A 230,686-nucleotide genomic window follows, 5' to 3' on the forward strand; every position below is an offset into this window, starting at 1 on the left:
AGGCTACCGATTTCTACGATTTTCATCTAAATTGTATTAATAGCTTATTTTTCACTGCTTTTCAACTCTTTGGCCAATGCAGTAAGCTTGCCAATGAAATCAAATTCTTGGTTGGTTAGTTTTTGCGACTCTAATATTTCGGTTGTTTCACCGTTGGCGAGTTTGGTAATGTAGGATTGTTGCATATTTTCTGTCACAAGTTTAATTAATTCTGGTTGTGCGCTATGCTTTATGATAAAACTGATCAGGTTATAATTATCTTGACGTTTTCTTTTTATGGCTTCGTAATAGCGGTATTCATCCATCATAGTCTTATACTGTTTTAAGAAAAAGAAAGCTATAAACTCAATAAACAATAATGCGCTTACACGCGGTAAGTAGTCTAATAAACGTTGGGTCAAATCGGAAGACTTTACAACTGGGAACAGTGGTGAATAAAAAATACCAATGCCAATAAATGCAATTAGGCACCCAAGCAGCAGGTAAACTCCTGATCTTGTAAAAATTCTTTCGCATAAAGTCGAACTCTGATTGATACAAAACATCGGATAGTCTTCATCAGTGTCGCTTCTGTCACCTGCTACGGTATCTGAATTATTCACAACATTTACTACAATATTTTCGCCAGACACATGGGTTGCTGATTTACCTGTATTTTTATTACGATCCCGCAATGCTTCAATTGGTAGTTTTCCGAAAATCAGTTTAAAAAGAATGGGAAATATTCCAACAAATAACGAAATCAAAAATTTGTTATATACCAGTGTGAATATTTCGGCATCCATAAATCTGTACTGAAATAACATTATTATTTCTGGCAGAAAAATAATGAAGGCTATCATTACCCATACGCATGTTTCGATATACCGATTGCGAAAACTTAGGCGTTTCTGCCTTAATATGTCGTTTGATTCTTCCATTGAGAATTTAATTTAAATAGAGATCAATTATCAGCAAATATTTTCTAAAAATTAAATATACATCCAGATTAATAAAATATTAAACTATCTGGTTGATAATATATCCCTACTAGAGTACCACCCCCTTCCTGGCTTTCCATTTTTGACCCAACAAAAATTTAAGCCATGAAACAGCAACAATTAGAAGCACTGGAAGAACGCAGTGCCAACACCCGTAAAATCAAAACGCCCAATGTGAAGGGCGGCAAATACAAAGGCAATCCCTACATGAAATTTAAAAAGGTCAAGACCGAGCCCCGGCAGAAAATCCGGCAACTGCTCCGGGCATCCATACCACTGGAAGACCTGAGTGCCATCAGAAAAAGCAACCGGATTTCCCCATCACATTAACCGATCAATCAACCTTTCATTAACCACTTAACCGAAGTCTGGCAACACTTCTGGAGGTAGCTTTTTGGCCCGCGTGTGCGTGCAGCAAGATGGATTTTTGTATACAAAAACATCTTGCCGCCCTTGAGGTCGGGGCATACACTCGGAACTCGTGATGCCTTACCAGATCAGATAAAGCGAAATGCCAAGACCAAAAAACAAAGATGAAAAACTGCTTCTGAACTGCCCAGTAATTATACGGCTGAACGAGGCCAGTTTCAAACGCCTGGAGAAAATGGCCAAAGAGAGCAATTGCAAGACAGTTGGTGAAGTCGCCAGGCGTATCATAAATGGTAAACACATTACCTTACACCATAAGGACACAGCTATGAACGGCCCGATGGAAGAATTGGCATTGATCCGCAAAGAATTGAAAGCCATTGGGATCAACATCAACCAGCAGACCCATTATTTCCATATCAGTCAAAGCCCGGCAGAACGGGTATTTTATGTCAATAAGACATCAGAGCTGTACAAAAGCATCGATAAGAAGGTAGAACGGCTGCTCAGTATAGTAAATCAACTCGCAGAATTATGGTTGCAAAAATAGAAAGTGGGAAAAGCATTAGGGGAATCCTTTACTACAACGAGGATAAAGTGGCCATTCTTGATGCCAGGTTAATAATGGCCAGTGGTTTCGCAGGGGATATTGAAAAAATGAACTTCTCCCAAAAGCTGAACCGCTTTAAACACCTTACTGACCTGAACGCAGCAGTAAAAACCAACGCCCTGCACATTTCCCTGAATTTCGATGCTTCTGACAAATTTAACAACGAGAAATTACAGCAGATCGCTTCGGAATACATGGAGCGGATCGGTTTTGGCGACCAGCCTTTTTTGGTCTACAGGCATGAGGATAGTGCCCATCCGCACATCCATATTGCCACCACAAATATTCAGAAAGATGGTCAGCGAATCGATGTTCATGGGATCGGCTACCGTTTATCCGAGCCGGCACGTAAAGAAATCGAAATCAAATATGGGCTGGTAAGAGCTGAAGGCCGGGAAATGAAACAAGGCCGAGGACTCCGGCCAGCCATCTATGGGGATAAGCCTACCAAACAGCAGATCGCAGGCATTGTTACCGGAGTCATGCGCCAGTACCATTATACTTCCTTTGAGCAGTATAATGCAATACTGGAACTGTTCAATATCAAGGCAGACCGAGGCGCAGAAGGCACCCGTATGTTTGAGAATAAAGGTTTGTTATACTCTATACTGGACCATAAGGGCAAGCAGATCGGAATCCCGGTGAAGGCCAGCCAGATCTACTATAAACCCACATTAGGTAATCTTGAAAAACGCTTTGAGGCAGGAAAGAAAAAGCGGGAACCACATAAGCAGGAAATGAAAGAACTGATCGATCACCTGTTTTTCAGGTTCAGATATTTAAGCGAGGCACGTTTTCGGGAGGAACTGTTAAAGGACCGCATTGATGTGGTGTTCAGATCAAGCGAGAAAGGACAGCTCTATGGTGTCACTTATATCGATCATGCAAATAAAACCGTATTCAACGGCAGCGATCTGGGGAAGGTTTACAGCGCAAGGGCCTTAAGCCTGCGGTTTGAAAAAGCGCAGGATAACCTTTCTCTATCCCAAGATAAAACAAAACTAAGCTGGAAGCAAGATGCAGAATCCCTGCAAATCCATCAACCCACTTGTTTAAAACTGCCTGACAGGACGGGTTTTCTGGAAACTCTAATGGCACAAACGCAGGCAGAAAGGAGTTTCAAAGTTCCCAAGCGTAGGAAAAAACGCAAAAAAGGAAGGATCATCGATCAAGATCAACAATTAACCCTATAAAATATTACTATGAATACCGGAGAAGATACGCAAGGACTTAGGAAGATCATGGACTTAACCCGCCTGATCGGCATGATCATTTTAGTAATGCATATTTATTTGACCTGTTACAGGGCTTTTGAGCATTGGGGGTTCTCGGCAAGCCTATCCGACCGCCTGATAGGTAATGTCGCAAAGACTGGTTTGTTCAGTGGCTTGCACAAACCAAAACTTGCCGCACTGTTGTGCCTGGTCATTTCACTAATTGGGTTGAGAGGCAAAAAGGACGAGAAGATCCAAAAGAATAGTATTATCGCATACCTGTCATGTGGCCTATTGTTATATTTCCTTAGTGTTTTGGCTCTTTACCTGCCGGGGAGCATACCACTGAAAGCTGGCCTTTATATCGCTTTAACGGCCACAGGTTACTTACTGATCCTTAAAGGTGGCGCCTGGCTCTCTAGGCTGATCAGACTGAATTTGAGTAAGGATGTATTTAATTCAGATAATGAGACTTTTCCGCAGGAAGAAAGGCTGTTGGAAAATGAACATTCCTTTAACCTCAGGACCAGATACAGGCTGAAAGACAAGGTCCAAGAGGGCTGGATCAATGTGGTCAATCCTTACCGGAGCACTTTGGTTTCGGGCAGTGCCGGAGCAGGTAAGACCTATTTTGTGATCCGCCACATTATCGATCAGCATTTGAAAAAGGGTTTTGCGATGTTTTTATATGATTTTAAGTATGATGACCTGAGCCGTATGGCTTACAATAAGCTATTGAAGTATGCTGGTAACTATCAAGTAAAGCCCAAGTTTTTCGTGATCGATCTGGAAAACCCCATGCACCGCTGTAACCCGCTGGACCCCCAAAGCATGCATGACATTACCGATGCCGCGGAATCCAGCCGGACGATCATGCTTGGGCTGAACAAGGAATGGTTGAAAAAGTCCGGAGATTTTTTTGTGGAAAGTCCCATTAACTTTTTAACGGCCCTGATCTGGTATTTGCGTAAATATAAGGAAGGTAAATATTGTACGCTGCCCCATGTGATTGAGCTGATGATGCTGGACTATGATACTTTGTTTGCGCTGTTGCAAAAACAGGAAGAGATTAAAGTGCTGATCAATCCTTTTGTATCGGCCTACAGGAACAATGCGATGGCACAACTGGAGGGGCAGATAGCTTCTGCGAAGATCGGCTTGGCGCGGTTATCCTCGCCGCAATTATATTACGTGTTGTCGGGCAATGATTTTACGCTGGATATCAATGATCCTAAATCTCCCAAAATTGTTTGCCTGGGCAACAACCCGCAGAAGATTGACACCTTTGGGGCTGTATTGTCTCTTTATGTAAGCCGGATGCTGAAACAGGTGAACAAAAAAGGCAAATTGAAATGCAGTTTAATCTTTGACGAGTTTCCGACTTTGGTGGCCACGGGTATCGTCAGTACGATCAGTACGGCAAGGAGTAACCTGGTCAGCTGTACTTTGGGTATCCAATCTGTGGAGCAGTTAAAGCGGGAGTATGGGGCCGAATTTTCGGAAATTATTGCGGGTATCTCTGGTAATATCATCAGTGGCCAGGTTACCGGGGATAGTGCTAAAAAGCTATCTGAGACCTTTGGTAAGATCATGCAGGACAGGGAAAGCGTGAATATAAACAGCAGTGATACTTCGGTTTCTAAATCTATGCAACTGGATTATGCGGTACCGGCTTCAAAGATTTCTACACTATCATCTGGAGAGTTTGTGGGGATTGTTGCGGATAGTCCTGATCAGAAGATCAAACTTAAGATGTTCCATGGGGAGTTGCAAAATGACCACAGGGCGATTGCAAAAGAAGAAGCGGGGTATGTTCCGATCCCGCCAGTTCGGAAAGTGGGTCAGGAAGATCTACAGGAAAATTATCTGAAAATTAAAAGGGATATTGTGGAAATGGTAAAGGCAGAACTGATGCCAGTGGCGAAACCGAAAAATAAGGCAGGTAAATGCAGTTCAGATAAAAAGCGGGAGAACAGCAAGTCTATTTCACCTGCCAAGGGCAGAAAGAGCGGGGGTAAGGGGCAGAGTTTATCGATGTAAAGGTTGGCTGACCGTTAAATAAATCCTACCAATTAATGAGTAAAATGCATCATTATTTTTTTGGTGTTATAAATTTTAAATATCTTGGCTGCAGAGAGCGTTAATTTAAAGCCGGATTATTCTCATCACTGACGATGCCCGGTTTTTCGATTTGAATAACTTTGGTCGATTTTTTTGTCCCTTGCGTCAAGGCTGCAGGTGTAGTGAATTCGGTTTCCGAAACTGCAATAGATATCATTCCTCATTATCACGAACTTTGAGCCTCCAAACTTTCATTGAAACATGCACAAATAAGTCGAATTAATTTCATTACTCGATTTAGCTTTTTTGCGGAAAGTACAATTTCTAAGTATTGTATACATAAGCGGTAAAACGTTTTATTTCACTTTAATTATAAGTTATGATCGGGACCTGACTTGGCCAGATATCTTAAAAATTGCTAAAATCAGGAGTTGTTTTTTCAGCAGGCACGGCGGGTGTGTGTTTTTGGTGGAGATATGTTCAAAATGAAGCAAGGTGCCGATAAACCGGAAAATGAAGCTGTTCGAAGCTGAACCAGAGCACGAATAAATATAATTATTTACATGTTTGGATTATTCAAAAGAAAAAAAATTCAATCTTGGGAAGTTCAGCTTCTCGAGAATACACTCAGCGCTTTACCGCAGGATTTTAAGATGTATATCGGGCACATCGCCTTGGGACTGTTAAAAGGGGTTTCAATTGGCAATGCTGCCATTCCCGGTTATGTTGGTTTTACGCGCGATGCGGATATATATAATGCGGTACATGACCCTAAAGGACGCGATTTTGAGGTTTATGGAATCAGGGTCTTTGATCTCATGTCAAGGACCTATCTTGAATTTTCTATTTTCTTCTCTTTCGGAACGGTGGATGGATATTCCATAAACAAACCGGGAAAGTTTGAACTTGATGTAAAGCAAATTGATGTTAAAAATAGGAAAATGCGGTTCCGTGATAATATCGATTTTGACAGAGTCAAGAAAGTACTATTACCGGAAGAACTGGAACTGGTCAATCCCAACGATATTTATGCAGTCCATTTGGATAATAAGGAATATTTTCATGTAATGGAGATTGCAGACGGCGATTTTTATGGGGTTGATCTTGATAAAAATCTTTATAAAATTACGCATGATCCATATAAGATTGAAAAGCTTGATCTCGAATTACAGGATATCCTCAGGGATGGTGCTTAGAAATACAATTTCGGTCTGAAATTTATTGCCCTATCCTGTACTGGACCTGTATGATCTGGCCTCGGACACGGTATTAAGCATTCTGAATCTAATGGTTCAACAATCGTTCGTCACTCCAAAACCGCAGTACGTCACCTGATTCCTTTCGTTCGTCAAAAATATTGGTATTTCTCTGATTTTATGCGCACCTTTCGCGGTTGTAATATCCCTTTGGGCTATTACCAAAGCCAAACATTTTAACCAATGAAAATATACACCAATAAAAAAATTGATGCTTACACACTGACTGAGATTCTGATTGTGCTTGCCATTATCGGCATTCTGATCTTGCTTGCTCTACCTAATTTGATGCCGCTGATTACCAAGGCAAAAACAACGGAGGCTAAACTGCAACTGGAACATGTGGCCAAGTTAGAACAGAGTTTCTTTTATGAGCATTCCAAATATTCGGCTGATCTTACCGAAATCGGTTATATTCAGGAGAAATTGACCGCTGACGCCAAGGATGGAAAGGCCAACTATAGGATTGAGGTGGTTGCCGCTTCCAATAATACTTTTACTGTCAAAGCCACTGCAGTAGCTGATTTTGACGGAGATGGGACTTTCAATGTCTGGCAGATCGATCAGGATAAAAACCTAAAAGAAATTATAGCAGACTAATGTTTTTGGTACAGGGTGGGATGGTTTTGGTATTGGCTGCAATGGCCTATCAAGACTTTAGGTACAGGGGAATTTATTGGTGGCTGTTTCCAGTGTTGTTATTCCTTATCATAGCAGAGGCTTATCTGGGTGGCACTGTTGCAGATAGAATTAGGTATGCAGCAGCCAATGTGTCTTTTATTTTGTTCCAGGTGCTTCTGTTGTCGGCTTATATCTCCCTGAGAGTTGGTAGGCTAACCAATATTTTTAACGGTTATCTGGGCCTTGGGGATCTGCTCTATCTTTTGTGCATCTCACCGGCCTTCCCGTTTTTGAACTATGTGTTTTTTTATGTGGCTAGTTTGATGCTGGTGATCCTGTTGAGCCTGCTTTTTCGGAAAACAGCAAAAGTGAATGGCAGTAAAATACCGCTTGCGGGGTACCAGGCCCTATTACTGATGCTGGTTTTAACTGTTGGTCATTTTTCAACAGCATTTGATTTCCGTTCAGGTGTTTCATTATTTAACCTCTTACCTGATGGATATTAGACAGGAGGTACTGGCAATGGTTTCCAAAGAAACCGCGATGCTGTACAGAGTGTTTCCCAAAGAGAACACGACAGACGGCCCGCTGGCATTGTATTGGGATGGAAAGGGGGATGAGCATTCCCTCAGGGAGGAACTTGAGGTTGTATTGGGCTATAGGGTCAGTTTGGTTCAATTGGAGCATGAAGAACTTAGCAGGCTGCTTTCCAGGTATTATTTAGGCGATGTTTCCCAAGAAGATAAACCTGAAGGAATATCGGTAATCTCGCAGCATGAAGATTTTCTTCAGGTGCTCATTGAGGAGGCCAGGCGGCTTAAGAGCAGTGATATCCATATTGAAACTTTTGAGAAACGGGCGAGGGTGAGAGTGAGGATAGACGGTATGATGATCGAACGCTACCAGATCGAAAAGAAGGACTACCCGGCATTGATCAACAAAATCAAGATCATGGCCAATCTGGATATTGCCGAAAAGCGTTTGCCGCAGGATGGACGGATACAATACCGCTCGGCCAAACAGTCTACTTTCGATATCCGGGTCTCGGTACTACCCACACTATATGGTGAAAAAGTGGTGCTCAGGCTGCTCAATAACACCAGTACCGATATAGCTTTAGATACTTTGGGTCTTTCCGCGCAAGATAGGCAGCATTACATGGAGGGCGTGCAGCGGCCCAATGGCATTATCCTCATCAGTGGCCCAACAGGTTCAGGAAAAACAACAACGCTATATGCAACACTGAAACTGCTGAACAAAAGTACCAGGAATATACTTACCATCGAAGATCCCATAGAATATACCCTGGAAGGGATAAACCAGGTACAGCTGAGGGAAAACATCGGCCTCGGCTTTGCGGCAACGTTGCGTACATTTCTCAGGCAGGATCCTGATGTGATCATGGTGGGCGAGATCCGGGATCCTGAAACAGCCAATATGGCCATCAGGGCTGCACTGACGGGCCATTTGGTGCTTTCCACAATCCATACCAACTCGGCATGGGGAACTGTAGCCCGTCTGACCGATATGGGAATCCCCGGTTTCTTAGTCGCCAATACCCTGAATACCACGGTAGCACAGCGTTTGGTAAGGCTGCTCTGTCCGGCCTGTAAAAACAGGGAGCCTCTGGATGCAGGGCGCTATCCCAGACAGTTCAGGCCACCCGAAACAGTACAACACCATTTTGTGGCCGGCGGCTGTGCAGCCTGTTATTATACAGGTTATAGCGGCCGCAAAGCGGTTTATGAAGTTGTGCCTATTGATGCTGATCTTGCAGCCCATATCAGAAATGGCAATATGGCTGTTGACGGAATTCTGGCCGAAAAAGGGATCAGTACCCTTTCGCTGAATGCCTTTTCGCTCTTTGTGCAGGGGCTCACCAGTTTGGAAGAAATTTACCCATTATTGTTAACGAGTTAAATGAAGAACAGGAATATATTTTTTAAGGCAGTTTTAATGCTCTTATTTGCAGTAGCAGTTATTGGTACCGCTTATGCACAGGTGCCCGAGCAGGGGCAAAGGCTCACTGCTGTTACAGAGCGGTTGAAGAATCTCGCCGTCACCGTTCCGGGGCTCAACCAACCGGTGCAGCTGTCCATTTCGGGTGCCTCCGCCCAGGAGTTTTTAAGGGCACTTGCGCAGGCGAACAACCTGAACATCAACATCGATCCGCAGTTGAACTTTAAGATCTACACCAATTTTAGGAATGAAACAGCCCTCAACGTGCTGCTGTTCCTGGTTAAGGAATACGACCTGGATATTAACCTGATCGGCTCGATCATGTCGGTAAGCAAAGCTGCAGTTACCAAAGCAGCCATACCACCCAGGGAAATCAAGATAAATTATAATTCTTCTAACGAATACCTGGGATTTGAGCTCAATAACGATACGTTGAGCCAGGTAGCTAAAAAAATCAGCGAGCTCTCGCAGAAAAATGTGGTTGTTCCGGTAAACCTGATGGGCAAAAGGGTGAGTGGTTTTATTGCAGCTGCACCTTTTGAGGTGGCACTGGAGAAACTGGCCTATGCCAACGACCTGAAGATGAACCGTACCAATGATGGTGTATTTATCTTTCAGCCACTTGGCGAGGGGGAAGAACTTTATGTCAATGGTGATAATGCCACGGCAGTAAAAAGATCCAACCGTGGTTCGGGTCCCGCCGCCGGCAATTCATTGGGGAATTTCAACCTGAATGCGAGAAGGGATGCGCAGGGCAACCGTACGGTAAGTGTGGATGCGCTCAACGCCCCAATATTGGATCTGATCAAATCTGCTTCGGCAGAAGCGGGTGCCAATTATTTTATCTATTCAGATATCAAGGGTACAGTTACCACCAGGCTCAGCGGCATCGGTTATGATTCGTTTCTGACTGCGTTGTTACAGGGTACCGAGTATACCTATAAAAAGGATGGCGGGGTTTATCTTATAGGCGATCGCAGGCTGGAGGGGCTCAGGTCCAACCGGATTGTACAGCTGCAGCACCGTTCGCTGGATACGATACAGACAATGATACCGACCGAATGGAAAAAAGGGGTTGAGATCAAAGAGTTCAGGGAGCAGAATACGCTGCTGCTTTCAGGCGCTTCGCCACAGGTTAATGAGATCGAGAATTATATCAAACAGATCGACCGTGTGGTACCCATGGTGCTGATCGAAGTTACGCTCGTAGATGTGAGGAAAGGGAAAACAGTAAAGACGGGAATTTCTGCTGGTGTATCGGACAGTGTACGAACCGGCGGTACCATTCTGCCCGGGATAGATTATACTTTTGGAGCCAATTCGATCAATAATTTCCTTTCCAGGTTGGGCCGTAATGGTTCTGTAAACCTGGGAAGGGTAACCCCGAACTTTTATGTCAAGCTCAGTGCCCTTGAAAACAACAGCAACGTCGATATCCGCTCTGTACCCAAACTGTCTACACTCAATGGTCATTCGGCCAGCCTGAGCATCGGAAGTTCCCGTTTTTACAGCCAGCGTACCCAGAACGTAATACCCTCGCTCAATGCCCAGACCGTGGTAACCGAGCAGTTTACCGAGGTAAACGCCAACCTGGAGATAGATATCAGGCCAGTGGTTTCTGGCGATGACCAGGTGACCCTGAACATCAAAGTGAATATTTCCGATTTTATCGGAAATCCGCCATTGAATGCACCACCCCCCAAATCCACCAGTAAGTTCACCTCGATGATCAGGGCACGGAATGAGGATATGATCGTGCTGGGAGGGCTCGAAAGAACGGAAAGTAACGAAAGCGGTTCCGGGGTTCCTGTGCTTTCACGTATCCCTATTCTTAAATGGCTCTTCAGCAGCAGGGAAAAATCCAATAACAAAGTGGTTACCCTGGTGTTTATCAAACCTACAATCCTGTACTGATCATGTTCGCCCCATTTGAACATTTGCTCGGGATAGAGATCAAGCTGTTGCCCGACGCAAGCTTCCGTTGCAGCTATGCTATAGTAAGCAAAAAGGGAAATCTTTTAAACATTGGCAAATATCACCAGATTGAAGGATCTTTGGTCAAGGTGCTGGAATCGATCCCGAGAAAATACCCGCTGGCACTTACGCTGAGCGGAAAAGGGATTATCCATAAGCTCGCCATAAGCAAGGGGAATGAAACAGAAGGCCTTTTTAGAGAGGTATTCCCCTCTGTTGAAAGGAAAGACTTCTATGTACAGGAGTGTCCCTTAGAGGACGGTAGCTGGGTGAGTATAGTCCGGAAATCACAGGCCGATGATATACTTGGCAAGCTCAAGGCCGCAGGCATGCGGGTTTATTCACTTAGCCTCGGCGGTTTGGCCATTACAGGTATCTGGGAGATGATAACGGAAAAAGGTACAGATTTTCAGGTTGATGGACACCTCTTTCAGGTTTCCGAAATGGGAGCTTTGGGAGGCTATCTATACACCGGAACACATAGCGAAGAGGTTGATTTCGCTCTCGGCGGGGGTAAAGTGCCATCTTATGCACTATTGCCCTATGCACTGGCCTTTCAGCTTTTCCTGCACGACCGTGTCGAGCTGGTCAAAACCGATCATGAGAACGTTGATCAGGCTTTTCATGCTTTTTTGGGAAATCATGCACTCCGAAAAACAGCTTCGGTTTTTATCTTCTCTCTTTTAGGGCTGCTGCTGATCAGTTTTTTGGTTTTGAGCTATTATAACAGTGAAAATACGGCATTAAATGCGCAGGCTGGAAACCTCAGTGCCGCTGCAGACAGGGGAGATCTGTTGAGAAAGGATATTGCCCTTCAAAAGGCAAAACTGGAACGGTTGGGCTGGAACGGAGGCTACAGTTATGCCTTTCTGCTCAATGAAATCGGAGGAACAAGGCCCAGATTGCTGCAACTAAAAGAGCTGGCTTTTGGTGAAGAAAAAAAAACAGGTTCGCCGGCTGAAATTGGCAATATAATCAGGATATCGGGAGAAACCAGCAGCCTGCCATCCGTAAACAACTGGATATTCGAGCTGAAAGAAAGAAAATGGGTGCACAGTGTCAAACTGCTGCGTTATCAGCAGGATAATGAATCCGAAAGTTATCTCTTCAGTCTTTTGATCAATTACTGATATGTTAAAAAATTTAAGCCTTAAGGCTAAGAAAATAATAATGGGTTTTTTAATGGTTTTCACCATTTATCTCGCCTATGTTCTTTCGTTTAAAAAGGCCATTTCTGCTTTCATGCTACATAGCCAACTTGAACAGACTGCTATATTGGGCGGGGAACCAGCCACTGCTATTGCTCAATTGGAACGGGAGCACGGTTTTTACCTGTCGGTGCTTAAAGCTTACAGGGTAAAGGCAGATGAGCGGGAAAACAGGCTCTGGCAATCTGTTTCGGGGATGGCAATTGCAACAGGGGTTTCGATCAGTTTTTCTCCGGAGGATATCAAGGGGATGTTGGATACTTCAGTGGTGGATAGCTCGATAGTTCTTGACCGCTTCAGCTTCTCGGGCGGGTATGCTAACCTGGTAAAACTGCTCGATACCGTTTCAAAGGCTAAGGGTATTGGAAGGATTGCCTCTGCAAAAATCGGCACCGAGGCTTCAACCGGGGGCACCGAAGAAAAAAAGGTGTTGATACTCAAAATCAGGCTGGCCGCGGAAGAAAGATAGCCCAGAAAACCAAACGATAAAAACCTATCCTTTGGAAAATGGCGATCGTCTAGAATATTGTATTTCTTGATTGTAGTATAAGATAGTCAATTTTATTTGTTTTTGAGTTGTTTTTTACGTGGTAAAAGCCGGTTATCTCTGGTAATTTATGCTTTACACGAGTGTATTGTTGGTTTTAACTTTTTTGTCGCCTATTTTTTTGTAATGATTTTTTTTATTGGGATATTGTCGCCCATAAACTACTAGTAACTATGCGCTCGCCAAATTTATGCTCTACCGATAAGGCCCTTGTTTCAAGGGGTCCGACAATGCCTGCTTTTTTATTCAGGAACCGGCATTGACCGTATTTTGAAGACAGTTTTAATTTCACTTTTCTTATAAACAAACAAATACCTAAATACGCTCTAATGATCAGCTGTTACGTGATCGGTGAACTTTCCACCGTAGAATCACTCTGTACTTATATTACCGATTATCCACTTACAACGCTCAGAGGCTATTCGGTTCAGCGGCCCGAACGTTTTGATGCGGTATATTCCCTAAGGCCGGATATCGTTTTCATCGATTCTGCACTTGCCGGTGGGCAGGATAACTGGCTGGAAAGGATCAGGCAATTCTCTTCTGTTGTACTTGTATCCCCCGGAACAGAACAGGCATTTGCCGCCTTTGAACATTTCGCATTCGATTACCTGATCAAACCGGTACCCTTTAACCGGTTTGTCAAAAGCATTAACAAATTTGAGCACTTGGCCCAATTGGTCAGCTTGGTGAACCTCCAGGTTAGGATACCCGCTATCGATTCTTTTTTTATCAAGGCCGATTCAAAAGGATTCAAAGAAGTGCTCATTAAATGCGAACAGCTAATTTACATACAGGCCATGCAGAATTATGTTGTACTGCACATGGAAAACAACCAGCGTTTTTCCTGTCACAATTCGATGAAGGAAATGGAAGATACCCTTTGCGGACCCTCGTTCAGCAGGATCCACAAATCATTTATCATAAATGATGAAAAAATTACCTCCATTGAAGGCAATATCCTGATCATGAACGGCAACGAAAATGAGAAGCTCCCCATTGGAAACACCTACCGTAAAGCTTTTTACGAGAAAAAAGCACAAAAGATGATCAGGAAGCAAAAAACAGGCGTGCAGCTGGAACCCTATTCCAGGTTGGCCTTGTGGCTGTTATACACGGGTATGGCAGCTGGCATGGCACTGGTGTCGGCTGAAATTTTTATACAGGTGTAACATGCAGAACAAAATACTTTTGATCGGGTTAATGACCCTTGTGATGGGCTGTAGTGAATTTATAGAACCTTCGATCAGTGATCGGGGGATCGAAGTGCTTGCGCCGGCCAACAGGTTGGAAAGCAACAGCTATCAGCAAACCTTTTGGTGGAACCCGGTTGCAGATGCACTTTACTACCGGCTACAGGTTGTCTCACCGCACTTCGACAGTGTAGCCAGGCTGGTACTGGATACGCTCATCAACAAAGATAAATTTACCTACACCCTTGATCCGGGAAAATACGAATGGAGGGTAAGGGCAGAGAATGGCAGCAGCACCGGCATGTATGCGAACAGGATGCTGACCATTTACCCTTCAACCCTGAGCGACCAGATACTGCAGCTAAGCCTTCCAGCTACCGGAATGGCCGTATCCAGGCCACAGGTCAGGTTTGAGTGGCTCAAACTCTTCGGCGCTGCCAACTACCGACTACAGGTAGACCGGAACAATTTTCAGGATGAAAAGAATATGGACCTCAATATTACTACTGAAAACCTTTCTTTTCTGCATACCTTAACTGCTGAGGGAAGTTACCAGTTTAGGGTAAGGGCCGAAAATCCAAGCCAAAACTCAAAATGGAGTACCGTAAGAACAATTGTTTTTGATACAACCGGACCTGAAAAGCCGCAATTGAGTACGCCACTGAACAAGCAAGCGGTGACCGCTCCAGTTCGGCTGGTTTGGAACAAAATATCCGATGCAGAAAAATATGAGGTTTGGGTCTATAAAAGCGATGGGGAGACACCTTACAGCTCTGCTTATCCAAAAAGTGTTACGGCAACCGAGATCAGTTTTGATGGTGGCAATCCAGGCGAAACTGTAACGTGGAGGGTAAGGGGCTTTGACCGAGCTGGAAACATGGGCACCTTTAGTGAGATGAGAACCTTTACAGTGCAATAAATCAGATGAAGAAAGAAAAGGGAACAACCTATCTTTTAATCTGCGCCGTGGCAGTGGTATGGGGTATCATCTTTTACAGGGTGTTTTCGGGCATGGCCGCAGAAGATATTGGCCCCATTCCTCAGCAGGCAGTTAAGAAAACCTATTTTAACCTGGTTGATCATGCCCGGGACACGGTTATACTCGATCTTTCTTACAGTGACCCCTTTTCAAAAGGATACACCGCAGTTGCAGCCGAAAATGTTTTAACTGAACAGCCCATATTGACCCGGCCCACTCCTGTATTGGCAAAACCGAGAACCGACTGGTCGGGAATTGTATACATCGGACAGCTTTACAATGCAGCGCAGTGCAGGCACGTAGCCATTATCAATGTAAAGGGCAGGGAGATTATGCTCACAGAAGGCCAGAGTGGTGGCGAACTAAAGTTCATTAGGCGTGTGGGTGATTCAGTCAAGGTAGAATATGGTGGCGAGAGCCGTTATTTATCAATTAAGTAAATGAAATTTTTATATATAACCTTATTGCATTTGGCGGTGTTCAGTGTAGCCGCCATGGCGCAGCACACCACTGACTATTTTGATGTAGACAGTTATAGCCACACGCTTCACCTCGATGGGTACAAATCGGTTTTCCGGGTGCGCCCGCCAAAGAAGGGATCAAAACCGGCAGAAAAGGATGTGAAGTACGCCTGGTTCGGTGGCAACAGCATTAATTGGACCCAGGGCGGCTATAGCGGGAAACTGCTGGATGGGCCATATCAGGAATTTTATCAGAACAAGGCCTTAAAGGCTCAGGGAAATTTCCAAATGGGCCTTAAATCCGGCGAGTGGAAAAGCTGGAACAAACAGGGGACTATAGATTCGGTAGTCCACTATTTGCATGGGAGGATGGACGGCCGGTTTGAAAAATATGGCCCAAATGGATTGCTGTTGGAAAAGGGAAAATACAGGAACGGGCTTATCAATGGAAAACTGGAAAGGCACGTATCCCCAGATAGTGTACGCATTACGCGCTATAAAAGTGGAAAGCCCGTTCCCCAAAAGCCATTTTTTGCGAAAACCTGGATCAACAGGATATTTAAGAAAGGCAAAAAACAGCAGAATCCTGCTTCCCTGAGGTGAGGATATAAGCTTAGTATAGCAATGAATTACCAGTGCACCCAATGGAATGTCCACCAGCTACAAATGGAAATTGTTTACCCTATTCACCAGCGTGTTTTATGCTAAGGGCGGGGGCACTGTATTTTGCAGTTATCTCTGCGTTTTTAATTGCGGTAATCTGCGCGTCGCTGATCATGGTTGCTGCCTATTACCGGGAAGGAAACTTAAAAGAACGGCGTAGGGTACGCTTGGAGCGTAATATGTCCTCTGCAATTGGATATGTACTTAAATCTAAGGAGAAAATTACGGCCGGTAAGCAGAGTATAGATCTGCTGGGGGAAGGCAAAGATAGTGTAGAAATAGATTGCTCTTATTGGGGTGTTTTTCCACTTTCGGTTATCCGCGCATTTACCTCATCGGATACGCTGAGCCGTGTTTTTTTGATGGGGATGGATCCTGGGAAAGACCAGGTTGCCCTTTACCTGAGCGATGAAGACCGGCCATTGTCGGTGAGCGGGGATACGAGGATTTTCGGAGATGCAGTGGTGCCCAGATCAGGGATGCGCAGATCCTACGTGGAGAACAGGTCGTACTCGGGTACCCAATTGGTTTATGGAAAGGTTATGGAAAGCGGAAAAACACTGACTCCGCTGGATAAGGACCTGATTGCGGCGATAAATCGTGAACTGGACAAAAGTGTTTCAGGAATGGTAACCCTCCCTTATGGAAATCTGGATATCCCATTTTTGAAAGCGACAAAAATATTTGCTGTCCCAGGGGGGGCAAAGCTAAGTGGTATGCTATCGGGAAAACTTGTGCTTTACTCGGATACCACAATAATAATTACCGGCCAGGCCCGCTTAGAGAACACGGTGGTATACGCAAGGAGCATTAGGGTAGAGGAAGGTTTCAGGGGCAGCTGTCAGCTTTTTGCACGCGACTCCATTACCCTGGGGGATAGGACCATATTGGATTATCCTTCAGTACTGGGACTGGTGGCGAAAGAGAAAATGGTAGATCAGTCAAAGATAACCATCGGAAAGGATGTGATTGTTTCAGGCAGCGTTTTCAGTTATGAACCCAAAAGAACGCCGCTCCAGACCATGGTCAGCCTTTCCGACCGCGCAAAGATCAAGGGTGAACTTTATTCTACAGGCATCATTAAACTGGCCAAAGGCGCTGAGGTGGAGGGAAAAACCTCCTGCAACCGCTTTGTGATGCAGACCCCTACAACCTTATACGAAAACTTTTTGGTAGATGTGCTGCTAAACAGAAAGGGCAGAGACAGGCATTACCTCTCTCCGCAGGTATTCAAGGCATCCGGCAATGAAAAAAAAATACTGCTATGGTTAAACTGATAAAGGAGAAAATAGAGGCTTCTACGCTTGTGGAAGTACTCATTGCGATGGTGGTTATCATGGTGGCTTTTACTATTGCTATCGGTGTGTTCAGCAATGTGCTAAAAGGCGGTATTTCAATCAAAAAGCTGCAGGTACAGGCGCAGATGGAAGTGCTCGTTAAACAGGTCGGCACAGAAGGACTGGATGAGAGCGAAATATTGCAGATTGATAGTGTATCCTATGAAATGGTCCGCATGGAAAGCGGAATCGCAGGAATGTACAGGCTGAGCATAAGGGCCAGCGAGCAGGGTAGGTTACTGGACAGTATAAAGGTTTTGCTAAACGATGATCGGAGAAAAGAACAGGATTAATGCCTATACCCTAATGGAGGTAGCCGTAGCCATGTTGCTCGCCGCAATATGCATCAGTATCTGTTATTCGGCCTACAGCCTGATAGGGAGCTACTTCGGCGATTTTGAGCTCAGGAACAAAAATGCACAGGATATCCTGACCCTCGAAACTACGTTGGCACGCGATTTAGACAAAGGGCATTATATTGTTCGTACCGATGATGGGATAGCGGTAAAGCAGGACAGCCTGACCATCAGCTACCGCTTTAATGGTGCAAAGATTGTTAGAGATGCCTTGGGCTTGCGTACAGACAGTTTTGACCTGGCGGCAACAGAGGCTTATTTCCGCTTTGAAGGCAGCGCGGCAGCGTTGGGAGATACTGTTGACCACATAAATCTGGTACTTCAGCTGGAAAAGGGCGCAAGGATCCCCCTGGTATTAAAGAAAAATTATAGCTCACAGGATTTATTCAGATAATATGCCCACAGTTGATATATCCGGATACGGAAAAAAAAGAAAAGCCGCTAAGCACACACCGAAAGCCGGCATCTCCAGTTTATTGGCAAAGGATATTTCTTTTGGAAACGGGCAGCTGAGCGACCGGAAGAAAGAAGCTTTCTATAATGAGCTGGGCACGCTGATCCGTTCGGGGATCGATATCCGTTCTGCACTCGAGCTGACGGCGGGCTCTTACACCCAAAAAAAAGATGTGGCACTTTTTGATTCCATCCAGGCACAGGTAATCGGCGGAAAATCGCTATCTGAAACCATGCAGGCTGAAGTGAAATTCAGCGCCTATGAGTTTTACAGTGTCCGTATCGGAGAGGAAACAGGCAGGCTTGCAGAGGTACTTGGAGAACTGGCCAAATATTATAAAGCTAAGATCAGTCAGCGCAGGAAGATTATTGGCGCAATTACCTATCCGCTATTGGTATTGGCCACTTCTTTTGCTGCTGTGTTTTTCATGATCAAATTCGTAGTGCCCATGTTTGCCGATGTATTTTTGCGTTTCGGGGGCAAACTGCCTTATCTAACCTCACTTATCGTGAGCTTCTCAGCCTGGTTCGACCGTTACATCTTTTTTTTACTGGGATTTGTTCTGGTCTTGGTTACCATCGTCATGGCCAGCAGGCAAAAACTTTGGTTCAAGCAGTACAGTGCGCTGGTTTTGTTGCGGATACCCGTTATTGGAGAGATTACCAGAAAAATCTATCTGGCACGTTTTGCCAACACCATGAGGCTGCTTACCGAAACCAATACACCTTTATTGCAGGCCATGGATCTGGTTGGACAGATGATTACCTTCTATCCGGTAGAGCAATCTCTTAAAATGGCCAAGGCCGATATTCTTCTGGGCAGTAGCCTGTCTATGGCACTCTCAAAATATCCATTTTATCCGGCTAAATTCATCCAGATGATCCGTATCGCAGAGGAAGTAAACAAACTGGAACATTTTTTTGAACAGCTCTCCGAACAGTATACTGAAGAGGTAGAGTATAAAACCAATGCCATTAGCGGGCTTTTGGAACCGCTGATCATTATTTTTCTGGGCCTGGTAGTTGGGGTAATCCTGATAGCGATGTACCTGCCCATGTTCCAGATGAGCAGTACCTTTTGAGGATAAAAACAGAAAAACAGGCTGATGCCTGCTGAAGGTATTTACTCGTGAGGTTAACGAAATGGCCACAAAAATCTGCTGTCAGAAAAATTTCGTCACCTGCAAACGCGTGTTCATGTTAAAATAGGTGCAGTTCGTCAAAAAGATTTTCCGGCATTCTTTTTTTAGCTGATTTTAGTGCGATAGGAGGGCTGTTATCAAGACAGCCTGAAATTACTTTAGCATCAAATTAATTTTATGAAAAATCTAAAAGCGCTCTTTAAGCTTTTTTGCCTCATGGCAATCCTGCTTCAGGCCGGTGTGTCCGGTGCGCAGATCGTCAGCGTCAATCAGTCTTCAGGAGCGGCAGCCATTAACATCCCGATTTATACCCTTAAACGGGGTAAAATTACCGTGCCGATTTCCCTTTTTTACTACGGTAGCGGTGTTCGGGCCAAAGATATTGAGGGCTCGGCCGGAATGAACTGGCAGATTTCGGCTGGAGGTGCGATTACCCGCGAAATGCGCGACGTACCTGACGACCTCGCCGATAACTCGAAAGGATGGCTTTATAATAACAACGCCATCAAAATCAATAATTTCACTATCGCCAACGATGGCAATCAGGGTACCTGTAACGATGAAGGTGCAGACCATAGTTATATCGCCAATAACCTGGGCGATTTATCAGATACCGAGCCCGATGTTTTCAATATCAGTGTTCCGGGGCTTTCCTGCAAGCTTTTTTTTGATGGCAGCCACCAGCCCAAAACCATTCCATACCGCGATATCAAAGTAAGCTATACTACTGATTGGGCCGGTATCGACCAGTTTAAGATCACCAACGATCAGGGACTTACCTATACCTTTGGTATGTCTGAAATGATTGGTAGAAAAGCAGGATCGGCCAACCCAGCTGGTATCCAGTTTTTCAAACGGAAGTATGATGTATCACAGTCGGTAAACTTTAGGAGCAAGTGGTGCCTTACCTCCATAAAAGATAACAATGGCAACGAAATAACCTTTAGGTATGCTCCTTACCAGAACGACTACCGGGTAAGCCGGAAATATTACGGCTTTTATATTGGCAATACCACAACCAAAACCAACCAGTTTTATGTTGAGGATGGGTCGTTTACCTTGATGCTGACCGGAATTGATTACATCACGGATGATGCCATTAATGATATTTCGAAATTTACTTTTACCTATGAATATAATGCGCGGACCTATATGCCGCTGCTGGCCTCAATTTCTGGGCCAGGACGTGGTTGGAACCTGCTTTATGACCAGGCTTACGTACCCAATAGTGAATACCACCGGTATTTCTTAAAAGAGTTTAGGGAAAACTCGGCAGAAAGCGCTATGCGTTACCGTTTCGAATACAACGGCCTTTCGGTGGGTGCCTTACAAAAAGTTTTTACCACTTTGCCCGATTCGAGTTCCAACCAGTTGGACCGTTGGGGATATTACAATGCTTCTCCGGCCAATTCGCTGTTGCCAGAAGTGTTGATCAACCCTGGGACGGCAGGCATGGAAAGGTTCAGGTATGAACAGGTACCTTCCCTTGCAGCGAATTATCCTTACTCGGTGAGTGGAAATTCCCGGGCAGTTTACCCGGCAGCACTGATTACTGGGAGCCTTTCCAAAGTGAGCCTGTTGGATGGTGGCACAACAGAAATTGAATACGAACCCAATACCTATTTCGATCCCCAGGCCGGAGCAGATATGTACGGTAGTGGCATAAGGGTTAAAAAGTTAACGACTTACGACCTGGGCGTTCCCGGCGTACAAAAAGTGGTTAATTATAGCTATACCGATCCGGCTACGGGCCACACGAGCGGTAGAGCTTTATCCTTACCTATATATGCTTTCCTACGGCCTTCGGCACTAACCCTAAACCCTGAATCAGATTGGAAAAATGCCATTGTGCGCTCTGATGAAGATCTTTCGGAGGCCGAAGATGGGGTGATGTACAGTTTCTTCAAAGAAAGCATTGCCGGACAGGGTTATACCACTTCCGAATTTTCACTGCCGGCCACCCATTTCGATCTTAGCGCGGGGCCTGACTGGACAAGGGGGATTACCAATATAGCCGGTTGTAGCGGATCGGGAGGTGTACTGAACAACGACCGCGACCTTTACCCCTTTATACCAAACATGGATGTCAGTTTTGAAAGGGGAATGCCCAGCCGCGAAAGGGTTTATAACGAAGCAGGGCAAAAACTGTTAGAGACTATCTATTCCTTTACCCGGGCCGGCAGTGCACAGTCCATACCAGCCTTTAGGCGCGAATACAATAACGGTATACTGGCCTATGCCAAATACAATGTATTAACCGGTGTTGAAAGTGTGATCCAGCAAAAGCAGGAATTCAGCTTTGATGTGGCCAGCGGCCAGCAAAAGCAGGCTACCACTACCTATGCTTATCAGGGGAACGGGCACATTTACCCAACCAAGGTAGAATCGCAGAATGGCGATGGAAGGGTATTGCGTGTACTTACCAAGTACCTAAAAGATTACGATGCCACTGTGGCCACCGATTCGGCATCATTGGCGATTAAAAGTATGGTCGCGAAGAACATCAATATTCCAATAGAAACCATTAACCAGGTTGAACGCGGCGGGCTAAATAAAACTGTTTCGGCCAGTTTGGCCAGGTTTGCAGTATTTAACCCGGGTGGTGAGCAGCCTGCCAAAACACTTAGCTTCAGGAACGCTGCCGGTGTTACCGATTTTCAGTTTTCCAATATCCAAGCCGGTAATTTTACCAACGATTCCAGGTATTTTGCAACCGCAAATTTTACGGATTATAACTTCTATGGACAGCTGTTATCGGGTAATGATACAAAAGGCCGTTATAACGCAGCCCTTTACGATGATTACTCAAGGTTAACCTTGGCCAATATAGCCAATGCAAGGCATGATGAAGTACTTTACAGCAATTTCGAAGAAGGTAACCTGGCTGGCCTTTGGCCTGAAACTACGGCACAGGGTTCAGCCACAGCGCACAGCGGTTTACAGAGCATTTTTACTAGCCCATCAACAGTATTATCCCGAAATGTAAAGAAAAAGGTGGGTGCCAAATTCTATACTTTATCGGCATGGATCAACACAGGTACAGCTAGCAATTTGCAAGCTACGGTAACCAACCTAAGCACTAGTCAGGTACTGAGCAGTTCGACGGGGATAACCGCCGATGCCAACTGGAAGCATTATCAGTTGCGCATTCCGGTAGAAGCCATGGGCCAGGAGTTTAAGGTGAGGTTATGGGGAGCCACTGCCATGTTGATCGATGATATTGTGTTTAAGCCCGAAGAGGCGAGTGTGCAGGTAAACAATTACGATGCGATTACCGAAAACAAGCTAGCTACGGTATCCGATAATGGCGCCGCAGCCAAATACGATTTCGATTCGGTAAACCGGTTGAAACGGGTATACGATCGGGATGGCAACCTGGTGCAGAAAACAACTTATATTTTGGGTACCAACCAAGATCAGTTTGCACCTGTTTTCTCTATGAATGAGGATCAGGTGGTAAATGAAGCGGTATACCTTTCAATATCCAGCTATCCTATATTCAACGGGGATGGTTTAACCTATACCTGGAATTTTGGCGATGGAAGCCCAACAGTGGTTTCTTCCAGTCCCTTTGGTGTAGTACATACTTATACCCAGGTCGGCAATTACTCCGCAAGTGTGACCAAATCCTCACCTTATTACGGTTCGGTTACCGTAACTCAGAATATAAGGGTTTCTTTGCCAGCGGTATCCAATACTAAGCTATACTCCAGTTCAGGCGATATGATGCTTACTTTCTATCAGAACGGCCAGATTGTGCAGCAGTTTTCTCAGAGCCAGTTTAGTTCCGGAACGGCAAATGTTGGACCTGGTGCCTATACCATCAGGGTAGGAGTTTCCTCTTCTCCATACAGTGGTTCAAATCCTTATGGCTATAGAAGTATACAGTTTGTGGCTAAAGGGCCTAACAACACCAATATTGTTGCTAGCTGTCTTTCTTCACAACCGGGTTTAAACATTTATGAATTTTATTTAGACCTTACTGGAAAAGAAAGCCTAACAATCGGTACAGATACACAGATCTGCGTACCACCCTCAGTTGAATAAAAGCCTCTATCTAAATTAAAGACAATGAAAAGATATTTATCCCACTTACTGCTGTTATGGTGCAGCATGTTAATTGGCATATCCACAAGCTATGCACAGCATAAATCATTTGTGCAGCAGGAAATCGTTAAAGTGCCAGGTGTTTTTACCGAAGCACAGTTAAGCGGTTTAAGTACAGCACAAAAACAGGTAACCCGTACATATACCGATGGTTTTGGCAGAGCACAACAGGTAATTGCTGTAGGCGGTAGCCCTAATGGTAAAGACCTCGTTCAGCACAGAAGTTACGATAATATGGGGCGCGAAAGCATAGGCTATCTGCCTTATGCCTCGGCAAATAACAATGGGGCCTTTAGGGCGAATGCCTTAGGGGAGCAGACCTCTTTTTACAATACCAGCGGCCAAAAAACAGCTACCGATGCCAATCCTTTTTCGCAGCAGCTGTTCGAGAACAGTCCTTTACAGCGCGTTCTGAGACAGGGTAGCGTCGGCGCAGGCTTTCAGCCGGGCGAGCACGATAAAATACTGGCTTATGGTACCAATACCAATGCCGAAACTGTACGCAGGTGGCAGCCCGATGGTAGCGATGCAGGTACCTGGCCAGTAGGAACCTTAAATGTGACTACAATTACGGACGAAAGTGGCGCAAAGGCTGCCGTTTACACCGATGCTGCCGGGCAAACTATACTTAAAAGGCAATGGTTTGGGCAGGGCGGGGTAAGCTGGCTCAACACCTATTATGTTTACGATGACCTGGGCCAATTGCTTTTTATCATTCCGCCAAAGGCCACGGCATTTATGGAAACGGTTGGGAATTATAGCCTGGTGCAAACGGAACTGGCCAAATTAATTTTTAGCTATGTATACGATGAAAAAGGAAGGCCAATAGCGAGGACAGTTCCTGGTGGTACACCTGTTTATATGGTGTATGACCGCATGGACCGCATGATACTGGTTCAGGATGGAAACCTGCGTGCACAGGGTAAATGGAACTACATTAAGTACGATAGCCGACAAACCCCCATCAGTCAGGGGATTTATACCGATGGCAATAGCCGTGCAGCATTACAGGCCTATGTATTGGGCTTAAATTATAGCAATGGTTATTTTGAGGTGCGTAATGGCGATGCGGCCACCGGCTATTACAGTAACAACACCTTCCCTACAGTAAACCTAGAGCCACTGGCCTACAGTTATTTTGATGATTATGACCTGGACGGTAATGGCGCTGCAGATTTTGCTTTTCAGGCCCAGGGGCTTGGCGAGGGGCAGGTCTCCGAGAACATTGCCGGCCTGCCTACGGTGGTACGTAAACGTACCGTAGGTAATGGCCTGTCCAATATCTGGCTGAGCAGTGTAATGTTTTACGACCGGAAAGGGCAGTTGATACAAACACGGAGCAATAACCAGTTAGATGTAAACCTGGCCTCGGTTAAAACCTTTGTACGTGATTTTACAGGTAAAACTACACTGACTAAAATAAGCCACTCGGCAGCGACAACCGTAACTATACAAACAGCCTATGCCTTTGACCACATGGACCGCCTGAAAACTGTTGATGAAAGTTACAACGGTGCTGCTGCCATACGGGTAGCCGCTTATGAGTACAACGAGCTGGGGCAGTTGGTAGATAAAAAACTGCACAGTACCAATGGAGGGGGCAGCTACCTGCAATCGGTAGATTACCGCTACAACATTAGGGGGCAGTTAACCAGTTTGAACAACAGTACACTTACTGTTGATAGCAGGAACGACGATGCCAATGATGTTTTTGGCCTAGAGCTGCTTTACGAGCAAACTGATGGCAGTTTAGGAAATACCGGCTATTATAATGGGCTGCTATCTGCCGTTAAATGGAAAACCAATGCTCCGGGCGTTACCAATAGCAACGAAAGAAGTTACCGTTTTAATTACGATGCCCTACTTAGGCTCACTGCGGCGAATTATGCCGACCGTGCAGCGGGGAATGGCTGGGGCAGTATAGGTGCTTTTGATGAAAAAAATATCAGTTACGACCTGAACGGAAATATATTATCTTTACAGCGCAATGCGATATTGAACGGCAATATTACCGCGGTTGACGATTTGACTTACAGTTATGATGGTAACAGGCTGAATAATGTAAGCGATGGTTCTGGCGGGAATTATAATGTGTTTGGTTTCAAGAACCTGACAGGATCGGCCGATGCTTATAACTATGCCGACAATGGCAATTTGATGGCCGATACCAAAAAAGGGCTGGCGCTAACTTATAACGTGTTAAACCGTACCGAGCGGGTTACCATTACGAACGCTGCTGGCCGCTATATTGATTATACATATGGTGCGGATGGTGCCTTGATCCGTAAGCAGGCAATTGATAATGGCAGCCTGGTCAAGACAACCGATTACATTGACGGCTTTGTTTATGAGAACGGTATACTGGCCTATTTTGGCAGCAGCGGAGGAAGGGTAAGGAATAATTCGGGCAGCTTAAAACCGGAATACATTATCCAGGATCAGCAGGGCAATGCGCGGGTGAGCTTTGAAGAGCAGAACGGTGTGGCCGTGGTAAGGCAGGAGAATAGCTATTACCCTTTTGGTTTAAGCATGCCGGGCAATACGCTGCCCACAGCAGCTAACAAAAAACTGTACAACGGCGGTGCCGAATGGCAGGATGATTTTGGCGATATGCCAGATTTGCAGCAAACCTTTTACCGGATGTACGATCCGGCTTTAGGGCGTTTTATTGCGGTCGATCCGATTGCCGAAGCGAGCGAAAGTTTAACTGGTTATCAGTATGCACTGAATAATCCGGTCATTTTCAATGATCCATTGGGTGACAAGGCCGCTAATACCGTCACTGGTCAATATGCAGATTTTTGGAATAGTGCTCTTTCTTATACAAAAGGATATGGCGCTTCTTGGAACTCTGAATCTGGCTTTAGCGCCTTTGGATCTAGTCTAGAGGGCTTTACGAAAGGTGCTGGTCTCATGAGCGAGAATGGCACTTGGGGTATGAATGGCTGGGCACAAGATTATGAATCGGCTGCTCAAGCTTTTTACGACAAAACAGGTACCCTTGCATTACAGCCTGATAAATATGGTTACATTGTCACAGGCTTTTATTTTCGGGATGGTCAGGGTAAGCCAATTATAAAAAATGGCGTAAGTGGAGAGTATTCAAGAATATTCGTCGGAAAAGAAAAAAACACTCGGCGACCGGCAGGAAGTGAAAAAGAGGGAATTGACAAGCGTGGGGCAATTGACGCGACAATTGGAATTATTGGTGGTGTAGCAGAAGTTATCTTGGGAGTAGGTGGTGAGGCATTCACAGCAGGGATTAGCACAGCCATGATTATCGATGGGGTTTACAGAATTGGGATGAATACTGCCCGATTAACAGCATATTTAACCGCAAACAAAGAAGTTGGTAATGCCTTACCAAGTAATCTGGGAGGAATGGTTGGGAAATTAATAGATCGTGGGAAGTTTTCGGAGGTCGGGAAAATGCAAATAGCCTTAGGTGCAACTAACGACATAGCAACATTTTTTATGACAGGCGGCAATGGAAGTGCATGGGAATTATTATTGAGAAGCCCCAATTCTTTGAATGGAGCTGCTTCATTGGTTGGTATTACATCAAATTTATATACAGTTGGAAATTATGGAAACTGGGGACAAAAATAAAATAGTCAAATCTAATTCACAATTCACTAATTGGATTAATGCACTACAAAAAAATGCTATTTTAGAAGTAGTTTTTGGGATTTGTTTTGGATTGTTTATGCAGTACGCAATTTTTATAAATACTAGAAATAATACTCTATCGATTTTGTTGTCAATCGCTATTTCGGTTGCGGTTATTATTTACATTTATGGCAGAACATTGTTTAGAGGGAAAGTTATTAGTCATACAGTTAATGAAGTTATTGTGACAAGTGATAAACTTATTTTGACTACATATCCCGTTAAACTACTTTGGTTTCTGAAATGGAAGTCTGTAACTGAAGAATTGGACCTTGCGCATTTGTCTTTTACTGAATCAGAATATCCATTTATAGATAAGGATCGAATAAATTCAAAAGCAATAATGTTGAATGTAGATGGAGTTAACTTCTATGTTTTAAGGGAGGCTTTAGACTTAAGTGAAATTCTTGCATTTCAGCATTGATAAGGCAAGCAAATAAGGGAGATTTGTAAATGATAGCTTGTGCTGTGTTTTTGACCGGTCGAGCTGTTGGGACAGCAGAGATGTTGAGGTTCTGCTGTTCCATTGATCTTGAAGGTGCTTACTCTTGGAGCTCAAATAGGTGTTTATTCGGATGTATTAAGTAATGGAGGTGACAGCAAATAAAAAATATACGCTAATGGCAAATAGCAAAAGTGAACTATTTTATCATAAATGGAAAAAAGATGCGGAACAAAGTGTTTTTATTGCTGCACCAATTGTATTGATAATCTGTTTGACTTGTTTTACCCTCATTATAGGGATTTCAATCAAGCTCCTTTTAATCGTATTGCTGCCATTAGTTGCTATTTTTACAGGTTTGGTCTATAGTCCTCTTTTCCTAAGAAAAAAATATATCAATGGTATGGTGAAAAAAATGCATTTTGAGAATCAGATCATTAGCGTTGAAACTTATGGTTGGTTTAAATACAAACCAATATGTGCTTCTTTTACAGAAACCACCTTTCGACTTAATCAACAGTTCGATAATCCTTTCTTTAAAGAAAAAGCAGTTTGGGTATTGAAGATGTCAGACATCGGTAATGTTGATCTGTATATCGTAGAAGATTTTTTTGACGATGCTTTAAAATCTTTATTGTGCAAAATAGGGTGAAATAGTTTAGTTTTTTTATCTGAAAGCTTCTAAGATAATGGAGAACATAACTTACGAAATTAATAAAAACCGGAAAGCGTTTTATGAAGAATGACTTAAGGAAACAAGACATGGGTTAGTTTTCTATGTACCAGTTTTTTTATTGTTTTACTTAGGAATAGGTTTGGTAATTTATGGACTAAATTTAAAGTTTATCTTAATTTCGATCTTTCCCATTGTATTAATAACAACTGCTTTTATAGTGCCATACTTTTCAAGAAAGAAATATTTTACAAACATGGCTAAGCGTATTAATGGAGAATGAAACGCTCTTAATTGAAACCCATAAATGGTTTAGCATAGCGCCTACAACGAAATCAGTTTTGGTTAAGCACGCAGATGTGAGTGTCTCCGAAAACATTCCGTTTTTTAAGGATAAAAAGGTTTATTCATTAAAAATCGGTCATCATGACATAGCACCTATTTATTTGGTTGCTGAATTTTTTGATGATCTTGAGCAGATATCCGCATTGAAAACAGAAAGCTGAAATTTCGGATGAACTTTTATCTTTAGAACAGGTTTGTTCAGATTTCCTTAGATCAAGGGGCTAAAATCCGGGCGCACACTTTGGATTGAAATCCGGTGTCTACCATGCCTGAAATCACCACATATGCTCCAGATTCTGGCTCAAAGTCGGTACAAAGATTGGTGAAGGACAAGAAACTACTAAAGCACGTGAAAAACACTTGATGTGGCACGTACATTAATTCTAGCTATCTTAAAAAATGAATTTAAAGGAGAATTACTATTATTTATTTTACAAGTTGTTTAAATTTGGGGAATGGTCCCCGTCGGTTTTTCCAAGTGACTTTACAGCTACTTTGGCGATAATTTTTTTAGAATTATCTGCTCTAGCCTCCTTTAAAATATATTATAAATTTTTTTACCGTGACTATTATGTCGATTTCTTTTCTTTTCAAGAACTGATACCATTGATTTGCATAATTTTAGTGAATTATTTTGCATTCGTGCACGATCAAACGTGGAAAAAGTATTTTAAGAAATTTGAGAACCTGCCTAAAGAAAAAAATTCAGAAGGGACTTTGAAGGTGGCACTAGTCATTTTTATTTTATTGATCAATTTCGCTTTTTCCCTATACGTTATTGGAAGAATAAATGGTTTTTATTAACTGATTGCAGTTTTAAAATTGGCTTTCGATTAACTTTACTGGAAATATTGCAACATTCCATATTAAAAGAATTCAAGGATTAGATAAGAAGGCAGCAGGTATACTTGTTAACTAGTTATATCATAGAAATGGTTAAGATTGACAAAATAAACTGACATGGGGGCGAAAGATTTTCAAGCACAATTTTTGGAGGTGATCAATAATCCCACAAATAAAATACACTTTAACTTAAAAGGGGTAACTAGCTCTTAGGGCGCGATTCCAGAAGGAGCAAAAGGTTAAGGGGGCAAGCAGAGCAACAAGTTGGAAGCTATATGAACTTTATTCTAACCCTGGTGCGTTAGAACGGACTATTTTTTAAAATGGGGGCAAGATCGTTCCTAATCCATTTCACTAAATAAAGAATTATGAAAACTAATATTTTTAAATCATATAGATATTTTACAACCTTTGATATAAAAATTAGTCATGGGCAATTGCTTTTACGATCTCAAAAAAATGAAAATTATTCTCATAATATTGATGTTATTTTCTTTAATACGGTCTATATGCAATTATTTAATAGGCTTAACGGGATTTGCATTGAAATAGCTGATGAGAATAAAATTTTAGAATATGATTCGGTTTCTAGCTATCTAAGTAGTGAAAATAATTACTTGTTTGAAATTACAAGTGGCTTAGAAAAGTACTATGTAGCAGCCTCATTTGTAAAAGTATTCGAGAACGAATTAGATTTTAACGAAACTAGTTTAACTTTTGGAAATGAGGGTAAAACAAAAGAGATTGCTACGAGTCTTATCGATTAATCCAAAATTTCTCATAATCTGTGTATTTCAAAGAAACTGACCACCTCGTTTCGGGCCAAACTGCAGCCAATTTGATTGCCGGGCTATAGCCTAAATGTCTTGTCCTGAAATAGCTTGTCATTAAAAACTGAAAAATGGCCAAGGCCGATATTCTTCTGGGCAGTAGCCTATCTATAGCACTCTCAAAATATCCATTTTATCCGGCTAAATTCATCCAGATGATCCATATCGCAGAGGAAGTAAAGAAACTGGAACATTTTTTTGAACAGCTCTCCGAACAGTATACTGAAGAGGTAGAGTATAAAACCAATGGCATTAGCGGGCTTTTGGAACCGCTGATCATTATTTTTCTGGGCCTGGTAGTTGGGGTAATCCTGATAGCGATGTACCTGCCCATGTTCCAGATGAGCGGTGCCTTTTAAGGATAAAAACAGAAAAACAGGCTGATGCCTGCTGAAGGCATTCACTCGTGAGGTTAACGAAATGACCACAAAAATCTGCTGTCAGAAAAATTTCGTCACCTGCAAACGCGTGTTCATGTTAAAATAGGTGCAGTTCGTCAAAAAGATTTCTCACTCTGGTAGTTACTATCTACTTTGATCAAAAAAAGTTTAGTCGTTTATCGAATCATTGAACGGAATCGGAAAGAATAATATGTTATCATCTAAAATTAAGCTCACTCAAAGATTTAATCCATTTTTAAAGCAGATGACCTCATTACGCATTGCTTTGCTGGGTTCACTATTATCGCTATTGTGCTATGACACGTCTTTTTCGCAAACAAAATCGCTGATGGACGAATCTAGGCCTTTAACTCCTTCGGCATTTGAATATCTAAAATATACCGATTTGCCTGTCGGGAAATATACAGGGGTTGCTGAGATATCTGTGCCGCTATACCAGATCGAAGATGATGGGGTCAAATTGCCAATCAATTTGTCCTACCATAGTGGTGGTATAAGGGTGAGTGAAGAGTCTGGGGAGGTGGGTCTTGGTTGGAGTATGCCTTTCGGCAGCATTGTACAGATAGTAAATGATTTGGATGATTTGAATTCAAATTTTGGAAAAGCATCGGCTGACTATGTGGGTTCTACCATCCCCACAGAATTGCCGTATCGTTGGGATTGGCCTATACAATCATATGGATCCGGGCCAACGTTACCCGTAAACCAGCCTTTACCCAACTATGCGTTCCCAATAGCAACTGGAGGGTACTACCCTAAAGACGGAAATTACGACCCTCAAAGTTTTTTAACTTCCTCTTATTCAGATTCAGAGCCTGATGTGTTTAAAGCCAATTTCTTTGGCCACAGCGTTAATTTTATTTTTGACCGGAAAGATAATAATAGAATCCAGGTGTTAAATCAGTTGGGGTATACTGTTGAGTATCTCAGTAATGGGGGGTTTTCTATAACAATTCCAAATGGTGAAATTTATTCCTTTGTGTTAAAAAATCCTGGAAGTACTTTGACTTATTCCACGATTAATATTTTGGGTGGGTCTTATGGTGGAGGCACTTATCTTAATCCTGGAAATACATCTGCCACATGGGTTTTAACGGGTATTAAGACCAGAAATAAACATGATATTACCATTAATTATATAAAAACTGATGTAGCTAAAATGTTTCCACAGTTTTCTCAAACTTGGAAAAAGGTCACTGAAACCGGCGTAGGCATCTACTATAATACAATGAAATTTCTGGCACTTAGTGGCACCTTGCCCGACACTCATGCAGAAGGTATGCTTACTTCAAATAGAAGTGAGCAGTCCGAGTCCTATGTAATCCCATCCTCGATAGTTTTCTCCAATGGCAGAGTTGATTTTTACTCATCTGAAAGACTTGATAGGTTGGGAGGGAGGAAAATTGATAATATACGGATAAGCTCGCAAGAAATAGTAAGAAATATTAATCTGAATTATAGTTATTCAAATTCACAGCCTATTGGAGGTGGTGGGTTCAGCTATGACAATAGTATTTTCGGAAATACCGCGTTTTTGCGTTTAAAACTAACTTCGGTTATGGATGGAAAGGGGGGCACATATATTTTCAACTATGATACTCAGCCCTTGCCAGCTAAGAACTCTTTTGCCCAGGACCAATGGGGTTTTTACAATGGAGAACTTGGTAATACTTCTCTAATCCCTAATCCAACGCAGTACCTCAAACCCTCACTTGGAAATAACGGTAATAATCATTCAGCTGTTTTGCCGTTCGCCAGGGCCGAAACATTAACCCAGATTATTTACCCAACAGGTGGTAGTGCAAATTTTGAATATGAGCTTAATACCTTTGATAATTACTGGGTTCCCGATTATGAAACGAACACCAATACGACTTCGAAGGGTTGTGGTTTAAGGGTAAAATCAGTTACGCATAGAAATGAAGTTGGATCAATTTACCAGAAGCATCTATATTCTTACATTGGAGGAAAGGCCCTATTGCCGATAAACTTATATCGTAATTTCTCAGATAGCTATATATCTGCGCTACAGAACGGTCCAGAAGCGAATGCTCAGGTCACTTCCTATTTTAGCGAAGAACTAAACGGAAACGGATATTATTCAGCTTCAACCGTTAGCGACGTTAACGGTGTTGGATACGACCAGGTAACTGATAGATTGGTTGATGAGCAAGGGACAGACTTAGGGTTTACGACGACAGATTTCCATAATTATCCCAATACCCTTCCTTCAACCAGCGTCCAGTATATGAGTAAGGTAGCGATCAGTGTTCCAGCCATTGAAAATCGTACTTTACCGAAAACCGGCCTTGAAAAATCAGTCAAAATTTATAATCAACAGGGAGTTTTGAAGAAAAAGATCACAACCGAGTACCAAAATCAATGGACACAGTTCTTCTATGGATTGAGGGTATCTGATTATCGTGGCTATTATTATGTCTATGTTGATGCTACGAATAATTCAAAAGTTTGGGGATCCCAGCCCCAACACATGGTTGCCATATATCCGATTTACGATTTTATATCTAATCCATCCCGAGTCAACGAAGTAGAATACTTTGATACAGACAGTCTAAAAAAATCCTCTTTGTATAGCTATAATTATAAAAATTTGTTAAGTGCTGTGACCACAGATTATAAGGGGATGAGGAGAACAAATTCTTATCGGTATTTGGCTGATGAGGCATTCTTCAATCCGCTTTACGCAAATATCGCTGCTCAGGGAAGGATATCGGATCCGATATCAATTGGCGAAGAGACGAGTTATCCAAATGTCACTGCCAACGGTGTAACAGCATCTAAGACCTTGACATACAATTACCGTCAAGATGGGAACTTTTTTGTTAAAAGTTCTGAAACACACTATACCGGTGACGTAATAAATACCAGAACGTTTGACCGATATGATGACAAAGGAAATTTACTGCAGTTTACAGAGAAAGGAAAAACTACGAGCTTAATTTGGTCTTATAACCAGAATTATATGGTGGGTATGGTTGAAAATGCGACATATGGTACCCTTGAAAATATACTCGGCGCTAGCAATTTAACTTCTTTCGCAACAGCAATGCCTACTACACATTGGGGCGTAAATAATTTTCTCGCTCCACTGAACTATGATTCCCGCACAAAAAATTCCCTAATCAATACTTTTTCATATAGACCATTAATAGGGATTAGTACCATGACAGATTCTAAGGGAATGACTGTTTTTTACGATTACGATAACCTACAACGGTTAAAGGTAATTAAAGATCAAGATGGAAATATCGTTAAACAATTTGACTACCACTATAAACAACCATAAAAATGAATAAAACCATATTTACTGCACTGCTGGCGATAATTCTGATGGGCTTGGCCCAGAAAGGCTCTGCACAAACCAAAGAAGCTGTCCAGAAGCGGGATCAACGCAATCATTACCGTAAGACCTTACAGATAGACTCAACTAAAGCAGAGCTCGTGCTTCAGATCCAGGGGGACTATAAAAAAGGAATATCGGCAATTGAGGCAGACTCAAGTTTGACCGATGCTGGCAGAAGGACAAAAATTGACCTTATGATCCATGAAAAAAACAGACGCTTAAAGGCGATATTAAATCCTGTACAGCAGTCAAAACTTATACCAACTACTGAAAGGGGTGATGCAAAGCAATTTAACCGCTAATTTTATTATCTGTCAACCTATAGTAAGCTAATGCAATGAAATCTATTTACCGCTCTGTATACCCGACGCTAAGGTACCTGTGTAGCTTAATGTCTTTATTAGTAATCATGATACTGTTTTCGAATGGGGTTTACGCTCAATCTGGTTCAGTTTATAGCCCGTATCCAATTCCCATTAACTCATGTGGTCCAACAAGTTTTTCAGATTTTCGCAGCAATGCGGGGTATCCTAGCAATGTCGGCTTTGCCAGTCCGGAGATTTGTTATGGTTTTACAATTGCTCGGGCGACAAATGTTAGTGTTTCGCTCTGTGGAAGTAATTTTGATACATTTGTTGAAATTCTTGATCAGAACGGAACTGTTTTATACTCTAATGATGACAATGGTATTCTTTGCTCAGGCACAAGAGCCTCACTTAGCCAGATACTTCAAGCAGGATCCTATATCATCGTCACAGAAGGTTACTCGAATTATACCGGCAATATCGCATTAGATGTTCAGATCCAGGGAGGTGGAGCTGGTATACAGGGCTCTGGTATTGCACAGGCGATAAATGCGGGTACCTTTTCCTCGAGCGGTACTTTTAGCGATACCAGAAGCAATGCGGATGCTTGCCTTGGAAATACCCTTGGACAACAGAGTAACGATATCTTCTATAAATTCAGCTTATCAGGGACAGCTGAAGTAGAATTGCTTCATTGTGGGAGTGGCTTTGACACCTACCTGCACCTTTTGGATCAGTGGGGGACGGAGATTGCCTATAATGATGACAGTTCCCTTGGCCCATGTCCAGGTTCTCAGGCCTACATCAAAACAACACTATCAGCAGGTACGTATTACGTTGTTTCGGAGGGATATTCGACTAATACTGGGAATATTGTGACTACAGTTAATATCACTTTTGGCGTCTCCTCACAACTTCCCGTTATTTCTTACCCAAACCCTTCCAGCTTGGTCCTTGGGGTTTCAGCCAATCTCTCACCGACAAACACGGGAGGCGCGGTTTCTGCCAATGCCACTGCCACTACTTTAGCTGGAACTGGAAACAGTGGGTCTTCAAATGGAAGCGGTGGCTCAGCAAGCTTTTATACGCCCTTGAATACGGCAGTAGATCTTCATGGGAATGTTTACGTGGCAGACGGAGATAATCATCTGATCAGGAAGATCACTCCATTGGGGGTAGTATCTACCTTAGCAGGTGCGGGCTATCCGGGCTATGCAGACGGTCAGGGCACATCTGCCCAATTTCAGCATCCTTCAGCAATTGTTGTTGATGCAGCTGGTGTTGTATATGTGTCGGATCAACAGAATCACCGAATCCGAAAGATTACGCCATCCGGAGCAGTAACAACATTTGCAGGAAATGGTTCGCCCGGATTTGCAAATGGAACAGGCACTGGCGCTAGCTTCAGCAGTCCCATTGGTTTGGCGCTCGATACCGATGGTAATCTGTTTGTTGCCGACTACGGTAACCACCGGATTCGTAGAGTTACGCCGGGTGGAAACGTGACTACGTTTGCAGGTACCGGTACCGCGGGAAACATGGATGGCCCTGCATTAGCTTCTTCATTTCGTAACCCAATGGGGCTTTGCTTTGATGTAGGTGGAAATTTATACGTGGCAGATAGACTCAATCATAGTATTAGGAAAATCAATATTTCAGGTAGCGTAAGTACAGTAGCAGGGAACGGTGCTGCTGGTTTTACAAATGGCGCAGGAACCGGTGCAAGCTTCAACTATCCAAATGGAGTAGCTGCAGATGCTTTTGGAAATATTTTTGTTGCAGATCAACTGAATCACAGCATCCGGAAGGTGAGTAGCTCTGGCGTGGTAACAACGCTAGCTGGGAACGGAAGTGCGGCAACGGTGAACGGTAGTGATGCTGCTATACGATTTAATTCTCCCTACGGACTCAGCGTCGATGGAGGAGATAATCTGTACGTAGCCGAAAGTGGTGGACAGGTGATACGAAAGGTTAGCACGCGGACGTACACAATTAGTCCTGCGCTCCCAGTAGGTTTATCACTCGATGCTTTAACTGGTGTCATCAGTGGTTCCCCGACAGTGTTATCTCCTATGACAACTTACACTGTAACGGTAAAGGGAGTCTATGGAAGCAGTACCAGTATTTTTTCCCTTGAAATAACTGAAGGAGGCCCTTGTCTCGCGCCAAGCCGGGATCAGAATTATATAATTACCTATGCTCCACGAGAAGAAAATCTAACCACCCCAGGTGCTGTTGTTGCTGCAAGTTGTGATAAAGATAGAGTGCAAACAAATATCCAGTACTTCGATGCACTTGGAAGGCCCGTTCAAACTGTACAGGTTCAGGGAAGTCCATCAGGAAATGATCTCATTCAGCCAATTGTTTATGATATTTACGGGCGGCAAACGGTAAGTTATCAACCCTATACCGCCACCTCTAATAATGGCAGTTTCCGGACAAACGCGCTATCTGCTCAATTGTTTTTTTATGAGAATCAGTTGCCAGGTTCGAGTATTCAATATACATCTGCTCCTTACAGCATTTCTAAGCTCGAAAAAAGTCCCTTGGCCAGAGTGGAGGAACGTGGTGCGCCAGGCTTATTGTGGCAACCCCAGCAGAACAGTGAGAACGGACATACGCTTAAAACAAAATATCTGACCAATACCGAACAAGGAGGAGAAAGACAGGCCCGAAAATATACTGCAAGATATAAGTATACCTACAACGGAATTTACCTAAATCAACACGAATTGATTGAGGCCGGTTTTTATGACAGGAATGAATTACGGGTGAATATTGAGTACGATGAGAATTGGATTGCCACAGATCAAAAAGCAGGAACAACTGAAGAATATAGGGATGGATCTGATAGAATTATTTTAGTCCGCCGTAATAACCGTAAAGCGGACAATACGATTGAAGTGTTGAGCACCTATTATGTTTATGACCCAATTGGTGAATTGGCCTTTGTTCTGACTCCGGGTAACAGTCCAGATGCCGGCAATATCAGCCAGATTTCACTTGATAATTTTGGGTATCAATACCACTATGATAAAAATGGAAGGGTTATCGAGAAAAAAGTACCCGGGAAAGGGTGGGAATTTCTTGTTTATAATAAGAATGACCAGCTTGTTTATTCCCAGGATGCAAATCAACAGTTAGCCCACCAATGGAGCTTTATAAAATATGATGGGCTTGGGCGGGTAATTATCACTGGGGTCGAAAATAACAATTCGATGAGCAGAGCTACCCTGCAAAATGACTACATCAATAGTCTTACCGATTTTTGGGAAGAGCGGACCACTGCGAGGAATGACGGTTATACAGTCCGCACCCATCCAATGGCTGGCGAAGAGAATCCCAATATTGTTTACCATACTGTACAGTTTTATGATGATTATAGCTTTCCTGGCAACACCTTCCCATTACCGGTTTATCCTGAGTTAGATCAAGATAGAATCCGTGGGTTACCCACTGGAACGAAGGTGAGGGTTTTAGGGACTGCGAATATGTTACTTACGGTGAACTACTATAATATAAAACGACAGTTATCCAGAACCATAGCCAACAACAATTTCGGTGGAAACGATGAAGTTTCTTACACTTACTCTTTTTCAGGGGAGATGACTGCCAACATAAGAAATCATAGCTCGAATTCAGCATCGGTAAACATTCTAACCCGCTTTGAATATGATCATATGGGGCGTAAAAAACGTACGAAGCAGAATATAAATTCGCAGGGCGAGGTCATTCTGAGTGAGGTGGATTATAATGAACTGGGACAGGCAAAACAAAAACGCCTGCACGGAACCGCTGGTGGCTCGTTTATTCAAAATATTGATTATAAATACAATGAACGGGGATGGTTGATGGGTATTAATAACCCTAATGCCATTGATGCCATGCATGTTTTTGGTATGCAGATCGAATATGGCAATAAACCTGGTGCCTATAATGGAAATATAGGGGCCTTGAGCTGGCAGACGATGGTTCCAGCAGGTCTCGGCCTTAGCCAACAGTTGCAAAGCTATACCTACAACTATGATAAAACCGATAAACTAGAAAAGGCGATATATGATAGCCAGGGTAAATCGAATTGGTTTAACGAGGAAATCTCTTATGATCAAATGGGGAATATCCAGACTTTAAAAAGAAATAATGGACCATCAGGGTTATTGAATAATCTGACCTATAATTATGCTGATAATGGTGTAAGTGGTAATAGATTATCCAGTGTTGCAGATGGCGGTAGCGGAAATGCCAGTGGTGCCTATACCTATGACCTAAATGGAAATCAAACCAGTAGCAGTAAAAATGGTATTACCAATATCGGGTATAATTTTTTAAACCTGCCAGAATCGTATACAAAGGGGAGTACAGGTGAGATTTTAACTTATACATATGATGCACGGGGAAATAAAATCGCAAAACAACTGGGTAGCCAGATAACCAAATACTTTAACGGTATTCAATACACCGGAAACTCAATAGATTTTATTATGACTGACGAAGGTAGGGCATTGCCGGGAAGTCCTTACGCTTATGAATATTTTCTGAAGGATCATTTAGGCAACATTCGGGCAATTATAAAACAGGATGGCAGCATTGCACAAGTCCAAGATTACTATCCTTTTGGTTTGGATATGAATCCCGGCAATCAGTTGACTGGTAGTCCAATAAATAACTACAAGTATAACGGTAAGGAAAAACAAAGTGAACTTGGTTTAGATCAATTGGATTATGGCGCTAGATTTTATGATCCAGTGTTAGGGAGATGGAACACTACAGATCCAATGGCTGAACTTGATAGGGCATGGTCGCCATATAATTACGCAAGAAATAATCCGGTCAGGTTTATAGATCCCGATGGAATGTTCTGGGGAGATTTTTTGGATGAAAATGGAAAGAAAATTGGAACTGATGGAAAGTCTGATGGTAAAATGTATGTAATTAAGACAACAGAGAAAACCTTCGAGGGTGGAGCGAAATCGGCAGGAATTGATAAATCTACAGCGAAAGAAACTAAAAATTTTATAACTAAAAACTCTGGAAATACTGCTGCTTTCGATGCGAATCCCAGCATTTATAACAATGTGCAAGAGATCGAAGGTTCATCAGCAACGAGACAGGCTATGGTAAACATTGTAAACAAAGATAATGGCAAAGGTGGTACCTCAGACGCCAACAGTAGAGAGTATGGCGGAGCTATTTCTAATAATGGCAGTGTAACTGAATCCCCTGCAGGCCCTATTACAAAGCCAGGAGCTCCAAAAGCGACTATTGCAATAACCGAAGATAATAACACTAGATCGATATTTCATAGCCACCCGAGTGCATACGAAACAACCGTATCGGGAGGTAGTACAGGAAGTAGTGTTTCGATGTCAACATCAACAAGTACTGCTAGTTTTAATCAACCACCATCATCCGGTGATGGCTTAGATATCAATACGAGCAACACAGCCCGAACCAATTATGTTTTTGGAAGAGGAAATGGAACTGTGTATATTTATAATCCGCATACTGGTGTAACAGCAACGATACCACAAAGATATTTTGTAACACCTAAAAAATAATAAAATATGAAAAATACAATTTTTATCCTTTTATTTTTTCTGTCCGCATTCAATAAATCCGTCTTCAGTCAGGAGAAGGAGTTTCATTCTCTTCAGGAGGTATTGGATCATCATATAGCTGGGTTGCAAAAAAATATTTCCAATTACAGCCATATCTTCATTACAACTAACCTAGCCGAAGGGCTGAAAGTTCCAGATAAGGTTTTCCAGGTCGAAAATTCGCTTAATGCAAAATTCCTGGATAAAAAAGACCAGAATTATTTAGTCAGGATTTCCATTTATGCTAATTCAGTTCCGGTCAAAATTGATATCTCAAATTTTAAAGTTGTCAAAGTAACGAATAAGAAGTTAACGCTATTAAATCTGGGGAGTGGTAACACCTATACTATTCATTAAAGCTATTTTCGCTGGTTTATGGACTTTTACCTGTTTTAGTTAGCGATGGTCAAGATGGTGAAGGTGTAAAGATACAAGCCGAACCATTGGTTGCCTTCCAAAGCGACATACGCTAGTTTTGCCTGTTAATATGAATTTAGTATTTAAAAAAGCCCGGCCTTTTTGGCCGGCTTTGTTGTTTTTGTTGACAGCCTAAATAGGTAGGCCCAGTTGCTGGTAGGTTTTGGGACCGCGGCACCATTATGCGGTTGGCCATCGCCAAGCCATATAATGGGTCCCTAAATGATCGGTTCTTTAAGGACAGGTGTGTCCCGCCCTGCTATTTCAAACTTTACAAACTACGGTTTGCAGTTTATCTGATGCCGGGGCCCGGTAAACGGTTCCGGAGAAACTGATCGAAGCTATCCTTATAGCTCCTGCTCACGGTAAACCTGGTTCCATTGTGAAGTATAATCCGGTATCCATCAATCTGCTTGACATGGTTAAAGGATATGATTTCAGACCTGTTTATCCTTAAAAATTCCGTCCGCTCCCGTACAGCCTCTTCCATATGCTTAAGGGTGTGATAGGTGGTGTAGTCCATACCGTTTAAGAAAATCCGGACATAGTTCGACATTGACCTGATGTATAGTATATCATCGAACTTTAAGCTTATATATTTATGCTTTGCCCCGCCCTTTATCAAAAGAAAGGCCTCAGGATTTTTGACGGACGGTTCATTTGACTTTGCTTCCAATAGCCGCTGGATCTGCCGGATAAATTTAACTTCACTGACGGGTTTAAGTAGATAACCGTCTACACCGATCTCAAAGCTTTCTGCCCCGTATTCGGTATGTCCGGTTACGAATATCAGAAAATCGCAGTATGGTCTAAACAGTTTCGCGGCTTCGATCCCATTGATCATTGGCATTTCTATATCCATGAATACGACATCTACATGGCCATTTTCATGTAGATAGGTCAGGGCAGTATAGGCGTTATCGAAACTTTTTTTGTGGATAATTCCCGGGGTAATTGATACCAGTTCGGCTAGCTGGTCCAGTATATAGGTCTCATCATCAACCAGTATGCAGTTTAGTTCCATATCAAAGGTAGCGGCAAAGTCTGCCGCTAAGATAGTGACTGTATTTTTAATTAGCAATTGGTGGCTGCTCAGAATGTCTTTCGCATAGCGGTATAGGTTACCCGCATAAAAAATAGGTCGTTGGCATAAAAATATTGGTTGGGTATCGATAAGTTAAGATTTTAACGGGGAAATCATAGTTTTTTTATTAACCTGTCATTTCAGCTTTTCAGTTTTTACCACGCTGTCGGAAGCCTATGGTAACATAAGGAGGAGGGCAATTAACCTCCTTCTTTTATCATTGAAATAATTGCATTCCGATATTGTACCTACGGTTGATCATTGTTTTGATTAGCATTTTTCTTGTTCAGATAAGTATAAGCAAGGGTGTATTGGTTACAAACAAAAGTAAGGGTCCTTCACAAATAGGATACAGATTCTAAAATGGGAAGTAATTTTTTTCGGAGGAGAATGAAAAAAGATTAGATTTGCGGCAAAAGCTACGAGATATACTGATTGATGAAGCCGGAGAAAATACAGCGTTTTTTAACTGCACAGAACCAGTCCTACCTCAGGGCACTGGATGAGGTAAAAGCAGGTTATAAGGTTACACACTGGATGTGGTACATTTTCCCGCAGTTAAAAGGGCTGGGCAGAAGCGAGGTGGCCGAATACTATGCCCTAGATAATTTATGTGAAGCCTCGGACTACCTCAGGCATCCTGTATTGGGCCCAAACCTGATCGAGATATCAACGGCTCTGCTATTATTGGAGGGCAGATCCGCACATGAGATTTTTGGATCGCCGGACGATCTGAAACTACGGTCATGCATGACTTTATTTGCAAAAGTGGATGGAACCAGTCCGGTATTCAATGGTGTGATCGATAAATATTATGGCGGCTTCCTCGATACGCTGACGCTTCAGTTGCTGGAAGACCTTCCGGGATACCTGTAGGCCGGTCAGGCAGCTATGTAGCCTTTTTTGTTATCTAACGGTAGTACGCTTCAGGAAGAAATTTCTATGAATAAACATCTATAAAAACCTGATGTCAGCCTTTCGGTCGAATCCTCGATCTTTTGATCAGGGTAATTGATAATTGCGTTATCAATGAATTCGGTGATTTCACCATCGGACTTTTTCTCCACTGTTCGTAAAAATCGTAGTTAGTTCCTGTCAAGCGTTGAACTTCCAACATGATCAGGTAATGGATTTTATAATCTCTTTCCATATCTTTTATCGAAATTTTTATTTTGTTCTGACTTCATTGGTCCGCTCAGCGTTGATCTTCCGGAGGTGTTGCTTTTTGATGAACGCACTAAAGCGCCCCAGTTTGATCACTGGTGAGTACGAAGTGATCGAGAGAACAGAACTGCTATAATGCACTTTCAAATACGCCAAGGTATTTCAGCTCATTGTAGTGATCCCTGATCGGTTTTTCAATCTCTACTTTGGAATCTGTTAAATAAAATGCTGCATTTGCCGATTCCATGCCATAACGGTCGCAGGAGGCTACTGCATAGGTTAAGCTTTCGATGGATATGGGGATTTTGTTCGCGATGATTTCGGCTACGGGATACTCGCGATCCATAATGGGCAATATCCCGATGAAATCCTCGTCGTACTCTTCATCAAGGCCTATATCCTGGGAAAATCGGCTCATTTCCTCTTCCTGATCGAAATACGCATTAAAAGTTTCTTCATCAGCTGTTGTGGTTCCGATCCAAATATGGACTTTTGACATTCTTTCACTGGGAGGTATGTACATTTTATAATCTTATATAAGTGTAGGATTTGTGAAACTTGAAGATAAAACATAATCTAATCTGAAGCAAATTTTAAATTTGGGGAAAATTGGTCAGGTGAGTTCTAGCTAAATTCTCCTGCAACAGCCGAAGCGTTGATTGGATTCACAGCCAGCTGGCCATGATCGAATTTCAGTTGATTCTTTCTCTCATTTATTGCCTTGGCGTTGGGAATTATCTTCCACTATCTGGGTGTTTTCTGCAATATTTTGCGAGTGCCATTTATGGAGTTGCATCTTCTCGAGTGGGTGGGGCAGCGCATTGGTTGGCCTTTTGATACATTTATCCATCGCTTTTTTTCCGGCCTCTAATTAAAAATAACCCGGATAGCAATTCATATTTTCTGTTGCGTAAATTGTCGTACACTTTAGGCCCAGTCTACCCATGGCCTAAAGGCTTGATATGCAACCTATGAAACAAATAAAATTACCGCTTGTACTTTTAACAGGCTTAATTATGTCCTGTTCACAAAGTAAACCTCAGGGGGAGGAAATCACCCCTGATACCCTTTCAGCTGCCAGCCCCCTGGCATCGGGCCTTCCCGTAAAAATCAATACCGATACGCTACAGTTCATCCATTTTGACGGCAATGGAGATTATTGGGATGCCTATTTCCTGAACGCACAAAAGGACACCGTAAGGTTGGTTACCGACCGGGAGTTTGACTTAGGAGTGCGCGATCAACTGATGAAAGTGCAATGGAAGACAGATACACTGTTTTCGGCAGGGGAGGGAGAGGCCAAATATATGGATAAACGTCTGATCGGTTTTTCCCCGGTTAAGGGCAAATTGTTTTCCAGACCGCTAACGGAAAACGAGGTTGTCCGGACGGTCTGGGAGCTGCCGGAGGTGAAAGGTACCGCCGATAACGTTTGGGCCGGTTCCAGCCCGACTTTTGATAGGCCCTATTATGAAATAGGTACTTCCACGCAGGATGAAGATCACAGTTCCATGTTTCTTTCTTTCAGGATCTATACTTTTCCGCAGTACCGTATTACCGTCGTTGACCGAGCTAATGGCGGGGAAACGGAACTGGATGCCTGGCGTAAGCAGAACAACCCATGAAAAGAAATCCTAAAAGAATGGCTTTGATAGTATTACTGATAATGGTGTTGATCCCTGTGCTGCTCTGGATGGCGAACCTGGCAAAGGCTGCACGTTTGGATAAGGAGTATACGGATCTTGACGGGATAGCTAAAAGCGGCCAGTATCTGGTAAGCGAACTGGTGATACCTGGCCAAAGGCTTCTTTACCAATCGGCAGACCGTAATGGTGCGGATTTAAAAAAGGTTACCGATTCTTATCTCCGCTATGATCCGGTAAACAGGCTTATCATCATCGGCAGCGAAGAACCGGCACCCGGGAAAGAAGACGGGCCAAATTCAGACCAGCTCGCCCATCTCAGCTTTTTCGATCTAACGTGGAAGAAAATCAGGCAGAGCAGCCGTTTATACCGCCTGGATCAGACTGGACTTTAAAACACGGTATTGCTTGGGGACAGGATCCGGCCTTTTCACCACTGGAAAGATCCAGGGCAGGAAATCTACCTTGGGCATTTTAAGATCGGCCGCTTTGATTTCAGCAGTATCAACCCTTTTCAGCTGGGTTCGATAAATGGCGGCAGCCTGGTTTACGCTTGTTACGGCACGGGCTATTATGACCTCAAAATACAGAATGAGATGCTGAGGTTTAAACTGCCTGTAGCGAAAGAGCAGGTGTTTTTTACCGAAAAGCATTCGTATCATACGGGGCTTAAACTGTATGGCATCGGTTCCGGTGATAACGGCCAGGAGTTAAGGGTATTGATGTATCTGCCCAAAGGCAGCCCGCCAAAAATCTATTTGATCAGGAAGGGCTAAAAGTAGGGGCAGGGGAGCCAGATTTGGCATAGGACAAGGGCTCTAGCAAGACCATGAAATATAAACCGATATTACTATTTAAATTAAAAACGACAGGCAATTCAAGTACTGTGTAGTAGCCAAAGGTCAGTCAAAAATCGACAGGAACGGAACCCTGTCCACCGGCCGGAACCGAACGGGAACAACTTCAAATAAGAGTAGGACTTGCGTGTTCAATGTTTTACGAGTCATTGGCTTACGGGATTAAGGCCTTAGCATATAGCTCATTCAATTTACCGATTCCCCCTCAATATAAGATCAGTATCAAATGAAAATGTCGGTAAGAGAGAAATAGGAACGGCTTGGGTTTCCTTATCGGAAATAGGCTGGGAAAAGATAAATGAGGAGCAGAATACTGATTTGGGTTAGCGATTTTTTTGAAACAAACCTTTTTTAACCATAAGGTTTGCGTTGGGAGATAGCTTTATGCTAACCACTAACTAAGTATCAATATGTGGTCTAGCGTGCATGAGATCTGTTAATAATTCTTTTTTAGTGTCTTCAAACTTTTTTGCGAGTGATTCTTTAGATGTATTTTTCTTTATCCCATCCAGCATTGTGTAGGTCTGTCTGTTTTGTTCTTCACTTATGCCTGGAATATCATTTTCATAGCCAAATTTTTTGATTTCCACCAGCAGTGCCTTTAACTTGTTAATGTCTTCAATTCCATAAAATTCCATTGCTTTTATTGTTGTATCGTAGTATAGGATTTGTTTTTTGTGTTCTTCTTTCATAATGAATTTAATCTGTCAAGAATATAAACGCTATAACCTGATTTTTAGGTTTAAAAATCGTCACGTATTTATTAACATTGAAAATAGCAAATGGCTGTTTGATCGTTGTATTTTTATCCATTTTGTCCTATGCAGTGATGTCCGACATCCCGAAGTCCACTCTGGTAAAAATGATTTACGAGATGATTTTGCCGATAATTAATATTTGCTTCGATGGGCAACTTAGGATATAAACCTGATACATCATAAATATTTGTCTTGTACTGCCTTTTGACAAGCTATTTCAGGATAAGACAAACGAAGGGATTGCAGGAAAGGTGCTTCTTGGAAAATAGACGATTGACGGGTTAGGAGTGTACTTTTGTTGAAGTCTGGTACCAGGAACACTGCGGTGCTGATTGGTTTCGGGTTTCGGAAGGGACTGTTGAACTAAAGATTAGTGTCAGCATTTGAATTTGATCATACCGCATGTTTTAAAGAAATTTAGGAGCTTGAGGTTGCAGGAACCTTGCTCCAATTATTTTAAGTAAGGAGCTGAATGGACCTGCTTTTTTTCTAGGGCGTATGAAGCTAAAGTTTCATGGAATTGGCAATTATCACCGGGAATTTTTTGTAAATTTGCAATTTTATAATAACTTGGGCCATCTATAATTAAATGAACTCAAAAAATAATATATTCGTCGATACTGCCATATCCAATAGTACCATTAAGGCTGTAGACTTTTTCTGTTCAGGGGGGGGGATGAGTTTTGGTATGCAACAAGCTGGGGTAAATATTCTGGCTGGGGTCGATTTCGATCAGAATTGCGAGGCAACCTATAAAGCCAACATAAAAGGGGCCGAGTTTATCCACGCCGATGTATTCAAGCTTACAGAGCAAGAGCTGGAACAACGCGTTTCCTTGAGCAAAAATGACGATAATTTGTTGCTTATCGGCTGTAGTCCCTGTCAATTTTGGAGCATCATTAATACCTCCAGGGAAAAGTCTTCTCAATCCAAAAACCTATTGAAAGAATTCCATCGGTTCGTCGCTTATTTCAATCCTGGATATGTTGTCGTTGAGAATGTGCCAGGCGTTTTAAGGCGAAAAGAAGAGAGTGGCTTGGAGGAATTCATCAAATGGTTGGAATCTAAAGGGTACAGAGTCCACTTCGATGTTCACGAAGTTAGCAATTACGGGGTGCCTCAGCACCGCAAACGGTTCACCTTAATTGCGAACAGGGTAACCAATGTTGAAATATCGCCACTGCCCATTGAAGGACCGAAGGTAACAGTTAGGGACGTGTTAGGGGAGAACAATGGATTTAAAAAAATACCTCAAGGCCATCGTGACACTACCTCCTTTTTACATACAGTAGCTGGTTTGGATGCGTTGAATCTGGAAAGACTGAGCATTACACCGCATGACGGGGGCACGAGATTGGCGTATGTCGATGATAAGCGATTGGCCCCGCCGTGCCATTACAAAAAAGTAAATGGATTTAAGGATATTTACGGACGCATGTGGTGGGATAGGCCTGCTCCAACTATAACGACAAAATTCTATAGCTTTTCAAATGGGAGGTTCGCACATCCAGATGAGGACAGGGCGATTTCATTGAGGGAGGGTGCAGTTTTGCAGTCTTTTCCCAAAGATTATATTTTCGAAGCTAATAGTTTAGCCAATACAGCGCGGATGATAGGTAACGCAGTACCTCCAAAATATGCCCAGGCTGTGGGCAAAGCTATTATACAAAATCATCGAAATGCAATTTAGGACAAAGGCAAGGGCCGTAGATTTATTGGGAAAGGGGCAGATTGCCGATTTACCAACAGCTATAACTGAGTTGTGGAAAAATGGTTATGATGCCTATGCAGATAATCTAAGAGCAGATTTATATAAAGCTGGGTATGAAGGCCTGACCAGGTCATATTTTATCCTTTCAGATGATGGGAAGGGAATGTCAAATAGGGACATTCTCGAGAGGTGGCTTGTTCTGGGCACCGATTCCAAATCCAGAGCAGAGTTGGACGTTGTATCAGAAGACACCCTATGGAAGCTGCCAAGGATCAAAGCTGGGGAAAAAGGCATCGGCCGCCTGTCGGTTGCCTATTTGGGCAATCCTATGCTTATGCTCACCAAAAAGCTGGGTTATTCCCTGCAAGCCCTTTATTTTGATTGGCGCTTATTGGAGAACTATAATTTGTTTTTGGACGATATTAAAATCCCAATATTCGATGTCAATTTTGTAGATGGTATTGAGGATGCCTTCACAAAAATAAAAGCTGAATTCCTGACTAACTTCGCGGGTGAATCTTTCAAGGACGAATATATCGTTAGTGAACGTGGTGCCCTTGTCAAAGATTTGGATGGTGCCAGGCCAAGCAGCAATTGGCAAGGTAACCAGATAGAAATAAAGGAACTGATCCTGGAGGAATGCGAAAATGCGACCTTAGAACCGTTCATCCTGAACAAAATCCAGGATTTTTTCAGAGATGACCAGGCCCACGGAACCATGTTCATCACCTTCAACCCGATCAGCCAGATTCTAGATCTTGGCGAAAAAGACGATGACGGTCTTGAAGACCGTCAGTTCGTGATCTCGAGTTTAACAGGGTTTACCAATCCCTTCAAGGATACAGACATAGCAGTTTCCACCTGGTTTAACATCCATAAGGTTGAAGAAACCTATGACCTGCTCAACTCCAGGGGGAATTTTTTTACAAAATCCGATTTTGATTTGGCGGATGTTTACATCCGGGGGGAATTTGACGGGGACGGGACTTTCTCGGGAAGCGTTAGGATCTACGATCAAACAGTAGAATATTCTCACACCAATCCTAGGAAGAAAGACAGAAGGTCAAACTATGGCGTAATACCGATCGAACTGGGCTACACGCAAGGCGAAGAGCGATCATCTTCCCTTAATGAGATCGACTTCAACCAAATTAGTAGCAAAGTGAAAGAATATGGAGGCCTTTATGTATTCAGGGACGATTTCAGGGTTTTGCCTTATGGCCGGGAAAACGCAGATTTTTTAAACTTTGAATCTAGGCGGTCAAAAAGGGCCGGTAGCTATTATTTTTCGTACAGAAGGATGTATGGTTATCTGGATTTGACCAGGGAGAGAAATCCTAATTTGAAGGACAAGTCAAGTCGTGAAGGGCTGATCAATAACGCCCAGTACAGGGCATTCACAAATGATGCGATCAATTTTTTCGTCACATTAGCCCAGGATTATTTCACTACAACTCCAAAGTATTCGATATTCAGGGACAAACAGAAAGAGGTCAATGACCAGAACAGTGCCGTCGCGGCCGATAAAGCCAGGGAAAAAGCTGAGAAGATAGCCTTCACTAGGGCACTCAACGAGTATCCAAAACGATTGGAAGCGTACCAACATAGATATACCGAAATCCTCGCCTTGCTCGAAAGCAGGTTGAATGCAATCCATGTTGGTTACGCCGAAGTGGAGGGCTTACTGGATGAACTCCAAAATATGGATTTGGAGTTCAAGCAGCTAATTCCAAAAGTGCCTAAAAGATATAAACCTACAGAAACCCAGACAGAACGTTTATATAAGTTTGAAGATCAGATAACAAAGTTTATCGAACGTGTAGCGCCGAAGCGCGAAGAGCTTGATCTCAAAGCCCAGGAAAAGCTGGAGATAAGGGATTTGGAAATTGATTTCACCAAGAAAATCAATGGTTACATTTCCTCCCTGGAGCAATCCATCGCTGAGCATCGGAATCGGCTACAGGCCAAATTCCATCATTTATCAAGTGACTACGATGGAAGGTCGAACAGGGTGGTCGACGCGTTAAGGGAAGACAAAGAATCGCTAAAGGGCAATATTTTTTCTAAAGATCAGGTTTCGGGCCTAAGTAAGGACCTGGAAAAAAAATACAATAGCCTGAACGAAGATCTGGAAAACACGCTCTTCCCGTTGGTTGAACATGTCGCAAGGTTGTCCTTCGATATTGACGAAGAACAGGTCCAGGGCGCTTACAAGGCCCAATATGACCAGATGAAATACCAGTGGGAGCAAACACGCGATACCGCCCAATTGGGGATCGCGGTAGAGATTATCGACCATGAATTCAATCAACTTTATGCCAAGATCAATAATCAGCTTGGCGTATTAGCCGGCAATAGCAGTATCAAGGAAATAAAAGAGTTCAATTTCCTTGAAAAAAACTTCAAACAACTTGAAGATAAGTATGCATTATTGTCACCGTTGTACCGGATTTCCGGTGCATTGACCAAAGAGGTCACCGGAAATACCATATATCAGTACCTGCTGGAGTTTTTTGAAAATCAAATTTCCGAGTACGATATTATCTTCGATGCTACCGATGCTTTCAAGCGCCATTCGATCAATATCAAAGAACCGGTAATCCATACCGTTTTCATCAACATCATCAATAATGCTATCTACTGGATGCGCAATAAAGAGCAACGGATAATCAAACTCGATTATTTTGCGGACAGCGGATCTATAGCCATTGCCAATTCCGGGGAAGAAATACCGGATTACAGGCTCGAGCGGATATTCGAGCTATTTTATTCCCAAAGACCAAACGGAAGGGGCATAGGGCTATACTTATCCAAGCAAAGCCTGAACGAAGCAGGGCTGGACTTGATGGCGACAAATGACAAAAATTATAATACCCTAAACGGGGCATGTTTCTTATTAACCAATTTACACTCTCAAAATGTATAGCGATAAGGCATTCAACATACTGAACTCATCGATCAACAATGCGGTCTTTATCGACGAAAAAGCAAAAGATTTTTACTCCGGGACCGCATTGGACCAAGGTATCCCGGAAGAAAAGCTATCCTTCCAATTGTTCGATACCTTCAAAAAAAACGGTAAAAACTTAGTGGTCCATAAATTCGAGAAATCAAATCTCGAGGAGCCAAATACCTTGGAGTACCTGTTCAAAGGGAAAGACCTCATTTTATTGGATTGGGAGCTTGCCGAATTGGCTGGCCAGGAATACTCATTGATCCTCTTGGCCGAGGCAATCCGTAAACCCAATATAAATTTTTGCTGCGTATATTCCAGTTCCAATAATTTTAACCAAATCCCCCTTTTTCTGGATGCGTATTTCTCGGGCTTGACCAAGGAGAATTATGAACAAATCAAGAATGAATTTTCATTCTTCGAAACCGGTGATCTGGCCGAGGTAGTCAATAAGGACGAGGGCACGATGCTCCAGTTTATCGAAGAACACAACCTGGACTTTGAAAATTTCCCCATAGAAAATGCTAAGGGGAAACCTGCGACATTTTTATTGCGTTTAGTGCACATCGCGCTGAATGTTGATAAGTTTATCGTCCCGGACGGGGGAGTGGCCAAACATGAGGTCCTGAACACGGGGGACGACTCCTTCATGATCAACAATACTTTTGTCCTCACGCTAAAAAAAGATTTCGATGGGGACTCCGACGTCAATAAGTTGCTCAGGAGGATTTCGGACATTATGGTTAAAAATAAGGGTAGTTTTTTCCAGTTGTTGGGGCTCGAGATGCAATCAGTATTCAATTCCAATGAGCGTTTTATTGACGAGACCATCCTAAAGTCTTCGACTGAGGCCCTTTTCAAGTTTAGGAACCACATCAAAGACGATAAAACATTCGGCATTATCATCAAAAAACTCTTGCTCGAGCAGGCTTATTTGCAATTGAGGACGGCCAAGCTGAAGTTACTGGATTCTGAGTTCCTAGAACATAGAAGCAAGGAAATAGCCGACGTGGTAACCAATGAAGACCTGCATCAACTGAACGTATTTTATAATTCGGTTTCGGTCAAGGGCTTAATCCCTGGCGATGTGCCCAACCTGAATTTCGGTGACGTCTTCAGGGATGCCGAGGAAAATTATTATCTATGCATTACCGCACTCTGCGACTGCTATTACCCAAATAAGATCGATTCCAACTTTTATTTTGCCAAAGGGAAGGTTTTCGAAGACGTCGAGACAGCGCTAAGGTTGGGCGACACAGCATTTTTGAGCTTTCTTCCGAACAGCAAGGTCGTCCAGTGGGGCGATGCTGAATTGGTCAAGAAAGTGAAAATTAAAAAACTGGAAGGAGAATCCGAAGACCAGCTTAAAACTAGGAAACTGGAATCCGAACTCAATGCCTACAGGGCGTTTTTACATAAGCCATTTTACATCAAACCTAAAATTTACAATGTCGAAAACTATAAGCTCATCGATAATAAAATGAGGATTTGGGAGATAAAAAATAAGTTTTTCAAGGAGGAGTTTGACCAAAAGCTAGATTATTTTGACGTGACCTACGTGACCACGCTCAGAAACGATTACACCCAAAGGATTGCCAATCACGCTTTCGGTCATCCTGCGCGTGTGGGAGTGGATTTTGTGAAAATTTAGTGTCATGACCTTCGATTGGTCCAATAAAGAAGTCGAGCTAATCGTAGCCGACTATTTTGGAATGCTCGTGGACGAGCTCGAAGGACGGACTTTAAACAAAGCCTACCACCGTAAAGCATTGATGCCTTTACTCAATAACAGGTCCGATGGTTCTGTTGAATTTAAACATCAAAATATCAGTCCGGTTTTAATTGGCCTAGGCATACCTTATATCAAGGGTTATAAGCCCAGGTTCAATTTCCAAAAATCATTGTTGGTGAGCAAGGTCCAGCAATACCTCATGCGACATCCTTTCCTTGACCAGATATTTATTGCCTTCGCAGATGGTGCAAATCCAGCAAACCTGGATATTGATTTCCATAAATGGCATATCCCTGCACCCGTGGTCGGAAATGTCCTGGAGGGTTTTAGGAACCTCAGACGCCCAGTTAGGGTAAATTATTTAAAAAGGGAAGAGCAGAATAGGGATTTAGGCTTGAAGGGAGAAGAACAGGTTATGTTGTACGAAAAATTTCTTTTGCACATGGCCGGCAAGGATGTTTTGGCCGACAAAATCGAATTGGTATCCAAAGACCAAGGCGATGGGTTAGGCTTTGACATACTATCCAAAAACTTAAATGGCACAGACAAATTCATAGAGGTCAAAACGACGAAACTCGGCCGAGAAAGCCCTTTTTTCTTTTCGCAAAATGAATACAATTTTTCGATAGAAAATGAAAGAAATTATCATTTATACAGGGTTTTCGACTTCAACCACGGACCAAAAATCTTTACTTGCGCTGGAAGTTTTGACCAGTTCTGTAAAGTCACTCCCATACAATATTCTGGGAGCTTTATTTAGCGCCCAATGGTAATATCAAAATCCCGTGTTTACATTCTTTTGGAAATCACAATGGTATCAGCTTGCCAGATAATTTGCTTGGAACGTTAACCTGGGAATTTCGGCAAAACTGGTTCTTCACCAATTTTAGTTATCAATCTAGGTTTTCTGACAAAAGTGTATTTGCTTTTGCCATTTGTGCTGACATCCTTTTTCGCTCCAAACTTATTGGCTGTTTCGGAATAACCTCTCAACACTTATCTTTCTGTTATAATTTTCATATTTAGCTTTATCTTCTTTTTATATAAGAGGTTTTCAGAAACATCTTGATCCTAGGACCTTGAGAAAGGTATAATGAAATTATAAAAGGAGCTTCATATGCAAGCTCCTTCTACCAATACAAAGATTCCAATAGCGCTCAAGTTGAATTTGCTTGATACAGACTCCTAGGAGCTTAAAAACAACTATATCTTTATGCTTAGCTTACTAATAGGTTAACCTTTTTTCAACAGGATTCTAGTGCATTTAGATCATCGGCACCCATAGCTAATAAAACATATCTAGGGAGTTATACATTTATATATCCTACACATTCCGAAAAGTAATTATAGTTGGAAGTTTTGAGTTTTTATAATACTGTAATTGTTGGTCACTTTTTAAATGCTTCAACTTTGCTATCGCTCCAATCGCTCGAATATAGCAATTCTCTGATATCGACCCTTAAAAACTCTGCTATTTGATTTAAATCATGTAAAGAAGGCTGCCTATGGTTATTAACCCATCTAGAAACCGTTTCTTCAGACTTATCGAGGTATTTTGCAATATCTCTGTTGTATATATCTTTCTGTTTAAAAACTTCTGCTAGTCGATTAATCTTTTGCATTACTTAAAAAAAAATGAAAAGTTTGACGTTTAATGAAAAACTTTTTGTAATATTGTTTATTAATAATGCGAAACAGCAAGTAGGCAACTGTCTGCTTTAACGATGTCACTCGTCCAAAATCCGCCAGATTTACCACGAGTTGATCGAGTGTTCGCCTATATACTGGAATTATTATACTTTTGTATGATCCAGTAAGGCGTACCTCGTAAACTTTTGGGTAACTTTTCGTCTCTGATGAGAAGCGGTTCTGGCGGAACCATGGCAAAAGTGAAGAGGTGCGCCTTATTGGTTTACTACCACTTAGGTTTCCCCAGCTTTTGTTGAGTTCGCATCGTTTACATAAAATTACCCGTTTATGAAAACGAAAAAATTAAGCTCGATTAAATGTTATCACTTCAAGGAGGTGATAAAAAATTATTCCCTACAACTCTTGTTAAAGAACGTTATCTGTTCTCCATCGTAGTGCGGGCCGGATTTTTCCGAGTATAAAATAGCCCAAAGAAAACAGGGGTTGGTGTGATGAGAGCGCACTGATTCCCGTTGGGTTATTTAGCTTGGAGCCAGCCCTGTTGCTTTTTGGGCAAGGGTGCTACAATGGTGTTTCGCGATTCCAAGGTAAGCATCTTTTTTCTAACTGGCAATACGGTTTGCCGTGTCTGCTTATTTTTGGGCGGAGGGGCTGGTTTTTGTTTGTTTTTTTCTAACATCAATATAAACCGGAGCGTATGCCAAATGAAAAGTACCGTTTTGACAGGCTTTATGCTTTAAAGCCGAAGAATCCTGTGTAGGGGGTGGCGGGGCAGGCAGGGACCTAAATGGTTAATGATTTTTAAGGTTCTTTGATAATGCGGCCTGCCCTGTTTTTTTGACTGGATTAAGAAAGTAATGTTTTGGTCTGGTGCTAATCAATTAACCTATTTTTCTTTAACTGTTTTTTATGAGTTTAGGTAGTGATGGTATGGAAAAGACTGCGGTAAAGACAGCTCAACAGGTGCTGGAGGCATTTTATGGTAGGTATGGGTTGGATAGTGTTAGGCTGATATTGCTGGAGTCTTTTCAGGCTTACGCCCTGAATGATAAGAAGGGTTTTCTGGAGCTGGGTATCAGTGAAGAGGAGGTGGCTGAGGTTTTTGATGGGCTGATCGGACTGGTAGGGGCGGTACTGGTGTTGATGGAGGAGGGTAGGATTGATGGTCTTGGTCCTGAGGACGGGGCAGATATTACAGTTTAATTTCTAATTTTTTACGTTTTAAATCGGCCAAAATGAAGCTTAAAATAGGCTTCCTGCTATTGCTATGCCTTTTTTTGGAGGTATGGATAACAATGTTTGGAGGCGGTTTTCGGCTTTGGGCAAGCTGTTTTGGCCGATGTGGCCGGTGATTTATACCTATTAACTCAATTCATCATGAAAAAAAATATTTTTTGTGTTTTATGGCTGCTCTGCAGTATGTGTAGCGGGCTATTTGCTCAGGATAAGAATTTGGATGCTATTGCCCCGCTATACGTGGGGGGCAAGCTTCCGGGGGCACTTTTTACGCTGGAGAGCAAGGTCCTTCAAGGGGGAAAGCTGTCCAGTGCCTCGCTGCGCGGGGATTTTAACAAGCTGATTATTATTGATTTCTGGGCGAGCTGGTGCGGGTCCTGCCTGAAAAAGTTTCCGCTTTTGGAGAAAATGCAGGAAAAGTTTCCTGATGACCTGAAAGTGCTGCTGGTGAATTCTTTGGGGACGGGTGACACGGGCGCGTCGCTGATTGCGAAGGCTGGTCCGGATGGGGTTTTGGCCGGGGTGGGGTTGCCTTTTGTGATGGAGGATGAACTGTTTTTAAAGGCTTTTCCGCATAGGGCTATCCCGCATTATGTGTGGATCATCGGTGGGGAGGTGGAGGGGATTACTTCAAGTGATTTCCTGACGGAAGAAAACGTGGTGATGATGGTAGAGCGTAACCGTAAACATGTGCAGACGGTGAGCAAATTAAAGCGGTTTAAGGAGCCAAGGTATTAGTTATGGGCAGGATTATTTTAGTTTTTGTTCTGCTCCTGTATGTTTCAGGGGTGAGGGCGCAGGAAGCTTTGAAAGGTGCGGTTCTGGATGGTAACGGTAAAGGGATTGCGGGGGTTGTGGTCAAAGCGGTTCCCGGGGGGCAGGTGCTGACCGGGAATGATGGTTCGTTTGTCCTGGCGGTAAAGGCGGGCAGGGTGAAACTGTCGTTTTCGGCGATGAACTTTGTCCGGCTGGATACTGTGGTGTCGTTGCCTTTTTCTGGTCTGTTTTCGGTAGTGCTTGAGGGAAAGGACCAGGAGCTGGGAACGGTGGAGGTAAGTACAGGTTACCAGACTTTGCCTAAAGAGCGGGCGACGGGTTCGTTCTTAAAGTTATCGGGTAAGGTGCTGAATGAGCAGGTGGGTACCGATATTGTTTCCAGGCTGGAAGGGGTGACCAGTAGTTTGAGCATAGACCGTAAGAGTAATGGGGGAGAGGGTTACGGGATTATTATCCGTGGGATTGGTACACTGCAGGGGCCGAGAAGTCCGCTGATTGTGCTGGATAATTTTCCTTATGAAGGGGATATCAAGAACATTAACCCCAATGATGTGGAAAGTATCACCGTGCTGCGTGATGCGGCTGCGGCATCGATATGGGGAGCGAGGGCCGGGAATGGGGTAATTGTGATCAATACCAGAAAGGGCCGCTTTAACGACAAACTGAAGGTGTCCTTTTCGGGCAGCCTGAAAGTGACCGCAAAGCCTGACCAGTATTACCAGAGCGCTATCAGTGTCGGTGATTTTATAGACCTGGAGAATTATCTTTTTGATAAGGGCTATTACAGCAGTTTCGAAACCGACAATTCCCATCCGCCGCTCTCTGAGGTGGTCGAACTGCGGATTGCAGCACGCGACAAGTTGATCAGTGATGCGGATGCGCGTTCGAGGATTGATGCCCTGCGCAGTTATGATCTGCGGGAGGAGCTTAACCGTTATGTTTTTCAGGATGCCACTGCCCAGCAGTACAGCCTGCAGATGGGAGCAGGGTCGGATAAAAGGAACTGGCTGGTTTCGGCTGGCTTTGACCATAATGTCAGCGCGCTTGCTGCACCCTTTAGCCGTTACAATTTAAAGGCGGAACAGAACTATAAGCTTGGCCCGCGGTTAACGCTGACCGGAAACCTCATGCTGACGTATACAAACAGTAAAAATGGTAAAACCGACCCATCGCAGATCAGCTCTGCTACGGGGATACTTCCGCCTTACACCCGGCTGGCCGATGAAGAGGGGAATGCGCTTGCGGTGATCAGGGATTACAAGACGGGTTATATTAGCAGTGCCGGAAACGGAAAGCTGCTGGACTGGTCCTATTATCCCCTGGAGGATTATAAGTTTTCGAGATCGGTAAACAAAGTGAATGATGTTCTGGCGTCTTTAAGGGCGGCCTATCAGCTGACCGGTTGGTTAAAGCTTGCCGGAACGTACCAGTTTGAGCAGCAGGATGCGCAGGTGACAACGGTAAATGATCCGCGAAGTTATTATGTGCGCAACCTGGTAAATGTGTTCTCTTCCATTGATGCATTCGGGGTACTGATGCGGAACATCCCGCTGGGCAGTATACGTGATCAGGATGATGCGCTGCTCAAAGCGCACAATGCAAGGCTGCAGGCAGATATCAATAAAGTGATGGGCAGGCATTCCCTCTCGGGGGTCTTTGGGGGAGAGATCAGGAGTACCGGGGTTCAGACCGGTACGGGCAGGATATATGGGCTGAAGGAAGCAACCTTAAGTACTTCGGTTGTAGATTATCTGGACCCGGTCAAGACCTTTGTTACCGGAAATACCGAAAATGTGCCCAACAGGGATGGACTGGGAAGAACTTTGAACCGTTTTGTCTCGCTTTTTGCCAACCTGGCCTATACCTATGATGAGCGCTATACGCTTTCACTGAGCGGGCGGAGGGATGCATCCAACCTGTACGGACTGAATACCAATGATAAATGGAACCCCCTGTTCTCTTCCGGTTTTGCCTGGGATATTTCAAAAGAGGAATTCTGGGGAGGGGGCCTGGTTTCTTTTCTGAAACTCAGGACAACTTTCGGGGCAAGCGGGAATACTGACCCAAGGACTACAGCAGTGACCACGATTACCTACTCGGGCTTTAATTCCGTATTTACCCAGAGCCCCTATGCGCTGTTCAGCAACTATGCCAATCCGGAACTGAAGTGGGAGCGTGTGTTTATGTTCAATGCTGGTCTGGACTTTGCCTTAAGGGGGAACAGGATAAAGGGGAGCCTGGAATATTACCGCAAAAAGTCTGTTGACCTTTTGGCGCTGACTCCGATAGATTTAACGGCAGGGGTCGGTGCTACGCTGGTGAAGAATTCAGGGGTAATTATGGGCAACGGGCTGGATCTTGAACTCAGCAGCCGCAATATTACTGGCAGGTTCAGCTGGTCTTCGGATTTCTTTCTGAACTATTATAAGGATAAGGTGATCAAGAACTACAACAGCACTTTCAACGGCAGGGGGAAACTGAACGGGAATGTTTCCTACACAGGGCTGGAAGGCTATCCGCTTTATGGGATGATTTCCTTTAAATGGGCAGGACTGGACCCTGCGACAGGTGACCCCCAGGGGATACTGAACGGGGCGGTGAGTAAAAATTACGATGCGCTGATGGGCAGCTCGCTTAAGTTCGGGGACATGGTATACCATGGTACCGCGCTCCCCATATTCACAGGTGGGCTGGGCAATAGTTTCGCTTATGGCGGTTTTACGCTCAGTCTGCGGATGAGCTTTAAGCTGGGCTACTATTTCAGGAAAAATGCACTGGACTACGGTTCGCTCATGATAGGGAGGCAGGGAACGGCTGATTACGCCCGCAGGTGGCAAAAACCGGGGGATGAACTCCATACCGATGTGCCGGGCCTTATTTATCCCAACTCGGACCTTAGGGATGAGTTTTACTGGGGATCGGAGGTCAATGTGCTCAAAGGGGACCACATCCGCATGCAGTATGTGAACCTAGGCTATGACTTTAAGTTTCGGAATGCGAAAATTGGTGTTTCCAAGTTGCAGGTGTTTGTCGTGGCCGGCAACTTAGGGATCATCTGGCGGGCCAATAGGGAGCACATTGATCCGGACTTTAATGGGATACCGGATGCAAAAAGCATTGCATTTGGTTTCAGATCATCTTTATAATCTTAAAGCGTATGAAAAAGTTAATTTATTTAGGCATGGTGGTGTTATTGGTCTGCACCTCATGCAAGAAGTTTTTGGACGAGAAGTCTAATCAGAACCAGGCCGTTCCTGAAACGCTGACAGACCTGCAGGCTTTGCTTGATCAGTACCAGGTGCTGAATTATGTGGACGGGAACGCGGCGGAGATCAGCACGGACGATGTATACCTGAACGATGCAGATCTAGCCGCAAGGCCAGAAAATGAGCGCAATATGTATACCTGGCAGCGCAGCAATATCTTTTTGCAGGATGGCAATGAATGGTTTTATAACTACCGGGCGGTCAACCGTACCAATGTCGTTTTGGAGGCTATCGCTAAAATCGGCAAAACTGCGGGTAATGCTGCCGAATGGAACAATGTCTGCGGGCAGGCTTATTTCATCCGGGCGAAAAACCATTTGCGGGGACTTTATATATGGGGCAATGCCTATGGTGAAAAGTCGCCCTCAGATCTGGGGGTACCACTCAGGCTGGGGTCTGACTTTAATGTGCCTTCGGTACGGGCCACTGTTGCGCAGGGTTATGCCCAGGTGATCTCCGATCTGCAGATGGCAGCTCAGGCGCTTCCCGTTAAAGCGGTACATGTGATGCGGCCCTCCAGGCCTGCGGCATTTGGCCTGCTCGCCCGGGTGTACCTGTCGATGCGCAGGTACGAGCTGGCAAAGCTGTATGCTGATTCCTGTTTATCCTTAAAGGCTGATCTGCTGGATTATAATAATCTGAATGCAGCAGCAGGTTATCCCATTGGCCCATTTAATGTTGAGGTATTGCAGGACAGTTACTTTACTTCGCCGTTGCTTAACAATGCAAGGGGGAAGATCATTCCTGCGCTTTATGCGCTGTATGAAACAAATGACCTGCGGAAAGCTGTGTTTTTTAGCGATAACAAAAACGGGACATATGGCTTCAAGGGAAGCTACGAAGGGAACTCGAATTTCTTTAGCGGGGTGGCTGTGGATGAGGTACTGCTGATCAGGAGCGAATGCCTAGCCAGGGCCGGCAGGCTGTCAGACGCACTGGCTGATCTGAACCGTTTGCTGCGGAGCAGGTATAAGAAGAATACTTTCATTGACCGTACAGGGAGTGACCAGCAGGCGGTGCTGGCAGATATCCTCCTTGAGCGTAGAAAGGAACTGCTGCTCAGGGGGCTCAGGTGGGTAGATGTGAAAAGGCTGAACATGGAGAATGCCGCTATTTCTTTCAGCAGGAGCTACAAAGGTACGGTGTACCAGCTTAAGGCCAACAGTACGGGCTTTGCCCTTCCGATCCCTGAGCGCGTGATCGAGGTAGCAGGCCTGCCGCAAAATCCTTAAAGCAATGGTGCAGAATTAATCTGCACCGTTGCCTGCTTTACTGCTCCCTGGCTGAGATCAGTTCCTGGGAGTCAAGCACTGCCTGGTTGTCCTTGCCAGAAAGGTAGGTAGAAAGCGAAGTTTCTATACCGATTGTGCAGGGTACTTCCGGATCCCCGTTGCATTCAAATGCAGTAGGGCTTCCTGCAGGTTCCCACGAACTGGTCTGGTCAACAGGGCCATTGGTGGTTTTGTAGTGGTAGTAAGTGGTTTTTTTGTTGGTGAATGCACTTTGTGAGGCGATAAGGCCGAACCCTAATACAAGGGCTGCAAGGCCTAAGTTGAATTTTTTTGACATGATTTTAGTTTTAAATGATCTCCGCTAAGGGAGGATAAATGAAGTCGATCTGGTTCTGTTGGTCTTTCGATCGGTTGATTTTTACTGAATTGGATAGGACCGGTATCCGGGTATGATTTTTACTCTTTGTCACGGACCTCCTGCTTTAAATGAATAGTTAAACTGGTTATCGCTAATGCGGTGAATACAAGGTTAAAAATCAGGTGCGGCTTCCATCCCAGCGATTTTAACACACCGCCGCAACTGCAGGGTACCTTTTCGAAATAGCCCGACAGTACCAGTGCGATGTAGGCGGTGAAGGCGAGCATAAGTACAGTTGAAAAAAGCAGTCCGGCCATTACGGTCCTTTTAAAACATAACAGCAGTGCGGTAACAATTTCTGCCGGGATCAAAAAATACAATAGAAAATCTGCAAGCCAGCCGGGAAAAGACTGGTTGTGGAGCTGCTCATCAAATGCGGTAATAGTAAAGAGTTTACTGAACGCGGCATAACTAAATAGCAGTACCAGCAGTGGTGGAACGGTTGATTTAAAAATTGCTTTCATGGTAGAAGGATTATGGAACAAATTAACGGGGATTAGAAAAGTTAAAACAGTATGAAAAGGGTAGTATACCCTTATAAACATGTATGAGATGAAAGAAAGCAGGTCTACGGTTTACCGGTTTTTGCCGGATGTATTCTTACGGGCACCTTATTATAGCTTCAGCGCCTATGATCTCTCGCGCTTGCCTGAGGTACTTCAGGAACAGGCTTTCCGGAATGCAGTATTTCTGGCAAGTGCCGGGTTTTATAGCTTACTTGAAAAAAAGGGATTTGATTTCGATCGGTTAACAGATAAGGAAAAGCATACCCTGTCTAAATATTATAACCGGATGTGCTTCAGGCCTACGCCGTTCGGCAGCTTTTCCTCCTTCACTTTGCTCCACTGGGGGAGCGGTGGTCAGATCAGGCTTTCTGGGACAGATGGGTCGGTACTTCACCTGCTGCCGGACCAGGGAATGTTAAGGGAACTGAAAAATAGGGAGGTTAACGATCTGGCTGAAACGCTGATGGTTAACCCTATGCTGTACAGGTTCAATGACCTTTTGCGCTATATGAAATCAGCTTTGGATGATAGGGGGAAGTTTAACTTTTCTATCCAGGGGATAGCTGCCGAAAAATTCAATGTAAAGCTGTTTTCGTTTTTAGCTTCAAAAAAGGTTTCAAAAATAACAGCAATCAACTGGGTGATGCAGCACGGTGAATGTTCAGCGGCAGACGCAGGGGATTACATCGGCTTTTTGCTGGATGCCGGTGCTGTTTTTGCTGCCGGTCAGGGCGGAATCATTGATCAAGAGGTGATCCGGGACTTTCCGGGCTTACCGGGCTGGAAGGATTTCTGGAGAGATAACACCAAAACCAGTTTACAGGATGGTGTATCCTTGCCCGCTCTGGCGCGGGATATCCCCAGCATTGGAGCCGATCCAGAACTTGCTATAGGGGAGCCCTTTTACGCGGCGCTGGAAAGGCCAGCTAATGGAGCTGGGCCCGACAGCGCCCAACAGGAAGAACTCTCCCGGGCGGTCCGTATATTACAGTTGCTGACTGTAGCGGAGCAGCCTGCTGACCTGACGCAGTTTATCCGGGATTTCCGGACCCGCTTTGATCAGGAAAAGGTGCCTTTGCTATTGGCCCTGGATCCCGATAGCGGCCTGCATTATGCGGATATGGAACCGTCCATACCTGAGCAGGATATCATAGCGGATATGCCTTTTGCTGACAGCAAGGAAAAAAACAGGAGCCTTGCCTGGCATACAGCGCAGCAGTTTATCTTCAGGCTCTGGGTAGGGGATACGCTCCGTGACCCCTGGGCACCCCTGCAGATCAGCGGAGATGATGTGGCCGGACTTGAAAATAAAATAGGGTCTGGTCTGCCCTTGCCCCAGACACAGGCACTCATGTACCGCCCGACAGGAGAATACCTGGTTATTGAAAGCTCTGGCGGAGTGACTGCCACCTCGCTTATCGGCAGGTTTTCATGTTTCAATGATAGCGTACACCGGTTGTGCCGTGAACTTGCCGAAACCGAAGCTGCAGCGAACCCCGGAATCATCTTTGCCGATATTGCCCAGCAGTCCGACACCCATGTAGATAATATCAATCGCCGCAAGCCCATTTATGCTCATGAGATACCGCTTAATGTATATCCCTCGCAGCCTGCCGGAAACCTGGTGTTTCCAGGAGACCTCCTGCTTTCCCTTAAGGGAGACGAACTGATACTCGAATCCGCCAAACTGAAAAAGAGGGTAATACCCCGTCTGGCGACTGCCTATAATTTCCGCAATAACCATTCCCCGGTTTTCAGGCTTTTATGTGATCTGCAGTTTCAGGGCCTGCAGTGGGGACTCTCATTCAGCCTCGATAGCTTTTTCCCCGGCCTGAATTTTTATCCGCGGGTATGTTATGGGAAAACTGTCCTTTGCCTGGCCAAATGGATTTTCAGGGATGCTGATACCGCAGGCTTATCGTTAAAGGACAATAATTTGATCCACGCCCTGGACAGCTTCCGCAAAAAGCACCACCTGCCGCGCCACATTACCTTGGGGGAAACTGACCAGCAGCTTACGTTCGATCTGGCCGACCCCGCCGAGGCAAGGTTTTTCCTGCAGTGCATCGAAGGTTCAAAGCGCGTGACGGTTCAGGAATACCTATTGCCTGACCGGTCTGTACTCTCCGGTAAAAAGCCGGTTGCAGGACAATTGGTCGCTTTCCTGGCCCACAAGAATAATATCTATGACCCTTTAAAAGAGGTAAATAGCTCTATCCAGGGCGAAAAGCAACGTGATTTTTTAATGGGAAGCAACTGGTTGTACCTTAAAATTTTCTGCATCCCCCGCGCCTCGGATGAAATCCTTGTCAATGTGATCTTCCCTTTCATCAAAAGTCAGAGAAAGCGGATCAAAAAGTGGTTTTTCATCCGCTACAATGATAATGGTTATCATCTGCGCCTGCGTATACTTGCAGAGGAAGATGACCTTGGAGCGGTACTGGTGGCATTGCGTAAAAAAATTGAATCATCAGGATATAGCAGGCTCATCCGGGACTTTCAGGGAGACACCTACCGCAGGGAAATCGAGCGCTATGGTGCTGCGATTATTTCAGAGGTTGAGGGTCTTTTTTATGCGGGTAGCAATCTTGCTGCCGATGTGTTAACTTTAAGGGGGAAAGGAACCCTTGGACTCAGCGAATTTGAACTGGCCATGTTTACGGCCTATCACATGATCACCTGTTTTTTGCCATCTCAGGCGGCTATAACGGCTTACCTATCAAGGGTAACCGGAAGCTTTATGACTGAGTTCAATACCGGTAAAGCCCTGAAGGTTGCAATGGATGCCAGGTACCGGGAGATAAAATCATTTACAGCGGATCTATCTGGAAGTAAAGCCTTATCAAAGCACCTTTCTCCAGTGCTAAAGCAGATGTCGGTTTTAAATAAGCTTACAGAGGACTATCCGGAGGATAAAAAAATGGAACTATTGGCGGATCTGGTACATATGCAGCTGAACCGGACCTTTTCAGTCAATCAAAGGCAACAGGAGCTGCTGGTCTATTATTGCCTGCAAAAATATACTGCATCGCTCAGGGCCCGCGAAAAAACTTCAGGCTAGTGATCGCCTTTGTCCCTTTTGCTGATAAGTACAACTGGCTGGATTTTTTCCCGGAAGGCTGCGCGGTAGGTACTGCCGATCGGAATGCTTAACTCCCCGGTCAATCTTACCCGGGCATATTCCAGGGAACGGATGACTGCATGGTTGATGATGTAGGACTGATGGATCCTGGAAAAACTTTCAATTGGAAGTTTGGAAAGGACTTCTGCCAAAGTAAGGTAGGTGGTCACTTTTTCACCATTCATATGGATGGTGATATAGTTGCCGATGTTTTCAATATACAGGATTTCTGAGACAGTGATACGGTTAAACTTTCCTTTGATGTTGCTTTTGACGAAAAAGAAGGGATTGACACCGGCCTCATCTGACGGACTGCTGATGTCTGAGCGCACCCGTGTAACGGCCTTTAAAAACCGAGGGTAATTGATTGGCTTGAGCAGGTAATCGACTGCATTTTTCTCAAAAGCTTCCGGAGCGTACTCCCGGTAGGAGGTTGTGAAAATAATGTTGCTGGCCGAGCCGATAAGGTCAGCGACATCAAGGCCATTGAGCTGTGGCATATCAACATCTAAAAAGACTATATCGGGGGTGGTTATCTTACAGAGTTCTTCCAGTGCCATCAGCGGATTGGTGGAGCTTCCGGCAAGTCCGAGGCCCGGGGTCTGACTGATATATTTTTCCAGTATCTCTACCGAATGGTATTCATCATCAATAATGTAGCAGGTCAAGTTCATAATTTTAGGGTTAGTGTAAGTTCGTAAAAATCGCCTGGCTCATTGATTTTCAGTTGGTAGCTGTCTTTATAAAAGGCATCCATGCGGAGCCGGATGTTCTGTAGGCCGATTGCTTTTCGTTCACGGGGATATCTGTTCTTTGATTTTTTCAGGTTCCGGCTGTAGAAGGTCAGTTGTCCGTTTTCCTCTACAGTCAACTTCAGGACGGCCGGGGAACCGGCTTCTGTCAGGTCCCCATGCTTGAACACATTTTCGGTGAGTGTAAGCAAAATCAAGGGGATTATTTTATGTCCATTGAAATCACCTTCCCTTTGTACGTTAAGATTCAAAGGTTGTGCAAACCGGTAGCGGTTGATCGCGATAAGGTTCTCAATCTGTTCGACTTCTCTATCAAGATTGATCTTTCCATCAGGGTCTGATTCTTCCAGGCTGAAACGCATGATCTCCGACAGTAGCCAGATACATTGGGCACCATCATCGGAATATTTTTGTGTGCTGTTGTAAGCAAAATTAAGCGCATTGAAAAGCATGTGGGGATTGATCTGTTGCTGGAGATAGGCATTTTGAGATTTGGTAAGCTGTACTTCCAAGATTGCTTTTTCTTTTTCAATATTCAATTGAAGTTTTTCCGCTTCTAGCGTCTGTCTTTTAAAAAAAGCGATGCGGCCAGCCGACCAGTAAAACATTGACAGTATTGTAAAGAGTATGGCCCTCATAATATTTCTCTGGAAGAAGCTTTCTATAATTATGATGGAAATAGAAGGGCTGGTTGGCGAACTATTAATTAAATAATCGGCAGTTGATTTGATTAACAGATATAAAATAAGCAAAGCCAGATAACCAGCAACACCTTTGAGATATCGATGTTTTTGTATTTTGAAAATATAGCTCAACAATGCTGCAGATCCGTAAAAAAAAGAAATATTAATGGCGTAAAAAAAAATGTAGACGTAAGGTTTTTCCAGTGTTCCGATGGCGATATACACCATAGTCAGTTCATACGTAATAAACAATGCCCAGCAGACAATGTGTATTAGAAGGATTTTTTTCAGAGATTTCGTTACTGCTATTTTTAACATATTCTTTGCGAGGACCGCTGTTTTTATTTCTAAAGCCTCAGAATCTGTAATAAAGATTTGTTACGGCTATTAATGTATTAATTTAACATAAAAAATATAAATTCATGAAAAATTCATTTAAACTTCCAGAGAAAAAAATTATTTCAGTGAACAGCTTTGTGCCGACTGAAGGAAAGTCCAAAAAATCCGATACTGATACGACTAGTATTACCACAAGTATCACCAGTACCCATCTGATAACAAATTAAAAACCAGGTTTAATTGACAACACCAGATGCTCAAAAGTGAACTAGATGAGATCGAGGAACTGATGTATACTTGGCGAAATTCAAGTGAAAATATAGCCCTGGAAAACAGTTTCCAATCCAAATCTCATAAGGTTTTTGAAGCATGGAGAACGACAACTTTTTCGGAGATTTCTGAAAAAAGTTTAAGACGTTATTTTTATTATCAGCTTGAGGGTATCCTGAAAATTTCGGATACCCTCTATAAAATGTCGGGTGTTGATATCCCTGGAAAGCAACAAAACCAACTTCTACTTCTTCTTGATCATCTGAAGCGATATTTTCCTAATTATTTCAACCAGGATGCTACAGCGCCTATAGCCTTTTATCAACGCTCAGTTGAACTATGGAGTGCAGATGTTCAATTGCTGAAAAGCAAAATTGAAGAAGCAGAAATTAGCTCTGAACTGAAAAATTCGGTCTGTAAATGGGTGGAGGAACTCAATGAGATCAATTACGCCAAGCGTTATACCTTTCGGGAAATAGCTTATTCTAAATATGTTGTTGAGCAAATGCTTTTGATAAACACTTTTTCAAACGAAGCGGAAAACAACCTCATCTCTTTTCTTTGCAGCGCTAATTTTAACCATCTTGCTTTTTTAGTTTACCGACAGGGGAAAATCCGGGAAAAGTTGAATTCTTTTATGTGTTTAGGTGACAGAATAAACTATCTCCATAAGCAAAAGGCTATCGTTAAATCTATTCCTCAGGTTAAAAACATAGTATATGATCCCTCATGGCCTTCAATAAAAACCATGCTAGCAGAATGGCTTCAGGAAGAAATTTGGTTAGCAGAAAAATCTTTGACTAAAGGGAACGAAGCCACTATCACCAGGATTCCCTTGGAATTGTCTGTCGCTCACCTGTCCTGCCTGATTCGGTTATTGTACGAAGAAAGTGTTTTCGCCACCCAGAACCTCCAGTCCATTTTTAAAGGGTTTGCCGGTTATTTTCAAAGCAAGAGACAGGCTGTTATCTCTCCCGGAAGCCTGAGCAAAGAATTCTACAGTATTGACCAGCATACAGCCGCCCGTGTTCGGGATTTGTTACAGCGCATGATCCAGCGGATCAACCGTAATTTTTTTCCTATGGCCGTTGTAGTAAATGCAACAGTCCTTTCTTATCTAAGTATGCGCTGAGTTCCCCCAGCCAGGTATAGCTAAACCCTTCTTTTTTTATCAATTGGTCAGGCACTATAGATGTGATGTCTGTTAATGTGCTAAAATGCATTGTATCACAGGCAATGCAGAAACCCTGACTAAAACCAAGTTTTACGATTGGGGTGTGTAGTATATCCTCTGTTACCATGTTTTTTCTAAAGCTGAACGAGATAAATATAAGAATTTTGTTTCTTATTAGCTGTATCCTTTGTGGTGTTTCTTTTTAGAAGTACCTTTCGCGCATCATTTTGGTTTACTTTACCACATGAGTAAAGCCAAAAATGAACAGGACAGCGAGCATATCAGGCAGGTTTTAAAAATGGTTGGCGCTAGGATCCGTTCCCTGAGGGAAGCTAGGGGAGAGAGGAACTATGAAAAGTTTGCATTTAAACATGACCTTAACCGCACCCAGCTCTGGCGGTACGAGAACGGTGAGGACCTGAACTTTTCATCTCTGCTCAAGGTGCTTTCCGCATTGGATATCAGTCTCGCTGAATTTTTCGGCAGCGGGTTTGATCACCCGGAGCAGTGATCGCATGGGATGTTAAATGGGCCCTGATGCTTAAGTTAACTTTTCCTACTTTCACTTATACGGGAATTCCCGCTGGGAATCCAAGCTAGCCCGTTTACTCCCAAACATTCCCGGCGATACGATAATCAAACTTGCTATTGGCATTACGTCCGTGCCGAAATTTCCGATGCCATGGTGAGATGATGCGCAGCCTTGCTGATGTGTTTTTTGGGGTGTAAAGCCGATCCTGGTCTGTATATGATCTGACCCATTTTTATTCAGTTTTACCCTGGACACAGCAGTCATGATAAACAGTTATCTGGGAAAGGAAAGCCAGGCTCAGAAATTAGCCTGAAACTAAATTCATCCGGAAATGTTATCTATTAAAATTAAAAGATATCATTATGGCAAGAGGAACAAAAGTTGAACGCAATTCGGTGTCAAACCAAGACCACGAAATCAAATATGAAGCAGATAAGCTGGATGTGAAACCCGGTAAGGTAAAAGATGCGAAATCCAGTGTCGGCAATCAGCGAAAAGACATCGAAAAAAAGGTTAAATAAAATAAGCTCCGAACGGGGCTTTTTTTTGGCAGCATGAAGATTGCAACCTATAATATCAACGGGGTGAACGGGCGTATCGATACCCTTTTGAAATGGCTTAAAGAAGCCGCTCCGGACGTGGTATGCCTCCAGGAACTCAAATGCGATGACCGATCGTTCCCGGCGCAGAAAATTATGGCCGCTGGTTATCATGCTGTGTGGCATGGGCAAAAGGCATGGAACGGTGTGGCCGTTTTATCGAAAAAAGAAATCAGGGAGTTGAGGAAAGACCTTCCGGGTGAAGATGCGGAGTACACCCATAGCCGTTATCTTGAAGTTTTCACCTATGATATGGTCATCGGCTGTATTTATCTGCCATTTGGAAATCCCTTTCCTGGACCGAAGTACGAATACAAAAAACGCTGGTTTGCAAGGCTCATCGGGCACGCGCAGACGCTTCTGGCAACAGGACTTCCGGTGATGCTCGTCGGTGACTATAATGTGATGCCGACCGACCTTGATACCTATAAGCCGGAGAAGTACAAGAATGATGCTCTGTTCCGTCCGGAAATCAAAGCCGACTACCAAACCCTTTTAGCGCAAGGGTGGACGGATGCCCTTAGAGTTCTATACCCAAAAACCGCCATCTATACTTATTGGGATTACCTGAGAAAAGCTTTTGAAAGGAACGCCGGGCTAAGGCTAGACCATTTTTTGCTGACGGCGGATCTTGCAGAAAAACTAAAGAATGGCGACGTTGACAGACACGTTAGGGGATGGGAAGGTGCCAGCGACCATGCACCTGTATGGATTGAACTGGCCCGCAAAGCACTCAAGAGAAATCTCCCGGCCAAAGAAACCCGTTCTGAAAAGAAAAATGATTTTATCGGCCAGCTCCCCCCGGAAGTACAGGAAGTTATAGGATTAGCAGAAAAATCTGCTATGCCCAAAGGGTTAAAGCCGATGAAGGCTACCCTGGTAGGCGAACCTTTTGACCAAGCGGGCTGGATATATGAGATCAAATGGGACGGCTACAGGGCAATTTCCTATCTCCAAAAAGGCAATGCTGAAATTTATTCAAGGAACAATCTGCTGTTCACTCAGTTCCATATTATCGGAGATGCGCTTGCTGAACTGGGAATAAACGCTGTATTGGACGGAGAAATTGTTGCCCTTAAAGAAGACGGCACTGCAGATTTTGGAGCGCTGCAGAACTGGAAAAATACCCAGCGCGCGAAACTTTACTGTTACCTTTTTGATATAATCTGGCTGGAGGGGCATTCACTGGTATCGCTGACCCTCAGCCAAAGGAGGCAGATATTGGAAGCTGTTCTGCCAAAAGAACATTCCACTATCAAACTGAGCCAGGCCTACCAGACCTCGGGCATTGATTTTTTCGATGCTGCAAAGCGGATGAAACTTGAGGGCATCATCGCCAAACGGGCCGACAGTTACTACTCTTCTGACAGCAGATCCAGGGAGTGGCTAAAGATAAAGGCCAAAAGAAGACAGGAAGTTATTATCGGGGGCTATACCCGAAACGAGGGGACCGGTAAGAATTTTAGCGCCCTCGCTATCGGCATTTATGACCGAAAAGGAAAACTTCACTACATCGGCAAAGTGGGCACAGGCTTCAACCAGGCCATGCAGAAGGAGCTGATGGCAGAATTTGAAAAGATTAAAGCGCAAAAATGCCCTTTCGGGACTGTTCCCGATGTGGACGAGCCCTCGCAGTTCCGGCCCCAGCGTCTGGGCGCAAAACCGACCTGGCTCATACCTAAACTGATCTGTGAGATTGAATTTGCCGAACTTACCAATGACGGTAAGGTGCGTCAGGCTTCTTTTAAGGGACTGCGCAAAGACAAAGATCCAAAAGAAGTGATCCTTGAACCTGAAGCCGATACCCAGACCCTTGTACATGAAGTGGCCCTTGAACAAAAGCTTTCAGAGACTAAAGCCGGAAAGAACGGTAAAGCAGCCCGGCCCAAAAAAACCGGGACTCTTAAAGCTGTAAAACCACTATTGGAAGGCACATCGGAAATCCAGGAAAAGAAGGTCGACGGACACCTTTTAAAGTTCACCAACCTAAACAAGCTCTACTGGCCGGAGGATAAGGTAAGAAAGCGCGATATGTTCAACTATTACGATGCGGTAGCTCCAATGATGCTTCCCTATCTTTTGGATAGGCCCATGTCCCTCAACCGTTTCCCGGGCGGCATACACGGAGAAAGCTTTTACCAGAAAAACGTAAAGGAAACCGCGCCGGACTGGGCACGTACTATGCCGCATACCAGTGAAAAGGGCGAGGAGAAAAGCTATCTTTTGGGCCATGACAGGGCTACCCTTCTATGGATGGCCAGTTTGGGCTGCATTGAGATGAACCCCTGGTTCAGCAGGGCCGCTAGCCCAGATTACCCCGATTACTGCGTAATAGATCTGGATCCGGATAAGAATACCTTTGATCAGGTCATTCAGGCCGCGCAGGTTACAAAGGATGTACTGGACAGCATTGGCGTACCGGGATTTGCGAAAACTTCAGGCTCCACCGGCATCCATATCTACATCCCGCTCGGGGCAAAATACACCTACGAACAGTCACAGCTTTTTGCCAACATTATCGTGCGCCAGGTAAACCGGGAACTCCCGAAATTCACTACCCTGGAGCGCACCATTTCAAAGCGCGGAGGGAAAATGTACCTTGATTTTCTGCAGAACAGGCCAGGAGCGACCATAGCAGGGGTCTACTCGCTCAGGCCAAAGCCTGGTGCCACCGTATCCATGCCCTTGTTATGGGAAGAGGTTAGGCCCGGACTCAAGATGCGGGATTTCACCATCTTCAATGCGGTGGACAGGCTTAAAGAGACCGGCGACCTGTTTAGCGGCGTCCTGGGCAAGGGGATAGATATGGCAGGCATGCTCTCTGCCGCCCAAGGCATTTTTAGCTGATCCAGACACGGCCGTGCGGTCAGTTAAAACTTATATCCATAAACAATGTTAAAGAAGAAAAAACTCATGGGAATTCTAACGGAAAAACCGGTGTCCATTGGCGCCAAAGCCCTGGTTATCGGCGCTATTGCAGGTCTTGCCCTGGCGACAGTTTATACGGCCTACAAAAGAAAAAATAAACCCGGCCAGGCTAGCGAACCGGGTGATCACCATTTAACAGATTTAATTATGGAAAGATACGTATTCAACATCGCTACTGGTAGCGGACAGATTCCCGCTGTGGTAGAAGCGGCTGGGGATTGCTACAGCGTTCATCTGGATGGTAAATATGCAGGGACCATGTGGCAGGATGAGCGAAAGGGCATGCAGTGGAATACTGAAGACCATGACCTTGACCAGTATATGTGGGAAATTGCCGTTCATCTCTCCGAGGCATTTTCGCGCAAGGGATTTCCTTCTTTATTGATGGGCACCTATCCTGAAATTACATCGACAGCATGGAAAACCGATGAAACCCTGGAAGTGAACCTCAGACAGGAAACCGATATGGACGTGTTCAACACTTTTCTAAAAGACGAAATATTGAACCTTGTGACCTTTGAAGAGCACTTGGACCTGATGGTCAAAAAAGAAAACGATCCCTATTTTATTATTGTTGGCATAAACTAGGACTACTTGAAGTTCCGCCCTTCGTGAAATGCCTTTTTCGTGGCATCTTCGCGGACCTGTGCACGTTTGTTCTGTGAAAGGTAGGGCGCTGTTTTTTCATCTCCACGAGCTAAAGTTAGCACTGGCAGCTCATCCACTTCCCGCTGCACCAACTTGCCCAGCATTTTTGTAAAATCAAAACATTTGCTCACGATCACGTGCACAACCTGACCCTCACGCTGCAAACGGCCTTCGACCATCAGCAGCCTGGCGTGCAGGACCTCCTTGCGGTAGGTTTCAAACAGCTTTTCAAATACCACCAGATTGGAATATCCCGTTTCATCTTCAATTGTGATAAAACATACGCCTCCCGCGGTGCCCGGCCGCTGGCGTACAAGCACCAGTCCGGCTACTTTTACCAGCTGCCCATCTGTGGAACCGTTGTTGATGTGATGGCAGCTGCGGATATTGAGCATTTCCAACTGCGGGCGAACGAAGCTGACCGGGTGGGCCTTTAAAGAAAGCCCCACTGTCGCATAATCCTGCACCACATGTTCGCCTTTGCCCATCAGCGGCAGCTCAACCTGTGGCTCCAGTACGCTTTCGGATTTTTGGCCCTTGAAGAGTTCTATGGGCATATCCTGCAGGGCGGAAACTTCCCACAGGGCTTTCCGCCTGTCCATTCCGAGCGAACGGAAGGCATCGGCATCGGCCAGCCTTTCAAGCGATGCTATCGAGACTCCTGCATCCCGGAGTGCGGTAAGACTTTTATATCCATTGCCACGGCCATTTACCAGAATCTTCATTTCATCTTCCCGGACCCCGCTGATCTGCCGAAAGCCCAGGCGCAGCGCGAAATATTTCCCGGATTTTCCTTCCAGCTTATTATCCCACAGCGAACGGTTGATGTCCACTTCTCTAACTTCGACGGTATGTTTCTGCGCATCGATAACAATCTGGGCTGGCTGGTAAAATCCCATCGGCATACTGTTCAAAAGCGCCGCAGCGAACACATCGGGATAATAATGTTTGAGCCAGCACGAGACATAGACCAGCAAAGCAAAACTTGCCGCGTGGGATTCGGGAAAACCGTAGCTTCCAAATCCCTCCAGCTGCTTGAATATCCGTTTTGCGAATTCCACCGTATAACCTTTGGCGAGCATCCCATCGATCAGTTTCTGCTCCCATTGGTTAACCAGCCCCTTGAACTTGAAAGTAGCCATGCTCCTGCGCAGCCCATCTGCCTCGGCTGGGGTAAACCCTGCAGCAACGATGGCTATTTTCATTGCCTGTTCCTGGAAAAGAGGTACGCCAAGCGTCCTTCCGAGGATTTCCTTCAGTTCGGGCGAGGGGTACTCTACAGCCTCTTCGCCATTGCGCCTGCGCAGATAGGGGTGCACCATGTCCCCCTGGATCGGCCCGGGCCTAACGATTGCCACCTCTATAACCAGATCATAAAACTCCCTGGGCTTTAAGCGCGGCAGCATCGACATCTGCGCCCGGCTTTCAATTTGGAATACGCCCAGGGTATCGGCGAGACAGATCATATCATAAACTTCAGGGTCATCCTGCGGTATATTTGCGAGCGTATATTGCACGCCATAATGGTCTCGGCACAGATCAAAAGCCTTTCTGATGCAGGTAAGCATCCCCAGCGCCAGCACATCCACCTTTAAAAATCCCAGCGCATCGATATCATCCTTGTTCCATTCGATATTGGTGCGGTCTTCCATCCGGGCATTTAGTATCGGGCAAAGGTCTGTGAGCTTGCCTTGCGTGACCACAAATCCTCCGGTGTGCTGTCCCAGCTGCCTCGGAAATCCCATCATCTGCGAGGTGAGCTCGAGTGTTTTTTTAAGGTGAGGATCATTTGGGTTCAATCCCTGTTCAGTTATTCTTTTCCCCTCGAACCATTCATCTGTAAACTCCCATATGGAACTAGATAACCTGTTTATGGTATCTACCGAAAGCCCCATTGCTTTGCCCACATCACGGATGGCACCTTTCTGGTGCTGCTGGGTGACTGTTGCCACGATTGCCGCCCGATCACGGCCGTACTTATCATAGATATACTGGATGATTTCTTCCCTTCGCTCATGCTCAAAATCCACATCGATATCGGGCGGCTCATTTCTGGCGGGTGATATAAACCTTTCGAAAAGCAGGTCAAACTTCATCGGGTTGACCGAAGTAATTCCCAGGACAAAACATATAGCAGAATTTGCCGCAGAACCGCGCCCCTGGCAGAGAATACCCCGCGAACGTGCCTCGCGGACGATATCCTCCACAAAAAGAAAATAATTGGCATAGTCCATCTGCTTCACAAAGGCCATTTCATGGTGGATCATCCTGACCACTTTCTCTGGGACTTCTTGCCCATAAAATTCATGTGCCCCTTTCCATGTAAGGAATTCGAGCTCCTCCAGCGGTGAGCGCCCACTTTTATTGATTTCCTCCGGGTAAACATATTTAAGCTCATCAAGGGAAAAATTGCAGGCCTCGGCTATCACCATTGTATTTTTGATTGCGGTTGGATAGTTCCTGAACAGGCGTTCCATTTCTGCAACCTCTTTCATGTAGCGCTCGGCATTTTGGTGCAGACGGAATCCGGCTTCCTGAATGGTACATTTCTCGCGCACGCATGTCAGCACATCCTGCAGTTCCCTTCTGGAAGGGCAGTGGTAATGCACATCGCCTGTTGCTACCACCGGGATACCATAGTTTTTTGAAAGCTGAGAAGTTCTAAAGATCAGCTTATCATCATTTCCCATATATGACCTTGTTGCAGCCAAATACAGTTGGCCTCCTAGCGCCTCGCGGTATTCTGCAACCGCTGAAACAAAACCTGTATCGTATTCAAACTTCCGGTTCAGTTCTCCAGGGGTTACTACCGTAAAGATGATGCCTTTGCTGTGCTCATAGACATCCGCCCTGGAAATATGGCAGGAACCTTTTTCCGCGCGCATGTTGCCAAGGGTTAATAGTGCGGACAGTCTTCCATAAGCTTCTTTGTTGGTAGGGTAGGCAAGTAAACTTGGTCCGTCAAGCAGATCAAGCCTACAGGATGGGATCAGTTTTACATTTTTTTCCCTGCATGCCGCATGCGCGCGCACGATGCCGGCAAGTGTATTTCTATCTGTAACCGCTATTTTTTTATACCCGAAAAGCTCGGCCTGCTCGACCAGCTCATGGGCATGTGAAGCACCTCTCAGGAAGCTGAAATTTGAAGTAACCTGTAATTCGCTGTATGCCATAACCCATCTCCTCTATGCAAAAAATCCGTGTATAAACCATTTGTATTTCTGTCCGATGCCGTAGTGGCCAGAACGGAACAGCCAATACCTGCCGCCCTGCTCATCCTCCACCTGGTAATAATCCCGATGTTCGCCCTGATCCAGCCACCACTCGCGCTCGATGCGCTCAGGTCCATCGGCCTTTGTAACCTCATGGCGTACGCCTTTATAGATAAAAAACTTTGGGGGATGGTCGGGAATGATGGCCATCACCTCGATCGGCACGGGGTTCCTGAGCAGCTCGGTTGGACGGGGCTTATCCACACGCCAAGTAGCCTGTGGTTTTTCGGTCACCGAAACCGCCCTTAGCAGCGACCTTTCCGGCCAGTATTTGGTAGCGGGAATATAGCGGTGGATTACCTGCTGACCTACCTTTCCCGCAACACGGTCCAGCAGACGGATGACGCTTTTATCATTAAGCCCGGGGGTTGAAGTCCACATCTCTTCCTGGGGCACATCCACATCATCTACTTTTGGCGCATCCAGCACAAAAAGCTCGATGCCAAGCGCCGGTTTGATCTGATCGATCTTCAATTGAAAAAGCTTGAACAAATGGGTGACGCTATGCGATGCGCCACTTGTACCGATATCAGCCTGTACCACTTTGCCGTCGATGCGGTAGCACGTGAGCACGCCCGAACGCAGGCCTTTTCCCTCTGCCTGCATACGCCCACAGAGATTTTCCAATAGTTTATTGATGGCTATTTCAATCCCGTTCCGGGTTTTTATCGGTTCAAGGCAGGCCAGCCTTTCGCTAAAGGGCACCGGCACCTGAAGGGGAACAAGCACTTCGTTTTCTGTTCCTATTGCCTGCGCCAGCCGGAGCAGAAAATCCCCGCCGAACCTTCTGCGCAATACCGACCGTGGCATGCCTATGAAACTTTTGATCTGATAGAATCCCAATTTGCGCAGTTTTGCCAATAGCAGCTCTTCGAGCCTCAGCGCATCAGGAGCCAGCGTAAGCAGTGCATCAACCTGTTCTCCGGGAGGAATTAAGGGCGTAATTTTTCCAAAATGCGAAACCGCCCATGCCGCACCGGGTGTATCGGCGATAGCAAGGCGCACCGTATAGCCTTTACTTTTCAACCTCGAAACTATTTCCTTGAGATAGCCGCGCTCTCCTCCCCACAGATGCGTGCATCCCGAAACATCCATCAGCAGCCCATCCATCCCGAACTCATCAATTGCAACTATGGGAGAATACCTCACGCACCACTCGCCAAGTCCCTGCAAAAGTTTTCTGGGCCTGCCCGGTTTATCATCCAGCACCTCCAGGCCCGGACAGATTGCCTTGGCATCAGCTGCGCGCATTCCGGACTCGACCCCAAATTCTGCCGCAAGGTGGCTAACTGCCGTGATCATCATGCGGCCATGGTCTGCCGCAGCAAAAACAAAGGGCACGCCGAAAAGCTCCGGTCTGCGGATGAGCTGCCAATCAGCCAGCAGCTGACGGAACCATATGGAAACAAAACGCCTTTGCATAACTGCCTATCCAATCTGCCTGCCCTCTATATCAGACCATACCGTTTCTTTTTTGGTTTTTTTGACCTCTTCGAATTTTTCGCCTGCCCACTCCAGCACAAAGTTTCCAGGATTGCCATTGCGAACCTTCATCAGCTCCACATTCCATCGCGGAAAGCCAACACCCGGCATACCGTCTTCTGTCTCCGATGGCAATGGGCTGATCCTCCACCTGGCGGTAGCTACCGTACTTGTGGTTTTGTTTTCATCTTTGCGCAGGATAAACCCGGTAACCCCACTTGCTTCGACCGCCAGCTGCAGCCTTCTGGATTCGATAAGGGAAAGGCTACCGACCTCGGCTACTACTGCAGCAAGGCCTTCGCACTTCAGTGCTTCTTCCGTGATCCACAGCACATCTTTTTCGGTTTGAACGTCCATAAAAATTATGCGCTCGGGCTCTACGTTGAAATGGCTGAGCGATGCGGGGAACAATTTTCTGGATGTGCTTGCCCATACGCAGGCCGCACCGTTTTGCATAAGCACTGCGAGCAGTCCGGCTATAAAGCCGCCGCTTGCCGCTGATTGCTCTGGCATGATGGTAATAAATTCATGGATTGCCTTCTTTGGGAACACGCCGCCCGGAAAAGAATCCTCAATTTCCCCAAGGCCTATCCGTTCTGCCTTGCCAGCGGACAGGGGCTTAAAGCCTTGCCACAACAGAATATCCTGTTGCAGCTTTTGAAACAACTCTCTTTTAGCATCCATGACTTATTAAATTTTATACTATTATTTTTAGTAATATCAAATTTAACAACAAACATAAAGCTAAAATTGTTAGTAAAAAATGAATTGTGGAAAAGATTGTGGTTTTGGTGGATAAGTCAGCCCGTATCTAGCTCATGTTGAAAGGCAAATTTGTGTAATTCTATTTAAAAAAAGACCACTGAGCTTTCTTGAAGATAAATATAGCGAATAGGCAGACATTAGGTACCGATGGATCAAGCTTAAACCTCCGTGTTTTCAGGATTGCCAAAATTTCTCGCACTGGGTCGGCCTATGCACACTAAACAATGGGTTTTTATAATTCATTGCGCCGTCAATTATGATTAAAATCAGGCTTATTACCTGCTCCAATGGTCAAACTCCAGCACTTCCTGATCAATAAATTCCTGTTTTATTTCAGGTAGCTCAGGATACTCCTTTTTGTTGATCACACCCTCCAGACGGTATTCGGGGCTGATGGTACATCTTTCGAGCAGGCGTGAGGGAATCTGCGTCATGGCAATTTCCGTGATCCTATCTTCACTTAGGTCACCCATTAGCCACTCCCAGGCCAGTTCATCGGTGAGGATACATGGCATGCGCAGCTTGGAATTATGCACCTGCTTCATCAGTTCATTAGCCTTGGTTATGCCTATTGCGAAGGTTTTTGTTACCTCGCCGGTATCCGTATTTACCCAGTCGCTATACAGACCGGGAAGCCAGAAATACTCATGATCCTTTAATGTAACCTGATAAGGGTACTTGATCGTTTCTTTCAGCTCTTGTCCCTTTTTACCGATTTTGGGGATATGCCTAGATTCCACTATGCCCGTTGAGAGTACCAGGCACCTGCGTGACCTGGCAGCATCCTTCCACATTGACCGCTTGCCGCTTTCACTGACCCATAGGTTTTCGGCCTTAAAGTTTAACGTCGTAAGTTTTCTGCGGAAAGCGATGGCTTCATCAGCGCTCATCTTACCAGGAACATAGCCCCACTGTGCCTGCACCAGTTCGAAATCCCTCCTGTCATCGGTAGCTATCGCAATTGCACAAGGTGGGTAATTGAACCCGTTATGGACACCCACGTCCAAGAAATCATAGTCACGAACCGCTTTTTCCAATTGCTTAAGCTGAATGAATTCTGCCCTTGTCACCTTCTGACCGTTGTAATAACACATAACATTATCTCCTATTAGCACGGATATGCTCCGCAATTAATTTACCGATCTCGGTAGCCTCTTTTTGACGGCCTTCCGGAATCGAGGTCCAAAACTTTTTTCCACTGGCGTTGATTGCAACCGCAATTATCAAGTGGTCCGGACCATTTTCAATCTTTATGCGGAAAATCCTTTTTCCGGCCAGTTCGTGCTCTGATATCTGCAGATGGCTACCTCTGAGATTCAGCTCAAATGGCGGCGCGATATCTCTCATATCTAAAGTTACTTAAATATTCTATTATACAGGTTAAGATACAGGCTGTCGTGAAGAATTAATTTCAGCTATACCTTTTCCCCGATAATGCTAACAAGATATTGCTACAGCTTCTATAATCTGAAAAAAAATCCCCTTGCCTTTGATTGCAAAAATCACAATTGTATACTGTCGTCATAAACAATTGCCTGGCTGAAAGTATATATCACGTAGCCAGGGCATCTTCCATGGCATTACCCCATATTCGGATAATATGGGAGCTTATATCTTTCATAATGTTTTATCATCTGCCACCATTCCCAGAACCTCCACGGTTTTAGCGTGAACGTTCTAAACAACGTCTTGTTGGGGTTATTTGGGTTTTTGATTTTAAAACTTTCAAACCGCAATTTGGCGACATCAAAATTTTGGGTTGGTCCTCCCTGTTCTGAAAATTGAAAACTACCATCTTTGTTCTGATAATGATATTCTTCTTGAATAAAATATGTTATTGGTGGCATATTGCCTACAAAGACAATTGAAATAATTACTATCAAAAAAATTCGAAACTTTCTTTTCATTCTATTCAATTTTACATGGTCCATGGCTTTCTGGTATTCTACCACCACCTTCATTAACATCTAAATTAGGGTTTTTTGCCTTTTGTTCCCGCAAAGCGCTTGCCATTCCCGCAGGTGTTTTCGCAAAACCTGCTCCACCAGGCCCGCCCAGTCCTATTTGCGTGGTAGGGTCTGGAATTGGGATACCACCAGCTTGACCCGCCCCGAATACGAATGCCGAGCAATTATAATCAGAGAAATGATAGTTTTTTGGAGGGTTACTTATATAATTGATTACATTTCTAAAACTTTCTTCTGTTACATAATAAGTTGAAGAAATATTATAGGTATCAAAACCATTGTCAATGATCTGTGATTTTGATACTAGTTTATCCAATCCAGTTCCGGTTGGATAAAAGCCAACGGTTTGGGTAACACTGTTCGGTCCATTTGTTTTGGTCAATGATATGGCGACATGGCCGAAACTGTTTAAGCCTACATTAAATGAGGTACCTGGCTGTGGTTCCACAACGTACACTCTTACAACGAAGGCTGCATTGGGACTGGGTATTTTTGAAAAACATTCCATCATTTCCCTGGGATCGACAGGGTTGTTGTTTTCACCCGGCAGGTTGGAAGGGGGCGGGGGAGAAGTTGATGGGCTTCCGCCACTACCGCCGCCCTGTTGTGGTTCGGAAGGACTGGCCCCGACACCGTCGTAGTATCCGCCTCCAGCTCCGCTGCCACTGTCGTTGATGTAGGTGGTGGAGCAGACCCGGGTAGAGTGGACGGTAAGCTCTCCCTCCGCATCGATATAATAATCCTGTAGCCAGGAGCAGGTTTCAACAGCCAGGAGCATTAGTTTTCCCTGGGCTCCGCTGAAGGGATTAGGCTCTCTTAACATTTGGTTGGCCTGATCGATCTGATCTGCCCGGGAAAACTTTTTAATGTTACCTACCGGTTTTCCCGCGCTGTATAGCCTGCCTCCGGTCAGCTTGTAGTTCAGGTCATATTCAAACACCCTCCCGGTAAAATCCGATGCGGAAGCTTTCCGTTTTTTTTGCAGGTAAATGGCCTCTGGGATTACCTCCAGTATCTTTGCACCGATATGCTTGGTGTTTTGATCCCTTACAATCACCAGCTGCCGGTATCCCTGTTTATAACCTTGGTAGGTAGGCTGTCCTTCCAGTAGGACCGTCCACCTGTTTGCTCCATTTGTGCCTTCTTTTTTTGCCAGTTTCCAGTTGATGCTGATTTTGCCCAGGGCCTTACTGCTGTCCGGCTCGATCTGTTGGATAAATGCTCTGGCATCTGACAGGGTGAACAAAACGTTATGTTGCGGATTTTCTGCCGAAAGGTTGTGATCGACCGGGTCTTTGCGGCATGCGGATATCAGGAAAATAATTATGGTAGCAGTTTTAAGCTTTGTGTTCATGAGGTTAATCTTTAATTAAAAACCGGTGTTGGATTTTGGTCATTTTGTGTCTGGTGACACATTCTCAGTTTTTTACGCCTGATCCGGCTCAAAGTTTCGCGGCTGATTCCGAGGTAGGATGCGATGTTGGTCTGACTGGTCTGCTGTTCAATATCGGGATGCTGTTCGAGCAGTTTTTCATAGCGGAGTGTTGGGGTTTGGGTACGCAGAAAGATTGCCCTTTCCTCGCTCATGATGTAATACTTTTGGGTGACGATCCTTCCCAGCAGGTTGCCCTGGGGGAAATCCGCATAATAGGCGTTTAGCTGCTGCCAGCTTATCGACTGCAGTTTACAGTCCTGAAGGACCTCAATGTATTCATAAGCGGGTTTTTGGGTGAAAAAGCTGTAAACAGAGATCATCAGATCTCCCTTACCCATAAACCATGTGTTGCATTCCTTACCGTTCTCGTCAATGAAATAGGCGCGCAGGAAACCGCTGCGGATAAAGTATAATCTCCTGGCTGTTTCCCCTGGCCTGAGCAGGAGATGTTTGCGGTTAAAACTTTCGGTAACCACCTCCTGGTTTACCCTTTGCTGCAGGGGAGCGGGAAGTGGGGCTATAAAGCTCAACGTTTCCAATAGATCGGCTTCTTCGGTAGGCTGTTTTTGCATGAATGGTCGATTGTGTCACAGATCAACTTTTCAGCGTGTTTACCTGGCTAATATTGTCCTGTCGGAAGGATATGTTTTTTAACGGGATTTATCCGCTTTTGTTATAAGCGGGCCTCTTAAAGTATTTCCTTTTCCGGTTTCTGATTGACTGGCTCTCCAATATTTACCTATAAATGCACTTTATGGACCTAGAGAAACTATCGAAAAAACGAGCTGACATGGATATCCGATATTTTTGGAGCGGTGATAAATGCATTTCACTATGTCCAGGTCTGGGTGGGTCACCCCGTTTTTTAAAAATTTATAACCATCAACCTCCCATTAACCTGATATGCCTATGAAGAAACCCCTACTTTTTTATTACCCCCGTGTGCAGTTATAGCCAGTTAACAGGCAGGGGTGATTTTCACTTAATCTAATTGTTTGTATGCGTAAGAATGCGTTTAAGGTGCTGCTGCGTGAGCTGCGTAGCAGGTTGAAGCTGATCTCTGACAGGGATATTGCTCAGGTGGAAAAGTTCAGCGGAATGTTAGCTGAGATTTCCGGTTTTTTAAAGCAGGTGAAGGAACAGGTGATGGTTGCGGGGTTCGGGTCCGAACTGGAAGAGATTTATTTTTTCAAGTTTGAAAAGCCTGAGTTTTATGCGCTGCAGGTGTACCATGTAGCTTTGTTTGCGCTGCTTCAGGGGCGGCCTATGGGGGTACCGGAGCTGCTTCGGGGGTATTACCTGGATGAACTCCGGTTTATTGACCGGTTTTTCAAGCAGAATGCATTTTTGTATGGCTATTACCGTTCGGGTTTTACCGAGATGGATGGGCTGCTTTTTGTAAGGGGGGCTGAAGTGGGCTTTCCGCTGCTTCAGGAACTCCCGGTTTTGGATGGTGAATTTGATACTGCGGGGGATTATTTTTTTGCCAAGTTCATGGCTTATGAGGATTTACGGGATTATATCCTGGAGCGGTTGAACGAGCTGGACGCCAGGCAGGAGCCTGCTGCACTGGCTACCGGTCCGGCCAGGTTTGAATGGTCGGGCGAGGTGATCAATCTGGTAGAACTGGGTTATGGGATCTGGCTTTCCGGTCAGCTTGGTAAGGGGACCGGTCTGGGTGAGATATTCCTATGGCTGGAGCAGACTTTTGGCGTGGATATCGGTATCCCAGCAAACAGGTTCCGGGAGATCAAGCGGAGGAAGCGGCTGAGCAGGACACGGTTTTTTGATCTGTGCAAAGACAGACTGACCGAATATATGGATCAGGATGATGCTTATCGCCCGGACGGAATATCCGGTAAAATTAATATGCTCTGATTTTTAGGGGTTTGCGCCGGATATTGAACGCTATTTATCCCTAGTAGAGTATTGTAGTTTTTGATCCTTTGAATCTTTGCTGCTGTTCCCGGTGCAATGGGGCACCGGGGTAAAAAGTGAATGTTATGATGAAAAAATCATTTTTATTGGAGTATCTGCCGCTGGTCGGACTGGTCGTTGTGCTGGCTGTGGTACTGGTGGTTTGGGCGTTCCGGCTTGCCAGAAAGGCAGGCAAAGAGCCGTCACCGCTTGCGCACCGCTGGGAGAAAGGGGTGGACGAGCTGGATGATGGTTCCGCTACTGCTGCTGGCCAGGGTCTGATGGGCAGGGCGGTTGAGGATGAAGGGGTGGTGGTCCTCGCGGCGGATGGGTTCGGCTTTGCTGACAGCCCGGGGGCATTGGACAAGGGTGATCAGCTGGGCCTGCTGGCGGATGTGCAGCAGGAAATCAAATCGATCTGTACGCTGCTCGAGGAGAAGGACGGCTCAAAGGAGGATTTCTTTTCGATGTTCGGGCTGGTCAGGGCAAAGTATCCCAAAATGTCGGACCATGCTGCCCTGGCTGAACTCCGGCCATTTATCCGCGAGCGGGTACCCTTCCATCTTTCCGATGAGGAGCTGGACAGCCTGTGGGGCTAAGCTGCTCGGATGGTGAATCAATTGATCTGTAAATCTTTAATTTTTTTGAATGCGTAGAAAAAATATGTGTGGTCCCTCGGTAGGGATCTGGAAGAATGCGTCCGCTAAGTTTTTGCTTGCGGCTATGGTAATATGTTTTTACAGTCTGCTGTTTTCCGGGGCGGCGTTAGCCCAGGACGGCATTCAGGGCATCAATGAGGCCTCGAACAAAGTGCGCAGCTACTTTGATGCTGGGGCAAATCTGATGTATGCTATCGGTGCAGTCATCGGCATTATCGGGGCAACTAAGGTGTACCAGAAATGGAATGCAGGCGAGCCTGATACGGGAAAGGTGGCGGCGGCCTGGTTTGGTTCCTGCGTGTTTTTGGTGGTGGTGACCTCGGTATTGAAGTCGTTTTTTGGAATCTAAAAATAAGAAACTATCAGGGCGGGCGGGACTAGGCCTGGCTAAGAGTGGCATGACGGCCTGCCTGGCCCTGATTTAATTTAACGGTTATGAGTTTAGTGTATCATATTAATAAAGGCATCAATAAGCCTATAGTCTTTAAGGGTTTTCAGGGGCAGTACATTGCCTGGCTTGCCGGGGGACTGGTTCTGCTGATGCTGTGCTTTACGGTACTGTATGTATCCGGTCTTTCCATTTTTGTGCTTTTGCCAATGGTATTTTTTTGTGGGGGGGGCCTTTTTATGGGGGTCAGTTATTTGTCCAGGCGTTTTGGTCAGCATGGTTTAGGCAAGTTTATGGCCAAAAGAGGCCTGCCGGTATATCTGCGGTTTTCATCGCGCCGTGTGTTTACAGCTTTAAGGGTTCCGGTAACCAATAAGGAAAGGCAGGGGAGGGCATGATGGAGATTGAAAAAATACTTCCGGTATGGAAGGTGGAAAACAGCTGCATGATATCCATGTCAGGTGATGTTACGATTGCTTTTAGGGTGAGCTTGCCGGAAACCGGGACACTTTCTTCGGGTAATTTTGATGCCTCGCAGCAGGCTTTCGTCAAGGCGGTACGGGTGTTGCCGCCGGGGGTGGTCTTTCACAAGGCGGATTACTTTTTTAAAAGTAGGGTGAAGGCAGATTTTGAAAGCGCTTCCGGCTCGGTACTGGCCTTTGCGTCCGAAGGTCATTTTAACGAAAGGCCGTTCCTGGATCATGAGTGCTATCTGTTTTTGACTTTGCTGCCGCGTTGCAGGAAGCTGTCTTCATCGGCTTATAGCAATATACTGCGTAAATCGATCGCACCTGTGGAGCGTAAGGATGATGTCCTGCTGAAGAATTTTTTCTCCGCGGTAGGTTCCTTTGAGCGGATTTTATCGGATAGTGGACTGTTTTCTTTGGCGCGGTTGGGTGATGATGAGCTTTCGGGCACAGCTAATGCGCCGGGGATCATTGAACGCTACCTGTTTTTATTGGGTAAGGGTGAAGCTTCGATATTGCGCGATGTTCATTTAAAAGAAGAAATCAGGGTGGGCGACAAACAGGTGCAGCTGTTTACGCTGGCGGATGCACAGGATCTGCCGGGGATCTGTGGGAGCAGGATCGACTTTGATGCCTATTCTACAGACAGGACCAAATACAGTATCGGCTTTGCCTCACCTCTTGGACTGTTCCTGGATTGTAACCACATTTATAACCAGCTGATTTTTACGGGTGATCCGCAGCGGACAATAAAGGAACTTGAGGCAAAAAAACTGCGTTTACAGTCGCTTTCGGCTTATTCACGCGAGAATGCGGTATCCAGGGATTTCTGTAATGATTTTTTGAATGAGGCGGTAGTGACCCAGAAGCTGCCGGTAAAGGCGCACTTCAATGTGCTTTGCTGGACGGATGAGGCCGGCGGGTTGGCCGAACTGAAGAATAAGGTAGGCTCGGCGATGGCGAAAATGGATGCGGTATGTAGGCAAGAGACTGATGGCGCTCCGCAGGTCTGGTTCGGCTGTATGCCGGGAAACGAAGGTGATTTTCCGATGAACGATACCTTTGATACTTTTGCCGAGCAGGCCTGTTGTTTTTTGAATATGGAGACCTCTTATAGGAGTTCTTTATCTCCCTTTGGCATCCGTCTGGGTGACCGCCTGTCCGGCGTTCCGCTTCATGTGGATATATCAGATGAACCGCGCAGGCTGGGCTGGACGACCAACCGAAATAAGTTTATTATCGGGCCATCGGGATCTGGAAAGAGTTTTTTTACCAATCATCTGGTACGATCTTATTACGAGCAAAGCGCGCATGTGGTAATTGTGGATATCGGCCATAGTTATAAGGGACTTTGCGACCTGGTGGGTGGCTATTACTTTACCTATTCGGAGCAGAACCCGATCTGTTTTAATCCTTTTTACATTGCTGAGGGTGATGTGCTGGATACCGAGAAGAAAGAAAGCATCAAGACCTTGCTGCTTGCGCTCTGGAAAAATGAAAGTGAGAGTTATACCAGGGCGGAATATGTGGCGGTCAGCAATGCACTGACGCTTTATTATGAACACCTGGCAGCGGACCCCGGGGTATTCCCCTGTTTCAATTCCTTTTATGATTTTCTGATGCAGGAATATCTGGTGGTGCTTCGTGACGGTAAGGTCAATCCAAGGGATTTTGATATCGATAATTTCCTGTATGTACTGAACCCTTATTACAGGGGCGGTGAATTTGATTTCCTGCTGAATGCTACCCAGAACCTGGATCTGCTCAGGGAACGCTTTATCGTTTTTGAGATTGATACGATAAAATCCCACCCGATCTTATTTCCCGTAGTAACGCTGATCATTATGGAGATGTTTATCGCCAAGCTCCGCAAGCTGAAAGGGGTGCGCAAGGTTTTATTGCTCGAAGAGGTATGGAAAAGCATTTCCAAGGGCGGGATGGCCGAATACATCCAGTACGCCTATAAAACCTTCCGGAAGTTTTTTGGTGAACCCATTGTGGTGACCCAGGAGATCGAGGATATCATTTCCTCGCCCATTGTCAAGCAGGCGATTATCAACAATTCAGATTGTAAGATCTTACTCGACCAGAGTAAATACCAGAACAAGTTTGATACGGTGCAGGAACTGTTGGGGCTGACTGATCACGACAAGTCACTCATCCTTTCGATGAATAAGGCCAATGATCCACAGCTAAATTACAAGGAGGTCTTTATTTCCCTTGGCGGACATTCCAAGGTCTACCGCACAGAGGTGAGTCTGATTGAATATTTGGCATTTACTACCGAGGAAACAGAGAAGCAAAAGGTGCAGGAATATGCCGCTAAGTACGGCTCGGTGGCCAGGGGGATTGCTGTGCTTGCAGCGGAACTGCGCAGAGGGAAAAAGGTTTTTTAACGAATTGTTCACCAATTGAAATTTACGGATACGAACCTGCTGAGCAAGCTTCAAATCCATTTTTAAAAAAAAATACCTATGGAAAATTTAAGAAACAACAATTTAACCGGTGTAGAGCAGACGGATGCCTGCTTGTGGTCATGGGCTTCCTGGATCCCTGTGATGGGAAGCTTCCTGGCGTTATTGCTTTCCACTATGCAGGGCTGTAACAATCCGGCCTCACTGGATGGTACTTATGTCAATGATGCGGGAAGCGAACTCAGTATCGCCCATGATACCCTTATAGTTGAACATGAAGAGGGCCCCAGATATCTGCTGCACCGCAGGACTGGTTTTCAGTTGCTGGATGATGCTGGCAGGGCTGGGAGACTGCAACATGAAAAGGAGGAATGGACTGCGGTACTGGACCGGGAAAGCGGAATCATGACCGAGGCCCGCAAGGGTAAACAGATCAGCTTTAGTGCTGATGGTCTGACTTTAACGGTGGGTAAACGAAAGTACAAACGGATATTAACAGAATAAGTTATGAAATTATTAGAGTTTATGACAAAAATTTTAAAGACCTATATGGTTGTGCTGCCCTTAAGTGCTACTGTGTTGCTGACGGCTTTGCCCACTGGGGCTAGCGCGCAGCTGGCAATAGCTGAGGTGATCAAGGCAGGCGTAAAAAAAGTGATCAAGGCGGTTGACCTGAAAGTCCAGCGGCTGCAGAATGAAACGATCTGGCTGCAGAATGCCCAGAAAGTGGTGGAAAACACGCTGAACAAATTAAAGCTGGGCGAGATTTCCGAGTGGACCGAAAGGCAGCGCTCACTGTATTCGGAGTATTATGAAAGCCTGATTAAAGTAAGATCGGTAATCTCGGCCTATAAGCGGATCAGGGATATAGCCACTACCCAGGCCGCCATCGTGCAGGAATACCGCTGGGCTTCGGGGCTTTTTACAAAGGACAAGCACTTTACCGCCGGTGAGCTATTGCAAATGGAAGAGGTGTATGAGGGGATTTTAAAGGCTTCGGTAAATAACCTGGACCAGGTGTTTGTGGTGATCAATTCCTTTAAAACCCAGATGGGTGACGCTGCAAGGATGGAGCTGATTGATGCGGCTGCGGAAAAGATGGAGGGGAATTTTGCTGATCTGAGGCAGTTCAATGACCAGAACATAACCCTTTCTATTCAGCGGAGCAAATCGGTACTGGAAACTAAAACATTAAAGGAGCTTTATGATGTCAACTAGAGGAATGCTTATGGGTAATAAGCAATGCGGTTCAAGAGGGATTGCATGGCTGATCGGGGCGTTGCTTTTGACTGCTGCTACAGTTCCCCATTGTCAGGCGCAGACCTGGAATGAAATCTTTAAGCAGAAGAAAACGCAGATCAGGTATTTGGGCCAGCAGATCGCCGCTTTGCAGGTATATATCAGTTATGCCAAAAAGGGTTATGAGCTGGCAGGATCAGGGTTGCAGGTGGTCAGGGACATTAAAAATGGCGAATTTAACCTGCACAATGCCTTTATTTCAGGGCTGAAACAGGTCAGTCCGGTGACTAGAAATGATGTTCGTGTGGCTGGGATCATCGCCCTTCAGGTAGCGATCCTGAAATCATTTAACTCGGTCAAAGGCAATGGACTGCTTTCGGCTGACCAGCTGATTTATGTGGGGGAAGTGGCTGATGGGGTTATTTCGGATTGTTACCATGATCTGGAGGAACTGCTACCCGTCATTACTTCCGGCAAGCTGGAAATGAAGGATGACGAGCGGCTAACCAGGCTAAACAGCATTTATGGGCGTATGCTGGATAAGTCCGCTTTTACGCAGAGCTTTTGCAGCGAAGCAAACTTGTTAAATCGGCTGAAACAGACGGATGGCCTGACACTGGAAAGACTAAGGAGGTACTATGAGATCGAATAGCCGGTTTTTTGGGTTTTTCATGATGGCTGTTTTGATGTTCGGTTCCCGGCAGGTTGCTTCTGCCCAGAGCCAGGAAGTGCAACAGCTGGTCCTGAATGTAGAAAAACTTAGCCAGCTGAAAAATATCCTTTCGGATATGAAGCGCGGTTATGAGGTGGTATCTAAGGGATATACTGCGGTTAAGGATATTGCCAAGGGTAATTTCTCGTTACATCAGGTGTTTTTGGATGGCCTTTGGCTCGTCAGCCCCGAGGTGCGTAAATACTATAAGATTGCGCATATCATTTCTTATCAGCAGGATCTGGTATCGGAATATAAGGCTGCTTATAAACGCTTTTCTTCAGGGGGCAATTTCTCGGCAACAGAGCTGGACTATGTTTCCAAGGTTTACGGCAGGCTTTTGGAAACGAGTCTGGACAACCTGGATAGGCTGGCGATGGTGATAACGGCCAATAAAATGCGGATGGGTGATGGGGAGCGGTTAATAGCCATTGATCAGATTTTTGGCGAAGTGGAAGATAAACTCATTTTCCTGCGCTCCTTTAACCGCAAGACCAGCCTGCTGAACCTTCAGCGCCAGCAGGAGAAATCCGAGATCAAAGGTTTGGGTGGTTATTTTAAAAGGGAGGGTTTATGAGATTAGTTCTTTTTTTGAGACTGTTTTGTCTGGTCATTGCAGCGCTATTGGTAATGCCAGGACTCTGTCTTGCCCAGAGCGGCGGCGGGCTTGCCGGCTCGGTCACAGGCCTGCAGCCGGTACTGGATAATGTATACCGGGATATGATGCCGCTCTGCTCGCAGCTGATTGGGGTGGCGCGTGGCCTGGCTGGCTTTGGGGCTTTGTGGTATATCGCCTCACGTGTGTGGCGCAGCCTGGCAAATGGTGAAGCGGTCGATTTTTATCCTCTGCTACGCCCTTTTGCCCTTGGGCTTGCCATTTTGCTTTTCCCTTTGGTGATCGGTTTAGTCAACGGCATCCTGCAGCCTATTGTTTCAGCAACTGGCGGAATGGTGAAGAACTCTAACCGGGCAATCGAGGCACTTTTAAAGCAAAAGGAGGTCGCTGTCCGCCAGAGTAAACATTGGCAGATGTATGTCGGTGAAACAGGTTCTGGTTCCGAGGATAAGTGGTACCGTTATACCCATCCCAAGGATCCTGACCGGGAGGATGAAGGCGTTTTTGAAGGATTTGGCAACGACATCAAGTTTCAGATGGACCGCATGTCCTATAATTTCCGTAACAATATCAAGGCTTGGATGAGCGAGGTCTTACAGGTATTGTTTGCTGCTGCTGCGCTCTGTATCAATACGGTCCGCACGTTCTACCTGATCGTCATGGCCATACTTGGTCCGCTGGTTTTTGGTTTTGCGGTCTTTGATGGGTTTCAGCATACTTTGACGGTCTGGCTGGCCAGGTACATCAATATTTTTATGTGGCTCCCGGTGGCCAATATCTTCGGCAGTATACTGGGTAAGATACAGGAGAATATGCTGCGCATTGATATTTCCCAGATTGGAGAGGCGGGCGACACGTTTTTTAGCTCCAGTGATGCGGCGTATTTGGTGTTTATGTGCATTGGAATTGTGGGGTATTTCACGGTGCCTAGCGTTGCAGGATACATCATCAATGCCGGAGGAGGCAATGCGATGATGCAAAAGGTCAACTCACTTGTGGTCAGCGGTGGCATGGGGGCTGCAGGTGTGGCTGTTGCCGGGAATAAGATGGCTCAGGATGCTTTTGGTGATACCTATCGCCGTATGTCCGGTTCCTTTGATTCTGCTGAGGGAAACGACTACTTTAAAGACAGGGTGGCTGGTGAAAAATCTTAGCCTTTATGCGTAATGAAGGTGTAATCTGGGCATAATAGGTTAACCTACTGTGCCTGGATGGCACCGCAGATTTTTAAACACACAATATATATATATACATGTTTGCACAACTTAAGAATATAGACCGTGCTTTTCAGCACATTAAAAGGTTCAGTATTGCGTTTCTGGTGGCCTGCGTAATTTTATCGGGGGGTATCGTTTACCTGTGCTTTGACCAGATGGATAAAGCATCCGGACGGGTACTGATCCTGTATAACGGTAAGGTGCTGGAAGCTTTCGCCTCAGAGCGTAAGGCTAACCTGAATGTGGAACTCAAAGACCACATCAAAACTTTTCACCGGTATTTTTTTAACCTGGACCCTGATGAAAAAGCCATTGCGGCTACAGTGGGGAAAGCGCTTTATCTGGCGGATAACTCGGCTAAAGCTGCCTATGATAATTTGCGGGAGTCCGGTTATTTCAATAACCTGATCGCTGCCAATATTTCGCAGGGGATCGAGGTGGACAGTATTTCACTGGACATTAACCGTGAGCCTTACGGTTTTATCTGCTATGCACGGCAAAAGCTGATCCGTTCGACCAGTACGGTATACCGCAGACTGGTTACGCGAGGAGAGATCAGGGTATTGCAATCCCAGACCGATAACAACCCGCACGGGTTTTTGATCTGCCGCTGGGAAACGCTGCTGAACCGGGATGAACCTGCTAAAGCTGTTTCGCCATGAGGTTTTGGGGTAAAAGAGACAAGGTCTTGGAACATGGTCAGGTACTGTTTGCGGAGAAAGTCGCTGCTGCAATTCTTGGCGGGCAGCGAAAACTTGCTGACTACCTGAACCGCAGGACGGCAGGCTTTTCCTCCTGGAGGTGGAGGGTACTTTTACTGGGCTTCTGCCTGCTCTTTGGCAGCTACAGCCTGTACCTGCTGGTTGCAGCTATTTATTAATTATTCAATTCATTTAAACGACATTATTTATGACAAAAAAAGAAGATGAAAACCTTGTTGTTGAGGTTCAGGACGGAAAATCTAAACAGAAGATCAGCAGGCCCAGGTTGCTGCTGGTACTCATTCCGGCAATACTGGGGTTGCTGACCGCACTTGGGTATTATTTGTACACACAGTATTCGGCGGTAAAAGCTACCCCCGGAAAATCAGGCATTAACACCGCATTGCCGGAGGCGAAGCTCGAGAAAGCGGAACCGGTGGATAAGATGGGCTATTATGAAAAGGCCCGTCAGGATTCTGCCCATAGCGGTGCTTCGGGGCTGAATGCGGCAGCAGAAAAGCTGGGATTTTCAGAAGCAGAAAATGCACAGGAAAAGCAGATCAATGAAAAATTAGCGGCCATTAACCAAGTGATCGCAGCGCCTTATGTCGCGCCGAAAACTGCTGCACCGGTTTCATTTGGCTATAGCAATGCGGCGCCAATCTCAAAGGATGTGGATAGGCTGGAAACGCTGATGAAAGGTATGCATGGCGAAGGGGATGCTGATCCTGAAATGGACCAGCTCAATGAGATGATGGATAAGCTGATTGCGGTGCAGAACCCTCAGTTAGCTGCACAGCTGTATAAAAATAACGGTCTGGATGCTGCTCCGGACAGTCTGTTCCGGGCGATACCGGCAGTGGTTGCCGGTAACCAGAAAGCCAGGCAGGGATCGGTGGTAGAGCTGCGATTGCTCGATACGGCGGTCGTTAATGGGATTACCTTTCCTGCCGGGCATGCTGTGTTTGGTCTTGCGGCATTTTCTAACCAGCGCCTGAACCTGGAGATCAAAAACATCCGCTTGGGAAATCAGGTAATTCCGGTGAACCTTACAGTTTACGATAAAAGGGATGCCATGATCGGGATCAATGCACCGGAAGCACTTTTGACCGATGCAGTCAACGGTGGCATTATTGATGCAGCCAGCAGTGTGGGCATTACCGGTTTTGACCTGACTACCCAGATTGCGGGGGCGGGCATCGACGCTGCGAAGAATTTGCTGACCAAAAAGATTGGGCGAGTGAAGCAGAACCTGAAAGAGGGTTATCCGCTGCTGCTTAGGGACAATACCAAAAAGCTGAAGTAAATGCCCGGTAATAATGGCAAAGCTAAGGGAAAAAGAGGGGCTGGCGGGTGAACTGCTTGCCTATCTGGATGAGCAGGCCCGTCTTGGTTTCAGCTGGGTGGTGTATGACAGTGAACGGCCGATTGGTGGCAGCTGGGATCTGCTGTGTTACAGGGACCAGATCAGTGCATTCCGGGAGGCGGCAGAAAACCAGCAGATTTCGGGCTGGCACATTGCCCGCCCGATTGCACAGCTCCGAAGGGCTTTTGCAATACAAGAATATGAACTAAAAAATTTAACCATGAACAGAAATTCATTAGAAGCCTTCAGGGAGGAAGCAAAGGCGTTAAAAGTTCCTCAGAACATGATTGATGCAGCCGAAGCGCTGATGGAACAGAATGTCCCAAGGATTGAGATATTTGGACAGGTTCCGGCTGACCGTGGGATGATGGATGTAACCATCCACATTAAACAGTCCGGCCAGAGCGACTTCTATTACTTTAATAAATTCGATGTGGCCATGAGTAAGGCTAAACCACTGGAAAATGATCACCAGTATATGGTCATCAGTCAAAGCGCTGCGGATAAAGATAAAAACCTGCTCCGCAGATTTTCCAGCCCAATACAGGCCATGGATTATTTTAAGGCACAAAAAGGCAATGCAGAATTATCTACCGGTAAGGCAAGTGATAAAGACCTGCAATACCGTGATACCCTCGCAACCATGAAAGATGGAAAAGTGGATTATGTGAAAAAGGAATTCAGCCAGACCTTTCACAGTCCGGTGATCCAGAATTCGCATTATGTGGACCGTGGCAAGGGTTTCAGTATTGAACAGGCAGCCAATATGCTACAGGGCAGGGCGGTTTTCCGTGGCGATCTGGTGAGCAGGGCCGGTGTTCCATATAAGGCCTGGAATACTTATCAGTTCAATGAGCCAAAGGATAGGTACAATAACTATACTTTAAAGCAGTACGGTGAGGGTTACCGTTTCGACCTGAAAAAAGAACTGGCCAGTTATGAGATCAAAGAAATGCAGCAGCCCGTTACGGCCAAACAACTGGTGGCCAGGATGGAAAATGGCTATTCCCCGGTTGTCACTGTAATTGGTAAAGATGGTGAAAGCAGGCCGCTGCGAATAGAAGCTGTTCCTCGTTATGGCAATATCAATTTTTCAGAGCCGGGAGGCAAGCCCGTAAAACGCGAGGATTACCAGAAAGAGCAGGTTATTAGCCACGCTGTGGGAAAAGAGAAAGGGCATGCTAAAAACAGAGGCCAGCAGCAGGGACAGGAAATAGACATGTAAAGAGTGTCTAAATCTCAATATTTTAATTAAACATTTATATATTCACTTTTCAAACCTTAATTTATTATGTCAACATTTCAAAAATTAAAAGATCTAATCGCGTCAGCGGAAGCCGATGCGATTAAGTTCCACGAGAAAAACAATGGTGCTGCAGGCACTAGATTGCGCAAGATTTATCAGGAAATTAAGTTGCTTGCACAGGCCGGAAGGGCTGAAGTGACTGAACTGAAAAACAAGGAAGCAAAATAGTTGAGGCATTTTTGAGAAAATAAGCCCTGTTCTGTAAGATGGACAGGGTTCTCATTTCCAATTACTTCTCCAATCCAGGGATTGTGTTGTGCTAAAAATCAATAGCTAATTACCTTTTGTCTTCAAATCTGCAAACTGTCCACTAAACATTGAATTTATATTGTTGATAGTAGAAAAGCTAGTAACAATACAGCAGGAGAAAAAGAAGCGAAGATAAGGACGAAAGGCAATTAGAGCGCAAGGGGAAAAAAGAATGCTGGAACAGATGGAAAACCTAGAGAAACAGGAGGATATCAGAAAGATAAAGTTGTGGAGAAAAAAGAAACGGAGATAGAAGTTATATAAAGAAAAGTTTATACTTTTGCTAATGATTCAGAAACAGGAAAGACCTGGAGTAATTAAGGATGCAGCGGCGTCAAAGTCCTTGCACTGTACAACCACTTCCACGTGGAGTTACCCTAATTATCCAAGTCTGGCAGCAGCCTAAATCCTGAATTTAAAAATGTGCTACTGGAGGTGTTTCTCCTTACCCAGACATCATTTCAGCTATTAAAGTAAGCCTATTACCAGTAGGCTTATTTTATTTTGTAAATATAAGGCTTTAAACCTTATAACTATCTTTCGCGGTCAAATTGTTGAAAAGTTGCATTATAAATTAACAATTGCCCAAGTGCTAAAGGCTGAAACTGATCTCGTTAGGCTCAAATGCTGACATGTATTCGACCAAAATTCTAGCTTTACTCAGCGCGGTTAATGTATGATCCATATCATTCTTAAAGTTTGGCGCATGGATTGCTTCGTCTCCAAGGATCTCCATGTACTTTCTAATATCAGTCTTTGTACCATTTTTTAATTTCTTTAGCGTGAATATTATTTTTTCATTTAACATCCCATTAAATGGATAATCGTACAGACCCAGCGTGATGTTATTAACAAGAGAACTCAATGCATCGAAATCTTTTGGTTTAGCCTTCTCCATTAAAACTTCCAATTCCTGTACCTGCTTCATCAGACCAGACTTTAATTTGTACAATTCAACATAGGTTACTAAATCGGTTTCCATGTAGCAAATGTAAAGATAATTTTTCATTTTTGTTACATAAAATCAATTCTTTGTAACAAAAATTAGTTTTAACATTACACAAATATATTTCTGGTTATGTTAACTAATGGAAAGGGTAATACAGTCTTATCAGATCGAACATTAATAAGAGTTAAATCAGGCGGCATGGATCTTGATTCATTTCATTCTCTTTTGGTGGGTGGTTCGGTAAAGTGCTTTTTCTCAAAATTGGTGGTTTTTATTCATATTTCAATCCAATACCCGCATTAATGCATTAAAGTGCCTGTAACCCATTCTCGGAACCAGTATGTTCATATTCTTTATCCAGGTTGAGCCGCTGCTGGTAATCCAGTGGAATCGAGGAGATACAGATTTTGGTCCCGCCACCGCTTTCAATGGAAAGCCGGCCTTCCAGTTGTCCGGAGAGGCCTTTGATAAGCTTCATGCCCAGTGAGCTTGCTTTATCGAACTGGAAACCTTTTGGGAGACCTTTACCGTTATCAGCCATACGCAGTTCAAAACTTCGATCAGAGACTTTTAAAGCAATATCAATTTTTCCTTTTTCATCTTTGTCGAATGCATATTTGATCGAATTGGTAACGGCCTCATTTAAGATAAGCCCCAAAGGTACCGCGGTAGCCACCTCAATCTCAACGTCATCAATATCCAGGCAGATATCTATCCGCTTAACCTCGAAGCTATCCTTGAGATATTCGATAAGTTCGGTAATGTAATGGGAGACTTTGATGGTCTTAACATCATCCGAAAGATATAATTTTTGATGGATCAGCGACATTGCATAAATGCGGTGCTGGCTTTTTTGTATGGCGTCAAGGGCGTCTTCCTGCAGGTATGCCGACTGGGATTCGAGCAGGCTCATGACCATGTGAAGGTTATTTTTTACCCTGTGATGAATCTCTTTGAGCAGCCAGTCCTTTTCTTTCAAGACATTTTGCAGTTTGCCATAGCTAGCTTCTATGTTCTGCTGTTGAAGATGCAGTTGGGCATTGCTTACCCGTTTGAGATGATACAGGCGCCAGAAGAGAACCGAAACCAATGTCAACAACACAGCAGCGCCGATAGCTACCTGTCGTTCAAATCCCTGTTTTTGCAAAATGCTTTCCTGAAGCCTGGTAGACTCGTTTAATAGAGCAATATTTTTTTCTTTCAGTTTTAGGTCAGCCTGTTTTTTTTGGACAAGCAGGCCTGCCTGTCTGAGCTGGATTTCCTGTGTTTTAGCGGATTGGGTCAATAGTGCCGCATTTTTTTTCAATAGCTGGATATTAAGATCTTTTGCGTGCAGTTCAGCTTGATTAATCTGGGTCCTGTACTGGAACTCCAGCTCCTGTGTATGCCGGTCTTTGCTTACTGCGTAAATGGAATCGTTTAGTTTTCTCACAGCTGAGAGCTTAGGGTAGGCGGTATTGAAACTACCAAGTCCGGAGTCGATCCTGGCCTGAAGGTCCAGGAATTTGAGATTGGTTTTGTTGAGCTTGTACATAGGAACAGCTCCATGCGGGATCAGGGTCTGATTGGCCAGTTTGAACTTTCCGTACCTTGCATAAAGATCGGCCAGTTCAAATTTGGGTTCCCTGTCCCAGTTGGCCCCGGCATAGCGCAGTGCCAGCTTATAGCTTTTTTCAGCTTCCTGAAAGTTGTTCAGTGACTTGTAGTAGTTCCCCATCGCAACATGATAGTAGAGGTTATCAGCATCGTTGCGGAATGGTATCTTTTTCACAATTTCTTTGAGGTACTGCTGTGCCTTCAAAGGTTGGTTTAGCAGGATTAGCTGCTTGATATAGGCATTTACGTAGGAATAAATGATAATAGTATTGTAGGAGGAACTTGCCAGGTCGATGATTTTCAGGTAGTACTCGTTTGTTTTTTTTAGGTCGTTTTTATTTTTATAGATGGCCACCAGCGTATAATAAACCCAGTACTTATCATCGTGGTCTAGGTCCGGTTTCAGGTTCTGTTCCATCAACTGTGTATAGTACAAAGCCTTGTAAAAATTCCCGGTATTGTTATAATAGGATGCATATATACTATATAATCTAGCCTTGGAGGGGAAGCCAATGATGGGCGCATTTTTTGAGACCAGCGCGTAATGTTCCTGCGGATTGATGTTGCCGAAGCCGGTGAGGGCATCAAGCACCTCGATGGTCTTTTTCATCACCTCTCTGGCGTATTTCATGTTTTTGATTGCAATACTCTGCTGCAGGGCCAGCTTGTAGTAAATCATACAGGAATCCAGATATAGCTTACGGTCCTCACCGGTATTTAGGCTGGCAATGTTATAATAGTGATTGGCAAAGTTCATCAACAGCTTGGTCTTGGAGGTGTCGGTGAGCTTCTTTAAAATTTTATAGACCTCAGGCATTTTCCCCTTTTCACGGTAAGCGGAGGTTTTTAATAGCAGGGCTTCATTATAGCCCTGTCGGTTTCCTGTTTTCTCGCTGAGCTGCCCGGCCAGGCTGAGCAGCGCTATCGCCGAGTCAAGGTGAGCGTCCTGTTGGCCCGAGCGATAGATATATATACTGGCCAACTTGAGCAAAAGGTCTATTTTTTTTTCCTGGGTGATCTTGCCGCTGAGTTCTTTTTTTACAGCCGGTATAAAAGCAGGGCTTATAGGGAAATATCCCGGGAAATACCGGCCGACTGCCGCATAGTTGCCGGTAAAGAGAATTCGGTTCTGTAAGTGGCCTATTCTGCCATAGTCTTTTACCTTCTGGTAACATGCAATCGCTTTTTTAAAACTTAGTACCCTGGTCTTAACATCCTGTTGGAGCCCGATCAGGTGCCATGCCCTTCCTTCAAGCTCAAACAGTTTGAATCTGGCCGCGCTGGCGATGACCTGTTTATACAGGCCCATGGCCTGTTCATCTTTCCCCTGATAAGTATTGCATAGGCCCATTAAAACTTTGGTTGTGACGATCCCTTTTGGGTAGAATAACCTGTTAGCTAGCTGACCTGCCCGAGCAAGAAGTATGCTGGCAGAGTCAAGTCTGCGGTCGCTATGGAATTCTTTCTCCATGTGGAAGTAGGCAAGGTCGAGCAGCATATCCACTTTTCTGGTATTCTCAGGGGCAAGTCTGATCTGCTTAGTCAGGCTCTGCGCCTCTGCAATTGAGATGGGGACATACATTGGTTCTGCACGGAGTGTTACGTGGCTAAAAAGTAGCAGAAAGAGAAAAATGATATTAATATAGGGTTTAATGGTTCTACAGTACATGTTCATTTTCTCGAATATTGGATATATCTGGATTTGTCTCGCTGGAGATTCACTAAAATGAGCTTTGGACAAGATATATGGTTCTATTTTCAATGTTTATCTGAAAATTATACCCGTTAATAAAATTACTAATCGTGATTCAAAGGTTTACCATCGGCATAAAAAATGTTGTGCGAATGATGGCGTTTGGCTCTTACTAAATTAAGGAATATTTGTTAATAAATAAATGCTTGATTGCCGCATGGTAACAATGGGAATTATGGTCCGAGATTTATACTGTGCAAAGATCACCTGAATTTCAAAAAAGCTTGCTGAAGCCCGGTCAATAGATTTTGATTAATGAGCCTTGAGAACGGTAAAAGTACTTCCAAATCTAATGAAAGTACTTTAGTATGAGCGTCAGGTAAAAAATCGATCACCTTATGATGTATCATCAGCAAACTTTCCGGAACCGGTATTATACCTATATATTTTCATGCCAGTCGAGGATATAATCTGCAACTTTCTCCCAGCCTTGCTCGCCGCAGATGAAATGGCTTTTTCCATCAAAAATCTTGAGGTCCACTCTACTTGAGCTGTGTTGGTATCTGCCGGCAATTGTTTTGGTCAGTTCTGGAGGGAAAATATGGTCACTTCCACCGCCGATGAAAAGCAGCGGAGCGTGCGGCTTTTTAAAATCAATGTTTGAAAAAGAGTCCAGGACAAGCTGCCGGCTGACTTTGAAACTTTCGGGAACAGCCAGTTTTGCAAATGCAGATGCTCGCATTTCATCCGGGAGGGTGTTAAAGAAGGCATAGTCATACCATTTCCGGCTTCCCATGAAAAACTTGCTGAAGGTAAAAAAACCAAATGCAGGGATGACGGTTTTCAGGGTCTGAAAGGGTGGGAAAACATTTTTCGGTGGCGCACCGTCTATACTCACGCCTGCCTGTGCCAGTCCCAGTTCAACAAGTTTTTGTACTGCCATACCTGCCATGGAATGGCCGATGAGTAAAGGCTTTTCATTCAGGGTGCCGATCAGGTCCGCGATATGGTCAACAATATCTATAAACCCTGTCTTGCGAAGATCGGGATGCACTTTTTTTCGCAGTTCGGCCGGGTCGCCCTGATGGCCCGGATTGGCCGGGCTGAACACCTGATAACCTTTTTGCTCATAGTGTTTTTTCCAGTCCACCCAACATTTGTCGTTAACAAAGTTTCCGTGAATGAGAATAATGGTTTTTGATCTGGCCATGATAATGATTTTTTGTTAAAATTTACCGTCTTTGACATAGGGATAAGTCCACAATAGGGTGGTGAGCACGATTGCCTTAAACCAGCTTTGGTATAAAGCATCAACAGTGGCGGCTTCATGTCCTTTTTTCGCTAAAAATTCTTTGATCGTAAGGGAGATCGGGACAATGAAAGCGATCATATACCTGTAATGAACAAAGGGCTCGGCCTCAACTCCGTCTGTCGTGTTTTTCTTGTCAATGTGCCTCAAGGCTATTTCATGCTGGTAATTCAGCCAGGTCTGATCAAATGGCTTAAAACATAGATCGAGGATCCACTGCTTAAAACGCAGTCTTACCGCTCCAAGGTAGTCAGCATTGGGCTGCCCGCCTTTAGAGAAGTAACGGATAAGGTGTTCATGGCTCCCTACATAGCCATACCATAAATCGAGTATGTCATCAGTCTGATCCTGCAAGATTTCTCCAGCCAGCTTTAGGTTGGCAGCGTCATCTGCCGTAAAAAATACTGTTTTTTCAAGCAGGTTTAGATCGGCTTCGCTTACAGGTGATCGGCCAACCTGGCCGTAGCTGTACCCTTTAATGTTTTCTGTCATTGGTTTGGTTTTGTGGTTGGTTTTTAAATATGAATTGGTTTTGTTTGTTTTTCGAAAAGCTTGATTACCTGTGCAGAGCATTCAGGGAATTCGTACTTGGGCACATATCCGGACTGGAATATTTCCCTTAGCCTGTTACACAGGATCATTGGCAAATATTTGCCAAAGTTTCTGTAAGCAATTTGGCCGCCTCGGGTAGTGACATAGCGGGGAGAGGACGTTATTGCATCCATGGTTTAGTAGCCACTTTGGATTGCTTTCTTTCGTGCGCGTCTGTACTTAACGACGCGCACAATAGCGCAACAATTATTATAGGAGCCAAATTTTTTGAGCAATACAAGCATAATTTTATGGCAACCTTTACCTGTTTTCGATTCAAGCATAGCCCTAGGGTGTTAATGCAGGTATTTTTTTAATTCAGCCGCTGCCTGCAGAAACAGGGATTTTGTCTGTGGGATTTCTGCAAGGCCGTTGAGAAGCCCGAAATCATGGATGACATCGTTGTATCGCACTGTGGTTACCTTAACCCCGGCCTCGCTGAGCTTGACTCCGTATGCTTCTCCTTCGTCGCGCAGGATATCGTTTTCGGCGACCTGGATCAAGGTCGGCGGAAGCCCTTTAAGTTGCTCCGGTGAGGCTTTAAGCGGAGAGGCATAAATCTCATTTCTTTGGCTTTCAGGGATATACTGGTCCCACATCCATTTCATCAGCGAACTAGTCAAAAAGCGCTGGGTACCGTATTGCTGGTAAGAGTTGTTGGTAAATTCAGCATTGGTCACCGGCCAGAACAATACCTGTATCTTATATAAATCATCACCTTTTGCTTTGGCCATTAATGCCGATGCGGTAGCCAGGTTACCCCCGGCACTGTTCCCCACTATTCCCAGTTTACTGCCATCGATATTCAGCTCATTTCCATGCTGCTTTAACCATTTTGCGGCGGCATATACCTCGTTGACAGGCTGCGGATAGTGGGCCTCGGGTGCACGGGAGTAATTGACAAATACCCCGGCATAGCCAGTCAACACGCTAAGGTCCCTGACCATTCTTTTATGGGTTGGATAGTCGCCAAGTACCCAGCCACCTCCGTGTATGAATAAGAAAGCTGGGATTTTACCGCTGACATTTTTGGGGCGCACGATATTTAAGGTAATTTTTACACCGTTCACTTCAATAATTTTCTCGGATTCCTCAATTCCCGAATAGTCGACTTTGAAAGCTGCCTGAGCACCGACCAGAACATTACGGGCATCGGCTACGCTCATTGTTTCCAGCGGCTGCCCGCCACTGTTTAAGGGTTTTAGAAAGCTTTTCATAGCAGGAGAAAGGTGAGGGTCATTGCTATAGTCTAACTGCGCCCTCACTGTGGTGAGGGAAAGGAACAGCGAGATTCCTACCAAAGCTGCCTTTTTTAATAGATTGTGGTTTTGGTTTTTCATTATTTTAACAATTAGTTGTAGTATCCTGTACTTTGCATCAGATGTTTGTGTTTCTAAATAAAAGCGAATGAGATGCCTTTTATTTAATTATTTGTTATTCAGTCATTTGTGTTTTTTTTTGCGGTGAGTAGATTAACGATATATCGTTAATATTTGAAATATGGTTTAATCCCTGTCGATCAGTCGAAAAACGTTGATTTTTTTTGGTGATGATGCAGCTAGAAATTCTAATGTGATTTCGACGCATTTGGTATTTTGACAAAAGTGGCAGTGCGTTCCGCGTTTAGCCCATCACCTGGTTACGCTTCAACTGACCATATGTTCCTGACCAAAGCGGCCAATCCTGGCTGAGACCGCTTTTTGAGGTTGATCATTATCGTGAGATCTTTTTACGCGGCATGAAATAAAAGTTCCCTGGACCAGTTCTTCAATCCGGTTATCTTTCCGTGTAGCCGATTTAATCGCTTTAAATCGTTTGATGTATGAAGTATTAAAGGGCAGCTCTGTAACTAGCCGGTTCTGTTCAGGGGGAGAACACACTTGAAAGAAAAAAATATTTAGCTTTTAGTTGCTTTAATTCAAGAAGTTGTAGCTGCTTTGCCCATTGCTTCGCTTCGGCCGACCCGTCTCATTTTGACCAAACCCATCTGCCGCTCCTTTACTGCAATTGGCTTCCTTGATTAGCTGCCTTTTTTGAGCTATGATCCGGTTTACTAGGATAGATTTTGGCTGTTTGCGCAACAAATTTCTGATTGTCAGGATATTACCTGATCAAGGCGGCTCCGCTTTGCTCCGCTGGTTTTGAAAAAATAATCTCCACACCTGCGCTGCGCTCCGGGTAGTATTTTTTTTCCAAAAGCCTTGCCTGTAATCCCTGCCCAACAGGAGCGGGTGCTTAACAAAAAGCCAGGAATGGCTCCCGCCGAAAGGTAGTAGGCTGGGTTTCACAATTTAATTTATCAAAAAATGGAAACAAAAGTAAAAGAAAACGGACAGGCAAGTGTGAACAGTGTTAAAGCCGACAAAACTCCAAGGTTTGTAGCAGGGAATCCGGTAAATGAGGTGGCAAAAAAGACAGAGGGCAAAGGTGTGGCGGAACCGCCAAAAGCAGAATCAAAGCCACAGCATGCTGACCCCTCAAAAGCAGATTTAAAGGAACAATTAACGCAGCAGAAACATGCTTTGAATTTAGATGAAACTTTGAAACTGGTGGCTGAACTCAGTAAAAGGACAGCTTTGCGTGATCGGTATAAAGGCTACATTGATGACCTTGCAGGCTTTGAGGAGGCACAAAGAGAAAGTTTGGACGAGTTGGAAGATGAAAGCGCTTTTCAGTTCTGTGAACTGGTCATTACCGATAATAATGGTAATAGGTTCATTACCAAAAGCCCGTCAGTGATCAGGGGGACGGTGGCTTTTATCAGTGGCCGTTTAGCAGAACGTTTGGCCGAGGTCGAAGCCGGTATTGTTCTGCCTGCCTAGAGATTCAATGCCTCCCGAGCATTCGGGAGGCCATTTATTCACTTAAAAGTCAATATGATGTTAGATGCGTTCAAAGAATTTTTAGACAAAATGTTTTGGGACGGTTATGCCGACCGGTTTGAGGATGATAATCCGATGGAGTTTTATAGCCAGTATAGGGAGTTCAGGCTTAATCATGGAGGACTACCGCTATGAAGTACGAAACAATATTCATAATGGTACGGGTACAGGTGCATGCCGACCACGAACATGTTTTTGATACGGTAAGGGAACTGGAAAAATATTCTACCCTGCTACTTACCGATACGGCAAATATCAATGTGCTTGAAACAGAAATACTGGTTTCAAGGGTTCACAATCCCAGAGTGAACCAAAGTAAAAGTAATAAATCAAACCCAGCACGTTTCCGCTGATGAAATGGTTTGGTACAAGCAGAACGCTGGACGAGGTCAAAGCGCTGTATAAAAAACTGGCTAAACAGTACCACCCCGATCTAGGGGGCGATACCCTGAGCATGCAGGAGGTTAATAAAGAATATGCTTTTGCTTCGGCTAAGGTGATCAAGGGCAAGAACCTGAATGAGCAGGAAACGGAAAACGAAATCTGCTTTTCGGCCGAGTACAGGGTGGCTATCGAAAAAATTATCCATTTGCAGGGGATAACCATTGAACTGGTAGGCTACTGGATATGGGTAACAGGCAATACCATAGCGGTTAAAAACGAGCTGAAAAATGCAGGGTTCTTTTTCGCCTCAAAAAAACTGGCTTGGTACTTCCGTACTGGCGAATACAAAAGCAGTAAGGGCAGCAAAAAAAGCTTGGAGGAGATCAGGGATAAATACGGCAGCGAGGTCATCAAGGGAAAGGCAAACAGTAAACAGTATTTAAATAATTGATTATGGGCTGGAAAGGAGAAAATCCCGATACGGTTTATCATCATTTTGATGATTCGGGTATCACGGTTTATCTGGATAAGGCGGATTGCTCAGGCGAAACTGAAAACTCAGCTAAGTTTTTTTGCCAGCATCAAAATTATTCCTCAGTGCAGGTGAAAGGGGTTTATTACCTGCGCGGGCATACCAAGCAGGTCCTTCATTCAAGGATTTTGGTCGGGGTTTTGGAAACGGAAACCCTGCCTCCCGAACTTTTTGAAATTATCCATTGCCTGACCTTTTGGAATCAGGAGGGCGCAGATTGCTACATGATAAATGCTGAAAAGCATGAAACCTACAGCGATTTTATTTTAAAATGTATCGCCGCAGACTGCAGGGTTTTTGTAGAGCCGTGTGCTGATCGGTTTGTCACGGGCAAAGGTGGCAACCACGTTTGGGTAAGCCATAAGGATAGCGGCAAACGCATTTTATTCATTCATTTTTAATTAAAAACGGTTAGCGCTGACCGTCATTTGAGCGCACGATATATGAAAACATTAGATTTAAATAACACTAAAATTTTCTGCCAACTGATTGAAAAAATGAAGGGGGCAGCGCATTTAAAAATTGCAAATGAACCCTATATGGCGTTAAGCATTGAAAGGTTGGCCGAGGGGGTGGGTATAGCGAAATACAATAACGGCTACGTGTACAGCCTTGCCCATTATTACGCACTAAACGGTGATTTGATGAGTGATCCGGAAATGACTTTTATCGTCGTTACGGGAGAGGCCGGTATTGCCAGCCCCGAAACGGTAAAGGTTATACCCTGCTCGTTTACCCAGTCGGATATGGGTGTTTACGAAGAGAGCGTGCGCTTTAGCAGTGAAACTGCTACCGACTATGATGCGGACATGCAAACCGATCATACCGAATTTGCTAATGTCTGGCTAGGCAATATTAACGATCAGGGATTTTTAGAACAATGAAAGCGCTGCATCTTCTGTCGGGGTCAGAAAAAGCAAGGCTTTTACACGACCTATTTCCTGAAGAAATGCCACTATTGCTTGAAGATATCAGGCAGTTTTGCGACGATTTTAAGGCAAATAAAGAGCAATACCGCAAGGATTGGGATAGTGGTTTTATTTCTTTTGACTATTGGCAAAGCCTTGCAGGCGAAACGGCTGGTATTTTAAAACGGCATACTTTCAATATGGTTCGCAGCAGCAGGGTGTTTTCAGACCAGTTATATTTTACTTACACCTCACTGTTCGTAACCGACCGTATTGTAAAGTATGCGGCAAAAGGGTCTCAGAATGAAAAATTTAGACAGGCAGTAGTTTTACTGTTCAATCCCTAAAGTCATTCGTTTAGCCCGTAGGAGTCGCCGCAAAAATGCGCGCGGCCCTAACGGTCGAAAAGTGTTTAAAATCATTTAATCAAAATCTAGAGAATAAACTGGCTAGCGTTTGATCCAATAGCACTAATTTTTTTACCCTATCTATAAGTTTGTGATATGGTGTTTTTAAATTCTATTAGTCTAATGCTAAGTGTATTTGATTTTTATGTGCTAATCTAGTATTTTATCTTGGAAGGAAAATTAGAATAGCCCAATTGCCAGTCGGTTTTAGGCGAGAACCATTTTTTGAAATGGTTCTCGCCTTTCTATCCTTAATTATATAATTTAGGGCCTTTAGATTATAAAGTGCCCGATCTCGGTGAAGAATTTTCTTCTGCGGATTGATAATGCACTCTTTTATGTTACCCTAATCCAAAAACAATAAATGGCATATCAACTCAATAAGCTCAATCCAAATGATTTTGAAAAGCTCATACAAGCACTTACCAAAAAGATTCTAGGTCATGGGAGTATCTCTTTTGGATCGGGGACGGATGGAGGAAGGGAAGCCACTTTCAGGGGAAAGGCAGACTTTCCGAGCCATCAGGGGGCATGGGATGGCTACTGGGTGGTCCAGGCAAAACACAAGAATATTGATGAGAGTGCAATAGACGATTTTAGCTGGATTAAGTCACAGCTGACCATAGAACTGAACAAATACCATAAGAGGATAAAAAAAGTAGAGGTGCCTGACCACCTCCTCTTTTTTACCAATGCCCGCCTCACAGCTGTTGCGGGCGCAGGAGGAAGAGATAAGGCCAATGAATTGGAACGAGATTACGAGTTAAAATACCATATTAAAAATATTAGGATCATATCCTTTGACGATATCATCGATCTCTTGAATATCCATAGGGAAGTTGCAACCGCTTTTGCGCCCTTTATCCTTTCGGGCGACGTACTTTTTCAGTTGTTGAACATGTTGGAAAAAGATGAAAAGAAAGTCCAGCGGACAAAGGAGGTTATTGCTCGTTACGTGGAAGCCGAATTCCTAGAGGATGTCCAGTCCAAGCTGGATCACGCAGGGAAGCTCACGCAGGACAAGGTCAATTTAGAGAAAGTTTTTATAGACCTTGAAGTGGTAGATAACAATCCATTCCTGCCGAAAGAAAAATTTGTCAGCTTAGTCCTCGAATGTGGGAATAAGATTGTTAAGTTTGATAATAGCCCCCTGACCAGTCGCCATGTACTTGTCGCTGGTCCAGGTTATGGGAAATCAACCCTAACCCAATTTATACTGCAAATCCACCGCGCAGAGTTGCTTATGGACATGTCTAAACGCGTAAATATTTTGGAGGAGGTGAAAGATTTCTTAGTAGATTACCCAGAACTAGTTACCCAGAAGCTTAATTGGGTCAGATTGCCTTTTAAGATAGCCTTGAAGGAATATGCAGAATGGATCAATAAAACTCTAGCGGCAGAACCCCATGGAGTGGTTTCGGTGACGGAATACCTAAAAATCAATATCAAAAAAAAGACTGGGGAAACACTGGAACTAGCAGAATTCGAAAATTTATTGCAGCAAATGCCAAGCCTGTTCATATTTGATGGACTCGATGAAGTCCCTGTATCTTCTAACCGGGGCGATGTGCTTCGCGAAATCAAATCTTTTACTGATGTTTTCCTACGCAGGTTAGAAGCCGACGCAATCATCATCGCTACTACTAGGCCTCAGGGCTACTCTGCGGATTTTGACCAATATAAATATAATCATTACGAAATCGTTGACATGTCCCCTATGGACTGTGAGCATTATTTGGAAAGATTACTAGAAAACCTGATCGATCAAGCGCAAGATCGCGAAGACAAAATGCAAATATTAAAGAAAGCGCTGAAAGATAAGGTAGTATCCAAAGTCATGAAATCACCACTTCAAGCTTCAATTATGGCAATCTTGGTCAAAAGTGGGGGCGATCCGCCCAACAACAAATATGATCTTTTTACAGAATATTTCAATGTCATCCTGTCTAGGGAGAAACAGCGTGGCGTATTGCCGATTATTTCGGACAAGCCAGCCTATATCAAGGATATCCACAGAAAGCTGGGCCTTTATCTACAGGCTACTTCTGAAAAAGAGATCAACCCGTCTGGGGAGATTGATGCCCAGGAGTTCCAGAGCATAGTGAGTAGCTTCCTTTTGGATAAGGGACTGGAAAAAGAGGATCTTGCCGAAAAGACCGATAAACTGATGGAAGCCACTACCGATAGATTGGTCTTCATCAGTGAGGTGAAGGACCAGAAAATCGGCTTTGCGATCAGGTCGTTACAAGAATTCTTTGCTGCTGAAGGCTTTATCCATGGGATGAGCGATGAGGTAGTCAGGGACCGGATCAACTCGATAGCCAGGAGCGCTTATTGGAGCAATACGCTCTTGTTTGCTATCAGTTATCTAGCCAAGGAACGCCCTGCGATCCTATATTATATCGAATCATTATGCGCGGAACTCAACGGCAGCGGAGAAGATAGCGGTTCCCAAAGCTTGGACAGTATTGCAAAAAATGGTTCCTGGCTAGCTTTGTACATCTTGAATGAAAGGATTTTTCAGGACAACCCGAAACTAGAAAATAAGTTTTGCCGCTTTCTCGAGCCTCTTTTCTATCTCCCCTATAGTGGTAAAATGGATGATTTGATGCTTCTTTCCGACCGGATCATTGATACTTGGGTTCGAACATTCATTTCTGAAGCACTTAAAAAGGATGGTGCCAACCAAGCAGCCTGGAAAATATTGGGCGCGATGATTGAAAAAGACATCCAGGTTGGTGATATCTTGGCAGGTGCATTGGATAATGAAAATATTTTCAAGGTAGCATCTTACCTTAGCAATGGAAGGTACAACGATTTTATCATGGACAGCTTCCTGAATGCTATTAATGAAAATACCAGGGCAGAAGTGCTCGAATTCATGAAAGATACTTCTAACCTTTCATTTTCTTTAGATCTATGCAGGAGCGCCCGGACAGAGGTCAGTAGGCGCATCATATTTGAATCGATTTTCTTTATTTCATTGATGGACCATGGGCCAATTGATCATGCCCAGTTTTACAACGCCTTGGGAATTACCCTCGCATCTGATGAAAAAACATTTGGTCTACTGTATAATTATACTAATAGGGAACAAGTTGATATTGTTGACGGCTTCAGCCTGATCTTTAGTAAGATAGGGTTGGCCCGTGCTACAGCACTGAATAAGTTATTTGTATACGCGGAGAAAGTAAGGTCGGCACTCGTGCTTACCTTTAGAAGCTTTCTACAACAAGTGACCCTAGCACAATACCTCGATTTTAATGGACAACTTTTAAGTGCAGGAGAAAAGTATCGGGACCTAGTTTTTATTTGTATTAAAGACCTCAACGGCTTTTTTCAAAAAGTATGGATAGAGAGGTTGGTACATGCACACTCGCTGCAACAAGCAATCGATGAAGTAAACAATATTGATTTGGAAGAGGTAAAGCAATTCCCTAACCGCAACTATAGGTCAACTGGAAGCAAAGTATTGATGGTATCCGAGCTTGAATCCAGATTAGGAGATTTTGTATCCCTGTACAGCGAAAAAACTATAGAAGAAGAAGTTTTCGTCAGCTTTAGGAGCTTTTTCCCCTGGGCGTTGGTTAACATGGAGCCTTTTGAACAGGAAAGCCTTGCCCAAAGGCTAGACCTGATCTCTTTTTACGGAAGATCATTGAAGCCAAGTTGGCAAAAACATGAATCTATTGGCATTGTATCAGTCCTTTACAGCCTTTGTTTCTTCGATATTACAGAGGTAAGAAGCTACTTAGAGACTTTAGCGCATTTCGAAAAAATTCCGTATATACTTGACCTCCACGACTATCAGATCTTGCCTGATTTTTCCCGAAAGTCATGCGCCGTTATCGCAGATGTTTTAAAAATCCAGTTACTCAGCAATGCACCAGCACCTTGCAGGTACTTGCTACAATCTATATTGACACACCTTAAAACATTTAATGAGCTTCTCCATGAGATCATCCCTTACTCAGAAATCTTAAACCAAGAAAATGTGGGCACGGACATCGCTAAGGCGGTAATAATTCTTTTCGATCCCAAAATTAGCCTGAGGCACGTAGAAGTTTTCAAGGAAATATACCTCGCGCAAGAAAATAGCCTGGGATCGGAGAAGCTACCACATGTCATCATACTTGCCCTGCAAAGCCTCCCGGTAAGTGAGCTTACTAGCGAACTGTTAAAATTCATCTGGGAAAACCGGGAAATAATGGGCAAAAGTTATGCTAGGGATCTGGCCAATCACATTCGGTACTACACGGGCAACTTCCCATCTAACTTATCCATTCAGAAACTAATGAAAAGTGAATATGATTAAACGATGCCACGAAATTGATATTTCGAGGGAAATAACGTTTGAAGTGCGCTGTTGCTGATTTTTAGCGTTTTCACACTTCATTTTCAGTATCTGGATTTATTCTGTCGTCTCGATAGCAAATCGCACTGCAGATGCTTTAGAATACGCAAAAAAAGAAGGAACAGACTGTGGGGAATTGGCTAAAAGTGTGCAGTGATTCTCGTTCCAAACTGCACACCCCATTTTTTACCATCTGGTCTCGATGCTATCCTAAAGACTGACCAAAACATATCCAATCCAGCCCAATCTGACTTGGTATTTTTCAAACAGTATTCGGAATTTGTCGGTTCACTGAACCTCCGCGTAATTCCTGAAAATGCAATATTCAGCGTCTAAAGCACCTTTTAGACTTGGACTAATAGAAAAATTACCTTCAATAAAAAATACTCCGACAAAAGCTTTATAAGTTTCGATTTTAGGGCCTTTAGCGCATCGACAATTTAATTTCTCCATACAATACAACCTTTATGAGTCCGTTAGGGCTTTTGGAAAGCCTAAAAAGGCTTGAAATGAGCCTAAGACAATTTAGTAGCGAATTAGTGTAAATAATGTTGTCCGAAAAGCTGGCCATTATGCACGAAAACAGGTAAATACTATTGCCGAAGTCCCCGGTTAAAGATCATCGGTTTATCTATTATTTAACGGATCCACTATATTCTAGAATTAATTTAATAGATGCAAATGAGGAGAAGTTTATTGATCTTTTTAGCTGAATTTATGATGTACCTTTCTTTGAGTTTGGTTCAATATCTAAATCCCATCAAAAAATGACTTTTGTTTAGTGATGCCCATATCTTTATACCTCACGCTTTTTTGGAAAAATCCTGCATCGCCAATCTTAACCTGACCAAAAATACCCGCTTTTAGAACCATCATAGTGTTTTTCATATTTGGAATACCTCGGTTTGTTTTTTTCTCATCAGCCCATCGTTTACTATGCTCTACCAATGAAAGTAGAATTAAATCCTCAAACCAATCTTCATCAGCGAACTTAAATTTATTGAGTTGCATAGCATAGCTTAGCTCTGCATTTTCTATGGGGAAATTATCTGTGATATAAGTTGTTCCATCTTTAGTCGTCCGAATTGTAGAAGTATAAGAGTCTCTTTCGATTCTAAGGATATCGTTTACGATATAATCCAATTTGTGATTTTTAGAAAGTATTTTATGGCGTTCCTTTTGCCTGTTCTGGAGATATGAAGTTGATAGATCGGATTTCAAAATCAGAAAAAAATCATCTATCTTTTGCTTCAGACTGATATTAGCAGTATCCAAATAGCAGACATTTTTAGCATCGAAGTCGTTTGGAATCTTTGAAATCTCAATCAAGGAAAAATGCAAAAGTTCTTCACCCCTTACTATTTTGAGAGTGTAAGTTCGTTTATATATTTTGTTCATGTAGAAATTTTCCATATTGAACTTCAACATCATTGCCATGATATAAATGTCCGCTATCGTTGATTTTAGGTATTTCTTATCAGCTGAATCAATAAACTCTACCATTTGATCCTCCAGAAAAGATTGTGTATTGGAGATGTCTACGTTATCATTCAATTTGAGGATTTTTTCTCTTGATACGTCAAGTTGGACAAACGCACTTGGATAATTGATTTTTATAGTCGGAGTAAATTCTGTTTTTGAATTGCTGAAAGGAATAAACGGTTGTGAAACCAGTAAGCCCTGGTTTAATGTGATATGTTGGTCTTTCGAATATGATGCGTGATGTAGGTGAACCCTGTTAAAATCAAACCAGGCACCATATTTTTCTAATTCATGGATGTCGGTCGAGGCGAGCTCTCGATAAGAAAGGTAATAAGCTTCTTTTTTTAATTCAGAGAATGGAACATAGAAAATCAAATGGTCACTTTTTTGAACAGCAGCAAGCTGTGCTCTTTGGAAAGCGTAATTTTGTATCTGAATTGGAATTTTAATAGAATTACCCTTGATGTGAATATTTACAGGCAAACCAAGAAGTGTCTTTTGCATATAATCAACGAATTGCTGAAATTTGAATAGTTTGCGTACATCTTCATACAATTTGATTTCTGTTCCAAATTCAGACTTTTCTTTTTTACGTATAAAAAAACAGCCGTCATAGTTTGGAATCTCTATTTCAATTCCAGAAAAATCTTCATCTGGATGTATGCTCTTCGTTTCCACCAATACCTCTTCGCAGACCATAAATGATGAAAGAAATCCAATCCCAAAATTGCTTATAGCATTATATTGAATATCGTTATCTTTTTTTAGCTCGTCGAATTCCTCTGATACGTAATAGCTTCTCCCTATTGATGTAAAATAACGTTCAATCGTAAACCGTGACATGCCGGTTCCATGATCTATAATCTTAAAATATTTACTGCTTTTGCCACCAATTCTTTTCTCACTGTCAAGTTCAATATGTATATCCTTATCGAAAGATTCATGCGGCTGCATTTTCTCTCTAAGAAGCGTGGCATCTATAGAGTTTTGAACCAATTCCCTAATAAAAACCTCTTTTGATTTATACAGATTGTCGCCAGTTAGTAGCGGCAAAAGTGTGGGGATGTATGCATCAAAGTGAAAATTTTCCAAATCATAGTTGTCAACCTGGATTTTGGGCGCGATGTAATAAAGCTTCAACTTAATCTCTTTCAAGCTCTCTTCAAACCGATCCAACCTCATCTCGAAATCTTTTATAATCAATACAGCAACCTTGTGTACGGTAGGATTCTTGGATTTGAAGTTCATCACGATTGCCCTGCGATCGATGTCTCCAGACATGTTAATAGAATCGCTGGGAATCCCATCGTAAAAAGCCTCCTTAGGCAGGCTTATGTTTATTTTGTGATTAAGTTTTTCTTTCTCAAAGTAAAATTCTCCGTATTCACTAATGTTTAAAAAAAGATCAGTGATAAACAATCCCAATGAGCAGAAAGCACCAATACGCTTTTGTTGACCAGAAACGTTCTTGATAATCGAATTATAACCACGCTCAATATCTTTATTATCATTAGAGCTCAAAAACCTTAGTAATACCTTCGAATAACCCTCATCATCGCAAATACGAGTTATTTCCGGCTTTAGACGATCAAGTAATTTGTTGATGTTCTCATTCTTTTTGTAAAGACTTTTCAAATAGATAACCCTAAAGTATATAGAAAGAAGTAACAAATAGTTTGATTTCGAGTGCTGCCTTAATTCAAGCTTAATATGGGCAAACACTGTGAATATCTCACCAACTAATTCAATTACCTTATCAATTTTACTGTCTTGTACTAATTGTTCAAAATCATTGGTTAAGTCAATAAATCGCTTATAATATTCAGGGTTTTCCAAATGCAAAATCTCCCGCAAATTTATGCATGTACTTTTGTCTTCTTTTAACTCTGGTGGCAGTATAAAGGTTTTTGGAGGCTGAAGTTCCTCGTCGGTAAATGTATAGCGCTCACATTCAGCTAATCTGGTATAACTTCTGTCATAAACTCTTAACCATTGAAAGGATCGGTTATCAACACCTTTGCAGCCAATACTTCCTGCAGCAAATACATAAATCACGGATTCAGGATTATCAAAAAACTTGTTGTCGGTCACTGCCCTTTGTATAGGAGTGTGTTTATGGCCATGCAAGACTATTCTAATATTATGCCGCTGAAACTGATCTAATACATTTGTGTAATTTCGAATAAAACTACTATCAGGTTTTGAGTTTGAAATTTCAGGGAAAGGATAGAAGTGATGATGAAAGGTCGCTACAACATTATATTCATGGTGACCTGGAATCTGTTTTTTAAAAGCCGTAAATAGCCTATCCATTTCCATTGGATCGATATAACCGAAGTCATCCCACTTGATTTCATTTTTACGATTTTCCCTTATTAAATCCCTCACCAAATCTGCCTTGTTCTTAAGTGGAGATAAATCCATTTTATCAATCCAATCTAAGTCAATAATTTTTTCCTGTTCAATTCTACAGGAATTAAAACCCAATATTGCAATCTTACGCTCAGGAAAATCACAAATGAAATTGTATTGGTCAAGTATCGCAACATTAGGCCTAGTAATACCACTATAGAATGCCGAAATAAAATTGTCATATTTTTCATAAGGGTTACCAGTACTTCTCAGTAAGTCATGATTTCCCGGTATTATCATAATGTCAGCTCTGGTTATGGGAGCATCCGCCAGATCCTTGTCGTTTATCTGTGATATTAGTGTGTCAAAAAATCTTAATGCAAAATCCATATCTTGCTCGAACTTAGTACTTCTTCCATCAAAGATATCTCCCGATACTAAAATCGTGTCCAATTTCCTGCCTTGGTCCACTAATGTGTTTGCAATCGTTATGGCAAGTGTTGATGCTTCAGGATATTTAAAATTTCCGACATGAAGATCGGACAGGTGTAGAATATTGAGTGCGTTCATTCTTAAAAGTTTAGTTCCTAATGTATATTAAAATTCCGAATTATGAAAAAATTAATGAGTTATAAAAGGTGAAAGATTCATGAAACTAATTTCCACTTAAGATTTTTACTAATCAATTCATTTAAGACGCATTAGATAACACGTAGATACAAAAGAATAGGCGTGCCTATATGGATGTAAGATGTTCATGGGGATATTTTCGGCCAAAGTGGCCGAGCGTTTCGCATTTAAGCTGTTACCCTGTTTCGCTGCTGACTGACCCCCTTATTTCGGAGTAATCTGGCCGCACTTATCTTTCGATTAGACTTTTCAAGTACAGCTTTTCCTGATCACTTTTTAAATTAAACTAAAATGAAAGTCTAAGGGTCTAGTTTGGAGCTGCCGTAAGGTCTGGGATTTAATTCTCATTTTAAAAGCGTTCTAATGGCTTTTAAAGGAGGTTTTGGATTTGCAATTTGACAGACCTCAAGATGTGGGCAGATTCAATAGCCTAACGTCAATAAGATTAAGTAAAAGGAAGGCTTTATCTTGGAAAGATATTTGAAATCATTCTTAGTGTTTTGTTCAAAGGGAAAGGAACTATTTACGCTACAGCCCGGCAATCAAATTGGCGGCCAGTTTGGCCCGAAACGAGGTGGCTAGTTTCGTTGAAATACACAGTCTATGCACCCAACCTCGCCATTAGTAGGTTGAAAGCTCGTTTAATGACCGGATTTTCCTCTTGAATATAACCTCGAAGGTATTGGTCCAGCATCCATTTTTTTTCTTCAGTATTGTTTACTTTGTTCATTAGCAATTTCGCGAGCGGTTTTCCTTCAGCCAAGATGCTTCCAATTGCATCAACGTCAGAGATGCAGGCCAGCTGAAGACGCTCTGTCATTGAACCATATTGAACTTCGAGCATTGGAAGTAAATACGAATTTAAAACAAAAATATCTTCATATCCTGCTAGAATGGTTATCACTTCGGTAATGGGTTCGAATCGAGGATCTTCAATTTTCTTTTGCAGTGTGCGGGTACGGAAATCGTGCAATTGAATAATTGCTTTTTTAAAACTTCCTTTTTTTATTTCCTGTTCCATCTGTGATTCATCAAAGAAAGCTCGTGATTTTAGTGTGAGTAATGAAGTTTTAACTTCAATAAGAATACAGGTGTGTCCTTCGATAATTGCAAAGTCAGGTAATTTTCCGCCATTTTTATTGTCAAAATCTTCATCCAGGTCTATCAAGATGGTACTTGAGTTGGCTTGAATTAACTGAGTTTTAACATAAGAACGGTAAACTTCGCCAAAATAAACCCTGAATGGATTTTTCTTTGTTTGACCACTAGCATTTGCCAATTGTTGTTCTTTATCGGCCAGTAAATAGAAGATGCCGGTACTGGTCCGGTCGAGAAGGTATTTTGGCTGGGGAACCACGTAACTTCCTTTTTTTAATGTTGAAGAAACTTCGACCTTGATTGCAGGAATATGGAGTAGTGGTTCGAGGAAATAAATATCATAAAGCTTGTTGGGGACTTTCCAGTTTTCTCCGCGTATAATTTTTCTGTAGTCTTCCGGGCTCCCTGATGAGAGTTTTAAAAACGCCATTTGTGTGTCATTGTTCACGTATTGATTTAGCCGGTCGTCTATCTCAAGGTTGTAATCTATCGAACCATCGCATTTGATCCACAATGCAAGTCCAGTAGCTAAAAACTCCATGACACTCATTCCAAAATAGGCTTTTAACTGATGGTCGATACTGTAAAGACCTCCCAGATTGCCTGGTAAAATCTCAAATAGCAACATGGCCCGTCCCAGCAGTGTAAGCCTATTACCCTGTAGCGGAAACTGTATTTGTCCGATTCTTCCTAAAATATTGTTACTCAGGTTTGATGATGCTTTCTGCAGCTGACTTTCGAGTTCTGGATCGTATAAAAAGCCTGCGACATCAATTGCCAGTGGTAAAGAATTATCCAGAAGAGAGAGGGGAGCGCCTCTATGATCGTTGGTGCCGGATAGCAGCAATAGTCGCGCAAGCTGTGTCGCAGCGGTATAGATGTTGAATCTTATGTTTTCCTGGGTTGCCCTGCCCAGCCAAATCAATACTTCTTGGGGAAGATTATCTTTGTTTAGGTGCTTTGGGCCGTATTTTAAAGCAGCATTGACAGCACCAATCAAGTATAGGCTGTCAGAAAGTTGATATTTTTTTAGGTATTGATAAGCCTCAAAAAGAGAGTAGGACTTTGGCTTCATTTGGATCTGATCGATTACGCATTTTCCTTTTTAATGTGGTTATAACGATTTGCTATAAACAATAAGCTTTTGCCGCGGCTCAAAAAGCTCGATTTACGTTTGCTCATTATTAAATAATCTATAAGATTTTGAAAACTACTTCAATGCTGTAATAAATTTGCCTTCAGGATGGATTCTCTTAAATTTTAATCCCCTGGTTGCGTCTTCAAAGTCTTTTTGTGAATTTTGAAATGATGCAAAAACAAGATATTGTGCATTATTACCCTCGCTAAGGTATTTCAAAAACTCATGAAAGTCCGTATTTGAAGCAGATTGCTGTTGTGGCTCATCAAATAACAACAAGTTTGGGTGATTACCATTTTTGTGCATGGAAGTCTCTTGTAGGGCAATGTAGTAAGCCCACATGCACCTGATGTGATCACTGCCTGAGCTGTCGAATCTGAGGTCGTAGGTTTTGGCTTTTTCATTTGGAAGCTTTACCTCAATAACTGGTAAATATTTATCTACGGAAATTTTAATTGAATTTTGATCTTTACTGGCATAATTAAACCGGCGGAGCAGTTTCAGGAAAATTTCTTGCAGCTCGTCTAATTTTTTCCGATCTAATGATGAAAAGAAATCCCCAGCTGAGTTTGATTCCTTTGTTTTGATGGCTTCCCATTCCTCAGAAAGTTTTAGCAACCTGTTTTTTAGAATGTCTGCCCGTTCAAGGAATTCGACATAATACTGTATGCGTCTTCTTAGATTAATCTTTCTTTCGATAAGCTCTTCGGAGGGCAATCTTTCGTCTGTTACTAGGTCTCTTTTGATGTTTCTTATTTCTTGGCGTATTTGGGTTAACCTATTTGCATACTCTGCTAAAGTGTTCTCCTGCTCTTTAATTTTTGAACGCTGGCTTTTGATAAAAGCTTCAAGCATTTTATGTTGTGAGGTCAAAAAGTTAATGTTATCAGCGATCTGCATAGGAACCTGATCTACATCTGGCGGCAGCAATGAATCGTGCATATCTTGTCCACAGGTCGGACATAAGCTTTTAGCTACTGAAGCGTCAATTTCTCCCCCTAGTTTCAACATTTTTTCTGCTGATTTATTTTTATCTAGATCTTCTAAAACGGCCTTGCCCTGAATAAGATATTGTTTGTATTTTTCTTTCTCATGGAATGTTTCTTCTTCGAGCTGTTGTTGTCTAAAGCCAATTCTGACCAGAGCTTCGTTAAGATCATTTAATCTTTTTTGATTGCCTTCTAAATTTTCTCCAACTGTCGTTTTAACCTGCTGTTCTAAGGATTCCAGATCATCGGAAAGTTCCTCGATAAGCTCCGGGATTAATATGAGTCTTTCGTCTCGGGAAATCCGGAAATAGACGGTGGAAATATCGTTTATGATTACTGGGTAAGCCTCCAAGCCAACAATTTCGCAACTTGCCTTTTCTGATAAGCTTTCAAAATCTTCAAATAAAATGGACCACTTGTCCTGTAATAACTTTTTCCGGATGTTTAAGCCAATTTTATTTTGCTCATTTTGAAACACATCCAGGTTTAATAAAAATTCTATTACTCTTTCTTCAGCGTTTTTAACACTGTAATATGGGATTGTGGCAAAGAAAGAAGACCATCCAGACTTTTGCTCGATGATAAAAGCAGGAGCGATCAGTGGCAAATAAAGTTTTGTCCCGTTTCCATTATTGTCAAGAACCTCAGGTAATTTCCAACCTAAGAATGTCTCCAGAAAACTGTGAAAACCATAGTTCATGTCAGATGCAGCGCCTTTGTGATGCACATACATTTGCTTCATCTCATAATCACCTTTTTGAAGTATTACAGGTCCGAAGGTTACGTCTATCAGTTCGGATTTTCGGTTTTCATTGATTACGCTCCGCTTGATAGTTATTGTTTCTTGGCCATTGTTGATTTCAAGTTCGACTTGCGACTGAATTACCTGATAGGTTTTGTTCCCGTCATCCACACTATCTTTGAGGACAGATTGCATAGTTTTTTCACCCCTGGAACCTATCAATTCTTCAAATCCCAATGCATACAGAATCGCTTGGAAGATTGTGCTTTTCCCACTGGTGTTATTAGCCTGAACAATATTTAGCCCACTATCAAATTCAACTGTTGTCCCGTAAAGACCATTATTCGTGTTGATTTCAAGTCTGATTGCGTTAATTTTGAGCATTTTAGATAAATTTTTTAGATAGTTCTTTAATTGTTCCTTCTGAGATACCGTTTTTGCCTATACTTTCCAAAAATGATTTCTCCACTTGAAACAATTCTTTGTCTTTTTTCATCAGCTTATAGAGATTCATTCCTTGGTCAGTTAAGAGGTAATCACCATCGTTCAATGCTAGTAGACCTTCTGCGATTGCGTAAGTAACAGCTCTATTTACTGTTGGTTCAACTCCCCAGATATGATAGTCGCTTCGGAAATTATTTCTCATCCAGGTTGTTACCTGACTGATATTCTGCTCGCTTTTGATTGACCAGCATAAAAAGTGAAGTTTCATCAGCGAAGCCTTGTTCGATCTTGAAGCCATTGCCAAAATCAATATAACGTGCCCGATTTTAAATAAAGGCCTGTAATCTGCCGGTATGGGGATTTGCCGTTTTGTAAATGTTAAATTTTTTATGAAGCTTTTCATTTATTCGAAATCCAGCGGGCACCGTAATAGCCAATCGGCTACAGCACCATTTGTTAAATTCTCTATAGTAATATCGTTTAAATAACTGAAATTAGATTTTAATCTCTCCCTGACAAGTGTTCGTAATTGTTTGTACAATTCATTGTTATCAGCCGAAGGAAACATGCATAATTCTTCAACTTCTTTCTCGACCTGAGATATCAGCATTAGATATTTTTCATAGTCATCTGGATGCGCAGATCTCCAACGCATCAGTATGGTATTCAGGTCTAAAAAACTTTCAATAGTAGCATCTGTTAGCGTGTTCACTTTTTTTTCTACGCCAGAAGTGTCTTTGGGAAAACGTTTACTGTGTTTTCTGATTGCATTTTCGACCAAATCGATTTCTTCGTCCTTCCATTTTACTATAGTCTTGCCATCTAATTGTTCTTTATCTATGAGTAGCTTACTGTTCTCGGAATTTAATGCAATGGGGATCTCTCTGGCAAAGTTGTCAATGTCGTGGATCAATACTTGAAAGTCAGGGGCTATTAATGGAAGATTAAGCTTTAGAATTTCTTGCCTCTTTGCATTGCAGTGCAAAATTAGGTCATTCATCCTGTTTTCGGGTGTAACCAAAATCCATTCTTTGATGGTTACTCCATCGAGAAATTTTGCTAATTTCTTTTTATATAGGTCTAATTTCTTTAAATCTGCCGTAATTTTATCTCGCTGCTTTTCGTATAGAGCCTTAGTTGTCATGTTATTATCCGGGCAATAACATTGGAATACTTTTCCTGTTTTAGTAAAGCCTTCGATTCCGCAATCACCTGACGAGGCAGGGATCGATTGGTACAGCTCTTTTTCATACTTTATTCTAAAACAAATTTGCATGAGGGCTTCCCAGGAATCACCATCATATTGGCCATATTTTGTACTGTACACGTTAATTTGTTATTTGGTTGTGGCCAAAATACTAATTTATAATAGAATAAAATAATTGAATGGAAATCAACATCGCCCCATTTTCCAGAACTATATTTCCCATCTTGTGCTTTATTGTACAAGTTTATTTTCCTGCATTTTGAAAATAATGCCAGCAATTAAATACTCTATTAGAGATAAACTTTTTTTTGCGGCTATTTAGGCTAGTCTCTAGTAGAGATAACCATGAAATTCATACACAGAAAAACTCTCTACTAGAAACTAACCCTTCATTGATTATTGGTGAACCAATGGAAATAAAACATGTCTTTTAAACATCTAAAGCTATTTTTAACCTTTTTTCTTTTTCCAAGTTCGTTTATATTTTAAAGTAAAATCTCTACTAAGGGGCTCTTGAGCAACGAGTTCACTTAGTCGAGCAATTTTCTTCAGATCTTCTATGAATTTTTTTGAGTTCAGTTCAAAAGGGAGCACTGAAAGCCTTAGAGAAATCTGAGGCTTTTTTGTTTACAATAAATCTTAATGTTTATTCCTGAACAGAAATTATTAGCTGTATTCTGGTATATGCTTCTCACTAATCGTCTTCTTGTGATAATTAATTTTTCAGATTAGATATGGATAATCCCAATAAGTTTGGTAGAAGGATGTGGATATTTAAAGAATATTCTGTTAAATGTAAATATCGCACAAGATTCTTTGTAGAATAGGATAAATGTCATTAAAATAGCTCTTTTTTAAATAAATTATCAATTATAAATGGCATCTAAATTAATAAATTATATATTTGCAGCCTTGAAAGCAAACAGATTATCAGATCTTTTAACATCGGTAATATGAAGCTTTTAAAACGGGCCCTAGGAATAAGGCTTTTTTAAATTTTGAAGACAACCTAAACAACTTGAATGCTTAATTTAGTTCTCTTTGGCCCTCCAGGGGCGGGTAAAGGCACCCAATCTGAAAAGCTGATTGCAAAATATCAGTTGGTACACGTTTCAACAGGCGATCTTTTTAGAGCACACGTTAAAGGAGAAACCGAATTAGGAAAAAAAGTAAGCCAATTGCTAGCTGAAGGAGAATTGGTTCCCGATGCCATCACAATTGCCATGCTTGAAGAAGAGGTAGATAAAAATCCTGATGCTAAAGGATTTGTGTTTGATGGATTTCCACGTACTGTTCCACAAGCAATTGAGCTTGATCTGTTCTTGGCACGTAAAGGCAGTAAAATTGCCGGCGTAATTGCTTTAGACGTTGATCAGGAAGAATTGACAAAACGTATTGCAGAACGCCATAAAGTTAGCGGCCGTCCAGATGATGACGCTGAAAAATTGAAAAAACGTATTTCAGAATACTTCGATAAAACCATCCATGTACTGCCTTATTATGAGGAACAGGGAAAGCTGAACAAAGTAAACGGAATTGGTGAAATTGAAACCGTATATAGCGATCTTTGCGCGGTTATTGATCAGTACTAGTATTTTGGTATAGCATCTAAGTATTAGATATCGAGTATCAATGCGGGTACAAAGTATCAAGTAGATAGTATCAAGAAAAGAGGTTGTATTAATTACGGCCGAACATTTTAAAAACATACAAAGAGTTATAATGTTAAAAACGTTATAACTCTTTAATTTTAAGGGAAATGTTGTTGTAGCGTTTCCATATTTAACATTTCAATATTAAACTATGTCACAGGGTTCAAATTTCGTAGATTATGTAAAAATCTGTTGCCGTTCTGGTAAAGGCGGTGCAGGTTCGGCGCATTTACATCGTGATATTTTAACATCAATGGGTGGCCCTGATGGTGGTGATGGCGGCCGTGGCGGTCACATTATCGTTAAGGGGAGTATCCACATCTGGACATTGTTGCACCTCAAATACCGCAAGCACATTATTGCTGAAGATGGGGGAGCAGGAGGCAGTTCGCACAAATTTGGTAAACAGGGTAAAGATGAAATCTTAGAGGTTCCGTTGGGTACCATTGCCAAAGATGCCGAAACAGGTGAAGTGCTTTTTGAAATTACCAAAGATGGCGAAACCAAAATTTTAACAGCAGGTGGCCGTGGTGGTTTAGGTAACGCACACTTTAAAACGGCTACGCAGCAAACACCCCGTTTTGCACAACCTGGAGAGCAGGGAAAGGAAGTTTGGAATATTTTAGAGTTAAAGGTTTTGGCCGATGTGGGTTTGGTTGGTTTCCCGAATGCGGGTAAGTCTACTTTACTTTCTGTTGTTTCGGCAGCAAAGCCAGAAATTGCCGATTATCCTTTTACTACCATTGTACCTAATTTGGGTATTGTGAGCTATAGGGGCGGAAAATCTTTTGTAATGGCCGATATTCCGGGAATTATAGAAGGTGCTTCAAAAGGTAAAGGTTTGGGTTACCGTTTCTTGCGCCATATTGAGCGTAACTCTGTACTGTTGTTTATGGTTCCGGCCGATACCAGCCGTTCCATAAGGGAAGAGTACGAGATACTTAAAAGCGAACTCGAATCTTACAATCCAGAACTGATGCAGAAACCGCATGTGCTGGCGATAACCAAATCGGATATGCTGGATGATGAGCTGATGCAAGAGATGAAGCAGGATTTACCGGCTATCCCATCTATATTTATTTCATCTGTAGCAGAAAAAAATATTCTGGAGCTGAAAGATATGCTCTGGAAAGCTATTGAAGGGTAATTGGTTTATTGGGCATTAGTTCAATAGTCATTAGTTCAATAGTTCATTAGTTCATTTGTTCATTGGGCATTGGTTCAATAGCCATTAGTCAAAGGTTCAATAGTTCATTAGTTCAATGGCCATTCGTTTATTGGTTGATAGACGATTAACCAATTTAAACAGTTAACCGCTTTTCCTGTTTATCCTCTTACGCTATCTAAGGCCAAGCCGATCCATTCTTTAAAAAGAAGATCCCAGGTACCAAAAGCGCCGGGATTAGGGACGATAAAATCTTCGAAATCATAATTTGTCCTGCCCATATAATTGGTTGGCAGGTAATCTGGTCTGGATTTAAAGAATCTTGAAAAAATTAGCTTTGCCCGCGGAATGTGCCAGGCGCTCGTGATGACCAATGTTTTGGCCCCTGGCCATGTTTTTTGGATAAGTGCCCAACTTAGTTTTGCATTTTCAACAGTATTCCGGCTTTGGTTTTCAATCAGCACATCACTATCCGGAATGCAGCTATCATGCAGGAATTTTTTAACCAGATCGGCTTCTTTCACCTCATTGGTCACGATGTTAGCGTTGCCGCTGGTAATCAGTATCTTTTTTATCCGGCGTTGACGGTATAATGATATGGCCTGAAACAACCTATCGTTTGCGCCGTTAAACTGTATTTCATTGTTCCTTTTATTTAATCCGGAAAATCCACCCAGAACAATTGCAATATCATAATGCTTCTTTTCTGTGGGAAATTCAGGCTCATAAAAATTGACCGCCTTTCCAGCTAAAAAACTGTTCGAAAAGAATAAAAGCACAATTACTGCAGCTGAAAATAGTTTCTTTCTGGTTTTTTGCTGTTTAACAAAAACAGTTGCAAGGAGTAAAATGCAAAACCAAAAAAAAGGTCTGATGAGGAACAAAAGGATTTTAGACAAAATAAAAATCATGAGAAGCAAAATAATCCTGTAAAACTAAGATTTAAATTTGCTTCTGCATTATGATTATCCCTGACCTTCCTGCACCTGGCCGTTTTTGTACGAATCTTCCAGTATATCCCTAACGTCCGATTTGCGTTTTTTCTCTACCTTGTGTTTAAAGTGTGGTACTTCGTGCTCAACAATATCATTTTCAATGGCTTCTACGCCGAAAACTTTCTCTTTTAAAAGATTGTATTTATCCTGAAAACCATACCGCAGGTTTTTTGCTTTTCCGGCAATTTTACCACGGGTACCTGCGCCGCTATCGGGTGCAAATAAAACACTGATTACCGCTCCAGCTGCCAAACCCGCAACCAGTGCCAATGCAATTTGAACGTTGTTATTAGATCTTTGCGCTAAATATTTTCCGATTAACTTTCTGTATTTCATAACGTAGCATTTTAACAAGACAACAAATGCAATGAAATAATGTTTCGTAAAATTAACTAAAAGTGAAACCGTTTACAGCCTAAACAATGAATGCTTTTAGGGCGATGGGTGGGAGCTTCCTTTAATAGTAAGGTTTACCCGGGTAAAATAAACCTGGCAGCAGCGGGCACGAAGTAAAGCGTATGACAGGGCTGCCGGTAACAGGGGGCAGAACCCTGCTTTTCGAAAAAAAAGTTTCAAATAAATAACAAGCAAAGTTTTAGGTATTATTCAATCAGGAAATATTTATTAAGTTTAGCGTTTTTAATAGCTAAATTAATATGGTAAAAGCAACAATAAACAGGGAGCATTATGCCTGCTCGGTAACCAATGGATCTCATGAAATTATAGCAGACGAACCCATTGAATTTGGGGGCACGCACAAAGGTTTTGCCCCAAAAGGATTACTGATGGCATCGTTGGCTTCGTGTGTGGCCATTACGCTCAGGATGTATATCGACAGAAAGGAGTGGCAGGTAGATAAGATTGAAGTGGAGGTTAATATCAATATAGAAAACGGCGAAACAATTTTTGTTGAAGAGATTACCTGTACGGGTGTACTTACCGAAGAACAAAAAGTTAGGCTGGAAGATATTGCTGCCAAATGCCCGGTTAGTAAGATTTTAGCGGCTGGCCACGATATCCGATCGAGGGTGCTTTAACCATTTGGTGCAAAACTCGTTTACACAATCATAAAAAGCTTTAATATCTTTGTAGCACATCAGTTTCTTCTGATTAAAATTATTTATGCCTACCGAAATAAAATGCCCCAACTGTGCTCATGTTTTTCCGATGGAGGAAGCCATGGCCGAAGATTATAAAAAAGAGCTTCGTGAGAAAATGGTCACTTTTACCAAACAGAAAGATGAAGAATTTCAGCGTAAGCTTGTTGCACTTGAAAATGAAAAACAACTTCAGCAAAAGGCATTTGATGCAAAACTGGCAGAAGAAAAGAATAAACTGAAAGATGATCTGGAAGGTAATCTGCGCAAAAGCATTACAGCCGATTTTGAAACCAAACTGCAGATGCTCGAAGGCAATGCAAAGGATAACGAAGAGAAATTAAAGCTGGCCAGGGAAAAGGAACTGGAATTTCTGCGCAGGGAGCAAAGCCTTAAAATAAAGGAAGAAGAAATGGAGCTAGCCTTTCAGCGCAAGATGCAGGAGCAGCGCAACGAACTGGTAGAGCAGATTAGAAAACAGGAGGCAGAAAAAAACAGCATTAAGGATACCGAACATCAACTGCGTTTAAAGGAACTCGAAAAACAGCTCGACGACCAAAAGAAGCTTGCCGAAGAAATGAAACGGAAAGCAGAGCAGGGCAGTATGCAGCTGCAGGGTGAGGTGCAGGAACTGATTTTAGAAGAGCTTCTGCGTACCAATTATCCTTTCGATTTAATTGAAGAGGTGGGCAAAGGTGTTCGTGGGGCCGATTGCGTGCAGGTGGTACGCAACCAGTTTGGACAGGAGTGCGGAAAAATTATTTATGAAAGTAAGCGCACTAAAGATTTTGGTGGCGACTGGATTGAAAAACTGAAAAAAGATATGCGCAGCATGGGTATTGATGTTGCGGTAATTGTTAGCCAGTGTTACCCGAAGGGCATGGATTGTTTCGGGCAGCGCGATGGTGTTTGGATCTGCTCTTTTGAGGAAGTAAATGCGGTTGCCTATGTGCTGCGCGAAGGGATTTTGCGCCTGGCGGGTGCAGTAAAATCGCAGGAAAACAGGGGTGAAAAAATGCACATGCTTTACGATTATTTAATGGGTGCCGAGTTTTCTGAACAATGGAAAGCCATTAGAGAAGGTTTTATGAGCATGAAACTATCCATACAGCGCGAGCGTGATGCCATGGAACGTTTATGGAAAGCCCGCGAAAAACAGCTGGAAAAAGTATTGTTGAACGCTACCCATATCCGCGGCTCTATTGAAGGGATTGCAGGCAGTGATAGTGTCCAGTTAAGCTTAACCGATGATGAGGACGATACCTTGTTACTAGAATAAACGTCATCCTGAACTTGTTTCAGGATCTATCATGCTGATAGAGTGCGTTCAATTAATACCCATATCCGTGGTTCTATTGCAGGCAGTGATAGTGTTCAGTTAAGCTTAACCGATGATGATGACGATACCTTGTTACTAGAATAATCGTCATCTTGAACTTGTTTCAGGATTTATCATGCTGATAGAGTGCGTTCAATTAATATCCATATACGTGGTTGTATTGAAGGCACTGATAGCATTGCATTATTTTTGGATGAAGTTAGGAGGTGCTGATTTGAAGATAATAAGTTCAAAACAGCAGATAATAAGCGCTTAATCGAAGATAATAAGTTCAAACTAGAGGATAATAAGCTCTTGTTCGAAGAAAATAAGTTCAAATTAGCACATAATAAGTGCTAAATTGAGGATAATAAGTTCGAACAAGAGGATAATAAGTTCAAACTACATAAACCTAAACGGGGCATTTACAGGAACCTGTAAGTGCCAAATTGATATAACTCGTAATAATAAATAAATGATAATATGAATAAGAAACTAAACCAATTCTTTAACCGCTCTACAATCCTTACGCTAATATGCGCTGTGCTTTTTTTTGGGGATGTTTTCGGGAACGTTCCCGGTAAAGAGCTGAAGTCGCCGGACGGCAATTTAGTGGCCAGTTTTGCCCTGGCTGAAGGGGGCGTACCCACCTATAGTTTAAAGTATAAAGGCAAGGAGGTAATTAAAACCAGTAAGTTGGGCCTGGAGCTAAAAGATGGTAAATCGCTGCTCAATGGTTTCGATATCACCGATACCAAAACCAGCACTTTTAACGAAACCTGGAAGCCTGTTTGGGGTGAAGTAAAAGAAATTGTAAATCATTATAACGAACTGGCCGTTACCCTAACACAAAAGGAAACCAACCGTTATATTATTGTCCGCTTGCGCCTGTTTAATGATGGCCTTGGTTTTAGGTATGAATTTCCGGAGCAGAAAAACCTGGATTATTTTGTAATCAAAGAGGAGAAAACCCAGTTTGCACTGGCAGGCGATCATAAAGCTTTCTGGCTTCCGGGTGATTACGACACGCAGGAATACAGTACCGTTACTTCAAACTTATCAGAAGTGCGCGGTAAAATGAAGGCTGCAGTTACGCCTAATGCATCGCAAACTACTTTCTCACCAACAGGTTTGCAAACGCCTCTAATGATGAAAAGTAAAGATGGGCTTTACATCAACATTCACGAAGCTGCATTGATCAACTATTCACTAATGTCTTTAAATCTTGATGATCAGAACATGGTGCTCGAATCGTGGTTAACGCCAGATGCGGTAGGGGATAAGGGCTATATGCAGGCACCTTGTTCATCGCCGTGGAGAACCATTATTGTAAGCGATAAGGCTGGTGATATTCTGACTTCAAAATTAACCTATAACTTAAACGAGCCGACTAAATTTAAAGATGTATCGTGGATTAAACCAACCAAATATGTTGGTGTTTGGTGGGAAATGATTACCGGAAAAAGCACATGGGCCTATAACGATTTAACCAGCGTACAGTTGGGGGTAACCGATTATGCAAAAACCAAACCCAACGGCAAACATGCGGCAAATACCGCACACGTAAAAGAATATATCGATTTTGCTGCTAAAAATGGATTGGATGCTGTTTTGGTAGAAGGTTGGAACGAAGGCTGGGAAGATTGGTTTGGCAAAACCAAAGATTATGTTTTCGATTTTGTAACCCCATATCCTGATTTTGATGTACAGGAACTGCACCGTTATGCAGCCAGTAAAGGCATTAAAATGATTATGCACCATGAAACTTCCTCTTCGGTACGTAATTATGAGCGCCATTTGGATACGGCCTATAAATTTATGAAAGCCAATGGTTACGATGCGGTTAAGAGTGGTTACGTGGGCAATATGATCCCAAGGGGAGAGCATCATTATGGCCAGTGGTTAAACAACCATTACTTGTATGCCATTGAAAAAGCGGCGGAATATAAAATTATGGTTAATGCACACGAGGCTGTACGGCCAACTGGTTTGGCGCGTACTTATCCGAATTTAATCGGTAACGAATCGGCCAGGGGTACAGAATACGAAGCCTTTGGTGGTAACAATGCCGATCATACGACCATTTTACCTTTTACACGTTTAATTGGTGGCCCTATGGATTATACGCCTGGTATTTTCGAAACCAAAGTGAGTGCTTATAACCCTGAAAATACTTCTTTTGTGCACAGCACACTGGCCCGTCAGTTAGCGCTTTATGTTACGATGTACAGTCCGCTGCAAATGGCGGCCGATTTGCCAGAAACCTATAACAAATACATGGATGCTTTTCAGTTTATAAAAGATGTGGCTGTTGATTGGGACGATACCAAAGTTTTGGAAGCAGAACCTGGCGATTACATCACATTTGCACGTAAAGCAAAAGGAAAAAATAACTGGTTTGTAGGCCGTACCAATGATGAAGTGGCACGTACCTCTAAAATTGATTTCGGCTTTTTGGATACGGGTAAAAAATATACAGCAACCATTTACGCTGATGCCAAGGATGCACATTATGAAACCAATCCGAAGGCCTACACCATCCGTAAAATGGAAGTAACGAGCAAAACCAAGTTAAGCCAATACTGCGCACCGGGCGGGGGATACGCGATTAGTATTATGGAGAAATAAATTTATATCTATCAGTTGTTACCATCTGACCGCACTAAGAATGTTTAGCCACAGATGAACACAGATCAACACGGATCTGGTTATTCATTATGTCATTCTGATCAGATAGCTATCGGATGCCTTGAAGAATCTTATTTGTGGTATTAACAAGTCGTAGCATTTTGCTACGGCTTTTTTTGTTTTATATCCCGCATATTTAGTTGGTAAGGCAGAGAATTGCAGTTTTTTTGCAATTAAAAAGGGCAGGTGGTCAAGTATAAAATGTTTTTCAGGTTTTTTTTGTGGTTTTATTGAGTTAGGTATTGTTTTTTAACGGGCACTGCATGGTGATTTAAGTGCTAATTTAGTTTTTGCTCAGTATTTGTTCAATAAGTATGATAAAAGTCATGAATTTCTGCTATTGTAAATGATTTTGTAATATATTAGCGATATAACAAGCAAACCTTCTAAAGTATTATCAAAATGGCACGAAATAAGAACCATATCGAACTTCAATTTTTAAGCGAACCCTCTGATGTTAATTATGGAGGTAAGGTACACGGAGGGATGATGATGAAGTGGATCGATCAGGCTGCTTTTGCCTGTGCCTTACAATGGAGCCAATCGTATTGTGTAACGGTTTACGTGGGTGGAATCCGTTTTTTTCACCCGGTACATATCGGCCATTTGGTTAAAATGGATGCCCGTATTATTTATACCGGAAAAACCAGTATGCATATCGCTGTTGACGCTTTTTCTAAACCGGTTGGACAATCTGAATTTGTGAAAAATACACATTGTATTATTGTATTTGTTGCGGTTTTTGATGATGGACAGCCAAAGGCCGTTCCTGCATTTAAACCAAAAACAGAGAAGGAAATTGCCATGCATGGCTACGCCATAAAGTTAATGGAACTGCGTAAAAGCATTGACAAAGAAATGGAACCTTATATTGTTTAATTGCCTTTTGCCATAGCTGCTAAAAAATAAAAGCGTTGTCAACTTTAATAGCCTTTTGCTAGAAAGTTGACAACGCTGAAATTCCCAGTACTAGAACACACCGATATAGTGGTTGCCAGCTTTGTTCAATAACTTGGCACCTTTGGTTAATGTACCGGTTCTGCTGTTAATAATGTAAATGTTGCCGTCTTTTCCAACAGGCGTTACTGCTACAAAAACTTCATCGCCATTTACAACAAAACCTTGATACTGGCCAAAGCTCAGATCTGCATCATCAGGAATGGCTATTTTAGTGGCAGTTTTTGCATTTAAATCGATACGTGCAAGGTAGCCACCTTTATCGGCCACGCTATAAGCCACAATTCCAATTCCGTTTCCTGCATATCTCCAGGCATCAACGTATGTTCCGGTTACACCTAAAGCTGCATCTAAACTGAAAACATAAGTATTATCGTACTCATTATTCTGACCGATTTTTAATATATGCGAACCAGCTGTTCCGTTTTGTGTAGCCTGATAAATATTGCCATCTTCAGCTAAAAAAGCATTAAAGCTGCGGTAACCGTTGGTATTGCCCTGGCTAACCGTAGAAGAAATTACTTTAGGGTTTTTTAGGGATGGATAATCGACCACTACTGATTTTGAAGCGATTTTAACAGTTCCTGTATTATCGGCAACTCCGGTGGCAGGATTGTATTTGCTTCTCGAAGCACCGATAATCAATTTGTTGCCTGCTTTGTTCAATACGGGCCCATCTAAACGGCCAATATAAAATCCCTGTGCTTCTTCTGTTGTAGAAAGTGGAATTTCATACTGCTCGTAAGTTTTAATGCCAGCCGCCTGAAGGTTTAAAGATAATACGGTTGAGGTTCCTCTTGCATAAGCGTAAGTACCATTGGCACCGGTTGTAATTTTAACGCCCGAAACATTTACCGCAATACCGGTTTGATCGTTATCAAATAATTTTACCCATCTTGGCGATGCAGTGGCATAACTGGCAATGTTCACTTTATCCGATAATTCCGAATAGCTAGCCCCGCCGTTAACTTTATATTTTGAAAATTCGCCTCCATTAGGGCCAGTGTACGCAATGTTAAAAAGTGTGCTTCCATCATTAGATGATTGTAAACGCGCAGTACGCTGCGACCTTACAGGGAAACCGTTATCGTACACACTGATTGATTTATTGGGATCTTTAGCATCATTTACACTTACCGAGTAAACCATCGTACCGCCATTTCCATCGCCGGCTGTAGTTCCCATTATGGCGCCCGAAAGTGTAATCCAACGGTTAGAATCGCCCAGGTTTTCTTCTGGTTCTGGAGTTTGCTGATCTTTAGAGCAACCTGCTATGGTCATAGTTGTTGCAAAGGCTCCTAACATCAGGAGTTTTAAAAATTGCTTTTTCATTTTATTACGATTAGATTTTTAAAAATTGTTAATGGTGTAGTTAAATTTTAGATAAAATGCCCTACCTGGTTTCTGGGCGGCAAAATTGTCGTAAGCCTCTTTGTTTAAAATGTTTTTTGCGTCGAAACTCAGTACCATTTTCTGGTTCGGAAAGCGGTAGCTGGCGCCTAAATCCTGGATAAACTGCGTAGGTGTAATGTTAAATTCATCCCTTTTAAGCTGCCAAATGGTTTCGAAAGGGTGTACATATCCGAAATTGTAGTACAGGTTAAGGACCGATTTTTTCTGAAGCAGATTATTCAGCCGGTATTGCACATTGCCGTTAGCAGTAAAAAAGGGCTCATTTGGAATTTGCTTTCCATTAAATAACGAAGCATTATCTTGCAGCAGAGCATTAAATTTTGAAGTATTTAATATAATGTTCAGGTTCCGGTACACGTAGTTTACCTCTGCTTCAAAACCGATTGAACGCACCCCTGAAAGATTTACATTGTTCGTGGTTTCTATATTGGTAACATTACGATCGTTGGATAACTGGACGATCTTATCCTGTGTATTGCGCAGAAAGCCACCTCCTGAAATTGAAATGCTATGGTTGTTGACCTGAAAAGTGCCAGCCCTAAAACCCAGGTTAAAATTGTTGCTTATTTCTGGCTTAATAGATGGATTGGGCAGCAAATTGTCGGCCTGGTTACCAAACACTTCTGCTTCTCCCGGCATCCGTATGGCCTTCTCTGCCGAGGCAATAAATACCAGTTTATTTAATAGGGTGTAAGAGGCTGCAAAACCATAACCGGTTTCGTTTCGGTTATCTTTTGTAATCCTTTCAACACGGGTTACCTGGCCGTTAACAACCTGTTGCACCGGATCCATTCTGTCAATTTTTTGCTGATAGTATTTGGCAAACAGATTGGTTTTTAAACGGCCGTTGAATGTTTCGGCTTCGTATGATAAGGAAGATACATTCTTTGTTAAATCGCTTGTTGACAGGTAATTTCTTTCGAGTACGGTTCTTATTTCATCCGAATCTTGCCTATCTACCACATAAAACATATGATTGAGTACCACTTTGTGGTTAGCCGCAATGGCATAGCTCAAACCCGATCGGAGTGTAGCAATCTGTCGGCTAATGGTATTCATGGTTGGTAAACCCTGCTGCCCTCCGCCAAGCGTTCTTAATGGATCGCCTTTTATACCAATCACTTTTTGCCCGTCCCAGTTATACCGGTAGCTCACTGTATCCTGAATGTACTGTGTTCTGTCGCTGTATACGCCATTGAAAGTAAAATTCAACCCCGATAACAGTAGGTTGTTCTTTTTATAATCCAAACCAACCACGTGTGCCTGTGATTCGGAAAACCTGCCCATATAAGGTCTGCTCATGTACTGGCCATGCTGAACTTCATCGTAGGTATCAGAGAAATTGTAATTTAGCATGAGGTTATCGGCCCACTTAACATCGGTAAAACCAATTTCAAAACGCCCACCAAAAGATTTATAGGCATCGTTAAAGCGTTTACCCCTTGTTTCAATCATCTGTCCGTTAGGCTGTTCGTTTCTAACAAACTTTCCCCACACTTCGTAATCGTTATCCGAATAACTGTAAAAGCCCGATCCACGTAGGGTAAAGCCATTTTTGGCATTGCGGTACATGGCACTTAAATCGGTTTGCTGCGTATTAAAAGAACCATAAGATGCCGATGCGATAAGGTTATTGCGCAGTCCTCCCTTTTTTAAGATCACGTTAATGCCGCCTCCCAAAAAATCTCCAGAAAGGTGTGCGGGTAAAACACCCTTGTATATTTCTATACGGTCAATTAAAGCAGGAGGGATGTTATTTAGGTTAAAAGATGAACCGTAAGTTGAAATTTCGATCCCATCTATAAACACACCAATTGCCCTGCCCGACATGCCGTTTAAGTTGTATGAAGCATCAGAGCCTATCCCGCCACTTTGGCGCACCCTTACGCCAACGGTCCGGTTTAAGAGTTCGTTGGTTTGTAGGTTTCTTAAAGCGGCTTCCTTGGTTTCAATCACATTTACCGCAAAACCAGAGGTTTCAATTTTTCTTTTTTCAGTTTTGCCCGCAATGTTTACCTGCCCTAATTCTTTATCGGATGTATTTTTTACGCTTACGTTAATAACTGTATTTGCACCTTCAATTTTTACGGTTGTTTTTTTAGGTTCAGAAACCAGTGATGTAATAGTAAGTGAATGAGTGCCGTAGGGAAGGCCTTTAAATTCATATCGCCCAGCATCGTCTGTTATTGTTGCCCTGTTAAGGTTGGTTAGTTTAACGGTGGCTCCAGCTATTATTTTTCCTTCACTATCGGTTATTTTACCGGATAGCGCTCCGCTTTGGGCCATAGCATAAACAGAAAGGAAGAAAAACGCGGTTATCAGTAAGGCTTTTTTCATTAATGATTGTAACTTTTTTAAACCCTTCTTTGGAATAGGTCTTAATAAGAATAATTTTGTTGCAAAGATAAAATCTGGATATGACGCATTCGGGAGAAGAAACGACGATAAAGGGAGAATATGAAAACGCCCACAAAAGCGTATTTTTATTTAACAAGGCTATGGTGGTTAGCCACAGTTTTAATGTTGAAGACCAACGGCAACTGGAAATCCGTATGGCCTATCCTGATGATTCGCAGATGGAATTTTACCAGATGATATTTGTGCTGAGTGGCCAGGTTCGGGTTACTGCTGGGCATAACAACAGTACTTTTGCCCAGATAGCTGCACAACAGCATAATATTTGCCGGGCAACCAACCCCTCTGCACGTTTGTTGATGAGCAGTGTAAAGGATGAAGTAATCTGTATCAACCTGAGCGCGTATTTCCTGAATAAATACCTGCCGGTAAACCATCCGGCGCATAACCAGCTTACCGCAAATAAACATAAAGAAGCTGCTGCAGTTACACTTTCTCCATATAACATGCCCATAACGCCAGAAGTAAGCTCAATTTTACAGCGTTTAGGTACTTTGGGACAAGGTGGCCTTTTTGATCAATTGTTGCTCGAATCGAAGGTTATCGAACTGCTGGCCTTGCAGATCAGTCAATTTGAACAAGTAAGCAAAAACACGGCACTTACGAAACTAAAGGAAGGTGTTTTAGCGAAAATGCTTGATGCACGGGAGATTTTGATCCACCATTCCGGAGATCAGTTATCTTTAAAATCGCTCGCGTTGAAGGTGGGCACCAATGAGTTTAATTTGAAACGGGATTTTAAAACCGTATTCGGAAATACCGTTTATGGCTATTTGAACCAGCATAAAATGGAACTGGCCAAGTCCATGCTGGTGCAAAAGGAATACACCATAGCCGAAATTTCGGAAAAGGTAGGGTATAAACACGCTACCCATTTTAGCAGCGCATTTAAAAAGTTTTTTGGCTACCTGCCCAATAAAATCAGATCGGGCAAATTCTCCCTGTTGCTCTTCGCAGATGAATTTTTAGTAGGTATAGAGAACCTTGGTTGTTTATTGGGTTTTTAATCAACAACCGGTAGGGTAAAGCAAAATCTGCTTCCTTCGCCAATGGCACTTATTACCCATATTTTCCCCTGTTCTGCTTCGATAAAATCTTTGGAAATGGCTAATCCCAAACCAGAGCCCGATTTGTTCTGTCCATCGGTAGGTACCTGAAAATAACGGTCGAACAACCGTTTCTGATATTTTTCATCAATTCCCTTTCCGAAATCCTGAACAGAAAACTGGATGAATTTATCTTTTTGGAAAACATCGATTATTACTTTTGATTTTGCCGCACTGTAACGCAGCGCATTGGATAAAAAGTTAACCATTACCCATGCGGTTTTTTGGATATCGGCATTAACCTGTGGCAGGTTTTGATCACAGTTTAGTTCCAATTGAATCGATTTTTGCTCGGCCTGGAACTTAACCGCATCTATGGCATACTGAACAATATCTTCGGGTTTGGTAATGGCGAAATTAAGTTTAAGGTTGCCCGTTTCTACCTGCGATAAGTCTAAAAGCTCGCTGGTGATTTTCAAAAGCCTATCGCTGTCTTCCTTAATGTGCGTGAGCAGTTCGTGCTGCTCCTCATTCATTGCGCCAACACGTTCATCATTAAGTAGTTTTAAGCTCATTTTGATAGATGAAAGCGGTGTTTTTAATTCGTGCGATACAGTGGCAATGAAGTTGGTTTTGGCTTCATCGAGCTCTTTAAATTGGGTAATGTTTTTGAGTGTGTACACACTTCCAGCCGATTTTGATGATGCAATAAGTGTTTTTTCGCTTTGTTCTTCGAAGTTAGGGATCACGATTTCGCGGTTCTCCAAAAGGAAATATGATTCCTTTTCATCGGCATAAATTTTTAAGGTATTATCAGCTGTTTCGGGCTTAATTATCCGTTTAAGGAGCTCGTTTTTCTGCATCAGCTGCGCAACATTCTGACCAACAATTTTATCTTCATCAAGACTTAACAGTTTAGCGGCTAAATGATTTAAGAAAAGCACTTCACCTTTTTCGTTTAAACCGATAATGGCATCCTGCATCTGGGCAATAATGGCTTCAATGCGCGATTTTTCTGATTTGATTTTAGATAGGTTGCTGTTTTCCCACTCGTTTAACTTAACCACCATGCCGTTAAACGAATCGGCCAGTTCGGTAAACTCGTCATCATTTTCGAAATGTAGGCGCTGCTTGTAATTTTTCCGGCTGATCTGTTTAATGGCCGCGCTAAATTCGGCCAGTGGGTTGGCCACAAAACCAGGGAAATTAACAATAAAGGTAAAGAGGATGATGAAACTCAAAGTGGCCGCAATCATAATGTAAATATTGGCTTTTGATGAAGCTGCATTAGCCAGTTCGTTTTTGGCATAAATGGCATCCATGTTTACCTGCTCAATATTATGCAAGGCCGCGTATAAATCTTTCACATTGTTTTCTTTAGCGGCGAAGTTATTATTAGCATTTAATAGCTTAAAAGCTTGTTCCAACTTCTGGAATGCGGCTTTTTCGCCGGGTTCGGTAATGTTCAGGGACTCATTTTTTAAATGGGTTAGAAATACCTGGCGTTGCGGCCCGCCCAGTGGAAACTTATTTTCATCAATTACCCTACGCATGCCTGCAACGTATTTGAGCGATTTGTAATTGTCTTTCAGGATTACTTTTGATTTATCTGAAAGCTCATTTAAAAAGAATAGAGCAATTAATCCAAAGGATAAAACGAGTATAAACAGAAACCCGAATCCGAGGCGGAGCTTGGTTTTAATTTTCATGACATTGTTTTTTTATTCTGTCATTCTGACGACTGGAAGAATCTTTGCCTTATGGAACTGTTACTCAAATGGAGTGCAGCTGCTCAAGAGATGCTTCGTGCCTCAGCATGACAAATATTTTATTTAAGAAAGTATAACCAAATCTATTTCCTGACTGGCTAAATTACGCAACAGTTGGTTAAAAATTGCCGTTCGGAGCATTACCTGAAAAATATTTAAATGTGGTTTTCCTATGCATATGGTGGTAATTTCTTTTTCTCTGGCCAGGTTGATGATGCTTTGTGTAATGTGGTTGCTTTTTATTTTTATTACCTCAGCCCCCAGTTCGGTAGCCAGTTTTAAATGGTTAATGAGGTGCCTTTGTTTATTGAGCTTAATTTTATCGAAACTTTCGGCATCGCTCTGCACATAAAGCACAATCCATGGCGAGCGGTAGTAGGAGGCCAGTCGGGCTGTTTTTCTGATCACCACCCCTGCTGTTTCTGCATTGGAGGAGATACAGGCTAAAAATCTTTCAGGTCTTAATTTGATCGATTTGGGAATTTCTGTCTGTATTTTTCTTTCTACCTGGTGCACCACTTCTTTAAGTGCCAGTTCGCGCAGCTGCAGGATTTTATCGGCCTGGAAAAAATTTCCCAGCGCGCTTTGTATTTTGCTGCTGTCGTAAATTTTGCCCTCTTTTAGGCGGGTAACCAGTTCATCGGCTGTTAAATCGATGTTGACAATTTCATCGGCCAGCTCCAGTATTTTATCGGGTATCCGTTCGGTAATATTAATGCCCGTAATGTGTTCAATATCTTCGTTAATGCTTTCTAAATGCTGAATATTAACTGCCGAAATTACACTGATGCCAGCTTCGAGGATATCGAAAACATCCTGCCAGCGCTTGGTATTTTTGCTGCCCTCAACATTGGTGTGGGCCAGTTCATCGACCACTACAATTTCGGGATGCCGGTTTAAAATGGCCTGTAGATCCATTTCTCCGATTTCCTTTCCACGGTAAAAAATCTGTTTACGGGGGATGATGGGCAGGCCATTAACCAAGGCCTCAGTTTCGGCGCGTTTATGCGTTTCTACATAACCGATACAGATATCAACCCCATTTCGCAACAGTGCATGGCTTTCTTGCAGCATGCGGTAGGTTTTGCCCACACCAGCGCTCATCCCAATATAGATTTTGAGTTTTCCGCGTCTCGATTTTTTAATCAGCTCGAGGAAATGTTTAACAGAATCTTCTTTTTCAGACATATTTATTGATGTAAAATGTATGATGCAAAATGGAAGATGGAATTTGGATGATGGTTACCACTGTATGGATATGATACGCTCTTCAACAAGTACGGATATACAGATCATGAAAAGAAAAACGCCAGAGAGTATCATTACCATTTTATAAAACTTTGCCCTTTGCATGGCCAGCAGCATTTCTTTACGGCTATTGTTCAATTTAGCATAAATTCTTTGCAGCTTTTCAGTTTTTTTGCGGTGCTTGAACACTAGGTAGAGAATACCGCTGCAAAGCAGTAAAACACCAAACAAAATTTCGATATATAGTTTCATTTTGACAGAGATTTAATGAGGCTGTATCATAAGCCGGAACGCTTTTTCAAGGCATCTAAACAAGTCCAATAGAAGAATCGTCATTTCGACTGAAGCCAGCAGGTTTTTTACCTGGGGCGGAATGGAGAAATCTATTTAATAAGATTTCTCGACTACGTTGCACTTCGCTCGAAATGACGACCTCAGGGGGGATTTCATTTAAACTGACTTTTATATAATAAATTATTCCTCAGGATGACAGTTGTCTACTTATGATACAACCTGATTGTTAAAGCTTAAAATGATACGGCAATACTTGCCGTTAATGTTGCATTTGTATTTACCAAGCTACCTTCGCGGTTAAAAATCTTATCCTTACTGTCGAAAGTTTTTCCTTCCAACCTGATTACTGCATTTTGAATCGGTGCATAATCGAGGTTTAGCGAGTATCCTTTCGTTTTGAAACCATTAGGTGTGCCAGTCGGAATAAATATTCCATTTTTATCTTCATAATATTCAAACCTGCCGGCAATGGCCCACTTATCGGCAAATTTGTACTGCGCAATGGCCACCGGAGAAATTACTTCGTTTTTATCGCTGTTGCCTTTAACCTTTTGCTGTGTGCCATAATCGAAACCTAAAGTAATCCCAAATTTATCGGTTAGTTGAAAAATGCCATACACATTGTGGTAGAAACGGTTCACACGGACCGAATCGGCACCTTCAGTACCCAGGTAGTTGCTGTAGTTGACCGTTATTTTATCATTAGGTTTCCAGGTCAGCTGTACACCGCCAGCAGGTTTATTGTTGCCATCAACGCGTGTAATTCTTTGCCATCCATTTAGGTAGAGTAGGGTTGCAGTTAATTTTCCATCTTGTGTACCATAGCTAATTTTGGCTCCCGATTCGTAATAAGGGGTATTTTCTGAAGAAATATTGCGTGTTAAAACCCAGCAATCTTTAGCTAGGGCGCTTTCGAAACCAATGTGGGAAGAGAAAATACCGGCATCAATCCACAGGTTTTCTGTTTTGGAAAATTTAATGCCTGCATTGGCCTCAAAAATATTTTTTAAAACCCCAGGTTCGGCCGCAAGGTTGGCATTGGCATAAGTTCCTGCCATTACCGCTAGATTAGCCCTGATTGAACCGCTATCGTAAGCAGCTTTGATAAAACCAAGGTTTAAATTTACTTCGTTTGCCCTGTTGTGCGAATAGATAAACGCTGGGCGGTTGTGATCTGCTGGCTTGTTAAAATCGTAGCCATAATACGTTTCCAGGTAACCTGAAAATTTTACTTTAGGTTCGTTTTGGGCAGCAGCAGTAAGTGCAGCTGTTAAAGTGGTAATAAGAATGATGATTTTTTTCATTAGATGATTACTGATTTATACTGTTGTTGTTGAGAGCGATAATTTTGGATTCGTTCAGGATTACATATTATCCAAAGCAAGATTTAGCTTTAAAACATTTACTGATGATGGACCAAATAAACCCATTAGCGGTTTTAAGGTATTCATGGCTACCAGTTCCTTAACTTTTTTCTCGTCGATTTTTCTGGCCCTGGCTACCCTTGCAATTTGAATGGCTGCACCTTGTTCAGAAATATTCGGATCTAAGCCACTGCCCGATGCGGTAACCATATCGGCTGGGATTTCTGATTTTTTTAAGCCAGGGTTGTATTTTAAAAGGGTATCAATTCTGGATTGAACTTCTTTTAAATAATCGGGGTTTGATGGACCTTTATTTGAACCTGCCGACCCTGCAGCGTTATAAGCTACAGCAGATGGCCTGCCCGAAAAATATTCGGCTTTGGTAAACGATTGGCCCAACAGCGCATAACCTACGGTTTTTCCGTTTTTGGTTATTTTTTCGCCACCGCCTTTTCCTTTAGCGAGTTTGCCTGCAAGTGCAATACCGATTGGATAAATGATGCATAACAATACGATTAAAACTAAGGTTAAGCGTAAAGATGGAATGATATACTTTTTCATTTTGATAACGATTTAATTGATTCTTAGATAAAAACACCGACTACTAGGTCGATTAATTTAATGCCGATAAACGGTGCTACTACACCACCGATACCATAAATAAACAGGTTTCGGCGAAGCAATGCCGTAGCGCCAATGGGTTTATAGGCCACACCTTTTAAGGCCAATGGGATTAAAATTGGAATAATGATGGCATTGAAAATTACTGCCGACATGATTGCACTTTCTGGTGTGTGCAGTCCCATAATATTTAAGCTCTGCAATGCTGGAATGGAAGCAATAAACAATGCCGGAACAATGGCGAAATATTTGGCCACATCATTGGCGATAGAGAAAGTGGTGAGCGTACCGCGGGTGATCAGCAATTGTTTACCGATTTCTACAATCTCAATCAGTTTGGTAGGGTCGTTGTCCAGATCAACCATATTCCCGGCTTCTTTTGCCGCCTGTGTTCCGCTGTTCATGGCCACACCAACATCGGCCTGTGCAAGGGCAGGGGCATCATTTGTACCATCGCCCATCATGGCAACGAGTTTACCCAAAGCCTGCTCATCTTTAATGTAGTTCATTTTATCCTCAGGTTTTGCCTCAGCAATAAAATCGTCAACACCTGCCTTTTCTGCGATATATCTGGCTGTTAATGGGTTATCGCCGGTAACCATTACGGTTTTTACCCCCATTTTGCGTAAACGTTCAAAACGTTCGCTAATACCGGGTTTAATAATATCCTGCAGTTCGATTACGCCCAGTGCCTTTTCGTTTTCAGAAACCACTAAAGGTGTACCGCCATTAGTGGCAATGCTTTTTACATGATCTTCAATATCAGAAGGGAATATATTTCCGGCTTTTTCAACAATATTCCTGATCGAATCGAAAGCACCTTTTCTAACCCTTCTTCCATCTTTGGTATCTAAACCGCTCGAGCGTGTTTCGGCTGTGAATTTGATAAAGGTAGAACCCTCGGGGGTGGTTAAATTTTTAAAACCCTGCTCGGCGGCCAGTTCGATAATCGATTTGCCTTCGGGCGTTTCATCGGCTAAAGAGCTCAGTACACAGGCATCGGTAAAATCTTTAATAATTACACCTGCGGTAGGGTAAAAGTTGGTGGCTTTACGGTTTCCAATGGTAATGGTTCCTGTTTTATCTAAAAGTAATACGTCAATATCGCCAGCTGTTTCTACTGCCTTGCCCGATTTGGTAATTACGTTCGCCCTTAATGCCCTGTCCATACCCGCAATACCAATGGCTGATAATAAACCACCAATTGTAGTTGGGATTAAGCAAACAAACAGCGAAATTAAAGCAGCAATGGTAATCGGTGTGTTGGCATAATCGGCAAAGGGTTTTAAGGTTACACAAACGATAATAAATACCAAGGTAAAACTTGCCAGAAGAATGGTAAGGGCAATTTCATTAGGTGTTTTCTGGCGGGATGCGCCCTCAACCAATGCAATCATTTTATCTAAAAAGCTTTCGCCAGGGGCGGTGCTTACCCTAACTTTTATCTCATCTGATAAAACTTTTGTACCGCCGGTTACTGAAGATTTATCACCGCCCGATTCGCGGATTACAGGAGCAGATTCTCCGGTAATGGCCGATTCATCAATGGTTGCAATACCTTCAATAATTTCGCCATCTGTAGGGATGATATCACCGGTTTCGCAGATAAAAACATCGCCTTTTTTTAATTGGTTGGATGAACAGATCTGTATGGTGCCGTTTTCTGAAATTACTTTTGCAGGTGTTTCTTCTCTTGTTTTGCGTAAGCTATCGGCCTGTGCCTTACCTCTTGCTTCGGCAATGGCTTCGGCAAAATTGGCAAACAGAACGGTTAGCAATAACACTAAAAAGATAAAGAAGTTATAAAGCGCAGAACCTTGTCCGCTATGGCCGAAAGAGTAAACGGTAACATAAGCCATTACCAGTGTACCTATTTCAACAGTGAACATTACGGGGTTGCGAACCATTACCCGTGGATCTAATTTGATGAAAGATTGTTTCAATGCAGTTTGCACTAAAGCAGGTTCGAACAATTTATTATTGGGTTTCATTTTTTTTTAATTTATGTATGATGGAAGAAGTGTTATGGATGATGTAGGAGTGATGTATCATTTTCATCATCCATTTTACCTTTTCCATTTTAATGTGTAAAGTATTCTGCTAGTGGACCTAAAGCTAGAGCTGGGAAGTATGAGAGCGCATTTAAAACCAGGATTACAGCAAAGGTCATCAGTGCAAAAGTTTTGGTATCTGTTTTTAACGTACCAGCCGATTCAGGAATGAATTTTTTGCCAGCCAATAATCCTGCTATCGCCACCGGACCAATAATGGGTAAGAAGCGGCCCAAGAAAATGATTACGCCCGTTAAAACATTCCAGAAGATGTTATTGTCGCCCAGTCCTTCAAAGCCCGAACCGTTGTTGGCATTGGAAGAGGTAACTTCGTAAAGCATTTCTGAAAAGCCGTGAAAACCTGGGTTATTTAGCCAGTTTTTAGGCTGAACGGCCCAATCGGCACTACCGTGGTTTGTAAAAACATAACTGGCAATTGCGGTTCCTGCCAAGATTAAGAACGGACTTAACAAGGTGATAAGCGCAGCAATTTTAATTTCGCGGGCTTCAACCTTGTGGCCTAAAAACTCGGGCGTTCTGCCCACCATTAAGCCAGAAATGAAGACTGCGATGATGAGGTAAATGAAATAGTTTAACAAACCAACTCCACAGCCACCATAAATGGCATTGATCATCATGGCCAGTAACTGCCATAAACCTGTTAACGGCATGGTACTATCATGCATACCATTTACCGAGCCTGTAGAAATTACGGTGGTTAATGTGCTCCAGTAGGCTGTAGCAGCGGGGCCTAACCTCGCTTCTTTGCCTTCCATAGCCCCTGTAGCCTGCGAAATACCCATTTTTGCAAGGGCAGGGTTTCCGCCTAGCTCTGAGGTAAGCGTTGGAATCATGAGCATAAACAAGCCGATTGTCATTACACCGAAAATAGTCCAGGCTAATTTTCTTCTGCGGATAAAATATCCGAAGGCAATAATCATGGCCATTGGGATAATGGTTTGTGCAACCATTTCGACCATGTTGGTTAAATAGCTTGGGTTTTCGAATGGATGGGCAGAATTAGCACCAAAATACCCACCACCATTCGTACCCAAATGTTTTATGGCAATTAATTGTGCTGCAGGGCCTCGCGAAACATTTACGGTATCGCCCTGCAGGGAAATAAACTGATCTTTACCTTCATAACTTGCCGGGGTGCCGTTAAAAGTTAAAATTAAAGCAACCACTATAGATAAAGGCAACAATAAACGGGTGATTGATTTTACAAAGAACTCCCAGAAATTACCCAATTGGGTTGCTGTTTTATCTCTAAAGGCCTTAAAAAGTACCACAGCTGCGGCAATACCGGTAGCGGCACTAACAAACTGAAGGAACATCAGCACAAACTGCTGTGTTAAATAGCTTACGCCGCTCTCGCCCGAGTAATGTTGAAGGTTACAGTTGGCCACAAAGCTGATAATGGTGTTAAAAGCCAGATCAGGCGTCATGCCAGGGTTACCATCAGGGTTAAAAGGCAGCTTATCCTGGTAAATCAAAACAAAGAAGCCATAAACCAACCATAAAATGTTAATGGTTAATAAGGCTTTTAGCTGCTGTTTCCAGTTCATCTGTTCTTTGATGTTGATGCCTGAAAGTTTAAAGATTCCGTTTTCGAGCGGTTTTAAAAAGTCTGTCCATACTTTTTCTCCTGCAAACACCTTGGCCAAATATTTACCCAAAGGGATGGCGATGATTAAGGTGAGCAGAAAGGTGGCAATAATGCCAATTAATTCAGTGTTCATTTTTAATGTTTTTGAATCTCCCTTTTTACGGGGTAGGGATTAAAATTTTTCGGGTTTAATCAGCACGTAAATCATATAGATAAATACGGCGATTGAGATGATGAATAGTGCTAACATTTGTTTCAGATTTTTTCAAACCAATCGATAGAAAGGTAGGTTGCCCAACAGAGCAGGATTAGGATTAGAAATAGGATAATTGTCATAACTTAAATGATTTATGATTTGCCTATTGCCAAAGCTTGTGCCGTTGAAAATGGTTGTTTGTTAACTTATTGTTGTTTAAGTAGTTAGGTTGTTTTGTGTGTGGGGATTGATTTTTTAATACGAAAAAACCCTTCCAAAATGGAAAGGTTTTTATCAAAATGGTAAGAATGTTTTAAAATTTTAACCGGAAAGTATATGAAGAAAAGGCACGGAGAACACAGAGCTGGATGCTTTTTTACTAAAGCGCAGGCAAAATTTGCGATATAATCGCTAGGCTATTTACGCACTCGTTAGAAACGAGCGCGAGCGTTCCTTGTGTTCCTTTGCGTAAAACATGGCGTGCTTTGCGGTTAAAACTAATTTATATGCGGTTGAAAGGCTTCACCTAAAAACCGATAAACTTATCCATCTGTTCGTTGGTGAATTTAATGGTATCTTCCTTGATTAAATTCCCATCGGTATCCAATTCGGTTTTAATATTTGGGATGTGCAGGCGCAAAGGCAGGATATTTAAATGGATGTAATGACAAACCCCCGTAAAATGATCTACACCGCGGATATTGCCATATTTGCCAGAGGAGATGCCCACCAAAGCTGCTTTTTTATCATAAAAACTATCCGGGAAATTACAGGCATCAATCAAAACCTTCAAAACACCAGGGTAGCTTCCGTTATACTCGGGCATAATAAAAATGAACTTCTCTGTATCATTAATCATATCCTGTATTTTCTGAAATTCGACTGATCGTTTTCCGTACATGTCGGTATTTAAAACATCAATAGGTAAATGCTCCAAGCTAAATAGGGTAGCATCGGTACCTTTTTCTTTTAGTTGCTTTTGGTAATATTTGGCAACTTTTAGCGTATTGCTATTAGACCTATTGGTAGCGGCTATAATTGTAATCATGGATAATTGTTAATAAGATGTGTAAAACCCGAATGCGCTTGTTGCTAAAATTGCCATATAGTTTGTATCTTAGCTGATTGTGAAAAAGGCCGTAAACAACGCAAAAATAGAACTTTTTGCCAATTAAAAAGCATAAATAACACAGCCCAAATAAACGTTAAGTAAATTTCTGATACATAGATGAGCAAAATTATTGCATTAGCAAATCAAAAAGGTGGTGTTGGTAAAACAACTTCATCAATAAACCTGGCTGCGAGTTTAGCCGTACTAGAATATAAAACTTTATTAGTTGATGCTGATCCTCAGGCAAATTCAACTTCTGGTATCGGTTTCGATCCCCGGAATATAAAAGATAGTATTTATGAGTGTATAATTAATGATATCGACCCTTTAAAAGCGATACAGAAAACCGATACACCTAATTTAGATTTATTGCCGGCACACATTGATCTGGTAGGTGCCGAAATAGAAATGATCAACTTAAATAACCGCGAGTATAAAATGAAAGCGGTTTTGGAGAAAATCAAAGATCAGTACGATTTTATCATTATCGATTGTTCGCCATCGTTGGGTTTAATTACCATTAATGCCTTAACAGCTGCCGATTCGGTTATTATTCCTGTTCAGTGCGAGTATTTTGCATTGGAAGGTTTGGGTAAATTGTTAAATACAATTAAGATTGTACAAAACCGTTTAAACCCTGAACTGGAAATAGAAGGGATTTTATTAACCATGTACGATGTACGTTTACGTTTATCGAACCAAGTGGTAGAAGAGGTTAAAACGCATTTCCACGAACTGGTTTTTGAAACCATTATTCAGCGTAATACCCGTTTAAGTGAAGCCCCAAGTTATGGTGTTTCCGTAATTATGCACGATGCAAACTGCAAAGGAGCCATTAATTACCTTAACCTTGCCCGCGAAATTGTGAAAAAGAACGGCTTGTTAAGAGAAGAAGAAAACATAGGAACAGCAACTTTATAAATTATAGATGACATCTTTTCAGCGAAAAACAGGTTTAGGAAGAGGGCTAAGTGCGCTTTTAGATGATAGCGAATCTACTCACCCACCAAAGCAGCAGGTAAATGCTGTGAGTGAAACCGAGCAGATTGGCAATATCAGTCATGTAAATTTAACCGAAGTTGAAACCAATCCATACCAGCCACGTACCGAGTTTGATCAGGTTGCTTTAAACGAGCTTGCCGATTCGATAAAGGTGCAGGGACTGATCCAGCCGATTACCGTAAGGAAAATAGCGGCCAACAGGTATCAGTTAATTTCGGGCGAACGTAGGTTTAGGGCCTCTAAATTAGCCGGCTTAACGCAGGTTCCGGCCTATATCCGCAGTGCTAACGACCAGCAGATGCTGGAAATGGCATTGATCGAAAATATTCAGCGCGAAAATTTAAATGCTATTGAAGTGGCTTTGAGTTTTCAGCGGATGATTGATGAGGTGGGTTTAAAACAAGAGCAACTGGGCGAGCGTGTAGGTAAAAACCGCACAACCGTTACCAATTATCTGCGTTTGCTAAAACTTCCACCAGCTATCCAGGCATCCATCCGCGATCAAAAAATTTCGATGGGTCATGCCAGGGCATTAATAAATGTTGATGGTGTTGATAAACAGTTGTTCATCCATCAGGAAATACTGGAAAAAGGGCTTTCGGTACGTAAAGTAGAAGAATTGGTGCGTAATTTACAACATGTACCCTTAAAAGGAGCTGATAAGCCTAAAACAAAGGCAGTTTCTTTTCAATATCAAAAACTGCAGGATGATCTGGCTTCGAAATTTGCTACACGCGTTAAGCTAAAGGTAAGCCAGAACGGTAAAGGAGCCATAGAAATCCCCTTTATGAGTGATGAAGATTTGAACCGCATTTTAGAATTATTAGACTGGTAATGCAAAAGATTAAGCTTTTAATACTGGTTTCTTTATTTACATTTCTTTTTGTAAACCTGGCGAATGCGCAGGTTAAGGATACTGTATTAAAGCCTGCGGATACTTCAAAAGTAAAGGTTGCTAAACCCATCGGCACTGCCGGACCTAAACAGCCTGTTACCAGGCAGGATTCGATTAAGGCTAAATATGTAAATCCGGGCAAGGTTGCCGGCAGAAAGGCCGTTTTTAGATCGATGATTATACCTGGCTGGGGACAATTGTATAATATGCAGCTGTTGAACGATGGTTATGGAACAAGAGCCGGTAAAAGCCAGTTTTTGCAGAAATTATACACAGGGGGTAAAATTGCAGCCATTTATGGCGGTATTACCGTGTTAACCATGTCGTATATCGAAAGCACCGATCAATATAACCTAGCCCTGAAAGAATTACAGTACCGCAATGATCACGGTGATAAACCAGATCCTGAAGGGCCTTTTGGGAGCCGTTATTCTACCTCGGGCATTACGCTGCGAAAGGATACCTACAGAAGAAACAGGCAGATTGTACTTTTCTCTTACGGATTGGTTTATTTTGCCAATATTGTTGATGCGTATGTTGCTGCACGCTTACATTTCTTTAATATCGACAATAACCTCGGGGTAAAGCTTATGCCATCAATGATCAACTCTAATACGGTGTATGGTTTTAATGCCACACCTGCACTAAAACTATCCTTAACATTTTAATATTTAATGGAATAATCATGATTTTAACACCGTACCATACGATACAATCATAATTGTTTTATCAATTTAACAAATAAATATATACAGATGAAAATTGCGCTTTTAGGTTATGGTAAAATGGGGCAGATTATAGAAAAATTTGCACTGGAACGTGGTCATGAAATCGTTTTAAAGATATCGATTGATAACCAGGAAGATTTAACCAGGGAGAATTTAAAACAGGCAGATGTGGCTATTGATTTTAGTACGCCCGATTCTGTTCTGAAAAATATAGATGCCTGTTTTGATGCCAATGTACCTGTGGTTGTGGGTACTACCGGCTGGTATGGTAAACTGCAGGAGGTGAAGAATGATTGCGACAGCAGTAACAATACCCTGCTTTATGGGTCTAACTTCAGTATCGGCGTAAACCTGTTCTTTAAATTGAACCAAACTTTGGCAAAACTGATGAACAATTACCCGGCTTATGAAGTTCAGGTTGAAGAAATTCACCATACACAGAAACTGGATTCGCCGAGTGGAACAGCCATTACGTTGGCAGAAGGAATTCTGGAAAATGTTGCGCGTAAAAAAGAATGGTTAAATGAAACCGTAGGAACAGATGTTGAACTGTTCCCGAAAGCAGATCAATTACTGATTGAATCGCACAGGATTGAAAATATACCGGGAACGCATACTGTGATTTACAGTAGCGAGGTAGATGAGATAGAAATTAAACATACAGCCCATAACAGAGCAGGTTTTGCTTTGGGTGCAGTGGTAGCGGCCGAGTGGGTAAAAGATAAAAAAGGATTTTTTAGTATTACAGATATCTTTGAATAGAAACTGAAAGCTGAGCGGCTGAAACAAACAGCAGTTAACCAAAAAGAAAGCAGATAATAGTTAATCGGTTTATTTAATAAACAGTTAACCAACCCATAAAATATGAATTATAAGTTCTGGCAGAGAAAAAAAGATGCCCCAAAAAAGAAAAAAACCAAAACCCGTGAGTGGGTAGATGCTATTGTTTTTGCAGTAGTGGCAGCCACCATCATCCGCGTATTCTTTATCGAGGCCTATACTATTCCATCTGGTTCGATGGAGCGTTCGTTACTGATTGGAGATTTTCTTTTTGTAAGCAAGGTTAATTATGGTGCACGTATTCCTATGACACCGGTTGCGTTTCCTTTTGCACACCATACCATGCCCTTAACTACTTCTACCAAAGCTTATTGGGATGGCGTACAGTGGAAATACCACCGTTTGCCGGGCCTATCGAAAATCAAAAGAAATGATGTAGTAGTTTTCAACTTTCCGGAGGGCGATACTGTAGCCGTAGAAAACCAGGCGGCAAGTTATTACGAATTGGTAAGGGGGATGGGGCGCGAGCAGGTGAGGAGTACCTATCATATAGTTGACCGCCCTGTTGATAAACGCGAAAACTTTATTAAACGCTGTATCGGCATCCCAGGCGATGTAATTTCGATGAGCAATGGAATTGCCAGCGTAAATGGCAAAGCCGAACCTTTAAAAAATACCGGCATGATGCCTTACCGCATCGAGTTTAAAACAATGGATTTTAACTACGCTGCATTGGATGAGTTTAACCTCAACCTCGGCGGTACACCTGCCGTAGCGGCCAATACCTATATCATTGATGCTTCATCAGAAATTGCCGACAAACTTAAAACCTTTGATTTTGTAAAATCGGTGACACTGAGTCCTGATCCGGCTGGAGCTGTACCAGGTGGTGTTTTTCCGAATGATCCGAACAGGGTTTGGAACAGGGATAATTTTGGTCCGGTTAAAATCCCTTCTAAAGGGTGGACTGTTCAGATAGATAGCAATACCATGCCACTTTACTACAGGGCCATCAGAACTTACGAAGGAAACAAAGTGGAGCAAAAAGCTGGTGTTTGGTATATCAACGATAAGGTTGCAACCAGTTATACCTTTAAAATGGATTATTATTGGATGATGGGCGATAACCGCCATAACTCTGCCGATTCGCGCTATTGGGGTTTTGTACCCGAAGATCATATTGTAGGCAAAGCTTTATTTGTTTGGATGAGCTGGGATAGTACAGCTTCTTTCTTACATAAAATAAGGTGGAGCAGGCTGTTTATGGGAATTCATTAAACAGTTTTTAATTAACTTATTTAAGGCTTGCATTTTATGCAGGCCTTTTTTTATGTGCGAAAATCACCTTTTTTTTTGGGGAGATTAAAGATGCTTAGCTCGAGTCTTCTGATAATGGCTTCTCTTGATTAGCTCAAAATGATGCTTAAAAGCTAATTTAAGCAGATGTATGCCAACTTATTGTTTCTTTATTTCAACAACAGGCGATTAGTTGAAAATTAGAAAATGATAATGATTGACTTTCTTTTTAATTTTTTTAAAAAGATTTCGTTTCTTTTATTTTTTTTTATAATTTTATGTAAACCAAATGTAAAATGTCAGCAACTATTAAGAAAGCACAAAGATTACGAGCCGACATCATTAAACTGCTTTACTATAAAAAGAAATCGTCCCTAACTGATTTAAGTAAACGCACAAAGAAAAGCTTGCCGTTAATTACATCAACTGTTAATACATTAATAGAGGATGGTTTAATTATCGAACAAGGTTTGGCTCCCTCAACGGGAGGGCGTCGCGCATTGAATTTTTTATTGAATCCCAATTATAAAAGATACATCATAGCTGTAGCCATGGATCAGTTAACCACGCAATTAACCATATACGATTTGTCAAACCATCAGGTTTTACCTACCCAGACTATCGATTTAGATATGGCTGAAGGTAAAAGTGTGGAAGGATTAATTGCTTTTATTGAGGATTGTATAGCAAAATCGGCCATTAAGAAAGAATATCTGTTAGGTGTCGGCATAGGCATGCCGGGGTTTGTTAATACAGAGCGCGGTGTAAACTATTCTTTTATGCAGATAGAAGACGGGATCAGTTTGCAAGATTACTTATCTAAAAAAATAGACTTACCTGTTTATATTGATAATGATTCGAGTTTGATTGCCTTGGCAGAATTAAACTTTGGTGAAGCAAGAAACCTAAAAGATGTGCTGGTAGTTAATATTGGCTTAGGTACAGGTTTGGGTTTAATTATTAATGGCAAATTATACAGGGGCAGCAGTGGCTATGCTGGAGAGTTTAGTCATATTCCTTTATCTGATTCAAATGCGCTGTGCTCTTGTGGCAAACGGGGTTGCCTTGAAGTAGAAACATCTCTTTTGGTAATGGTGCAAAAAGCAGAAGAGGCGGTTAAAAATGGTGAAGAGACAAGTTTAAAGACTTTGTTTAAGGATGAAAGTAAGAGCCATGTAGATCATTTTTTGCATGCAGTTATAAAGCAAGATCCTGTAGCCATCTCTATTTTGGCTGATGCAGCATTTCAGATCGGTAAAGGGCTGGCTACGCTAATTCATATTTTAAATCCTGAGCGCATTGTTTTAAGTGGACAAGGAGCTAAAGCCGGAAAAATGTTGCTTCCTCCAATACAACAGGCACTTAACGAGTTTTGCATCCCTCGCATAGCAGAACAAACAGATATTAAGTTTTCTACATTAACGAATGAGGCCGAACTATTGGCGGCAGCCAGCTTAATGGTAGAGAACAGTTTATTTGAATAATATTAACTAGAACTGAATAAAATAAATATTTTTTTTACTAACCACAGAAATAAATGAGAGAACAAAAAGACTGAGAAATTCAATTCCCAAATTATTTTAACTAATCTTAACTAAACAAATAAATTATGAAAAAAATGTACTTAAAGTGCTTAAACATATTGTTGTTGTGTTTTTTAACAATAACAGCTTTTGCACAAAAAAATGTTACCGGCACTATAAAAGATGCGTCTGGTAACCCTATCCCCGGGGTAAGTATCCTCGAAAAGGGAACTCAAAACGGTACTTCTACCAACTCCGAAGGTAGATTTAGTCTAACTGTTAAAGATGGAGCAAAATTAATTATTAAATCTATAGGTTTAGTTACACAGGAAGTTTCTGCTTCCACTAACCTGAATATAGTTATGAATGATGATGCCAAATCGCTGAACGAAGTTATCGTTACCGGTTTTGGTGTTAAAAAGGAAGTAAAAAGACTAACTTATTCAGCAACTGCTGTAGGAGGTGCAGAATTGGCGCAAGCTAATAATGCCAATGTGGTAAATGCTTTACAGGGTAAGGTTGCAGGTGTAATGATCAACCAGGGAGCTAGCGGCCCATCATCTTCTTCAAGAATCAGAATCAGAGGTAACTCATCGTTAAGCTCAAATACACAGCCATTGGTAGTTTATGATGGTATATTGTTAGAACCAGGTACTTCTGGAGCAGACTCATGGGGTGATGCCGCAGATTTTGGTAATATAATGAAAAATATTAATTCCGATGATATCGAAAGCATTAGTGTGTTAAAAGGAGCTGCTGCTTCGGCTCTATATGGTTCTAAAGCAGCTGGTGGTGTACTCCTTATTACGTCAAAAAAAGGTAAAACTACCAAAGGTTTAGGCGTAACTGTTTCACAAACCAGTTCTTTTGATGATGCTTATAAATTTGTAGATCTTCAAAATGAGTATGGTGGTGGAATTTCACCTGTTTTTGCGAAAGATGCAAATGGGGTGGATGTTGTTGATCAGCAGGCCGGTTATTATGTAGGTGGATATTCTTTTGGCCCTAAACTGGATGGAAGAATGGTTAAAGATTTAGATGGAGTAGTTAGGCCATGGGTAGCCAATAATCCATTGGATTATTTTAATACCGGAAAGTTTATCAACACCAACGTATCAGTTGAAGGTGCAAATGAAAACACAACTTATCGTTTAGCTTATACCAATTTATATAACTCGAGTGTTTTACCTGGTAATAACTTAAAAAGAGATGCGTTTGCGCTTAGGGTAACCCGGGTAATTTCAAAAGCTATTTCGGTTGATGCCAGTGTAAACTACACTATGTCGAATTCATTGAATCCGGCAAGACAAGGAAGTGCCAATAATCCATTATTTGCATTTACTTACTATAAACCCAGAAACGTTGATTTAAGTGCTTATATCGATAACAATATCAATCCGGTAACTGGTGGTGCTTTAGGTTCCAGCAATCGTAACCTATACGATCCTTATGGCATCGGATCATTTGCTTATACCTTGCAAAATGATAACAGAACCCAAAAAGAAAATAACTTATTGGCCAATATTGATGTAAATATCAAAATCCTTCCTTGGCTTTCTGCTTTGGTAAGAACCAATACAAACTTTTATAACATTGCTTACGAAAGAAAAAACAGAGGTAATGGTGTTTCATTCTCAGGGGGTGATTATGAGATCTCGCAAAACACCAATAAATCATACCGCGTACAGGGATTGTTAAACGCAACTAAAGAACTTTCGAATGATTTTGAGTTAAATGCCTCAGTGGGTGCTGAAACTTATCAGAAAAACCTTGGCAATTCTGCTTTTTATAACAGATCATACACCAATGGTGGACTAAAAATTGCTGATGTATATTCAATTGCAAACTCTATTAATCCGGCATCAACAACGGCTTATCCAAATTTAGGTGAGCGTACGGATGCGGTTTATTTGTATGGTGATATCACCTGGAAAAACATGTTAACATTAAACTTTAGTGGAAGAAATGACTGGTCATCAGCATTAACCTATAAAGATGGTCATGGTAGTTATTCATATTTCTATCCAAGTGTAGGTTTGTCATGGATTTTCACTGAACTACCTACATTCAAAAATAGTTCAGTACTATCATTTGGTAAGTTAAGAGCTTCTTACTCGTATACCGGTTTATCAGCAAGACCGCAACTTACCAATACCGATGGTTACTATAGACTACAGGATGGTACTTTTAGCAATGCCAATGGTGGTAACCAATCAGTTTATGGATTTAGCGACAATATTCTTAAAAACAACAATTTAAAGAATGAGTTAACCAAAGAGTTGGAAATTGGAACCAATTTAGGTTTCTTAAAAAACCGTATCAATATTGATTTTGCTTACTACAAGAAAAATTCTTACAACCAAATTTTAAGTTTTTCATTGCCACAGGAATCGGGGGTAAGTTCACAATCTTTAAATGCTGGTAACATCCAAAATCAAGGTATTGAAATTTTATTAACCGCTAAGCCAATTGTATCGAAAGATTTTAACTGGAACGCTTCTGTTACTTTTACGCGTAACCGTAACAAAATATTGGAATTAGCTCCTGGGGTTGAAAATTATGACCTTGATTTGGCCTTTGGTAACGATATTACTTCGGTTGCCCGAGTAGGTGAAATCTATGGCTCATTAATTACAGGATATGGTTATTCATATTATCAGAAAAAAGATGCAAATGGCAATCCTGTAGCTAGTCCAAGTAATGGTAAAAAGGTATTGGGTAATACAGGATATGGAACTACTGGTGGTTATTATACTTATGTAAGGTCTCAGGATTATGATGGTACTAAGAAAAATTTAGGTACTATGATGGAGAACTATCTTGCAAGTACCAGACAAGAACTATCTTATAAGAATTTCACATTAGGATTCCAGATTGATGCCAAAATTGGTGGTTTAATGGCTTCAGGTACACACCAATATGGTTCTGCTAATGGTTCGTTTGCCAATTCATTATTTGGTAGAGATGAAGCTTCAGGTGGTGTTACCTATACTGATGCTAACGGTGTAGTACAGCATGATGGTATCATTCCTGATGGTGTATTAAACGATGGCTTAAAAGCTAATGGAGTTGATTTAGGTGGAATGACTTATGCCGATGCAGTTAAACAAGGTTTGTTAAAACCAATCCCAGCTTACGCATATTACGAAAACTTAAGTCAATGGTCTAGTGGTATCAGAGAGTATTCAGTATTTGAAAATTCATGGGTAGCACTTCGCGAGGTTACAGTTGGATATAACGTACCAAGCAAGTATCTAACTAAATTGAAAATAAATACTTTAAGCTTAAATTTAACGGGTAGAAATATTGCTTATTTGTATAAAACAGCTAAGGATGGTATTAATCCCGAAAGTATTTTTAGCAACAGAGCAGGTGCCTTTGCTGAATACGGAGGTTGGCCTTTGGTTAGAAGTTTAGGTTTTAATATCAGAGCGTCGTTTTAATTATTAAAGAAATACAGATATGAAAACTATAAATAAAAGAAAAATATATTTCCTGATGCTTTCAGCTTTGCTTATAGCTGGCGGATGTAAAAAGGAAAGCTTTGTAGAAGCAAATTTAAATCCTTCTACCCTGTACGAAGTTAAACCTGAAGATCAGTTTCTTCGTGCGGCAGTTGGTTCGCAAGACGATTTTGAATATTTTGCAGATGTTTATCGTGCATCTAATTTATGGATGCAATATGCTACCTTAAGTACGGGAAACGGATTGAACTTTAATAATGTTGGTTCGCAGTTTAATACCCGCTATGGTAAAATATTTTATGGCAGATTAGGTCCTGCTTTAGTTGATGCAATAAAGAATATAGAAGCTATGCCTGATGCAGATAAAAATGCAAGGGTGAACATGAAAGCAATTTCACAAATACTTTTATCTTATTATGCATTTTATGTAAGTGATATTAATGGAAGCATTCCGTACAGCCAAGCTTTTCAGGCAAGGTATGGTGGTACCACAACGCCAGCTTATGATACCCAACAAGCATTATTTGCTAGGGTAGATGCCGAATTGAAGACTGCGGTAGCTACATTGAAAGGCAATGCTACCGGGCAAATCAGCCTTGGAGGAAATGATCCGTATTTTAATGGTGATGCTACACTTTGGGCTAAAGCAGCAAATGCTTTACGTTTGAAAATAGCTATACGTTTAATTAAGGTGGATCCTACAAAAATGAAAACCATTGCTACTGAAGTATTAGCTGATCCTGTGCAAATGTCAGGTGTTAATGATTCATGGATGCTAAAAGTAGGTCCTTCATATGCAGATGGTGGTGGTAACTTTAATCCGGCGAATTTTGCAGCAGGTAAACCGGTATTAGATTTTATGGTTGCCAAAGGAGATCCAAGGTTATCGGCTTTCTATCGTCCAAATGCAGCAGGAAATTATGTTGGTAGTTTTACCAGTCCTGATGAAGCAAAATTACCAGCGAATGCACCTTTATACGCATCAATCAACAATTTATCGCAGTTGCAACACAGGTTATTTACACCGAACTTTAATGAAAGTGATGGCTTGGGTGCGGGTACCGGTAAAGGATTTTTCCCCGTGTTAACTTATGCAGAGTATTGCTTTTTACGTGCAGATCTTGCCGCGCGTGGTGTAACTACAGATGTTGCCGAAACTTGGTATAAAAACGGGGTATATGCCTCTGTTCAATTCTATAGTGATAGAGCTGTTGATGCTAAAGTTGCAAATTTTAATGCAGTAACGGTTGGTGCAATTGACACCTATTACAATAAGGTTGGAATTAAATATGATGCAACTAAAGCAACCGAACAAATTGCTTGTCAGGCTTATCTTGACTTTTTTAGACAACCATTAGAAGCATGGGCATGGTGGAAAAGGACAGGTTTTCCTAATACTACATCAGTAATAGCCTGGTCTGACCTGAAAGCAAACGGTACACCACTTGTTTTAGCACGTAGAGCTGGTATCGATTTATTAAGCACTACCAACTTAAACTATGCAAACCAACAGGCAGCCATTGCTGAAATGGCAAAAAATCCTGATTTTGGAAGCGGACCAAATGATGCTTTTGGTCGTGTTTGGTGGGATAAAAAATAATCACTAAATTAAAAGAGCCCTTAGTAATTTTACTAAGGGTTCTTTTTAGTTAATAGCAATGAAATTATTTAATGTTTTTTTTCGATTGTTTTTTTTCTTAGCCATAAGCCACACACCGCTATTAATCCGGGCTCAGGAAAATTTAATATCAGCAACGAAAATAAAAACAATCAAACTGATAAATTTAAATGGTAAAGAAGGCCATCTAAATTTAGAAAAAGCAGTAGTGATTGTTTTTTTAAGTCCTGAATGTCCTTTGTGTAAAAATTACTTGCCAGGCCTGGTAAAACTTCAAAATGCCAATAAACAGCTAAATTTCTATGGTATAATTCCGGGGACCAGTTATTCATTAAAAGATATCAATCAACTTAAAAATGAATATGGTATCAACTTCAGTTTATTAACAGACCCGAACAAGCAGTTGGCTAAGTATTTAGGTGCTGCCACTACGCCCGAAGTTTTTTTAATCAATAAGATGGGCGCGATAACCTACAGCGGATTAATCGATAACTGGGCTATCTCACTTGGGCAAAAACGGCTGGTAATTACAGAGAAATATCTCGAGCAGGCAATAAAAGACCAGGTAAACGGCAAACAAATATTTAAAAAAACGATCCCCGTAGGATGCTTAATTAACGACATATAATGAGTCTAAAATCATTACCCTTATTAAAAAGTATTGCCTTTGCGATGGTTTTATTCGCTATTTTAAATAGTGCAAAAGCCCAAAAAATAACTTATTATAAAGATGTTGCACCCATTATTCAGAATAAGTGCCAGTCCTGCCATAGGCCTGGTGAAGCAGCTCCGTTTTCACTATTAACCTATGAAGATGTTGCGAAAAGAGCTTCTTTTATAAAAAAAGTAACGCAGTCTGGTTACATGCCACCGTGGAAACCGGATAATCACTATCGGTTATTTAAAAACGATAGATCTTTAACCAATGAAGAAAAGCAAACCATAGTTAAGTGGGTTGATGCTAAAATGCCAATGGGGGATGCCGGTGAAACGCCGAAAATAGCTGTTAAAACATATATAGAAGGTACTCAGTATTCAAGAAAACCTGACCTTATTTTAAAAACAACCTCAGTATTTAAAGTTTTAGGAGATAACAAGGAGCGGTTTATTGTTTTTAAAATCCCTTTTGATATAGGTACAGAAAAAAATGTTGAAGCGATGGAGTTTTTTTCGTCCAATAAGAAGGTTGTGCACCATGCTAACTTTGCTATTCACCCTGTGGCTAATGATATTGACATTAACCAGGGAGCTGAATTTTTGAATCTAACAGAAGACGACAGAACCAAATATTCGCAATACTTTCCTTTTAAAAAAACAATGACCTATTACGGGGGGTGGATTCCTGGAACATCTTATGAATCTTACCCTAATAACTTCGGTTGGGTAATGCCTAAACGTGGAGTTATTCTTTTAACCATTCACTACGCACCTGTTTCAAAAGATGAAGAAAATATTTCTGGTGTAAATTTCTTTTTTAAGAAAGCACCAATTGAAAGGAAAGTTGAAGTAATTAGTTTAGGATCGGCTGGCGTAGGCGAAAAGTCTATCGAACCTTATTTTTTTATTCCTGCTGATTCGGTAAGGAAGTTCGAACTAAAAATTACCACTCCACAAGATCAATCCTTGTTATACATTTGGCCACATATGCATTATTTGGGCAAAGTATTCAAATCATACGCAGTTACACCTAAAAAAGATACCATACAACTTGTTTCTATCCCATCGTGGGATTTTAGATGGCAGGAAATTTACCAGTTTAAAAATTTAGTAAAAATTCCAAAAGGCTCTGTATTAACCATAGAGGGTACTTACGACAATACAAAGGAGAATCCGCATAATCCTAGTAGTCCACCACGAAACGTTTACTCAGCAAATGATATGAAATCGACAGATGAAATGCTGACCATGTTACTTGTGTTTTTGCCTTATAAAGAGAATGATGAACAAATTGTCTTAAAGTAAGTAAACTTACAAAGAATAGTGTAGTTTAATTTTTTGGCCTGATCTAATAAAAATTATCATGAAAATAACAATGTGGTTATCTGCACTTCTATTCTCAGTGCTGGCGTTTGTTGTTAAAAATGCCAATGGACAAACGCCTTTATTTACTTTATTATCTGCAAAGGAAACCAATATTGGTTTTGTAAATAAAGTAGTCGAAACCGATTCGTTACATATTATGAATTACGAATATCTGTATAATGGATCGGGTGTTGGTGTGGCCGATTTTAATGGCGATGGCTTATCTGACATTTTTTTTTCGGCCAATGAGGTTGATAATAAATTGTACCTGAATAAGGGCAATTTAAAGTTCGAAGACATTACCAATAAGGCCCATGTAAGTGGAAATGGCACCTGGTCAACAGGTGTGTGTATTGCTGATGTAAATGCAGATGGGCTACCTGATATCTACGTTTGTCATTCTGGTAAATTTCCCGATAACAAACTTAAAAATGAATTATTTATTAATCAGGGAGTAAAAGGTGGGATACCTGTTTTTAAAGAAATGGCCGAGGCCTATGGGCTTGATGCCCCCGGAACTCAATCTACCCAGGCTGCATTTTTTGATTATGATAATGACGGCGACTTAGATATGTTTTTACTAAATCATTCTAACCAAACCTATAAACCCTTTTTAAATACCAAAAAAGTACGTGCTACACCCAATATGAAATTTGGGAACCGTTTGTTTAGAAATGATTCTAAAGGCAATCAATTTCATTTTACAGATGTTACATTAACCTCGGGTATAATTAATAATGCCTTAAATTTTGGGTTAAGTGTTGCTGTAAGCGATTTAAACAACGATGGATGGCCTGATATTTATACCTCGAGTGATTATACCGAACAAGATTGCCTATACATTAACAATAAAAACGGAACTTTTTCAGAAAGCATCCGGAAATCTATCAAGCATATCTCCAAATATTCAATGGGATCGGATATTGCTGATTATAATAACGATGGCCGCCCGGATATTATCACCTTGGATATGTTGCCTGAAGACAACCATCGGCAAAAGTTGCTAAAAGGACCGGATGAATATGACCAATATCACCTGCTAATTGATAGCGGTTATTATCAACAGCAAATGAGGAATATGCTTCATTTAAACGAAGGGCTTGCCGAAGATGGTAGTTTACGTTTTAGTGAAATCGGTCAGCTGGCAGGTGTTTCTAATACCGATTGGAGCTGGGCACCATTATTTGCCGATTTCGATAATGACGGCTGGAAAGATTTATTTGTTTCCAATGGTTATTTAAGAGATTTTACAGATATGGATTTTCTTAAATACACGGTTGCCAACGCGCAAAAAGAATCTCTTAAACAAGGTAGTTTAAAATTCCAGACTTTCGATTTGGTAAAAAAAATGCCTTCGAATAAAATATCCAATTACATTTTTTCTAATAACCATGACCTGACCTTTACCAATAAAACAGTAGAGTGGGGCGTATCAACACCTTCGGTTTCAAATGGTGCTGCTTATGCTGATTTAGATAACGATGGTGATCTGGATTTGATCGTTTGTAACATCAACTCACCGGTAATGGTGTATAAGAATAATTTGGAGCTACAAAAACCAAATTATTTAAAAATTAACCTTAAGGGAGCAGGACTAAATACAGCAGCAATAGGTGCTAAAATTTATGTTAAAACGGTTGATAGTTTGCAGTATCAGGAAAAATATGTAGTAAGGGGCTACCAATCCAGTGTAGATCAAAGCAATTGCTTTGGTTTAGGCAAAAATACCAGTATCAATTATGTGAAAATTATCTGGCCAGATGGTACAGAGAGTTTGCTGGAGCATGTAAAAGCAAATCAAACGCTAACCTTTAGTCAGGAAGAAGCTGTGAACAAAAAAACAAATATGGTTAAAGTAAAACCACTATTTGTTGATGGAACGACAGAATCGGGGTTAAACTTTAAACATACCGAAAACGACTTTGTCGATTTCAAAGGTGAAACCCTGTTACCTTATCAGTTATCCAAATATGGCCCTGCTCTGTGCAAAGCTGATGTTAACCAGGATGGTGTAATGGATGTTTTTATTGGTGGCGCAATTGGACAGTCTGGCCGATTGTTTTTAGGAAATAAGCAAGGAAATTATAGCCAGAGCCAAAGCCAGCCTTGGGATGAAGATAAAGCCAGTGAAGATGTCAATGCTATTTTCTTTGATGCAAATGGTGATGGAGGTCAGGATTTATGGGTAGTTAGTGGTGGAAATGAATATGATGAAAATGCTCCTGAATATCAGGATCGGTTATATTTAAATAATGGAAAGGGAATATTTACTAAGGTAAATGATGCGTTACCCAAAATGTGGAGTAGTAAACAGGCAATCGGTATTGCCGACTACGATAAAGATGGGGATTTAGATGTTTTTGTTGGAGGTATGAGTAAACCTGGATCTTTCCCTTTATGTGGTAAAAGTTATTTATTACGCAATGATTCAAAAGGTGGGGTTGTAAAATTTACTGATGTAACAAAAGAAGTTTCTCCTGAATTAGAGTATGTTGGAATTGCTGTAACGGCTGTATGGCAGGATTTGAATGCTGATGGATATCCTGAGTTGTTAATTGGAGGGGATTGGATGTCATTAAAGAAATTTAAAAACAATAAGGGAGTTTTACAATACGACAAAGATTCTGGTTTAGAAAATACAGATGGCATGTGGAGTAAAATTGTACCTATTGATGTGAATGGTGATGGTGCAATTGATTTTATTGCTGGAAATTGTGGCTTGAATAATCAGTTTAAGGCCAGTGATCAACAACCCATAACCATTCATGCATCAGATTTTAATGGTGACGGGGTAATAGATCCAATTATGTGCTATTACATTCAGGGTAAAAACTACCCAATGGCATCCAGAGATGAGTTACTCGATCAGATGGTACAGTTAAAAAAGAGATTTTTAAATTATAGTGCTTACGCAGATGTTACAATAGACCAGCTATTTAAGCCAGAACAATTGGATAAAAGTCAAAAGTTTTTCTGTAAGAAACTCGAAACATCTGTTTTATTAAATGATGGAACCGGAAAATTTACGATCAAATCACTCCCGATTGAAGCACAGTTTTCGCGAACATGGGGCATTGTTGTAGATGATTTTAATAAGGACGGAAAAGATGATATTCTTTTGGCAGGCAATTTTTATCCTTACAGGGTACAGCTCGGTCAGGCAGATGCCAGTTTAGGATTACTTTTAGTTGGAAATGGGAAAGGTGATTTTAAACCTCTGGCTCCCTATGAATCCGGACTATATATAGATGGCGACGTTAGGAATATAATTGAAATAAAGGAGGGCACAAAAAAAATCATTGTAGTTAAAAATAATGATCAGGTTGAACTTTTGAAGGCTAATAATTAGAACCAACATGATGAAGATATATTTGTTTTTGTTTGTTTTCAGCATTGCAATGAGTGCCAATGCGCAGTGGCATAAAAGTGAAAATGATCCATTGCCCTTACACAGATCGCAAAAGGCACTGTCTGATATTATTGTGAGCGACATATTTTCTCCTCCGGTTGCCAGTAGGATATTTGTTTATGCAAATATTGCTGCCTATGAAATTCAGGTTAAAAATAATCGTCAGTTTTTGTCTTTAAAAGGGCAGTTGAATAACTTTAATGGAATTCCAAATCCAGATAAAAAGAAGATCAGCTATTCGATTGCTGCAACATATGCTTACTGGCTGATTGGAAAAAGGCTTGTCTTTTCAGAGCAAGTGGCCTTAGATAGTTTAAACAATATACTTTCATGGTATAAGGCTAAAGGCTATCCTGATACGATAGTTCAAAATTCAATTCTATATGGTAAAATGGTTTCTGATACGGTTCTAAAATGGGTGGATCAGGATCAGTATAAAGAAACACGGAAATTAAGACGATATAGTTTAGTAAAGCAAGAAGGTAATTGGGCTCCCACACCTCCTGGTTACATGGCAGCTGTAGAGCCTTACTGGAATAGGATAAGGCCTCTTGTGATGAAAACTGCTGATCAATTTAAACCTGCAGCTCCTCCTCCTTATAGCAAAGATAAAAATAGTGCTTTTTTTACCAATGCAAATGAAGTTTACACGGTCGGTAGAAACCTGGATGAAAAACAGCTTGACATTGCCAAATTCTGGGATTGTAATCCATTCTTTTTAAATCTGAATGGGCATATGAACTACGCAACGAAAAAGATATCGCCAGGAGCACATTGGATTTCAATAGCTGGTATTGCCAGCCGATTGAAAAACTTTAATTATGTGCAAAGTAGTTCGGTCTATGCTTCTACCTGTATAGCCCTGTTTGATGCCTTTATAAGTTGCTGGGACGAAAAATACCGTAGTAATTACATCAGGCCTGAAACATTCATAAATGCCAATATAGACGAAAACTGGAGGCCAATTTTGCAAACACCACCCTTTCCTGAGTATCCAAGCGGGCATAGTGTAGCTTCAACTGCTGCAGCATGTGTGCTTACTAAAATATTTGGTGATAAGTTTAAGTTTCAGGATAATACTGAGACCGATTTTGGATTACCCGTGCGGAGCTTCACTTCTTTTAACCAGGCGGCTAACGAGGCCGCTATTAGCAGGCTTTATGGAGGTATTCATTACCGGCCAGCTATTGAGAATGGCCAGATTCAAGGCAGAAATATTGGCGCGAATCAAATCGAAAAAATTAAAATGAAAAAAGATTAATGACATCATTTAACCATGAAAAAAATATATTTAACCCTTATTTATTTAGTTACTTTTGTGAAATTCTCGGATGCCCAGCAGAACGATATTATGCCACAATCCGAAATTTACGAATGGCCTAAAGATGCTGCAGTTAAACAAAAACTCGAATCCTGGCAGGATAAGAAGTTTGGAATGATCATTCACTGGGGCCTTTATGCCGTGCCGGGCATTATCGAATCGTGGTCTATATGTTCAGAAGACTGGATTGAGCGCGATACCACCGTTAGTTACGATGATTACAAAAAATGGTACTGGGGTTTAAGCACACAATTTAATCCGACAAAATTTAACCCCGAACAGTGGGCTAAAGCCGGTAAAGCTGCGGGGATGAAGTATTTGGTTTTTACCACCAAACACCACGATGGTTTTGCCATGTTCGATACCAAGCAATCTGATTTTAGCATTGCTAAAGGTCCGTTTGCAAATAACAGCAGGAAAGACGTTGCAAAATATGTATTTGATGCTTTCCGCAAAGAAAATTTTATGATCGGTGCCTATTTTTCTAAACCCGATTGGCACTCGCAATATTATTGGTGGGATAAATACGCCACTGCCGACCGCAACAACAATTATGACATCCGCAAATACCCATGGAGGTGGAATATGTTTAAAAACTTTACCCAAAACCAAATAGGAGAGTTAATGAACAATTATGGAAGCATAGATATTCTGTGGTTGGATGGCGGTTGGGTAAGACCATTGGAAACCGTTAACGAAGAAGTACTTTCTTGGGGTGCAAATATCCCAAAATGGAGCCAGGATATCGATATGCCGAAAATTGCGGCCATGTCGAGAAAAGCACAACCAGGGTTACTCATGGTAGATAGGACGGTGCACGGTCAGTTTGAAAACTACCAAACACCCGAGCAGAAAATCCCAGAAACACAGTTAGATTACCCTTGGGAGAGCTGCATGACTTTGGGCGGTGCCTGGGGTTTCGTACCGAACGATCAATACAAATCGGCCGGCAATGTGGTGCACAAGCTGGTAGAAATTGTAGCTAAAGGCGGCAGCTTACTTTTGGGTATTGGCCCAAAAGCAGATGGAACATTGCCAGATGACGTGGTGAATAAATTAACCGAAATTGGCAAATGGACAAGTAAGAACGGCGCTGCTATTTACGGAACAAGAATCACTGAAAATTACCACGACGGCCAAAACTGGTTTACACAAAGTAAAGATGGCAAAACCGTTTACGGCATATACTTAATGAATGACACGCCTGTTAAAGAAATTTCGTGGCAGGGAAATATTCCTAAAAAAGGAACACTGATTACACTTTTAAGCAACAATCAGAAAATAAAATGGAAACTGGTAAATGGCAAAGTTCAGTTCAGTTTCCCTAAAACGGACGAGAAAATAGCCCTTGCATTTTCGTTTACACCCGAATCCAAATAATTATGCTTAAAACTAATAGATACATTTTTTTATTATCAGCATTATTGGCCTCAGGCGGAATTTGTGCACAAACTAAGCAAGTGCAAAGCCTTCCCTATAAAAATCCAAAATTAAGTATCGATTTAAGGGTAAAGGATCTCGTAGCGAGAATGACGCCCGAAGAAAAATTCTGGCAGTTGTTCATGGTACCCGGTGATGTAGATGGAATTGCAAAAGGGAACTATAAAAATGGAATTTTTGGCTTGCAGATTAGTGCGCAATCGGGCGGGGCAGGCGAGGCTCAGCAATTGCTGAGTTACAATACCACCGAAAACGCTTTTACCCTCGCTAAAAAGGTTAACCAGTTACAAAGTTACTTGGTTAACAGTACCCGGCTCGGTATCCCGATGTTGGCGTTTGATGAAGCTTTGCATGGTTTGGTGCGAAAAAACGCAACAGCCTTTCCACAATCGATCGGCTTAGCCGCTACGTTTGATACATTAACCATGGCCAATATTGGCAAAAGAATTGCACACGAGGCCAAGGTTAGGGGCATAAGGGATGTATTGGCACCAGTAATAAACATGGCTGATGATGTGCGCTGGGGACGTGTGGAAGAAACTTATGGTGAAGATCCATATCTAACCAAAGTGATGGGCGTGGCGTTTATGAATGCCATCGAAAGGGAAAATGTTGTGGTTACGCCCAAGCACCTTATAGCTAATGTTGGCGATGGTGGAAGAGATAGTTATCCCATTCAAAAAACTGAAAGGTTTTTGAGGGAAATACACTTTCCGGCATTTGAAGAAGGGGTGAAAAAGGCTGGTATACGTTCGGTAATGACCTCTTATAACAGTGTAGATGGAACGCCTGCAACTTCAAATTATTGGCTTTTAACCAAAACCTTAAAAAAAGACTGGGGCTTTAAAGGCTTTGTGATTTCTGATGCAGGTGCAGTGGGCGGTGCAAATGTACTGCACAATACCTCAAAAAGTTATGCCGAATCTACTGTACAGGCTTTAAATGGAGGATTGGATGTTATTTTTCAGGTAGAATATGAACACTACAAACTTTTTAAACCACCATTTTTAGATGGCAGCATTCCACAGGCACGCATAGATGATGCTGTTTCGAGGGTTTTAAGGGCCAAGTTTGAGTTGGGCTTATTTGAAAATCCTTATGTTTCAGAAAAAGATGCAGAAGCGTCGCTTACTGATCTTTCGGCAAAGGCACTGGCCAAAAAATCGGCTTTAGAGTCGTTTGTTCTGCTCAAAAACAATCAAAATACCTTGCCGCTAAAACAACCGAAAAACATCCTGGTACTGGGGCAAGATGCTGTAGAGGCCCGTTTGGGTGGATATAGCGGAACGGGGTTGGGTAAAATCAGCATTCTGGATGGAATAAAATCCAGGGCTGGCGATTTAATCAAGGTCAATTATGCACAGGGGAGTTTTAGGGAAAGTGGGAAATATGTAGTTGTCGATTCTACCTTTCTAAGTTCAAAAAATGGGAAGGGTTTAACTGGCGAATACTTTAATACCACAGATCTTTCTGGAAATCCGGTACTAACCAGAAGGGATAAACAGATTGATTTTATGTGGACACTCTATTCGCCAAACGAGAAATTGGCAACAGATAATTACTCGGTAAGGTGGCAGGGAGAAATTAAACCGTTAAAAACAGGCACATTTCAGATCGGTTTGGCAGGTAACGATGGTTACCGCCTGTACTTGGATGGAAAGCTGATTATCGATCAATGGAACAAAACTTCTTACCATACCCGTACCGAAGACTTTAATTTTGAAGCAGGTAAAGCCTATCCAATCAAAATCGAGTTTAAGGAGCCAAAGGGCAATGCCTATGTCAAGTTGATCTGGAATTATGACATCGTAGATAAAGAAGCCCAAATGCTTGCAGAAGCCAAAGAAATGGCTAAAGATGCAGATGTCATTGTAGTAGCTGCAGGAATAAAAGAAGGCGAATTTTTGGACCGCGCTATGCTGAGCTTACCCGGCAACCAAGAATTATTAATTCAGGAAATGGCTAAAACGGGCAAACCTGTTATTGTATTACTGGTTGGTGGGAGTGCCATAACGATGAGCAACTGGATAAACAATGCTTCGGCAATTTTAAATGTGTGGTACCCGGGAGAGGAAGGGGGTACAGCTGTAGCCGAGACTTTATTTGGCGATTATAATCCTGCTGGCAGACTTCCCATTACTTATCCGGTTCATGAAGCACAGTTGCCACTTGTTTACAACCATAAGCCTACAGGTAGGGGAGATGATTATAACAATTTAAGTGGAGAGCCACTGTTCCCATTTGGCTATGGCTTAAGCTATACCAGCTTCGAATACAGCAATATTACCTTGGCTAGGAAAGAAATTAAAGCGAATGAAAGTACTACTGTAAGCTTTACCCTTAAAAATACCGGCAGTAGAGATGGCGAAGAAGTGGCACAATTGTATTTGCGCGATATGTTGGCCAGTGTGGTTAGGCCTGTTTTGGAGTTAAAAGGATTTCAAAGGGTTAAACTCAAGGCTGGCGAAAGCAAAACCTTAAGTTTTAAAATTACACCCGAAATGCTACAGATGCTCAATGCCAATTTGAAAACAGTTATTGAGCCTGGCGATTTCAGGATCATGATCGGTTCATCCAGCCGCGAGCTCCAATTGAAAGAAATATTAACAGTAAAACCTTAAAGATAATTCTCAGCCCTGTATGGTGGGTTATAATCATACGTGTTGCCGTAGAACCTGGTTAGTTCTACGGCTTTTTTATTTGTTTTTATTTGTGCCTATCGGTCGGTGTCTCACCGACCGAAACCTATAGCAGTAAGCTGGCTGGTCGGAACACTAACCAGTTAGCATAATACGATTATCTCAATCCTTCAATCCCTAATTTCTCTGCCAGTTCATTCAAATCGTTAACCACCACATCAATTAAAGGGATACCACTAATCTTTCTTTCCTGTTCAAATTCATGTTCAGGCTCGCCGGGAATAATTACTTTTTTATCGGGATCTATTGTTTTTGCACTTTTAAAGCGTTCTACCCAGTTATCAAGGTGGCTCTTGAAATCTTCTGCTGGTCTAAATCCATCTACACGCATGGCGCCTAAAAAGTGGCCCAATCCTTCGCCCACCGGATTTGCAGAAGGTTCTAAAAAAGCCACAAAAGGAGGCACCCACGGGCCATAATTGGCGCCGGAAAGCACGGCCGATAAAATATCAACTGTTGCACTCAATCCATAGCCTTTATGGCTGCCATGGTCTTTATCGCTGCCCAAAGGTAAAAGGGAACCTCCGTTTTTTAATTCGTTGGGGTTGGTAGAGTTTTCTCCATTTTTATCCTGTACCCAGCCATCCGGAATACTTTTATTGGCTCTCTGTGCAATTTCCAATTTCCCATTGGCGGCAGCTGCGGTTGCCATATCTACAATTACCGGGGGGTATTTCCCCGCTGGGAAGGCATAACACATCGGGTTAGTGCCCAATAAACGTTCGTTGGCATAAGTAGGGGCCACCAAAGGGCTGGCGTTGGTCATGCTGATGCCGATCATATCTTTTTCCACGGCCATTAAGGCATGGTAACCTGCAATGCCAAAATGGTTTGAGTTTTTAACCGATACCCAGCCACTGCCATATTTTTCTGCTTTTTCAATGGCCACTTTCATGGCAAAAGGTGCAACCACCAAACCCAGGCCCGCATCGCCATCAATGGTGGCGGTGGTAGGTGTTTCGTACACAATTTTAATATCTGGGGTAGCATTGATCCTGTTCTTTTCCCACAAGCGCACATAGCCGCTCAAACGTGCAACACCGTGCGAATCGATACCGCGTAAATCAGAACGGATTAAAACATCGGTTGCTAAATCTGCATGTGCATCAGAGCAGCCCATTTTCTTAAAAACGTTATAGGTAAAGGTGCGGAGTTTGGTTTCGGTAAAAGTGATGAAGTTCATAACATATTATTTGTCGTCACCCTGAATTCATTTCAGGGTCTCTCATGATAGATGCTAATCCTGAAGCTTCGGGACAGCATGACGGATCTAAAAATAAACTAAGGCAATAAAACAGTAAAATCGCCGCCCAGGGGTTCGAAATTTTCGATGCATGAGGAAAGAAAATCTTCTCCATAATTTACATACATAGGCGCAATGTTAAGCGTACGTTCTTGCAGGGCTCCATTGGGGAAAAGCCTTTTCTTTACATTATCTATTTGAAGCAGGGCCATTTCGTGCTTCCGTTTTTCGGCCCTGAACAATTTTTTCTCCAGGTTGGCCAATAAATGATTGGTTCTCTGTTTTGCCGTATCAGTTGAAACAGAAAGTGTTTTATCAATTTTATAGGCGTTTAGCTTAATCTGATCGAAAATGCTGTTTATAGCCCTGGTTTCATCTGTTAAACTCAACTGTGCCGTAGAATTTCTTTTCACCCAGGTATTCTTCAGTTCTTCAACCGGTAGGAAAATATCTTCCAAAGAAAAACCTAATTTATAAAGGTTTTCGGCGCTTCTTTTATCAATCAATAAGGCCGAATTGCGCAAAAGCAGAACCGGAAAATCGACCTTGTAAAAATCGAAATTTGCTTTCAGCTGCATCCAATAGGCAACCTCTGCTCCACCACCTATATAGGCAATGTTGGGCAGGATAATTTCCTGGTACATAGGCCTCATTACCACATTTGGACTAAAACGCTCGGGGTGCGAATCTATTTCGGCTTTAAGTTCTTCTTCCGTGAAACTGATATCGGTATGGTTAACTGTATATTTCCCCTTTTCGAAAATCAAACGTTCGCGGAGGTTATCAATGAGATAAAAGAAATTAATATCCCTCCCATTTACCTGCGTTTTATAGCCCAGATCTTCGAGGTTTTTTGAGCTGTTTTCGATGTTTTTTGCACTGTTGTGCTTAATAATATCTTCGGTAATGATGCTGGCAAATTGTTTTTTGAGCTGTGCATCATCTGCATTAACAATAACAAGCCCATATTTTTCGAACAGGTTATTTACCAAGAACCGTGTAGCATCTGCTAAATTATCATGCTGCAGGTAGGCCTGCTCTACCAGTTTGGCAATCCGCTTTCCATTTCTCGATATACCCAGATAACCTTTGTATGCGGTTACAGCTGCAGCAACGGTTTTAGTGCTCAGCCTTCCGGTTGCGCCATTGGTTTGCTGTATCCAACTGATGTTTTTCTCATCAACACTTACGTGGTTAATTTCTTCAAAATCGTGATCCTCTGTAGCCATCCAATACACCGGTACAAAATTTTTATCCGGGTGGGCCATTTTCAGCTCAATGGCCAAATTAATGGTGGTTACAATTTTATAGATAAAATAAAGCGGACCTGTAAACAGGTTTAACTGGTGACCGGTTGTTACGGTAAAAGTATTGTCGAGGCCTAAAAGTTCGATGTTTTTGGTAACCGATTTATTAGGCTGTAAATGCTGGTACTGATCCTGCAGCACCTTAACCAAGGTTGCCCGGTTTCCGGTAAAATTCCTATTTTCGATTGCTTTGGCCAAACCCTCCATATCAGGGCGGTAACTGTAAAAAGCTTTAAGCTGTTCTTCGTTGTTAATATAATCCAAAACCAGTTTTGAAAATGATCCGGTTTCCTGATATGAGATATATTTTGCCTGCATGATGTGCGAAAGTAATGCAATTTAAGGATAATTATAAAGCCACGTAACTATTTTACAATTGTTAAATAATTAGAGATTGCTTTCTATCGCCCCAACTTTTTCCCGGTATAAATCAATTGGGGCATCTAAAAGCACCGCAATAACAGTTAATTCGGTATCCAGTTTATCTTCTGGTATAGGAATGTAAACAATGCCCGGTATTTTGCTCCAGTACAGTTTGTTGTAAATTTCGTGGTTCAGCATCGTGCCTTCGCCAACCACCCTTATCCGGCTAATGTTGTTTTTTAAGCCTTTTATGGCAATGGGGCCGGTTGGTTTTCCTTCTACAAAAAGATAAAGCGTTTGCTTATCGGCAGAAAGGGCTGTATTGCCTTGATAATGACCAGCCGGTATTCCTTTTCCGGTTTTGTAAAGTGCCTCGGCATTTTTAATTACCCAGTTGCTGATCTTTTGGTCTATGTTATTAATTCCCGGATTAAAATCTAAACCATCAACAGGTAAACTGGTATTTTGAAATACATTTATACCTGCATTTAAATTTGCAGCCAGTTTGCTCAGGTTTAAATTGGTTAAGCCCCGTTGTTTTGGGGCAGCATATAAGTCTGCCAATGAAAGTGTTTCCCGTTGCTCATCAGCGAGTTGGATCGGGCCATTTAACGATACTTTTACTACGGTTACGTCACTGTCAAAATCTGCTTCCTTAAAATTAAGGAGATAATCTGTTTCATTTAATTTAATTGTATATGGCTGTGCTTTGTTTCCAACCACTTCAATCTTGTTTATTTTTGATTTTATACCTGAAAGTAAAATCCCGTTTTTGGTTTTATAGTCGAGATATAAGTACAATACATCTTTATTTTTAGATAAGGTTGTTTTACCAACAATATGCCCAGCCGGGATGCCGGCCTGTGTGCCATAAATGGCTTCGCTGTGTTTTGAGGTCCAACGGCCTAAATCTTTTAAAATTTTAACCTGTTCGGGGGCTATGGTGCCATCTGCTTTTGGACCGATATCCAACAATAAATTTCCGCCCATGCTAATGCAATCAACCAGGGTGCGGATAATCATGTTCGAAGATTTGTAGTGGTTATCGTAAGGTTGGTAGCCCCACGAATCGTTCATGGTATAGCAAAGTTCCCACTCAGGCGAGCTGGGCTTAACCACCGGAACGCCCTGTTCTGGCGTATCGTAATCGCCATGACCATTTAAGCGTGAGTTGATAATGATCTGCGCATTTACCCTGCGTAAATTCTCCAATATATTTTTGGCCTGCCACTCTTCTCCGCTATGTTCCCAATCGCCATCAAACCACACCAGATCGGGATGATACTGAACTGAAAGCTCATTTAGCTGCCCTTGAAAATAGTTCTGGAATTTTTTAAAACGGGCAGGATCCTGTTTATAATCGTAGCGTTTTCTATCCCTCGTAAAACCATCATAATCTGGGTAACTCCAATCGGGCAACGAAAAATAGAGACCGGTTTTTAATCCTGATTTTTTCAGCTCGCTAACAAATGGTGTAATTAAATCTCTTTTGGCTGCACTGTTTTTTAAGGTTGTGGTCGCATTTGGCATTTTGCTATCCCAAAGGGAAACCCCATCATGGTGTTTGGTGGTGATGACGGCATATTTAGCACCGCTTTCTTTGATCAGGCTTACCCATTCTGCTGGTTTATATTTTGAAGCGTTAAAACCTTCAAGCTGTTTCATATAAGCATCGTGGTTGATGTAATTGTTGAAGAAAGACCACGATTCGGAAATGCCGTTTACGGAGTAGATGCCCCAGTGGATAAAAATGCCCAGTTTGGCATCAGCAAACCATTGCATTTTCTGATCTGGAGCTGTTTGTTGGGCACAAAGCTGATTACCAGTGAGGAGTGTAGAAAATAGGATAAGAAACCTTAAATAACGCATCATATTGGTTAGTGTAAATAAGCGTTAAATATACTGTTTTTGGAAAGATTTTGGCAGGAAAAGGGCGTGTATTTAAATATTTTATTCCGTGATTTCTGTGTTTCCGTGGCTAAAAAAAATCTCCCGAAATTACGCCTCAAAAAAAAAAGCCGTCCCGAAAAATCGGGACGGCTTGTAAAAATATTTGGTTTAGTGATTTACCATTTTTTACGGCGCTCACCACCTTCGCGGTTGCCGCCTTCTCTGCGTCCACCACCAGTGTTACCACCTTTATCGTCACGGCTACGTCCAGAGAAATCCCTGAAACCGCCACCGCTGTTTCCACCTTCACGTCTTCCGCTACCGCCGCCAGATCTTCTATCGCCGCCACGGAAACCACCGCCACCGCCGCCTCTGCGTTCACCGCCGAAACCACCGCTACGTCTTTCTCCGCCACCGCGTCTTTCACCACCTTCACGACCACCGTCTCCGCTTTTCTCAATGCGTACCTGACGTCCGTTAAACTCAACAGATTTAAAGCCTTCAAAAACTTTGTCAGCTACATCGTCTTCCACTTCAAAGAAAGAGAAAACACCTTTTAAATCGATTTTACCAACGCTTTTGCCACCAATTTTACCGTTGTTACAGATAAATGATAACATATCACCGCGGGTAAACTCATCTACAGAACCTAAGTTGATGAATAAACGGGTGTAACCTTCGCTACCACGTCCGCGTCCACCTCTTTCGCCTCTATCCGATCCACGTTCATCACCAACAGCTGCATTTAGATCAGGTGCTTTAGAATAGTAATCCAAGAAACGGTTAAACTCTAATGAAGCAAAACGTTTGATCACATCTTCTTTAGATAAATCGGCAAATTCGTCCATAATGCGGGGAATATACTGATCAATCTGTTCGTTGTTAACCTCTACGTTATGTACTTTATGTACCAAAGAGAATAATTGTTTTTCGCAAACATCAAATCCTGTAGGTAACTCAGCTTTGGTAAATTGTTTACCAATAATGCGCTCCAACTGACGGATTTTTCCTAGTTCTTTAGAGTTGATGATACAGATCGAAATACCGGTTTTACCTGCACGGCCGGTACGGCCAGAACGGTGGGTATAACTTTCAATCTCATCAGGTAAAGAATAGTTAACTACGTGAGTTACACCACTTACATCGATACCACGGGCAGCAACATCAGTAGCAATTAACAATTGCATGTTACGCTCACGGAAACGTTGCATTACTTTATCACGTTGTTGTTGCGATAAATCGCCGTGTAAAGCATCAGCATTGTAACCATCTTTAATTAAATGCTCAGCAATATCCTGGGTATCTAATTTTGTTTTACAGAATACAACCCCGAAAATATCTGGGTTAAAATCTACAATACGTTTTAGGGCAGCGTATTTATCACGTGCACGAACAATGTAATATTCGTGTTCGATGTTTACGTTACCCGTGTTTTTTGTGCCCATGGTTAATTCTACAGGGTTATCCATGTAGTTTTTAGCAATACGGCGAACCTCTGAAGGCATCGTAGCTGAAAATAACCAGGTTTTTTTGTCATCAGGAGTAGTTGATAAAATATCGTTGATGTCATCCTGGAAACCCATGTTTAACATCTCGTCAGCTTCATCAAGCACAACATATTTAACGTTTGAAAAATCAATGGCTTTACGGCCAATGATATCCAACATACGGCCGGGCGTGGCCACTACGATCTGAATTCCCTGACGGATTTCGCGCAGTTGTTGCATAATGTTCGCACCACCGTAAACGGCAACTACGTGGGCATTAGCAATGTTTTTAGAAAAGTTTTTAAGGTCGTTAGCGATCTGCAAGCATAACTCACGTGTAGGGCACAAAATCAATGCCTGTGGTTTATTAACTTTAAAATCGATTAGTTCTAACAGCGGCAAACCAAATGCGGCTGTTTTTCCTGTTCCTGTTTGGGCCAAACCAACAAAATCATTAGTGCCTTCTAACAGTACAGGAATACTTTGCTCCTGAATAGGTGTTGGATTTTCAAATCCAAGATCCTTTACGGCATTAACGACGTCATCACTTATCCCCAATAATTGAAATGGGTTTGTCATTCGTCTTTTTATTTTTAATTGAGCCGCAAAGGTAAGGTTAATATTCCGTATTTCACAGATAATCAAGTAAATAGTTTTTGGGGCTAATTATTTGAAAATAAGGAAGTAATGAAAGCGGTAAAATGGACGATGGGAAATGGAAGCAGCCCTGCATCAACCGGCAACCGAAATTCTGTATGCTTAGCTAAGGTTTTTTTTAAATAAACATTGATGTTATTCTATCAGTTGGTATTGATATTTATTTAATATTGCTTCCTGTTGGATCTGATCAGGACTTTGTAAGCCGCTTTTTTATAGCTATTATCAGTAATATGGTTTAATAAATAATTATAGGTATTTGCTTTATCCGGATCATTTTGGCTGAAACGATCAATGGCGTATTTGGCCAATACATATTCCCTGAGCTGCTGATCAGTATTTTTTTCTTTCAAAAAAACATCCAATGTTTCTATGGAGATTGGCCTTTTTTCAAGGTTAAGCAAGCTTAGGTAGTGCTTTAATGCAGCCGCTCCGTAACTGAAAGAAAGCTTTAAATATTTGGGATTATTGAAATCGTATCTTCTTTGAAAATTGATGAACATTTCGCTCACGTTGTGCCGTTCGGCATATTTAAAATACCATAAACTCAAGGCATATTTAGCGTCCAGCCGGGCCCTTTCAACTAAGCTATCAGGAATGTTTTTTGCGTTTGCATCTATAAAAACCTTGATGTCGTTCTCCATTTTTTCAATGGCAGCCATCATCATCTTTTCATCAAAACTTCCCAGTTGGATATTTTCTGGTGCCTTACTTATTTCCCTTTGATAATTAAATAAGAAGGTATTCATGTCGGCATTGTCTCCCTCAAACTTCAGATTGTCATAAAAATTCACATAATCGGAAGTAAACTTAAATTCTTTGCCTTTTTCTAGATAAGCCTCAAAAGTATTCGGACCAAAATTAATGATGTAATACCCAGTGCCCTTGAGCTGTAGGGTATCTTTAAGCTTACCACTCGCGTAAAGGTGCATGGTGGTGTCGGGATCAGGATCTAACGAATTTGGCGAATAAACATCCACCTGACTGCCCATCCACGACTGGAAATTTGTTAATTGTGCATTAACGTAAATTTTGTTTTTATCCTTCGAACTGCAACCAAGCAATAGGGCCGCAACCAAGAAAAAGAGCGTATTTTTCATGTCGGGAAATTAACAAATATTGTGGTGATTACCTCAACCTTTCTGCCGAACGGATCAGTCTTTCATCTTTATTGATGCCGAAAATAGCCAGTACAACAAATAAGATAGCTATTGCAGGCAGATAGGCGCCAATACCGAAACTTGCGCCCTCAACACCACCCGGTAATTTTTGAGCATAAACGCTGCACCAAAAAGCAAAACCGATGATTAATGCAATAGATAGTATAGCAAAACGCTTTTGGAAACCACGTTTCTTATAGTTGAAAATGTTGATTAAACAGATCAATGCAACCGCAATATTGGTAATCAATAAAGGTAAAAATGATTCTACTTTATAGCCTGAACCATTTGCTTGAAATTGGCTTTTTAAACCATAAGTATATACTATAGATTCCAATCCGCTAGTCTCTTTGGTTGCCAAGGGTAAGAAAGTCATTAATGCTAAAACCAAAAAGGCCAGAAAAAGCCATATCGATTGTATTCTCTGTATCATGTTAATTTAATATTTACAGCAAACTTAGATAAAATTGCCCTTGCTTGCAATTGTGATTTAATCAGATGTAGCATTATTATCGCCTTTATTTTTTAACTGGCTGTATGGCGGTAAAATGCGAATCGCTATAAATGAATTCATAGCGGCCATCAGGATATATTTTTAAAGATGTTCCACAGGTAGCCAGCGTATTAAAAATGGTTTTACGCAAAAAACCGTTATCGATAACGATGTTCTTATTTCTAAGTTTTAATTTGTTAAAGTTGTTGCCTTTTTCCCTAATTTGATATACTGACGATTTAGGGTGGGCCTTTTCATACTCCGCAATAGAGACGTTCATCCCATCTATTACTTTGGCAATATATTCTTTGCTTTGTTGATCTAGCATATTCCAACAGTTATCATTATTGAAATCGTATTTTATGATAATGGTGTCTTTTACGGCTTTGCCAGAAGCATCGGAAAGATACTGTCTAATACTATCTATTTTTTCTGATCGGTAAACTCCATTGTATTTGTTGTTTGTGCTGTATAATTTAAATTCTGCACAAGAAAGGATAACGATGCAAATTGTAAGGAAAGCGAGTATTGTAATGATTTTGATTTTCATGGCGCATTTTAGATTTCTGTTTCTGAGAGCTGATAAAACTATAATTTTTTTAGTTAATTAATATTTTACAGTCGAAATATATTAATTCCACTTTACTAGGCCATGTAATAAAAGGAAAAAAGTATTTTTGCATCGCTTTGAGTAAAAAAAGGTATTTCATACAAATCGCTTATGATGGCAGCTTATATCATGGCTGGCAAACGCAGCCGAATGCAGTAACCGTTCAGGAGTTGTTGGATAAAGCCCTATCTACAGTTTTTCGGCAGACAATAGAAACGTTGGGCTGCGGAAGGACAGATTCAGGGGTACATGCCAAAGATTTTTATGCGCATTTTGATGTTGATGACCTTAATGAAGACAAGGTTTTAAATGCTGTTGCAGGTATTAATGCACTTTTGCCTTATCAAATTGCAGCTAAACGCATTATTCCGGTTCATGATGATGCCCATGCCCGTTTCGATGCCACTGCAAGGGCCTACAAGTATTATATTCACTTTGAAAAGGATCCCTTTAAGCTGAACAGATCGTGGTTGCTTAAAGATAAACTGGATATCGAAGCCATGAACAATGCTGCTGCGATATTGTTAACTTATACCGATTTTTCGTGTTTCAGTAAATCGAATACCCAAACCTTTACCAATAACTGTAAAATTACCAAAGCAGTTTTTGAAGAATTGGATGGCGGGCTGGTGTTTACCATAGCGGCCGATCGCTTTTTAAGAAATATGGTGCGCGCCATTATGGGTACTTTGGTGCGTATAGGCAAACATGAAATCCATTTAGCTAATTTCAAAGCAATTATTGAAAGTAAAAACCGGAGCAATGCCGGGCAATCGGTACCTGCCTGCGGTTTGTATTTAGTGAAGATAGTATACCCTTATATAGAGAATGATTGAATGATCGAATGATCGAATGAATGAATTTTGAATGATTGAATGTTGATCGGCTATTGTTTTAAATTCATTCATTCAAAATTCAATCCTTCAAAAATAAAAAATATGGCAGTTACAGGCGACGTATACAACACCGGATTACTCAAACGTATTTTTCAGTACGTAAAGCCTTACCGTGCCGTTTTTGTATGGTCGGTAATTTTAACCATCTTATTGGCGGTTATTTCTCCTGTGCGTCCGTTTTTAATTAAATACACCTTAGATCATTACATTTTAACAGGCAACTATGGGGGCTTGGTAAACATGACCATGTTAATGGTCTTCATGCTGATTTTACAAACGCTGATTCAGTACAACCACACCCTTTTAACCAATACGCTGGGACAATCGGTTATACGCGATCTGCGGATCAACGTATTTAACCACATTACCAAACTGCGCCTTAAATTTTTTGATAAAACACCTATCGGTCAGTTAATTACCAGAACTGTTTCTGACCTCGAAACCATTGCCGATATTTTTTCTGAGGGTTTAATTTCGATGATAGGCGATAGCTTACAGGTGGTGGTTATTGTTTGCGTAATGCTTTACACCGATTGGCAGCTAAGTTTAGTGGTGCTGTTGCCCATTCCCTTACTGATTATAGCAACGCGGAAATTTCAACAGGCCATAAAAGTGGCTTTTCAGGAAATCAGAAATGAAGTTTCTAACCTGAATACCTTTTTGCAGGAGCACATTACCGGAGTTTCTATTGTGCAGTACTTTGCGCGCGAAAAGCAGGAGTACCGTAAATTTTATGCCATTAATAAGCGTTATCGCGATGCCAATATCCGTTCTAACTGGTACTATTCTATATTTTTTCCGGTTGTTGAGTTGATTTCGGCCATGTCGCTCGGTTTATTGGTTTGGTACGGTGCAAAGAGTATCCTTTCAAAGCCGCTAGATGTTACCCCTGGAACAATTACCCAGTTTATTATGTACCTGGGCATGGTTTTTACACCGATCCGCCAGTTGGCCGATAAGTTTAATACCCTACAAATGGGAATGGTTGGTGCCGAGCGTGTATTTAAGGTTTTGGATACCGATGAAACAACCCCGAATTTAGGTCTGCAGCAACCTGCAAAACTGGAAGGGAATATTCAGTTCGAAAACGTTTGGTTTGCCTATAACGATGATAATTATGTGCTGAAAGATTTGTCGTTCGAGGTTAAAGCTGGCGAAACAGTGGCTTTAGTTGGCGCAACAGGTGCGGGAAAATCCTCTACCATTAACATCCTGAACCGATTTTATGAAGTAGAAAAAGGAAATATTACGGTTGATGGTATCCGCATTGAAGATTTTGAACTCGATTACCTGCGCAGCCATATTGCCACTGTACTTCAGGATGTTTTCTTGTTTTCGGATACAATTTTGAACAACATTACGCTTAATAATCCACAAATTACAATTGCTGAGGTGGTTAATGCAGCCAAAAAAGTGGGTGCGCACGATTTTATTGAACGTTTACCGGGCGGCTATCAATATAATGTGATGGAAAGAGGCGCAACACTTTCGGCTGGTCAGGCGCAGCTCATATCCTTTATCCGCGCGCTGGTGCATAATCCAGCCATTTTGGTTTTAGATGAAGCTACCTCTTCTGTTGATACCGAAACAGAATTGTTGATCCAGAAAGCAATTGATAACCTCATGGAAGGCCGTACATCAATTGTAATTGCCCACCGTTTATCAACCATCCAAAAAGCCGATCAGATTATTGTGCTCGATAAAGGAGAAATCAAAGAAAAAGGAACCCATCAACAGTTGTTAAAGCTAAACGGTTATTATAAAAAGCTTTACGATCTGCAATTTTCATCAAAAGGCATAGCGAAGGCCTAAAAACGCAATTATTCCAACAGATTTTCTTAATTTAACAGCTTCTTAAATCCAGTAGGAAAATGAAATTGTTCAAAATACTAAGCTTATTTGTGCTTTTGGCTTTAGCCTCTCAGGTTGCTGCACAGAAAAAATATGTAATGGTTATCCATGGCGGTGCCGGAACTATCCTCAAAAAAAACATGAGTGCCGAAAAGGAGGCCGAATATATAGCTGCACTAACCAAAGCTTTAGAAACAGGTTATGCTCAAATTAAAGCAGGCAAATCGAGTTTAGATGCGGTTGAAGCCACCGTACATGTTTTAGAAAACGACCCTCATTTTAATGCAGGTAAAGGTGCTGTTTTTACACACGATGGCAGGAATGAGCTCGATGCGGCCATTATGGATGGTAAAACACTAATGGCTGGTGCCGTTGCCGGTGTTACCACCATCAAAAATCCAATTTCTGCTGCAAGGGCAGTAATGGAAAAATCAGAGCACGTAATGCTAGTAGGGGCAGGCGCAGATCAGTTTGCCAAAGATGCCGGACTTGAAATTGTAGATCCAAAATATTTTTGGACCAAAGAGCGCTGGGAGGGCCTGCAAAAAGCAATAAAAGAAGATTCAACCAAAGCTGTACTCGATCATGGCAGCAAAAAATCGGAACTTTTAGGCATAAAAAACCATGATTATAAATTTGGCACCGTGGGCTGTGTGGCTTTGGATAAAGCAGGCAATCTTGCCGCCGGCACATCAACAGGTGGAATGACCAATAAAAAATACGGCCGTGTGGGCGATGCACCCATTATTGGTGCAGGTACCTATTGCAATAATGAAACTGCAGGGATTTCCTGTACCGGTTGGGGCGAATTTTACATCCGTAACGTTGTGGCTAAAACCATCTCCGATTTAATGGAATACAAAGGTTTATCGGTTAGCGAAGCTTCGAAAGTTGCTTTAGATAAAGTTGGTAAAATGGGTGGCGATGGCGGTTTAATTGCTTTAGATAGAAAAGGAAATATGACCATGCCCTTTAATACCGAAGGGATGTATAGAGGTGCCATTACCGCCGATGGCAAAATTGAGATAAGTATTTACAGATAGTGTAGCCCCATATTGATGAAATCAGTTTTTTCCAATCTAACCTTTCAGGTTTTAGTTGCCATAACAATCGGTATTATTGTTGGTGCTTACTTTCCTGGTTTTGCACCAACGGCTAAGCTTATTAGTCAGGGTTTTATCAACCTCATCAGCATGTTAATTGCGCCTATTATATTCTTTACCATCGTATTGGGCATTGCACACATGGGAGATATGAAAAAAGTAGGTAGGGTAGGTGGCAAGGCGCTGTTGTATTTCGAAATTGTGAGCACCGTAGCCATTGCAATTGGTTTGCTGGTGGCCAATATTTTAAAACCTGGCGCCGGAATGGTTGCAAAGGCAGGCGATAGCACCAAAATTGCCGGCTATGCCGAGCAGGCTAAGGATATGAACTGGGCCGAGTTCTTCCTGCATATTATTCCCCACAACATTATTGCTTCTTTTGCCGAAGGAAATATTTTGCAGATTTTATTGTTCGCTATTCTGTTCGGCTATGGTTTGAACAAACTGGGTGGCGAGGGAACAACGGTTTTAAATGCGTTCGACAAGATTTCGAAAGTGCTGTTTAAAATCATGAAAGTAATTATGCGCTTAGCACCCATCGGGGCTTTTGGCGGAATGGCCTTCAGTATCGGTACACATGGTTTACAGAGCATCATCGGAATGGCCAAACTGATGGGCTCGGTTTATTTAACCTGTATTTTATTCATTTTTGTAGTGTTAAATGCCATTTGCAGGTATTACAAATTCAGTTTGTGGCAATATTTAAAGTATATCCGTCAGGAGATTTTGATTGTACTGGGTACTTCTTCATCCGAATCGGCTTTGCCCAGCATGATGCAGAAAATGGAATCCATTGGTTGTGATAAATCGGTTGTTGGCTTGGTTATTCCAACGGGCTATTCATTTAACCTCGATGGAACAGCAATTTATTTGGCGATGGCCGTAATATTCCTTTGTCAGGTTTTTCATGTCGATTTATCCCTTGGCCAGCAGATAACGGTTTTAGGTGTGCTTATGGTTACCTCAAAAGGAGCTGCAGGGGTAACTGGTAGCGGTTTTATTGTGCTGGTATCAACCTTAACTGCCTTAAAAATTATGCCCATAGAGCATATTTCGATATTGATCGGCGTAGATCGTTTTATGAGCGAAGCCAGGGCAATAACCAATGTAATTGGCAATGGTGTAGCTACAATCGTGATTGCAAAAAGCGAAAACCAGTTTGATGAAGAGAAGTACTTGAAAGCTATTTCTACGGAAAAGGAGTAGTTAGCTTGGAGTTGGGAGTTTTGAGTTGAGAGCTTGGAATTTTGGGTGCAGAACTTAAAGATATTGTCATACTGAATGTATTTCAGTATCTTTCTAGCTAGATAGGCCCTGATCGCGATGATAAATCTGTATCGGGCGACGATCAGAGGGGTGCTTCCAGGCTACACCATTTCAATTGCTAGATGGTGTTATAGCAAATTTTAGTTTTTATGGCGCTTGCAAACCTTCTACCCTCATCCTGCTTACCTTCTACCTTTTTTGTGTATCTTTGCAGCAGAAACAGGCAACACAGCTTGTTTAGTTAATCCATAGCATATTGGCTCAGCAAGAACAGAATAACCGCAAAGAAAAAAGCGAGTTACACCCACGCAACAAACACCGTTCGCGTTATAATTTCAAACAACTTACGGCATCATCTAAAGAACTGAAACGTTTTGTGTTTAAAAACGAACACAACGACGATTCTATCGATTTTGCCGATCAAAATGCGGTTAAAGCACTTAACAGGGCCTTATTAAAACAGTATTACGATATTTCTCAATGGGATATTCCTCAGGATTTCCTTTGTCCACCTATACCAGGCAGGGCCGATTATATCCACTACGTAGCCGATCTTTTAGGGTCGAGCAATAAAGGCAAAAATCCGAAAGGTGCAAAAATTAATGTGCTGGATATTGGCGTTGGTGCCAATTGCATTTATCCCATTATCGGCCATCAGGAGTATGGATGGAGCTTTGTGGCTTCTGAAATCGATCCGCTTTCAGTAGAATCGGCAAAAAGGATTATTGAAGCCAATAAACCTTTGCAGGGTGCAATAGAAATCCGTCAGCAATCTTCAAAGCTGGGTATTTTTAGAGGCATTGTAGGCCGCAACGAACGTTTCGATGCCGTTGTCTGCAATCCGCCCTTTCATGCGTCGTTAAAAGAGGCAGAACAGGGTACCCGTCAGAAATGGCGCAACCTGGGTGGAAATGAAAAAGAAGTAAAACACGTATTAAACTTCGGTGGAAACAAAGCTGAACTTTGGTGCCCGGGAGGTGAACGTGCTTTTGTAGAGCAGATGATCATCCAGAGCGAACAGATCAAAAATCAGGTCCTTTGGTTCACCTCATTGGTATCAAAAAGTGCAAACTTAAAAAGTATTTACAATGCCTTAGTTAAAGCTAACGCTTTCGAGGTAACTACCGTTCAGATGAGCCAGGGACAGAAAATTAGCCGCTTCGTAGCCTGGACTTTCCAAAATGAGGCTGCACAGGCAGAATGGGTTAAAGGATGGAAATAAGTTTGGAGTTTCCGCAATAAAAATCAAAATTTTAACATAACGTCTTGCTGAACTTGTTTCAGCATCTCTTTTAGAGAGACCCTGAAATAAATTCAGGGTGACTATCTCTTTTGTGTTAGTCGGGATTTGTAATCCCGACTTGAAAATTTTAACTGGAAATTGTAAACTGCCAACAGGCTATTTCTTCTCGTAAGCAATCAGAATAACGAGATCATTACCCATATCAGGCTCAATACCATGCGAGCTGCCCGGCCTTGTTAAAATGGCATCACCTGGTTTAACGGAGAAAACTTTACCATTCATTTTCATTTTGCCGTTACCACTGATGACATAATAAATTTCGTCTTCTTTTTGCAGGTGATAACCGATCGATGATCCCGGTTTTAAAATACGCTTTCTGAAAATGGTTTTCAGGTTTTTGGCCTGTGCGAAGAAATTAAAACCGATGGTTTCGCCACCTCCATTGTGCGTACCGGCCTCTTTTTTGGCAACTTCAACATCGTTTTGGATGATATATTTACTGGTGTCGGTACTTTGCGCCTTCGCGCTAACAGAAATGAACACAGATGCAATAACGGCTGCAATTAATATGGTTTTTCTCATGATAATTTGTTTTACACCCACCTTAAGTCTCGCTAATCATGTCTAAATACTCGCATCTTGATACTCACATCTCGATACTTTCAACTTCAGCCTTTCCGCTTTCAGCTTCCACTATTAGGTCTTTCCACACTAAAGTAACAAATCCTTACATTTTACTGAAAAAAGCAACTAAATAATATGCTTTTCGGTTTGACTTTACACTCAATAATATTAGCTTTGCACAAAAAAAATTGATACATGAGCGTTTTAGTAAATAAAGATTCTAAGGTTATCGTTCAGGGTTTTACCGGAAACGAAGGAACTTACCACGCTGAGCAGATGCTGGCCTATGGTACAAACGTAGTTGGTGGTGTTACGCCTGGCAAAGGTGGGCAATTACATTTAGATAAGCCTGTTTTTAATACTGTTAAAGATGCCGTTGATAAAACGGGAGCAAATGTATCTATCATTTTCGTACCGCCGGCTTTTGCTGCTGATGCGATTATGGAAGCTGCCGAAGGTGGTATTAAAGTTATTGTTTGTATTACTGAAGGTATCCCTACAAAGGATATGATTCAGGTTAAAGAATATATTGCAGACCGTGATGTTACTTTGATTGGCCCTAACTGCCCGGGTATTATCACTGCTGACGAAGCTAAAATCGGTATTATGCCAGGTTTTATCTTCAAAAAAGGTAACGTAGGTGTAGTTTCTAAATCAGGTACTTTAACTTACGAAGCCGTAGATCAGGTTGTTAAAGCTGGTTTAGGTATTACTACAGCAATCGGTATCGGTGGCGACCCAATTATCGGTACACCAACTGTAGAAGCTGTAAAATTATTAATGAACGATCCAGAAACTCACGGTATCATCATGATTGGTGAAATTGGTGGTGGAATGGAAGCTGAAGCAGCACGTTGGATCAAAGAACACGGTACTAAACCTGTTGTAGGTTTCATCGCTGGTCAAACTGCGCCTCCGGGACGTAGAATGGGCCATGCCGGTGCTATTGTAGGCGGTGCCGATGATACTGCTGCGGCTAAAATGAAAATTATGGCAGAATGTGGTATCCGTGTAGTAGAAAGTCCTGCTGAAATCGGTGCTGCAATGGCAGAAGAATTAGCGAAGTAAGATTTTTAAAATTTACATAAAGAAAAGCGTTTCGATTAGGTTCGGAGCGCTTTTTCGTTTGGCTAGGCTGTGATAGAAACATAGGTGGAAAAAACGAAAGGGTAAATTAGTTGCCACGGAAACACAGAAGCAGGGAAATAAAAAAGGGAAAAAAATCAGGAAATTAATTAGCTTAGTTAAAATTTTCATTTATGGATTATCAAATAAGACAAGGTAATCTTCCCTATAAAAATGAAACTGATTTAATTATTAATGCTGCAATTGAAGTTCATAAGGATTTAGGTTGTGGCTTTCTCGAGATTGTTTATAAGGATGCGCTTTGTATCGAATTTGAAAGCCGCGGATTCCTTTACGAGAGAGAAAAACATTATCCTGTTTACTATAAGGATGTTTTACTGGCGCATAGTTTTTATGCTGATTTTATTGTTTTTGATACTGTAGTTTTAGAAATAAAATCAAAAAGTGGAATAGCGAATGAAGATTTGGCTCAAACTATAAACTACTTGAAATGCTCGGAATTTAGTGTTGGCTTAGTATTAAACTTCGGCAAACCCACTTTAGAAATAAGACGCGTTGTTTTCTAAATCATTTTCCGTGTCTTCCGCGCTTCCGTGGCAAAAAATATTATGGTGTTTATCATTCCTTTGTAAACACTATTACAAACCGTTGAAACAGCAAACCAAAACCTATAGCTTTAACGTATATTGTAACATGAGAACGATGTTAAATAAACTATTTTTAGTTTCTGCTGTTGTTTTAATTACAGGGCTTTCGGCCTGTGCTCAAAAACAGGATAAGAAAGAGGTAAAACAAACAAAGGAAACAGAACAAATAATACCAAAGAAAAAAATGAACTGGAATCCATTAACACCCGAAGAAGAGAGAGTAATCGTAAATAAAGGTACAGAATACCCAGGTACAGGTAAATATGAACATACTACCGATAAAGGTACCTATACCTGTAAACGCTGCAATGCGGCTTTATACCGCTCAGAAAGTAAGTTCGATGCCCATTGTGGATGGCCTGCATTTGATGATGAAATTAAAGGTGCTGTAAAACGTATCCCTGATGCGGATGGATCGCGTACAGAGATTGTTTGTGCAAACTGTGGTGCGCATTTAGGACACGTGTTTTTGGGAGAAGGATTTACTAACAAAGACACCCGTCATTGTGTAAATTCGATCTCTATGAACTTTGTGCCCGATAAAAAATAAGGTGGGTTATAGTGGGGTTAGGTAGAGGTGTATGGCAATTAGCCATACACCTTTTTTTATGCGCTTTTGTAATAATTCAAATGGTCAATCGTTTGCGCTTTGTTTTAATTGCAAAGAAGTTTTTTTAAGTATTATTTTAGTTGATCCCTATCAAGCTCATCATTAAAATTAGGGTTAAAAGATGAAAAATAAATGCTTACTGATAATCATATCCCTATTTTCGTTTTATGTGGCTATTGCCCAAAATGTAGCTAAAAAAACGGTTCAGCAAAAAACGGGTAAACCCAATATTGTATATATTTTAGCCGATGATATGGGCTTTGGCGAACTGGGCAGCTATGGTCAGAACAAGATTGAAACACCTAATCTTGATGCCTTGGCTAAGCGCGGCATGCGTTTTACCCAGCATTATGCCTATCCGGTATGTGCACCATCACGTTATATCTTAATGACGGGGCAGAACTCAGGCAAAGCCTTTATCCGCGGTAACCACGAATGGGCAGAGCGTGGCCCGGTTTGGGATTTTAAAGCCATGGAAGAGAACCCTTATCTGGAAGGGCAATATCCGATCCCCGATTCTACCATCACTATTGCAGAAATGCTCAAAAGCGCAGGTTATACAACAGGTATGGTTGGTAAATGGGGTTTAGGTGCTCCTTTCACCACTGGTTTTCCAACTAAACAGGGCTTCGATTATTTTTATGGGTTTATCTGTCAACGGCAAGACCATACCTATTACAATGGCCATCTTTGGGAAAATGAAAACCGGGTGCCTTTGGATAATAAAATACAGGCGCCTACGGTAATTTTTCCGAAAGGTTTAGATAGTTTGGATGCGAAAAATTATGAGAAATATGCACAGAAAGATTATGCCCCTGATTTTTTGATCAAAGCAGCTTTAAAATTTATCGATAAAAATGCTGCTAAACCATTTTTCTTGTATTATCCAACACCATTGCCGCATGTTTCTTTGCAGGCACCAAAAGAGCTGGTAGATTATTACCACCAGAAATTTGGGGATGAAAAACCGTTTTTGGGCGATGGTTCTTATTTTCCGTGCCGTTATCCTCGGGCTACATATGCGGCAATGATTACGTTGCTGGATAGGCAGGTAGGCCAGCTGATTAATGAGCTTAAGGCAAAAGGAGTTTACGATAATACCATTATTATGTTTTCTGCAGATAATGGTGTAGCGTTCAATGCTGGGGTAGATCCTGCCTTCTTTAATAGTAACGGTCCGTTTAAGGCCAATTACGGCTGGGGCAAAGGCTTTGTGCATGAGGGAGGCATCAGGGAGCCATTTATTGTTTCATGGCCCGGTAAGGTAAAGCCAGGGACAACAAACGACCTGATTTCATCAACCATGGATATGATGCCCACACTTTGTGAGCTGCTAAACCTTAAAACGCCAAAAAATGTAGATGGCATCAGTATTCTGCCAACGCTGTTGGGCAAGGCACAGCAGGCTACCCATCCTTACCTTTATTTTGAATACCCCGAATATGGGGGGCAACAGGCTATCCGTATCGACAATTGGAAGGGGCTGAGGTTAAATATGTTAAAGGGAAATGCCAAATGGGCTTTGTACGATCTGAACTCTGATATTAAAGAAGAAAATGATTTGGCCGACAAGCACCCTGACATAATTGCAAAAATGATCCAGATCAGCAAAAAAGAACACCAAACCCCTGCTTTATCCAGATTTTTGATTCCGGTTCTGGAACAGGAGATGAAATAGTTTTTGTTGAGCATTAAAGCTTGGTAAAAGCAACTGCCGCCGTAGGGTGGGGCAAGAAAAAAAGGTAAAATGGCAGGGTGTTTTGAAAACATATTTTCATGATTCTGACCGTTTTACCTGATTGATTTTTCCACAAATTATTGATAATAAACTAAATGCTTATATTTGCAGGCTCGATAAAGAATTTTAGCCTATGAAGTATCTGCTGTTATTAAGTAGTTTGTTCTTGTTTTTACATAGTAATGCACAAGATGCTGTTTCATCAACAAACGAACCAGATAGTATTAAAAAAACAGTTCTCGCAACTTATTACCACAGGAAATTTGAAGGCCACCGAACCACAAGCGGTGCCAAATACAGGGCAAAAAAACTAACTGCCGCACACCGTACATTGCCTTTCGGTACACTGGTTACGGTAACCAATCCCAATAACGGAAAATCGGTGGTTGTTAAGGTAAACGACCGTGGTCCTTTCTCAAAAAAACTCGCCATAGATCTGTCTGAACGTGCTGCTAAACAGATTGGTATCTACCATAAAGGCATAGCTAAGGTGGAGCTAAGTTACACTGTTGAGTAGTACTCTTTTTAGCTATATTTCGAACATATTATACCCCTCAAATTTAAGTTATTAACACTATTTTTTGTTTGTTAAACCCTTTAAAAGAAACAATTAGCTTTTTTTTCGCTTGAAAATGATATTTGGCTGATCGTTTTTCCCCAGCAATTGCACAGGGTGTTAACAACTTTGGTTCACAAAAAAGGGCTGCCGTATATATATTTGTTATAACAAAGTTCTTTAACTTCTTGCGCCTCGAAACAAATATAAAAGCTTAGTTTTTAGTAATTTATACGTACATCATCCTGATTGCAGATTTAAATTTTCCTAACTAAAAACTCAGTTGTTTGCCAGGCAATAGGGTTAGCACTTTCACAACAGCGTTTTGATAAAAGACATTACAATCATCATATAAAATTGATGGATGCGTGCCTTTGTCGGCTCTGTTAAAAATAGATTTTTTAAATATCAGCGTATGGAACAGGAATTATTACTACAAGAAAACAAAGACAGATTTGTGCTTTTGCCGATCAAATATCCGGCAATCTGGGAAATGTATAAAAAGACCGAAGCTAGTTTTTGGACAGCAGAAGAAATTGATCTTTCTGACGACCAGAAACACTGGGATAATTTAAATGATGGCGAAAGACATTTCATTTCTCACATCCTTGCTTTCTTTTCTGCTAGTGATGGTATTGTGAATGAAAACCTTGCGGTAAATTTCATGAGCGAAGTTCAATTACCTGAGGCACGCTGTTTTTATGGTTTCCAGATTATGATGGAAAACATCCACGCAGAAACCTATGCGCTGCTAATTGATACTTATATTAAAGATCCGGAAGAGAAAGACCGCTTGTTCCACGCGATCGATACTGTTCCTGCAGTAAAAAGAAAAGCAGAATGGGCTTTGCGCTGGATCGAAAACGGAACTTTTGCCGAACGTTTAGTAGCATTTGCTGCTGTTGAAGGTATTTTCTTCAGCGGAAGTTTCTGTTCTATTTTCTGGTTAAAGAAACGTGGCTTAATGCCGGGACTAACCTTCAGCAACGAGCTGATCTCAAGAGATGAGGGTTCACACTGCGAATTTGCCTGCTTGCTATACAGCATGTTGAGCAACAAATTAAGCGAAGAAGCAGTCCATGGTATCATTAGTGATGCTGTAGAAATTGAAAAAGAATTTATTACCGATGCTTTGCCAGTTGCTTTAATTGGTATGAATGCAAAATTAATGAGCCAATACATCGAGTTTGTAGCCGATAGATGGTTGCAGGAACTGGGTTACAAAAAAATATACAATGCAACAAACCCATTCGATTTTATGGAAATGATTTCGTTGCAGGGTAAAACCAATTTCTTCGAGAAACGTGTTGGCGATTATCAAAAAAGCGGTGTATTAACCTCTGCTGATAATAAAGCCCAAGCATTTTCTTTAGACGAAGACTTTTAAGGTAAAATTGAATTAGAAAAGGATGGAATGAGCGAATGCTCTTTCATCAGTCAAAAAATAAATACAAAGAATGGGGCTTGAATAATGATTAGGTGTTATTTAATCATTCGGCACTCGCTCATTCACTCATTAACAAAATTAATCTCATAAAATATGTTCGTACTAAAAAGAGATGGCCGTAAAGAAGCGGTACAATTTGACAAAATCACTGCGCGGATTCAAAAACTGTGCTATGGTTTAAATTCAGATCTTGTAGATCCAATCGATGTTGCCAAAAAGGTAATCGAAGGTTTATATGATGGTGTAACAACCTCAGAACTGGATAACCTTGCTGCAGAAACAGCGGCATCGTTAACTACAAAACACCCTGATTATGCTTTGTTAGCTTCGCGTATTGCGGTTTCTAACCTGCATAAAAACACCACTAAATCATTTTCGGGTACGATGAAGATGTTGTACGAATATTTCGATCCGAAAGCGCAAAAAGAGGCACCTCTTATTGCAGATGATGTTTATGAGATTATAGAAAAAAATGCAGCTATTTTAGATAGTTCTATCATTTACGACCGCGATTTCGGTTTCGATTATTTCGGTTTCAAAACGTTAGAAAAATCTTACCTGTTAAAAGTTAACGGTCAGATTGTTGAGCGCCCTCAGCATTTATTTATGCGTGTTTCTGTTGGTATTCACAAAGAAGATATCGAAAGCGCAATCAAAACCTACAACCTCATGAGCGAGCGTTGGTTTACACATGCTACACCAACCTTATTCAACGCTGCTACACCAAAACCTCAAATGTCGTCGTGCTTCCTGTTAACCATGCAGGATGATAGCATTGAAGGTATTTACGATACATTAAAACAAACGGCTAAAATTTCGCAAAGTGCTGGTGGTATTGGTTTAAGTATCCACAATATCCGTGCAACAGGTTCGTACATTGGCGGTACAAACGGTACAAGTAACGGTATTATCCCAATGTTACGCGTATTTAACGATACAGCACGTTATGTAGATCAGGGTGGGGGTAAACGTAAAGGTGCCTTTGCCATTTATTTAGAGCCATGGCATGCTGATGTTTTCGAGTTTTTAGATTTGCGTAAAAACCACGGTAAAGAAGAAATGCGTGCGCGCGATTTATTCTATGCCCTCTGGATTAACGATCTGTTTATGCAACGTGTTAAAGATAATGGCGATTGGACATTATTCTGCCCGCACGAAGCACCAGGTTTAGCAGATTGTTTCGGAAAAGAATTCGAAGAATTATATGCTAAATATGAAGCCGAAGGCCGTGGCCGTAAAACCATTAAGGCACAAGAACTTTGGTTTGCTATTTTAGATTCGCAGATTGAAACCGGTACACCTTATATGTTGTTTAAAGATGCAGCGAACAGCAAATCTAACCAACAGAACTTAGGTACCATTAAATCTTCTAACTTGTGTACAGAGATTATCGAGTACACCTCTAAAGATGAAGTTGCAGTTTGTAACTTAGCTTCATTGGCATTGCCACGTTTCGTAATCAACGGTGCTTTCGATCACCAAAAATTATACGATGTAACTTATCAGGCTACTTTAAACCTGAACAAAATCATCGATCACAATTATTATCCAGTTCAAGAGGCCGAAAACTCTAACATGCGCCATCGTCCCGTTGGTTTAGGTGTGCAGGGTTTGGCTGATGCCTTTATCTTATTGCGTTTACCTTTCGAAAGTGATGAGGCCAAACGTTTAAACAAAGATATTTTCGAAACTATTTATTTTGCTTCGATGACCGCTTCACACGATTTAGCTGTGAAACATGGTCCTTATCAAACCTTTAAAGGTTCTCCGTTGTCAAAAGGTAAATTCCAGTTCGATTTATGGAATGTAACGCCAGATAGCGGCCGTTGGGATTGGAATGCATTGCGTAAAAAAGTAGTTAAAGATGGTGTGTACAACTCATTATTGGTTGCACCGATGCCAACTGCATCTACTTCGCAGATTTTAGGTAATAACGAGTGTTTTGAGCCATATACCTCAAACATTTATACCCGCCGTGTATTAAGTGGTGAGTTTGTAGTGGTAAACAAACACTTATTGAAAGATTTAGTAGCATTAGGTTTGTGGAACAATGATATGAAAAACCAGATCATTTTGGCCAATGGTTCAATCCAGGCTATTCCATCAATTCCTGATTATATTAAAGAGCTGTACAAAACTGTTTGGGAGATCAAGATGCGTAACATCATCGATATGGCTGCCGACCGTGGAGCATATATCTGCCAATCGCAATCGTTAAACTTGTTTGTAAATGCACCGAATACTTCAAAATTAACTTCAATGCACTTCTATGCATGGGAGAAAGGCTTGAAAACAGGTATGTACTATTTACGTACACAAGCGGCTTCGCAAGCAGTTAAGTTTACGGTAGAGAACCAGGGTGGTAAAGCTATCGAAGCAGTTATCCCTGCTGAAATGACACAGGATCAGGTTGCAGAAGAAATCATCGACGGACCAGTTTGTTCGATGGAAGAAGGTTGCATTAGCTGTTCTGGATAATTAGTTCAATAGTTCATTAGCCAATGGTTCATTAGTCTCTAAAGCACCATATACCAATGAACGAATGACTATTGAACCAGTCAACATTCATTACAAAGCAATAAAATATGTAAGGTTTTGGGCAAACGCTCAAAACCTTATTTTTTGTCCTTACTTTTGCTTTTAGTTCAATAGTTCATCAGTCATTGGTTCATTAGTTTCTAAAGCGCCAAACACGAATGAACTAATGACCATTGAACAAATGAACGGAATTTTAAAACATAGCAAACACGAAATCATTCCCTGCGAAAGATGCGGAACAGCTATTGAGTGCAAGGCAAATGCTTATACCAAATGCCAATGTAGCGTGGTGCAGCTCAGCATTAACGAAGTACAATATATTTCCGAACTCTATGACGGTTGCTTATGCGCCAAATGCCTTTTCGAATTACAACAGGAGTATAGGGAAGAAATAGGCGTATAACTCTTTATTTTACTCGTCACCCTGAATTTATTTCAGGGTTCATCTGGTAGGTAAAGATGCTAACCCGATTATTTGAAAAGCAGGTTTCTGTACCTTTCGGTTGGCTCCGGTCCCGCTTTCCCTCCTGCCGATTGAAGGAATCGGCATCCGTTCAATCGGGTTTAGTATACCTGGGTACTGTGCCTTTCTGAAAATTCTTAAATTATGATCATATTTCACCTGCTTTCATAATCCAAATGCAGGCAAATTATTGTATCCCAATCTGGTCAATTCCATAGGTCCAAAAAAGGACATGTTTTTCCGATTAATTGTTAATAGTACAATTAAAATTTCTGCAACTGTTCTCCAAAACCTAAAGGGTTAGTTTTTGGTGTTTTTAAGCGCTAGAATTAACCGTTGCGTAAAATGTCATCTGCAGTTGGTATTCTTGCTAGAGCGCATCCTGACGCATCTTTTGGCCCTTAAAACCGATGAAAAATAGTTTAAAATTAAGTGTTAAATCTGGTAACAATGCACATAATTTGATGTCAATATGCTACTTGATAAATGGTTTATCAGGCTAAAAAAAACATAAAAATCATATAAATTATGGAATCGCTCATTTCAAATTACTGGTGGGTTTTAGTGGCACTGTTGTGCGTAGTTTTATACAAATATATTTTACGTTTCTTATTCGGGATGGTCATCGTACCCGAAGATAGGATCGGGTTGATTACCAAAAAATTCGTGCTCTTCGGCTCGGCTCGGGAGCTGCCCGATGGGCGCATTATTGCCGTTAAAGGCGAAGCTGGTTTTCAAGGAAAAACCTTGGCACCTGGACTATATTTCGGGATGTGGTTTTGGCAGTACAGCGTAACCATGGAGCAGTTTACCATTATCCCTGAAGGTAAAATCGGACTCATTATGGCTAAAGACGGGGCTGAAATCCCAACGGGCAATATCCTGGGGCAGAAAGTAGAGTCAGATAATTTTCAGGATGCGGTAAAGTTTCTCGAAAATGGCGGTCAACGGGGCCGGCAAACATCTTATATCACTTCCGGTTCGTACCGTATCAATACCATGCTGTTTCAGGTTTCGGTTACCGATATGATCCGCATTCAGGAAAGTATGGTAGGTATTGTAACAACCTTAGATGGTTTACCGATCGAAGCCAACCAGATTGCAGGTAAACTGGTAGAAGGCCACAATAATTTCCAGGATTTTGATGCCTTTATTAAGCAGGGCGGTAACCGTGGTTTACAGCCGCAGGTAATTTTAGCGGGTTCTTACAACCTCAATCCCTGGGCCGTACAATTGGAAGAAATACCCATGATGGAAATTGCCATTGGCTATGTAGGGGTGGTGATTTCGTTTATCGGTACAGATGGAAACGATTTAACCGGGGCCGATTTTAAACACGGTAATATTGTGGGCAAGGGATCGAAAGGGGTTTGGTTAGAGCCGCTTGGTCCTGGTAAATACCCAATTAACAAGTATATTATGAAGGTAGAACTGGTGCCCACAACCAATTTGGTGTTAAACTGGGCATCGGCACGTAGCGAGGCACATAACCTGGATAAAAATTTATCTACCATTACGGTACGGTCGAGAGATGGTTTCCCTTTTAATCTGGATGTAGCGCAGATTATACATGTACCAACAACAGAGGCCCCAAAAGTAATTGCCCGCTTTGGTAATATGGTTAACCTGGTTTCGCAAGTGTTAGAGCCTACCATTGGTAACTATTTCCGCAACTCGGCGCAGGGAAGCGATGTAATTGCTTTCCTAAGTACCCGTAAAGAACGTCAGGAATCGGCCAAAGAACATATCCGCAAGGTGCTTGACGAGTATAACGTAAATGCAGTTGATACTTTAATTGGTGACATTGTGCCTCCAGAATCGTTAATGAAAACCTTAACCGACCGCAAAATTGCAGAGGAGCAGAAAGTGACATACGAAACGCAGAAACAGGCGCAGGAAACACGTCAGGGGATGGAAAAAGAAACTGCAATTGCCGATATGCAGAAGGATATCGTAAAAGCGCAACAAAGCGTTGAAATTGCCGAGCGTACCGCAAGTGCTACGGTTAAAAAATCGGAAGGTGACGCGGCCGGTGTAAAATTAGCAGTGGGAGCAGAGGCCGAAGCTACCAAAATGAGAGCACATGCCGAAGCAGAAGCTACGAAAGCAAGGGCTCAGGCCGATTCTGAAGCGATTAAGTTACGTGCATCGGCAGAGGCAGAGCAGATTTCGTTAACCGGTAGTGCCGAGGCAGGTAAAATTTTGGCTGTAGGTAAATCTACTGCCGAGGCTTACGAACTTGCCGTTAAGGCTTTGGGAGGCGAAAACTTTACCCGCTACAAAATTACCGAAGAGTTATCAAAAGGAAACGTAAAACTGATCCCTGATGTGCTTATCGGTAATAATGGTAACCACGGAGGCACAGCAATGGATGGTTTGCTGGGGCTTAAACTGATGGAGCTGATGGACCCAAAGGCACGCAAAGAAGTGCTTGCCGTTGCCGAAATTGTAGAAACAAAAACAAAACCTAAAAAGGATAATATTAACCCCTAATTGGTTTTAATTTAAGATAGAAAGCCTCAACGGAAGTTGGGGCTTTTCTATTTTATTACCATTTTTCACCTCTCCTCTAAGTTATCGTCATTTCGATCCGATAGCTATCGGATGAAGCGTAGCAGAATGGAGAAATCTACTTAGATAGATCTCTCGACTACGTTGCTCTCCGCTCGAGATGACGGCGCTTTTATTTAATCCATCAATAATAGTCAATTAACAATTATTACAAATACAACCTCTGCTTTTATCGTATTTTTATACAAACCTTACATTGTCAATCTTTATACCTTAAACCTTTTTAGTAACTTTGCAGCCGGTTTAGAATGATAGAATTTTGATGATTGATTTTTGAATGACTGAGTTTTGATGCGTGAATGGCTATACGTTAACAGTCAATCATTCCATCATTTGATCATTCATTCATCCCATCATTTACTCATCCAATAATTTTAAAAAATGAAGAAAGTAAAAGTTGGCTTGGTGCAGATGAGCTGTACTAAAGATAAGCAAGAAAATTTAGATAAAGCAATTGCGAAAGTAAGGGAAGCTGCTGCAAAAGGTGCACAGATTGTATGTTTGCAGGAGCTTTTTACCTCGTTATATTTCTGCGATGTTGAAGATTATGATAATTTCGACCTGGCTGAAGCTATTCCAGGCCCATCTACTGATGCTTTGCAGGTAGTGGCCAAAGAACTGGGCGTAGTAATTATTGCTTCTTTGTTTGAAAAACGTGCTGAAGGATTATACCACAATACTACTGCGGTTTTAGATGCCGATGGCTCTTATTTGGGTAAATACCGCAAAATGCACATTCCTGATGATCCTGCCTTTTACGAGAAATTTTACTTTACCCCAGGCGATTTGGGCTACAAGGTTTTTGAGACCAAATTTGCTAAAATCGGTATTTTAATCTGTTGGGATCAATGGTATCCGGAAGCATCGCGTATTACAGCACTGATGGGAGCCGATATTATGTTCTATCCAACAGCCATTGGATGGGCAACCGATCAGGATGAGGATACCAATCAAGATCAATACAATGCATGGCAAACCATTCAGCGTTCGCACGCGGTGGCCAATGGCGTTCCAGTGGTGAGTGTAAACCGTGTAGGTTTTGAACAGGATGGAGCTATGAAATTCTGGGGCGGAAGTTTTGCCACAAACGCGCAGGGTAAACTGCTTTATTTAGGATCGCACGATTTAGAAGAAACCGAAGTAGTAGAACTCGATTTATCTGAATCTGATTTCTTCCGCAAACATTGGCCATTTTTAAGGGATAGAAGAATTGATTCTTACCAGCCGATTACGAAAAGATATATTGATGGGGATTAAGCTGAAAGCTTAAAGACCAAAGCATACAGCCAGGACATCGTCATTTCGAGCGAAGTGCAACGTAGTCGAGAAATCTTTTAAAGATCTCTCTCCCGAATGTTCGGGACTATGCTTCATCCGATAGCTATCGGATCGAGATGACGACCATCTAATGCAATACCTTTAAATTATAAGACTACACGAATGTCAAACTTTCCGCCAAGAAAAGATTTAAATCTTAATCAATTCGATTATTCGCCCAAGCAGCAAGGCTATGCTTTTCCTGCCGAGTGGGCTAAACATGAGGCTACTTGGTTAAGCTGGCCGCATAAAGAGGCTTCATGGCCCGGAAAAATCGAAACCATTTATAAACCTTATTGCCAGTTTATTAAAGCTGTTGCCGAAGGTGAAAAGGTACGCATCAATGTAAAGGATGAAGAAATGAAAACTTTTGTCATTTCTGAATTAACTAAGGTAGATGCTGATTTAAGCCAGATTGAATTTTATTTCAACGAAACCAACGATGCCTGGTGCCGCGACCACGGACCTGCATTTGTGCTTAAAGGAAATGAAAAAGCCGTAGTAGATTGGGGTTATAATGCCTGGGGCGGAAAATACCCTCCCTTTGATCTGGATGATGTAGTACCTACCAAAATTGCCAAGCATTTCGATCTGCCCTTATTTCTTCCCGATATTGTAATGGAAGGTGGATCGGTAGAATTTAACGGAGAAGGCACGGTTTTAACCACTACAGCTTGTTTATTAAACGAAAACCGCAATCCACATTTAACCAAAGAACAGATTGAGCAGTATTTGCTTGAGTATTACGGACAGGAACAAGTATTGTGGTTAGGCGATGGTATTGTAGGCGATGATACGGATGGTCACATTGATGATATTACCCGTTTCGTAAACGAGGATACCGTTTTAACGGTTGTGGAAAGCAATCCATTGGATGAAAACTATGTGCTGCTGCAGGAAAACCTGGAGGCTTTAAAAACCATGAAACTAAAAGATGGCCGGCCATTAAACATAGTTGAACTGCCAATGCCTTCACCGGTAATTTACGATGATACCCGTTTACCTGCATCATATGCTAACTTTTACATAGCCAACGCTGCTGTAATTGTTCCGGTTTTTGATGATGTAAATGACCAAAAAGCTTTAGATATTATTCAAAACTGCTTTCCAGATAGGAAAGTTATCGGTATCAATTCGGTAGATATTATCTGGGGATTGGGTAGTTTCCATTGCTTAAGTCAGCAAGAACCGGCAGTTTAAGTTTTACCCTATGCAATTGTCATCCTGAGCCTGTCGAAGGATTTCGCGATGTTTGAGTAAACTCAAAATGACAACTTTAGTGAGGAATATTTTAGTAACTTTATTTTGTAAAGTTCTTTTATGGCGACAGTACACAATTATTTTGTCTAAATTTTGGAATGCAGTGATAAGAGTTATTATGTTGGCGTAACAAACGATTTAGAGATTAGACTGGCACAGCATAACGACGGCGAAAATGTGCTTTCCTATACCTTTTCAAGAAGGCCGGTCACTTTGAAATATTACCAAAGGTTCGATCAAATTGAAGATGCTATAGACTTCGAAAAGCAAATTAAGGGATGGAGTAGAAAGAAAAAAGAGGCTTTATTTAATGAAGACTGGGATGAAATTGTAAGATTATCAAATTATAAAAATAAATAACAGATTGAGTCTTGGACAGGCTCAGACTGACAAACTATAAATAATAAATGAAATTACTAGAAGGAAAAACAGCATTAATTACCGGCGCATCAAAAGGAATTGGCCGTAAAATAGCTGAAAAATTTGCTGAGCAAGGTGCTAACGTAGCATTTACCTATTTATCATCAGTAGAAAAAGGCGAAGCTTTAGAGCAAGAGCTACAAAGTTTTGGAACCAAGGTAAAAGGGTACCGTTCTGATGCCTCTAAATTTGACGAAGCAGAGCAATTGATTAACGATATCGTAACTGAGTTCGGTACAATTGATATTGTGGTAAATAATGCAGGTATTACCAAAGATGGTTTGTTGATGCGCATGAGCGAAGAGAACTGGGATGACGTGATCAACATCAACTTAAAGTCTATCTTCAATGTAACCAAAGCAGCATCTAAAGTGATGATGAAAGCCCGTAAAGGTGTTTTTATCAATATGAGTTCGGTTGTTGGGGTTACAGGTAATGCAGGTCAGGCCAATTATGCAGCATCAAAAGCAGGTATTATTGGTTTTACCAAATCGGTAGCTAAAGAATTGGGTTCGAGAAATATCCGTGCCAACGTAGTGGCTCCAGGTTTCATCCGTACCGAAATGACTGAGGTTTTAGATCCTAAAGTTGTTGAAGGCTGGGAAAAAGATATTCCTTTAAAACGCGCTGGCGAAACGGAAGATATTGCCAATGTTTGCGTATTCCTGGCTTCAGATATGAGTGCTTACGTAACCGGACAAACTTTGTCGGTTTGTGGCGGGATGCTGTAAGAAGGGTTAAGAGATTGAAAGGTTGGAAGGTTGAAAGGTTTTGGGAGCAGAACCTTGCAACCTTTTAACATTTTAACTTTCCAACATTAAAGCCTTCTAACATTAAACTATTTTACAACATACTTCCCTTTAACCTCATTAATAGCAGGTTGAGTCTTATTCTTTTCAAAAGCTAAGTAAGCGGGCTGCAACGATTTCCAAAAAATAGCTTGGGTAGGAAATTGGGGAATATATTTCTTCATATTTCCATCAGTCATCTTGAAAGGATAAATATTTACCGGGATTTTTTCTTGTCCTGCATTGCGGGCCTCCACCCCTAAAACATATACTTCCTTAATCTTTTCGTCGGTTAATGGGATACAACCGACCGTTACGCAATTGCCGTGGATGTATATATCACTTCCAGGTTTTCTATCTTTCCCTGTTCTGGCATAATCTACCGAGTTTGGATAATTTACTCCAAGAGATAGATGAAAATTACTCATCGGATTAAAAACGTTGATGTAATAAAAGCCTTCGGGTGTTTGGCCATCACCTTCAAATACCTTTGGACCAAGTACGCCCGAATGTGCACAGAAATCGTACGTTCTGAATAATTTATAGCTTTTACCGGCATTGTTTTTTAGCCAGACCTCTAATTTGCCTTCACTTTTGTAAGCATTAATCACCATCGAGAATTGATTGCCATAGCCATCGGCCAGGATAAATTTCCGCAGTGTTTCCCATTTTTCATTATATGCTTTTTCTACCCGTTCAAATTTGATCTGGCTTTCTTTAAAATTGTTTTGCGCATTGACCATAAGGCTTAGAAATAGAAGAAACGTTAAACAGATTAATTTCATAAATATTGATTTGGTTTAAAAATAGGTATTTAACCACAGAGGCCATAGCATTCTTATTTTTTACCACTAAGATCACAGAGAAAAGGCACAAAGTACATAGAGTTGCGTGCTTAAAAACGCTTAGCCCCTCTGTGATCCTCAGTGTAAAGCTCAGTGCACTCGGTGGTTAAAAGATTGGATGTTTTTAGTGTTAGTAATAATTCTTTATGGTTAATAATCTTGAAAATTTCCTCAAAATTACCATCTTTATGAATTATGAATAGCTTTTTTTCCGGTACTTCTGTTTTATATTTTCTGGGTTGCTTGGCGTTAGGCATCTTATATGCCTGGCTGTTGTATAGAAATAATAAAAACTTGGATAAAAAGCTACAATATGGGCTTACTACACTAAGGATTATTGTGGTTACGGCAATTGCCTGGCTTCTGTTCGCCCCATTAATTAAAACTTTAAATTATACGTTAGATAAGCCTGTAATTATTATTGGGCAGGATAATTCGTTATCGGTTGGGCAGGTAAAAACGGCGAACTTCGATCAAAAACTGTATGAGCAAAACCTTAAGGCACTGGAGGATAAGCTATCTGATAAATACGAAGTTAAAACCTATCATTTCTCTGATAAGCCCATTGAAGGCTTTGATTTTAAAAACCAGGGAAAATTAACTGATGCATCAGCGTTTTTTCAAAAAATACGGGACGAGTATACCAATAGGAATATTGGCGCGGTAATTTTAGCCACTGATGGGATTTTTAATCATGGCGGCAATCCACTTTACAGCATCAATCAAATCAATGCCCCAGTGTACACCATTGCCTTAGGCGATAGTATTCCGAAACGTGATGTACTGATTTCGAATGTAAACTACAACAATATTGTTTATCTGGATGATGATTTTACGGTTGAAGTTCAGGTGCAGGCTTTTCAGAGCAACAATGAAAATGTTGGTTTAAGCATTAGTGAAAATGGGGCTAAAATTGAGCAGCAGAACCTAAAGATTAATGGAAACGCTTTCACGAAAACCATCCCTTTAAAAATCCATGCCGGTAAAATCGGTGTGCAGAAGTACACGGTTCAGCTTGGAACCTTGCAGAATGAAATCACCGCCAGAAATAATACGCAAACCTTTTATGTTGAAGTGATCGATGGCCGGCAGAAAGTACTCTTGGCAGCTGCAGCCCCACATCCTGATTTAGGCGTTTTAAAGGATGCCATTTCGCTTAATAAACATTACGAGGCCAAACTGGCCCTTGGCGATGATTTAAGTGCTACAGATCCCTCAGAATTCGATTTAATTATACTCTATCAGCTTCCAGATGCTCAAAACATGGCCGCTGGTTTTATACAAAAACTTAAGCCCTTAAAGAAACCGTTATGGTATATTGTAGGGGCTCAAAGCAATATAGTCGCGTTTAACCAGCTCCAAAACCAGGTTAATTTAAGTGCTGCCAATGGTTCTGTTCAAGAAGTATACCCCGATTTTGTGAATGGTTTTACCAGCTTTAACCTAACAGAAGAAGATAAAAAACAGTTTTCTGCATTCGATCCATTGCTCTCACCATTTGGCAGACTAACCGTTAATGCCAGTGCTACTGTTGTTTTTAATCAGCGCATTGGCAAAGTAAATACCCAGCAGCCTTTGTTGTTTTTTACCAATGAAAGTGGTTTAAAAACAGGTTATTTGATGGGAGAGGGCTTATGGCGCTGGAAACTTTCGGAAGCAGAAAATGAAATGCCTCAATCGGTATTAAGCGACCTGATTTCTAAAACAGTGCAGTACCTTTCTGTTAAGGATGATAAACGGAGATTTAAAGTATTTACCTCTAAATCAGCTTATGACGAAAATGAAAGCATTCAGTTTAATGGAACACTTTATAACGATAGCTATCAGGCGGTAAACGAACCCGAAGTTAACCTGCAGGTTAAAAATGAAGCAGGCAAAATTTTTAACTATACTTTCTCCAAAACAGAAAATGCCTATCAGCTTGATGCAGGTACCATGCCCGCCGGAAACTATACTTACGTGGCGAACACTTCGCTGGGCGGAAAGAAATTTACAGTTTCAGGAAGTTTTTATGTGAATGCCCTGATTGCTGAATTCCAGCAGACTACCGCTAACCATCAATTGCTCAATACCATTTCTAAACAGAGTAATGGAAAGGTTTTTATGCCGGCCAATCTGCTGAAAATAGCAGATGAAATCCTGAAAAACGAAAACATAAAAACCATTAGCTACGAAGACCGAAAATACAATGAGTTAATTACCATGAAATGGCTGTTCGCATTGATCTTAATTTTACTTGGTACGGAGTGGTTTTTAAGGAAGCGGAATGGTGAGCTTTGATGTAAAATGTAGATAGGTAAGTGCAGTCAGATGTTACCATCTGACTGATAGATCGTTTAGATGAATCACAAAACATTAGATTAGCTTGGAAAGAGTCATGCGGTTTAATTCTACGCCACAATACTAAAAGTATAGCTACCATGGGATTAAGAAATAGAAATTTATTTCTGGATAAAAAGTGTTTTTTTGTTACAACAAGCTGTTATAAACATCTGAAATTACTCGAAACTGATTTTTGTAAATTGATAGTTGCTAAGAGTTTAAATTTTGTTGCGTTGAAATATAAGATTTCAATCTTTGGCTATGTGATTATGCCCAATCATTTTCATGTTTTACTTTACTTCAACAATGAAAATAAATTGTCGGATACTTTGCGTGATCTGAAAAAGTTTTGTGCTTTTGAAATAAGAAAATATCTTGAATCTAAAGAAAGTGAGCTACTAAATTGGTTAAGGATTGAAAATGAGAAGCAGGTATTTAAAGTTTGGAATGATAGATTTGATGATGTTTGGATAGGAAATAAAGAACTTTTGGAAGTTAAATTGGAATATATTCATCAAAATCCATTGCAATCTCATTGGAATTTGAGCGAATATCCTGAAAATTATAAATATAGCAGCGCTGCATTTTATTTAGGAAATCAAGATAATGTTGTTGAAATAATTGATTATAGAGATATTTTTGATTGATTGGTGTCAGATGGTAACATCTGACACCACGAAAACCTAATGCCACTCATCACGGTACACGAACTTAGGCATGTGCCATTCGTATTTGATGGAGAGCAATCTTAGCGCTAAGCCTACAACAGCAGCCGAAACCGTTGCCAACATTTCACTGCCATGAAAGTGCTCAACGCCGATATAAACAGCACCGGTAACTATTGCAGCACTTGCATAAATTTCTTTCCTAAAAAGAAACGGAACTTCATTGCAAAGTACATCACGGAGTACACCGCCTGCACAACCGGTAATCATGCCACTAAACAGTACAATTAAATAGGGAAGGTGGATTTCTTGAGCAACCTGACAGCCAATAATGGTAAAAACAACTAGACCCAAAGCATCAAGATAAAGAAATAGCTTCTTAAGTTTGGTCATTATTGAAGCAATAAAAGCAGCCAATAAAGCCGCAACTGCGGTAATAACCAGATATTCAGGATGCTCAACCCAGCTCATCGGATAGTGGCCAAACAGTACGTTTCTTACCGTTCCGCCTCCTAATGCGGTAACCCAGGCAATAATACAAACACCCACCCAATCCATATCTCTTCTGCCTGCAGATAAAGCAGCGGTCATGGCTTCTGCTGTTATGGCAATGATGTAAAGGATGTGGAGCATTTTGGGTTAACTGTTTGGATCGGTTATTTGGTTAACTGAAAGGGAGTTGTTTTATAGTTAACTCAAAACTGTAAACTTCTAACTGAAAATTGCCAACTAAAAAACTAATCCTTCTTCTCTTCTTGGATAATCACAAAAACATCTTCATTATCCTTTTTCATGAAGTACTTTTCGCGGGCAAATTTTTCGGCAGTATTTAAATTGGTATTCAGCTCGTTTAAATCCTTTTTAACCTGGGCGGTCTCTTTCTCGAAATATTCTTTTTCTTCCTGTAGTTTATTGGCCTGGCTGCGGTACTCATACTGCGACATCATATCGTTTTTATCGAAAAATAGCATCCACAGTGCAAAAGCAACAGTAGCAAGGAAATATTTATTGCGGAACAGGTCTATTAAACGTTTCATATATTGATATGAGTTTTAGATGTGGGATCTGCAAAAAACCAGATCTCAACGAACAAATATAGTATTAAAATAAAAACATCCGAAGATTTAAAATCTCCGGATGTTCTACAACTTAATTTTTCAACTTGTTAACACTATCGCATCATTGCGGCGGGTTTAAACCCAACGCAATGGATAATGGGTTATTTTTTAGCGTATTTGAATTTTGAACCGATAAAACGTGCATTTTCGCCCAATTCTTCTTCAATACGTAACAATTGATTGTATTTGGCAATCCTGTCAGAACGTGAAGCCGAACCAGTTTTAATCTGTCCGCAGTTTAATGCAACAGCTAAATCAGCAATGGTAACATCTTCAGTTTCGCCAGAACGGTGACTCATTACCGAAGTATATCCATTGTTTTGAGCTAAAGTTACCGCATTGATGGTTTCAGTTAAAGAACCGATCTGGTTTACTTTTACCAGAATTGAGTTTGCAGTAGCTTCATCAATACCACGTTGTAAACGGGTTACGTTAGTTACAAACAAATCGTCGCCTACCAATTGAACGCGGTCGCCAACTTTATCGGTTAAGCTTTTCCAACCAGTCCAGTCGTTTTCGTCCATACCATCTTCGATAGAGATAATTGGATATTTAGCCGATAAATCTGCTAAGTATTGTGCCTGCTCTTCGCTGGTACGAATCACACCGGTAGCACCTTCAAATTTAGTATAATCGTATTTGCCATCTTTATAGAACTCAGATGAAGCACAATCTAAAGCTAAACAGATTTGAGAACCTGGTTTGTAACCTGCAGTTTCAATTGCTTTTAATACGGTTTCAATTGCATCTTCAGTACCATCAAAAGTTGGTGCAAAACCACCTTCATCACCTACAGCAGTAGATAAACCTCTATCGTGGAGAATTTTTTTCAAGCTATGGAAAACTTCAGTACCCCAACGCAATGCCTCAGAGAAAGAAGGAGCGCCAACAGGCATAATCATAAATTCCTGGAATGCAATAGGGGCATCAGAGTGAGAACCACCGTTAATGATGTTCATCATCGGAATAGGCAAGGTATTGGCATTAACACCACCGATATAACGGTATAATGGTTGGCCAATTTCATCAGCAGCAGCTTTAGCAACAGCTAAAGAAACGCCTAAAATTGCATTAGCACCCAAGTTACCTTTGTTTTCAGTACCATCAAGTTCTAACATTAATTTATCGATAGCATTTTGCTCAAAAACATCAACACCTCTTAATGCATTCGCAATTTTGGTATTTACATTTTCAACAGCTTTTAAAACGCCTTTACCTAAATATGTAGATTTATCCCCATCACGTAATTCAACAGCCTCATACTGCCCAGTAGATGCGCCACTTGGTACAGCTGCACGGCCAAAAGCGCCTGCTTCTGTAACTACTTCTACTTCTACTGTTGGATTGCCTCTCGAATCGAGGATTTGTCTGGCATGGACATTAACGATTATGCTCATTTTAATTTGATTTTTTGTTGATTTTTTAACCTGCTTAGTGTACAAAATACAATTACTAAGCGCAACATCAAAGTTAGTATATTTTTTAAATAAATAAAGCCTTTTGAAGGTTAATGTTAAGCGCGTTGTTGGAGTTAATAACTGATTAATTTTAAGTTAATATTGGTCGGTAACCTCTTGTTTTGCACAAGTTCTTTAGACGCATACTTACATCAATACTTTTTTGAAAAGCAATTGTAGTATTACATCGGTTGGGGTAGGTCCCGCTTTTCATTTCAAGTCCTCATTCGTTCCTCATTCCGGGCTTTCCATTTCAATCGGGTTTAAATTACTTAGTTCCTGTAATTCTTAGGGGGTAGGCCGAGCCTGACTATAATATGCTTTGGATAGGTGCCAAACCGATCCAAAGCATATTAGGCTCTTATTTTTTGGCCTGCGCCAAAAGTTCAGTATTCAAGCGTACATATTCGTCAATATTTTGTGCTTTTGCAGCGTCAATGCCCTGTTGAGCGGTAGTTGCTGCTGCAGCTTTATCGCCCAGTTTTAATTGGATACGGCCTTTCCATAGTTTAAACCATGGTGCTTTCATATCTGATTTTTCTGCTTCCGTCATCCATTCCAAAGCCTGTTTTAAGTCTTTCCCATTTTGAAAATAGTACAGCGCAGCATTAAAATAAGGCTTTTTATCGCCTTTCATGGCTTCGGCAATATTGGCCATTACTTTTTCATCGATAGAAGTCGTAATATTGAGCGTATAAGCGCTGTTTTCCCACATCATGTTTAACTGTGCCGAAGTTTCGCTAACAGCTGCAAATTGCATGGTCAGGGTTTCTACTTTATCCTTTAAGGCGGTAGTTTTTACTTTTACGCGCAGTACATCGTCGCTTTCTTTATAAGTGTAGGCACCCCATTGATCGGGTTTTTTGCTAAAAATAACCGTCCATTCTTTTTCGCCGGGGATACTGAAAAGTCCGTATTCGCCTGCAGGTAAATCCTTGCCTTCAATTTTAACCGCATCGGTAAATTTAATGCGCGTGGCTGCGTTTGCACCGTTGCGCCAAACTGTGCCCAGTGGTTCCATACCGCCAAAAATTTTACGCCCTTTAACGTTCGGACGCGAGTAAATTAAGGTTATTTTACCCAATCCAAAATCCTGGATAATGGTTTGTCCGCTACTCGGTTGCGGGAATTTTGCTTCCTGTGCATTTGCGAAATCTGCTGCACCTAAAAGTGCAACAAATAACATTACTGTTTTGATTGATAATCTCATTGCTTTGTTGTTTTGGTTTACACTAATTTACGCAAATAGCATCGGGTTTAGCAATAATTAGTTTGGTTTGAAGATTTTAAATCAATTGATTTTTTCTGAAACCAAAAATCATTTCATCGAAATACTCGCCATTTTTAAAAATGGTCGATTTTAGTTCTGCCTCGAAAATAAAGCCAGCTTTTTTCAACACCTGCTGCGAGGCAGTATTTGTATGCGATGTTCTTGCAAAAATTCTATCAATATCAAATGTTTCAAAGCCATATTTCAGCATTTCTTTAACTGCTACCGGAACAATACCCTTACCCCAATGTTCTTCACCGATCCAATAACCCATTTCGGCACTTTTGCTATAAATATCGGCCAGTTGGTGCACACCTATCGATCCAATTACCTCTCCGTCAACAACAATAGCCATTATTTGTAAAGGTTGGTGACTTGAAGCCAAGGCAATAAAGGCCTCTCCGTCTTTTTTATCGTAAGGGAAAGGAAATTTATTGGTCAGGTATTTTGAAATATTAAAGTTGTTGGCGTGTTTAACCAAACTTTCAATATCACTGGGTTGGTAGGGACGGAGAGTTAATTGCATTATTTTTTACCAGTTAAGCTTTTATTTAAACACCAAAATAAATTCTGAATGCCGTAAACGTTTTTTAGTTTGTCATTTTCAATTATATCGCAACCAATTCAAGATCCTTAATTCTTTCGAAGTGCTTTTTATTAAGCGTTGCAATTTTTATTTTTCTGGCTAAAGCTGTTGCCCCAATTAAAATGTCGGGAATTTCAATTAAACTACTCTTCTTCTTGAGCTCTTTTGTAATTTGGATGGCAATATCATTAGCCGGCTTATCAAAAGGAAGTACAGTTATCCTGCCGAAAAAGTCTTTCCAAAATTCGATTTCTTCTGTTTTTGCACCAATCATAACCTCATATTCGGTAATAATTGATACAGCAAAAAGATTATAAGTTTTGGTTAGTTTGTAGAATGTGCTTTTCTCTTTTAACTGCTTTCGGTAGTAATCAATTAAAATGGACGTATCCAAACAGATTATTTCATTCTCCATGAATTGAAGCTTTTTCTGTTGGTTTGATACTGCTTATATTGTTCTTCACTCATGGTGGGGCCTTTTAGCAAAAAATCTTGAAAATCAGATAAGTCGTTTGATGCTTTTTGCTCAATAAACTCTTCGTTTAAAACTGATTTTAACTGTTTGATTTTCGCTGCTGGAAGTTTTTTTATTGCAGCTAACAATTGTTCATAGCCTATGTCGATTGTTATTCCCATATATCAAAAATACACAATTTTAAAAGTTAAACCAAGTTTAATAATCTTATTTCAATTCATCTAAAACCCTGAATAGCTTTTTGTTAATGCCGCTTCCACTATAATTATTGATATTGATTACCACAATATATTTATTCCCTGAGCTATCTGTATGGTAACCGGCAAAAGCAGAAACGTCGTTTATGGTACCGCTTTTAATTTTCATGCCATTATATTCGGGAAAAGCTTTATAGTAATCGGCAAACCAAGTTTCTTTCTGTGCCTGGAATAAAATATTTGCCATAGCCGATGTTGTAATCCGGTCGCCTGGCGAAAGCCCACTGCCATCGATAATATTCAATGCCGATTTTTCAATGCCTTTATCGGCCCAAAAATTAACCTCTGTTTCTGCTCCTTTTGCTGTTGTAGGAGCTTTACCAGATTTTAAGGCTATGGTTTTTAACAAACTTTCGCCATATAGGTTAATGCTTTTCTTTAAAAACCAGTAGGTAATTTCGCTTAATGTTGGCGAGCTGATGGTGCTTATTTTTTGTGTTATGCCAGGTACGGCCTGTTTGTTCAAAGCCATTAGCCGGGTGGTTGTTGCAGACTGATTTGTTGCAATGCCCAATCTTTTTAGCGTATCCTGTAAGCGGTAAGCACAATCAAATGCCGGATCGGGGAGGGCCACAGATATCCCTGTTTTGCCAATTCCCATTCCCCAGCTCCCGCGCAGGTAGGCTATGCCCGTATAGGGCGGAAGAAAGGCATAACCTCTATCGCCAGTACCTGCTGCACCGGTTTTTAATTCATTTACGATTTGGATATAAGGTGTTTCCGGAACGGTTTTAATTATTTTTACCTCTTCAGCGGTGCTTATTCCAGGTTTTAAATGGATATCGAATTGATTTTCGCGCCAGGCAAGCCCCGATGTTCCGGCACCATAGTAATTGCCAATATCCTGCCAAACCCAGCCTTCGGGCGTCGTTTGTGTGCCAAATAAGCTATCATTACCAATTACCGAACCTTCAATTTTCTTAATCCCAACCGATTTTATTGCCGTAACCCACTGATTTAAAACTGCATTTTCTTTGTTCTGATACCGCCAAGAGCCCAATGTTGGATCGCCACTGCCGATAATGATCAGGTTTCCTTTTAATGTTCCATCGGCCGTAATGTTTCCGGTATAGGCCAGTGTGGTTTGAAACTGAAAATCTTTCCCTAAGATGCTGAAAGCTGTGGCTGCAGTAATGGTTTTTAGTGTTGAAGCAGTAGCCAGACCGATCTGCTCATTCTTTGCATATAGTATTTTTCCTGTATTGGCATCCAATACGCAAAGCGATGCGATGGCATGTTTAGCCTGTTCATCGTTTAAGAGGGTGTTAAATGCCTTTTCGAGATTTTGAATCCTGTTTTGGGCATTGGCTACAGTGGCTGAAATGAAGAGTATGAATAGTAGTTTAGAAAATTTCATTTTTAAAAAAATAGATATTTATATCAGAAAACTGGTATAGTTGGATTTATTTATAACGTGTGTTTCGAGCGGCTTGTATGCATCTAAAAAGGTGCTGATCGCTAAATTATATATAATTTAGTGATTACATCTCTTTTTTATCTAAAGCCTATTAAATTGAATTTACCCGTTAAACAACTTATTGCGCTTAATTTCTTTGCCTTGCCTAAGTTTTACCGCATGATAAATAGTGGGTACATCGTTGGTCCATTTTTTTAGTGTGAAAACGATAGCCAATATTTCGGTTCTGGTTGCCAGCCCAATCCAAAAACAAAGTTCGAACAGCACAACCGATTTACAATGCACCATAATTTCTATCAATGTGGCAAACAGGATTAATGTCCATATTTTGGCACCGATAGAATGGGTTGCGATTTCTTTTTTGAACTTAACGTAGCTTAGTACATAGGTTGAGAGTTCAAAAGCACCCAGAACAATTAATTTAACCAGATTGGATTTAAAAAAATCAGGGCATTGGATATAAGTGGCTAGGGCAACGGAAATAAAAAATACCTGATCGATGCTGGAGTCTAAACGGCGTAATTTTTCGGAGGATATATTCAGTTTACGGGCAATTATCCCATCAAAAACATCGGTCAGCAAACCAACTGATAACAGCGTAATGGCTAAAATAGGATAGCTGTTAACATGAAAAAAACTTAAAAAGATGATGATGAAACCAATGAGCAACCGCGAATAAATCAGGGCAATTGGGATGTTTTTCATGAATAGCGCGCATAAAAAAGCCCCGATTTTAAATCGGGGCCTGAATTTTATTGGTTAAACTAATTCTTTCTGAATTAGATATTCGGCAATTTGAACGGCGTTGGTTGCAGCTCCCTTGCGTAAGTTATCAGCAACAATCCAAAGGTTTAGCGCTTTTGGAGCCGATTCATCCCTACGGATACGGCCTACAAAAACTTCGTCTTTTTCGTGTGCATCTTTCGGCATCGGATATTTTAAATTGGCAACATCATCCACAACGATAACACCTGGTGCTTTTTCCAAAATACTGCGAACTTCAGCTAAATCGAAATCATTTTCGAATTCGATATTTACTGATTCTGAGTGACCGCCCATTACCGGGATACGAACTGTTGTAGCGGTAACTTTAATGCTATCGTCGCTCATGATTTTATTCGTTTCCTTAACCATTTTCATTTCTTCTTTGGTATATCCGTTCTCGGTGAAAACATCGATGTGCGGAAGAACATTCAAATCAATTTCGTATGGGTAAGCTTTAGGTCCATCAATGCCTTTACGTTCGTTCATCAATTGCTCTACAGCTTTAACACCTGTACCTGTAACCGATTGGTAGGTAGAAACCACTACGCGTTTGATTTTATATTTATCATGTAAAGGTTTTAAAACCACCACCATTTGAATGGTAGAACAGTTAGGGTTGGCAATGATTTTATTATCGATAGAAAGTTCGTGTGCATTAACTTCTGGTACAATTAATTTAATTGAAGGGTCCATTCTCCATGCAGAAGAGTTATCGATAACAGTTGTTCCGGCTTCTTTGAAACGTGGGGCATGCTCTAAAGAAGTGTTTCCTCCTGCTGAGAACAATGCGATATCAGGTTTCATACCAATAGCGGTATCCATGCTAACAATTGGGAACTTCTTACCCTTAAAAGTAATTTCCTTACCAACACTCTTTTCAGATGCTACGGGAATTAACTCTGTTAAAGGGAAATTTCTTTCCTCCAATACTTTTAACATGACAGTGCCTACCAATCCGGTTGCACCTACTACTGCTACTTTCATTTTAAATTTTAATTATTATATTTATTAAACATTTGATATAAGTCCAAATATGATAAAAATTAAGCTTATATCCCTATTTTTACTCACTAAATTTGCTTTTAATATTTTAAACCTTAGTTTTTTAACTCATAACAAGGTTTATTTAAACAAGCAGTCGGTCTCGTTTAAACTCCCAGTAAAAGGGCTTCCCCGAAGCAGGGATAAGCCATCCGCTTCGCCTAAAATTATTGGGAAAGGAGATATCTTAATTTCCGAACTGTTGTTTAACCCCAGAACCGGCGGTGTAGATTTTGTAGAGATTTACAACCGTTCCAATCATGAAATCGACCTGCAGGAACTAATGCTGGCCAATGCCAATGCTGCCGGCGAACCTGCCAGTATCAAACGCATTTCTACATCAAAAATGATGATAGCGCCTGGAACTTACTGGGTAATTACCACAAACGCAGCGAATATAAAACAGCACTATCAGGCCAAATTTTCTACCCAGTTTATACAGTTAGCGAGTTTGCCGGCTTTTAACAATGATAAGGGGACTGTGATTTTAATGAGCAATAATGAAATTATAGACCGCTTAAATTATAGCGCAAAAATCCATCATCCCTTAATACAGGACGAAGATGGCATTTCAATTGAAAGGGTATCTTTTGAGCAAGATGCAAATGAACCGGGCAACTTTAAATCGGCCGCGGCTTCGGTGGGTTTTGCTACGCCGACCTATCAAAATTCGCAGGCCTTTAGCGGGGCAGAAAGCTTTGCAAAACTGGCTTCGAAAACCTTTTCTCCTGATGGTGATGCCTTCGAAGATGTATTGACCTTGGATTATCAGCTTGCAGAAAACTCGAGCCTAGCTACGGTCAGCGTGTTTTCGGATAAGGGCAGGCTGGTAAGGAAACTGCTGAAAAACCAAACAGTTGCAACGAAAGGCAGTATTATCTGGGATGGATTAAATGATGGTGGGCAGAAAGCGGCTGTAGGTATTTATGTAATCCTGTTTGAGGTATACAATTTGAAAGGCAATACCCAGCGGTTTAAAAATACCTGTGTATTGGCAGAGAAGTTAAATTAGGTATTAAAATTAAGGCTGTATCATAAAAGTTGACTTCGTCTTGAAGTTGTCGCGGAGCTTCCCGGTTATCGGGGAGGATAGTTGAAATGTTTTTTGCGGAGCAATGAAACAAGTCCTTTGTGCCTACCATTGAAAACGCTCAATAGAAGAATCGTCATTTCGACCGGAGCCATCCGGTTTTTCACCAGTGGTGGAGCGGAGAAATCTATAGAAACAGATTTCTCGACAACGTTGCACCCGATAGCCATCGGGTCCGCTCGAAATGACGACCTCCCAGGGTCCGCCATTCATATTGATTTATGCAATAAATTATTGCTCAGGATGACGATCCTCTATTTATGATACAGCCTCTTTTGTTATTATATCAAATTTGCTTTAATGTAATCGCAGCTTGTTTTGATAGAACCAACAGGGTTGGGATTATAATTGGTTTCGTGCTCTACAAAGAAATGCTGCATTCCTGATTGTTTAGCTTGTGCAAAAATGGCTTTAAAATCGATGCTGCCTTTGCACACTTCGGTATTCCATTCGGGTTTGGCTTTATCCATATCCTTAACATGCCACATAGGGAAACGGCCTGGGTACTTTTTAAATAAGGCCAGCGGATCGTTACCCGAACGCACTACCCAGTAAAGATCCAGTTCGAAGTTTACCAGGTTTTTATCGGTTTCATTTAAGTAAACTTCGTAACCGGTGGTATCGCCCAATTTTTTAAACTCGAAATCGTGGTTATGGTAGGCAAATTTTAAACCGGCAGCTTTTGCAATTTCTGCCACTTTATTAAAATCGCTTGCGGTTTTTTTAAAACCATCTGCACCTTTGCTCATATCAACATGTGCACCGGCAATGGTGAAATATTTGCCGCCAATGGCAGCCGAAGATTCGATGTCAGCTTTTAATCTATCTGTATTTCCTGTTTTTACAAAATCATCCATGTGGTAATGGCCACTTGGTGCTTTTAAACCATTTGCATTTAACAATGCCTTAAATTCCTTTGGTGTTAAGCCCCAGAATTTTCCGTTAGCGAAACCGTAGGTTTCCACTTCTTTATATCCAGCCTGAGCTACTTTTTCGATAATACCTTTTACATCTTTAGGCAGTTCATCGCGTAGTGTATATAATTGCAGGCCAACGTTTTTGCTGGCTTTATCAAATGCAAAAGAGGGGATGAGTAATGCTGCCCCCGCGGCTAGCCCTGCCTGTTTTAAGAATGTTCTTCTTGAATTCATATCTTAACTAAATAATTTCTTTTTTAATGTATGCGCAGCTTGCTGCAACAGATTCTATCGGATTTGGCTTGTAATTGGTTTCGTGCTCTACAAAGAAATGTTTCATGCCAGAAAGTTTGGCTTCGGCAAAAATAGGTTTAAAGTTGATAGCGCCTGTTCCAACCTCGGCATTTAAAGCTGGGTTGGCTTTGTCCATATCCTTAACATGCCACATGGTAAAACGGCCTGGGTTTTCTTTAAATAATTTTAACGGATCGTTTCCTGAACGCACCACCCAATACAGATCGAGTTCAAAATCAACCAGATTTTTATCTGTTTCTTTTAACAGGATTTCGTAACCGGTTGTATCGCCCTGCTTTTCAAATTCGAAATTGTGGTTGTGGTAAGCCAACCGGATACCAGCCTCTTTGGCTAATTTTCCGGCTTCGTTTATTTTAACTGCAATTTTTTTATAATCGTCGGCACTTTTTCTGATGCTTTCATCTAACCAGGGAATGGTTACATACTCGCTTCCAAGTACTTTGGCCGCGGCAATTGCAGCTTTCAGTTCGTCGGTGTTGCCATCTGTTAAATAGCTGCCCAATCCGTAATGTCCGCTAGGTGCTTTTAAGCCGTTATCATCAAGCAGTTTTTTAAAATCAGCAGGTGTTAAGCCCCAAAACTGATCTTTTATAGAGAAACCATAGGTTTCTACTTCTTTGAAACCGGCTTTGGCCACTTTGGCTATTGTGCCTTTTACATCTTTCGGTAATTCATCTCTTAGCGAGTAAAGTTGCAAGCCCACCAATTTTTTATCGGCAGTTACGCAGGCAAAAGATGGAACCAAAAGTGCTGCGGCTGCAGCCATGCTACTGTTTAGAATAAAATTTCTTCTTGATATCATAATCGGCATATTAAATATCGCAGATGGAAACTGCCTTTTTTAAAGAGGCGATCTTATCTGCATTTTTAGGTATAAATTCTTGTGCAACGAAACCTTTAAAGCCTGTATCTGCAATGGCTTTCATAATGGCGGGGTAATACAGTTCCTGGGTTTCGTCTATTTCATTTCTGCCGGGAACGCCAGCAGTATGGTAATGCGCAATGTACTGATGGTAATCTCTGATGTTTCTGATCACATCGCCTTCATCTATCTGCATGTGGTAAATATCGTACAGCAGTTTAAAGTTTTCAGAGCCCAGTCGCTTACAAAGTTCAGCACCCCACGAAGTTCTGTCGCATTGGTAATCTTTGTGGTTTACCTTGCTGTTCAATAACTCCATTACCAGTACAACATTATGCTTTTCTGCTAATGGGATAAGTTGTTTCAGTCCTTTAACGCAATTGTTCCAACCTGTTTCATCGTCTTTACCACGGCGGTTTCCGCTAAAGCAGATCAGGTTTTTATAACCAGCCTCGGCCACCAAAGGAATCATGGCGGTATAGTTCTGAATCAGCTTTTCGTGGAATTTTTCGTCATTAAAGCCATCAACCAGGTTAATTTCTGCACCGTTGCACATGGTAGAAACCAATCCGTGTTTTTTTAGGGTAGGCCAATCTTTCGGTCCAACCAAATCAATACCTGTAATACCGATTTTTTTGGCTTCGGTACAAAGCGTATCTACATCCAGGCCGCTAAAGCACCAACGGCATACGGCGTGGTTTATGTTTCCTTTTAATTTAAGCGGCTGTTCTGGTTCTGATTTATCCATTGCTAAAGCTGATAAGCCCGAAGAAACACCAATGGCAGCAGTGCCTGCAATGATGTTCTTTAAAGCATTTCTTCTATTTACGTTTGATGACATATTAAACAGTTTTAGCTTCTATTTCAGACTTAGTTTTATCGTTAAATACCAAGGCAAATAACAAGAATACTACAAGGGCAATTCCGGCAGGAATGATCCAGATCATTTTCCAGTCCATTGTGCCATCTACCGCTTTGTAGGCATCAGAAATCTTACCTGCTACAGCAAATCCGATCAACATCCCAACACCATAAGTAGCTAAGGTAATTAATCCCTGAGCCGAGCTTTTAAATCTTTCTCCTGCTTTAGAGTTGGTATAAATCTGACCTGATACGAAGAAGAAATCGTAACAAACACCGTGTAGTGCAATACCTAAAATCAGCATAAAGCTTAATTCTCCTGCGTTTCCATAGGCAAATAAGGCGTAACGTACAGCCCAGGCAAGCATACCCACCAAAATGGTCATTTTAAATCCGAAACGTTTAAAGAAGATAGGGATAAACAATAAGAAGATAACTTCTGATGCTTGTCCTATGGTCATCTTACCGGTAGGGTTATCAACACCTATGTTGGAAAGAAATGGGTTTGCGTTCTGATAATAGAAGGCCAATGGAATACAGATCAGGATAGAAGAGATGAAGAAGATCAAGAAGTTTCTATCTTTTAAAAGTTTTAAGGCATCAAGTCCCAATACGTCTGAAACCGTAATTTTCTCATCTGATGAAATTTTAGGTGGCGTTTTAGGCAATGTAAAACTGAAAAGGCCTAAAGCAAGTGATACAATACCCGCCATTAAAAAGGTGTTTTTCAACAAACCGGCTTCAGTACCTTCTTTTGAATCCCAGTGGAAAAAGTAACTGATCAACAAACCTGCGGCAATCCATCCAAGGGTACCCCAGATGCGGATTGACGAAAATTCTTTTTCAGGATCGTTCATTTGGTTAAATGAAACTGAATTTACCAGGGCAAGGGTTGGCATAAACAAAATCATGTAACCCAATACATAGGGATAAAATACACTTACTTCGGTGGCATTGTACATTTGGTACATCAATATGGCACCGATAATGTGGAGTACACCTAAAATGCGTTCTGCATTAAAATACCTGTCGGCAATTAAGCCCACAATAAAAGGGGCAATAATAGCGCCCCACGATTGAGTTGAAAATACAGCTCCGGTTTCTGAACCTGTAGCTTTTAAGTTGTTTCCTAAGAAAGTTCCCAGGGTTACAAACCAAGCGCCCCAGATAAAAAATTCCAGGAACATCATGGCAGAGAGTTTAAAGCGAGTAGTGCTATTCATTTGGTTTATATAAGGTTATATAGTGTTAGGTTTAAGGTAAAGGGTTTAATGTATAAGGTAAAAGCGAAAAATACGAAATTTTCCATCTTCTACCTTAAACCTTTTCCATCTTTTAATATTTTAAGTTCCTGGCGTATGGTTAAAGCAATAGAAAGGAAACCTTCCGCCCTCTACCTTACACCTTTTACCTCTTTTAATATTTTAAGTTCCTGGCGCATGGTTAAAGCAATAGAAAGGAAACCTTCCGCCCTCTACCTTACACCTTTTCCATCTTTTAATATTTTAAGTTCCGGGCGTATGGTTAAAGCAATAAAAAGGAAACCTTCAGCCCTCTACCTTACACCTTTTACCTCTTTTAAAGTTCTTTTATAGAGATGTTTTTGTACCAAACTTCATCTCCATGATCTTGTAAAGCAATTTTACCGGTTTTAAAAGTTCCCCAGTTGTCCCAGGTTGCAAATTTACTTCCTGCAACAATTTTTTTCCAGTTATCATCCCAAAGCGTAGTTTCTACCACTTTAACACCGTTTAAAATTAAAGTTAATTTACCTTTTTTGCTAATGATTTCGGCTTTGTTCCACTGGCCAACTGCTTTAACTGGCTCTGACGAACTTTTTACCAGGTCGTATAAATCGCCTGCACGGTGTTTAGTGATTTTTCCATCAGGGTGACCATCATTATCAATTACCTGCATTTCTAAACCAGTAGAGTAGGTAGCATGGTATTTAGGCTCTTCATGAACATAAAAAATAAGACCGCTATTTGCTTTTGGTGCTACTTTCCAGTCATATTTTAAGTGGAAATCGCCATATTCTTTATCGGTAACCAAATCGCCACCACCATCGTTACCTTTGGTAGCTAAATCTAAGTGCAATGCACCATCCTGAACCTGCCAAGCACTACCTACAGTTGTTTTGTTATACGTATGCCAGCCGGTTGTAGTTTTACCATCAAACAATGGTTTAAAGCCTTTTTGAGCTTTTGATATTTGTGTTACAGCCAATAGGATACAGGCCGAAAGAAAGATTTTTTTCATGTTTTTTTAATTAACCTTATGGGTTTTAAAACCTACGAGGTTTGTGATTATTAAAGTGTTAAATTGTTCCAGCCTTTGCGGTATTCCCGTTTTACAAACTGGTTCGCTTCGTCGAAGTTGGTCACCTTCATGTTGTCGTTATCCCATAACATTTTGGTATATCGGCCAGGGTAAGTTACTTTACCGTTTACTGTTTTTTGAATGTCGAAACTTCTAATTGCAAGGTTGGCCATTAATAAAGCTTCGGTTAGCGGACCGGCAATTTCGAAAGGAGAACTTACTTCTTGCTGGCCATAGCCTGCAATTGCAGCTTCTACCCATTGTTTGTAGTGGCCATTGGCGCCATCAGGTACGCGTTTGTATTTTGGCTTAACCTTAATTTCGGCGTTTTTGCTCAAAGGCAATAATTTCGGGTTGGCACTATAGGTTTCAGACATCATTTTGCCTTTGGTACCGATAAATAAAGTACCGTTGCCACCATCGCCAAAGGTTTCATTTGCTTCCAACTCTTCAGGGCGCTCGGGTTGAATACCACCGTCCATCCAATGCAAAGTAACATCGCCTTTGGTTTTGTTCGTTTTAGGGAATTTTAAGGTAACGTGGCTTGATGGTGGGCAGCTTTCTGGGAAATAACCGCGTTTAAATTCATCTACGTAAACAGAACCCACACTGGCTTCTACTTCTTTGGCATATTTTAAGTTCAATACGCTAAAAGGAGCTTCAATCAGGTGGCAGCCCATATCACCAAGGGCACCGGTTCCGTAATCCCACCAGCCGCGCCAGTTAAAAGGAACCAATTTATCTACGAAATCCTTTTCAGGGGCCGTTCCCAACCATAAATTCCAGTCCAGTTCTTTAGGGATTTCGGCTTTTTTATTGGGCCATGGAATACCCTGTGGCCAAACCGGACGGTTGGTCCAGGCGTAAACGGTATGAACATCGCCAATTAAACCCGCCTCGTACCATTCTTTCATCTGACGGGGACCATCATTTGAAGCACCCTGATTTCCCATTTGGGTAACCACTTTATATTTTTTTGCCGCTGCAGTTAAAATGCGGGCTTCATAAATATCGTGGGTTAGTGGTTTTTGAACATATACGTGTTTACCAAGCTGCATGGCTGCGAGGGCTTGGATAGCGTGGTTATGATCGGGAGTTGAAACAGAAACAGCATCGAAATTCTTGTGTTCTTTATCTAGCATCTCGCGCCAGTCTTTATAGTATTTTGCTTTCGGAAAAGCTTTTACACTATTGGCTGCGCGACGGTCGTCTACATCGCATAAAAAAGCAATATCTGCTTTTCCGCTTTTGTAAAACATATCTAAATCGCTTTGGCCTTTGCCGCCAACGCCAATACCTGCAACTAATAAACGATCGCTAGGTGCTAAATAACCTGGTCCGCCTAAAACATGGCGGGGCACAATCATAAATGCAGCAGCTGCAATAGCTGATGTTTTAATAAAATCACGGCGGTTACTCGTGTTTTTACTTTCTTGCTCTGTTTTCATACTTAGTAAATCGATTTGCTAATTTGGTTAAAATTATTTTTTAAGGGATAAAATGTACTTTACCATTAATTTTGCATCGTCTTTTTTAAGTGTAGCATGAGCGGTCATTGGCATGTTGCCCCAAACACCTGTTCCACCTTTGATAATTTTATCCGCTAACATGTTGATGTTTTTTTCGGTAGCCGGATATTTCTTGGCGATATCTACATAAGCAGGGCCAATAATTTTGTTGGTTTTGTTGTGGCAGCCCAAACAGTCAGATTTATTGATCAGTTTTTCGCCCGGGTTCGATTGCAGCGCATGGCTTGATACCGTTGCTGTTGCATTTACTGTTTTCTCTTTGGCTAAATCAGCTTTTGAAAACGAAGCCATAAAGATGACTACGGCGCCTAAAATTAAAATTGTTTTTTTCATGTGTGTTATTGTTTTAATGATCTAAACCTAAATAAGCGATAGTTTTTTGCTTATAAAAGTTTAAATATACGTGTGTTGTAATTCTATAAGCCTAATATTTTTTTATTAAATGCAGCATCACTTCCAGAGGCAGCAAAATCATCAAATGCTTTATCTGTTACATTGATGATGTTCTTTTTAATAAATTCGGCACCTTCGCGGGCTCCGTCTTCCTGGTTTTTAATGCAACATTCCCACTCCATAACGGCCCAACCTTTAAAATCGTATTGCGCCAATTTACTGAAAATGGTTTTAAAATCAACCTGTCCATCGCCAGGTGAACGGTAGCGGCCTGCTCTGTTTGCCCAGCTTTGGTAACCACCAAAAGTACCCTGTTTACCTGTAGGATTAAATTCAGCATCTTTAACGTGGAAGGCTTTAATCCTTTCGTGATAAAAATCGATATACTGGATATAATCTAACTGTTGTAATACAAAGTGAGAAGGATCATACAATAAGCATGCCCTAGGGTGATTATTTACGGCAGCAAGGAACATTTCATAGGTTTCGCCGTCAAATAAATCTTCTCCAGGGTGTATTTCGTAACAAACATCTACACCGTTCTGGTCAAATTCATTTAAGATTGGTGTCCAACGTTTTGCAAGTTCTGCAAAACCTTCTTCTACCAAACCTGCCGGGCGTTGTGGCCAAGGGTGAAAGTACTGCCACAATAATGAACCGCTAAATGTGGCATGCGCATTTAAACCTAAGTTCTGCGATGCTTTAGCGGCGTATTTCATCTGTTGTACGGCCCACTCGGTTCTGGCTTTTGGGTTTTTATGCACTTCTTTTGGTGCAAAAGCATCAAATAAATCATCATATGCAGGGTGTACTGCAACCAGTTGACCTTGTAAATGCGTAGAAAGTTCGGTTATTTCTAATCCATAAGATGCGATTTTACCCTTTAACTCATCGGCATAGGTTTTACTTTCTGCTGCTTTCTGCAGATCGATAAACCTGCTATCCAAGGTTGGCATCTGGATCCCTTTAAAACCCAGGCCTGCTGCCCATTGGCAAATGCTATCTAATGAATTAAATGGAGCCTCATCGCTAATAAACTGCGCCAAAAATACTGCTGGTCCTTTTATTGTTGTCATTGTAGATTGTTATAATTTATAATCGAACCACTTTTGATCTGATTGACTTGAAGCCACTACATTTTCGATAAATGCCATTCCTCTGATACCATCTTCGGCATTTGGAAAATCGAGCATTTCTGGCGTAGGCTGCTCATTGTTCAACTTGGCATCAACTGTAAGTGCAAAGTTTTTATAAATATTGGCAAATGCTTCTAAATAACCTTCTGGGTGGCCTCCTGGTGTGCGGGTATTGTGCTGCGCATAACTGCCTATATAACCGTTTCCGGTTCTGTAAATCTGAGCTGGTGCCGTTAACCATTTAACAATTAAGGTATTCGGTTCCATTTGGTGCCACTCTAAGCCCCCTTTTTCGCCATAAACTTTAATTTTTAATGCATTTTCTTCTCCGGCAGCAATTTGCGAAGCTACAAGAACCCCGTTGCTTCCGTTGTCGAATTTTAACAGTACGTTACCGTCATCATCAATAGCCCTGCCCGGAACAACAATACTTAAATCAGCACAGATTTTAGTGATTTTTAATCCCGAGATATACTCTGCCAGGTGTGCAGCGTGTGTTCCGATATCGCCCATGCTACCGCTTTTTCCGGTTTTAGATGGATCAGTACGCCAGGCAGCCTGTGCATTTCCCTCACGTTCTGAAAGGGTGCTTAACCAGCCCTGTGGATATTCTACCATGATTTTTCTGATAGCGCCTAAAGCACCTTCGCTAACCATTTGCTTGGCCTGTTTAACCATTGGGTAGCCCGAGTAGGTATGGGTTAGGCAAAGCGTTAAGCCAGTTTCTTCAACTTTTGCTTTTAGCTGTTTTGCTTCTTCAAGGGTTAAAGTCATTGGTTTTTCTATCACCACGTTAAAACCTTTATCCAAGGCCATCATTGCCGGTGCAAAGTGGGCAAAGTTTGGGGTAACAATGGTAACAAAATCAATTCTTTCATCTGCTGGCAGCTCACTTTCCTTGGTCAGCATTTCTTCGTAATTGCTGTAAATTCTATTATCGGGAAGGAAAAGCAGTTTACCCGATTCGTACCCGATTTCAGGGTTTACACTTAAAGCTCCGGCAGATAATTCGATTAGGCCATCCATATTGGCAGCCAAGCGGTGTACGGCACCGATAAAAGCGTCTTTTCCACCGCCTATCATGCCCATTCTTAATTTTCTTTTCATTTTTGAGGTATGGGGCATAGGGTTAAAGGCTTAGGGCATAGGGAAATAAAATCCTACACCTTAAACCTTTCACCTTAAACCTTTCTAGATGTTCTTTTTCTTTAATTCTTTAACAGCGTAATCTGCGGCACGTGCGGTAAGGGCCATAAAAGTTAATGATGGGTTTTGGCACGCAATAGATGGCATACAAGAACCATCGGTTACGAAAACGTTATTCACTTCGTGCATCTGGTTCCATTTATTCAAAACAGATGTTTTTGGATCGTTACCCATTCTGGCGGTTCCCATTTCGTGGATAGCCATACCTGGATAGCAGCCATTATCGTAAGTTTTGATGTTTTTCATGCCTGCCTTTTCTAACATTTCGGCTGCATCGTTCATCATGTCTACACGCATTTTTTTCTCGTTCTCTTTGTATTCGCAATCAATTGCCAATACCGGCTGTCCCCATTTATCTTTTTTGTTGTGGTCGATATAAACCTTGTTTTCGTAGTAAGGCAGCATTTCGCCGAAACCGCCAAGGCCCATGGTCCATTTGCCCGGTTTGGTCATTTTTTCTTTCAGGTCTGCACCAAACGATAGCTCAGCCACATCGTTTTGCCAGTTGCTTCTGCTTGCACCGCCCTGATAACCAAAACCACGTAAATAATCGCGTTTATCGTTACCGATATTTTGGTACCTAGGTACGTAAATTCCGTTTGCACGGCGGCCGTAGGTATATTTATCGTCAAAACCTTCAGCTTCACCCGATGCTCCACAACGGAAATGGTGATCCATTAAGTTGTGCCCTAACTGTCCACTACCATTACCTAAACCATTTGGATGTGCTTCTGATGTCGAATTTAACAAAACAAAGGTTGAGCCTAAGGTAGATCCGTTTACGAAAATGATTTTCGCATAAAACTCCATCGTTTTGTTGGTTTCGGCATCAATTACCATTACACCTTTTGCTTTTTTGGTATCCTTATCGTAAATAATGTGGTTTACGATAGAATATGGCCTTAAAGTTAAACGTTTGGTAGCCATTGCTGCTGGAAGGGTAGAAGACTGGGTACTGAAATAAGCGCCAAACGGACAACCGCGGCTACATAAATTTCTATACTGGCAATTGCCACGGCCTTTATGTGGAACGGTAAGGTTGGCTACACGGCCAATCATAATGATACGTTCTCTTTTATAATGCTCTTCAACGCGTGCTTTTACCGATTTTTCTACAATGTTTAAATCCATTGGAGGTAAAAATTCGCCATCCGGGCAGGTAGGCCAGTTCTCTTTTGAGCCACTGATCCCTGCAAAACGCTCAGCATAATCGTACCATGGCGAAAGCTCGGCATAACGGATTGGCCAATCACTGCCATGCCCGTCTTTTGCATTATCTTCAAAGTTGTGATCGCTTAACCTGTAGCTCTGACGGCCCCACATTAATGATTTTCCACCAACGTGGAAACCGCGGTACCAATCGAAGCGTTTATCTTCAGTATAAGGGCACTCTAAATCGTTTACCCACCATTTTTCGTTTGCTTCCTGGTAAGGGTAATCTCTTTTTTGTACTGGGTGGGTACGTTTTTGCTCTTCTGTTAATTTACCGGCATGTTTAAAATCCCAAGGGTTTTTCATTGCGGTTTCGTAACCTGTAATGTGCTCGATGTTCATTCCTCTTTCGAGCATCAACACGCGCAAGCCTTTTTCGGTAAGTTCTTTTGCAGCCCAGCCGCCACTAATCCCCGATCCTATAACAATAGCATCGTAAGTATTTTCTGCTTTTAAATTTGTATTTAAATTCATGATGTTCTGTTGTTGTTTTAGAAATTAGGTAGCCCAAGATTTTTGACCTGGTTTTAAAGGCGCATTGCCATCATAACGGCCTGGAATAAGCACGTATGCCCTTGCTTTGGTACAACCAATTTCTGAAGAATAATAGCCCAATAAGGTCAGATCTCTTGCGGTTACAAAAAAGTAAGCCAAATCTTTGTTTTCTTCTGATTTGCTTTCCTTTTGTGCCAATGCGATAGCCCTTAAATCAACCATTAGTTTTTTACGGTCGGCGGGTGTTAAAGCAATGTAGCTTTTACCGAAATCTTTCATGGATTTAGCCTTAAGATCTTTAAATCCCTGAGCAAATGAGGTTTGCATGGTAGCTGGATAACAGTCCTTCATCATCATTGGGATAAACTTGCCCAATCCTGCAGCTTTTGCACCGGCAGATGATTTGGTAGTAGGCACAATAACATCAGCAAACTCTGCAAAAATCTTCTCGTCTTCAATAGAATATTTTACGAAGTTTTTTTCGTTTTCTGGGAGCGTAAAACTTTCAAACAAAACGCCCATTGTACTTGCTGAGATTGCTCCTCCCAACAAAAATGCAACGTTTTTGAGTGCTTCTCTTCTATGCATCGATTTTATGGTTTTATATATTGGTTACTTATGTGTTGAATGAGTAATATTAGAAAAAATATAACGGAAAGCTTAAGTTTTTACCGTTAAATTATTGATACGCAACGCGATTGTTACTCCGAATAATTATTCTAAATAATGTGCTTTTTGTGGCTCTATTACTATTTTAAGCAGCTTTTAGTACTCGTTTTACTTGGTGTAAAAAGTACATTTAGTGCAGATAAGTTTAACATTCACTAATAAATGCAAAAATGTAGGCTTTTTGCGGCCTTTTTTGTCTAAAGTAGTGTTTTCTTGATGTAGTTATAACTTTCTGCAATACTCTCGTAAGGCTGCTTTTTAATGATATCCTGCTCGGTAAAAATATAATCTACACCGGCCAGTTTTGATGCCGCAAAAATACGCTTAAAGTCTATACGTCCTGAGCCAACTTCTACAAAAACGGCTTTATCTGTTTTATCCATATCCTTAACATGGAACATTTTGTAGCGGCCCGGATTTTTCTTAAACATATCAACAGGATCCAAGTCTGCATTTACTGCCCAAAAAATATCCAGCTCAAAACCCACCAGTTTAGCATCGGTTTCTTTTAATAAAATTTCATAGCCTGTTAAGCCATTTCCCTGATCTTTAAATTCAAAGTTGTGGTTGTGATAGGCTAATTTTAGACCTGATTTTTGACAGTGTTCGGCGGCCTGGTTAAATTTTGCGGCCATGCGTTTGTAATCATCTAATGTTCCGTTTGCCCTGATATCGGTTGGTAGGGCAGGAATAACAAAATACTTTTGGCCTACCGTAGCAGCAGTTTCGATGTGCGATTTTAGCACTTTATCATCTCCGGTGGATAAAAACTCGGTTACATTGTAATGCCCGCTGGGCGAGGTAAGGCCATTGGCTTTTAATAAAGCATTAAAATCTCTGGCTTCGAGTCCCCAAAAGCCTTTAACTTCATATTTGCCAGGATAGCCGTAATAGGTTTCCACCTGGTTATAGCCAATTTTGGCCACTTGGGCTATGGTTGCCTTCACATCGGCTGTTAACTGTTCGCGCAGGGTAAAGAGGCCGATCCCGATTTTCGAAAGTTTTGCGGGCTGTGCTAAAGCCGATGTAAATATAGATGGACTTATAAAGGCTGCTGCCCCAGCTAAACCTGCCTTTTGTAAAAATGATCTTCTTGTTGTCATGATGTTTTTAGAATTAAAAAAACCGGAGCGTAAACCCCGGTTTTATTTGTTAGAATGAATAAGCCAATGATCCCCAGAAAGTACGTTGAAGTAATGTTCTGCCAATCATCAATGTGCCAGGGGTTACGGCCGAGAAATCTCTGAACTGATCTCCGCGAACATCGCCCTCTGTCAGCACTTTTGCATTTAACAAGTTGTCTGCCCAAAATCTTATTGAAATCTTTTTAGTAAAATTATAGCCTGCCCCAGCTTTCATTACCACATAAGCTGGTAACCTATAACTATCGCTAGGAGAGGTGAAGCGGCTGCCTACGTAATTTGCAGCTACATATAAGTTGAAGTTTTTATAATCGTAGTTGGCGCCAAGCTCGGTATTTAAAACCGGAACGCGTTCAGTCCTTTTACCTGTAAAGCTGTAGGTGCGGTCGCCAAATTCGGCCAGTACCGCTGCATTTCCTTTGGTCGATGCTTCGTAATCGGTGTATTTAGAATCCTGTAGTGTTCCGGTTAAGCGCAGGCTCAATGGTTTGGCAATTTTGTACGATACTTCGTATTCGGCACTGAACGTACGGGTAGACCCGAAGGCAACCAATGCCTGCGTGCCGGCAGCAGTTGTAGGCACATTGATGGTTAACGATACGTTTTTGATAGCCGAATAACTTCCTGAGGCGAAAATGGCCAGGTTGTTTTTAGCATATTTAAAACCTATCTCCCCTAAATAAACCGGGCGTTTTTTAATATTTGCAGGGTTGTAAGCGGCGGCATTGTAATCGCCAACATTGGGCGCATTGTAAGCTTTGGTTGCCCGGGCAAAAATACTCGAAGTTGAGTTTATCTTGTAATTGGCCCCTAACGATGCGGCCCAATTGGTTAAGGTTTCATCGTAAGCGGTATAACCTAAAATGTTTGACGTAGCTGCTGCAGTTGTATTTACGGTTCCGTTTGCATTTAAGGCATAATATGGTCTGTCGCCTTTTACATTCTGGTTATCAATCCTTGCACCGATATCCAAGCGCCATTTTTCAGAGATTTTAATCTCGTCACTGGCATAAGCAGATAAGGTTCTCGTATCGCCAATAAAGGTGTTTTTGGTCTGAACGGTTCTTTCGGCGGCAGTGGGCGATTGTAACAGGATGCTCGGGTGCTCTTTAAATTCAGAGAATGAACGGAAAGCATAACGCAAATCATCACGGTTATATTGGTGGATTCCTGCACCAATGCCCAAGCTATGGTTTTTAATGGTTTTCTTTAAATCGAGGTAGTTAACAATCTGCACATCACTGTTAATTTGTCCGTTGGCCGATGAGGTAATTACATAATCGCCGGTAACAAACGGTGCAACAGCGCCACCAGGGTAATAATAAGGTGTAGCTGCGGTTCTTGCTGCAATACCGGCCGGCACGGTGTAGGTAGAATTGGTGTGGGTATTTTGGTAACGGAAATTGTTAACAATCTGCCAGCCTCCATCTGTTAAGTAGTTGAACTGAAAACCAGCCGATCCTAATTTGGTATGGATACCATCTGTTAAGCTGAAATTGTGGTTGCCTGTTGCCGGATCGTTATAGCTCCATTCGGTTTGCAAAGGTACGATAGATTGTGAAGCCATATCATAATCGCGGTAAGTAGTCGGTTTTCCGGTACCATCGTACGGATAATAGCTTGTTAATAGGAACTGAACCTTATCATTCAGGTATTTACCGTATACCCTGATAAAGCCCTTATTGTTTTTGAAACTAAAAGTCATGTTGCCTTTAATCTGCCCACCTTGATTGGCCGGATTGAAGCCTTGATCTACCACACCGTTATCGGTACGGTAAAAGCCACCGATGTTGTATTTAATCAGGTTGTTTATTTTACCACCGGTGTTTCCATCAAAACGGTATAAACCCTGCGAAAAACCTGTTGTAAATTTAAATTGGCCATACTGTTTATCGGCACCGGCATAACTGATGTTGTTTACCACAGCACCCGGTGTATTGGCCTGGATAATGGATGCATTACCACCTCTTACGGCTTCGATATTCTGGATGGTTAAATCTGTTTTGTAGTATTGATCTACCGATGGGTTGGTGTTAAAACCTGTTGGCAAAAGTGGTAAGCCATCTTCTTGAATGCCTAAGAAAATGTAGCCGCCCTGCTGCGGAAATCCCCTTACCCAAACGTTACCCGGACCATCGCCACCTGTACTTTCTACAGTTAAACCAGGTATGGCCTTCAATAAATCGGTACTGTTTAATGGTGCCCTGTTGGTGATGTCTTTATTGCTTACCGAGGTTAGGGCCACGCTGCTTTCGAGTTTTTTCTTTGGGTTACCACCGGTTACCATCACACTTTCCAGTTGCAGGTTATCTTCTGATAGGCTGATGCTCAGGTTTTCGTCGGCATTGCCTGCCGATAGGTTTACTTCTTTAGAGATGTAGCCCACATACCTAACCACGAGCACACGGCTATCAACGGTAAGGCCCTTTAGCGAGAAGTTACCGTTTTCATCTGTTGTAGTGCCGATAGCTTTTCCTTTTACGGTAACTGATACCCCCGGAATGGCATTGCCTTTACTATCAGTTACTTTTCCGGTAACAATGCCCTCGAAAGATTTTAACAGTTCGAGGTTGTTATTAGCGGGAATAGAATAGAGCAGAATCTGATCTTTAACTATCCTATATCCCACGTCATAACGTTTTAGCGAATTCTCAAGAAAGTATTTAAGCTTTTGGTTAACCACATTGATGGAAACTTTACGGTCTGAATTGATCAGTTGTGGACTGTAAACAAACTTTACATTGGCTAAAAGTTCTGTTTTTTCGATAATGGTTTTAATATCGGTTTGATCGGCTTTGATCGAAATGGGTTTATTCAGAAATTCCTGGGCGTCGACATTTTTGGCAAATGCACCACAGGTAAAGATTATTATTGCAAGTATTTGGTAAATCGAAACTCTCATTGCATATATCGCCAGCGAAATAAGTTGATTTTTTTTCATAAATTTGGTTATTGTTCATTAAATGATTGGATTTATTGGACATAGGAATACCATGAATACATTTCGTTGTATTTAACTCGCCGGCAATGCCCCACATTGTCGGCTTTGTTTTTAGAAAAATATTATGGAAAATTAGGCCGCGGTTACGGGCTGTTGGTGTTTTGGTTTTTCTTCATCGTTTTTTATATATTTTGGTTAGTTTTTATTCGAAACCACGATACTGGTTCCCTGGATATAATATTTGCTTGATATGGTTCCGCAGATAAGGTCGAGCTGCTCATAAAGCCCTTTTTTGCTTAAATCTCCGGTAAAGGTATAGTTGGAAATCTGCTCATTATCAGATTTTATTTCGATTCCGTAAGCTTCAGATAAGGTTTTGAAAATATCCTTAACGCTTTCTTCTTTAAAATTATAACTCAAACTTGTGGGTACATTATAGGCCTCTGCTAAAGGAATAGGTTTACTTACCAGTGTTTTCTTTAAATTATGATCGGCAAAAATACCCTTCTGGTTGGGCGTAAGTAAAATAGGTTTGGCCAGTTTCTGCTTTGATAAACCAAAAAGCGTGCTTTTTTCATTTTCCTGAACCTGAACTTTTCCTGTTCTTACGGCAACCTGGGCAGGCATTTTATCGGTTGATGATTTTACCCAAAAGCTGGTACCCAGCACACGTACCACCAGTTTTTGGTTGTACACATAAAAAGGCCTGTTGGGGTTTTTGCTTACCGAAAAGAAAGCCGTTCCTTTTAAATAGACCGTTCTTTTACTGGCAGCAAAAACCTTTGGATAAATAATATTGGCCTGCGGTTTAAGCGTTACAGTACTCGAATCGCTAAGCGCTATAATGATGGGACGATCAGTATCATTGGTTTTGCTGATCAAGCTTAAATCGCTGTTTTCGCTCATGAAAGCTTGTTCTGCCGGATTGTAATTGGCGAAATATAAACCTCCAATTAAAAAAGCAATGGCTATAGATGCAGCAATGGCAAATTTTGGCCAAAGCTTTTTAACCTTTACTGCTGGTGAAGGTTTTTGCTCAGCATTATTAATGTTAAGCCAGGTATTCGCCTGCATTTCTTCGAGTGCGGTTGAAGATAGGTCTTTAAAATTCTTGCTATTTAAATTATGGTACCATTTATCAACCCAAAGTTTTTCGGCTTCGGTACAATTTCCGTTTTCGTAACGGCTGAGCAAATCGTAGAATGATTTCTGATCCATAAGAAAGAATATTTGGCTTTATACTATACAAGTAACACAAAGGAGGCTAAGCCCTAAAGGTGAAAGATAAAAAAGATGATATTATTTGTAATTAACTGATAATCAGTTATAAAAAGATATAGAAATTTTTAATATATTCTTTTATTCTTTTAATTGAGCGGGTGATGTGGTATTCTACTGCTTTTTCAGAGATGTTTAACCCCGTGGCAATATCTTTGGTAGATTGGTGCTGATAGCGGCTGAGCCTAAAAACTTCCTGCGTTTTTTCGGGCAAGGAGTTAATGCCCTCCTCAATGATGGAAGAGAGATCGTGGAGCGCTACCAGGTTGGATGTATCGTGGTGATTTTCTGAGTAGTTTAGGCTTTGGTATTCCATATACCTGTTCTCCATAACCAAACTGCGAATGTGGTTAATTACACTTAGTTTTAGTGCACCGAACAGATAGGCCTGTAAATTGTTGATCTGTATTTCCAGCCGTTTTTCCCATAGGGAGATAAATATATTTTGGACCAGCTCTTCTGCAATAACTTTATCGCCCGTTTTTTTATAAGCGGCCAATAATAACTCTTTGCTATAGGTGAAATATATTTTTTCGTAAGCCTGTTTGTCGCCTAATTTAAGGCGAACCAGTAAATCTTCAGATTTCTGAGGCTCAAAGGGAGTCATTTCTTTATTTGGTTATTCGGGATTCTTATCGTAAATGTAATAAAATTAATGTTATTTGATTGTTCAATTGTAGGAAGGTTTAGCGTACAGCGCTAGGCGTACCGCGTTTATATCCGTTTATAACTCAAAATTATGCAATTCAGTTAGCCATTCACAATTTAACAATCCTTAATCAGTTTACAAGTACAATTAACCGATTAACCTTTCTTCATATTATCTCATTTTTTTACCTTTGCTCAATCTCTAAAAAATTATGCAAGAAAAAATTATAGTTTTAGGCTCTAACGGGCAAATTGGTACCGAGTTGGTAACCATGTTGCGTAAAATATATGGCGATGATCATGTAGTTGCGTGCGATATCCGCAGGCCTGATTACGATATCAAAAAT

The 230,686-nt window shown here is 41.8% G+C and carries 188 protein-coding genes (2 of these 188 only partly in view); 113 read left to right on the top strand and 75 right to left on the bottom strand.

Annotation, left to right across the window (positions count from 1 at the left end):
* Together ACS5PU_RS02115 and ACS5PU_RS02120 are read right to left on the bottom strand one after the other, a co-directional pair.
* Positions 1–26: the 5' end (the start) of a hypothetical protein gene (locus ACS5PU_RS02115; protein ID WP_439457611.1), read on the bottom strand. 1,297 nt of this gene lie to the left of the window's left edge; the window shows 26 of its 1,323 coding nt (coding positions 1–26); the start codon lies at positions 24–26; its stop codon lies off the left edge, out of view.
* Positions 27–44: 18 nt separating this feature from the next.
* Complete coding sequence (locus ACS5PU_RS02120; RefSeq protein WP_439457612.1) at positions 45–920, bottom strand: hypothetical protein; 876 nt, start codon at positions 918–920, stop codon at positions 45–47.
* A gap of 165 nt (positions 921–1,085) precedes the next feature.
* Here ACS5PU_RS02120 and ACS5PU_RS02125 point away from each other — a divergent pair, with 165 nt between their 5' ends.
* From ACS5PU_RS02125 to ACS5PU_RS02270, 30 genes are all read left to right on the top strand, one after another.
* Positions 1,086–1,310 carry a hypothetical protein gene (locus tag ACS5PU_RS02125; protein ID WP_439457613.1) on the top strand — a complete coding sequence of 75 codons (225 nt, stop codon included), beginning with the start codon at positions 1,086–1,088 and terminating at the stop codon, positions 1,308–1,310.
* Between the two features lie 181 nt (positions 1,311–1,491).
* Positions 1,492–1,899, top strand: coding sequence for a mobilization protein (locus ACS5PU_RS02130; protein WP_439457614.1), 408 nt, complete (start codon positions 1,492–1,494; stop codon positions 1,897–1,899).
* On the top strand, positions 1,884–3,152 hold the full coding sequence (locus tag ACS5PU_RS02135; protein ID WP_439457615.1) for a relaxase/mobilization nuclease domain-containing protein: 1,269 nt from the start codon (positions 1,884–1,886) through the stop codon (positions 3,150–3,152). Before ACS5PU_RS02130 ends, ACS5PU_RS02135 begins: the two co-directional genes overlap by 16 nt.
* A 9-nt stretch (positions 3,153–3,161) precedes the next feature.
* Positions 3,162–5,213, top strand: a complete 2,052-nt coding sequence (mobC, locus tag ACS5PU_RS02140) for a conjugal transfer protein MobC (RefSeq protein ID WP_439457616.1) — start codon at positions 3,162–3,164, stop codon at positions 5,211–5,213.
* Between the two features lie 584 nt (positions 5,214–5,797).
* The gene (locus ACS5PU_RS02145) at positions 5,798–6,430 is read left to right on the top strand and encodes a hypothetical protein (protein WP_439457617.1); all 633 of its coding nucleotides are present in this window, start codon (positions 5,798–5,800) and stop codon (positions 6,428–6,430) included.
* A 243-nt stretch (positions 6,431–6,673) separates the two neighbouring features.
* A complete protein-coding gene (locus ACS5PU_RS02150) occupies positions 6,674–7,090 on the top strand; it encodes a type IV pilin protein (protein ID WP_439457618.1) in 417 nt (138 codons plus the stop codon).
* The gene (locus tag ACS5PU_RS02155; protein ID WP_439457619.1) at positions 7,090–7,617 is read left to right on the top strand and encodes a hypothetical protein; all 528 of its coding nucleotides are present in this window, start codon (positions 7,090–7,092) and stop codon (positions 7,615–7,617) included. Before ACS5PU_RS02150 ends, ACS5PU_RS02155 begins: the two co-directional genes overlap by 1 nt.
* Positions 7,607–9,031, top strand: a complete 1,425-nt coding sequence (locus ACS5PU_RS02160; RefSeq protein WP_439457620.1) for a GspE/PulE family protein — start codon at positions 7,607–7,609, stop codon at positions 9,029–9,031. Before ACS5PU_RS02155 ends, ACS5PU_RS02160 begins: the two co-directional genes overlap by 11 nt.
* Positions 9,032–10,984, top strand: a complete 1,953-nt coding sequence (locus ACS5PU_RS02165) for a type II secretion system protein GspD (protein ID WP_439457621.1) — start codon at positions 9,032–9,034, stop codon at positions 10,982–10,984. It begins immediately after the preceding gene.
* 2 nt (positions 10,985–10,986) lie between these two features.
* Positions 10,987–12,174: a hypothetical protein gene (locus tag ACS5PU_RS02170; protein ID WP_439457622.1), complete on the top strand. Its 1,188-nt coding sequence runs from the start codon at positions 10,987–10,989 to the stop codon at positions 12,172–12,174.
* Position 12,175: 1 nt separating this feature from the next.
* A complete protein-coding gene (locus tag ACS5PU_RS02175) occupies positions 12,176–12,721 on the top strand; it encodes a hypothetical protein (protein ID WP_439457623.1) in 546 nt (181 codons plus the stop codon).
* 407 nt (positions 12,722–13,128) lie between these two features.
* On the top strand, positions 13,129–13,971 hold the full coding sequence (locus ACS5PU_RS02180; RefSeq protein WP_439457624.1) for a LytR/AlgR family response regulator transcription factor: 843 nt from the start codon (positions 13,129–13,131) through the stop codon (positions 13,969–13,971).
* A gap of 1 nt (position 13,972) precedes the next feature.
* The gene (locus ACS5PU_RS02185) at positions 13,973–14,911 is read left to right on the top strand and encodes a hypothetical protein (protein ID WP_439457625.1); all 939 of its coding nucleotides are present in this window, start codon (positions 13,973–13,975) and stop codon (positions 14,909–14,911) included.
* A 5-nt stretch (positions 14,912–14,916) separates the two neighbouring features.
* Positions 14,917–15,411: a hypothetical protein gene (locus tag ACS5PU_RS02190; RefSeq protein WP_439457626.1), complete on the top strand. Its 495-nt coding sequence runs from the start codon at positions 14,917–14,919 to the stop codon at positions 15,409–15,411.
* A complete protein-coding gene (locus ACS5PU_RS02195) occupies positions 15,412–16,035 on the top strand; it encodes a toxin-antitoxin system YwqK family antitoxin (protein WP_439457627.1) in 624 nt (207 codons plus the stop codon).
* Positions 16,036–16,133: 98 nt separating this feature from the next.
* Positions 16,134–17,372, top strand: coding sequence for a hypothetical protein (locus ACS5PU_RS02200; protein WP_439457628.1), 1,239 nt, complete (start codon positions 16,134–16,136; stop codon positions 17,370–17,372).
* A complete protein-coding gene (locus ACS5PU_RS02205; protein ID WP_439457629.1) occupies positions 17,360–17,725 on the top strand; it encodes a type II secretion system protein in 366 nt (121 codons plus the stop codon). The genes ACS5PU_RS02200 and ACS5PU_RS02205 overlap by 13 nt, the downstream gene beginning before the upstream one ends.
* Complete coding sequence (locus tag ACS5PU_RS02210) at positions 17,700–18,182, top strand: hypothetical protein (RefSeq protein WP_439457630.1); 483 nt, start codon at positions 17,700–17,702, stop codon at positions 18,180–18,182. The genes ACS5PU_RS02205 and ACS5PU_RS02210 overlap by 26 nt, the downstream gene beginning before the upstream one ends.
* 1 nt (position 18,183) lies before the next feature.
* Positions 18,184–19,323, top strand: a complete 1,140-nt coding sequence (locus tag ACS5PU_RS02215; RefSeq protein WP_439457631.1) for a type II secretion system F family protein — start codon at positions 18,184–18,186, stop codon at positions 19,321–19,323.
* Between the two features lie 276 nt (positions 19,324–19,599).
* Positions 19,600–23,430 (top strand): PKD domain-containing protein, encoded by a 3,831-nt coding sequence (locus tag ACS5PU_RS02220; RefSeq protein ID WP_439457632.1) that lies wholly within the window; start codon positions 19,600–19,602, stop codon positions 23,428–23,430.
* A gap of 24 nt (positions 23,431–23,454) precedes the next feature.
* Positions 23,455–27,099: a DUF6443 domain-containing protein gene (locus ACS5PU_RS02225; RefSeq protein WP_439457633.1), complete on the top strand. Its 3,645-nt coding sequence runs from the start codon at positions 23,455–23,457 to the stop codon at positions 27,097–27,099.
* Positions 27,077–27,583, top strand: coding sequence for a hypothetical protein (locus tag ACS5PU_RS02230; protein WP_439457634.1), 507 nt, complete (start codon positions 27,077–27,079; stop codon positions 27,581–27,583). The genes ACS5PU_RS02225 and ACS5PU_RS02230 overlap by 23 nt, the downstream gene beginning before the upstream one ends.
* A gap of 196 nt (positions 27,584–27,779) precedes the next feature.
* Positions 27,780–28,253, top strand: a complete 474-nt coding sequence (locus tag ACS5PU_RS02235; protein ID WP_439457635.1) for a hypothetical protein — start codon at positions 27,780–27,782, stop codon at positions 28,251–28,253.
* A gap of 293 nt (positions 28,254–28,546) precedes the next feature.
* Positions 28,547–28,780 (top strand): hypothetical protein, encoded by a 234-nt coding sequence (locus ACS5PU_RS02240; RefSeq protein ID WP_439457636.1) that lies wholly within the window; start codon positions 28,547–28,549, stop codon positions 28,778–28,780.
* A 1,050-nt stretch (positions 28,781–29,830) separates the two neighbouring features.
* Positions 29,831–30,229, top strand: a complete 399-nt coding sequence (locus ACS5PU_RS02245; protein WP_439457637.1) for a hypothetical protein — start codon at positions 29,831–29,833, stop codon at positions 30,227–30,229.
* Between the two features lie 134 nt (positions 30,230–30,363).
* Positions 30,364–30,651 (top strand): type II secretion system F family protein, encoded by a 288-nt coding sequence (locus ACS5PU_RS02250; protein WP_439457638.1) that lies wholly within the window; start codon positions 30,364–30,366, stop codon positions 30,649–30,651.
* A gap of 232 nt (positions 30,652–30,883) precedes the next feature.
* Positions 30,884–34,000 carry a hypothetical protein gene (locus tag ACS5PU_RS02255; protein WP_439457639.1) on the top strand — a complete coding sequence of 1,039 codons (3,117 nt, stop codon included), beginning with the start codon at positions 30,884–30,886 and terminating at the stop codon, positions 33,998–34,000.
* Between the two features lie 2 nt (positions 34,001–34,002).
* Entirely contained in the window at positions 34,003–34,359 is a 357-nt protein-coding gene (locus ACS5PU_RS02260; protein WP_439457640.1) for a hypothetical protein, read from the top strand.
* An 89-nt stretch (positions 34,360–34,448) separates the two neighbouring features.
* Positions 34,449–39,920 (top strand): DUF6443 domain-containing protein, encoded by a 5,472-nt coding sequence (locus ACS5PU_RS02265; RefSeq protein ID WP_439457641.1) that lies wholly within the window; start codon positions 34,449–34,451, stop codon positions 39,918–39,920.
* A 6-nt stretch (positions 39,921–39,926) separates the two neighbouring features.
* Positions 39,927–40,316: a hypothetical protein gene (locus ACS5PU_RS02270; protein ID WP_439457642.1), complete on the top strand. Its 390-nt coding sequence runs from the start codon at positions 39,927–39,929 to the stop codon at positions 40,314–40,316.
* A 352-nt stretch (positions 40,317–40,668) separates the two neighbouring features.
* Here ACS5PU_RS02270 and ACS5PU_RS02275 read toward each other — a convergent pair whose 3' ends face one another.
* Complete coding sequence (locus ACS5PU_RS02275; protein WP_439457643.1) at positions 40,669–41,400, bottom strand: LytR/AlgR family response regulator transcription factor; 732 nt, start codon at positions 41,398–41,400, stop codon at positions 40,669–40,671.
* Between the two features lie 498 nt (positions 41,401–41,898).
* Between ACS5PU_RS02275 and ACS5PU_RS02280 the strand changes: the two genes are divergently transcribed.
* Complete coding sequence (locus tag ACS5PU_RS02280; RefSeq protein WP_439457644.1) at positions 41,899–42,336, top strand: DUF1810 domain-containing protein; 438 nt, start codon at positions 41,899–41,901, stop codon at positions 42,334–42,336.
* 418 nt (positions 42,337–42,754) lie between these two features.
* On the opposite strand, the gene ACS5PU_RS02285 is transcribed toward ACS5PU_RS02280, so the two are convergent.
* On the bottom strand, positions 42,755–43,123 hold the full coding sequence (locus ACS5PU_RS02285) for an immunity 22 family protein (protein ID WP_439457645.1): 369 nt from the start codon (positions 43,121–43,123) through the stop codon (positions 42,755–42,757).
* 472 nt (positions 43,124–43,595) lie between these two features.
* Here ACS5PU_RS02285 and ACS5PU_RS02290 point away from each other — a divergent pair, with 472 nt between their 5' ends.
* From ACS5PU_RS02290 to ACS5PU_RS02300, 3 genes are read left to right on the top strand one after another with little or no spacing between them, the layout of a single operon-like run.
* The gene (locus ACS5PU_RS02290; protein WP_439457646.1) at positions 43,596–44,249 is read left to right on the top strand and encodes a hypothetical protein; all 654 of its coding nucleotides are present in this window, start codon (positions 43,596–43,598) and stop codon (positions 44,247–44,249) included.
* The gene (locus tag ACS5PU_RS02295; RefSeq protein WP_439457647.1) at positions 44,246–44,662 is read left to right on the top strand and encodes a hypothetical protein; all 417 of its coding nucleotides are present in this window, start codon (positions 44,246–44,248) and stop codon (positions 44,660–44,662) included. The genes ACS5PU_RS02290 and ACS5PU_RS02295 overlap by 4 nt, the downstream gene beginning before the upstream one ends.
* A gap of 9 nt (positions 44,663–44,671) precedes the next feature.
* Positions 44,672–45,043 (top strand): hypothetical protein, encoded by a 372-nt coding sequence (locus ACS5PU_RS02300; RefSeq protein ID WP_439457648.1) that lies wholly within the window; start codon positions 44,672–44,674, stop codon positions 45,041–45,043.
* A 479-nt stretch (positions 45,044–45,522) separates the two neighbouring features.
* Here the strand turns inward: ACS5PU_RS02300 and ACS5PU_RS02305 are convergent, their stop codons facing one another.
* Positions 45,523–45,816, bottom strand: a complete 294-nt coding sequence (locus ACS5PU_RS02305) for a hypothetical protein (RefSeq protein ID WP_439457649.1) — start codon at positions 45,814–45,816, stop codon at positions 45,523–45,525.
* 655 nt (positions 45,817–46,471) lie between these two features.
* Here ACS5PU_RS02305 and ACS5PU_RS02310 point away from each other — a divergent pair.
* From ACS5PU_RS02310 to ACS5PU_RS02325, 4 genes are read left to right on the top strand one after another with little or no spacing between them, the layout of a single operon-like run.
* The gene (locus ACS5PU_RS02310; protein WP_439457650.1) at positions 46,472–47,572 is read left to right on the top strand and encodes a DNA cytosine methyltransferase; all 1,101 of its coding nucleotides are present in this window, start codon (positions 46,472–46,474) and stop codon (positions 47,570–47,572) included.
* Positions 47,562–50,519 (top strand): ATP-binding protein, encoded by a 2,958-nt coding sequence (locus ACS5PU_RS02315; protein ID WP_439457651.1) that lies wholly within the window; start codon positions 47,562–47,564, stop codon positions 50,517–50,519. Before ACS5PU_RS02310 ends, ACS5PU_RS02315 begins: the two co-directional genes overlap by 11 nt.
* Positions 50,512–52,197, top strand: a complete 1,686-nt coding sequence (locus ACS5PU_RS02320) for a response regulator receiver domain (RefSeq protein ID WP_439457652.1) — start codon at positions 50,512–50,514, stop codon at positions 52,195–52,197. Before ACS5PU_RS02315 ends, ACS5PU_RS02320 begins: the two co-directional genes overlap by 8 nt.
* Positions 52,198–52,201: 4 nt before the next feature.
* On the top strand, positions 52,202–53,038 hold the full coding sequence (locus tag ACS5PU_RS02325) for a DUF3883 domain-containing protein (protein WP_439457653.1): 837 nt from the start codon (positions 52,202–52,204) through the stop codon (positions 53,036–53,038).
* A 628-nt stretch (positions 53,039–53,666) separates the two neighbouring features.
* On the opposite strand, the gene ACS5PU_RS02330 is transcribed toward ACS5PU_RS02325, so the two are convergent.
* On the bottom strand, positions 53,667–53,900 hold the full coding sequence (locus ACS5PU_RS02330; RefSeq protein WP_439457654.1) for a helix-turn-helix transcriptional regulator: 234 nt from the start codon (positions 53,898–53,900) through the stop codon (positions 53,667–53,669).
* A 937-nt stretch (positions 53,901–54,837) separates the two neighbouring features.
* Here ACS5PU_RS02330 and ACS5PU_RS02335 point away from each other — a divergent pair.
* The 4 genes from ACS5PU_RS02335 (at position 54,838) to ACS5PU_RS02350 (ending at position 60,439) form a co-directional block, all read left to right on the top strand.
* Complete coding sequence (locus tag ACS5PU_RS02335) at positions 54,838–55,131, top strand: hypothetical protein (RefSeq protein WP_439457655.1); 294 nt, start codon at positions 54,838–54,840, stop codon at positions 55,129–55,131.
* Between the two features lie 174 nt (positions 55,132–55,305).
* Complete coding sequence (locus ACS5PU_RS02340) at positions 55,306–55,902, top strand: TlpA family protein disulfide reductase (RefSeq protein ID WP_439457656.1); 597 nt, start codon at positions 55,306–55,308, stop codon at positions 55,900–55,902.
* A 2-nt stretch (positions 55,903–55,904) separates the two neighbouring features.
* Entirely contained in the window at positions 55,905–59,087 is a 3,183-nt protein-coding gene (locus ACS5PU_RS02345; protein ID WP_439457657.1) for a SusC/RagA family TonB-linked outer membrane protein, read from the top strand.
* A gap of 35 nt (positions 59,088–59,122) precedes the next feature.
* Positions 59,123–60,439 carry a RagB/SusD family nutrient uptake outer membrane protein gene (locus ACS5PU_RS02350; RefSeq protein WP_439457906.1) on the top strand — a complete coding sequence of 439 codons (1,317 nt, stop codon included), beginning with the start codon at positions 59,123–59,125 and terminating at the stop codon, positions 60,437–60,439.
* Positions 60,440–60,476: 37 nt separating this feature from the next.
* On the opposite strand, the gene ACS5PU_RS02355 is transcribed toward ACS5PU_RS02350, so the two are convergent.
* Both ACS5PU_RS02355 and ACS5PU_RS02360 read right to left on the bottom strand, forming a co-directional pair.
* The gene (locus ACS5PU_RS02355; RefSeq protein ID WP_439457658.1) at positions 60,477–60,776 is read right to left on the bottom strand and encodes a hypothetical protein; all 300 of its coding nucleotides are present in this window, start codon (positions 60,774–60,776) and stop codon (positions 60,477–60,479) included.
* Between the two features lie 119 nt (positions 60,777–60,895).
* A complete protein-coding gene (locus ACS5PU_RS02360) occupies positions 60,896–61,321 on the bottom strand; it encodes a MauE/DoxX family redox-associated membrane protein (RefSeq protein WP_439457659.1) in 426 nt (141 codons plus the stop codon).
* 88 nt (positions 61,322–61,409) lie between these two features.
* Between ACS5PU_RS02360 and ACS5PU_RS02365 the strand changes: the two genes are divergently transcribed.
* Positions 61,410–64,424, top strand: a complete 3,015-nt coding sequence (locus tag ACS5PU_RS02365) for a thiopeptide-type bacteriocin biosynthesis protein (RefSeq protein ID WP_439457660.1) — start codon at positions 61,410–61,412, stop codon at positions 64,422–64,424.
* Here the strand turns inward: ACS5PU_RS02365 and ACS5PU_RS02370 are convergent.
* Together ACS5PU_RS02370 and ACS5PU_RS02375 are read right to left on the bottom strand one after the other, a co-directional pair.
* Complete coding sequence (locus ACS5PU_RS02370; RefSeq protein ID WP_439457661.1) at positions 64,421–65,158, bottom strand: LytR/AlgR family response regulator transcription factor; 738 nt, start codon at positions 65,156–65,158, stop codon at positions 64,421–64,423. The two genes, ACS5PU_RS02365 and ACS5PU_RS02370, sit on opposite strands and share 4 nt — an antisense overlap.
* Positions 65,155–66,237, bottom strand: coding sequence for a sensor histidine kinase (locus ACS5PU_RS02375; RefSeq protein WP_439457662.1), 1,083 nt, complete (start codon positions 66,235–66,237; stop codon positions 65,155–65,157). Before ACS5PU_RS02375 ends, ACS5PU_RS02370 begins: the two co-directional genes overlap by 4 nt.
* A gap of 274 nt (positions 66,238–66,511) precedes the next feature.
* On the opposite strand from ACS5PU_RS02375, the gene ACS5PU_RS02380 reads away from it, so the two are divergent.
* The 5 genes from ACS5PU_RS02380 (at position 66,512) to ACS5PU_RS02400 (ending at position 72,349) form a co-directional block, all read left to right on the top strand.
* Positions 66,512–67,660, top strand: coding sequence for a hypothetical protein (locus tag ACS5PU_RS02380; protein ID WP_439457663.1), 1,149 nt, complete (start codon positions 66,512–66,514; stop codon positions 67,658–67,660).
* A 286-nt stretch (positions 67,661–67,946) separates the two neighbouring features.
* Positions 67,947–68,213 (top strand): helix-turn-helix domain-containing protein, encoded by a 267-nt coding sequence (locus tag ACS5PU_RS02385; RefSeq protein WP_439457664.1) that lies wholly within the window; start codon positions 67,947–67,949, stop codon positions 68,211–68,213.
* A 383-nt stretch (positions 68,214–68,596) separates the two neighbouring features.
* On the top strand, positions 68,597–68,755 hold the full coding sequence (locus ACS5PU_RS02390; RefSeq protein ID WP_439457665.1) for a DUF3606 domain-containing protein: 159 nt from the start codon (positions 68,597–68,599) through the stop codon (positions 68,753–68,755).
* Between the two features lie 33 nt (positions 68,756–68,788).
* A complete protein-coding gene (gene ligD / locus ACS5PU_RS02395; RefSeq protein ID WP_439457666.1) occupies positions 68,789–71,680 on the top strand; it encodes a DNA ligase D in 2,892 nt (963 codons plus the stop codon).
* 45 nt (positions 71,681–71,725) lie between these two features.
* Complete coding sequence (locus ACS5PU_RS02400) at positions 71,726–72,349, top strand: hypothetical protein (protein ID WP_439457667.1); 624 nt, start codon at positions 71,726–71,728, stop codon at positions 72,347–72,349.
* Between the two features lie 2 nt (positions 72,350–72,351).
* Here the strand turns inward: ACS5PU_RS02400 and ACS5PU_RS02405 are convergent, their stop codons facing one another.
* The 8 genes from ACS5PU_RS02405 to ACS5PU_RS02440 form a co-directional block, all read right to left on the bottom strand.
* Positions 72,352–75,582: an error-prone DNA polymerase gene (locus tag ACS5PU_RS02405; protein WP_439457668.1), complete on the bottom strand. Its 3,231-nt coding sequence runs from the start codon at positions 75,580–75,582 to the stop codon at positions 72,352–72,354.
* A 12-nt stretch (positions 75,583–75,594) separates the two neighbouring features.
* Positions 75,595–77,103 carry a Y-family DNA polymerase gene (locus ACS5PU_RS02410; protein WP_439457669.1) on the bottom strand — a complete coding sequence of 503 codons (1,509 nt, stop codon included), beginning with the start codon at positions 77,101–77,103 and terminating at the stop codon, positions 75,595–75,597.
* Positions 77,104–77,109: 6 nt separating this feature from the next.
* Positions 77,110–77,676: an ImuA family protein gene (locus ACS5PU_RS02415; RefSeq protein ID WP_439457670.1), complete on the bottom strand. Its 567-nt coding sequence runs from the start codon at positions 77,674–77,676 to the stop codon at positions 77,110–77,112.
* A gap of 527 nt (positions 77,677–78,203) precedes the next feature.
* Positions 78,204–79,022, bottom strand: a complete 819-nt coding sequence (locus ACS5PU_RS02420; RefSeq protein WP_439457671.1) for an SOS response-associated peptidase — start codon at positions 79,020–79,022, stop codon at positions 78,204–78,206.
* 4 nt (positions 79,023–79,026) lie between these two features.
* Positions 79,027–79,275, bottom strand: coding sequence for a hypothetical protein (locus ACS5PU_RS02425; protein ID WP_439457672.1), 249 nt, complete (start codon positions 79,273–79,275; stop codon positions 79,027–79,029).
* 233 nt (positions 79,276–79,508) lie between these two features.
* Positions 79,509–79,835 (bottom strand): hypothetical protein, encoded by a 327-nt coding sequence (locus ACS5PU_RS02430; protein WP_439457673.1) that lies wholly within the window; start codon positions 79,833–79,835, stop codon positions 79,509–79,511.
* A gap of 1 nt (position 79,836) precedes the next feature.
* The gene (locus tag ACS5PU_RS02435) at positions 79,837–81,249 is read right to left on the bottom strand and encodes a hypothetical protein (RefSeq protein ID WP_439457674.1); all 1,413 of its coding nucleotides are present in this window, start codon (positions 81,247–81,249) and stop codon (positions 79,837–79,839) included.
* Positions 81,250–81,260: 11 nt separating this feature from the next.
* Positions 81,261–81,902 carry a Crp/Fnr family transcriptional regulator gene (locus tag ACS5PU_RS02440; RefSeq protein WP_439457675.1) on the bottom strand — a complete coding sequence of 214 codons (642 nt, stop codon included), beginning with the start codon at positions 81,900–81,902 and terminating at the stop codon, positions 81,261–81,263.
* A 427-nt stretch (positions 81,903–82,329) separates the two neighbouring features.
* On the opposite strand from ACS5PU_RS02440, the gene ACS5PU_RS02445 reads away from it, so the two are divergent.
* The 15 genes from ACS5PU_RS02445 (at position 82,330) to ACS5PU_RS02515 (ending at position 94,500) form a co-directional block, all read left to right on the top strand.
* Positions 82,330–83,208 (top strand): RteC domain-containing protein, encoded by an 879-nt coding sequence (locus tag ACS5PU_RS02445; RefSeq protein ID WP_439457676.1) that lies wholly within the window; start codon positions 82,330–82,332, stop codon positions 83,206–83,208.
* Positions 83,209–83,333: 125 nt separating this feature from the next.
* Complete coding sequence (locus ACS5PU_RS02450) at positions 83,334–83,846, top strand: hypothetical protein (RefSeq protein ID WP_439457677.1); 513 nt, start codon at positions 83,334–83,336, stop codon at positions 83,844–83,846.
* A gap of 124 nt (positions 83,847–83,970) precedes the next feature.
* Entirely contained in the window at positions 83,971–84,255 is a 285-nt protein-coding gene (locus tag ACS5PU_RS02455) for a DUF4134 domain-containing protein (protein ID WP_439457907.1), read from the top strand.
* Positions 84,256–84,341: 86 nt separating this feature from the next.
* On the top strand, positions 84,342–84,692 hold the full coding sequence (locus ACS5PU_RS02460; protein ID WP_439457678.1) for a DUF4133 domain-containing protein: 351 nt from the start codon (positions 84,342–84,344) through the stop codon (positions 84,690–84,692).
* Positions 84,689–87,157, top strand: coding sequence for a TraG family conjugative transposon ATPase (locus tag ACS5PU_RS02465; RefSeq protein ID WP_439457679.1), 2,469 nt, complete (start codon positions 84,689–84,691; stop codon positions 87,155–87,157). Before ACS5PU_RS02460 ends, ACS5PU_RS02465 begins: the two co-directional genes overlap by 4 nt.
* Positions 87,158–87,235: 78 nt before the next feature.
* The gene (locus tag ACS5PU_RS02470) at positions 87,236–87,679 is read left to right on the top strand and encodes a hypothetical protein (RefSeq protein ID WP_439457680.1); all 444 of its coding nucleotides are present in this window, start codon (positions 87,236–87,238) and stop codon (positions 87,677–87,679) included.
* 3 nt (positions 87,680–87,682) lie between these two features.
* The gene (locus ACS5PU_RS02475; RefSeq protein ID WP_439457681.1) at positions 87,683–88,393 is read left to right on the top strand and encodes a conjugal transfer protein TraI; all 711 of its coding nucleotides are present in this window, start codon (positions 87,683–87,685) and stop codon (positions 88,391–88,393) included.
* Entirely contained in the window at positions 88,380–89,066 is a 687-nt protein-coding gene (locus tag ACS5PU_RS02480; protein WP_439457682.1) for a hypothetical protein, read from the top strand. Before ACS5PU_RS02475 ends, ACS5PU_RS02480 begins: the two co-directional genes overlap by 14 nt.
* Positions 89,067–89,085: 19 nt before the next feature.
* Entirely contained in the window at positions 89,086–89,703 is a 618-nt protein-coding gene (locus ACS5PU_RS02485) for a TerB family tellurite resistance protein (protein WP_439457683.1), read from the top strand.
* On the top strand, positions 89,700–90,896 hold the full coding sequence (gene traJ / locus ACS5PU_RS02490; RefSeq protein ID WP_439457684.1) for a conjugative transposon protein TraJ: 1,197 nt from the start codon (positions 89,700–89,702) through the stop codon (positions 90,894–90,896). Before ACS5PU_RS02485 ends, traJ begins: the two co-directional genes overlap by 4 nt.
* A gap of 98 nt (positions 90,897–90,994) precedes the next feature.
* Positions 90,995–91,621 carry a conjugative transposon protein TraK gene (traK, locus tag ACS5PU_RS02495; protein WP_439457685.1) on the top strand — a complete coding sequence of 209 codons (627 nt, stop codon included), beginning with the start codon at positions 90,995–90,997 and terminating at the stop codon, positions 91,619–91,621.
* Positions 91,618–91,839, top strand: coding sequence for a hypothetical protein (locus ACS5PU_RS02500; RefSeq protein WP_439457686.1), 222 nt, complete (start codon positions 91,618–91,620; stop codon positions 91,837–91,839). Before traK ends, ACS5PU_RS02500 begins: the two co-directional genes overlap by 4 nt.
* A 29-nt stretch (positions 91,840–91,868) precedes the next feature.
* Positions 91,869–92,966, top strand: a complete 1,098-nt coding sequence (gene traM, locus ACS5PU_RS02505; protein WP_439457687.1) for a conjugative transposon protein TraM — start codon at positions 91,869–91,871, stop codon at positions 92,964–92,966.
* Between the two features lie 13 nt (positions 92,967–92,979).
* A complete protein-coding gene (locus tag ACS5PU_RS02510; RefSeq protein ID WP_439457688.1) occupies positions 92,980–94,251 on the top strand; it encodes a hypothetical protein in 1,272 nt (423 codons plus the stop codon).
* Positions 94,252–94,317: 66 nt separating this feature from the next.
* Positions 94,318–94,500, top strand: coding sequence for a histone H1 (locus ACS5PU_RS02515; RefSeq protein WP_439457689.1), 183 nt, complete (start codon positions 94,318–94,320; stop codon positions 94,498–94,500).
* 673 nt (positions 94,501–95,173) lie between these two features.
* Here the strand turns inward: ACS5PU_RS02515 and ACS5PU_RS02520 are convergent.
* The 5 genes from ACS5PU_RS02520 to ACS5PU_RS02540 all read right to left on the bottom strand — a co-directional run bounded on the left by ACS5PU_RS02520 (position 95,174) and on the right by ACS5PU_RS02540 (position 102,059).
* Positions 95,174–95,563: a hypothetical protein gene (locus ACS5PU_RS02520; RefSeq protein ID WP_439457690.1), complete on the bottom strand. Its 390-nt coding sequence runs from the start codon at positions 95,561–95,563 to the stop codon at positions 95,174–95,176.
* Positions 95,564–95,837: 274 nt separating this feature from the next.
* Positions 95,838–98,801: a tetratricopeptide repeat-containing sensor histidine kinase gene (locus tag ACS5PU_RS02525; protein ID WP_439457691.1), complete on the bottom strand. Its 2,964-nt coding sequence runs from the start codon at positions 98,799–98,801 to the stop codon at positions 95,838–95,840.
* Positions 98,802–99,258: 457 nt separating this feature from the next.
* Entirely contained in the window at positions 99,259–100,029 is a 771-nt protein-coding gene (locus tag ACS5PU_RS02530) for an alpha/beta hydrolase (RefSeq protein WP_439457692.1), read from the bottom strand.
* Positions 100,030–100,044: 15 nt separating this feature from the next.
* A complete protein-coding gene (locus tag ACS5PU_RS02535) occupies positions 100,045–100,620 on the bottom strand; it encodes a protoglobin domain-containing protein (RefSeq protein WP_439457693.1) in 576 nt (191 codons plus the stop codon).
* Between the two features lie 395 nt (positions 100,621–101,015).
* Positions 101,016–102,059 carry an alpha/beta hydrolase gene (locus ACS5PU_RS02540; RefSeq protein WP_439457694.1) on the bottom strand — a complete coding sequence of 348 codons (1,044 nt, stop codon included), beginning with the start codon at positions 102,057–102,059 and terminating at the stop codon, positions 101,016–101,018.
* Between the two features lie 966 nt (positions 102,060–103,025).
* On the opposite strand from ACS5PU_RS02540, the gene ACS5PU_RS02545 reads away from it, so the two are divergent.
* From ACS5PU_RS02545 to ACS5PU_RS02575, 7 genes are all read left to right on the top strand, one after another.
* Positions 103,026–103,541 (top strand): hypothetical protein, encoded by a 516-nt coding sequence (locus ACS5PU_RS02545; protein ID WP_439457695.1) that lies wholly within the window; start codon positions 103,026–103,028, stop codon positions 103,539–103,541.
* A 191-nt stretch (positions 103,542–103,732) separates the two neighbouring features.
* Entirely contained in the window at positions 103,733–103,954 is a 222-nt protein-coding gene (locus tag ACS5PU_RS02550; protein WP_439457696.1) for a hypothetical protein, read from the top strand.
* On the top strand, positions 103,954–104,436 hold the full coding sequence (locus tag ACS5PU_RS02555) for a J domain-containing protein (protein WP_439457697.1): 483 nt from the start codon (positions 103,954–103,956) through the stop codon (positions 104,434–104,436). Before ACS5PU_RS02550 ends, ACS5PU_RS02555 begins: the two co-directional genes overlap by 1 nt.
* A gap of 2 nt (positions 104,437–104,438) precedes the next feature.
* Complete coding sequence (locus ACS5PU_RS02560) at positions 104,439–104,918, top strand: hypothetical protein (protein WP_439457698.1); 480 nt, start codon at positions 104,439–104,441, stop codon at positions 104,916–104,918.
* 42 nt (positions 104,919–104,960) lie between these two features.
* Entirely contained in the window at positions 104,961–105,401 is a 441-nt protein-coding gene (locus ACS5PU_RS02565) for a DUF6908 domain-containing protein (protein ID WP_439457699.1), read from the top strand.
* Positions 105,398–105,772 carry a hypothetical protein gene (locus tag ACS5PU_RS02570; RefSeq protein WP_439457700.1) on the top strand — a complete coding sequence of 125 codons (375 nt, stop codon included), beginning with the start codon at positions 105,398–105,400 and terminating at the stop codon, positions 105,770–105,772. The genes ACS5PU_RS02565 and ACS5PU_RS02570 overlap by 4 nt, the downstream gene beginning before the upstream one ends.
* A gap of 424 nt (positions 105,773–106,196) precedes the next feature.
* The gene (locus tag ACS5PU_RS02575) at positions 106,197–110,147 is read left to right on the top strand and encodes an NACHT domain-containing protein (RefSeq protein WP_439457701.1); all 3,951 of its coding nucleotides are present in this window, start codon (positions 106,197–106,199) and stop codon (positions 110,145–110,147) included.
* A gap of 789 nt (positions 110,148–110,936) precedes the next feature.
* Here the strand turns inward: ACS5PU_RS02575 and ACS5PU_RS02580 are convergent.
* The 5 genes from ACS5PU_RS02580 to ACS5PU_RS02600 form a co-directional block, all read right to left on the bottom strand.
* Positions 110,937–114,590, bottom strand: coding sequence for a metallophosphoesterase (locus ACS5PU_RS02580; protein WP_439457702.1), 3,654 nt, complete (start codon positions 114,588–114,590; stop codon positions 110,937–110,939).
* Between the two features lie 661 nt (positions 114,591–115,251).
* Complete coding sequence (locus tag ACS5PU_RS02585; RefSeq protein ID WP_439457703.1) at positions 115,252–116,823, bottom strand: hypothetical protein; 1,572 nt, start codon at positions 116,821–116,823, stop codon at positions 115,252–115,254.
* 135 nt (positions 116,824–116,958) lie between these two features.
* On the bottom strand, positions 116,959–119,001 hold the full coding sequence (locus tag ACS5PU_RS02590; RefSeq protein WP_439457704.1) for an AAA family ATPase: 2,043 nt from the start codon (positions 118,999–119,001) through the stop codon (positions 116,959–116,961).
* 1 nt (position 119,002) lies between these two features.
* Positions 119,003–119,464, bottom strand: coding sequence for a hypothetical protein (locus ACS5PU_RS02595; RefSeq protein WP_439457705.1), 462 nt, complete (start codon positions 119,462–119,464; stop codon positions 119,003–119,005).
* Positions 119,465–120,388, bottom strand: coding sequence for a hypothetical protein (locus ACS5PU_RS02600; protein WP_439457706.1), 924 nt, complete (start codon positions 120,386–120,388; stop codon positions 119,465–119,467).
* A gap of 902 nt (positions 120,389–121,290) precedes the next feature.
* On the opposite strand from ACS5PU_RS02600, the gene ACS5PU_RS02605 reads away from it, so the two are divergent.
* Both ACS5PU_RS02605 and obgE read left to right on the top strand, forming a co-directional pair.
* Positions 121,291–121,860: an adenylate kinase gene (locus tag ACS5PU_RS02605; protein ID WP_439457707.1), complete on the top strand. Its 570-nt coding sequence runs from the start codon at positions 121,291–121,293 to the stop codon at positions 121,858–121,860.
* A 211-nt stretch (positions 121,861–122,071) separates the two neighbouring features.
* Positions 122,072–123,067 (top strand): GTPase ObgE, encoded by a 996-nt coding sequence (obgE, locus tag ACS5PU_RS02610; protein WP_439457708.1) that lies wholly within the window; start codon positions 122,072–122,074, stop codon positions 123,065–123,067.
* A 179-nt stretch (positions 123,068–123,246) separates the two neighbouring features.
* Here obgE and ACS5PU_RS02615 read toward each other — a convergent pair whose 3' ends face one another.
* Complete coding sequence (locus ACS5PU_RS02615) at positions 123,247–123,996, bottom strand: YdcF family protein (protein ID WP_439457709.1); 750 nt, start codon at positions 123,994–123,996, stop codon at positions 123,247–123,249.
* Positions 123,997–124,050: 54 nt separating this feature from the next.
* Positions 124,051–124,416, bottom strand: a complete 366-nt coding sequence (locus tag ACS5PU_RS02620; protein ID WP_439457710.1) for a YtxH domain-containing protein — start codon at positions 124,414–124,416, stop codon at positions 124,051–124,053.
* Positions 124,417–124,736: 320 nt separating this feature from the next.
* Between ACS5PU_RS02620 and ACS5PU_RS02625 the strand changes: the two genes are divergently transcribed.
* From ACS5PU_RS02625 to ACS5PU_RS02640, 4 genes are all read left to right on the top strand, one after another.
* On the top strand, positions 124,737–125,117 hold the full coding sequence (locus ACS5PU_RS02625) for an OsmC family protein (RefSeq protein WP_439457711.1): 381 nt from the start codon (positions 124,737–124,739) through the stop codon (positions 125,115–125,117).
* An 85-nt stretch (positions 125,118–125,202) separates the two neighbouring features.
* Positions 125,203–126,456: a DUF2130 domain-containing protein gene (locus ACS5PU_RS02630; protein ID WP_439457712.1), complete on the top strand. Its 1,254-nt coding sequence runs from the start codon at positions 125,203–125,205 to the stop codon at positions 126,454–126,456.
* Between the two features lie 522 nt (positions 126,457–126,978).
* Positions 126,979–129,123 (top strand): glycoside hydrolase family 97 protein, encoded by a 2,145-nt coding sequence (locus ACS5PU_RS02635; RefSeq protein WP_439457713.1) that lies wholly within the window; start codon positions 126,979–126,981, stop codon positions 129,121–129,123.
* Between the two features lie 462 nt (positions 129,124–129,585).
* Positions 129,586–130,062: an acyl-CoA thioesterase gene (locus tag ACS5PU_RS02640; protein WP_439457714.1), complete on the top strand. Its 477-nt coding sequence runs from the start codon at positions 129,586–129,588 to the stop codon at positions 130,060–130,062.
* A gap of 90 nt (positions 130,063–130,152) precedes the next feature.
* On the opposite strand, the gene ACS5PU_RS02645 is transcribed toward ACS5PU_RS02640, so the two are convergent.
* On the bottom strand, positions 130,153–131,472 hold the full coding sequence (locus ACS5PU_RS02645; RefSeq protein ID WP_439457715.1) for a hypothetical protein: 1,320 nt from the start codon (positions 131,470–131,472) through the stop codon (positions 130,153–130,155).
* A gap of 18 nt (positions 131,473–131,490) precedes the next feature.
* A complete protein-coding gene (locus ACS5PU_RS02650) occupies positions 131,491–133,890 on the bottom strand; it encodes a TonB-dependent receptor (protein ID WP_439457716.1) in 2,400 nt (799 codons plus the stop codon).
* Positions 133,891–133,970: 80 nt separating this feature from the next.
* Here ACS5PU_RS02650 and ACS5PU_RS02655 point away from each other — a divergent pair, with 80 nt between their 5' ends.
* A complete protein-coding gene (locus tag ACS5PU_RS02655; protein ID WP_439457717.1) occupies positions 133,971–134,975 on the top strand; it encodes a helix-turn-helix transcriptional regulator in 1,005 nt (334 codons plus the stop codon).
* Here the strand turns inward: ACS5PU_RS02655 and ACS5PU_RS02660 are convergent.
* The 9 genes from ACS5PU_RS02660 to ACS5PU_RS02700 form a co-directional block, all read right to left on the bottom strand.
* Complete coding sequence (locus ACS5PU_RS02660) at positions 134,972–136,723, bottom strand: ATP-binding protein (protein ID WP_439457718.1); 1,752 nt, start codon at positions 136,721–136,723, stop codon at positions 134,972–134,974. The two genes, ACS5PU_RS02655 and ACS5PU_RS02660, sit on opposite strands and share 4 nt — an antisense overlap.
* Positions 136,724–136,846: 123 nt before the next feature.
* The gene (locus ACS5PU_RS02665) at positions 136,847–137,971 is read right to left on the bottom strand and encodes a sensor protein KdpD (RefSeq protein WP_439457719.1); all 1,125 of its coding nucleotides are present in this window, start codon (positions 137,969–137,971) and stop codon (positions 136,847–136,849) included.
* A gap of 54 nt (positions 137,972–138,025) precedes the next feature.
* A complete protein-coding gene (locus ACS5PU_RS02670) occupies positions 138,026–138,283 on the bottom strand; it encodes a hypothetical protein (RefSeq protein ID WP_439457720.1) in 258 nt (85 codons plus the stop codon).
* A gap of 275 nt (positions 138,284–138,558) precedes the next feature.
* Complete coding sequence (locus ACS5PU_RS02675) at positions 138,559–139,629, bottom strand: porin (protein ID WP_439457721.1); 1,071 nt, start codon at positions 139,627–139,629, stop codon at positions 138,559–138,561.
* Positions 139,630–139,689: 60 nt separating this feature from the next.
* On the bottom strand, positions 139,690–140,250 hold the full coding sequence (locus ACS5PU_RS02680; protein WP_439457722.1) for a K(+)-transporting ATPase subunit C: 561 nt from the start codon (positions 140,248–140,250) through the stop codon (positions 139,690–139,692).
* 23 nt (positions 140,251–140,273) lie between these two features.
* The gene (kdpB, locus tag ACS5PU_RS02685; RefSeq protein ID WP_439457723.1) at positions 140,274–142,301 is read right to left on the bottom strand and encodes a potassium-transporting ATPase subunit KdpB; all 2,028 of its coding nucleotides are present in this window, start codon (positions 142,299–142,301) and stop codon (positions 140,274–140,276) included.
* A gap of 89 nt (positions 142,302–142,390) precedes the next feature.
* A complete protein-coding gene (gene kdpA, locus ACS5PU_RS02690) occupies positions 142,391–144,103 on the bottom strand; it encodes a potassium-transporting ATPase subunit KdpA (RefSeq protein ID WP_439457724.1) in 1,713 nt (570 codons plus the stop codon).
* Between the two features lie 39 nt (positions 144,104–144,142).
* The gene (locus tag ACS5PU_RS02695; protein ID WP_090766592.1) at positions 144,143–144,220 is read right to left on the bottom strand and encodes a potassium-transporting ATPase subunit F; all 78 of its coding nucleotides are present in this window, start codon (positions 144,218–144,220) and stop codon (positions 144,143–144,145) included.
* A gap of 472 nt (positions 144,221–144,692) precedes the next feature.
* A complete protein-coding gene (locus tag ACS5PU_RS02700) occupies positions 144,693–145,214 on the bottom strand; it encodes an NADPH-dependent FMN reductase (protein ID WP_439457725.1) in 522 nt (173 codons plus the stop codon).
* Between the two features lie 180 nt (positions 145,215–145,394).
* On the opposite strand from ACS5PU_RS02700, the gene ACS5PU_RS02705 reads away from it, so the two are divergent.
* The 14 genes from ACS5PU_RS02705 (at position 145,395) to ACS5PU_RS02770 (ending at position 167,396) form a co-directional block, all read left to right on the top strand.
* On the top strand, positions 145,395–146,198 hold the full coding sequence (locus ACS5PU_RS02705) for a ParA family protein (protein ID WP_439457726.1): 804 nt from the start codon (positions 145,395–145,397) through the stop codon (positions 146,196–146,198).
* A gap of 7 nt (positions 146,199–146,205) precedes the next feature.
* Positions 146,206–147,114, top strand: a complete 909-nt coding sequence (locus ACS5PU_RS02710) for a ParB/RepB/Spo0J family partition protein (protein WP_439457727.1) — start codon at positions 146,206–146,208, stop codon at positions 147,112–147,114.
* On the top strand, positions 147,114–147,842 hold the full coding sequence (locus ACS5PU_RS02715; protein WP_439457728.1) for a DUF5683 domain-containing protein: 729 nt from the start codon (positions 147,114–147,116) through the stop codon (positions 147,840–147,842). The genes ACS5PU_RS02710 and ACS5PU_RS02715 overlap by 1 nt, the downstream gene beginning before the upstream one ends.
* A gap of 87 nt (positions 147,843–147,929) precedes the next feature.
* Positions 147,930–148,664 carry a 4-hydroxy-tetrahydrodipicolinate reductase gene (dapB, locus tag ACS5PU_RS02720; RefSeq protein ID WP_439457729.1) on the top strand — a complete coding sequence of 245 codons (735 nt, stop codon included), beginning with the start codon at positions 147,930–147,932 and terminating at the stop codon, positions 148,662–148,664.
* 102 nt (positions 148,665–148,766) lie between these two features.
* Positions 148,767–149,960, top strand: a complete 1,194-nt coding sequence (gene lepB, locus ACS5PU_RS02725; protein ID WP_439457730.1) for a signal peptidase I — start codon at positions 148,767–148,769, stop codon at positions 149,958–149,960.
* Between the two features lie 314 nt (positions 149,961–150,274).
* The gene (locus tag ACS5PU_RS02730; RefSeq protein WP_439457731.1) at positions 150,275–151,462 is read left to right on the top strand and encodes an ROK family protein; all 1,188 of its coding nucleotides are present in this window, start codon (positions 150,275–150,277) and stop codon (positions 151,460–151,462) included.
* 125 nt (positions 151,463–151,587) lie between these two features.
* Positions 151,588–154,944, top strand: coding sequence for a SusC/RagA family TonB-linked outer membrane protein (locus ACS5PU_RS02735; RefSeq protein WP_439457732.1), 3,357 nt, complete (start codon positions 151,588–151,590; stop codon positions 154,942–154,944).
* A 19-nt stretch (positions 154,945–154,963) separates the two neighbouring features.
* Positions 154,964–156,565 (top strand): SusD/RagB family nutrient-binding outer membrane lipoprotein, encoded by a 1,602-nt coding sequence (locus ACS5PU_RS02740; RefSeq protein WP_439457733.1) that lies wholly within the window; start codon positions 154,964–154,966, stop codon positions 156,563–156,565.
* Positions 156,566–156,623: 58 nt separating this feature from the next.
* The gene (locus ACS5PU_RS02745) at positions 156,624–157,211 is read left to right on the top strand and encodes a redoxin domain-containing protein (RefSeq protein WP_439457734.1); all 588 of its coding nucleotides are present in this window, start codon (positions 156,624–156,626) and stop codon (positions 157,209–157,211) included.
* Positions 157,211–158,545 (top strand): monooxygenase, encoded by a 1,335-nt coding sequence (locus ACS5PU_RS02750; protein ID WP_439457735.1) that lies wholly within the window; start codon positions 157,211–157,213, stop codon positions 158,543–158,545. The genes ACS5PU_RS02745 and ACS5PU_RS02750 overlap by 1 nt, the downstream gene beginning before the upstream one ends.
* A gap of 58 nt (positions 158,546–158,603) precedes the next feature.
* Positions 158,604–161,954, top strand: coding sequence for a VCBS repeat-containing protein (locus tag ACS5PU_RS02755; protein WP_439457736.1), 3,351 nt, complete (start codon positions 158,604–158,606; stop codon positions 161,952–161,954).
* A 7-nt stretch (positions 161,955–161,961) separates the two neighbouring features.
* Entirely contained in the window at positions 161,962–163,275 is a 1,314-nt protein-coding gene (locus tag ACS5PU_RS02760) for a vanadium-dependent haloperoxidase (RefSeq protein ID WP_439457737.1), read from the top strand.
* 15 nt (positions 163,276–163,290) lie between these two features.
* Positions 163,291–164,715: an alpha-L-fucosidase gene (locus ACS5PU_RS02765; RefSeq protein WP_439457738.1), complete on the top strand. Its 1,425-nt coding sequence runs from the start codon at positions 163,291–163,293 to the stop codon at positions 164,713–164,715.
* A gap of 2 nt (positions 164,716–164,717) precedes the next feature.
* A complete protein-coding gene (locus ACS5PU_RS02770) occupies positions 164,718–167,396 on the top strand; it encodes a glycoside hydrolase family 3 N-terminal domain-containing protein (RefSeq protein ID WP_439457739.1) in 2,679 nt (892 codons plus the stop codon).
* 175 nt (positions 167,397–167,571) lie between these two features.
* On the opposite strand, the gene ACS5PU_RS02775 is transcribed toward ACS5PU_RS02770, so the two are convergent.
* From ACS5PU_RS02775 to ACS5PU_RS02805, 7 genes are all read right to left on the bottom strand, one after another.
* Positions 167,572–168,657, bottom strand: coding sequence for an Ldh family oxidoreductase (locus ACS5PU_RS02775; RefSeq protein ID WP_439457740.1), 1,086 nt, complete (start codon positions 168,655–168,657; stop codon positions 167,572–167,574).
* A 98-nt stretch (positions 168,658–168,755) separates the two neighbouring features.
* A complete protein-coding gene (bshC, locus tag ACS5PU_RS02780; RefSeq protein ID WP_439457741.1) occupies positions 168,756–170,342 on the bottom strand; it encodes a bacillithiol biosynthesis cysteine-adding enzyme BshC in 1,587 nt (528 codons plus the stop codon).
* A 69-nt stretch (positions 170,343–170,411) separates the two neighbouring features.
* Complete coding sequence (locus ACS5PU_RS02785; protein WP_439457742.1) at positions 170,412–172,259, bottom strand: alpha-L-fucosidase; 1,848 nt, start codon at positions 172,257–172,259, stop codon at positions 170,412–170,414.
* A 194-nt stretch (positions 172,260–172,453) separates the two neighbouring features.
* Positions 172,454–174,343, bottom strand: a complete 1,890-nt coding sequence (locus ACS5PU_RS02790; RefSeq protein ID WP_439457743.1) for a DEAD/DEAH box helicase — start codon at positions 174,341–174,343, stop codon at positions 172,454–172,456.
* A gap of 242 nt (positions 174,344–174,585) precedes the next feature.
* Positions 174,586–175,521 (bottom strand): hypothetical protein, encoded by a 936-nt coding sequence (locus tag ACS5PU_RS02795; RefSeq protein WP_439457744.1) that lies wholly within the window; start codon positions 175,519–175,521, stop codon positions 174,586–174,588.
* Between the two features lie 28 nt (positions 175,522–175,549).
* The gene (locus ACS5PU_RS02800; protein WP_439457745.1) at positions 175,550–176,014 is read right to left on the bottom strand and encodes a DUF4293 domain-containing protein; all 465 of its coding nucleotides are present in this window, start codon (positions 176,012–176,014) and stop codon (positions 175,550–175,552) included.
* Between the two features lie 85 nt (positions 176,015–176,099).
* Complete coding sequence (locus ACS5PU_RS02805) at positions 176,100–176,624, bottom strand: hypothetical protein (RefSeq protein ID WP_439457746.1); 525 nt, start codon at positions 176,622–176,624, stop codon at positions 176,100–176,102.
* 137 nt (positions 176,625–176,761) lie between these two features.
* Between ACS5PU_RS02805 and truA the strand changes: the two genes are divergently transcribed.
* The 5 genes from truA to rlmF all read left to right on the top strand — a co-directional run bounded on the left by truA (position 176,762) and on the right by rlmF (position 183,022).
* Entirely contained in the window at positions 176,762–177,520 is a 759-nt protein-coding gene (gene truA / locus ACS5PU_RS02810; protein ID WP_439457747.1) for a tRNA pseudouridine(38-40) synthase TruA, read from the top strand.
* Between the two features lie 102 nt (positions 177,521–177,622).
* Positions 177,623–179,392: an ABC transporter ATP-binding protein gene (locus ACS5PU_RS02815; RefSeq protein ID WP_439457748.1), complete on the top strand. Its 1,770-nt coding sequence runs from the start codon at positions 177,623–177,625 to the stop codon at positions 179,390–179,392.
* 59 nt (positions 179,393–179,451) lie between these two features.
* Positions 179,452–180,474 (top strand): isoaspartyl peptidase/L-asparaginase family protein, encoded by a 1,023-nt coding sequence (locus ACS5PU_RS02820; RefSeq protein ID WP_439457749.1) that lies wholly within the window; start codon positions 179,452–179,454, stop codon positions 180,472–180,474.
* A 15-nt stretch (positions 180,475–180,489) separates the two neighbouring features.
* The gene (gene dctA / locus ACS5PU_RS02825; protein ID WP_439457750.1) at positions 180,490–181,740 is read left to right on the top strand and encodes a C4-dicarboxylate transporter DctA; all 1,251 of its coding nucleotides are present in this window, start codon (positions 180,490–180,492) and stop codon (positions 181,738–181,740) included.
* A 316-nt stretch (positions 181,741–182,056) separates the two neighbouring features.
* Positions 182,057–183,022: a 23S rRNA (adenine(1618)-N(6))-methyltransferase RlmF gene (gene rlmF, locus ACS5PU_RS02830; protein ID WP_439457751.1), complete on the top strand. Its 966-nt coding sequence runs from the start codon at positions 182,057–182,059 to the stop codon at positions 183,020–183,022.
* 177 nt (positions 183,023–183,199) lie between these two features.
* Here the strand turns inward: rlmF and ACS5PU_RS02835 are convergent, their stop codons facing one another.
* Positions 183,200–183,625, bottom strand: a complete 426-nt coding sequence (locus ACS5PU_RS02835) for a cupin domain-containing protein (RefSeq protein ID WP_439457752.1) — start codon at positions 183,623–183,625, stop codon at positions 183,200–183,202.
* A gap of 237 nt (positions 183,626–183,862) precedes the next feature.
* Between ACS5PU_RS02835 and sucD the strand changes: the two genes are divergently transcribed.
* The 13 genes from sucD to fabG all read left to right on the top strand — a co-directional run bounded on the left by sucD (position 183,863) and on the right by fabG (position 199,051).
* Positions 183,863–184,735, top strand: a complete 873-nt coding sequence (sucD, locus tag ACS5PU_RS02840; RefSeq protein ID WP_039479954.1) for a succinate--CoA ligase subunit alpha — start codon at positions 183,863–183,865, stop codon at positions 184,733–184,735.
* Between the two features lie 191 nt (positions 184,736–184,926).
* Positions 184,927–185,319 (top strand): GxxExxY protein, encoded by a 393-nt coding sequence (locus ACS5PU_RS02845; protein ID WP_439457753.1) that lies wholly within the window; start codon positions 184,927–184,929, stop codon positions 185,317–185,319.
* Positions 185,320–185,446: 127 nt separating this feature from the next.
* Positions 185,447–185,950, top strand: coding sequence for a methionine-R-sulfoxide reductase (locus ACS5PU_RS02850; protein WP_439457754.1), 504 nt, complete (start codon positions 185,447–185,449; stop codon positions 185,948–185,950).
* 181 nt (positions 185,951–186,131) lie between these two features.
* Positions 186,132–187,688: an arylsulfatase gene (locus tag ACS5PU_RS02855; RefSeq protein ID WP_439457755.1), complete on the top strand. Its 1,557-nt coding sequence runs from the start codon at positions 186,132–186,134 to the stop codon at positions 187,686–187,688.
* A gap of 193 nt (positions 187,689–187,881) precedes the next feature.
* A complete protein-coding gene (locus tag ACS5PU_RS02860; RefSeq protein ID WP_439457756.1) occupies positions 187,882–188,265 on the top strand; it encodes a septal ring lytic transglycosylase RlpA family protein in 384 nt (127 codons plus the stop codon).
* 454 nt (positions 188,266–188,719) lie between these two features.
* The gene (locus tag ACS5PU_RS02865) at positions 188,720–189,691 is read left to right on the top strand and encodes a ribonucleoside-diphosphate reductase small subunit (protein ID WP_316808960.1); all 972 of its coding nucleotides are present in this window, start codon (positions 188,720–188,722) and stop codon (positions 189,689–189,691) included.
* Positions 189,692–189,844: 153 nt separating this feature from the next.
* Positions 189,845–192,229, top strand: a complete 2,385-nt coding sequence (locus ACS5PU_RS02870) for a ribonucleoside-diphosphate reductase subunit alpha (protein ID WP_439457757.1) — start codon at positions 189,845–189,847, stop codon at positions 192,227–192,229.
* Positions 192,230–192,455: 226 nt separating this feature from the next.
* On the top strand, positions 192,456–192,692 hold the full coding sequence (locus ACS5PU_RS02875; protein ID WP_439457758.1) for a cysteine-rich CWC family protein: 237 nt from the start codon (positions 192,456–192,458) through the stop codon (positions 192,690–192,692).
* Positions 192,693–193,280: 588 nt separating this feature from the next.
* Complete coding sequence (locus ACS5PU_RS02880; RefSeq protein WP_439457759.1) at positions 193,281–195,245, top strand: SPFH domain-containing protein; 1,965 nt, start codon at positions 193,281–193,283, stop codon at positions 195,243–195,245.
* A 459-nt stretch (positions 195,246–195,704) separates the two neighbouring features.
* The gene (locus ACS5PU_RS02885; protein ID WP_439457760.1) at positions 195,705–196,580 is read left to right on the top strand and encodes a carbon-nitrogen hydrolase; all 876 of its coding nucleotides are present in this window, start codon (positions 195,705–195,707) and stop codon (positions 196,578–196,580) included.
* Positions 196,581–196,763: 183 nt separating this feature from the next.
* Positions 196,764–197,840 (top strand): agmatine deiminase family protein, encoded by a 1,077-nt coding sequence (locus ACS5PU_RS02890; RefSeq protein ID WP_439457761.1) that lies wholly within the window; start codon positions 196,764–196,766, stop codon positions 197,838–197,840.
* Between the two features lie 153 nt (positions 197,841–197,993).
* Entirely contained in the window at positions 197,994–198,260 is a 267-nt protein-coding gene (locus ACS5PU_RS02895; RefSeq protein WP_439457762.1) for a GIY-YIG nuclease family protein, read from the top strand.
* 47 nt (positions 198,261–198,307) lie between these two features.
* A complete protein-coding gene (gene fabG / locus ACS5PU_RS02900; RefSeq protein WP_439457763.1) occupies positions 198,308–199,051 on the top strand; it encodes a 3-oxoacyl-[acyl-carrier-protein] reductase in 744 nt (247 codons plus the stop codon).
* Positions 199,052–199,158: 107 nt separating this feature from the next.
* Here fabG and ACS5PU_RS02905 read toward each other — a convergent pair whose 3' ends face one another.
* On the bottom strand, positions 199,159–199,893 hold the full coding sequence (locus tag ACS5PU_RS02905) for a L,D-transpeptidase family protein (protein WP_439457764.1): 735 nt from the start codon (positions 199,891–199,893) through the stop codon (positions 199,159–199,161).
* A gap of 354 nt (positions 199,894–200,247) precedes the next feature.
* Here ACS5PU_RS02905 and ACS5PU_RS02910 point away from each other — a divergent pair, with 354 nt between their 5' ends.
* On the top strand, positions 200,248–202,233 hold the full coding sequence (locus tag ACS5PU_RS02910; protein ID WP_439457765.1) for a hypothetical protein: 1,986 nt from the start codon (positions 200,248–200,250) through the stop codon (positions 202,231–202,233).
* A 140-nt stretch (positions 202,234–202,373) separates the two neighbouring features.
* Positions 202,374–202,922 (top strand): REP-associated tyrosine transposase, encoded by a 549-nt coding sequence (locus ACS5PU_RS02915; RefSeq protein ID WP_439457766.1) that lies wholly within the window; start codon positions 202,374–202,376, stop codon positions 202,920–202,922.
* 36 nt (positions 202,923–202,958) lie between these two features.
* On the opposite strand, the gene ACS5PU_RS02920 is transcribed toward ACS5PU_RS02915, so the two are convergent.
* From ACS5PU_RS02920 to ACS5PU_RS02965, 10 genes are all read right to left on the bottom strand, one after another.
* The gene (locus ACS5PU_RS02920; RefSeq protein WP_439457767.1) at positions 202,959–203,573 is read right to left on the bottom strand and encodes a trimeric intracellular cation channel family protein; all 615 of its coding nucleotides are present in this window, start codon (positions 203,571–203,573) and stop codon (positions 202,959–202,961) included.
* 104 nt (positions 203,574–203,677) lie between these two features.
* Positions 203,678–203,977 carry an FtsB family cell division protein gene (locus tag ACS5PU_RS02925; RefSeq protein WP_113951033.1) on the bottom strand — a complete coding sequence of 100 codons (300 nt, stop codon included), beginning with the start codon at positions 203,975–203,977 and terminating at the stop codon, positions 203,678–203,680.
* 182 nt (positions 203,978–204,159) lie between these two features.
* The gene (gene eno, locus ACS5PU_RS02930) at positions 204,160–205,455 is read right to left on the bottom strand and encodes a phosphopyruvate hydratase (protein ID WP_439457768.1); all 1,296 of its coding nucleotides are present in this window, start codon (positions 205,453–205,455) and stop codon (positions 204,160–204,162) included.
* A 421-nt stretch (positions 205,456–205,876) separates the two neighbouring features.
* On the bottom strand, positions 205,877–206,725 hold the full coding sequence (locus ACS5PU_RS02935; RefSeq protein ID WP_439457769.1) for a DUF2911 domain-containing protein: 849 nt from the start codon (positions 206,723–206,725) through the stop codon (positions 205,877–205,879).
* A 76-nt stretch (positions 206,726–206,801) separates the two neighbouring features.
* Positions 206,802–207,311, bottom strand: a complete 510-nt coding sequence (locus ACS5PU_RS02940) for a GNAT family N-acetyltransferase (protein WP_439457770.1) — start codon at positions 207,309–207,311, stop codon at positions 206,802–206,804.
* A gap of 82 nt (positions 207,312–207,393) precedes the next feature.
* Positions 207,394–207,786, bottom strand: coding sequence for a type II toxin-antitoxin system VapC family toxin (locus ACS5PU_RS02945; protein WP_439457771.1), 393 nt, complete (start codon positions 207,784–207,786; stop codon positions 207,394–207,396).
* Positions 207,771–208,007, bottom strand: coding sequence for a hypothetical protein (locus ACS5PU_RS02950; protein ID WP_439457772.1), 237 nt, complete (start codon positions 208,005–208,007; stop codon positions 207,771–207,773). Before ACS5PU_RS02950 ends, ACS5PU_RS02945 begins: the two co-directional genes overlap by 16 nt.
* 46 nt (positions 208,008–208,053) lie before the next feature.
* Positions 208,054–209,460 carry a D-alanyl-D-alanine carboxypeptidase/D-alanyl-D-alanine endopeptidase gene (gene dacB, locus ACS5PU_RS02955; RefSeq protein WP_439457773.1) on the bottom strand — a complete coding sequence of 469 codons (1,407 nt, stop codon included), beginning with the start codon at positions 209,458–209,460 and terminating at the stop codon, positions 208,054–208,056.
* 162 nt (positions 209,461–209,622) lie between these two features.
* On the bottom strand, positions 209,623–210,225 hold the full coding sequence (locus ACS5PU_RS02960; protein WP_439457774.1) for a CDP-alcohol phosphatidyltransferase family protein: 603 nt from the start codon (positions 210,223–210,225) through the stop codon (positions 209,623–209,625).
* Positions 210,226–210,279: 54 nt separating this feature from the next.
* Positions 210,280–211,269 carry an aspartate-semialdehyde dehydrogenase gene (locus ACS5PU_RS02965; RefSeq protein ID WP_439457775.1) on the bottom strand — a complete coding sequence of 330 codons (990 nt, stop codon included), beginning with the start codon at positions 211,267–211,269 and terminating at the stop codon, positions 210,280–210,282.
* A gap of 49 nt (positions 211,270–211,318) precedes the next feature.
* Here ACS5PU_RS02965 and ACS5PU_RS02970 point away from each other — a divergent pair, with 49 nt between their 5' ends.
* The gene (locus tag ACS5PU_RS02970) at positions 211,319–212,338 is read left to right on the top strand and encodes a lamin tail domain-containing protein (protein ID WP_439457776.1); all 1,020 of its coding nucleotides are present in this window, start codon (positions 211,319–211,321) and stop codon (positions 212,336–212,338) included.
* 359 nt (positions 212,339–212,697) lie between these two features.
* Here the strand turns inward: ACS5PU_RS02970 and ACS5PU_RS02975 are convergent, their stop codons facing one another.
* The 15 genes from ACS5PU_RS02975 to ACS5PU_RS03045 form a co-directional block, all read right to left on the bottom strand.
* On the bottom strand, positions 212,698–213,567 hold the full coding sequence (locus ACS5PU_RS02975; protein WP_439457777.1) for a sugar phosphate isomerase/epimerase family protein: 870 nt from the start codon (positions 213,565–213,567) through the stop codon (positions 212,698–212,700).
* 7 nt (positions 213,568–213,574) lie between these two features.
* The gene (locus ACS5PU_RS02980; RefSeq protein WP_439457778.1) at positions 213,575–214,414 is read right to left on the bottom strand and encodes a sugar phosphate isomerase/epimerase family protein; all 840 of its coding nucleotides are present in this window, start codon (positions 214,412–214,414) and stop codon (positions 213,575–213,577) included.
* Between the two features lie 46 nt (positions 214,415–214,460).
* Positions 214,461–215,351 carry a hydroxypyruvate isomerase family protein gene (locus tag ACS5PU_RS02985; protein WP_439457779.1) on the bottom strand — a complete coding sequence of 297 codons (891 nt, stop codon included), beginning with the start codon at positions 215,349–215,351 and terminating at the stop codon, positions 214,461–214,463.
* Between the two features lies 1 nt (position 215,352).
* Positions 215,353–216,594, bottom strand: a complete 1,242-nt coding sequence (locus tag ACS5PU_RS02990) for a nucleoside permease (RefSeq protein ID WP_439457780.1) — start codon at positions 216,592–216,594, stop codon at positions 215,353–215,355.
* A 355-nt stretch (positions 216,595–216,949) separates the two neighbouring features.
* Complete coding sequence (locus ACS5PU_RS02995; protein ID WP_439457781.1) at positions 216,950–217,630, bottom strand: 3-keto-disaccharide hydrolase; 681 nt, start codon at positions 217,628–217,630, stop codon at positions 216,950–216,952.
* Between the two features lie 50 nt (positions 217,631–217,680).
* Positions 217,681–219,138 carry a Gfo/Idh/MocA family protein gene (locus tag ACS5PU_RS03000; RefSeq protein WP_439457782.1) on the bottom strand — a complete coding sequence of 486 codons (1,458 nt, stop codon included), beginning with the start codon at positions 219,136–219,138 and terminating at the stop codon, positions 217,681–217,683.
* 33 nt (positions 219,139–219,171) lie between these two features.
* Positions 219,172–219,552, bottom strand: a complete 381-nt coding sequence (locus ACS5PU_RS03005; protein ID WP_439457783.1) for a c-type cytochrome — start codon at positions 219,550–219,552, stop codon at positions 219,172–219,174.
* A gap of 83 nt (positions 219,553–219,635) precedes the next feature.
* Positions 219,636–220,688, bottom strand: a complete 1,053-nt coding sequence (locus tag ACS5PU_RS03010; RefSeq protein WP_439457784.1) for a sugar phosphate isomerase/epimerase family protein — start codon at positions 220,686–220,688, stop codon at positions 219,636–219,638.
* 9 nt (positions 220,689–220,697) lie between these two features.
* On the bottom strand, positions 220,698–221,855 hold the full coding sequence (locus tag ACS5PU_RS03015; protein ID WP_439457785.1) for a Gfo/Idh/MocA family protein: 1,158 nt from the start codon (positions 221,853–221,855) through the stop codon (positions 220,698–220,700).
* A gap of 84 nt (positions 221,856–221,939) precedes the next feature.
* Positions 221,940–223,640 carry a GMC oxidoreductase gene (locus tag ACS5PU_RS03020; protein WP_439457786.1) on the bottom strand — a complete coding sequence of 567 codons (1,701 nt, stop codon included), beginning with the start codon at positions 223,638–223,640 and terminating at the stop codon, positions 221,940–221,942.
* A gap of 24 nt (positions 223,641–223,664) precedes the next feature.
* A complete protein-coding gene (locus ACS5PU_RS03025) occupies positions 223,665–224,249 on the bottom strand; it encodes a gluconate 2-dehydrogenase subunit 3 family protein (protein WP_439457787.1) in 585 nt (194 codons plus the stop codon).
* Positions 224,250–224,527: 278 nt separating this feature from the next.
* Positions 224,528–225,433: a sugar phosphate isomerase/epimerase family protein gene (locus tag ACS5PU_RS03030; RefSeq protein ID WP_439457788.1), complete on the bottom strand. Its 906-nt coding sequence runs from the start codon at positions 225,431–225,433 to the stop codon at positions 224,528–224,530.
* Between the two features lie 49 nt (positions 225,434–225,482).
* Positions 225,483–228,413: a TonB-dependent receptor domain-containing protein gene (locus ACS5PU_RS03035; protein ID WP_439457789.1), complete on the bottom strand. Its 2,931-nt coding sequence runs from the start codon at positions 228,411–228,413 to the stop codon at positions 225,483–225,485.
* Between the two features lie 195 nt (positions 228,414–228,608).
* The gene (locus ACS5PU_RS03040; RefSeq protein ID WP_439457790.1) at positions 228,609–229,631 is read right to left on the bottom strand and encodes a FecR family protein; all 1,023 of its coding nucleotides are present in this window, start codon (positions 229,629–229,631) and stop codon (positions 228,609–228,611) included.
* A gap of 106 nt (positions 229,632–229,737) precedes the next feature.
* Positions 229,738–230,298 carry a sigma-70 family RNA polymerase sigma factor gene (locus ACS5PU_RS03045; RefSeq protein ID WP_439457791.1) on the bottom strand — a complete coding sequence of 187 codons (561 nt, stop codon included), beginning with the start codon at positions 230,296–230,298 and terminating at the stop codon, positions 229,738–229,740.
* A 253-nt stretch (positions 230,299–230,551) separates the two neighbouring features.
* Here ACS5PU_RS03045 and ACS5PU_RS03050 point away from each other — a divergent pair, with 253 nt between their 5' ends.
* Positions 230,552–230,686: the start of an NAD-dependent epimerase/dehydratase family protein gene (locus ACS5PU_RS03050; RefSeq protein ID WP_439457792.1), read on the top strand. The gene runs 810 nt beyond the window's last position; only the first 135 of its 945 coding nucleotides appear in the window; the start codon lies at positions 230,552–230,554; its stop codon lies beyond the right edge, outside the window.

The organism is Pedobacter sp. GSP4, from assembly GCF_051857575.1.
In the GTDB taxonomy this organism is placed as follows: Bacteria; Bacteroidota; Bacteroidia; order Sphingobacteriales; family Sphingobacteriaceae; genus Pedobacter.

Bases quoted from the DNA above. Each gene is read 5' to 3' on its own strand.
- ACS5PU_RS02120 (WP_439457612.1), bottom strand. From the start codon at position 920: ATGGAAGAATCAAACGACATATTAAGGCAGAAACGCCTAAGTTTTCGC.
- ACS5PU_RS02125 (WP_439457613.1), top strand. From the start codon at position 1,086: ATGAAACAGCAACAATTAGAAGCACTGGAAGAACGCAGTGCCAACACC.
- ACS5PU_RS02130 (WP_439457614.1), top strand. From the start codon at position 1,492: ATGCCAAGACCAAAAAACAAAGATGAAAAACTGCTTCTGAACTGCCCA.
- ACS5PU_RS02135 (WP_439457615.1), top strand. From the start codon at position 1,884: ATGGTTGCAAAAATAGAAAGTGGGAAAAGCATTAGGGGAATCCTTTAC.
- mobC (WP_439457616.1), top strand. From the start codon at position 3,162: ATGAATACCGGAGAAGATACGCAAGGACTTAGGAAGATCATGGACTTA.
- ACS5PU_RS02145 (WP_439457617.1), top strand. From the start codon at position 5,798: ATGTTTGGATTATTCAAAAGAAAAAAAATTCAATCTTGGGAAGTTCAG.
- ACS5PU_RS02150 (WP_439457618.1), top strand. From the start codon at position 6,674: ATGAAAATATACACCAATAAAAAAATTGATGCTTACACACTGACTGAG.
- ACS5PU_RS02155 (WP_439457619.1), top strand. From the start codon at position 7,090: ATGTTTTTGGTACAGGGTGGGATGGTTTTGGTATTGGCTGCAATGGCC.
- ACS5PU_RS02160 (WP_439457620.1), top strand. From the start codon at position 7,607: ATGGATATTAGACAGGAGGTACTGGCAATGGTTTCCAAAGAAACCGCG.
- ACS5PU_RS02165 (WP_439457621.1), top strand. From the start codon at position 9,032: ATGAAGAACAGGAATATATTTTTTAAGGCAGTTTTAATGCTCTTATTT.
- ACS5PU_RS02170 (WP_439457622.1), top strand. From the start codon at position 10,987: ATGTTCGCCCCATTTGAACATTTGCTCGGGATAGAGATCAAGCTGTTG.
- ACS5PU_RS02175 (WP_439457623.1), top strand. From the start codon at position 12,176: ATGTTAAAAAATTTAAGCCTTAAGGCTAAGAAAATAATAATGGGTTTT.
- ACS5PU_RS02180 (WP_439457624.1), top strand. From the start codon at position 13,129: ATGATCAGCTGTTACGTGATCGGTGAACTTTCCACCGTAGAATCACTC.
- ACS5PU_RS02185 (WP_439457625.1), top strand. From the start codon at position 13,973: ATGCAGAACAAAATACTTTTGATCGGGTTAATGACCCTTGTGATGGGC.
- ACS5PU_RS02190 (WP_439457626.1), top strand. From the start codon at position 14,917: ATGAAGAAAGAAAAGGGAACAACCTATCTTTTAATCTGCGCCGTGGCA.
- ACS5PU_RS02195 (WP_439457627.1), top strand. From the start codon at position 15,412: ATGAAATTTTTATATATAACCTTATTGCATTTGGCGGTGTTCAGTGTA.
- ACS5PU_RS02200 (WP_439457628.1), top strand. From the start codon at position 16,134: ATGCTAAGGGCGGGGGCACTGTATTTTGCAGTTATCTCTGCGTTTTTA.
- ACS5PU_RS02205 (WP_439457629.1), top strand. From the start codon at position 17,360: ATGGTTAAACTGATAAAGGAGAAAATAGAGGCTTCTACGCTTGTGGAA.
- ACS5PU_RS02210 (WP_439457630.1), top strand. From the start codon at position 17,700: ATGATCGGAGAAAAGAACAGGATTAATGCCTATACCCTAATGGAGGTA.
- ACS5PU_RS02215 (WP_439457631.1), top strand. From the start codon at position 18,184: ATGCCCACAGTTGATATATCCGGATACGGAAAAAAAAGAAAAGCCGCT.
- ACS5PU_RS02220 (WP_439457632.1), top strand. From the start codon at position 19,600: ATGGCAATCCTGCTTCAGGCCGGTGTGTCCGGTGCGCAGATCGTCAGC.
- ACS5PU_RS02225 (WP_439457633.1), top strand. From the start codon at position 23,455: ATGAAAAGATATTTATCCCACTTACTGCTGTTATGGTGCAGCATGTTA.
- ACS5PU_RS02230 (WP_439457634.1), top strand. From the start codon at position 27,077: ATGGAAACTGGGGACAAAAATAAAATAGTCAAATCTAATTCACAATTC.
- ACS5PU_RS02235 (WP_439457635.1), top strand. From the start codon at position 27,780: ATGGCAAATAGCAAAAGTGAACTATTTTATCATAAATGGAAAAAAGAT.
- ACS5PU_RS02240 (WP_439457636.1), top strand. From the start codon at position 28,547: ATGGAGAATGAAACGCTCTTAATTGAAACCCATAAATGGTTTAGCATA.
- ACS5PU_RS02245 (WP_439457637.1), top strand. From the start codon at position 29,831: ATGAAAACTAATATTTTTAAATCATATAGATATTTTACAACCTTTGAT.
- ACS5PU_RS02250 (WP_439457638.1), top strand. From the start codon at position 30,364: ATGGCCAAGGCCGATATTCTTCTGGGCAGTAGCCTATCTATAGCACTC.
- ACS5PU_RS02255 (WP_439457639.1), top strand. From the start codon at position 30,884: ATGTTATCATCTAAAATTAAGCTCACTCAAAGATTTAATCCATTTTTA.
- ACS5PU_RS02260 (WP_439457640.1), top strand. From the start codon at position 34,003: ATGAATAAAACCATATTTACTGCACTGCTGGCGATAATTCTGATGGGC.
- ACS5PU_RS02265 (WP_439457641.1), top strand. From the start codon at position 34,449: ATGTCTTTATTAGTAATCATGATACTGTTTTCGAATGGGGTTTACGCT.
- ACS5PU_RS02270 (WP_439457642.1), top strand. From the start codon at position 39,927: ATGAAAAATACAATTTTTATCCTTTTATTTTTTCTGTCCGCATTCAAT.
- ACS5PU_RS02275 (WP_439457643.1), bottom strand. From the start codon at position 41,400: ATGGAACTAAACTGCATACTGGTTGATGATGAGACCTATATACTGGAC.
- ACS5PU_RS02280 (WP_439457644.1), top strand. From the start codon at position 41,899: ATGAAGCCGGAGAAAATACAGCGTTTTTTAACTGCACAGAACCAGTCC.
- ACS5PU_RS02285 (WP_439457645.1), bottom strand. From the start codon at position 43,123: ATGTCAAAAGTCCATATTTGGATCGGAACCACAACAGCTGATGAAGAA.
- ACS5PU_RS02290 (WP_439457646.1), top strand. From the start codon at position 43,596: ATGAAACAAATAAAATTACCGCTTGTACTTTTAACAGGCTTAATTATG.
- ACS5PU_RS02295 (WP_439457647.1), top strand. From the start codon at position 44,246: ATGAAAAGAAATCCTAAAAGAATGGCTTTGATAGTATTACTGATAATG.
- ACS5PU_RS02305 (WP_439457649.1), bottom strand. From the start codon at position 45,816: ATGAAAGAAGAACACAAAAAACAAATCCTATACTACGATACAACAATA.
- ACS5PU_RS02310 (WP_439457650.1), top strand. From the start codon at position 46,472: ATGAACTCAAAAAATAATATATTCGTCGATACTGCCATATCCAATAGT.
- ACS5PU_RS02315 (WP_439457651.1), top strand. From the start codon at position 47,562: ATGCAATTTAGGACAAAGGCAAGGGCCGTAGATTTATTGGGAAAGGGG.
- ACS5PU_RS02320 (WP_439457652.1), top strand. From the start codon at position 50,512: ATGTATAGCGATAAGGCATTCAACATACTGAACTCATCGATCAACAAT.
- ACS5PU_RS02325 (WP_439457653.1), top strand. From the start codon at position 52,202: ATGACCTTCGATTGGTCCAATAAAGAAGTCGAGCTAATCGTAGCCGAC.
- ACS5PU_RS02330 (WP_439457654.1), bottom strand. From the start codon at position 53,900: ATGCAAAAGATTAATCGACTAGCAGAAGTTTTTAAACAGAAAGATATA.
- ACS5PU_RS02335 (WP_439457655.1), top strand. From the start codon at position 54,838: ATGAGTTTAGGTAGTGATGGTATGGAAAAGACTGCGGTAAAGACAGCT.
- ACS5PU_RS02340 (WP_439457656.1), top strand. From the start codon at position 55,306: ATGAAAAAAAATATTTTTTGTGTTTTATGGCTGCTCTGCAGTATGTGT.
- ACS5PU_RS02345 (WP_439457657.1), top strand. From the start codon at position 55,905: ATGGGCAGGATTATTTTAGTTTTTGTTCTGCTCCTGTATGTTTCAGGG.
- ACS5PU_RS02350 (WP_439457906.1), top strand. From the start codon at position 59,123: ATGGTGGTGTTATTGGTCTGCACCTCATGCAAGAAGTTTTTGGACGAG.
- ACS5PU_RS02355 (WP_439457658.1), bottom strand. From the start codon at position 60,776: ATGTCAAAAAAATTCAACTTAGGCCTTGCAGCCCTTGTATTAGGGTTC.
- ACS5PU_RS02360 (WP_439457659.1), bottom strand. From the start codon at position 61,321: ATGAAAGCAATTTTTAAATCAACCGTTCCACCACTGCTGGTACTGCTA.
- ACS5PU_RS02365 (WP_439457660.1), top strand. From the start codon at position 61,410: ATGAAAGAAAGCAGGTCTACGGTTTACCGGTTTTTGCCGGATGTATTC.
- ACS5PU_RS02370 (WP_439457661.1), bottom strand. From the start codon at position 65,158: ATGAACTTGACCTGCTACATTATTGATGATGAATACCATTCGGTAGAG.
- ACS5PU_RS02375 (WP_439457662.1), bottom strand. From the start codon at position 66,237: ATGTTAAAAATAGCAGTAACGAAATCTCTGAAAAAAATCCTTCTAATA.
- ACS5PU_RS02380 (WP_439457663.1), top strand. From the start codon at position 66,512: ATGCTCAAAAGTGAACTAGATGAGATCGAGGAACTGATGTATACTTGG.
- ACS5PU_RS02385 (WP_439457664.1), top strand. From the start codon at position 67,947: ATGAGTAAAGCCAAAAATGAACAGGACAGCGAGCATATCAGGCAGGTT.
- ACS5PU_RS02390 (WP_439457665.1), top strand. From the start codon at position 68,597: ATGGCAAGAGGAACAAAAGTTGAACGCAATTCGGTGTCAAACCAAGAC.
- ligD (WP_439457666.1), top strand. From the start codon at position 68,789: ATGAAGATTGCAACCTATAATATCAACGGGGTGAACGGGCGTATCGAT.
- ACS5PU_RS02400 (WP_439457667.1), top strand. From the start codon at position 71,726: ATGTTAAAGAAGAAAAAACTCATGGGAATTCTAACGGAAAAACCGGTG.
- ACS5PU_RS02405 (WP_439457668.1), bottom strand. From the start codon at position 75,582: ATGGCATACAGCGAATTACAGGTTACTTCAAATTTCAGCTTCCTGAGA.
- ACS5PU_RS02410 (WP_439457669.1), bottom strand. From the start codon at position 77,103: ATGCAAAGGCGTTTTGTTTCCATATGGTTCCGTCAGCTGCTGGCTGAT.
- ACS5PU_RS02415 (WP_439457670.1), bottom strand. From the start codon at position 77,676: ATGCCAGAGCAATCAGCGGCAAGCGGCGGCTTTATAGCCGGACTGCTC.
- ACS5PU_RS02420 (WP_439457671.1), bottom strand. From the start codon at position 79,022: ATGTGTTATTACAACGGTCAGAAGGTGACAAGGGCAGAATTCATTCAG.
- ACS5PU_RS02425 (WP_439457672.1), bottom strand. From the start codon at position 79,275: ATGAGAGATATCGCGCCGCCATTTGAGCTGAATCTCAGAGGTAGCCAT.
- ACS5PU_RS02430 (WP_439457673.1), bottom strand. From the start codon at position 79,835: ATGAAAAGAAAGTTTCGAATTTTTTTGATAGTAATTATTTCAATTGTC.
- ACS5PU_RS02435 (WP_439457674.1), bottom strand. From the start codon at position 81,249: ATGAACACAAAGCTTAAAACTGCTACCATAATTATTTTCCTGATATCC.
- ACS5PU_RS02440 (WP_439457675.1), bottom strand. From the start codon at position 81,902: ATGCAAAAACAGCCTACCGAAGAAGCCGATCTATTGGAAACGTTGAGC.
- ACS5PU_RS02445 (WP_439457676.1), top strand. From the start codon at position 82,330: ATGCGTAAGAATGCGTTTAAGGTGCTGCTGCGTGAGCTGCGTAGCAGG.
- ACS5PU_RS02450 (WP_439457677.1), top strand. From the start codon at position 83,334: ATGATGAAAAAATCATTTTTATTGGAGTATCTGCCGCTGGTCGGACTG.
- ACS5PU_RS02455 (WP_439457907.1), top strand. From the start codon at position 83,971: ATGGTAATATGTTTTTACAGTCTGCTGTTTTCCGGGGCGGCGTTAGCC.
- ACS5PU_RS02460 (WP_439457678.1), top strand. From the start codon at position 84,342: ATGAGTTTAGTGTATCATATTAATAAAGGCATCAATAAGCCTATAGTC.
- ACS5PU_RS02465 (WP_439457679.1), top strand. From the start codon at position 84,689: ATGATGGAGATTGAAAAAATACTTCCGGTATGGAAGGTGGAAAACAGC.
- ACS5PU_RS02470 (WP_439457680.1), top strand. From the start codon at position 87,236: ATGGAAAATTTAAGAAACAACAATTTAACCGGTGTAGAGCAGACGGAT.
- ACS5PU_RS02475 (WP_439457681.1), top strand. From the start codon at position 87,683: ATGAAATTATTAGAGTTTATGACAAAAATTTTAAAGACCTATATGGTT.
- ACS5PU_RS02480 (WP_439457682.1), top strand. From the start codon at position 88,380: ATGATGTCAACTAGAGGAATGCTTATGGGTAATAAGCAATGCGGTTCA.
- ACS5PU_RS02485 (WP_439457683.1), top strand. From the start codon at position 89,086: ATGATGGCTGTTTTGATGTTCGGTTCCCGGCAGGTTGCTTCTGCCCAG.
- traJ (WP_439457684.1), top strand. From the start codon at position 89,700: ATGAGATTAGTTCTTTTTTTGAGACTGTTTTGTCTGGTCATTGCAGCG.
- traK (WP_439457685.1), top strand. From the start codon at position 90,995: ATGTTTGCACAACTTAAGAATATAGACCGTGCTTTTCAGCACATTAAA.
- ACS5PU_RS02500 (WP_439457686.1), top strand. From the start codon at position 91,618: ATGAGGTTTTGGGGTAAAAGAGACAAGGTCTTGGAACATGGTCAGGTA.
- traM (WP_439457687.1), top strand. From the start codon at position 91,869: ATGACAAAAAAAGAAGATGAAAACCTTGTTGTTGAGGTTCAGGACGGA.
- ACS5PU_RS02510 (WP_439457688.1), top strand. From the start codon at position 92,980: ATGGCAAAGCTAAGGGAAAAAGAGGGGCTGGCGGGTGAACTGCTTGCC.
- ACS5PU_RS02515 (WP_439457689.1), top strand. From the start codon at position 94,318: ATGTCAACATTTCAAAAATTAAAAGATCTAATCGCGTCAGCGGAAGCC.
- ACS5PU_RS02520 (WP_439457690.1), bottom strand. From the start codon at position 95,563: ATGGAAACCGATTTAGTAACCTATGTTGAATTGTACAAATTAAAGTCT.
- ACS5PU_RS02525 (WP_439457691.1), bottom strand. From the start codon at position 98,801: ATGAACATGTACTGTAGAACCATTAAACCCTATATTAATATCATTTTT.
- ACS5PU_RS02530 (WP_439457692.1), bottom strand. From the start codon at position 100,029: ATGGCCAGATCAAAAACCATTATTCTCATTCACGGAAACTTTGTTAAC.
- ACS5PU_RS02535 (WP_439457693.1), bottom strand. From the start codon at position 100,620: ATGACAGAAAACATTAAAGGGTACAGCTACGGCCAGGTTGGCCGATCA.
- ACS5PU_RS02540 (WP_439457694.1), bottom strand. From the start codon at position 102,059: ATGAAAAACCAAAACCACAATCTATTAAAAAAGGCAGCTTTGGTAGGA.
- ACS5PU_RS02545 (WP_439457695.1), top strand. From the start codon at position 103,026: ATGGAAACAAAAGTAAAAGAAAACGGACAGGCAAGTGTGAACAGTGTT.
- ACS5PU_RS02550 (WP_439457696.1), top strand. From the start codon at position 103,733: ATGAAGTACGAAACAATATTCATAATGGTACGGGTACAGGTGCATGCC.
- ACS5PU_RS02555 (WP_439457697.1), top strand. From the start codon at position 103,954: ATGAAATGGTTTGGTACAAGCAGAACGCTGGACGAGGTCAAAGCGCTG.
- ACS5PU_RS02560 (WP_439457698.1), top strand. From the start codon at position 104,439: ATGGGCTGGAAAGGAGAAAATCCCGATACGGTTTATCATCATTTTGAT.
- ACS5PU_RS02565 (WP_439457699.1), top strand. From the start codon at position 104,961: ATGAAAACATTAGATTTAAATAACACTAAAATTTTCTGCCAACTGATT.
- ACS5PU_RS02570 (WP_439457700.1), top strand. From the start codon at position 105,398: ATGAAAGCGCTGCATCTTCTGTCGGGGTCAGAAAAAGCAAGGCTTTTA.
- ACS5PU_RS02575 (WP_439457701.1), top strand. From the start codon at position 106,197: ATGGCATATCAACTCAATAAGCTCAATCCAAATGATTTTGAAAAGCTC.
- ACS5PU_RS02580 (WP_439457702.1), bottom strand. From the start codon at position 114,590: ATGAACGCACTCAATATTCTACACCTGTCCGATCTTCATGTCGGAAAT.
- ACS5PU_RS02585 (WP_439457703.1), bottom strand. From the start codon at position 116,823: ATGAAGCCAAAGTCCTACTCTCTTTTTGAGGCTTATCAATACCTAAAA.
- ACS5PU_RS02590 (WP_439457704.1), bottom strand. From the start codon at position 119,001: ATGCTCAAAATTAACGCAATCAGACTTGAAATCAACACGAATAATGGT.
- ACS5PU_RS02595 (WP_439457705.1), bottom strand. From the start codon at position 119,464: ATGAAAAGCTTCATAAAAAATTTAACATTTACAAAACGGCAAATCCCC.
- ACS5PU_RS02605 (WP_439457707.1), top strand. From the start codon at position 121,291: ATGCTTAATTTAGTTCTCTTTGGCCCTCCAGGGGCGGGTAAAGGCACC.
- obgE (WP_439457708.1), top strand. From the start codon at position 122,072: ATGTCACAGGGTTCAAATTTCGTAGATTATGTAAAAATCTGTTGCCGT.
- ACS5PU_RS02615 (WP_439457709.1), bottom strand. From the start codon at position 123,996: ATGATTTTTATTTTGTCTAAAATCCTTTTGTTCCTCATCAGACCTTTT.
- ACS5PU_RS02620 (WP_439457710.1), bottom strand. From the start codon at position 124,416: ATGAAATACAGAAAGTTAATCGGAAAATATTTAGCGCAAAGATCTAAT.
- ACS5PU_RS02625 (WP_439457711.1), top strand. From the start codon at position 124,737: ATGGTAAAAGCAACAATAAACAGGGAGCATTATGCCTGCTCGGTAACC.
- ACS5PU_RS02630 (WP_439457712.1), top strand. From the start codon at position 125,203: ATGCCTACCGAAATAAAATGCCCCAACTGTGCTCATGTTTTTCCGATG.
- ACS5PU_RS02635 (WP_439457713.1), top strand. From the start codon at position 126,979: ATGAATAAGAAACTAAACCAATTCTTTAACCGCTCTACAATCCTTACG.
- ACS5PU_RS02640 (WP_439457714.1), top strand. From the start codon at position 129,586: ATGGCACGAAATAAGAACCATATCGAACTTCAATTTTTAAGCGAACCC.
- ACS5PU_RS02645 (WP_439457715.1), bottom strand. From the start codon at position 131,472: ATGAAAAAGCAATTTTTAAAACTCCTGATGTTAGGAGCCTTTGCAACA.
- ACS5PU_RS02650 (WP_439457716.1), bottom strand. From the start codon at position 133,890: ATGAAAAAAGCCTTACTGATAACCGCGTTTTTCTTCCTTTCTGTTTAT.
- ACS5PU_RS02655 (WP_439457717.1), top strand. From the start codon at position 133,971: ATGACGCATTCGGGAGAAGAAACGACGATAAAGGGAGAATATGAAAAC.
- ACS5PU_RS02660 (WP_439457718.1), bottom strand. From the start codon at position 136,723: ATGAAAATTAAAACCAAGCTCCGCCTCGGATTCGGGTTTCTGTTTATA.
- ACS5PU_RS02665 (WP_439457719.1), bottom strand. From the start codon at position 137,971: ATGTCTGAAAAAGAAGATTCTGTTAAACATTTCCTCGAGCTGATTAAA.
- ACS5PU_RS02670 (WP_439457720.1), bottom strand. From the start codon at position 138,283: ATGAAACTATATATCGAAATTTTGTTTGGTGTTTTACTGCTTTGCAGC.
- ACS5PU_RS02675 (WP_439457721.1), bottom strand. From the start codon at position 139,629: ATGAAAAAAATCATCATTCTTATTACCACTTTAACAGCTGCACTTACT.
- ACS5PU_RS02680 (WP_439457722.1), bottom strand. From the start codon at position 140,250: ATGAAAAAGTATATCATTCCATCTTTACGCTTAACCTTAGTTTTAATC.
- kdpB (WP_439457723.1), bottom strand. From the start codon at position 142,301: ATGAAACCCAATAATAAATTGTTCGAACCTGCTTTAGTGCAAACTGCA.
- kdpA (WP_439457724.1), bottom strand. From the start codon at position 144,103: ATGAACACTGAATTAATTGGCATTATTGCCACCTTTCTGCTCACCTTA.
- ACS5PU_RS02695 (WP_090766592.1), bottom strand. From the start codon at position 144,220: ATGTTAGCACTATTCATCATCTCAATCGCCGTATTTATCTATATGATT.
- ACS5PU_RS02700 (WP_439457725.1), bottom strand. From the start codon at position 145,214: ATGATTACAATTATAGCCGCTACCAATAGGTCTAATAGCAATACGCTA.
- ACS5PU_RS02705 (WP_439457726.1), top strand. From the start codon at position 145,395: ATGAGCAAAATTATTGCATTAGCAAATCAAAAAGGTGGTGTTGGTAAA.
- ACS5PU_RS02710 (WP_439457727.1), top strand. From the start codon at position 146,206: ATGACATCTTTTCAGCGAAAAACAGGTTTAGGAAGAGGGCTAAGTGCG.
- ACS5PU_RS02715 (WP_439457728.1), top strand. From the start codon at position 147,114: ATGCAAAAGATTAAGCTTTTAATACTGGTTTCTTTATTTACATTTCTT.
- dapB (WP_439457729.1), top strand. From the start codon at position 147,930: ATGAAAATTGCGCTTTTAGGTTATGGTAAAATGGGGCAGATTATAGAA.
- lepB (WP_439457730.1), top strand. From the start codon at position 148,767: ATGAATTATAAGTTCTGGCAGAGAAAAAAAGATGCCCCAAAAAAGAAA.
- ACS5PU_RS02730 (WP_439457731.1), top strand. From the start codon at position 150,275: ATGTCAGCAACTATTAAGAAAGCACAAAGATTACGAGCCGACATCATT.
- ACS5PU_RS02735 (WP_439457732.1), top strand. From the start codon at position 151,588: ATGAAAAAAATGTACTTAAAGTGCTTAAACATATTGTTGTTGTGTTTT.
- ACS5PU_RS02740 (WP_439457733.1), top strand. From the start codon at position 154,964: ATGAAAACTATAAATAAAAGAAAAATATATTTCCTGATGCTTTCAGCT.
- ACS5PU_RS02745 (WP_439457734.1), top strand. From the start codon at position 156,624: ATGAAATTATTTAATGTTTTTTTTCGATTGTTTTTTTTCTTAGCCATA.
- ACS5PU_RS02750 (WP_439457735.1), top strand. From the start codon at position 157,211: ATGAGTCTAAAATCATTACCCTTATTAAAAAGTATTGCCTTTGCGATG.
- ACS5PU_RS02755 (WP_439457736.1), top strand. From the start codon at position 158,604: ATGAAAATAACAATGTGGTTATCTGCACTTCTATTCTCAGTGCTGGCG.
- ACS5PU_RS02760 (WP_439457737.1), top strand. From the start codon at position 161,962: ATGATGAAGATATATTTGTTTTTGTTTGTTTTCAGCATTGCAATGAGT.
- ACS5PU_RS02765 (WP_439457738.1), top strand. From the start codon at position 163,291: ATGAAAAAAATATATTTAACCCTTATTTATTTAGTTACTTTTGTGAAA.
- ACS5PU_RS02770 (WP_439457739.1), top strand. From the start codon at position 164,718: ATGCTTAAAACTAATAGATACATTTTTTTATTATCAGCATTATTGGCC.
- ACS5PU_RS02775 (WP_439457740.1), bottom strand. From the start codon at position 168,657: ATGAACTTCATCACTTTTACCGAAACCAAACTCCGCACCTTTACCTAT.
- bshC (WP_439457741.1), bottom strand. From the start codon at position 170,342: ATGCAGGCAAAATATATCTCATATCAGGAAACCGGATCATTTTCAAAA.
- ACS5PU_RS02785 (WP_439457742.1), bottom strand. From the start codon at position 172,259: ATGATGCGTTATTTAAGGTTTCTTATCCTATTTTCTACACTCCTCACT.
- ACS5PU_RS02790 (WP_439457743.1), bottom strand. From the start codon at position 174,343: ATGACAAACCCATTTCAATTATTGGGGATAAGTGATGACGTCGTTAAT.
- ACS5PU_RS02795 (WP_439457744.1), bottom strand. From the start codon at position 175,521: ATGAAAAATACGCTCTTTTTCTTGGTTGCGGCCCTATTGCTTGGTTGC.
- ACS5PU_RS02800 (WP_439457745.1), bottom strand. From the start codon at position 176,014: ATGATACAGAGAATACAATCGATATGGCTTTTTCTGGCCTTTTTGGTT.
- ACS5PU_RS02805 (WP_439457746.1), bottom strand. From the start codon at position 176,624: ATGAAAATCAAAATCATTACAATACTCGCTTTCCTTACAATTTGCATC.
- ACS5PU_RS02815 (WP_439457748.1), top strand. From the start codon at position 177,623: ATGGCAGTTACAGGCGACGTATACAACACCGGATTACTCAAACGTATT.
- ACS5PU_RS02820 (WP_439457749.1), top strand. From the start codon at position 179,452: ATGAAATTGTTCAAAATACTAAGCTTATTTGTGCTTTTGGCTTTAGCC.
- dctA (WP_439457750.1), top strand. From the start codon at position 180,490: ATGAAATCAGTTTTTTCCAATCTAACCTTTCAGGTTTTAGTTGCCATA.
- ACS5PU_RS02835 (WP_439457752.1), bottom strand. From the start codon at position 183,625: ATGAGAAAAACCATATTAATTGCAGCCGTTATTGCATCTGTGTTCATT.
- sucD (WP_039479954.1), top strand. From the start codon at position 183,863: ATGAGCGTTTTAGTAAATAAAGATTCTAAGGTTATCGTTCAGGGTTTT.
- ACS5PU_RS02845 (WP_439457753.1), top strand. From the start codon at position 184,927: ATGGATTATCAAATAAGACAAGGTAATCTTCCCTATAAAAATGAAACT.
- ACS5PU_RS02850 (WP_439457754.1), top strand. From the start codon at position 185,447: ATGAGAACGATGTTAAATAAACTATTTTTAGTTTCTGCTGTTGTTTTA.
- ACS5PU_RS02855 (WP_439457755.1), top strand. From the start codon at position 186,132: ATGAAAAATAAATGCTTACTGATAATCATATCCCTATTTTCGTTTTAT.
- ACS5PU_RS02860 (WP_439457756.1), top strand. From the start codon at position 187,882: ATGAAGTATCTGCTGTTATTAAGTAGTTTGTTCTTGTTTTTACATAGT.
- ACS5PU_RS02865 (WP_316808960.1), top strand. From the start codon at position 188,720: ATGGAACAGGAATTATTACTACAAGAAAACAAAGACAGATTTGTGCTT.
- ACS5PU_RS02870 (WP_439457757.1), top strand. From the start codon at position 189,845: ATGTTCGTACTAAAAAGAGATGGCCGTAAAGAAGCGGTACAATTTGAC.
- ACS5PU_RS02875 (WP_439457758.1), top strand. From the start codon at position 192,456: ATGACCATTGAACAAATGAACGGAATTTTAAAACATAGCAAACACGAA.
- ACS5PU_RS02880 (WP_439457759.1), top strand. From the start codon at position 193,281: ATGGAATCGCTCATTTCAAATTACTGGTGGGTTTTAGTGGCACTGTTG.
- ACS5PU_RS02885 (WP_439457760.1), top strand. From the start codon at position 195,705: ATGAAGAAAGTAAAAGTTGGCTTGGTGCAGATGAGCTGTACTAAAGAT.
- ACS5PU_RS02890 (WP_439457761.1), top strand. From the start codon at position 196,764: ATGTCAAACTTTCCGCCAAGAAAAGATTTAAATCTTAATCAATTCGAT.
- fabG (WP_439457763.1), top strand. From the start codon at position 198,308: ATGAAATTACTAGAAGGAAAAACAGCATTAATTACCGGCGCATCAAAA.
- ACS5PU_RS02905 (WP_439457764.1), bottom strand. From the start codon at position 199,893: ATGAAATTAATCTGTTTAACGTTTCTTCTATTTCTAAGCCTTATGGTC.
- ACS5PU_RS02915 (WP_439457766.1), top strand. From the start codon at position 202,374: ATGGGATTAAGAAATAGAAATTTATTTCTGGATAAAAAGTGTTTTTTT.
- ACS5PU_RS02920 (WP_439457767.1), bottom strand. From the start codon at position 203,573: ATGCTCCACATCCTTTACATCATTGCCATAACAGCAGAAGCCATGACC.
- ACS5PU_RS02925 (WP_113951033.1), bottom strand. From the start codon at position 203,977: ATGAAACGTTTAATAGACCTGTTCCGCAATAAATATTTCCTTGCTACT.
- eno (WP_439457768.1), bottom strand. From the start codon at position 205,455: ATGAGCATAATCGTTAATGTCCATGCCAGACAAATCCTCGATTCGAGA.
- ACS5PU_RS02935 (WP_439457769.1), bottom strand. From the start codon at position 206,725: ATGAGATTATCAATCAAAACAGTAATGTTATTTGTTGCACTTTTAGGT.
- ACS5PU_RS02940 (WP_439457770.1), bottom strand. From the start codon at position 207,311: ATGCAATTAACTCTCCGTCCCTACCAACCCAGTGATATTGAAAGTTTG.
- ACS5PU_RS02945 (WP_439457771.1), bottom strand. From the start codon at position 207,786: ATGGAGAATGAAATAATCTGTTTGGATACGTCCATTTTAATTGATTAC.
- ACS5PU_RS02950 (WP_439457772.1), bottom strand. From the start codon at position 208,007: ATGGGAATAACAATCGACATAGGCTATGAACAATTGTTAGCTGCAATA.
- dacB (WP_439457773.1), bottom strand. From the start codon at position 209,460: ATGAAATTTTCTAAACTACTATTCATACTCTTCATTTCAGCCACTGTA.
- ACS5PU_RS02960 (WP_439457774.1), bottom strand. From the start codon at position 210,225: ATGAAAAACATCCCAATTGCCCTGATTTATTCGCGGTTGCTCATTGGT.
- ACS5PU_RS02965 (WP_439457775.1), bottom strand. From the start codon at position 211,269: ATGAAAGTAGCAGTAGTAGGTGCAACCGGATTGGTAGGCACTGTCATG.
- ACS5PU_RS02970 (WP_439457776.1), top strand. From the start codon at position 211,319: ATGATAAAAATTAAGCTTATATCCCTATTTTTACTCACTAAATTTGCT.
- ACS5PU_RS02975 (WP_439457777.1), bottom strand. From the start codon at position 213,567: ATGAATTCAAGAAGAACATTCTTAAAACAGGCAGGGCTAGCCGCGGGG.
- ACS5PU_RS02980 (WP_439457778.1), bottom strand. From the start codon at position 214,414: ATGGCTGCAGCCGCAGCACTTTTGGTTCCATCTTTTGCCTGCGTAACT.
- ACS5PU_RS02985 (WP_439457779.1), bottom strand. From the start codon at position 215,351: ATGTCATCAAACGTAAATAGAAGAAATGCTTTAAAGAACATCATTGCA.
- ACS5PU_RS02990 (WP_439457780.1), bottom strand. From the start codon at position 216,594: ATGAATAGCACTACTCGCTTTAAACTCTCTGCCATGATGTTCCTGGAA.
- ACS5PU_RS02995 (WP_439457781.1), bottom strand. From the start codon at position 217,630: ATGAAAAAAATCTTTCTTTCGGCCTGTATCCTATTGGCTGTAACACAA.
- ACS5PU_RS03000 (WP_439457782.1), bottom strand. From the start codon at position 219,138: ATGAAAACAGAGCAAGAAAGTAAAAACACGAGTAACCGCCGTGATTTT.
- ACS5PU_RS03005 (WP_439457783.1), bottom strand. From the start codon at position 219,552: ATGAAAAAAACAATTTTAATTTTAGGCGCCGTAGTCATCTTTATGGCT.
- ACS5PU_RS03010 (WP_439457784.1), bottom strand. From the start codon at position 220,688: ATGACAACAATAAAAGGACCAGCAGTATTTTTGGCGCAGTTTATTAGC.
- ACS5PU_RS03015 (WP_439457785.1), bottom strand. From the start codon at position 221,855: ATGAAAAGAAAATTAAGAATGGGCATGATAGGCGGTGGAAAAGACGCT.
- ACS5PU_RS03020 (WP_439457786.1), bottom strand. From the start codon at position 223,640: ATGAATTTAAATACAAATTTAAAAGCAGAAAATACTTACGATGCTATT.
- ACS5PU_RS03025 (WP_439457787.1), bottom strand. From the start codon at position 224,249: ATGCATAGAAGAGAAGCACTCAAAAACGTTGCATTTTTGTTGGGAGGA.
- ACS5PU_RS03030 (WP_439457788.1), bottom strand. From the start codon at position 225,433: ATGACAACAAGAAGATCATTTTTACAAAAGGCAGGTTTAGCTGGGGCA.
- ACS5PU_RS03035 (WP_439457789.1), bottom strand. From the start codon at position 228,413: ATGAAAAAAAATCAACTTATTTCGCTGGCGATATATGCAATGAGAGTT.
- ACS5PU_RS03040 (WP_439457790.1), bottom strand. From the start codon at position 229,631: ATGGATCAGAAATCATTCTACGATTTGCTCAGCCGTTACGAAAACGGA.
- ACS5PU_RS03045 (WP_439457791.1), bottom strand. From the start codon at position 230,298: ATGACTCCCTTTGAGCCTCAGAAATCTGAAGATTTACTGGTTCGCCTT.